A 225,553-nucleotide genomic window follows, 5' to 3' on the forward strand; every position below is an offset into this window, starting at 1 on the left:
TGGTGGCGCAGCGTTATGCGGCTGCCATTGACCAGATCTACTCCATCAAGAATTAGCTCCGGTTCCTACCGCTTGTCGGTCCCGCAAAATCAAGTCTGTGAATTTGTTCGGAGTGTCGCGCAGATCCTTCACAGGATCTGGAATAAAGTCAGCACTCGTTACAGAAAGTCTCAACCTCAACTAGAGGTTAGTTTGCGGAAAGGACCGGCATGCACAAAATCGCCGCCGAGCTACGTCACCGCGAGCTGACCCAAGAGATTTACAACATCGGCGACGAAGTAGTTGAGTACATCGAGCACCTCATCGAAGCGATTGAGGACTGGGACGATGAACTTGCACTCGACTGCTTGGCAGAGCTCGGCGACATCGTCGAGGACGCCCGCGTCGATTCCGGCCGCTGCGTAGGTGAGCTCATCGGGCTGCGCCACGCGCTGGTCTCCGGAGTCCGCTCCGGCACCATTTCCGCTGCCGCTTCCGGCAACAACGACATCGCCGAGCCAGAGCAGCTCACCGCGCGCAGCCTCGACGAGCAGTTCGCCATCGATTCTCCGACCATCGTGGTCTCCGAGCTCGCTGCCACGCTGCGCGGCCGCACCGAAGCCGTGGCGGCTTACCTGCGCGAGCTGGTGGACTACGTCCTCGATCAAACCGACGCCGTGGCCCGCAACCTGGACATGATTTCGCTGCCGCACCTCTACAAGCGTGCAGGCGAGTCCACGCTCATCGCGGTTCAGGCTTGGCGCCACACGGTTGTGGAGGCCCACCCGGCTTATGTCCGTACGATGCGCGGCCGCAACTCGCCGCCTTTCCTCGAGGAGCGTGCTCGCATCAACGCGGTAGTCGCCCGCGTGCGTGCCAAACGTGAGGCCGCCCGCCAGGCTGCGACCACCGCGTAGGCCGCGTAGACAGTGCCAGAAATAGACTTCCTTGTTGCCAACACACAAGGAGACAGCAACACCGCCGAATCCCTCTTTCGGCGGTGTTTGTCTTTTCTCCTTCCTTTAGGCGACCTGAGCTTTCGCACGCAGCACCATACGCAGCGCTTTGAGCAAAGACTCCGGCTCGGCCAGCAGTTGCTCCGGCGTAAACTGCAGCACCCGGAAACCCAGCGCGCGTAGGTACTCCGTGCGCTGGGCGCGTCGCTGGAAGACGCCGTGGTGTGCGACCTCGATGATGATCTTGCCCCCGACGAGCAGCTCCGCCTCGATTCCTGGGGCCACGTGCGTGCGTGGAACTGCGGCAATGCCTGCGTCAAGGATAAGAGCGCGGGCTGATGATTCATAGGGGGAGCGGGGCAGGCTGCTGGCGGCGTCGATGACGCGGCGTACGACTGCTGCGCCATGCACGCGGCCGAGGCTCGCTAGGGCGTCGCGCAGCGCTTGCTTCGTGGTGCCCATGCGCAGGGCTGAATCTGCTGCGATCAGGCCGGGGTGGAAGCCGTGGTAGCGAGCGACGTCAACGACCGCGCGTTCCATCGTGACCACCCGCGCGCCGTCAATGCTAAGTGGCGTTCCCACTGTGGTCTTGCGGTAGTGGCGGCCAGGAGCATTGCGGTTGTGGCGGGGCAAACTGCGCCCGGGCAGCGCGAGTTCGACGGGCTCCTTGGCGGAGTCGGTGGGCAAGAGCCAGAGGTCGTGGAGGCGGGCGGCGGACTTACTAATGAGGACTGCGGAATAGGAGCTGCGCGCGACGGCGATGCACTCGAGGCGCTTGCGTTCGCAGGCGCTGAGTGCGAGGTAGGCGTCTCGGTCGACGGCCATGCGGGGTGCTAGTTGTAGGAGTGAGCCGGTCTTGACTTCTTCGTGGACGTGGGGCTTGGTGCGGTGAAGTGTTTCTAAAAGCGTCATGGGCTTAGCTTCGCGCGCGTTGTGACGCTGGCGCTAGCCCCAGTTTCTAAAGCTGTGGATAACTTGTTGTGTACGTCAACAAAAGGCGGCTTGGGGGAGGGCGTTGAGGCGCTTTTCCACAAACCCAGCCCTGGAAATGCAGACCTTGAGGTCGCGATCCGCTGCGCTTGACGACGCCGCGATCACGACCTCAGGGTTTCGGCTTTCAGATCTGGGTATTTCGGGGCTAAACGCTAGACCTGTGGGCCCGGAGTCACCTGGTCGAGCTGCTCGGTAATCTGAGGCCACAGCTGACCCATGATGTCGTCCCAGGTCAGGATCCACATCGCCTTGTCCTTGTCGGCCTTGCCCACGGCCACGAGTTGCTCGTTGCGAGCGCGCATGTGGTCCAGCGTCTTCTGGACGGTCAGCGTCGAGGACACGGTGAGCGCCGGGCGGGAGAATTCGAGGACTGGGGTTTCGGGTTCGGCTAGCAAGGTATCGCGAACGTGCACGATGCGCGGGACGCGGGAATCCTTAGGGAAGACCAGCACGCGCATGATGGACTTGCGGCGCACCAAGTCATGTAGGTCGGCCACGGTGGAGTCGGATGGCAGCGGGACAACCTGCGAGCCGAGCTCACGGGCCAGCGCACCCACGGTGGAGGCCTCGAGCTCGATGACGCCGGTGATTTGGTTCGCGGAGTCGTCGTCAAGCGTGCCGGTCTCGCGGGAGTGCTCCACCAAGTGGCGCAGGGTCTCGGCGTCGTAGCCGGCGGCGCCAGCGCGGTCGACGGGCTCTTCGCCAGCCCAGATGACCATCTTGTTTGCCATGGAGTTGATCCACTTCAGCAGCGGGCGGAAGAGCCAAATGAAGCCGCGGGCTGGCACAGCAATGAGCTGCAGGGCCGTCTCTGGGTGGGTAATAGCCCAGGACTTCGGGGCCATCTCGCCGATGACCAAGTGGAGGAAGGTGACCACGAACAGGGCCAAGATGAAGGAGACCACGTCGGCCACGCCCAGCGGTAGGCCGGCAGCCTCCAACGGGTGCATCAGAAGGTGGTGAACCCACGGCTTGGTCACGGCACCCAACACGAAGGTCGCGGCCGTAATACCCAGCTGGGCGCCGGCCAACATGATGGTCAGCTCGTTGAGCGAGCGCAGGCCCGCACGCGAGGCGCGGGAAGACTCAGCGGTTTCCTCCAAGCGGTTGCGGCGCGCACCCAACAGGGAGAATTCGATAATGACGAAGAAGGCTGAGGCCGCGATGATGAGCAGCGTGACGATGACGTTAAACCACCAAGTTTCAGTCATTATGCTTCCTCCTCTTCTGGCTCGTGTCCGTCGGGGTATTCCTCAATCAGCTCCAGCGCTAAGGTAGACGGCACGTGGCGGTCAATCTCCTCGACGCGCATGTGCAGCTTTCGCACTGGGGCATCGTCGCGCTCTACCCAGTCATCCGGTTCCGCCTCGAGTTCAATCGTGTACTCCTCGCCCTCCTCAGGCAGCGCGCCGGAGTGGGAAATCAGCAGGCCGGCCACGGTCTCGAAGTCGCCTTCCGGCAAGTCGTGGCCAATGGCGCGCTCGATCTCGTCGATTGGTGTATCGCCGTCGACCAACCAGTGGGAGTCATCCTGCTCGGTAATTTCCTCGGTCTCTTCCAAGTCGTGCTCGTCGGTGACGTCGCCCAGGATTTCCTCCGCGAGGTCCTCCATCGTCACGATGCCCACAAAGCCGCCATATTCGTCGATGACGCAGGCGAGCTTTTCGCTGGCGTCGCGCAGTTCGTTCACGACGTCGGGAAGCGGCATGAGCTCCGGAACCACAACGGGTTCCTGCATGACCGCGGTGGCTGTGGTGGCGTCGGGAAGCTGCGTGCCCAATACGTCGAAGAGGTGGACCACGCCGATGGGGTTGTGCTCGTCGTCGATGATGGGGTAGCGGGTGTGGTTCACGGACATCATCTCGCGGACTTCGCCAATGGTGGTCTCCGGATCGATGACGTCAACGCGGGAACGCGGAATCATCGCGTGTCCCACGTCGTGTTCTGGGAAGTCCAGCAGGCGGTCGAGGACCAAGTAGGTGGCCTCGTCCAGCTCGCCGGCCTCGTGGGAAGCATCCACGATGGATTCGAGGTCATCGGTGGTGGCAGATGAGTCAACGTCCTCTACCGGCTCGATGCCGAAAAGCTTCAGGATGGCATTCGAGGAGTACTCGAAAAAGTGGATGAGCCAGCCGAAAATGCGCAGGTACCACATGGTGGAGGTGGACAGCCACAGGGCGGTCTTCATCGGTGCTGCGATGGTGTAGTTCTTGGGGAAGAGCTCCGCAAAGAGCATTGTGGCAATGGTGGAGATAAACAGTGCGGCCACCGTACCGATGGTGACGGAGACGGCGACGGGAACGCCGGCGTCGCCAAGCAGCTCGCCCAAACCACGGCCCACAAGGGGTTCTGCCACGTAACCGATCAACAGGCCGGTGATGGTGATACCCAGCTGCGCGCCGGAGAGCATGAAGGACGTGCGTTGGGTGATGTGCAGCGCTCTAGCTGCGGTTTTATCCCCCTCGGCGGCCTTCGATCGCAACTGCGTGCGGTCCACGGACATGAATGAAAATTCCTGCGCAACGAAGTACGCATTCGCGACGATAATCAGGCCAATTACCACAAATCCCGCAAGGATTAAAAGGATTGCTTGCAACATGGCCTACCCCGCCTGCCAATCTTTGAGGCGGGGACATCGACTCGGAGGTTCCACTGAAGGTGCCTTTCTATTTGTGAGAAACTGCTGAATAGACTACATGCTTAAACGGCGCGGTGGTCTAATTAGTTCCCCGTCGCGCTAGGGTTTAAGACATGACCGCTCCCTTTGGCCTTTATATCCATGTCCCATTCTGCTCCTCGCGCTGCGGTTATTGCGATTTCAACACCTATACGCCAGGCGAATTGGGCGGCGACCTGACCGCAGAGTACCTCGACGCCTTGGAACGCGAGCTGGGGATGGCCGCGCAGCAGGTAGGCAGGCCGGCCGAGACCGTGTTCATCGGCGGCGGCACCCCAAGCATGCTGGGAGCGCAGGGGCTCGGCCGCATCCTGGGCCGTGTCAAGGAGACCTTTGGCTTGGCGCCTGGCGCCGAGGTGACCACGGAGTCCAACCCGGAGTCCACGAGCCCCGAGTACTTCGAGGGCCTGCTGGAAGCGGGCTTTACGAGGGTGTCGTTGGGGATGCAGTCGGCGTCGTCAAGCGTGCTCCAAGTGCTGGAGCGCGCGCACACCCCGGGCCGCGCGTTCGACGCCGCCCGCGAGGCCAAGGAGGCGGGCTTTACGCACGTCAACCTCGACATGATTTATGGCACGCCCACCGAAACCGACGACGACGTGCGCCTTACCCTGAATCGCGTGCTGGAGACCGGCGTGGATCACGTCAGCGCCTACTCGCTCATCGTGGAAGATGGCACCCGCATGGCGCGCAAGGTCAACAAGGGGCTGTTGCCCGCGCCCGACGAGGACGTGCTGGCAAGGCGCTATGAGACGATCTCCGCAGCGCTCGAAGCGGAAGGCTTCGAGTGGTACGAGGTCTCCAACTGGGCCAAGCCCGGCGGGGAGTGTCAGCACAACCGCATCTACTGGGTGGACGGCAACTGGTGGGGTGCGGGGCCTGGCGCACACTCGCACCTGGGCAACGAGCGCTTTTACAACGTAAAGCTGCCGCGCCGCTACAACGAGATGCTGGGCCGCGGCGAGCTGCCGGTGAAGGAACGCGAGACGCTTACCGACGCCGAGCGGCACATGGAGAAGATCATGCTCGGCCTGCGCCTGCGCGAGGGCATTCCGGCTGACTGGCTGGGCAGCGGCGCGGAGCCGGTCATCGCGGACTACATCTCCTGCGGGCTGCTGCAGCGAGCCGGCGATCGGCTGTGCTTGACCAAGCCAGGGCGCCTGTTGGCAGACGGCATCATCACCGACATGTTGGTTGCCGAGGAAGCTTAAAGGCCACCTTAAAGGCCACAGTGAAGGTAGGTAACATAGGGCGCATGTCCAATTCCACTGATGCTCGCCGCCGCGAGGTATTGCGCGCCATTGTGGCGGACTATATTGCCTCCCAGGAACCCGTGGGGTCCAAATCCCTGCTGGAGCGTTATCAGCTGGGCGTTTCCTCTGCCACCATCCGCAACGATATGGCGGTGTTGGAATCGGAGGGGCTGATTGCTCACGAGCACACCAGCTCCGGGCGCGTGCCCACGCAGAAAGGTTACCGCCAGTTCGTCGATTCGTTGCACGACGTAAAACCTCTGTCTGCTTCCGAGCGTCGCGCCATGCTGACCTTCTTGGAAGGCGGCGTCGACTTGGAGGACGTCCTGCGCCGCAGCGTGCAGCTGCTGGCGCAGGTGACCAAGCAGGCAGCGGTGGTGCAGATGCCCAAGCTCAAGGTCTCGTGCGTCAAGCACTGCGAGGTCGTGGCGCTGTCGCCAGTGCGCCTGTTGTTGGTGCTCATCACGGATAACGGGCGCGTCGATCAGCGCAACGTCGAGCTGGACAGCATCATTGACCCAATACAGACCACGCGCCTGCGCGACGTTCTCAACAACGCACTGGAGGGCAAGACGCTAACCGACGCCTCGGTGGAACTTGCCAGCCTCGTCGAGACCTCCCCGCCGGATATCCGCCCGCACGTGCTCAATGCGGCCACGACTCTCATCGAAACACTGGTGGAGCGTCCCTCCGACCGCCTGATTCTGGCGGGTACCTCTAATCTCACGCGGATAGCGCGAGATTTCCCGGAGGGGCTGCCCTCGCTCATCGAGGCCCTTGAAGAGCAAGTCGTGGTGTTGAAGCTTTTGGCCCGCGTGCCGGATTTGGGCAACGTCTCTGTGGTGATTGGCGAGGAAAACGAAGAGGATCAGCTGCGGCAGGCCTCCGTGGTCGCGACTGCGTACGGCGCTGGACGTGAAACACTCGGCGGCCTTGGCGTGGTGGGGCCCACGTATATGGACTACTCGGGAACAATCTCCAAGGTCTCTGCTGTTGCACGCTATGTAAGCGAAATTCTGGCCGGCGAGTAAGCTGGCACGGAAACTTTTCCCAGTGACTCTAATTTTAGATAAGGACTTTCATTAAGTGGCTCGTGACTATTACGGCATCCTTGGTGTAGAAAAATCCGCTTCCGACGCCGAAATCAAGAAGGCCTACCGCAAACTTGCGCGCAAGTACCACCCAGACGTCAATCCGGGTGATGACGAAGCTGCCGAGAAGTTCCGCGAGGCCTCCCTCGCACAGGAGGTTCTCCTCGACCCACAAAAGCGCCAAATCGTGGACATGGGCGGCGACCCCATGGAGGAACGCGGCGGCGGGGCAGGCTTCGGCGGTGGCTTTGGGGGCGGCGGCCTTGGTGATATCTTCGCCGAGTTCTTCGGTGGCGCGGCCGGCGGCTCGCGTGGCCCGCGTTCCCGCGTGCAGCCGGGCAACGATGCCCTGCTGCGCACCACCATCACCCTGGAAGAGGCTTATTCCGGCCTGAAGAAGCAGGTCACCGTAGATACCGCTGTGCTCTGTGACCGCTGCGAGGGCACCGGCTCTGCTTCCAAGGCCAAGCCAGTTACCTGCCAGGGGTGCGGCGGCATGGGTGAAATCCAGGAGATGCAGCGCAGCTTCCTGGGCAACGTCATGACCACCCGTCCGTGCCCGCAGTGCCAGGGCTTCGGTGAGGTCATCACCGACCCCTGCAATCACTGTGGCGGCGACGGCCGCGTGAAGAAGCGCCGCGATCTCACCGTGAACATCCCGGCTGGCATCGGCGACGGCATGCGCATCCGCATGGCCTCTCAAGGCGAGGTCGGCCACGGCGGCGGCCCTGCTGGTGATCTGTACGTGGAGGTCTCCACCAAACCCCACGCCGTCTTCGAGCGCAACGCCGACGACCTGCACCTGACCGTGCGCGTGCCCATGGTGGACGCAGCGCTGGGCACCAACTTCACCATCGATCAGCTAGATGGCGAGGAGCTCAACATCGACATCGAGCCGGGCACCCAGCCGGGCGAGTCCATCAAGGTCGAGGGCAAGGGCATGCCGCGCCTGCGCACCGATGGCTTTGGCAACCTGTTTGCCCACGTTGATGTCGTGGTTCCGAAGGAGCTCGACAAGAAGACCCGCGAGCTGCTCGAGAAGGTCCGCGATTCCCGCGACGAGGGCGCCCGCGTGCGCGAGTCCGGTGACGGCCAAGAGGAGTCCTTCTTCTCCCGCATCCGCGATAGGTTCCGCCGCTAATGTCGCTGCCGGTCTTCATCCACCCTGATCTTTCGCAGGCCCGCGTGGGCGAGCCGGTGGGTCTCGAAGGTCCCGAGGGCCGCCACGCGGTGACGGTCAAGCGCCTTAGCGTAGGGGAGCGGCTCAAGCTCATCGACGGCACGGGCACCGCCGCCTTGGCCACCATCCAGTCCGTTTCGGGCAAGGATCATTTGGCCGCGCTTGTCGACGCCGTGACTTTTGCGCCCGAGCCCAACCCCCGCGTCGTGGTGGTTCAGGCCATCCCGAAGTCCGAGCGCTCCGAACTCGCCGTGGACTTGGCCACCCAGGCCGGCGCCGACGAAATCATCGCGTGGCAAGCCGATCGCTGCGTGTCCAAGTGGGATGCCAAGAAGGCGCCCAAGGCCTTGGCCAAGTGGGAGGCGGCAGCGATTGCTGCCGCGAAACAGTCCCGCCGTGACCGCATCCCGGCGGTCTCGGGGCCGCTAACCACGCCGCAGGTCGCGCAGCTCATCGCCGGCCAAACCGCCTACGTGCTGCACGAGGAAGCCACCGCCTCCATCAAGGACGTCCCGCTGGAGGGCACGGTCTACCTGCTCGTCGGCCCAGAAGGTGGAATCGGTGCGGAGGAGCTGGAGCGCCTCGGCGCGCAGTCCATCAAGCTTGGTCCGGAGGTCTTGCGCACGGCGTCGGCAGCCATGGTGGCCCTTGCTGCAATCGGCACCCGCACTGACCGCTGGTAGCCTGTGAGAGTGCCTATTATCACCAAGAAGTTTGAGCTCGACTCCGCCTACGTAGCCACCGTGTTGGGCAGCGCGGACGATAATCTGCGCGTGCTCAATAACCTGCTGGACGCGGACCTATTCGCCCGGGGAACCACCGTTACGGTTACCGGCCCTGACTACGAGGTGGCCCGCGCCGCGAAGGTCCTTGAGGAGCTCGAGGCTATCGCGCGCCGCGGCCACTCCGTGAGCACCGATACCGTTAAGCACACCGTGGACATGGTGGCTGTTGACGCCCCACAGTCAGTTTCCGCTGCGCTGGCGGCGGACATCGTCAAACGCCGCGGCAAGTCCGTGCGCCCGAAGACGGTAGGCCAGTCCGAGTACGTCCAGGCCATCGATGACAACACCGTGGTCTTCGGCATCGGCCCGGCCGGCTCCGGCAAGACCTACCTGGCCGTGGCCAAGGCGGTTCAGGCCCTGCAGACCAAGCAGGTCTCGCGCATCATCTTGACCCGCCCGGCCGTCGAGGCGGGAGAGAAACTGGGCTTCCTCCCGGGAACCTTAAATGACAAGATTGACCCGTACCTGCGCCCGCTTTACGACGCCCTGCGCGACATGCTTGACCCCGAGATGATTCCGAAGCTCATGGAGGCCGGCATCATTGAGGTCGCCCCGCTGGCGTACATGCGTGGCCGCACGCTGAACGACGCCTTCGTCATCCTCGACGAGGCCCAAAACACCACCCCGGCGCAGATGAAGATGTTCCTGACCCGTCTGGGCTTTGGCTCCAAGATCGTGGTCACGGGTGACATCTCGCAGGTGGACCTCCCACGCGGTCAGGTCTCCGGCCTGCGCTTAGTGCGCCGCATTTTGGAAGGCGTGCCGGATATTCACTTTGCGGACCTGGGCTCGGGCGACGTGGTCAGGCACCAGCTCGTGAGCCGTATCGTCAACGCTTATGATGCCGCTGAGGCGAAAAGCGCCGCTAAGAACGCAGCGTCCAAGTACGTAGAGGAAGGCGAATAAATGTCCATCGAGTTCATCAACGAGTCCGGCTTTGAGGGCGTCAACGAGGAGATGCTCATCGACGTTGCATCCTTTGCCTTTGGAGCCATGGACATCAACCCGGACGCCGAGTGCACCATCACCGCGGTCGACTTGGAGACTATTGCGGACCTGCACGTGCGCTGGATGGACCTCGAGGGCCCAACCGACGTCATGAGTTTCCCCATGGATGAGATCACGCCGGGCGCGTTGGGCACGCGTCCCGACGCCCCCGAAATGGGCCCGGCCATGCTCGGCGACATCGTGCTCTGCCCCGAGTTTGCGCTGCGCCAAGCCAACGCGGCGGGCCACTCGCTGGGCCACGAGCTCGCGTTGCTGACGGTGCATGGTTGCCTCCACCTGCTGGGCTATGACCACGCCACCCCGGCGGAGGAAAAAGAGATGTTTAGCCTGCAGAACGAGCTGCTGGCTGATTGGTACGACGACCTCGCGGCCCGCGGCGTGAGCTATCAGCCCAAGCCCTCGGGCCCCAAGGCCTTCCCCGACGCGGCCGAGCGCGCCAACCTCGACAAAGAGGTCCCCGGCGGCGGCATCCCCCCAGTTGCCGAGCCGCGCCGCGAGGATTAGTCGAGCGGCTTAAAGCGGCGGACATGGGCTTGAACCACGGCGGTAGTTAGAGTGACCCGCTAAGCAGATCGTGAAATAGCCGTGATTGCTTCTGACGGAGCATCAAACCAGACCTGCACGTGGTTGACATGCGACAGCTGTTCCTTCTGCCACGGCCACTTCGGCGCTGGCACGAGCAGTGGCGACGCAAGCTCGATGTGAACGTTGCTCCCGTCGCCGTTTCCTAAAATCAACGTGTCTTCATCAATTGCATATCTCTCATGGGAGTAACCCCGCGACAGTACGATGTTCGCGATTTCTCCCGCGGCAATGCTCACTACTTGCCTACCCGCATGCCGCAGCACCAACGTCCCATCAACGAAATGTGGATAGGTGTAGGCGGCGCCAAAGACTCCCCACAGCAAGATGAGCGAATAGAGGGAAACAACGAGGATTAGCGCGCGCAGCCATGCCCACGGCACCAGAAGCTCGATCGCAATGCATTCGATCCCAGTCGCTCCTGTAACCGCAGCCGGAATCACCCACCAACCGCGATGGGAGTCGAGAGCCACGCCTGAATACCGCCGCTGCCGTAGTAGTACGAGTACGCATGTCTTCAACATACGGAGCTCGGCCCTCACTGCTTGTACCGGCGCAATATCCTCGTCGCGGTTGATGAAAAGAAAAGCGGCAGCCAGAAGAAGTTCTAGAGCGATGACTCCCGTAACGATCACGGTTCCTCTTCCGCCGCCAGCAATGACGACATAGAGTTCTGTCGCCAGGACGGCACCAATGAGGACCGCGAAAACCAGCGATCTAGCCTTCATCGCCGTACCAATTCCAAGGCCACCAATTGGCCTTTACGGGCTGAGATGTCGCGCGGCTGGAGCTCCAAATATCCGGGCCTCAACGTTGCAAAAATTCCGTTCATGACGCCTTCGTTATAGGACTTGAACCACTGTTCGGCGAGTTTATCACACTCCGGACCAGGTTCGGTCTCACCGAGCTGTTTCCACCGTTGATGCTGCGCCCTAATCCTTGAGACACATTGAGGTGAACTCAGATTTGTCTCAAGCACGCGCCACGTTTGAGCCGTAGCAACTCCCGAATAGGCCATGAGTTCCCATGCATCAACTTCTTGCGCAATCTCGACTTCCGACAGCCCACTCTCGGCGAGAACTTCTTTCATAAGAACCATCAATCCGTGGGGAGCTGGCCCTGGCGGATTATTCCTGAGCCGAATGAGTCGCGCACGTTGTTCTTCCAGATTTGCGACTCGTCGCTCTATTTCTGCAAGCGCCGCATCGTACAACGTATCTTCGGGCTCCCCGGTCAGGGATTTGAGCGGAATCCCTGCCACGGCCAGCTGCCGAACCTTCACTAACGCAGCAAGGTCTGCGAGCGAATAGTCGCGATATCCGTTTGCCTTACGCTCCGGCTCCGGGACCACGCCCCGTTGGTGATAGTGGCGAATTGTGCGCACGCTGCAGCCCAACGCTCGAGCGACTTCGGAGATCCTCATAAGGCTTTTATAAACTATGACGCCGCGTCAAGGTCAAGAGATTTCAAGAATGAGCGATGCAAACATTCCCAAACTTCCGTGGCTTAGTCGAATTCGTAGACGAGGTCGTCCTCCCTCTCCTGCGGGCACCCGAGAAAAATTAAATCCGCGATTTCTTTTGTGCGGTCCGTGAAATAGAGCAAGATGGGTGCCATGAATATTCTTTCGATCCAGTCCCATGTCACCTACGGCCACGTCGGCAACTCTGCTGCAGTCTTCCCGCTCCAGCGCGCGGGCCACGAGGTATGGCCGGTTCACACGGTGAACTTCTCCAACCACACCGGCTACGGCGATTGGGGCGGACCACTCATCCCAGCTGCTGATGTCACTAGCATTATCGACGGCATCGAGAAGCGCGGCGCCTTTGAGAAGATCGACGCAATCCTCTCTGGCTACCAGGGTGGTCCGGATATTGCAGGCGCTATTGTCGACGCCGTGACCCGCATCAAGGCCGTCAACCCCAAGGCCCTCTACGCGTGCGACCCAGTCATGGGCAACGCGAAGTCGGGCTGCTTCGTCTCGGACGAGATTCCGCCGCTGCTGCGCGATAAGGTCGTGCCGGTGGCTGACATCATCACCCCGAACCAGTTCGAGCTGAGCTACCTGACTGACCACGAGGTCGGCACCTTGGAGCAGACCCTCGAGGCCGTGAAGGCTGCGCAGGAAATCGGCCCGAAGACCGTGCTGGTCACCTCGGTAAAGCGCCCGGAGACCCCGGAGGAGACCATCGAGATGCTCGCCGTGGACGGCGACCGCGCCTTCATCGTGGCCACCCCGTTCCTGCCGTTCAAGCGCAATGGCTCCGGCGACGTCACTGCGGCGCTGTTCACCGGCCACTACGTGGAGACTCACGACGCGAAGCTCGCGCTCAAGCGCACCGCGTCTTCGGTGTACGACTTGCTGCACAACACTTATGAGGCAGACTCGCAGGAGCTGCAGCTCATCGAGTCGCAGGACGTGTTCGCTAAACCGCAGATGCAGTTCCACGTCGAGGAGCTTTAGCGCCCCCGCCCCACGCCTTTTGGCAAATACCCAGACCTGGAAATGCAGCTTTCTGGTGGATTGCGGGGCGTCGGCAAGCGCGGCGAAAAACGAACAGGAGGTCTGGGTGCCCAGCCCTGGGGATTTGACCATCCTGGCCGCACTTGCCGCGCGCCAGCACCCACCGCCGGTTAAAAGTAAGGCATGGACAACGCGTTACTTTTTGACACAATCGACGCCCACCTTATTGACCTTCGCCAACTATCCAACGAAGACCCGTGCTGGCTGCAGATGCACCACGGCAAAATCGTGCGCGCGGCCTGGTGCTTCGCGCTGTCGAAGCAATTCTGGAATCGGCTCAAACCCTGGGAACGCGACATAGCGCGGGTGTATATCCACGCACGGACCGTGCATAAAGCTGTGCTGATCGGAAAGCCTGCGGCTCTGATACACGGCATTCCCACCATTAGCCGCCCCACCGAATACCCAGCAGTGCTGCCCTCGGGCTCGGTACCGCAGAAATCCAAGGGGCATTTCTTCGCTTATAAAGCTGCCCGCCTGCACGGGCAGACCACCACTGTGCACGGCATTAAGCTCACCTCGCTGGAGCGTACCGCGATTGACATGGCCCGCCTGCACGGCTTCGAAGAAGGGCTGGTCGCCGCGGATTATGTGCGTGCACAGGTGGGCCGCCGTCGCATGCAGGATACGTTGGGCGCGCTGGGCCGCGTCAAGGGCGTGGCGACGGCACGCGCCGTGGTGGCCGCGACCGTGGTTGATTCTGAGTCGCCGTGGGAGTCCTACGCCCGCGCGTTGTTGCTGCGTGCGGGCATAAACGTGCGCACGCAGTACGTTGTGGGCAAGTACCGCGCTGATTTGGCAATTGACGGCTGGTTGCTCATTGAAATCGACGGCGATGTCAAATACCAAGACAAGCCTGTGGAGGCGATTCGCGCGGAGCACCGCCGCCAGAAGGAGCTGCTCAACATGGGTTATGTGGTCCTGCGCTTTAGCCCGGAGGAGTTGCGCGCCCGGCCGGAGGAGTTTGTCGCGACGGTGCGCCGAATGTTGGCGATGGGCCCTAGGCGCGCCGCATAGTTACCCAGCCCTGGAAACCCAGAGGTCCTGTTCGCGTTTCGCCGCGCTTGCCGACGCCTTCCATTCCACCAGAAAGCTGCATTTCCAGCCCTGGGTATTTGCGAGAGGAGAACGCCGGTGAAGAGGCCCACGGGCAGCCGCAAACGCGTATGTACTACTGTGACGCGGCTGGGCTATGATGACTAGCAATGAGTACCGATTTTGATGCCGCCTTTGAGAACCTCCCCGCCGACGGGGAGACCCTCGACTACACCGACTACACCGACACCCCGGAGGGATTCCGCTCCGGCTTCGTGTCCTTCGTGGGCCGTCCGAACACGGGCAAGTCGACTCTGACCAACGCGCTGGTAGGCCAGAAGATTGCCATCACCGCCAACCAGCCGGAGACCACCCGCCACCCCATCCGCGGCCTGGTCCACCGTGAAGACGCCCAAGTTATCGTCGTGGATACACCGGGCCTGCACCGCCCCCGCACCCTGCTGGGCGAGCGCCTCAACGAGATGGTCAAGGACACGTACGCGGACGTGGACGTCATCGGCCTGACCATCCCCGCCGACGAGAAGATCGGACCAGGTGACCGCTGGATTCTGGAGAACGTCCGCAAGGTAGCGCCGAAGACCCCGATCATCGGCATCGTGACTAAGCTGGATAAGGCCAGCAAGGACCAGGTCGGCGCGCAGCTTTTGGCGCTGCATGAGCTGCTCAGCGAGGACAACCCCGACGCCGTGGTCATCCCGGTTTCGGCCACCCAGCGCGTACAACTGGATGAGCTGACCCAAGTCATCGTCGATCACCTGCCGGAGGGGCCTAAGTTCTACCCGGATGATCACATCACTGACGAAGAGCAGGAAAAGCGCATTTCCGAGCTCATCCGCGAGGCTGCGCTGGCTGGGCTCAAAGACGAGCTGCCGCACAGCGTGGCCGTCTCCGTCGACGAGATGCTGCCGGATGAGGCTCGCCCCGACGTCCTCAACATCCACGCCGTCCTCTACCTAGAGCGCCCCGGCCAAAAGCGCATCATCGAGGGCAAGGACGGCCGCCGTTTTATGCGCATAGTCGGCACCGCCCGCAAGGAAATCATCCAGCTGCTCGGCCAGAACGTGTACCTGGACCTGCGCATCAAGGTGCTCAAGAACTGGCAGTCGGACCCGAAGATGCTCGGCCGCCTCGGCTTCTAAGCCCGTGGCGAGGGAAAACTTCCGCGACCGCGCCTTGGTCATCCGCAGCTATGACTTCGGCGAGGCCGACCGCGTGATCGTCCTGCTGACCCGCAACCATGGCCTGGTCAGGGGAGTGGCCAAGGGAGTGCGCCGCGCCAAGTCACGCTTCGGCTCCCGTCTGCAGCTGTTCGTGAACCTCGACGTGCAGCTGTATCCCGGCCGCAATCTCTACACCATTTCCCAGGCCGACACCGTGGACTACTTCGGCGCCAACATCATCGAGGACTACGAGCGTTATACCGCGGCGTGCGCAGCCCTCGAATCGGCCGAGCGCCTGGCTTTCACCGACGCCGACTCCGACCCTTACCTCTACACCGCGCTGGTCCACACCCTGCAGGTCATGCAGCACGACGACCCGCTCCAGGCCCTCGACGCCTTCCTCTTGCAGGCGATGGCGCACGCCGGCTGGGCGCCCAGTCTCTTCGATTGCGCGCAGTGCCAAAAGCCAGGGCCCCACCACGCCTTCCACCCGGCTGTGGGCGGTGCGGCCTGCCACGAGTGCCGCCCGTCGGGCGCGGCGGAGGTGGACCCGGAGACACTGCATCACATTTGGTTGCTGGCGCACGGGTGCCCCAGCAATCCGACCCATGAGCAGCGTCAAGAGGCACACCAGCTGACCCGCGCGCACCTGCAATGGCACCTGGAGCGCAAGGTTACCGCGTTAGGGGTTATGGACCAGTAAGATAAGGCGCGTGATTACGCCAGACCCGAACCGAGTCCTTAACCCACCCGCCATCCCGGAGGAGTTCCTGCCCAAGCACATCGCGCTGGTCATGGACGGCAATGGCCGCTGGGCCGAGGAGCGCGGCATGAAGCGCACCGAGGGGCATCGTCGCGGGGAGGCTGTGCTTCTCGACGTCGTCGATGCCTGCCTGTCCATGAATATCCCGTACCTGTCTGCCTACGCCTTCTCCACCGAGAACTGGCGCCGCAGTCCCGAAGAGGTGCGCTTCCTCATGGCGTTTAACCGCGACGTGCTGCGCCGGCAGCGCGAGTGGCTCAACGAGAAGGGCGTGCGCGTGGTCTGGGTCGGACGCCGCCCGCGCCTGTGGCGCTCGGTTATCAAGGAGCTCGAGACCGCGCAGGAGCTGACCAAGAACAACACGCGCATGACGCTGGCGATGTGCGTGAACTACGGTGGGCGCGCCGAGCTTGTCGACGGCGTTCGCAAGCTCGCCGATCAGGTGGCCAAGGGTGAGTTGAAGCCGAGCGCGATTAATGAGGCGTCGCTAAGCGCGGCTCTCTATGACCCCACCATGCCGGACGTGGATTTGTTCCTGCGCCCGTCGGGGGAGAAGCGCACGTCGAACTTCCTGCTATGGCAGTCCGCGTACGCGGAGATGATCTACCAAGACAAGCTCTTCCCCGACTTCACGCCGGAGGACTTGTACGCCGCGGTTGAAGAATATGCACGGCGTGACCGTCGCTTCGGGGGCACAAAATAGCAGAAGCTATTTTGTGGATATACGGCTATTTTGTGGATATACGGCTCTTTCGTGGTTGTTAGGCGCGGCAGTCTGCACAGATGCCGAAGATTTCGGCATCGTGGCCGGTGAGCTCGAAGTCATGCTCTGCGGCGACGGAGCTTGCCCATTGCTCGATGGGGCCGCCGTCGATTTCCTCGGTGCGGCCGCACTTGGTGCATACCAAGTGATGGTGGTGGTTAGCGGATTCGCAATGACGGTAGAGCGTCTCACCGGAGGGCATGTGCAGTGCGTCCACAGCGTCGATGTCCGATAGCGACTGCAGCGTGCGGTAGACGGTGGTCAGACCGACCTTGTGGTTGCGTTCCTGCAAGGCAAGGTGAATATCCTTGGCAGATGCGAATCTATCGAGTTCACGCAGAACCTCAACAACTGCAGTGCGTTGTTTGGTGTTACGAGCCCCAAGCTTAGGGATGCTTTCGTGGAGAGCCATGACCGCTAGTTTATCAACTAGTTTCCAATAAAGTTAACGGCTGATGAGTGCCGAGGCGTCAGCGAGCAGCGTAAGCACGCCAGGGGCTACCAGTTTATAGAGGACTTCGCGGCCGGAGCGCTCCGAATCGACGATGCCTGCTTTCTTAAGTACTCGCAGGTGCTGGCTAATCAGAGGCTGAGACTTTCCGGTGGTGGCGACCAACTCGTGTACGTAGTGATCGCGCTCGTGCAGCTCCTGTACCAAGCGAATTCGCAACGGGGAATCCAAAGCGCTGATAACCGTTGCGGCTGCACTGGCATCAAAGGGGGAAACTGCAGCGGTAGTCTTCGCCACGCAGATCACCTTCTATCTAATTTCTGTTAATCGTTTGATATTTATACGATACTCTATGGTCTGCTTAAAGTCGCATAGACCACAGATATATTTTCCCCCCAGCGCCCACGGGCGTTATGGGGCACGATAGACTGAGAATATTGTCCACGACTATCCCTTAACAGAGGAGTCTTTTTTATAATGGCAAGCGTCATCGATACCGTTGTAAGCCTGTGCAAGCGCCGCGGATTGGTCTACCAGGCAGGTGAAATCTATGGCGGTTCTCGCTCCGCGTGGGACTACGGTCCCCTCGGCGTTGAGCTCAAGGAAAACATCAAGCGCCAGTGGTGGCGCCACATGGTGCAGTCCCGTGAGGACGTTGTTGGCGTCGATACTTCTGTCATCCAGCCGCGCCAGGTATGGGTCTCCTCCGGCCACGTCGAGGTCTTCACTGACCCACTAGTGGAGTCCCGCCACACCGGTAAGCGTTACCGCGCGGATCACCTCCTTGAGGCTTATGAGGAAAAGCACGGCCACGAGCCGGCAAACGGCCTCGCTGACATCAACGATCCAGAGACCGGCCAGCCTGGTGATTGGACCGAGCCGAAGGCCTTTTCTGGCCTGCTCAAGACCTACCTGGGCCCAGTCGATGACGAGCAGGGCCTGCACTACCTGCGTCCGGAGACCGCACAGGGCATCTTCGTGAACTTCAAGAACGTCATGACCTCTGCTCGCATGAAGCCGCCGTTCGGCATCGCGAACATCGGTAAGTCCTTCCGTAACGAGATCACCCCGGGCAATTTCATCTTCCGTACCCGCGAGTTCGAGCAGATGGAGATGGAGTTCTTTGTCAAGCCGGGCGAGGACGAGCAGTGGCACCAGTACTGGATTGATGACCGCTACCAGTGGTACATCGACCTGGGCATCAAGGAAGAGAACCTGCGTCTCTACGAGCACCCGAAGGAGAAGCTGTCCCACTACTCCAAGCGCACCGTTGACGTGGAGTACGCATTCGGCTTCACTGGCTCCAAGTGGGGCGAGCTCGAGGGCGTGGCAAACCGTACCGACTACGACCTGTCCGTGCACGCGAAGGGCTCCGGCGAGGATCTGTCCTACTACGACCAGACCACCGAGGAGCGCTGGGTTCCATACGTCATTGAGCCGGCAGCCGGCCTGGGCCGTTCCATGATGGCCTTCCTGGTTGACGCTTATGACGAGGAAGAGGTTCCGAACTCCAAGGGCGGCACCGACAAGCGCGTGGTTCTGCGCCTGGACCGCCGTCTGGCTCCGGTTAAGGTTGCGGTTCTGCCGCTGTCCAAGAAGGAAGAGCTGGCCAACCCGGCCCGTGAGCTGGCTGCCAAGCTTCGCATGAACTGGAACGTCGACTACGACACCTCCGGTGCTATCGGCCGCCGCTACCGCCGTCAGGATGAGATCGGTACGCCGTTCTGCGTCACCTACGACTTCGATTCCCTCGAGGACGGTGCCGTCACCGTTCGCGAGCGCGACACGATGGAACAGGAGCGCGTGAAGATCGACGACCTCGAGGCTTACCTGGCCGCCCGCCTGATTGGCTGCTAATGGAATACACCAGCTGGGACCGCACTGACCGCGAGCACCCTGTCCTCCTCATGGAATCAGGCCCTGCGGCGTATGGCGTCTTCTCCGCGGATTCCGCGGACATTGATGGCCAGCGCTGGGAGCTTGCCAGTGATTTCTCCACGGGCGCGACCGCCCGAGTGGAGGACCGCGTCTACGCCTTGACAGGCAACTTGGGGCGGGACAAGCGCATCGAGGCTGACTTGAACGGCCGACCTTTTGCCTTTATCAACGAAAACAGCGGTGACTGGATTGTTGAGAACCCAGCCGGGTTGAAGGTAGCGCAGTTCTCCACGAAGAATTCGGGTGTGCGCAAGGCCATCCTCGAGTTCGATGCGGAGGCTGCCGCGGATGCGCTTTCCGACGCCGAGACAGTCGCGCTCAGCTGGTTTACTCGCCTCATCTTGGAGGCCAAGACCCAGGGCAAGGCCATGCCGATCATCGCCACTTTGGTGCTGGCATCGGTGGTGGCTGTGTTGTCCCTGTTCGTCTTCTAGTTTGCGCTAGGTACTGCTTAAAGACGATGGACAGGAAGCAATTAACCTGGGAAAATGAAACCCTTAGCGATGCCGAGGGCACTGTGTGGGCAACGGTACGCGCTGATGTGCTCAACGTGAAGGAATCACAATTGGCCGCGGCGCAGGAGCGCATTTTGCTGGAGCACTCAGTGGATAGTGGTAGCCAGCGCTTTTGGGTGCGCGGTACGGCCACGACGGGCAAGACCCTGCACGTGGCTCAGCAGGGCGTAACTGTCAGCCACATGCAGGCCAAGTGCCTGGACCGTGAGTACACACTGGACCGGCCGAACCCCTTCCGTCGCGAGCGCCGTATTCGCGATGCCGACGGAAATGAGGTCCTACGCACCCGCCCCACGTTCAAGGGGGCGCTGGAGATTTTTGATATCGCAGCGGAAAACGTGCCGGACATCGACGCGGCATTTCTTACTTATTGTTGCCTGCTTGTCGATGCCCCGAGGCGCCTGCGCGGCTAAAGGCGCGCAGGCAGAGCTAGAAGGAGCCGCCGCGGAAGCTGCTGCCTCCGCCGCCGCCACCGAAGCCACCACCGAAGCCACCGCCGTAGCTGCGGCCACCGCCGAGCATCTGGCCGATGACCATGCCGGTGATGATGTCACCTGCGGTGGATCCGGCAGCCTGGCGCTGCTGGCGGCGACGGTAGGAATCAATGTCGTCCTGGGCGCGGCGGGCTGCGGTCTGGGCGGCCGCGACAGCCTGGCGGGAGGCGTCGATGGCACCGCGCAGGTTGCTGTTTTTAAGCTGCATCGCCTGCGCATAGAGACGCTTGGCGTCCGCGAGCGCGGTACGGGCCTGCGCGCCGACCACGCGGCCGCGGGTAGAGATGACGTCCTCGGCGGCCTGGATGTTGGACTCAGCCGCCTGCATCTGCTGGGTGTAGAGGTCCAGCTGGCGGGCCTGCGTGGCGGTCGCCTCGCGCACGGCGTCGAGTCGCTCGTCGAGCTCAGAGTCGATGGCAATCAGCGTGGTGTAGTGGCCGAGCGGGTCAGTGGCCTGGCCGGCTTCGGCGGCGCTGACGGCCTGCTGGGCGCGGGAAGTGACGTCGCCTAGGGCTTCCCAGTCAGCGTCGGTGCCCAGCTTCTTGCCTTGAGCCTCGAGCTGCTGTGCTTCCTCGATCTCGCCGCGTACCTCCGCGATGAGCGCGCTCAAGTTGGAGTGCGCTGCGGCCAGGTTAGCCTCGGCGTTTTCCACGCCGGAGAGCAGTCGGTCTGCCACCTCGATGGCGTGCTCGGAGTCGCGGATGATGCCTACCAATCCGCCCTGCTGGCCGGCCGGCTGCGCGGCGAGCGTGCGGCCTTGCTCTAGTAGCTTTTCTGCCTCGCCCACGGACACGGTGGCCATGTGTGGGTTGTCCTCGATGGAGACCAGCGCCTCGGCTGGGTGCTTGGACACCAAGCCCGCCAAGGTCTGCTCGGCCTGTGTAATACGGGTGCGGATGTCCACGGTGCGCTGGGTCAGCTCGTCGAGCTTCGAGTCGGAGTTGATGAGCAGGTCGCGCATCTTGGCAAAGTCGGCGGCTTGGGCATCGAGGGCGTCGTCAGCCTGCCCACAGGAGGAGACGATTTCGATGAGCATCTGGCGGCGCTCCGCCTCGGACTCCGGGATGGAGTCATCCAGGCGCTGCTGCAAGGCAAAGGCCTTCTGCAGCGTGGTGGCGGAGTGGTTCATCGCGCGGGTAAACGGGCGGGTGCGCTCCGGGCCGAACTCGGCCGTGGCGATGTCGAGCTCCTCCTTGCCGCGGCGGATGGATTCGTCGGTGGAGACCAGCTCTTCGCGGGCCAGCTCCTGCAGGGTCTCGGTGGGAAGGGATGACAGCGAGTTGGTATCGCCCGGCTCGATGGCGCGTGCTGATTCGAGGTTCTGCGCGTTGTCCTTCTTGGTCTTGCGGCGCGAGGCTGCCCAGATGCCACCACCGGCTACTGCCAGAGCACCTGCACCACCCGCCAGCCAGCCGGCCCCCGAGCCGGAGTCGGAACCTGCGCCACCTGCGGAACCGGAAGATCCGGTGGAACCGCTCACGGCGGCGTCGGCAAGCGCGAGTGCAGAGCCCCCGAAGTCGTCCTCGGCGAGGTGGGCGGATGCGGCGTCGTACATAGCGTCCGAGCGCCCGGAAGACCAAGCGTTGCCGGTCTGCACGCCCACCTTGCGGTCTTCAACTGACACCACGTAGACCGCGGAGTTGGGGCCCTTGGCGTCAATAAACTCGTCTGCATAGTCCTGCGCGGTACCCGGCAACGTGTTTTCAAATACCACGTAAAGAATCAGTCCCTCATCCTTCTGCAGGGAGGTGATCTTCTCCTGTAGCTGGGACTTCTCACTCGAGGACAACACTCCGGCGTTATCCGTGACCTTCGGCGTCACAGTCGAGGGATCTGCCTGTGCCAGCACCATCTGCTGCGGGGAGGGGGCAGCTCCGGCTTGGGTAATCCCAGGAGCCAGGGTTCCCAGACCCACGAACAACGCCGCTACTGCGGCACGGCCAATACGCGCACAAGAATTCATGCCCACCAGAATACAGTTAGCCTGGTGAGAGTGAGACGCATTATTCGCCGCGTGCCCCTGCTGCGCTGCGCAGAGCAACGGGGAGCCGAGCCTGCGCTGAGCTCAGAAGCTAACATTGAAGCCATCATCGTGTTGGGGGCCGCGCAATACGACGGTCGCCCCTCCCGCATTCTTTCTGCGCGCCTCGAGGAGGCCGTCGACGCGCATGCGCTATACCCGCAGATCCCTATTGTCACCGTGGGCGGCAAGCTGCCGGGGGATCGTTTTACCGAGGCTGAGGTGGGGCAGAGCTACCTCAGCGAACGCGTACCGGACGCATGTGTGTTGGCGGTGCCCGTGGGCAACGACACCGTGGAGTCCCTGCGGGAGGTGCGTCAGCGCTACGGGTATGCGAACGCCATCGTCATTACGGATCCGCTACACCGGTTGCGGGTGTGGCTCATCGCGCGCGACGAGGGGATGAGCACCCAGGTGCGCGGCGCCTCGAGATATCCCACCCCGACCTTCGCCCGGGCCTGGTGGCGCTACCTTGCCCACGAGATGGGCGGGCTCGCCGTATTCGCCGCGCGCAAAATATTCGGTGAGAAGGCCGCGGAGCGCCTGCGGAGTGCGCTGCACCGCGTGGAGGCGATGATGAGGCCCTCCCGCAGGGCTCGGCATGAGGAAATTCGCAGGAAATCTAGACCATGAACTTCCAGCGTGTGGGTGCAAAGTCAGGAAACTGACAGGAATCGAAGGAAATTCCCAGTTGGTTTTGCTTCCAATATGACTTTGGATACTTTAACGTTGATTGTGCAAGTGTAAGCAACGGAAAGGAACGCTTATGTTGGATGTAATCAACAATGTCATCGATGTCGTGCTGAACACCCTCCAGGGTCTGGTAAACCTGCCTTTCTCCTTCGTGGATGGCCTGTCGAGCGCACTGTCTAGCAAGTAATCTCGAGCACTGAATTCTCGCCCCTGCTGCCTTTCTTCGGAGAGGCGGCGGGGGCGATTTCTTATGCCTTAGGTGGTATGCCGCGGATGAACCATGGCAGTTTTAGCGCCTAAACTGCTAGATGTGAGTTATTCCTACAGCGCGCACGACGCAGCACGTCTTTTTGATGAGAGCCCCAAAGGATCGGCCTTCAGCGAGCCAGGCACCCCAGCCGCTGAAGATCACCGCGGGGCTTTTGCTCGCGATCGGGCTCGCGTATTGCACTCCGCTGCTTTGCGACGCCTCGCGGACAAAACGCAGGTAGTCGGCCCCCACGACGGCGATACCCCGCGCACGCGGCTGACCCACTCACTGGAGGTGGGGCAGATTGCCCGCGGTATCGGCTCCGGGCTTGGTTTGGACCCCGACCTGTGCGACATGGCGGGCCTGACCCATGACATTGGCCATCCGCCCTATGGGCACAACGGAGAAAACGCTCTCAATGAGGTGGCCCAAGAGTGCGGCGGATTCGAGGGAAACGCGCAGACCTTGCGCATCTTGGCCCGGCTAGAGCCGAAGGTGGTGGACGCGAAGGACAACTCCTACGGGCTCAACCTCACGCGCGCGGCGCTCGATGCCGCCTGCAAGTACCCACGTACCAAGACCAATGCGGATGGAACGGTCAACCGCAAGTACGGCTGCTACGACGAGGACGCACACATCCTGGCTTGGTTGCGCGAGGGACATACTGACGCGCGTCCCTCGATGGAGGCGCAGGCCATGGACTGGTCCGATGACATCGCCTACTCCGTTCACGACGTGGAGGACGGCATCGTTTCCGGCCGCATTTCACTCGCGGTGCTGTGGGACCTGGTGGAACTCGCTGCGCTTGCGGAGAAGGGCGCCAAGGCTTTCGGCGGCACCGCAGACGAGCTTCTCGACGCCGCCGATTCCCTCCGCGCCTTGCCCATCATTCGGGCAGTCAGCGACTTCGATTTCTCCCTGCGCTCTTACACCACGCTGAAGAAGATGACCTCGGAGCTCGTGGGCCGCTATGTGGGGGCCACGGTGCAGGCCACCCGCGCGGCCAAAGAGCCACAGCTGGAGCTGGGCCGCCAGCACGGCAATCTGGCAGTGCCGGTGCGTGCACAGGGCGAGGTCAAGCTGCTCAAGACCATCGCGGTGCTCTACGTCATGGACGAACCGGTACACTTGGCTCGCCAGGACCGCCAGCGTGAGCGCATCTACCGCGTCTTTGACTACTTATCCGCGGGGGCGCCGGGCGCGCTCGATCCGATGTTTAGGCTCTGGTTTAACCGCGCCGAAACTGACGCGGAGCGCCAGCGCGTCATCGTGGACCAGATCGCCTCAATGACCGAGTCCCGCCTGGAGCGCCTGGCGCGCTCCACGGCTGAGTTTTCTGGGTTTATGGGTTAAAAGTGCGTGGCCGATATCTCAATCCATAATCCAATCTCTATGCAACTTCTTAGTCGGATTCAGCGCTAGGAGAGGGGCTCCCCAAACCTCGTGTGGGCCTGACCCCCGACGTGTCCACTTTCCGGGGTCAGGCCCCTTGGAGGTCCCAGTGCAAGAAGATCAGCGGAAGAGACGAACGTCGTTGTCCTTAAGCACCTCGAGAACCGCCGCGGTGTCAGCGGGGGACAGCTTCCATGCTGAGGACACGATGGTTTCCACCTTGTGCTCGCGCAGGAAGTCCGCCAGAGCGTCGAGGTTGCGCGGCGCCATGCAGGCGTCACAACCGCGGATGGTGCCTAGGGCAGCGTATAGATCCTCGCGGCTTTCCAGTGGCTGCGTGATAAGTACTTTGGAGAGATTATTCAGCATCAGGGATCTCGCAGAAGGATTCGTAGTGATCGTCGGTGTAGTACCACACGTCAGGGTCGGTTTCGGTGCCGCCACCAGTGACGATGCGCTTGGCGCCGCGGTGGTTCACACCAGGCGAGTTCACCGTGTACTCGCGGTAGTAGTTCTTGGACTCCTTAGGTAGCACGCCCTCGTAGTTGCCAAAGCGCTTGTTGTCATTGTCTGGGTACTCATAAGGCCCGCCGGCCAGGATGCCCTCCGCGGTATCCTCGGCTTCCTTGGGCAAGGAGTCCATCGCGCACTGCGCATAGGCGGAATTAGCCGACCCGTCCCGAGAACCAGCAGTCGTCGGCGCAGCAGTAACCGGCGCAGTGGCGCTCGAACCGGCCGAAGAAGCACTGCTATCACCATCAGAGTTCCCTGCCAGGTCGATTCCGAAGTAGCCGGCTGCAAGCACCACGAGCACGCCGCCGATTGCTGCGAGCGGCTTCTTCTGAGAGGAGGGGGGATTGGCCATACCCCCATCTTTACAGGCGTATCGCCTGATTGAGAAATCCAGTCAATCCGTTAACACCAACGTGAAGTGATTCGGAACTGCATACACAAAGCAGTGTGGCTTTCAGGCCTTTTTGCTGACCCCTTCGGCGGGTAAACCGCTCTTCGTCGCCGTTATCTGTGTAGCGGACTACTAAACGACACCATCTGGGAGACCCACCCCAAGCCCCGCGAGTCCGCGCGGGGTAATCTTTAGCGCATGGCACAAGGCAGAATTCCGGAGAGCGACATCCAAGCGATCCGTGAGCGCGCGCCAATCGAGGAAATCGTGGGGGAGTACGTCCAGCTCAAGCCGGCTGGCTATGACTCCTTGAAGGGGCTGTCACCCTTCAAGGAAGAAAAGACTCCGTCCTTCCACGTACGCCCGCAGCGTGGCTACTACCACTGCTTCTCTACAGGCAAGGGCGGAGACGTATTCAGCTTTCTCATGGAGATGGAGCAGGTCTCCTTCCCCGAAGCTGTCGAGGCAGTGGCCCAGAAGATTGGGTATCACATCAATTATCAGGGCGGCAGCACGGGCAACCGTAACGAAAAGCCCGGCACGCGCCAGCGCCTCATCGCGGCAAACAAGGCTGTGCACGAGTTCTACCGCCAACAGTTGGAGACCCCACAGGCGGCTACCGCGCGCGAGTTCCTGCTGAACCGTGGTTTTAGCAAGGAGATCATCTATGAGTTTGAGTGTGGCTATGCCCCGGAAGGCTGGGATACGGCCACCAAGCACCTGCTACGCATGGGCTTTTCCTTCGAGGAACTAGAGGCCGCAGGCATCTCCAAGATGGGCAAGCGCGGACCGATCGATCGCTTCCACCGCCGCCTCCTGTGGCCCATCAAGGACCTATCCGGCAACGTCATTGGTTTCGGCGCGCGCAAGCTTTTTGATGATGACAACTTGGGCAAGTACATGAACACGCCTGAGACCATGCTCTATCACAAGTCCAAGGTGCTCTTTGGCTTGGATTTGGCCAAGCGCAACATTGCTGAGGCCCATCAGGCAGTGGTGGTGGAGGGCTACACCGATGTCATGGCGATGTACGCGGCGGGCGTAAAGACTGCAGTGGCCAGCTGTGGCACTGCATTCGGCGGCGACCACCTGCAGGTCCTGCGCCGGCTAATGCTGGATGATTCCTACTTCAACGGCGAGCTCATCTACACCTTCGACGGCGACGAAGCCGGACAAAAGGCCGCCATGCGCGCCTTCCAAGGCGAGCAGGCGTTCACGGGCCAGTCCTTCGTTTCCGTGGCGCCGGATGGCATGGACCCTTGCGATTTGCGCCTGGCCAAGGGCGACGCCGCGGTGCGTGAGCTCATCGCGGACCGCATCCCGATGTTCGAGTTCGTCATCCAATCGGTGCTTAGCGAATACCGCATTGATACCGCAGAGGGGCGTCTGCAAGCATTGCGTCGTGCGGTGCCCGTGGTAGCGCAGATTCGCGACGCCCCGCTGCAGCGTGAGTACGCCCGCCGCCTAGCCGGCTGGGTGGGTTGGCCCAACCCGGAGGAAGTCCTGCAGCAGGTTCAGCAGGAGGCTCGCCGCCCCAAGAAGCAAGACCGAAGAACGCGGCTTGCCGACGCCCCCATCAACGCCGGGACACCTGCTCCCGCACAGCAAAACACTCCGGTATTCCACGTGCCAAGCCCCCGTGAGACCCACCTGTGGCCGCAGCGGGAGGCCCTAAAGCTGGCCTTGCAGTACCCGGGCCTTGCCGGTTCTTACTTCGACGGGATTACCGCCGATGCGTACTCGAATGAGTCTTATCGTATCGTTCGGGAGGCTATCTCTACCGTCGGTGGCGTTGCTGCCGGAGCCAATCTGCCCAGCGTGGAATGGATCGCCGCTGTGGCAGGGGAGATGCTCGATCTCACCGCGCGCAACTTTGTCAGTGAGCTTTCTGTTGAGCCGATCAAGGTGGGTGATGAGTCCGATCCCAAGGCTTGGGAGGTCTATGCTGACAGCGTGCTTTCCCGCCTCCAGGAAGCCCGTGTGGGCGACCAAGTGGCCCAAATTAAGGCCCAACTAGGCCGCATGCGCCCCTCCGATGACGAGCAAGCCTATAACTCGCTTTTCGCCGATCTCGTCGCCCTTGAGCAGGCCCGCCGTGAGCTCAATGACAGGGCGTTTCGTGGGCCGCAGCCTAATTAACCGCAGCCTAATTAATCTTCGTCGGGCTCGTAGATACGGTCTCGGCCGTCTAGCTGGTTTCCTTTGATGCGGCGGCCGCGGCTTAGATCCTTTACCTCTTTCATGCGGGGTTCCGGATCAAGCTTGTTTGCCACTGCCTTCCGGGTTGCGTTGACTGCGTTTTTTGTGACGGGGGAGTTGATCGCTTTTTCGTACGCACCCTTGATTTGGTGATAGCGCTTGCGGCCGGCCTTTGTGCCGAAAATATAACCTGCAGCTGCGCCTACTACGAATTGGATCATGGTTGGAAAGCCTCACCCTTCGATTCGGAATTTTTCCTTGAATTAACTCCTCACAGCCTACCTGTAACCCTTGCTGTGCGTCGGGTGCCCCTCATTGAATGAATTTATTTTGCTCTCTTCCCAAGCAACTTTCGAAACGATACCTTTAAGACGTGAACGCCGATTCGTGCCTATCTCAAGCGACTTCTGCCGCCGTGGCGATGGCAGCCTTGACCACCGCCACTTGGACGGCTATTTCACCGCGTGCTGATGGCGGCGAACCAAGTGTCATTTCTGCGGAATTGCATTACGAGAATAACTAAGCCAGTGCCGTCACGGCTGCTCTAACCTGCGGGGAACTTCTCAGGAAGCTTTGCGAACTTCTGTCTGTGAATTAGGCGGTAGACTACATTAGGTTGGGCGTCAACAAATGTGGTTGTCCGCAAGCTTTGGCAATTTTCTATTCTCTAACTTGTCTCTGTGAAGCGAACGCGTATGAATCCGCCAACCCATGTTGTGCCGCTTATCTTATGCAGTAACTTACTCCCGCTTTACTCTCTGAGGAGAACAATGGCTAAGCCAAAAATTATGACCGTTTACGGTACACGTCCTGAGGCCATCAAGGTGGCTCCAGTCATCAAGGCGCTTGAGGCTGATGAACGATTCGAGTCGATTGCGGTGTCGACTGGTCAGCACAAAGAAATGCTGGAACAGGTCAACATGATGTTTGGCATTTCCCCGAAGCATGATCTGGGGCTGATGAAGCCTGGACAGACATTGAATGAGATTGTTTCTCGCGCCATTGCTGGCCTGGATGAGATCATCGTTGCTGAGGAGCCGGACGTCATTATTTCCCAGGGTGACACCTCGACCGCCATGACAGCGGCTCTTGCTGGCTTCCACCGCGGTGTGCAGATCGTTCACCTGGAGGCAGGACTGCGTACCGGCAACATCTTGTCCCCGTTCCCGGAGGAAGCAAACCGTAAGATCATCGGTCAGGTTGCTGCCCTGCACCTTGCGCCGACTGAAGGTGCAATGGAGAACCTGCGCCGCGAGGACGTTCGTTCTAAGGACATCGTTGTCACCGGCAATACGGTTATTGATGCTCTCCTTGAAGCAGCAACTTGGGACATCGAATTTTCGGATCCAACTCTTGCTGAGGCCGCTAACTCGGACAAGCGTTTCGTTGTTGTCACCACACACCGCCGCGAGAACCTTGACGCTATGAAGGAGATCGGTGGTGCTGTACAGGATCTAGCAAAGGCATATCCGGATACTATTTTTGTGCTGCCGCTGCACCTGAACCCGAAGGTTCGCGAAGCAGTCCTTCCGGAGGTTGAGGCGCTGGAGAACGTCATCATTACTGATCCTCTTCCGTACGATCAGTTCACCAAGCTCCAGAACCGTGCGGCCATTATCCTGACCGACTCTGGCGGAGTCCAGGAGGAAGCACCTTCCTTGGGCAAGCCGGTTTTGGTCATGCGCCAAAACACTGAGCGCCCAGAAGCAGTGGTGGCTGGCACCGTTAAGCTCGTCGGTACCGACCGCAATCTGATCGTGGCGCAAGCGAAGCTGTTGCTTGACGACGACGCAGCTTATTCTGCAATGGCTAATGCCGTTAACCCATATGGCGATGGCAAGGGCGCGCAGCGCTCGATTGCGGCTATCTCAGAACTTCTCGGAGTAGGAGAGCGATTGCCAGACTTCAGCGCTGAGGCTGAACCTGACGAGGTACCGCGCTTTGAAGAGGTTGTTGCTCCTGAAGAGGAGCTAGAAAAGTAGCAGCCTAAAAGCTCGGTTTAGCTCGAACTAACCGCCGCCTAGGAACATTCACTGTGTTTGTAGGTGGCGGTTTCTCTTTGTCTAATAGACAGCTAATTTTATGTGTATCGGAACGAATCGTGCCTTTTTGCAGTCCAATAGGACATGGATAAAGGAATCGAGCCCAAGGTCGGTGGCGTTGTCATTGACAGCGCCCGGCACACCGACTCTGGATGGGTGGTGTCCGGGCGAACGAAAGACTTCAGCGGCGACATCATCGAAATCAGTGAGATGAGCGTCAGCCGGGAAGAAGCGCAGCGCCTATTAGAAGAACGTGGCTGGGCGTTGGTCTTTAATGAGCAGCGCTTTGCCGTCACTGAACGTATGACAGTGCTGGAGCTGGTCGATATAGCACTGAAAGCGTTGCGTAGCGGCGAAATTGGACAGGGCAACCGCATCCAAACCGTGAACATGTATCAGCGTGCACGGCAGTTTCTCGTAGGCGAGCGTGGCATTCCAGCGCTGGGCAATCTTCGCCTCGAAGACTGTGAGACGAGGGTCATTCACTCGTGGCTATCACAGGTGGCAGAGAACTCTCTTGCCTCAGCGCGGCATCTGCGAATTCTGCTCTTACATGCCTTCTCGATAGCTGAGCGTCAAGGGCTTGAGCTATGGACACAGAACCCCGCGCGGACTGCTCAGCTGCCGCATTTGCCGCGCGCTGAGCCGGTCGAAGTAACACCGGAAGAGTTCAACGAACTCCTTGAACAGATCCTCGCCTGGGAGAAACAAGGAAAGCGAACTGATCTGTCAGGGATTGTTTGCTGTTACATGGCCACAGGAATGCGCCCTGGCGAGCTTCCTGCACTGTTGTGGGAGGAAGTGGACTTAGCGAGCAAACCCGCGACGATGATCATCAGTGGTTGCGCTGTTTACCAGGACGGAAAGCTAGTTCGGCAGCCGGAACCGAAGACTGCCGCCGGCTTTCGAGAGATTGTGATTCCTGAATGGTTCGCGGACATGCTGCGTGAGCGCTATGCACGCCGCGACCCGGACGTGCCGTACGTGTTTCCGAGTAGAGCCGGCACGATGCACAGCATGCACAACCTTGGCAATCGTTTTAGGCAGGCCCGGGGAGAGCGGTTTAGGCACATCAAGCTGAAGTCTTTCCGTTCCACCGTTGCCACCGTCATCGCTCGCGAAAAGGGCGCTGAAGAAGCAGCCAGACATCTTGGTCATACAAGTCCTTCGATTACCGGCCGGCACTACATCAAGCGGGCGAATAAGACCGGTGACCACAACGACATTCTCGAGGCTCTAAAGCCACGAGTGTTCGATGAGCAGTAGGGAAGTGCCGAGCGAAGTACCCATAGAAAGCCCGGCAAGCGCTAAACAAGAAAACGGAAAAGAACCGCCTGAAATCAGGCGGTTCCTGTCTGCTCCTCCAACTGGGCTCGAACCAGTGACCCTTCGATTAACAGTCGAATGCTCTGCCAACTGAGCTATGGAGGAATAATGTGTGCGGAAAGCTGTTGGAAGTGCTCTCTGCGACGTGAAGTAACTATATCTACCTTTGTAGGTTGTTACAAATCGCCAGCTCGTGCCGGGTTTTCGTCTCGGAGGTGTCGGTACAATTTCAAGGCTTGAAAAGGGGCGAATTTCAGTTGCTTTAACGCTAAAACCGGTAAAGTGTTGCCGTGGTCGAGTTGGGTTCCTAACCTACCTACGTGCAGTTTTGAAACCGAGTCCCTTGTGGAAGAAACGGCTAACAGGAAGAACTTAGCACTTTTTATGCGTCTTGTTTTGCTTTAGGGAGAAGATGAGGTGACGAGCGCGCGGAACTGTTAGGTGCTTTGTGTCACTGGGTTATTTCGTTATTTCGGTTGATACAATGCCTTAAGATGAGGGGATTCAATTCTGAGTTTTTATAACGGGCAGGCAGTTTAAGGGGCGTTTGTGGGTGTCTTAAGCCGTGCATGTATTCTAAAAGCGCACCGTCGGGTGTAAATAGGGGCTATAGCTCAGTCGGTTAGAGCCGCGGACTCATAATCCGCTGGTCCCGGGTTCGAGCCCCGGTGGCCCCACTCTTTGGGATTCTCATCATAAAGTGCCAGCGCACAGGGGGAGCCTTCGTAATCTGAAGGAGCTTTAGTTCTTCTCTTTCGGAGGTTCTCCCGATGCCTCGCTCTCTTGGTTTGCTGGTTACTAGCCTGGGCGCTGACGCGCTGCTTGTAGAGTACGGTGGGGGAGTCTCCGATTCACAACCTACGTCGGAGCCAACAACGGCGACGACATCGCAAACCACCGCTTCCTCCTCTAGCTCGACTACTTCCACGACTTCTTCCGTCCAGTCTTCTGAAGAAGTCCCATTGCCGACAGAACGGGCGGTATAGCCAGAGGGAAGTCCCGTGCAGGTAACTGGGGAAACCGTCCAACAACATGAAGCTCTTGGCGCCACCATCGGACGTTGATGCAAACTGTGCAGCGGTTCGTACTGCTGGTGCAGCCCCGATCGATGCGGGAGACCCTGGCTACAGCTCCGATTTCGATCGCGACGGTGACGGCGTAGCTTGTGAAAGCTAGCTAAACGGTAACTGTTAAGGAGAGAGCATTCGCGCGGCGTCGCCAAGCATGTGCCCTTTCTTGTTGTGGCTGCCTAGTTGATAAACAGCGGTAGCAGAAATGCCATGCCTGTGTTTCAGACGAGGTGGAGCGTGGTGGCGGAGATGAGGTTGCCGGCGCGGCCGGCTTCGAGTGTGGCGATGCCGCCGATGAGTACGGATGCCACGAGCAGTAGGGAAATGCCCATGGCGGCGGTCACAGTGATGTAGAGTCCTGCCTGCACAATCAGTGATGCAAAGGGCTAGCTCGTGGCGGTGGCATCGACGTGCGGAATGAAGGCTTTTCATAGTGGGGAAATCAATGAGGGGCTCGACGCGTGGAGGTCATGATTTAGTGTAATCGCGTACTGTCGAAAGTATTGACAACGTCGCACTCGTCGACGCGTGCCGGGGGTTAGGAGAAAACTTGAATAACGATACCGCTGTTCAGGCACGGCCGGCGCTTGTCACGGGGGAAGGTGAGATTTGAGGGGCATTTCTGCGTAGGGGAGTTCGGGAGGAACTAGTGGACGATTTCGAGTTTCCGGAGATGCCTCACGTGTATCTGTCGGCAGTCAATGCGGACGATGGGTTGACGCGTTGGGAGTTTCTGCCGGGGGCGTTGGATGAGTTCCAAAAGCTTGAGGGTATTGATGAGGATGCTTTTCTCGAGATGCAACAACTTTTGCTGCGTTGGGGTGAGCGTGGCGCCCGAGAATATGACGTTGCATTGGTGGAGCCATCGGGCAGGAGGGTTCTCAATGAAATTCTGAACCCGCCATGGTTAGGCGAGTTGAAAGGGTGGGGAACTGGTGGGAATGGCGAGGACCGTCATTTTCGGCTGTACTTCCTCGATATCTCTTCGAGGCTGGGTGAACCGGCCCACCAGATGCTTGTGAGCTTGTGTAAAGAAAAGCGGATCTTTGATAACACGCGTCAGGGGGCTCGTAAGACTAACAAGGCGCAGGATCGAGACATTTTGCTGGCTATGCGTCTAGGTAAGCAATGGTGCCAGAAAAATCGGGTCACTTTTCGGCCATGGCCGCCGAAATAGAGATGTGCATTAAAATGCACATAGTTTATGATGGGATGGAACATAGAGAAGCAGGGGCGAATTGATAATGGCGAAGTTAACTATCAAGCCAAAGGATGCGTTGCCCGGGGACCTCATCGGGTCGCAAATGGACCTCATTGAGCAACTCGTGGAGTTTCGAAAACTGCGAGGTATGACGCAAAGCGAGGTGGCATCGCGCATGGGTGTCGACCGCTCTGTTGTCACCAAGTTTGAATCATTGGTTGGACTTGGGAAGAAGAACCACACAATGAAGATGATTCGTGCGTACGCAAACTCCGTTGAAGCGTATGTGGCGCACGTTGTGGTAGATGGTCGTATCCAGCACGGAAGTGCTCCCTATGCCGAGCTTAAAGAAAAAATTGCTCGGCGGATTACTGCTTTGGCAAACACGAATGAGGCTCACGAACAATTCCCTGAGGCTGGCCGTGGTCAGCTGGGAACGGACTTTGTATTTGCAGCCCCGGTAGAGTCCGCTGAAACAGGAGTACTGCAGCAGATGGACTACACGATGGAGGGAACTCTTGTCTAAGGAACAACGGGCTGGCTATGCGACGTGGCAGTTGCTTCGTGCTGAGGGGCAGCGCATCGGTGAACAACGGTCGAAGGATGTAGCGCAAAAGAAAGGTCAAGTATCTTTCCAAGTTTCGCAAGGTCAGACTAGTGAGACTCTGGTGCTTGAAGTTCGCATTGATGTTGACGTGCCGGAGCGCGCGAAGTTGGCGCTGGCCCTGCGTGGTAACTGGCCAAAGCCAGAACATAAAGAGTTAACGCCGGAAGAATTGGCTCAGCTTCTCTTGGGCTACAAGCTTGATGAGCTCGTTGCCGTGGTCAATTACGAATTGCAAAACCTAGCGCCTAAGTTTGGCGTGTCAGCACCCTCGATCCCGCAAGAGCAATTGGAAGCCCTACGCCAAGACGCTGCGGACAAGGAAGCGGAGTAGACCGTGCCGTTCCTTGGGATAAGGCGGATGGCTTTTCCAAGCACGCAAGCATGCCGCGGCTCTTGGTGTAAACCTCGCATTGAACGCCGGCTGGAGCGGCGTCTTTTTCCGCTCGTAGCGTAAGAGACTGGCCGCCGCTTGGGCCGGCGCCCTGGCCGCAAGCTCCGCGGACCTCGTGCGCCGCGCCTGGAAGTCCGCACCCGAGCGCGGTGCGTTGCTAGCACCCTATGCGGCATGGGCGGGTTTTGCCACGGTGCTCAGTGCGGAGATTGCGCGGCTTAATCGGTAGCGCTAGTTAATTGAGACGCTCTGCTGCCAGTACATTGCGCTGTCTGCACTGAAGTAGACACGCGCTGATTGAGAGGAGCTTCCCTCTGTTTGGCAGGTCAAGCCGCGTTGATCGGTACCAAAGTAGCACTCAACGGCGTAGTTCTGGCCAGTGGTTGGGCTTGCCACGGTGATGTGTGCTTTCGGCACCGAGGTCACGTTGCCGTTGCTCGGGCCGGTTACGTAAGGCACGGAGATCGCGGCTTTGTAAATCTCGGCTGCGAAGGCACAGGAGATCGCGTCTCCGATAGTGACATCTAGGTTAGCTGGAAAGTCGTAACAGCTACTCGTGCCGAGTGCGTCACCGTTGGGGTAGTAGTTTCCGCCGATGCTTGTGCCTTGGGCGCCACCGCCAGGATTTACGGCTTGGGGTTGGTTACCGCTTTGGCCTTGGCCACCGCCTTGGTCCTGGTTAGCAAGTGTTGGCTTCGGCCCGGATTGCCCGTCCGACTGTGGTGCAGAGTTATCCGCACCACCATTCGAGTCGGAAGAGCCGTTGCTGGAATCAGTTGATTGAGTGATAGGGGTTTCGGGGGAGGCTTGAGACGAGCCGTTGTCATTGCTTCCGCAGCCAGTCAGAAAGAGAGCCGCGGAAAGCGGCAGGGCAAGGGTGAGAGAAGATAGTTTGTGCATACCTGTAATTTAAGGCGAACTCAGGGCACCTAGCAGGGGATTGGGGAATCTTCCTCCGCAAGGGTGATGGAATGTTTTGGAGGTGTCTTCCTTGCCAACATGACAGGAGGTACGGGCCTGACCCCGGAAAGTGGAGACGTCGGGGGTTAGCCATGCTGCTTTGGCCAGTGTAGGTGCACTGTTCAGCAAATAGGTAACCACCCCGCGGCGCAGTAAATAACTGCCGCCGCGGGGTGGTTATCTGAAGAAGAGGAAGTACTTTCGTGCTTTGTCTGACTTTCTGCCGCTTTAGCGGTCGGCGGTCAGGGTGATGCCGTTGGTCTCGGCAGTCTCCTGCAGTGCAGTGAGAGCCTTGGCGTCCTTTTGCAGGTCGTAGGTTTCGGCGAAGCCAACGTGGACGCGAGTGGAATCGATGACGTTCAGCTCGAACAGCTTGTGGCCGGCTTCCTGCTCCAGCTGTGCGGCCTCGTGCTTCAAGGCGTTGATACCGGTCGGCAGGTTCTCCTTGTTGGAGTCGGTGCTTTCACCGGCGTTGTCGCCAGCGTCGGCCTGTCCGTCGGTAGTGGCTGCCTGTGCCTGGGCGTCGGTGTTACCACCGAGGAGCTCAGAGAAGTCCGGGCGGTTGCCGCCGAGCAGGGAGCTGCCGAGCTGCAGGAGGACAGCAGGGTCGGCAGAGGACAGCTGGTTTAGCGGGGTGTCCGCGTCGATGCCTGCGGTGTTAGCAGTGCCAGTGGCATCGGTGTCTGCAGCCGGGTTTGTTGCGGCGGCGTCGGCAGCCGGGGTTCCGGCTGTGGTCTCAGCGGCGGTGGCGTTGGCGGCACCGGCGATTACGACTGCTGGAAGTGCGGCGGCAATGGTTGCGCGGCGCAGGGCGTTCATGGAACGCATAGGATAAATCCTTTCTATCGTTGCGGTCTTTCGGACCACGGGTGATGTTAGGAAGCGTTTCTGTGGTCGAGCTGGCTTGAAGCTGCCGGCTTATTGCAAAGCGGACTCAATTGCTTTCAGGGATTCCTTGATGTGCGGGATGGTGCCTGCTACATGCGAGCCGGCGTCGTTCGGGATGAAAGTGACATCGTCGCCGCGGCCGTGGGTGATGACCACCGGGATGGATGGGGCATCGTAGCCGATGTGCTGGTCGGCCAGGATCTTGCCCTCCTCATTGAGGCGGGAGTAGAGGTCCTCGTCGTAGGAGTTGCTTAGGCCCAGCAGAGCGAAGGACTCGAAGAGGAAGTACAGCGTGCCGTCAAGAGCCGGCGGCAGCAGCAGCCGCGCTGCCACCCTGCGAGTAACCGTTGATTATGACCGGGTTATCGGCGTTGGTATCCCAGCCTTCTAGCTGGCGGGCAGCGCCGGCGCTATCGGGCACGGCGTGTGACTGCGAGACACGGTCCATGTAGGTGTGCATGCCCGGGGTGCCCAGGTCCTTAAAAGGGTGTACGCCGTTAGCATTACGTTTCTGGGCGGGCGTGCTTGAATGGAATCATGATTGACGCGCGCGATAGTCAGGCCCTCGATGTGGCGAAACTGTACTACAACTCGCACCTATCCCAGGCGGAGGTAGCGAAGTGTTTGGGTATTTCGCGCCCCACGGTCTCCAAGCTTTTGCAGCATGCGCACGACCAGGGCTTCGTGGTCATCAGCATCAACGATCCGCGCGAGCACTCCGATGAGCTAGTGCGTGAACTAAAGGAGCGCTTCGCGCTTGCCGACGCCCGCGTGGTCACCACCCCACGCGGCGGCAACCTCATGCAGGACTTAGGCGCGGCCGGTGCCGCACTGCTAGAAGAGCTCGTCCACGATGGCTCCAGCGTCGGCGTGTCCTGGGGCCAGACCATGTCCGCCGTGGCGGAGCACCTGCGCCAGCTGCCACTCGAAGGGGCAAAGGTGGTGCAGCTAAAGGGCGGGCACTCGCACACGCAACGCTCCACCAAAGACTTCGCCACCCTCCAGGGCTTTGCTCGCGCGTTTAATGCGGAGACCTTTATGCTGCCGCTGCCTGTCATTTTCGATTCGGCCGAGACGAAGCAATGGGTGGAAAAAGATCGCCACATCGCCCACATCGTGGAGATGGGCTCCCACGTCGACGTCGCGGTGTTCACGGTGGGCGCGGCCGCGCGCGAGTCTTTGGCGCTGAACCTGGGCTATCTCAGCGAGGAGGAAACGCAGCTCATCTTGGAGCGGGCGGTGGGGGATGTCTGCTCCCGCTTCTTTGATGCTGAAGGCCGCGTGGCCGTGCCCGAGGTGGACGCGCGAACGGTGGGCATTACTTTCGACGCCCTGGCGGCGCGGCCGACACGCGTCCTCGTTGCCGGCGGGTCGGAAAAGACCGACGCCATCCGGGTGGTACTCGAGAAAGGATTGGCCACGCATTTGGTCATCGATCACAACACGGCGCAGCGCGTTCTGGCAGGAGTGTGAGCCGTAACATAATTGTGAACAAATGTAAATAGCGCCATTGACATTTGTGCTCGCTGCGGTAGGCTAATGCTTGAAAGTCATTATCATTCCGATAGGAGTTCACCGTGTCTGAAGCCGTACACGCAACCGAATTTTCCACCGAAATCGCCACCCCGCACATCAACCCCAAGGGTGCAGAAATCGCAGAGACCATCCTGCTGCCAGGTGACCCACTGCGTGCAAAGTTCATCGCCGATACCTTCTTGGAAGATGTCGTCCAGTTCAACGAGGTCCGCAACATTCTCGGATTCACTGGCACCTACCAGGGCCACCGCGTTTCCGTCATGGGCACTGGCATGGGCATGCCTTCCATCGGTATCTACTCCTGGGAGCTCATCCATAACTACGGCGTGAAGAACCTGATCCGCGTCGGCTCCATCGGTGCATTGCAGGAAAACATCGACCTGCACGATGTCATCGTCGCCTCCGCCGCTTCCACCGACTCCAACTTCCTGAGCCAGTACAACCTGCCGGGCCAGTACTCTCCGACGGCTTCGTGGAAGCTGCTCAAGGCACTCGTCGATGAAGCAGAAAAGCAGGATGCCCACATCCACGTCGGCAATATCTTGAGCTCCGATGTCTTCTACAACTTCGACCAGACCGTCAATGACCGCTGGGCACACATGGGCGTGCTCGGCGTCGAGATGGAATCCGCTGCGCTTTATGCCATCGCTGCTGAGGCCGGAGTGAACGCCCTCGGTCTGTTCACCGTCTCTGACAACATCGCTGCCGATACCCACCTTTCGGCCGAGGAACGCCAGACAGCATTCCACACCATGATGAAGCTCGCACTGCCACTGGCAGGCCTGGACTAGGAAGGATGGCTTAAAAAGCCATGTCAAAAGCTACAAACGCTAAGCCGTCGGGCGTCGTAAAGCGCGGCGTCGATGCAGCCCTCAACCCCAAGGCAGCCGTGCCGGTGTTGCTATTCTGCTTCGTCTTCTCCCTCGTGGTGGATAATGGTTTTAAGACCATGACCATGCCGATTGCACAAGGCTTGGGCATTGATGACAACACTGCTTCGCTGCAGGCATCCCTTGCAGGCGTCATCATCGGCATCGGCGCCGTGGTCTACGCGGCGCTGGCGGACTCCGTGTCCATCCGCAAGCTCATGATCACCGGTGTGCTGTTCGTGGCCGTCGGCTCGGTTATTGGTTTCGTGGGCTCGGGCTCCTGGCCCATCGTGCTGGCCGCCCGCCTAATCCAGACCACCGGCCTGGCCGCTGCGGAAACCCTGTACGTCATCTACGTGACCAAGCACCTATCTGAAGCAGACCAAAAGACCTACCTCGGCTTTTCCACCGCCGCCTTCCAAGCCGGCCTGCTTATTGGCGCGCTGACCTCCGGCTTTATCTCCACCTACATCTCGTGGACCGCGATGTTCCTCGTGCCGCTCATCCTCGTGCTGTGCATCCCCGCCATCCACAAGATGGTGCCCGAGGACGAAGCCGTTGAGGCAAACCTGGACGTGCTCGGCCTCTTCCTGGTGGGACTCTTTGCCACCGCGCTGACCATGTTCATGCAGGCGTTCAACTGGATGTGGTTCATCCTGGCCGTCGTGGCAGTGATTGGATTTACGCTGCACATCCGCTCCGCTAAGGCGCCCGTGGTGCGCCCGGAGTTTTTCACCGACGGCCGCTACGTGTGGGCAATCACTCTGGTGTTCTTCGTCTACTCCACGCAGCTGGGCTACATCTTCCTGCTGCCATTTGCGGCCAACGAGCTGCACGGCATGAGCATTGACCGCGCCAGCCTGCTGATGATTCCGGGCTACGTCTGCGCCATCTTGGTCGGTGTCTTCTCCGGCAAGATCGGCAAAGTCCTGAACTCCCGCCAGACCATCTACACCGCGCTGGTCATGATCGTCGGCTCCTTGGCCGTAGCTGCTCTCTTCGTGCAGGTGCACGTCGCTGTGCTGGCCGTGACCATCGTGACCTTCGCCTCTGGCTTCGCGCTGATGTATGCACCGCTGGTGAACACTGCGCTGCAAAACATCCCGGCCGCGAAGTCCGGTATTGCCATCGGCTTCTACAACCTGACCATCAACATCGCCATCCCGCTCGGCATCGCATACACCGCAAAACTCATTGACGTAAGCGATGGCTTCAACCTCGCCCTCGGCGTGCTGACCGCCGTTGGCGCATGTGGCGCCGTCCTCTACGTCGTGGCCGACCGCGTTATGGCCCGCAAGGCGCGAGATGTTTCTCGCGCGAAATCTGTAGACGCTTCCGAAACACTCGCTTAAAGGAGAAGAAATGTCATCCAACGTCGCATCTATGATCGACCACACCCTGCTCAAGCCGGAAGCCACCGCGCAGGACGTCGCCGCACTCATCGAGGAAGCCCATCGCCTGGGCACTTACTCCGTGTGCATTTCCCCGTCCCAGCTGCCGGTCGAGGTTCCCGAGGGCCTACACGTGGCAACCGTCGTGGGCTTTCCCTCCGGCGCCGTCAAGCCGGAGATCAAGGCCGCCGAGGCAGGCCTTGCTGTGAACAACGGCGCCGAAGAAATCGACATGGTCATCAACATCGCGCTGGTCTTAGAGGGCCGTTTCGACGCACTTGAGGAAGAGATTCGCACCGTGCGCAGTGCCTGCCAGGGCAAGGTCCTGAAGGTCATCATCGAGTCCGCCGCGCTTTCCGACGACGCGATTGTTGCCGCCTGCCGCGCCGCCGAGGCTGCCGGTGCTGACTTCGTTAAGACCTCCACCGGCTTCCACCCAGCCGGCGGCGCCAGCGTGCATGCGGTAAAGCTCATGGCAGATACCGTGGGCGGCCGTCTCGGCGTGAAGGCCTCCGGCGGCATCCGTACTGGCGCGGACGCGCAGGCGATGATCGACGCCGGCGCCACCCGCCTCGGCCTGTCTTCCTCCGCCGTAGTACTGGCGGACCTAGAAAACTAGTGGCTTAGAAGCTGAATCGAGGAAACAATGTCACTTGTCGAATACGCTCGCACGTGGGCCGAACACGACCCAGACCCGTTAACCCGTGACGAGGTCCTGGGGTGGATCGAGGCTGGCAACGAAGCCGCGCTGTCCGGCGCCTTCGCCGGCCCGCTGGCCTTCGGTACCGCCGGCCTGCGCGCCGCCGTTGGGGCAGGCGAGTCCCGCATGAACCGTGCAGTGGTCATCCGTACCACCTATGGCTTGGTTTCGTGGCTAAAGCAGCAGGTTGAAAACCCAGTCGTGGTCATCGGCTGCGATGCCCGCTACGGCTCGGCCGATTTCTACCAGGATGCTGCGGAGGTCATCTCCGCTGCCGGCGGCCGCGCATTGGTGCTGCCGAAGCAGAACCCGACGCCGCTGACCGCTTATAGCGTGCGCGAGCTCGGCGCCGACGCCGGCATCATGGTCACAGCCTCCCACAATCCGCCGGCCGATAACGGCTACAAGGTTTACCTGGGCGGCCGCGTGGCCACCGGCGATGCCAACGGCGTGCAGCTTGTCTCCCCGGCGGACGCAGAAATCTCAGCGGCGATTGCTGCGGCGCCGCCTGCCGACGAAGTGCCGCGTTCCGCCGACAACATCGAGGAAGTCGATACCCGCGCGCAGTACCTCGAGCGCGCCGCGAAGCTGGTGGGGCAGTCCACCAGCGCCAAGATCGCTTTGACCGCCATGCACGGCGTGGGTGCAAAGCTAGGCACCGCGCTGCTCGAGAAGGTCGGCTTCGAGGTTTCCCTCGTACCGGAACAGGCCGAGCCGGACCCGGATTTCCCAACCGTTTCCTTTCCCAACCCGGAAGAGCCCGGCGCTCTGGACCTGGGCAAGGCACACGCGGAAAAGATCGGCGCAGACATCCTCATCGCATACGATCCGGATGCTGACCGTTGTGCGGCCGCTATCCCGACGCACGGTGCGGAAGGCGGCGTCGTCTGGCGTCAGCTCACCGGTGACGAGACCGGCGCCCTGCTGGGTGACTACCTGGCGCGCCGGGGCGTGGGCGGAACGTTTGCAAACTCGCTCGTGTCCTCGCGCCTGCTGGGCCGCATTGCCGCGCACTACGGCCTGCCGCATGAGGAAACGCTCACTGGTTTTAAGTGGATCGCCCGCACCCATGACTTGAGCTTTGGCTATGAGGAAGCCATCGGCTTTTGTCCCGACCCGCAGGCCGTGCGCGACAAAGACGGCGTGGCCACCTCGGTGGTTCTGGCCAGCCTGGCCTCGGAGTGCAAGGATGCAGGCATCACCCTGCAGGACCGTCTCGCGGAGATTTACTCCACCGTGGGCCGCCTGGCCACCGCTCCGCTGACCTTCCGTGTGGAAGACCTTTCGCTGATTACCCGCGGCATGGAAAAGATCACCTCGACCCCACCGACTCAACTGGCGGGCTCGGAGATCACAAAGGCAGAGAAGTTTGCCCAAGGCATGAAGCTCTACACTGTTGATGATGACCGCGTCATCGTGCGCCCGTCTGGTACCGAGCCGAAGCTCAAGTGCTACTTGGAGTCCCCGGATCCGGCCCGCCTGGATGCCATTGCAGAGGATCTGCGGGTCTTCTTCGATATGTAGCTGCAAGTTCTTTACCCTAGGCCGCTGGCAGTATTGCCGGCGGTCTATTTGTCTTTATGGCGTTGCTCGGTGGGCTCATCGCCCGCGAGCGCGATGAGCCGGTGGAAAAGACTAGGGGCTTCCCCGCCGTAGGCCGCCTCTGCTCATAGACTGGAATCATGAATGTTGAAGTGGATCCGCTGATTGAGGCGCTGTACTACTGGTCTGATGTCAGCGGCGTGTTATTGATGGGGATCATCGGTGGCACGCTTGCGCGCCAGCGCGGCTATGACATTGTGGGCTTTTTCTTCATTGCGATGTTCTCCTCTTTGGGCGGCGGCATGATTCGCGACGTCCTCATCAATCGGGGGACGGTCGCTGCGATGTCGCAGCCGGAGTACCTTTACCTTGCGTTCGCAGGCGCGCTGATTGCACGATTCTTCTACTTTAAAGGTAGAACTTGGGACTATTTCCAATCTCACGGGGATGCCATAGTCTCCGCACTGTGGGCGGCAACCGGAACTGTGAAAGCGCTGACCTACGGCCTGCCCCTTATTCCCTGCGTCATGATGGGTGTATTCACCGCCACCGGCGGTTCCATGATTCGTGACATCTGTATGGGGCGCGAGCCTGCTGTCTTCGGGGACAATCAGCCCACCGTCATTCCCGCCGTGGCTTGTTCGGCCGTGGTGCTGGTTGCCAATTCGCTCGATAGCCTGGCGTGGGGCATGCTCGTTGGCCCAGTCGTATCCTTTGTTCTTACCATGCTGGGAATCTGGGCGGGATGGCGGGTCCCCGCGCGTCAAGAGTGGGCACCGCTTAATGACACCGCCGCGCAGGTCATGGTGCTCGCCCGTAAGGCTGAAGACAAAGGCCGGGCAGTAGGGCGTCGTCTAGAGCCCACAAAGCTGCGCGCGTGGCGGCACCAGCAGATGGAAAAAGCGCTGCAGCGCAGAATTGAGAAACAGGTGCGGGCCGGCATACACCGTACGGAGGCGGCCTCGGATGTCTCGGACTTTATGGAGGCATTTGCTGACGACGTCGCCGAGATGCACCAGGATCCCACTCCGGATGCGGCCGAAGGTCAGGGCTTCCTGAATGGAATTGGTGTGGACATCAGCGGCGATTCCTACGAAAACTATGAAGAGGAAAGCCAGCAGTTAAGTCTTGAAGGCAGTAAAGTGCAGCGAGATATGCTCGACACGATTCTCGCCGACGAGAAACTGACAGATGAGCTGGTTGAAAGACTCGCTAAGCGCTATGAGGAACGGAATCAAGGCTGATTTCCCAGGACATTCCCAGCGTCGAGGCCGAGCTTTTTACGCGGTGGGCTGGCTACTGTGGAATACATGAACCTGATTAGCTACTTCTTCATTCGGTTGTGGCAGGTTGGCATCGACCACGTGTTGCCCCTTTTAGCATTGTTGCTGCTGGGCATGTTGGTCCCGCGTTTGGGCCGGCTTGCCATTCGCGTCCTCGAATCGAGGCTCGATGAAAGCGAAGAATCGACCAAAGCCAGATTGGCCTTGGGCGGCGCTCTCGTCTACGTGCTGCAAGCAGTGGCCTATTTTTTGTTGGTTTTGGCCGCTCTTTCCAACCTGGGTGTGCCTGCGCTGGGCGCTGCGATCCCTGCGACTGTGGTTTCCGCTGCCTTGGGCTTCGGTGCCCAGAAGATTATCGGTGATTTCCTAGCGGGCTTTTTCATCCTATCCGAGAAACAATTCGGCGTGGGAGATTACGTCAGTTTCGACGGTGCTACCGGAGTCGAGGGCACAGTCGTTGCATTGACCTTGCGCACAACCAAGGTGCGTACCCCTACCGGCGAAGTGGTCATGGTGCCCAACGGTTCCGCTGGAGTAGTGACCAACTACTCGCAGGACTGGTCACGTGCCGTCGTGGATTTGGCTGTGCCGCTCCACGAGGGTGAGACCCTGGACGAAATAACCACCCAGGTCCGTTCCATCTCGGAACAAGCTATCCAAGACCCCACAATTGCGGACGACGTCGCCGGCGAGCTGGAAATCCTCTCCGCCACGGGCATCGTGGAACCCACCGTGGCAGGCCAACCATGGCAGGTCAAGTACCGCGTGCTGGTGCAGGTGAACCCCTCGCGGCAGTGGGCCGTTGAACGCGCTATTCGCTCGGCACTGCTGTCAGCTTTTTGGGATCACTACAATTTGCCAGCCGATGCCGCTGGGGCTGTCCCATTTCCTATGGATAGGATCACTGCCGCAGCCTCCCCAGACACTGATGCGCCTGGGGGTGCGGAGCTGTCTGCGGAGCAACCGGTGCGCGCAGAAGACCCGGAGGAGTCTGCTGCCGCGGCAATGGCGGCGTCGGAAAGCGCTAGCAACAACGCCACGAAGCCTTTTAGCAATGCGGGCGATAGCGCGCATCTGGAAAGCGATGTGGTGGAATCCAAGGACCACGGACCCGGCCGCCCCGCTACCGCCGATGCTGATCCAGATTTAGAAGACGCTGACGCACACACCAGCATCTGGCGGCAGGACGCTCCCTCGGGAAAGTTCCGCAGGCTATGGACCCTGGGTGGACGCGTACGTTCTTCAACCACCAGCCTCTTGGTGGGGCTCTTGGTTACCGGATTGCTTCTCTTTGCGTCGTGGAACCCCGAAGATGCCGGTACAGGCTGGCTCAACCCCGCCTACTGGACGGAGCGCAAAGCACCGGCCACCACCAGCGCCCCCGTCCCGACCGCGGAACCAGAAGTCTCAGCCACTGAAAACCCAGGCGCAGACAACGTAACGGAGGAATCTGCCGATGCCTACGCTCCATCCAGTGAGCCGAATGACGCGAATTCGGATGGAGCCGCGGCAGGCGAAAATTCTGATGACTCGAAAAAGAATCGCGACGAGCGCCGCGTGCGGGAGGACACCCTAGGCGGCCAAGAGAGCACGGCGCCGGCCGCCCCGACCCCGCAAGACACGGCTGGGGCTACGCCTGGCGACGACGCGGGAGCCACGAATGCCCCGGCTGGCGAGGAAACGGAGCAGCCGAGCGTGGCTAACTAATTCTGGTCCGATTCTGGAAAGAATGGGAGGCTCTTTCGTTTTCGAGGGGTAAAGTTGCAAAGTATGAGTTCGTTATCGCACCTCGAGGCCTGGCCGGTAGAAACAGTTTCAGCAGCGCTGATTAAAGGCGATTGCGTTGTGGAATCCTTAGGCGATACCTCGCGGCAGTTTCCCGTGGCTTCAGTGACGAAACTGGTCTCGGCTTATGCTGTGTTGCTAGCGGTCGAAGAGGGAGCAGTCGAGCTGGATCAGGCAGCGGGTCCTGAGGGGTCGACGCTTCGGCACTTGCTCTCCCATGCTTCGGGGGTGGCCTTTGATTCTCGGCAGCCGCAGCGCCCAGTAGGGCAGCGGCGCATCTACTCATCGGCTGGTTATGAGTGGGCTGCGCAAGTGGTAGAGGAAGCCACAGGGATGGCGTTTCCGGACTATCTCAGCGAGGGGGTGTGCAAGCCGCTGGGAATGAACGCTACTTTTCTAAATGGCTCTGCGGGCCATGGCTTGATCTCCACGGTCGATGATCTCACGGTCTTTGCGCAAGAGATCCGCAAACCGCGTTTGCTGCATCCGAGCACTGTGGCTGAGATGCGCACAGTCCAGTTCCCAGGGCTGCGGGGCATTGTTCCCGGATACGGCAGCTTCAAGGATTGTGCCTGGGGCCTAGGTTTTGAAATCCACGCGAAGAAGGAACAGTGGATGGGCGCCCTGCCTGCCGACGCCGTCGGCCACTTCGGCATGTCTGGCACTTACCTCTGGGTGGCCGGGGACTGGGCCATGGTCGCATTGACTGACCGCGATTTTGGCAGCTGGGCTAAGCCCTTGTGGGCAGAGTCCAATTCAGCGATTTGGAAAGAAATAAGCTCCTAGCGTGGAGGCAGGGGTGCCCTTTCTTAGTGGGAGTTAAGGAAGTCCCAAACCTCACGAGTGGCGGTCGGGTTGCTCGGGAACCACGTGTGCTCGCCGCCTGGAACCGTGTAGAGCACTGTGTCGGCAGCGCATCCTTGCATCTGCTCAGCGTTGTAGCTTCCGCGTGACTCGATGGACTTGCTGTTGATATCGCAGCCGTTGCGTTCGCCCACGGCGCGGAAGGCCTGGAGAACGGAGAGGTAGGTGCCGCCGTGCGGGTTGGAGCCGGAAACATAGTATGGAGCGGTCTTGTCCTCAGTTCCGTGCAGGAACAGCGTCGGAACCGAGCCAGAGCAGCCCGTGTAGATAGGGCCATAGTTTGCGGTTGCGACTCCAGCTACCGCATCAACGAGGTCTGGTGCTTGGCATGCCAAGTTCATGGCCATTCCGCCGCCGTTGGACAGGCCCGTGGCGTAGGTGCTGTTGATGTTGTAGCGAGCGTGGAGGGAATCGGAAATCGCGCGCACGAAGGCTACGTCCTTGCCGCGGGCGCCGCCGTATTGGGGGCCCTCCCAGCCAAAGTGGCCGTTCTGGAAGGTGGGCTGCGGGTAGACCACGATGGCTTCGCCGTTAGCCGACTCCGAGAGGTGGATGATCTCCTGTGCGTGCGGAGCTTCGTTATCCATGCCGCCGAATCCGAAGACCAAGTCATAGGAGTTGGCGGGGTCAAAGCCCGCCGGCAGCTGCAGGATGTAAGAGCGGTTTCCTTGGCCGGCAACGTTAACGAACTCAGTGGTGCTGGTCCCGCCGACGCCGGTGGTGACAGTCGAGGTGGTGAGCTGGCCGAGAGCGTCAGCCAGCTGAGAGGACAAGCCAAAAGCTCCGTCCAGCGAAGAACCTGAGGCGGACTGTGCCGTGGCGATCGGGCTGAGGACGGCGACGGAAAGAGTGGCCGCACCCGCGGCGGTAACGAGCTTGTTGAGGCGCATGAGGTTAAACGATAGCGGCGAAACTTTCGGGCGACAAAGGATTGTGATTTATAGCAAATTCTGTAACGCGTGAGGTGGAAGTTAACCGGTGTGTCGCATGTGAATTTTCAACCTTTGGTTGAGATTGAGTAAATGGGGGTTGAAGTGGTTGTTTAGGGTTGATGGGACTTATGTGACGGGGGAGAATCGGCCCAAACGCGAAGACAGTTCGTTGGGGAAGACGAAGCTCGTCTGGCGCGCTCCAGCTGCCCCCTCGCGGGGGTAGCTTCAGTGCGCTTTAAACATGTCGAAGGAGAATCGGCGTGAATACTCGCGTTCACGAAGTCGTCGCTTGCGCGACGTCGCCAAGCGCCTGGCCGCACCGCAATGTCGGACAGGTGCGCACCGCCGTGCTCACAATTGCGGGAATGCCCCGCACGCTGCGCCCGGCAATCGAGCGTGCCATGGCGCGCTGCATCACCACAGAATCGGAATTCATCGTCCCCGGCGACGATCCGCTCACCGCCCAATGGTGCACGCGGTGGTACCGCGACATGCCCGGCGACGCCGAGCTCGCCCGCGCTGCCACCGGAACCCTCCCGGTAGGCATCGGCTGCCGCCAGGTGCTCACCGGAACGCACGAAGAGCTCGCCGCCCTCGGAAGGGCAGTCGAGCTCTTAGCAGGGGAATACGGGTTCAACGCTCGCGTTGACGTGGCTTAATCGGCCTTGGGGAAGGGCTGCGTCACGCGGTCGGCCAACTCGGCCACCGAATCGATGACCTGGTTCGGTCGGTAGGGGTAGCGCTGAATCTCGGCATCGTCGCTGATGCCCGTGCGCACGAGGATGGTCTGCAGGCCCGCCTCAAGACCCGACTTCACATCGGTGTCCATGCGGTCACCAATCATGACCGTGTTCTCCGAGTGCGCACCGATGTGGTTGAGTGCCGAACGCATCATGACCGGGTTGGGCTTACCCACGTAATAAGGCTCGCGGTTCGTGGCCGCGGTGATGAGTGCGGCAACGGCACCCGTGGCAGGCAGCACGCCCTGTGGGGCCGGGCCGGTGACGTCTGGGTTGGTCGCGATAAAACGCGCGCCCCCGCGAATCAGGTTGATGGCCGTGGTGATCGCCTCAAAAGAGTAGGTGCGGGTTTCGCCCAAGACCACGAAGTCTGGGTCGTTGTCGGTCAGAACCCACCCTGCCTCGTGAAGGGACGTCGTCAAGCCGGATTCGCCCACAACATAAGCCTTGCCCTCGCCCGTCTGGGTGGTGAGGAAAGTGGCAGTGGCTGTGGCGGAGGTCCAGATGCGCTCCGCGGGGATATCGAGGCCCGTGTTCTTGAGGCGAGCGGACAGGTCGCGCGGGGTGGACATGGAGTTGTTGGTGAGGACCATGAACTCGATGTCGTTGTCATACAGGGACTGGATGAACTTGTCCGCGCCGGGAATCATCTCGCCCTCTTTGATGAGGACGCCGTCCATATCGGAAAGGTAAGAAATCACTTCTGCTCCTCCAAGTGCTTGTCCACGTATTCGGCAAGTTGGCCGATGGTTTCAATGCCTAGCATTGCCTCCTCATTGACGCGCACCTTGAAGCGCTCCTCGGCTCGCACCGCCAGCTCGATGCGCTCGAGCGATTCCACGCCTAAGTCGGCGAGCTTGGCGTTGCGCTCCAAGCCTTCCGCGCTGCCGGTGACCTTGGTAATCAGCGCGGTGATTTCGCTGTAGGTGTCTTCTGCGGGCTCCTCCTTTTGCGGGGTCTGGTTGAAGCGGGCTTGCAATTGCGCGGAGAGGTCGTTTGCCATGCGGTCCAGTCTAATAGGGTCATATCAGTAGGTGCGGCTATTATCAGAAGGTCATGATTTATAGGGCTCGAGCAAAGACGATTGTGCACAGTTGGGCGCGCCGTTTGCGGCCGACGCGTCGCAACGAACAGCACCTCATCTACGAGTCCCTGCACAATCACACGGACGAGCCCGGGCTGACTGGAATCGATTCCTTGGGCACCGTGCGCAACGATGGCCTGGACATCGCGTGGTACGAGGTCGGCCCGCAGGACTCGGACATCACTGTGGTGTTCATCCACGGCTACTGCCTGTCCGCGGAGGCCTACTACAGTCAGGTGGACTACATGCGCCGGCATTTCCCGGAGGTACGCTGCCTGCTTGTCGACATCCGCGGCCACGGCCTTTCCACCGAAGTCGCCCCTGCGCAGTGCACGGTGGACGCCGCGGCTGACGACGTCCTCGCTGTCCTTTCTGAGCGCGCTTCCCGTGGCAAGCTCGTGGTCGTGGGGCACTCTTTGGGCGGAATGGTGGCGCTCAATGTGATTCGCCGCGCGCCGGACGAGGTGTACCAGCGCATTGACTCGGCGCTGTTGATTGCGACGTCGATGCGCCGCTTTGCGGCGAAGGGCGTGGCGCAGATTCTCGAGTCGAAGGCGCTGGGTAGTTTGTATCACGCGTGCATGCGGCTGCCGAGGCGGATGGACCGCATCCGCTTTGAGGTCGCGCAGTGGGTCGCGCCGCTGTTTGCTGCTTTGCTGGCGGGCTTTCCGCAGATGGAGAAGCTGCAGTTCCATGTAGCCATGCTGATGGACACGCCGCTGTCCAGTTACACGGGCTTCTTTGACGATCTTCTCGACCACTCCGAGTACGCCGCCGCCGACCGCCTGGCCCGCCTGCGCGGTGAGGTTATCGTGGGATCTGCCGACATCGTGACCCCGCGCAGCCAGTCGGACGTCATCTTGGAGCACTGGCCGGCCGCCCGGCTGACTGAGGTGGACGGCACAGGCCACATGGTCATCCTCGAGGAGCCCGAGGCCATCTCGGAGGCGCTTGGCCGCCTCTTGGTTCCGTTGGTGGACTAGCGTTGCCGCGGCCGCCGGCCCTTTGCCGGACCTTTGCCGACCACCGCGCGCCTCCGCTTGTTTCCCCAGAGCCCCCCGTTGGTTTGGTCCCATTCGTTTGGTCCCTTTGTGGGGTAAAGGGACCACTTGCGGCTTCTGCCCGGAACCGGTTACTCGTAAAACTACCCTTAGTAGGGGACCCAACCAATGGGACCGGTTGGCCGGTCGGCCAGCGAGCTCGTTGTACGACAAGCCTGCGCCCTTCTGCGCCCCTCTGTGCCCCGGCTGCACCGCAAAACGAGAAGACCGCCCCTCGGCGCCCTGCTAGGCGGGCAACCGAGGAGCGGCCTAAACCGTCCTAGAGCGAGTTATTACTCCTCGTCACTGGAGGTGGACTCGGTGGCGGTAGGGTCATCGAGCTTCAGCTTGGCAGCTGCCTCCTCGACGACGGAGCGCTCAACCTTGCCCTCGCGTGCCAGACCCTCAAGGGTTGCCACGACGATGGACTCAGCGTCGATGTTGAAGTAGCGACGAGCACCCTCACGGGTATCGGAGAAGCCAAAGCCGTCCGCGCCCAGCACGATGTAGGTACCCGGAACGTAAGGACGAATCTGCTCCTGCAGGTCGGTGGTGAAGTCGGAGACACCAACGAACGGGCCCTCGAAGCCCTTGAGCTGCTTGGTAGCAAACGCCTCGGTTGGCTCAACGCCCTTCTGCAGCGCCTCCTTGTTGCGGCGCGCGCCGTCGCGAGCCAGCTCAACCCAGGAGGTCACAGAGAACAGGGAAGCCTTGACGTCGTAGTCGTTCGCCAAGATCTCCTGTGCACGCAGCGCCTCGTGCACACCCACACCGGAAGCCAGGATGTTGGCAGGGATGGAGCCGCCCTCAGCGGTGTTGTAGTGGTAGATACCCTTGTGCAGACCGTCGACGTCGAGGTTCTCCGGCTCAGCAGGCTGGCTAACTGGCTCGTTGTACACGGTCAGGTAGTACATGACTGCCTCGGAGTTCTCGCCGTACATGCGGTTGATACCGCGGTGAATCAGGTGAGCCACCTCGTAGCCGAAGGCTGGGTCGTAGCTGATGACGGCAGGGTTCGTGGAAGCCAGAACCGGGGAGTGACCGTCCATGTGCTGCAGGCCCTCACCGGTCAGGGTGGTGCGGCCAGCAGTTGCACCGATGATGAAGCCGCGGCCCAGCTGGTCGCCGGCAGCCCAGAAGGAGTCGCCGGTGCGCTGGAAGCCGAACATCGAATAGAAGATGTACAGCGGAATCATCGCTTCGCCGTGAGTTGCATAAGAAGTTGCGGCCGCGGTGAAGGACGCAGTCGCGCCTGCCTCGGAGATGCCCTCGTGCATGATCTGGCCGTCGGTAGCCTCGCGGTAAGACAGCATCAGGTCGTTGTCCACCGGCACGTAGTTCTGGCCACGCGGGTTCCAAATCTTCAGAGTCGGGAACCAAGAGTCCATACCGAAGGTACGAGCCTCATCCGGGATAATCGGCACGATGCGCTTACCCAGCTCCTTGTCACGCATGAGCTCCTTGAAGGTACGCACAAGCGCCATGGTGGTAGCCACGTTCTGCTTGCCCGAGCCCTTACGCACGGAGCGCAGCTTATCGATGTCCGGGGTGACCAGCGGAGTGAATTTCTCACGGCGCTCCGGCAGGAAGCCGCCGAGTTCTTTACGACGCTCCAGCATGTACTTGATCTCCGGTGCATCGTTACCCGGGTGGTAGTAAGGCGGCTGGTACGGATCCTTCTCCAGGACCTCGTCCTCGAGCGGGATACCCTGCTTGTCGCGGAAGAGCTTGAGGTCTTCCAGCGTCAGCTTCTTCATCTGGTGGGTAGCGTTGCGGCCCTCGAAGTTGTGGCCCAAGCCGTAGCCCTTGATGGTGTGAGCCAGGATGACGGTCGGCTTGCCAGTACCCTTGTTATCCAAGGCCTTCGCATACGCAGCGTAGATCTTGCGGTAGTCGTGGCCACCGCGGCGCAGTGCCCAAATCTCATCGTCGGAGAGGTCCTCAACCAGCTTGAGGGTGCGTTCGTCGCGGCCGAAGAAGTGCTCGCGGACATACGCGCCGTCGTTAGCCTTGAAGGTCTGGTAGTCACCATCAGAAGTGGTGTTCATGATGTTGACTAGGGCGCCGTCCTTGTCGGCATTGAGCAGCCTGTCCCAGCCGCGGCCCCAGATGACCTTGATGACGTTCCAGCCAGCACCGCGGAAGAAGGACTCCAGCTCCTGAATGATCTGAGTGTTACCGCGAACCGGGCCGTCGAGACGCTGCAAGTTGCAGTTAATGACGAAGGTCAGGTTGTCCAGCTCGTAGAGGGCAGCGGTCTGCAGGAGGCCGCGGGACTCTGGCTCGTCCATCTCGCCGTCACCCAGGAAGGCCCAGACGTGCTGCTCGGAGGTGTCCTTGATGCCGCGGGTCTCCAGGTACTTGTTAAAGCGTGCCTGGTAGATAGCGTTCATCGGGCCGATGCCCATGGAAACGGTTGGGAATTCCCAGAAATCAGGCATCAGACGCGGGTGCGGGTAGGAAGGTAGGCCCTTGCCCTCGCCGCGGGAAACCTCCTGGCGGAAGCCGTCTAGGTCTTCCTCACTCAGGCGGCCTTCCATGAAGGCACGGGCGTACATGCCCGGGGAGGCGTGGCCCTGGAAGAAGATCTGGTCACCGCCAGACGGATCGTCCTTGCCCTTGAAGAAGTGGTTCAGGCCGACCTCGTAGAGCGGGGCCGCACCAGCGTAGGTGGAGATATGGCCGCCGACGCCGATGCCTGGGCGCTGCGCGCGGTGCACCATGATTGCTGCGTTCCAACGGATCCAGCGGCGGTAGCGCTTTTCGAGTTCCTCGTCGCCAGGGAATTCTGGCTCCAAATTGGTTGGAATGGTGTTGACAAAGTCAGTGGAGGTCAAGGAAGGCAGAGGGACGCGTTTCGCGGTCGCACGCTCCAGCAGGCGGAGCATCAGGTAGCGGGCGCGCTCTGGTTCGGAGTTATCCAGCAGGCCATCGAGTGAGTCCATCCACTCGCGGGTTTCCTCGGGATCGCTGTCATGCAGGTATGAAGCAACTCCGTCACGGACGATCGGGAAGTTGGAGTCACCCTTTACGGCGTCCTGGTCAGCCATTTAAACCTCCTAGATTGGATTTACACAGTTTGCATACCAGAATACGCCTCCCCCGATCATCTGTGTGTGTGAAGGGGGCATAGGCAGCTTCACTGCCGGTGAAGTCGATTATTTGCGAACTTTGCAAAAGGTGATTGTGCGGTAAATCTGCAGTGCAATCGCGAAAAGTGGGGCAGAAGGCGTTATGATCTTTTCCATGCCAGAAAAAGGAAGGAATCAAGTAGTGGCTGATGCAGTCAGCAAACTCGGCATCCGTGAAGGGCAGATCGCCCTTGAATTGGGATGGGATGAGGACTGCGATGCCAGCATCTCCGAATCTATTGAGGACGTTCTCGGCGAGGACTTTCTCGAGGAGGAGAGCGACGAGCTTTGCGACATCGTGCTTCTCTGGTGGCGAGCCGAGGATGGTGACCTTGTCGACGGGCTCGTTGACGCCTCCCGCCCGCTTGGCGACGCCGGCCGAGTGTGGCTGCTGACCCCAGGTGCAGGCAAGCCGGGCAACCTCGCTCCAGGTGAAATCTCCGAATCAGCCCAATTGGCTGGCTTGGTGCAGACCAAAGCAGAGCGTTTGGGCGAATGGCAAGGTTCCTGTCTTGTTGCCCGCGGAAACACCAAGAAGTAGCAATAACCTGCGGATTTGTAGCTTGGCGCTTGAATGGGCTAACCTTGTTCAAGCGTCAAAGCGCACTGCGGCTTTAGCTCAGCTGGAAGAGCAACTGGTTTACACCCAGTAGGTCGGGGGTTCGATCCCCTCAGGCCGCACAATTGTGAAGTCTCGCGACATCGTTCCTATCGGTGTCGCGGGACTTTTCGTTTTGCTACTTAGCCCCCGTTTGATCTGCGTAACTGACGAGGAAGCCGCGTCCAGAGCAGAACCGGTGGGCTTCGTTGTCAGTTGTGCACGTTTCAGCTTCTGCCGTCGGTCCTCGGCGCGATACGCAAGGCCTTGCGTCGTGTTTGTGGTCGGTGCCGGTTCCGCGGCGTCCTGCTTTGCCTGCTGGATCTACCTAACTGACGAGGAAGCCGCGCCCAGAGCAGAACCGGTGGGCTTCGTTGGCAGTTGTGCACGTTTGGCCGCCGACCCCACCGTTCCGCGGCCCAAAACTGCAGCGGCGCTAGAACGCAGCGAGCAGCGCGTCGATGTCCTCGACGGAGCTGACGAAGAATTCGGCGTCGTCGAACTCGGCCTGGCTGCCGTGGCCCCAAGCTACGAGAGCAGTGCGGATGCCCAGTGGACGCGCGCCCTCGACGTCGTGGTGGCGGTCGCCCACCATTAGGATTCGTTCCTCGTGGCCACGCAGGTTCATCGAGTCGAGCACCCACTCGATGACGTGGCGCTTGGTGGGGCGGGAGCCGGTGGCGTCGTCGGCACCGCCAATGAAGTCGAAGTTGTCTGCGACCCCAAGGTGTGTGAGCATCTGCCGCGCCATGTCCTCGTCTTTGCTCGTGGCCGTGCAAATGGTGTGCCCAGCTGCCTTCCACCGAGGCAGTGCCTCGGCCCAGCCAGGGAAGAGCTCCGCTTCCTGCCAACCAAAGTCGTGGTAGTAGCCTCGGAAAGTCGCCACCGCGCGTGGGATGTCCTCAGCCTTCATACCGAACAGCCCAAGTGTTATCTCCAGCGGCGGGCCGGGAAAAGAATGCAGCTGCTCGAGCGTGGGAACGGGGTAGCCCAAGTCGGCAAAAGTTAGCTGCGCACAGCGGGAAATCCCCGGAAAAGAGTTGACCAAAGTGCCGTCGACATCGAGAAAGATATTCACGCGATCAACTCTAGGACAGTGTACGGCTTAAAAGCGCTCTTGGCCGCGTTCGCGAATCTTCTCATAGAAGTCTGGCTTCGAGTCGCCGTAGCGGGAGCGCGTGCGGCGTGATTGAGGGGCTGCCTGGGCCGCAGCAGAAGGGACCTCGGCAGAAGGCGCCGGAGCAGGGGCCGACCCGGCGGGGGATTGGAGAGGCTCGAAAGGGGAGGCGTCGTCAAGCGGGGCGTGCAAAGCCGCCTCCTCCTCGCGGGCGCGGCGGCGCTCGCGGAGCTCAGACCATACGAAGTAACCCAAGCCCAGCGGCGCCATGATGCCGAAGGCAATCCACTGGTAGCCGTAGGAAAGGTGGTTACCGCGGTCGAGCTGCGGGACCTCCAGCGCGGTCAACTCGCCCGGCTGCTCTGGGGAGAGCTGGATGTAGTCCTTGCCCAGCTTCGTATTCGTGAGCGAAGCGACTTCCTCCGTATGAATGGAGTAGACCTGCTGGTAGCACTCCTGGTTAATCGGTGCGGAAGAGTGCTGCGGCTCGTCGGCGCGGATCATGCCCGTGATGGTGACGTCCTCAGCGGGAGCCGGGGGAATCTCCGGAACGGTGTTGCCGTCGCCTGCGGCAATCCATCCGCGATTGACTAACATCGTTAGACCGGAATCTGTCTGGAACGGGACCAAGGACTGGTACACCGCGCCCGAGGAGACGGGGCGCAAACGCAGCAGCACCTCGTCGTCGGCGAGGTAGTGGCCGGTGAGCGTGGCGCGGGACCACTCGTCGTCCTTGATGGCGCCGTCCTTAGTCACCACCTCATTAAGCGGGCGCGGATCCGCCTCGTAGGCCTCCGCAATGAGGTGATTGCGCTCCACAATCTGGTCATCCTTGCCTAGCTGCCACGGCGCTAGAACCGTGAACGCAAAGTAGGAGAAGGCAACAACAAAGATGAGCAGCAGTACCCACCCAGGCTTGAGGAACGTCTTCAGCATGCCTTTTATCCTAGACCCGCTCTTGGCGAATCCAATCCAGCAGGCCAGGGACGGCGGCTTCAATTTCCTTGCGGGTGCGCGCGAAGTCCTCGGCGGTGCCGTAATAAGGATCCTCGATGTTCTGGTCCTCGGCGTTCGGGTCGAAGCTGCGCATCAAGCGCACACGCTCTGGGTCGATGCCGCGCTTGATGAGGGCGTCGCGGTGGCCGGAGTCCATTGCGATGAAAAGGTCCGCGTCCATGTGCTCGGGGCCCAGCTGCGCCGCGCGGTGCGTTGCGCCGTCGTGGCCGCCGCTGCGCAGCTCGGCGATGGCGCGCTCGTCAGCGCCTTGGCCCACGTGCCAGCCGCCAAGGCCGCAGGAGGACGTGCGCGCGATGAGGTCGAGCATGTCGTTCTCCATGGCATCGCGAACGATGATTTCCGCCATGGGGGAGCGGCAAATATTGCCCGTGCATACAAACACGAGGTGCAATGCGGAGGGATTGTCCTCAGAAGTCATCAGGCTACGACCTTAGAGCAAATAGAACGATTTCTGAACGAAAGCTAGGATAGTGCAGCAGCGCGCAGAGAGCGAAAAACACAGTGATACAAGCACGAAGGAGGCCCATTATGGCCCACACTTCCACTACCGTTGGCGAGGTCCGCCGCGTCCTTGAAGAGGCATATCCACCGCACTTGGCTGAGAGCTGGGATGCGGTCGGTCTCATTTGCGGCGACCCAGACGATTCCGTTACCAAAGTCGCCTTCGCCTTGGACTGCACCCAGTCCGTCGCGGAGCAGGCCGTCGCCAGCGGGGTGCAGATGCTCGTCGTTCACCACCCGCTTCTTTTGCGCGGAGTGACCTCCGTGGCGGCTGATACCCCCAAGGGAAAGGTCATCCACACCCTGATCAAGGGCGGCGTTGCGCTGTTTGCCGCGCACACCAATGCGGATAAGGCGCGCCCCGGCGTCAATGACAAGCTCGCGCAGCTGGTGGGAATCGAGCCGGGCCGCCCCGTCGTGCCGCACGAGCGCTTTGACGGCGAGGTCCCCGCGGATGCGCTGGGGCTTGGCCGCATCGGCGAGCTGCCCGAGCCGTTGACCCTGCGCGAGTTCACACAGCAGGTGGCGAACGCGCTGCCGGAAACCGCCTGGGGGATTCGCGCGGCGGGTGACCCGGAGGACGTCGTCAAGCGAGTTGCCGTATCCAGCGGCTCCGGGGATTCGTTCCTGGACACCGCGCGCGAGCTGGGCGTGGACGTCTATGTCACCTCGGATCTGCGCCACCACCCCGTGGACGAGCATCTGCGCGCCGGGGGACCTGCCGTCATCGATACGGCCCACTGGGCCAGCGAGTTTCCGTGGACCTCGCAGGCGCGCGATATCGTGGTGGAAGCATTAAAGGTGGATACTGAAATCATCAAGCTGCGCACCGACCCATGGACTATCTCTGCGCATGGGGAAAATCATGAGCAGCCAAAGGAGAACTAAATGAAACTGACACAGCAACTGCAGCCTGTCCTACTGGAACTTGCTAACCTGGAGCGCTCCCAAGGCGTGGGCGGCGAGAAGGTCGTCCCAGAACAGCAGGAGTACGAGCAGGCTCAAGCAAAGCACAAGCGGCTTGTCGACGCCGCCGGTTCCGCCCAGCTCGCAGTCGACGACATGGAGCTGGAAATCCTGCGCATCCAGGCCGATGAGCGCAAGCTGCGTCAGCGCGAGCGCGACGACAAGGCCCAGCTGGGCGCCGAGGTCGATCCGGAGCGCCGCAAGGACCTGGAGCATGACCTATACGCTGCGAAGTCCCGCATTGCGGATCTGATGAGTGAGCTGCAGGAAGCCCACAACGAGATTCACGCCCTGCGTTCCAACCGTGACGTACACGGTGCGCGCGTGGACGAGTCGCAGTGTCAGCTGGAGGTTCTCGCACGTGCCGCGGAGGCAGCTAACGACGCCGCCGCGAAGCAGGCGGACCCGGCTATCCGCATCGGTGAGCTGCGCGCGCAGCTGCCTGCCGACGTCCTCGCAGACTACGACACCGTGCGCCACGAGAACGGGGTGGGCGCTGCCGCGTTCAAGGGCCGCGCCTGCGGCGGCTGCTTCATCGTGTTGCCGCCGGCTGAGCAAAACGCCGTGCGCAATGCGCCTGCCGACGTCCTCCCGCAGTGCAGCGACTGCGGCTCCTTCTTGGTGCGTCCTGCCTAATGAAGCTGGTTATTTTTGCTGACGGTGGCTCCCGCGGCAACCCGGGTATCGCGGGTTCTGGCACGGCTGTCTACTCCGCTGACCGCAAGCAGCTGCTGCGGGAAATCGCGTATGTGGTGGGCACAAAGTCCACCAACAACGTGGCTGAGTATCACGGCTTGCTGCGCGGTTTGGAGGCCGCCGTGGAGATGGGCGCGGACGACGTCGACTTCTACATGGACTCCAAGCTCGTGGTCGAGCAGATGAATGGGCGCTGGAAAATCAAGCACCCCGACATGCAGGCCTTGGCGTTGGAGGCACGCAAACTCATCGACCAGATTGGCAGCTTCACGCTGACCTGGGTGCCGCGTGCCAAGAACAAGGCTGCCGACGCCCTGTCCAACGTGGCGATGGATGCTGCCGCTGCGGGTGCCCCGGTGGGAATCGTGGGCGCGGGCGAAGAGGTAACTGCAGATACCGCAGCTCCGCAGCCCAGCGACTGGATGACCGAGCAAGGCCCAGTCACGCGCTTTATCCTCGTGCGCCACGGCCAGACCGAGATGTCCGCTGCCAAGCAGTACTCCGGCCATGCTGACCCAGAGCTGACCGAGCTGGGAAAGAAGCAGGCGCTCGCAGCCGCGCAGGCACTCGCCGAGACACAGGTCGACGCCATCGTCTGCTCGCCGCTCAAGCGCTGCCAGCAGACCGCCCAAGCCATCGCGGCCAGCGTGCGCTCCGCTCATCCCGACGGTACCGAGGGCGAAAAGTTGAGCATTGAGACAGTCGAGGGTCTTATCGAAGTCGACTTTGGTCTCTGGGAGGGCAAGACTTTCGCGCAAGCGCATGCCACGGACGAGGAGCTGCACAGCCAGTGGCTCGAGGATCCTTCCGTGGCCTGCCCCGGCGGCGAGTCCTTGCAGCAGGTTCACCGCCGCGTGCGCAAGACTCGCCAGGAGTTGCAGGAAAAGTACGCGGGCAAGACCGTGGTCGTGGTCTCCCACGTCAACCCCATCAAGTCGTTTATCCGCCAAAGCTTGGACGCAGGACCGGTGACGTTTAATCGCTTGTTCTTGGACTTGGCGTCGATAAGCATTGCGGAATTCTGGGACGGCGGCTCTATGCTGCGCGGCTTCAACGATGTGGGGCATTTGCGGGCTCTGGGCTAGACTGTAACGCGCGAATGAGCCGACCGGGTGAACGCGTCCTTTCCGAACCAACCTCCACGAGGGGCAAGGCGGGGGACGAGGAAAGTCCGGACTCCACAGAGCACAGTGGTTGCTAACGGCAACCCGGGGCGACCCGCGGGCAAGTGCAACAGAAAGTAGACCGCCGAACGACTTCGCTACGCCGCGTCGTACGAAGATCCGTGAGGTAAGGGTGAAACGGTGAGTTAAGAGCTCACCAGCACCGTCAGTGATGGCGGTGGCTGGGTAAACCCCACTGGGAGCAAGGCATCATGGCCGGCACACTGCGGGCTTGATCAGGCGTTTGAAGGCTGCTCGCTTTAGCCTGAAGGTAGCTGCTTGAACCAACTGGCAACGGTTGGTCTAGATGGATGTTCACCGCCGCACGCTATGTGCGTGCGGGAAGACAGAATCCGGCTTATAGGCCGGCTCATTCGCCCATTTTTCTGGAACAATGGGGCAGCATGAAGCTTTATGCAGCTCCTTTAAACTTCCGCACGATTGCCGAGGAGTTCTCTGTTCCCACCGACTTCAGCCAGGAGGTCCTCGATGAGGCCCAGGCTGCGCAGGATCGCTATGTCACGCAGCGCCGCGACGCTCGCGATATCCCGCTGGTGACCATCGACCCAAAGGGGTCCATGGACTTGGACCAGGCGGTGTGCATAGAGGCTCGTAACGGGGGCTACCGGGTCTTTTACGCCATTGCCGACGTCGCCGCGTTCGTCGAGCCCGGCAGCGCCCTGGAGAATGAGACCTTCCGTCGCGGGCAGACCATCTACCTGCCGGACGAGCCGGCGCGCCTGCACCCGCCGCAGCTTTCGGAGGACAAGGCATCGCTGCTTGCCGACGTCGACCGTCCCGCCGTTCTCTGGACTATCGACCTTGACTCGGCGGGTGAGGTCGAGGACTTCACCGTGGAGCGCGCGCTGGTGCGCTCGCGAGCGCGATTGGACTACGAGGGGGTGCACGAGGATCTTGCGGCAGGCCGCCTGCATTCCTCGATTGCGCTTTTGCCGCAGGTGGGCAAGCTGCGTCAGGCGTCTTCGCTGCACCGAGAGGCGATTAACCTGCGTGTTCCTTCCCAAAGTGTGGAGGAATTCGAGGAGGACGGTCAGCACCGCTATGAGCTGGTCATCGAGCCGCGCTACGAGGTGATGGACTATAACTCCGAGATTTCACTGCTCACCGGCATGTGCGCGGGCCAGCTGATGGAGTCGAAGGGGATTGGGCTGCTGCGCACGTTGCCTGCCGCAACCCGGGAGGCGGAGGAGGAGTTCCGCAGCGAGGTTGAGGAATTGGGCTTTGCGCTTGGCGAAGGCTCGATTACCGAGTTCCTGCAGGGCCTCGACGCCGATTCGCCGCGTGGCATGGCCGCGATGCGCGAGGCGCAGCGCTTGTTGCGCGGTGCGGGCTACGTGTGGCTGCAGGATGGTGAAGCAGAGGTCCACGCTGGAATCGGTGGATACTATGCCCACGTGACGGCGCCGCTGCGCCGTCTGGCTGATCGCTTTGCCACTGAGGTGTGCTTGGCGCTTGCCAATGAACAAGAGGTTCCGGAGTGGGTCAGTGCGCGAGCAGGTGACTTAGTGGAGACGATGAGCAGCACGTCCCGCTTGGCTTCCCAGGTGGACAAGGCATGTCTCAACTTGACCGAAGCGACGGTGCTGGCGCCGTGGGTGGGTAGCAACTTCGAGGCCATCGTGGTGCAAGGCGGGGCCAAGCGTGAGAAGGCCCGACTCTTTGTGACCCAGCCGCCGGTGTTTGCGGAGGCGGTGGGCAACCCAGAGACGGGCGGTCAGGTCACTGTTTCCCTGGTTAAGGCGGATGTCCAGACGCGGGAAGTGCTCTTTGCTTGGCCAGCAGACTAGACAGTAAGGACTCGTTAGCGCGGTTCTAGCGTGGCCTAGTGCGTGGTGGCTGGCTCGCCGCCATGCAGCGGCACCACGAGGAGGCCATCCTCGGCTAGGTCGGCGGCGAAGTTCTCCGCCTTGGTGGCAGGGACGAAGGCGATGACTGCCTGCGAGGTTCCGGCGTGCGCAGAGCGCGCGGAGCGGGCGCCGCGGACGTTGACAAGCTCGGCGATCTTCTCGGCGGTGTGTAGGCCGTAGACGGTGGCCAGGGCAGTCTGTGACTGGTTGAGCAGCGGGAAGAGGTCAGCTCCGCGACGGGAGCGCAGGGCGCGGGCTAGTTCTTGGGCGCGCTCGTTTTCTTCGGTGTAGAAGGTCAGCCACTCTGCGGCCTCAGCGAGGGAAGGCTGGTTCTGCGAGCCATGGACCTTGTGCACGGCTTTGAGCCAGTCGAGGACGCGCTGGGAGGCGTCGGGAAGCAGGCGTAGCGATTCAGCGCCGAAGGCGTGGCAGGCGTCGTCGATGAAGCGCTCGCGCTGGCGGATGGCGGCGACGCCGGGGGTGGCGTCAAAGTCACCGGGGACGGTGACAGCGAAGGCGGCGATTTCGCGGGTGACTGGGTGCGGGGCCTGGGTGACGGAGCCGTCGGCGTAATCGACGATGGTCACGGTCTCGCCGACGCCGCGCAGGGCCGCGGTGTGGCGGGCACGCAGCGCGGGGTATTCGGCGAAGGTGCCCACGGACTGGGAGCACACGTCAGCGATGCGGGCGCGCAGGGGAGCGTCGTGGAGATCCTCAGCGTCGCCGAGCAATGCGAGGGCAACGGCGACGTCACCAGCGGCCAGCGCGCCGAGGCCGGACTCGAATGGAATGTCGTTGACCACGGTGATGTCGACGCCGGCGGTCTCGCGGGAGAGCAGCTGACGGTTGATCATGGTGTGTGCGATGCCGCCCCAGCGGGCAGCGATGCCGCCGACGGGTGCCGGGGGAATGACGGGCTGACCTTCGGAGTCGATGGAAGGAAGCTGCTCAGCGGCGCGTTTGGTCAGCTCGCTGAAGCTGATGGAGTCATGGATGGTCTCGCCGTGGGCGGGCACGATGTGGACGGCGATGGTGCCGTCGTCGCGGGGGCTGACTGCAGCAGCCGCGTTGAGATCCGCAACGCCCATTACAGTTACACCGCCGAAGTGATCGATGTGCTCGCCGATGAGCGACCAAGTTGCTGGTGCGCTGGCAATATGCGCAGGTTCCGTGCCTACTAATTCGAGGTGGGCAGCGCGGATTCGCTCCGCGGCTGGGGTAGAAGGCGTGGACCACATGGGCATGGTGGGCGGATCTCCTTGTAATGCTGCTGGGACTCGGGACCTTCATAGTCTAGCGTGATGCCCGCCGGACGCTGCCGGGGATCTGTCTGTAAGGTGGTGACAACCCTCATCGCCCTAGGGTGGCCGCCGGCCACCGCCACCTGCGATGTCGGCTGACCGGGTGGAAACATGGGGCTCAAGCGATAAGGAGTCTGACAATGACTGATTCAGATAAGCAGTGGTACTACGACACTTCCACCGGCCAGGTAACCCAGGGCACCGAAAGCGGTTGGGATAACCGCATGGGCCCGTACGCCACCCGCGAAGAGGCCGAGCGCGCCATCGAGATTGCCAAGGCCCGCAATGAGGCAGCAGATGCTTACGACGAGGCTGAGGACTAAACACCAAAACGGCGCCGCTTCCCACATCACCATGTAGGAAGCGGCGCCGTTCTCGTTTGCCTTGTCAGCAAACACCCATGCTTAGGCCTATTTCTTCAGCTTCTTTCTCAAAGGCTTGAATGCGGACTTGATAGCCTTGAAAGACTCCGCGTAGTCATCGAGTGCTTCCAAGCCAATCGCGCGCTCACGCTGGTAGAGCAGACCGTAGCCAAAGGTGTCTTCGCCACGGCGACGAGCGGTATTGGCCAGCTCAAGCAGCTTGTCACGCGAAGTCACTGAATCCTGGAAGTCGCCCAAGACAGACTGCATGTCCTTGCAAGCCTTGTACAGGTTCTTGGTCTTCAAGTTAGTTGCAGAACCAGCGGCCTCAGCGGCATAACGAAGCTTCTTGGCTGCCTTGCGCATGTCGTGGAAGTAGTTCTCGCGCTCGTGCAGAGTCAGCTCTAGGTTATCCCAGTTCTTAACTGCCTTTTCGTGGCGCTTGACCAGCTTCTTGTAGGCCTCATTCAGGTGCAGCGCCATGACAGTGTCCATGTCATGCGGCTCTTCATCCTTCTTCGAAGGCTTTTGGGAATCCTCGGCTGCGGATTCAGCAGTTGGCTCGGCTGGGGTGACGCTCGAGATTACAGCTGCGTCGTCAGCTTCAGAAAGCTCGAGTTCGGAGTCTTCAGCCACTGGTGGGTTAGCCAAGAATTGGTCGAGAGAATCGAGCAGCTCGAGGTAACGGTCAGAATCCAGTGCAGCAACTACGTGGCGGTGTGCCCTGCGGAAGGCCGTCCCCATGTCACGAGAGATGTGCTCGCGCGTTGCATCGTCCAACGTGTTGGAGTCCTCGGAAGCGAGGAGGTTGAGCCAACGTTCCTCAACAACTTCGGCGTCACGCGCCGCGCCGAGGATGCTGGCGAGCTGCTTCAACTCCGCTTCGATGCGCTCAATCTCAGGACCAACAACGATGCCGTGGAAGGTCTGAATGTGGCTGCGCAACTCGCGGGTCGCAACGCGCATCTGGTGAACGGAATCCCACTCATTGCGGCGAACGCGTGGGTCGTAGTCAACAAGCTTGTCGCGGTTTGTCTTCAAAGCAGTGACCACTGCCGCAGCCGCAGAGTCTGGTTCCACGTTGGAATTCGCTAGCGCTGGGGGAAGGGGAGCGCTGTCGATGGAATCGCCCAGGGCAGTCTTCAGCTTGGACGGGGATGCCGATACGCGAGCACCAGCTCCGATGAGAAGGGAGGTTGCCTCACGGATGAAGCAGGAACCATCCTTGGTGCCTGGCAGATCACCTGCGAGTTCAACTTCCCACTCGCGCCAAGACTGCTGGCCACCGCCGGGAAGGAAAGAGAATGCCGTGACATGGTCGTCGCAGAACTCCGCGACAGCCTTGCCCTGTGCATCCGCGAGGACAAGCTCGGTGCGGTTGTTGTCGACCTGGGCGATGGGCTCGAGAGCGTGGTTGCGAACAACGGAACGAACTTCGCGGAGGAGCTCAGCCGGGACCTCGTAGCGGCCATCAACTGGCTCACCTAGCTCCGCATGGATTTCGGTGCGGCCCTTGGCCTCCGGAATCTTGAGGTGCCAGCCATCATCGTTTCCACCAGTGCGGCGACGGAGAGTGATCTTGGCGTGGGTCAGGCGCAGATCCTCAGTGTCGTAGTAGATGGCGGAAAGTGCGTGTTTGCGGGTTTCAGCGATGTGATCGACGCCGCTGAGTCGAGTCAGCTCTGGCAACTGGATGGACTCAGCAACGGCGAACTTTGCTTCGACTTCGAGGAAAGTCTTGGTGGACATGCACACACCTTTGTCAGTACGTATCAATAATCTGGATTACTTATCAGTAGCCTACCTGGCCCGCGGAGCAAATGTGTTTGCATTTGCAGCCATTAACTAGCAACCTCACGGGGGCCATCTAATCCCCGCGAATCGCCTGAAAAACAGGACTTTTCGGCAGCGTTCACGCCGTCATTAACGCCTGCCCAACTAGAAGCTGATAAGGACATTGAGGAAAGGTGCGGAAAGAGTCGATTGCGTGTTTCCTCAGACTTGACTTGTCGGTCATATAGAGCCGGAATAGCGCGGCGCGCAAGTTCACGGCCGGCTGCATCGTTTCCATTCTCTGCGCTGTGTTCATTAGCGGCGTCTGCGAGACCTTCGAAGTTGGCTTCATCAAGTAGCTCACCAATGCGAGCGGCATAGGCCAGTAAGAAGCTACGCCGATATGCGGCGGTGTTGCCGCGACGTCGCGCTTCCGCGGCTCCGTTGCCCGAGCGCATGTGCCAGTCACACTGGCGGTTAAGTGAATCAAAGAGCTGGGCTACGTGTGCCGTATCTGTTGCGGATCCAATGACGCTCGCTAGGCCTTTGCCATGCACGAGTACCGTGGCGCACCCGTTGTGGTGGGCAATGACGCCGAGCAGAGTGGCTTGATGCTTCACATACGGCGTATGGATATACACGCGCCGGGCAAGGTAATCCACCTGGTCTGCATCCAAAACCTCGTCAATGCGGTAGCGCTGTTGCAAGGATTGGGCTTTGGCTATCAACGCATCCGCCTCATCTTCGAAAGGTGTGGACTCGGCTTTACGCAGCAAATTGGTCACCTTTTCCCGAATCTTTTCTTGCTTGGAGCCGCCACCTGCAGACTTCGTGCCCGGCGCACCAGCGAGTAGCTCAGTATCGCGTAGCAGGGGAAGCTTTGCCAGTTGATCGACTATCGCGCGCAGCTTTGTCTTCGGAACGGAAATTGATGCACGCTTGGGAGGGGCTAACATCAGCCAATCTTTTCTCAACGCAGGTGAAGTAATGCGTGCCGGGATGCGTGGGGCCGCCCGGAAGAGGATGGGGTGGCTTGCGGTTCCTAATACGTGCAGTAGGTCGTAGGGTGACCATCCTTTCCCCGCGGCGGCGACTACAAGGTCTATTGCTTGGTTAGTTAGTGCCTGCTGGGTGCGGTCCTGGGTCTGGTTGTGTGAGCGGTACATACTTTCCTCCCTTTAGTACGTGTGTTCGTATGTGCCAATAGGAAAGCACGGCGAACGGACACCACTGCATGCTTTCGCCCCCGTTCTTCGCCCCCGCGATGCTTTGCTGAACTGGGCAAAGAAGTGCCCCAAAAGTGTCCGATAGAGTGCACAACGCTCGTTCGATTCGAAGGTAAGGTTTAGAACATGAACAGCCAACATGAATTCGTCCTGCGCACGGTCGAAGAACGCGATATTCGTTTCATTCGCCTGTGGTTCACTGACATTTTGGGTGCACTCAAGTCCGTGGTCATGAGCCCTTCTGAGCTGGAGTCTGCTTTTGAAGAGGGCGTGGGCTTCGATGGTTCATCAATTGAAGGCTTTTCTCGTATTTCTGAGTCGGACACTTTGGCGCTGCCGGATCCGTCGACCTTCCAGATCATGCCTTTCGACCAGGATGATCCGGACATTATCTCAGCGCGAATGTTCTGCGATATCGCGCAGCCGGATGGCCAACCTTCCATGGTGGATCCGCGCCATATCCTGCGCCGCCAGGTAACTGAGAGCGCCAATGAGGGCTTTACCTGCATGGCCGCACCGGAAATTGAGTTCTACCTGTTGGAACAGTCGCTAGACAATACCAATCTCATCGCGACGGATAACGGCGGCTACTTTGACCAAGCCACCCACGATCGTGCGCCAAGCTTCCGCCGCCGCGCCATGTCAGCGCTTGAGGCAATGAGCATCGCCACCGAGTTCAGCCACCACGAAACCGCGCCGGGCCAGCAGGAGATCGATCTGCGCCATGCCGACGTGATGACCATGGCCGATAACATCATGACCTTCCGCCACGTCATTAAACAGGTGGCTGCTGACCAAAAAGTCCAGGCCACGTTCATGCCGAAGCCTTTTGAACACTTGCCAGGCTCCGGCATGCACACGCACTTGAGCCTTTTCGAGGGCGAGCACAATGCATTCCATGATCCAGACGATGAATTCTCCTTGTCCACCACGGCCAAGCAGTTCATCGCGGGCATCCTAGAGCACTCCGTGGAGATTACGGCAGTTACCAACCAGTGGACCAATTCCTATAAGCGCCTGATGTTCGGCAACGAGGCGCCCGGCTCGGCAACCTGGGGCGTATCCAATCGATCCGCGCTGGTGCGCGTGCCTACCTACCGTTTGGGGAAGGCGGAGTCACGCCGCGTAGAGATCCGCTCCCTGGATTCGGCAATGAACCCATATTTGGGCTACGCGGTGCTGTTGGCGGCCGGCCTGCGCGGCATTAAAGAAGGCTACGAGCTAGGTGATCCCGCTGAGGACGATGTCCATCAGCTCACTCGCCGCGAGCGCCGCGCAATGGGCTACCGCGACCTGCCGGTCAGCCTGGACCAGGCGCTGCGTGAGTTCGAGAAGTCGGAGTTCATGGCAGAGGTCTTGGGCGAGCATGTCTTCGAGTACTTCCTGCGCGCCAAGTGGGACGAATGGCACGCCTACCAGCAGCAGATCACTAACTTCGAGTTGAACCTTAACTACTAAAACGGGAAACCTTCAAGGAAGTTCATGCGCCCCATTGCCGTTCCATCACCAGCCACCCTTGGCCTGACGCGTTCCACCGCGTTGGCAGATCTTGAGCAATTGGGATGGAACAATCCAGAGTCCCTTGATCTGCTGTGGACCTTGGCTGCCTCCGGAGACCCCGACCTTGCGCTCAATACGCTGATCCGGATCTACGAGGCAGCGCCTGAGCTTGATACCGAGCTGCGCGCAGACGAAGCATTGCGCGTGCGCACTCTGGCGTTGCTGGGCGCCTCCACCGCATTTGGCGACCACTTGGCGGCCAATCCTCACCTGTGGTCTGAGCTCGCAAAGCCCTTGCCCACACCACCTGAGATGCTGCAGGAAATGCTGGGCTGCGTCAGCGCTACTCCGGCTGAGTTCGCGCAGTCAGAAGACTCCGCAGAGTCCACTGGCTCGGAATCGGAATCCACACCGGATACTGCTTCTTCCGACCTCAGCACGGTGGGCACCTACCGGGCCGCGGAAGGGGACCACAAAGCCGCCCTCAAATCCACGTATCGCACGCTCATGATGCGCATCGCCGCACACGATGTGGCCGGTACGTTCTACTCGCGCAAAGGCCAGGCGCATCCGCAGCCACGTGTGAAGTTTCAGGAAGTTACGCAATTGCTGACTGCGCTTGCCGACGCCGCCCTGACCGCAGCGCTCGCCGTCGCCGTCCGCACCGTGTTTGGCGAAGACCCCCTCGACGCCAAGCTGGCCGTCATGGCGATGGGCAAGTGCGGAGCGGGCGAACTGAACTATATCTCGGACGTCGATGTCATCTTTGTCAGCGACGTCGTCACCCCGAAAATCACCAGGGTCGCCTCCGAATTCAATCGCGTAGGCTCCGCATGCTTCTTCGAAGTCGATGCGAACCTGCGCCCCGAAGGCAAGTCTGGTGCGCTCGTTCGTACCCTCGAATCCCACGTTGCCTACTACAAGCGGTGGGCCGAGACCTGGGAGTTCCAGGCCCTTCTCAAGGCTCGCCCGCAGACCGGCTACCTGCCTTTGGCGCAGGAGTACCTTGCCCAGATTGGCCCGATGGTCTGGACCGCATCGCAGCGCGACTCCTTCGTCGAAGACGTCCAAGCCATGCGTCGCCGAGTACTGGAGAACGTGCCCAAGGAGCTGCGCCAGCGCGAGCTTAAGCTGGGCGAGGGCGGCCTGCGCGACGTCGAGTTCGCTGTCCAGCTGCTCCAGCTGGTACACGGCCGCTCTGACGAAACGCTGCGCGTTTTGTCCACCGTTGATGCCCTTACCGCATTGGTCGCTGCCGGATACGTGGGACGCGAAGACGGCAACCAGCTGATTGACGCCTACGAGTTCCTGCGCTTGCTTGAGCACCGCCTCCAACTCGAGCGTTTCCGCCGCACCCACGTGCTGCCAGAGCCGGATGACACGGCCGCCCTCAAGTGGCTGGCCATCATTGCCGGCTTCAACCCGCAGGGCAATAAGTCCGCTGCCGAGCGCATGAACAAGTACCTGAAGGAAACGCGTTTGCGCATCCAAGACCTACACTCGCGCTTGTTCTACCGCCCACTGCTCAACTCCGTGGTGGCCATGTCTGCAGACGAGCTCAAGCTTTCCCCAGAGGCAGCAAAGCTGCAGCTGGGCGCCCTTGGCTACGCCTACCCAGACCGCGCTTTTGAGCACCTGACCTCCCTGGCTGCGGGCACCTCCCGCAAGGCCAAGATCCAGGCCATCTTGCTGCCTACGCTCATGGGCTGGTTGTCCTCGACTGCTGACCCGGATATGGGACTGCTCAACTACCGCAAGCTTTCTGAAGCTGCGTATGACCGCCAGTGGTTCCTGCGCATGCTGCGTGACGAGGGAATCGTGGGCCAAAGGCTCATGATTATCCTGGGCACCTCCCCGTTTGCTTCGGATCTCATCATCAGCGCTCCCGACGTCGTCAAGCAGCTCTCCGACGGCGCCTCCGGCCCGAAGCTCCTGGAGACCAAGCCGGAGCAAGTCTCGAAGTCCCTGGTCAATTCCACCAAGCGCCACGCCGACCCCGACAAGGCCGTGCGCGTTGCGCGTTCCCTGCGCCGCGTGGAACTAGCCCGCATCGCTGCAGCTGACCTTCTGGGCTTTATGCCCGTGCAGCAGGTTTGTCATGAGTTGTCCACGATTTGGAATGCCGTTCTGGAAGCCGCCCTGCGCGCTGAGGTTCGCGTATGGCTCAACGAGGTAGGAGAGAAGAAGCCGCCCGCGCGCATCGCCGTCATCGGCATGGGCCGCCTAGGCGGCATGGAACTCGGATTCGGATCTGACGCGGACGTGATAGTCGTTGCGGAGCCGGCCACCGGAAACGATGAAACTGAGGCTGTGAAGTGGGCGATCGGGATCATCGACAAGCTGCGCAGGCGCCTGTCGAAGCCCTCCGGCGATCCGCCACTCGATGTCGACCTGGGGCTGCGCCCAGAGGGGCGCTCCGGCGCCGTCGTGCGCACCATCGCCTCTTATGAGCGTTACTACCGCGAATGGGGCGAGGCCTGGGAGATGCAGGCGCTGCTGCGCGCTGCGTTCGTGGCCGGTGACCGCAGTGTCGGCGACGAATTCCTCGCCATGGTGGACAAGTTCCGCTACCCAACCGACGGCGTGAGCGAGAAAACCATCCGCGAGATTCGCCGCATGAAAGCACGCGTGGACAACGAACGCCTGCCACGTGGCGCGGACCGCAATACCCACACCAAGCTGGGGCGCGGTGGACTTACAGATATCGAGTGGACCGTGCAGTTGCTCACGATGATGCATGCCCACGAATTCGAGGACCTGCATGATCCCTCGACGCTGCGGGTTCTGGACGCCGTCGAAAAGCATGAGCTTGTCCCTGCGCACCAGGCACAGATACTGCGCGAAGCATGGCTCATGGCCACCGATGCCCGCAACGCCCTTGTGCTGGTGCGTGGCAAACGCGTGGATCAGCTACCCACTCCAGGCCCGCAGCTGGCCCAGGTGGCGGGCGCTGCCGGATGGGCGCCGGAGGAAAACCAGGAGTTCTTGGACGTCTATCTCAAGACAACGCGCCACGCCCGCAAGGTAGTCGACGAGGTCTTCTGGGGCGAAGCGGAAACCTTCGAGCACGACGAGCGCTAAGGGTTCACCCTGATTTATCCCCGAATTGTGCGCTGGGCCCTGTCGGTAGCGCCGTGTAGTGCCTAGGCTTGGAAAGCGAAAACACTGTCCAGCGCACCAGAAGGAGCTCACCATGTCCTTGAACCTGTCCCTTGACATCACCACCGCCACCCTCGCTGACCTTGAGGCATTCCTCGCCGCCGCGCGTGCTGCGAGCGCTACTGACGACGCCGACCTGGTCCTTGACGGCACCCACCTGCGGGTAGATGTGTCCTCCCCGCGCGCCGAAAAGCCGCAAGTGGAAACCCCACAGGCCACCGCGCATCCGCGGCATAGTGTTGAGCGGCCATTGGGCGATAACGCTATCCGTTCCATCATCGATATTCTCTCTGAGCGTCTCGACCCGCCACGCGGAGGCAGCTCTTTTGGTACCTTTGGTCCGAGTATTTAAGAGGGAAGTAGGCTCATCACCGTGCAGAAAAACAAGATTGTCACAGTCTGGGCGCTCGTCATCACTATGTCAGTCATTGCCTTAGCGGTTGGGTGGTTCGCCACTACGCGCCATCACCCGCCAGCGAATGCCCAGACGGTAGAAGAGGCAATCGCCGGTGGTGTGCTGCAGATCGAGAATCCTTATTCTCCCACCAACGTAGATGATGAGGACCGGATGTATTCCCTTGCGGAAGCGCTGGGAATTCCTATCGAGTCGATGCCCCGGGAAATATTCGAGTCTGCTTCGAATCGTACTGAAGCGCGTTTGACGATGGTGCAGATTCTCAAAAAGGCCCAAGAGCAGGGCACCCTCAATCGCACTGAGGCTGAGGCAGTGCTTGCCGCTTTTGACGCAGGCCTCATCAACCCCGCCGTGGACACCATCGTTGCGGAAAGCTCACCGGCTCAATGGTTCCGCTGATCGTTGGGCTCTAGACCTCCACCTGGCAACCTCTACCTGTAAGACTTCCCATCAATACACAGTCGCCGTGCAGGGCGGCTCGAAGTTTTCTCCAGCCCAGGACCTTAACCTCAATGTCATAAAGGTCATAAAGGTAACGAATGCATAACGCACTTCGTGTGGAGGAGGAACATGACTTGGCGCGAAAAACTCGGCACAATCGGTGGCATTGGCCTAGCGATTGCCATCCCCATTAGCGGCGGATTCGGTATTTCTTATGCTGTCAATGCGATGCCGCTTGAATCCAGCGTGGAAATCCCCACGAGCAAAGACCCAAGTGCGCACCATCCGGGCGAAAACCTGGGCGCGGCGTTGCGAGGCGTAGAAGATAAGTCGCATTAGCTGCTCGGTATCAACGCGCCGCGCATAACGTCGACAAATATAGTAGGGCTATGCTGCTGCAATCGATTAGCATTTCCGAGCCTCCCTTCGAAGACTATCTGCTGGACCTGCCCAGCGTGCAATACCTCATCGACCTGCCCTACTTCGAGTTCACAGCGCCGGTGACCTGCTTGGTGGGGGAGAATGGCGCGGGTAAGTCCACGCTTTTAGAAGCGATCGCTGTGGCACTGCGTTTCTCGCCCTTGGGCGGACGGTACGACGACCCAGACCGCGAGCGCGCGCCACTGCGCGGTCTGGCACGTGTGTTGAAGTGCTCCCTTAACGGCAACCTCCACCGCGGTTATTTCTTGCGCGCCGAGACCCACGAATCTGTGCTCAAGGCCGCGAATCAACCAAAGGAGCGTGGCGGCCGCAGCCACCTGCCCATCGACGTCGATCTTCTCAGCCGCTCTCATGGCGAGTCCGTCTTCGACGTTCTCGGCGAATACGTCGATGGACGTGGACTTTATATCCTCGATGAACCCGAAGCCGGACTGTCAGTAATTCGACAGATGGCACTCATCGCCGAGATTCACCAAGCAGCGCAGCGTGGTGCGCAGTTCATCATCGCAACGCACTCACCGATTCTGCTGGCCGCGCCAGGCGCCGACATCGTCGAGCTAGGGGAGTCCGGCTTCGAAAAAATTCCCTTCGACCAAGCCGAGCCCGTGGTTGCCACGCGGGAGCTTCTCGACGCCCCCGAGGAGACCATTAACTTCCTCATCAACTAGGAAACGCTGACCACGGTCACCTTTGGGCGGTAGCCGCCGCCGCGCTTGCGCAGGAAGTGCGTGACAACTACGCCGAGCATGCCCGCAAGCCAAATGATGAGGGAAGTTACAGCGGCCGCGTGGAAGTCGCCCAGTTCGTAGTGTGGCGCGTGGCCACGGCTATCGAGCACCATGCCAAAAACTTGCGCTGCCACCATCGAAGAGATGAATCCACCCATGTTGGCCAAGCCTGTTGCCGTGGCCACCACGCTGCGTTCCATGTTCTCGCGCACAATGTCGAAGCCATAGTTCGAGCACGGAGAGCACAAGGAAATAGCCACCATGAGGATGAAAAGGCTTAAGAAGCTGTTGCCCCAGAGGAAGAAAGCCGTCCACGACATTATGTTGAGTGTCGTGAAAAACAGTGCCATCCAGTCGCGGAAACCCTGTGCGCGCGAGGAAATCTTGCCGTGAATTGGCCCTAACGTAATCATGCAGATCGTATAAAAGGTCAGCACCGTTCCGGCCTGCACCTTGGAGATTCCTAGTCCCTCCGTCATGAACGGCATTCCCCACAACATGACAAATACAGTCGCACCCAAAAGGCCACAGAAGTGGATGAAAAATCCTTGCCATGCAACGGGGGAACGCAGCACCATGGCCAGGCTGGCGGCCAAGGAATGCGCCTGCGAATTGGGCTGCTCGGCGGGAGTTTCGATGATGCCTAGAGATTCAGGCGTGTCTGCTACGGCAACCGCCGCAGCTAATGCGATGAGGATGCCCGCCGCACCCAAAGCTACAAAGGCCGTGGTCCATCCAGTCCACCCCAAAAGCGCAGCGAAAGGAATAGCGGAGACGAACTGGCCGAGCTGACCCAACGACGAGGTCACCTGGGTAAACATTGGCGTGCGGTGCAAAGGGAACCAATATGGCAGGATGCGCATCACGGATAAGAAAGCTGTGGCGTCGCCCGCACCAATCAAAAGCCGAGCGGCAATAGCCATCCAATAATTTGTGGTTAAGCCCAGTGCTACCTGTCCCACGCCCATGATGACAGCGCCAATAACGAGCAGTTTGCGAGGGCCATACTTATCAATGAGCACACCCGTAGGAATCTGTGCAAACGCATAGATGCCCAACTGCACCGAGGTGAAGACCGCAATGCGAGAGGCATCGACGTCGAAACGCTCCATCGCTTCCAGCCCCGCCACACCAAAAGAGGTACGTCCGGTAATCGCCACGATGTAGACAAGCATCGCGGCAACCCAAATGGATAAGGCCTTGGTGGTCACAACTTCGCGTGGATTTGGCGCAGACATGGCTGATACTTTACGCCCGCCCTACTAAGATGCAGGGGGTGAAGTTCATTTCTACGCGTGATGCAGCCCGCCAGCCCGCCTCTTTTACGGATATCCTCCTCGGAGGCCTTGCCCCTGATGGGGGTCTTTACCTGCCGGAATCCTATCCGCAGCTTTCCGGTGCCGTGCTTAACGAGTGGCGCCAGCTGCTTGCCGAACAGGGGTATGCGGCCTTGGCTGCGGAGGTGCTCAAGCTCTTCGTGGATGATATCCCCACTGATGATCTCGAGGGCATCGCCAAGCGCGCGTACACCTATCCGAAGTTCAGCAGCGAGGAAATTGTCCCCGTGACTGAGCTGGGTGACGGCCTCTTCGTGGGCCACCTCTCCGAAGGCCCCACCGCGGCCTTCAAGGACATGGCCATGCAGCTGCTCGGCGAGCTCTTCGAGTACGAACTCGCGCGCCGTGATGAGACCCTGAACATCCTGGGTGCCACCTCCGGCGATACCGGCTCCTCCGCCGAGTACGCCATGCGCGGCCGCAAGGGCATTCGCGTCTTCATGCTCACCCCAGCCGGGCGCATGACCCCGTTCCAGCAGGCCCAGATGTTCGGCTTGGATGACCCGAACATCTTCAACATCGCCCTCGACGGCGTCTTCGACGACTGCCAGGACGTGGTCAAGGCCACCTCAAACGACGCCGCCTTCAAGAAGGAGTACCGCATCGGTGCGGTCAACTCCATCAACTGGGCACGTCTTATGGCGCAGGTTGTCTACTACATCAACTGCTACCTAAAGATCACCACAGACAACGAGCAGAAGGTCTCCTTCAGCGTTCCTACCGGCAACTTCGGCGACATCTGCGCGGGCCACATCGCACGTTCGATGGGGCTTCCCATCGACAAACTCATCGTGGCCACCAACGAGAACGACGTTCTCGACGAATTTTTCCGCACCGGCAACTACCGCCCGCGCCCCTCGGCTGAGACCTACAAGACCTCCTCGCCATCGATGGATATCTCCCGCGCATCGAACTTCGAGCGTTTCATCTTCGACCTCGTGGGCCGCGACGCGGAGCGCACTGCGGAGCTCTTTGGTCCCAAGCTCAAAGAGGGCGGCTTCGTGCTGAGTAAAGAGGAACTGGAAAAGGCCCGTGAGCAGTACGGCTTCGTCTCCGGCAGCTCCACCCACGCCGACCGCCTGGCCGCCATTAAGGACGTCAACGACACGTACAACTATCTGGTGGATCCGCACACCGCGGACGGCATCAAGGTCGCGCGTGACGCTCAGCAAGAGGCCAACATCACCACCCCGATCATCTGCTTGGAGACGGCCCTTCCGGTCAAGTTCTCCGAGACCATTGTCGAGGCGATCGGCACCGAGCCTTCCACTCCGGAGCGTTTCGCTGGCATCATGGACGCAGACCGCCACGTCACGGATCTGCCCAACGACCCGGCAGCGGTGCAGGACTTCATTCGCACCTCCATCGCGAACACCGACGTCAAGTAGGAAGAAGACATGGCACAAGAGCAATTCTCCGGCCCGGAATACTTCACCGAGTTTGACCCAGAGAAGTTCATCCGCGACATGAAGCAGATGGCCGAGATGGAAAAGGAAAACAAGACGGGCGAGACCCCGGGAAAGAACACCGATGGTGATGCAGCGGTTTAGACCGCGCTTTTTCACACCACTAGCCGCCGTGGCGCTCGCAATTGGCCTCGGCGGCTGTTCGCTCATTCCTGTGGAGACTCTGCAGCACGCGCTTGGCGACGCCGCGAATGCCCTCACCACTTCATCTCCGACGGAAGATGCAGCAACGGATAACCCTCTCGCAAGTACTACCCCGGATCAACTCAGTGCTTCTAACCCTGGAACGATCAAACCGGCGGTATCGCCGATGCCGCCTGGTACGGCTCTTGATATCTCCTCCCAAGAGCCACAACCAGGTGAGTACTTTGATTTCCAGATGTGTACCGCCGCGTGGTCTTTCACTCTGGAAGATGGCCGTACCTTCGCGGTGACGGCGTCACACTGTGGCAAGGTCGGGGCCCGAGTATGGGCTGGCAACGCTCATCGCACGTTTACTTATCCAGCCGAACCTGTCGGCGAGGTGGTCTACTCCGATCTTTTTGCTGAGGATGGGCACGGCCTAGACGTGGCGTTCATCGAGCTGCATGGCGACGTAGGCTACTACACGCCGAAGTATATGGAGGCGAATCTTGCCATTACTGAGGAATTGCCGCAGCAGTTGTGCAAGCTAGGGCGCATCACTGGTGAGACTTGCGGGGAGCTGACCCATGGGCCGGAAAAGAGTGGGCTTAACGCAGGGGATACTCGCCTGGAGACCACCGCCGCGCGTGCCCGAATCTGCGGTACGCAAGGGGATTCGGGAGGGCCCATCTACGCATCGCTGCCAGGGGGCAATGCTGTTATCGGAGTGGTCTCTGGCACGACCAAGCAAATCCAGGAAAACCATGGTTGTTCCGACCAGCCAGACATGGAACTGTCCTTTACCCCGGCCGCGGACATCTTTGAACTCATCCCGCAGGTACTTGGCAGCGAAGTGGCCCAGGCTCAGTAGACCTTGTGGATAAACCACAAAGAATGAGGCGGGATAGAGTAGATGCTATGGCGACTCCTGACTACATCCTCACATTGCGTGAAAAAATTGGCCACGACCAACTCTTCCTGCCGGCTTGCACGGCGGTCATCATTCGTGACGTGCCCATGAACGCTGCGCTGTGGGAAGTGCCGTCGGTGCTTCTCGTGCAGCGTGCGGACAATGAGAAGTGGGCGCCGGTGGAAGGCATCTGCGAGCCGGGAGAGGAAATCACCACCACAGCGATTCGCGAGGTCAAAGAGGAAATTGGCCTCGATGCGAAGGCTGAGGCGCTGCTCGGAGTAGGTCAGGTTGGGCCGGTTGTTTACGGCAATGGCGACGAGTGCATGTTCATGTCCACCGCCCTGCGTTTGAGTGTTCCGGATGGGGCGGAGCCGGTTGTCTCTGACGAGGAAAACTTGGCAGCGCAGTGGTTCTCGGTGGCGCAGATGCCGGCGTCGCTAAGCGCGCGCAATCGCATGATCATCGGTGATGCAGTTGCCCAAATGAAGCACCCGCAGGGCTTCCGCCCGCGTATGGGATTTGTGAAGCGAAATTAGCGTTTCTTGCCGCAGTGAAAAATGCCCTCCTAGCTGCATATCTGTCATCTGATTGTTTTCTGGGCTGATTCGGTGATAGTCTGAAGATCCGTAGGTCGCCGCGTGAGGCGCCCGCGGATTTTTTTGATCGTGGGGTCATAACGCTGCGCATTGCCTGCCGCATTCGCAGTCAAAACTCCCGAAAGGCGCATATCATGCCATCGCGCTCCAGTCAGCAGACCAAGTTCATTTTTGTCACCGGAGGCGTCGTGTCCTCCCTGGGTAAGGGCCTGACGGCGGCGTCACTGGGCCAACTGCTCATCGCCCGCGGGCTCTCCGTGACCATGCAGAAGCTCGACCCATACCTCAACGTAGACCCAGGCACGATGAATCCGTTTGAGCATGGCGAGGTCTTCGTTACGGAGGACGGCGCTGAGACCGACCTTGACCTCGGCCACTACGAGCGTTTCCTCGACCGCAACCTGACCAAGAACGCCAACGTGACCACGGGCAAGGTGTACTCCTCGGTGATTGCCAAGGAGCGCCGCGGTGAATACTTGGGCAAGACCGTGCAGGTCATCCCGCATATCACGGATGAAATCAAGGACCGCGTGTTAGCCATGGCCGAGCCGGATGCTGAGGGCAACGTGCCGGACGTGGTTATCTCTGAAATCGGTGGCACGGTCGGCGACATCGAATCTCAGCCCTTCCTCGAAGCCGCCCGCCAGGTGCGCCACGCGGTAGGACGCGAGAACATCTTCTTCATTCACTGCTCGCTTGTGCCGTACCTGGGCACGTCGGGGGAGCTGAAGACTAAGCCGACCCAGCACTCGGTGGCTGAGCTGCGCTCCATCGGCATTGTGCCGGATGCGGTGGTGCTGCGTTGCGACCGCGTGGTGCCAGATGGCCTGAAGAACAAGATCGCGCTGATGACCGACGTAGACGAGGAAGGCGTAGTGTCCTGCCCGGACTCGCCGTCTATCTATGACATCCCAGAGGTGCTCTACAAGGAGCACCTGGACACCTTCGTCATCCGCAAGCTAGGCCTGCCTTTCCGCGATGTGGATTGGACCCAGTGGGGCGATCTGCTCGATCGCGTGCACAACCCGCAGCGCGAGGTCACCGTGGGCATCGTAGGCAAGTACATTGACCTGCAGGATGCGTATCTGTCGGTGGCGGAGGCTATCCGCCACGCCGCATTTGCCCACCATGCGAAGGCAAACATCAAGTGGATTACCTCAGATGACTGCGAGACCGACGCAGCCGGCCAGCTGGGCGAGCTCGATGCGATTGTGGTGCCGGGCGGATTTGGCGTGCGCGGGATTGAGGGCAAGATTGCGGCGGTGTCTTATGCCCGTGAGAAGAAGGTTCCGTTCCTGGGCTTGTGTTTGGGGCTGCAGTGCACGGTGCTTGAGGCGGCGCGACGGGCGGGTATTTCGGATGCGTCCTCGACGGAGTTCGACCCGAATACGCCATCGCCGGTCATTGCGACGATGGAGGAGCAGCAGGCGGCAGTAGCCGGCGAAGCCGATTTGGGTGGCACCATGCGCTTGGGCGCATACTCGGCGACTTTGCAGGAAGGCTCCGTTGTGGGTGCGGCCTATGGAGCCACTGAGGTCTCTGAGCGTCACCGCCACCGCTACGAGGTCAACAACGCCTACCGCGAGCAGATTGCTGAGGGCTCGGGCCTCGTATTCTCCGGCACTTCGCCCGATGGAAAGCTGGTGGAGTTTGTTGAGTACCCTGAGCACCCATTCATGGTGGCTACCCAGGCGCACCCGGAGTACAAGTCGCGCCCAACGAAACCGCACCCGCTGTTTAACGGGTTGGTTGCTGCTGCGCTGAGCTAAAAACAGTCGAAAGTGCGCTCAGCGTCAGCGGTTGATGTGCACTTTGACCATCTTGTGCTGCCTCGATGGGGTGTTTGGGGCGGAAAGATGCTTCGAATGCAGGGGTGCGTTGGGGATGCCGTGGTGTGGACGCAGGTTGGTAGCCGATGCGGAGCTTAGTGGTGCTTGACGACGTCGCGAAGCGCGTCTGCGTCCTCGGCCACGAAGATGCGGCCGGAGGCGATGGAGTCGAAGACCTCCTCGTAGGAGGTCCACGGATGCGAAGAGTCAACGCAGACTAGGACGGCGTCGTCGACGGTGATGAGCAGTTCACCGCGGGAAGCGAGCGCAAAGAAGAGTTCGCAGTCGGAATAGGCGTAGCGCCAAGCTGTGGCATAGAAGTCACGCGCGCCGGGGAAGGAGGTCTCCAGTAGCAGCGTTGAGGTTAGAAGAAAGATGCCATCGCGCGGCAAAGGCACGAGAATCTCCCTGATCGCAGGCATGTTTGCTTGGGCCAAGGAAACAAAGGTTAAAGGCATAACCTTCACCTTAACGCGCTGAATTCATTTTCTACTGAGATGAGGGGACCGGCGCCGCTGATTGTAAGCTCGCAAAGAATCGGAGTCGAAAGCCTGCTAAAATGCCAGAACCCGCGCCCAAAAAGCGCGGGTGGTAGCTCTAAACAGAGGGCGTTTAGCAGTCGTAGTACACCCACAACCCGCTAAACGCCCCCACTACCAGCACGAACACCGTCCCCAGCGCCCTCTTCATCACCCGAAATCCCGCACAAATCCCGCACCTGTGGCACCATCCCACGCAACCCCTCACCAGCACCGGGAAACAAGTGAGAGTACACATTCAGAGTCATCGACGCCGACGCGTGCCCCAAGGCCCGCTGCACCATCACCACCGACGCCCCCGAAGCAATCAACGACGACGCATAAAAATGCCGCAAAGCATGAAACGTCGTATCCACACCAGCCCGCCGCGCCACCGTCCGAAACCGAGCCGACAAACTCGAAGAAGAAAGCGGCCTACCCTCCCTAGTACAAAACACCGTTTCCTCCGGCGCCCGCGGCACCCTGCGCAACTGCTCCTCAATAACCTGCACTGTCCCCAGCCCAATCGGCACCACACGCCGCGAGGACTCAGTCTTCAACGGAGCAAAATCACCACTGCGCTGACTAATTTGCTCCACCACATGAATCTCTCCACGCAGAAAATTCACATTCCGCACCCGAAGCCCACATAGCTCCCCGGCACGCAGCCCAGTTTCAGCCGCAACTTGAATCATCGCCGCCAACGTCGGATTACTCCCCTTACCCACGGCAGTTCCCCGCGCCGACTCAATAAGGGCCCTAACATCCTCCACGGTAGGAATATCGGCACGCTCAGCCCCGACCTCCGTCCGCGGAATCTTCACCCCGCGCATTGGGTGACGCCCCACCACATCATCCAGAACCGCCTGCGAAAACACGCCGTGAAGAATCGCCGCCAGCATGTTGATAGTCGACGTGGCCAGTGGCCTATCATCAGCCCACGGCCTCCCCACCTCCAACAGCCGCATCCACTCCCGAACGTGTGATGGCTTCACCGACAGTACTGGCATGTCCCCTAAATCGCCTAGGTTGGCCAGCAGCATCCGCCGCCCATTCCTTGTGGACTTATTCGTGGCCTGCTCCACGCGCTCACGCACGAGCTCCTCGACGGTCACACCAGTATCCTCGATGTACTCACCGCGCCTGACTGCACGCTCCACATCCTGCAAATACGCTTTCGCAGCCCGCTCACGTGAAAAACTCTTAGAGCGTTCTTTACCCGCAGGGTCGCGCCACCGGGCGATGTAGATCTTCTTGCCCGCCTTATTGAGACGCTTCTGAACAGCCATAGCTGATACACTTCTTTCGTGGTCATGTCCCTAGTAAGGGCGTGGTCAATTGCTGCCACCCTTCACCCCATCGATTTCCACGTCACCGGGGTGAATGGGTTGGCCATTTTTTGTGTTTTACGTTTGCTTGCCGAACGGACCCTTCAAGCCCCGACGTGTCACAAAATGGTGGAGAATGACTGCTAACCAAATAAACGCAATCACCGGCCCGATAAGTGGAATATTTGAAAGTAATGCCACCAGGAAGAAAACAACCACCATGAGCGTCCACCACAGAGCCTTAGAGCCGCGGCCCTGCTGCGTCAATGGGGCCGGGGATTTGTCGAAGTACCGCAAGATATTTGCGCACTGGTCAACAGTCGCATAGTCGATTCGTGGCGCCTTGTTACCTGGGAAGTGTTGGCCGATTTTCCCGCGTACGTATCCGCGTTGGAAGGGCGTGGCACGTTCAGAATCGTCAGGGTTTAGTAGCATCTCCCAAGGGTGACTCGCCGTAGGTGTAGAGAATGCTACCGGCTCTACATAAGCAGCCGTTTGTTGTTCGAACCTCTTCTCTTCGGGGGATGGCTTGATTGCTGCATCGTCCCGCTGCGAGATGTATGCATCCGGAACGTTGTAGTCGTCTGGGTCAGGTTCGAATGGTACGAGTTGAGGAAGTGGAGCTACTTCTGGGTTCAGGCTTTCGTCGTCCATTTCATTTGCCCGCAGAAGGTGCAAGGTAACCTCTGCCGCAATAGCAGATCCTTGAATGGTTGCGTAGCAAACGGCATCGAGTCCCTGTGCATCGAGATGCTCGATGGCGGGGAGCATTTTCTCACCGGAGACTTTCGTGAGCTCACCGATTCGTTCCCCGTCGAGCCGAACCTCCACGCCTACACGGACATTCTTTGCACCCAGATTAGCCTTGTGCAATGTGACAAAAAGTGGACCTTTGCCTGATTCCGGTACGTAGTCTTGCAAGACATCGAAGTGGTCCGATTCTTTTGTGACTTGAATCGGCTTTCCGTAGGGGATTAGGCCCCATCCGTCTAGCGGCGGGTTGTTTAGCGGAACGTTTAGCCCCGGGGCGAGGAGGGCGATCGATAGATCCATTCGCGGGTCAGGGCTAAAGAGGTCACCTGAAATCCAGAGCCGGGCATTTGTTTCCGCAATGGTTCCGCTTGCGCAGATGCGGGCAATTTCTGGGTAGTAAGTTTTGGCTACGTCGGATGGAATGTAGCCCAAAATGTCGTTGCCGTTGCGGACTGAAATGGCCTTCCCCGACTTCGAGTATGGGTTGTCAGGTTCGCAGACGAGGGCGACTTTAAAGAAGTATTCGTTCGCGCTTTCACTGTTCGAGGCGTACGCGGCTTTGCGTATTTCGTCGCGGTGGTAGTACTCGCCGTTGATTGGGACGTTGCACCAGGTGCTGTTGATAGTGGGTAGTTGGTACGTGGTGCTCATGCCGCTTTCCTTTCGTATTGGGTTTTCCAGTGTTGGAGTAGCCCAAGGGTGATACCTAATTCGTGGGCGATTGCTCGTTCGTTGCCTTCGTATATGGCTTCGGCTTCGATGTAAGCGTGGGGGTCGATGAGCAGGTTGGCGGCGAAGTCATCTGCTTGACGTTCATGCCGTGGATCGTGGCCTGCTGGGTGTCCGTGGATGGCGTGGCCGAGTTCGTGTGCCATGGTGTGGATTCGGTTGCGGTATCCGAGCCCGGGCGCAAAGAGGATTCGGCGAGCGTGGGGGAACCAGCCACCGAGGTCGCCAGGCAGAAGAAGCCCTTGAGTGTCTGGGGCTATGTCAACTCCGAGCGACTCTGCCTGGCGGGCGATTTTAAGCTCCTGATCCGTAATCATCGTCTCCTTCTTCCGGCTCGGGTTTGCGTCGGTTGGCAGCATAGCGTTCGGTGTCGACATGAGTTTCTGACCTGTTCGAGGGCATCTCGTAGATCTGTGCATCGCCAGTGTCGTCGATATCTACGACCTCGGGGTCGCCGTCTGCTCCGAAGAGGTAGCGGGCTTCGGAGTCGGAGCGGCGCAGGATTTCGTTGAGGAGCTGTTCGTTCGTGGCGTCGTGGAGCGCGATGGCGAGGTCTACGCCCTGGACTTCGTACTCGTTGATGTAGCCAGTCTCGACAAGGCCCTGCACGGGGGAGCGGTCATAGGCGCGGCAGAGGGCAATGACCATCTCGGGGGACAAGTGACCCTTTTGTAGCTGACGGGTGATTGTCGGTCCCGTCGTATCGGCCTTGACTGCGGCAGCGCGGTAAGAGTCCTCGCCGATTAGGCCCTTAATCCATTCGTTAATGTCCATGATGATAACGGTAATACAAGTTTGTATCACTGGCAATAATTGCAAGTAAACACGGGTGCCAGGGGTAATTTCAGGGGTGGGCAGTATTGGGGGTAGTTGCATAAACGTATCGATGGATACATACTTGAATCACCGGCGCAGGGAACACCCTAAACCGGAACAGACTTACAGCCCCGTAACTACAAGCAAGAGGTGAAACGACATGGCAACCAATAAGGAAACCCCCGGCGCGGCAACGCCAGGGGAACCTGCACTGAATCGAAATAGTGCTCTGTCATCCGCCGTCGTTGCTAATGCTCACTGTTCGGCGGCACGTCATTCCCGGGAGCAGGCTCTTGGACTTCCTCTTCCAAGTCCTCAAGCTCATGCACCATCCAGGCAGACCAATCACACTTCCGGAACCCCATCGGGACGGGGAATACCAGGTCAGGCAGTACGACGTTTAGCACGATTTGTTCTTCCCAATCGGCTGTCTCGATTTTTTCGATGACTTCGTCAGCTTCTAGCTGTGGGTCTACGTGGAACACCTTGTAGTCCACGTACCCGTCCGGGACGTGAGTGTACGGCTTTGGAAAAAGTCGCAGATAAGTAGCCATTTTATTCACCTCCTTTCCGGCGCTGGTTGCGCCCATTAAAGGAGATTACTGCCCCTAGAAAGGAGGCACTCATGGAACCGCCCCGTTACCGCTTCCGAGCTGGCGCGCTCGACCACATCATGCGCACCCGACACCTCGACACGGACGAACAGCTCGCGGCCGCTATCGGCGTGAAGTCCGAGGACCTGCCGCGACTCCGCGCCGGAGCAATGGTCACAGCGCGCCTGGCACTCAAGGTCGCAGCCCTACAAGGGGATAGCAACTACCTCTCCGGCTACTTCGACCCCGTCTTCGACTACGCCGCCGCATAGAAAAAGCCCCGCCGAAGCGGGGCAATCCAAGAAATTTACAACAAGGAGATTACCACAATGAATGAGCTAATCCCCCTCATCGATAACGACGGCGCACAAGCCGTCCTCGGCCGAGACCTACACAACTTCCTTGAAGTATCGACCGAATACCGCCATTGGTTCCCTCGCATGGTCGGTTATGGCTTTGAAGAAGGGAAGGACTACGCGGTCAAAAATGACCGGATACAAGATTCTCTCGGCCGTGAGCGTGAAGCCACCAATCACATCGTGACGCTCGATATGGCGAAGGAAATCTCCATGATCCAGCGCACCGCCAAGGGTAAGCAAGCCCGCCAGTACTTCATTGAGTGTGAGCGTCGCGCAAAGCAACCCGTCGAGCTGTCGGGCCCGGAGCTCATGGCTAAGGCACTGGTTGAAGCCCAAGCAACGCTCGAAGCTGCGAACAACAAAGTGCGCGAGCTGGAAGCGCCGGCGAAGTCGTGGAACACGATGGCAGCGCAGGGCGGAGACTACTCGGTAAGTGCCGCAGCGAAGACATTGTCGCGTGACCCGAACATTCGTATTGGGCGTGACCAGCTGTTCAAGTTCATGCGTGAATTGGGGTGGATCTTTCGCACTACCGGTCGCCGTGCTCATTGGGAGGCGTACCAGGACAAGGCCATCAACACGGGCCGCTTGGCGCATAAACTCTCGCGCCCGTTCCTGAATGAGAAAACCGGCGAGATGGAGCAGCCCGCACCCACAGTGCGCGTCACTCCGAAGGGATTACATGAGCTGCATGTTGCCTTGGACGGTTCCAACAATACAGCGCTGGAGGTGGTTTAGATGCGTGCCAGGTTTATTGGCTCGGAAGCTCTCGAAGGTTTCGCCAGCGTGCATTCCTATGAGGTTGTGGCGAATGGCAAGACTTGGCTGGCGGATTTGCACCTTTATGACGATGGCGAGTGCGTCATGGCAAACGTGCGGATCGTGTGCAAGTACACGGGAGCGGTGCTGGGGATGGAAACGCCTTTGTACGAGCAGATTTCCAAAGCTGTCTACTCGGAATTTTCCAGCAAAGTTGCTGCCTAAATGACTGAAAGGTTTAATCCCATGATTTCACTACTGCGGGGCGTCCGTGGGGCCATCCGGGGAAAGACTGCTCGGAAGTTGGAGGGCGCTTCACTTTCTTCCACCAGCCAAAAGGAAGCTTCAGCCTCCGACGCGTCGATTCAAACCAGTGCCATCGCCACTCTTCAAGTTCATGATCCAGGCTCACGCGAAGTGCTTGATAGCGAAGCCCCTTTCTATGAGTTGACGGATGTGGAGTCGGCCATGAGACATGAAGGCGTAATCCCTCCAGGTCGCTACGCGGTATTTCGAGATATTTCGGGCCGAATTCTTCTCCAGACTCGAGGGTTAAGTCCTTGTCTAAGAGCCAGTAATAGCCCTCGTTGAAAAGTAGGCAGAGTCTAACGTCTCGCAGCGGTTCAAAGCCCCGGTAGTGCACGGCGATACTCACCGTTTCTTTGAGCTCGTCCTCGGATGGGTAGTGGGAGACCACGCCAACTGTTTGAAAGGTGATTGTCGTCTGATATGCGCCTTCATATTGCTGCTGGTGTCTGAACGATTGCCGACCCACCAAATACGCGCATAGTCCGAAAACTGCAGATAGAACGCCCGAAGCGTCAGAGATATCCCAATTCATTTCTGAATTGTAGCCCGACTGGCAGACCCACAGGTTCAAGTCCTGTGACGGGCACCAGGCCTCGGATCTTCCTCACTTGGGGATAGATGAGGAAACCGTGGGCCGTGTTGACTGAAAACTGAATAGTGGAGCGATTTTCCTACTAGCTCACCAACCGCTCGTTGATGTTGGTGTTATAGATGCCTCGCCGCTGGTGCGGTTTATGTCGGGTTCGATTCCTGGCCGGGGTACTTGGGGTCATGTTAACGGGGTTTCTGCTTTCTCCCCTAAAGCGCGTTCATGACTTTGCGCTCCTGTCAGCAAAGAGGCGTTGCTGCATGCCCCCCTTATTTTCTCCGTTAGCTCAATTGGTAGAGCAGTGGACTTTTAATCCACGGGTTCCGGGTTCGATCCCCGGGCGGAGAACGTGGAAAGTGGTTAACCGCGTGTGCCTAGACACGTTAAGCAAGCCCCTATGGCGCGGTATTGCATTGCCCCGCGCTGGTGCGCTGCCACTTTCCCTTGTAATCGACGAGACCCCGGGTGATACCAGAACCCGGGGTCTTAGTCATGTCCACCCAAATATTCACTGAAAGAGGACGCTATGAATCCTAGCAAAACGCAGGCCTATTCAGCCCAAGAAGTCGCCGCCCTGCTGGGGATCGCCCGGTCGACACTGTATGACCACGTGAGTGCCGACAAGGTAGACCATCTGCATCCCGTCAGGGTCGGTAATCGCACTGTATTCCCTAAGAAGGTTATCGACGCTCTTCTAGACCCGGCGGTGTCCGCATGACCCACTTCAAGGACTACGCGCTCGGAGCGGTATTTGGTACCGCCGTATTTCTTGGAATCTTGATTGAGGGAGGCGTGCTATGACTTCCCAGCTTTCGACGACTACGCGTGAGGACTTGCTGGCTATCGCGCGGGGTAAGCGGATCCGCAATAAGTCCCGCCTGCATGAACTCGAGTGTCTGGGGCTCGTGACTCTGACGACTGTGAACCATGAGCTTCGCGTTCGCGAAATCACCACCGACGGTATGGATGTTCTCGCTGCGATGGGGAAGGAGGGGCGATGGATGCCGCGCAAATTCTAGACACGCTGGTGTGGGCGGCGCTTACCCTTGTCTGCCTGCTGAACTTTCTGCTCATCCGCCGCGTATCACGCGACCTTGATGCCCTGTGGGACTACCTCGGGCGACAACACCGCCTCATGGCGAACTTGATAGCCCCAAGCGAAGAACCGAGAGCTGAAAAGACGCCGAAGCCTACCGTGCAGGCGGGCCACTTTGACGAGCTTTTAGAAAAGCTCAACCAGCCGAAAGGCCGCCGCGCATGACATGCATGACGCCGATTCGTCTTGAAAGCAAATCCATTTTGGTTGAGGAATTCAACTTTTTGCGCAGCTGTGGCGACCCGGTCGCTGCCTCCATCTTCCACCTCGCCAAGGTCTACGGCCTGACTTATTCGACCGTCGAGACCTACCTCAACCGCAATCGAAAGAAACTCCACTATGACATCACGTATTCTCGCTAACCCACCCGCGCCTGGAACCGCGGAGTGGGCGAAAATTGTTACGGCGTCGAAAGCTCCGGCGTTGCTCGGCGTCTCGCGTTTCACCTCGCAGTATGCCGCGTGGCACCAGCTCGCCGGTCTGATTGACGTTGACATGATGGACCCAGATCGCGCCGCTTGGGGACACATTGCCGAGGCATCCCTGGCTGACTGGTGGCTGCATAAGCACCCCGGCTGGCAGTTAAACGTTGCGCGCCGCGGAACCAAGGAAATCGCCTACACCAACGACGATCTTCCATTCCCGAACCTCGCTACCATCGACCGGCGCGCGCTAAACCGCAAGAAGGGAATGAGCAGCCCCGCCCGGTTCCACATCGTGGAGTGTAAGACCGCGATGACGCTGGATGATTGGGGCCGCCCGGGCGAGGAAAACGCGGTGCCGGCCGACTATTTCACCCAGGTGCTCTATCAGATGGGCGTGAGCGGTATTCATCAGGCGTCGATTGTGGTGCTTGGCCCATTCTCGGAGCCGGAGATTCACGAGATTGAATGGCGCGAAGATCTTTTTGCCGCGCTAGTTGACCAGCTGGCAGAAATCTATGTGTCCACCAAGACTGGTGAAGCCCCCGATCTTGATGACTCGCTGTCTACCTATGAGACGGTGCGCGGCCTGCACCCGGATATTGACCCGGAGGCGGAGGTTCAGCTCGACCACGCGCAGGCGGTGGCTTGGCTCGATGCCATCGTGGGCGCCGATGAAGCTGTCCGCGCCGCGCAGCTGGCAAAGACCGAACTAGCGGATCTCATGGGCAATGCGAAGTATGCCCGCGTGGGCACAACAAAGGTTGCTGACCGGCGCTCGCGCAGCGGAAAGACGCCCTATGTCCAGTTCAACAAGAAAGCCGACCTAGCGGTCTAAGGAGCAACAATGCCGAATTGGATTACTAACCGGATCCGTGTCAACCCATCACATTTCGCCGAAGTCAAGGAAATACTGCTCGATGATGAGGGGGAGGTTGATTTCAATCGCCTCATCCCAATGCCCCCATGGATGGATACCCTCAGTATCTCGATGATGGAGCGGGAGAACCCTCGTAAATGGTTTGAATGGTCGCGCGCGCACTGGGGAACTAAATGGAACGCGACGCACACCGTCGTTAAAGACGAGCTGTGCGAGATCGCGTTTGATACCGCCTGGCAGCACCCGGAGCCTGTCATTGATGAGCTTTCACGCCTGCTTCCACACGTGACCTTCGCGGTTATCTACGCCGAAGAAGATCTCGGATACGGGCAGCGCGGAGCTTACTACATCCGGAACCTAGAAAAGGTCCCATCCCCGGCCGCACTCATGGCTGACGATGGCGCCTGGGTCGCGAACTGGGACTGTCTCGTCATGCGGAGCGAGCCGCTGGAATATAGCGAGGATTTCCCAGCCTCGGAGAACGATTCCCGTGATTATGACCCCTTCGATATTCTCCCCGGCTTTGCTCACCTGATTGGTGGCGAGCCTACTTTTGAACCTTTTTGGCTTGACGCCAACTAACCACAGAAAGGACTAAGCATGTCTGAAATTGCTACCTACGAGCCGACTAAGGCCGAAATTCAAACCGCAAAGACCGACTTCGCCAACGCGTCGCTTGATGCGATTGACCGCGAGCTAGAAGTCATCGAAAAGGCTGCCCGCGTGGTACCCACCTTGATTAAGGGAGGTATGGTGCCAGATATTTACCTGCCTACGCACCAGCCGAAAAAGAATGGCCCTGCCCAGGGCGAGGACGTCGCAATCGCTAAGGCGATGGCCGCCGCCGTATTCGGCGCGTCGCTAGGATTCGGCATCGCGAAATCCTTGCAGAACGTGTTCACGGTTCATGGCCAGCCCTCCATCTATGCTCGCACCGCTGTCGCCCTGGTCCAGTCCCGCGGGCATGAGGTATGGGTAGGCGAGGAGACCACGAATTCGGTAACGGTCTACGGGTGTCGCCGAGGCTCGGATAAGGTCTTTGACTCCACCTGGGATATTGAGCGCGCGAAGACCGCCGGGTTCACGTCCAACCCGAAGTACAAGTCGCAGCCGCAGGAAATGCTTTACGCTAAGGCTGCGATGGCGGTATGTCGCCGCATGGCTGCCGACGTACTCGAGGGTGTCCCGATGTCGGTTGAGGAGCTGCAGCTTGAAGATCGGCCGGCAACTGTGAAGGCGAGAGCCACCCGCACGGATCGTCCAGGCCGTGGAGCCGATGGGCTCCAAGCCGCACTCGGCCGCTCTACGGCTCGTGAAGAGGCTACGGAGGATCGGCCCGCTGAAATTGAATCCCAGCCTGCTACTTCGCCGGAGGATGATCAACTACTCGCAGATTTGAAGTCCACGCTGGCAGGCTTTACCACGACCGAACAGGTCAACGCTTTCGTAGCGGAGTTGAAGCAAGACCCGTCCGTTCCGGATGAGGCTCTACAGATGGCCCGCGACCGCTGGAACGAAATCGCCGGCGGTGAACAATGATTGATTACGAGTACCGCTCTGGGCATCTCGCAGCGGATCCGGAGCTGCGCTATACGCCGTCTGGCACACCGGTTGTGAATTTCACGCTGATTCAATCCTCGAAGTACTACGACCAGCAGCAGGCAACGTGGGTGACCTCCGCGCGTTCTGTCGTGGACGTGGTGCTGTGGGATAAGAAGTTCGACAACGGCGACGTTATCCCGTGGACCGTCTGGGCAACCGAGGTGCTGCGTAAGGGCTCGCACGTTGTTGTGCATGGCCGCCTGCTGCAGCGTTCGTGGCAGAACCAGCAGGGCGAGAATCGGTACAAGACGGAGTTCCGTGCGGAGAGTGTCTTTGTCTCGCTCGCGGAGGTTGCAACCTCGGACACGCCACCGAATGCCGGTATGGGCGGTGGGGCTGCCAGTGCCCCTGGCGCCCCGCCATTCTAGGAGTGATCCTATGGCAAATCCTGACGCCCTGGCGGCTTTAACTCGCCTTTCTCGTGAGGCTACCGCCGGTGTATCCGCCGAGGAGATACTGGCTTTTGCCGACGATAACGGCGTTGAGCTGACTGACGTGCAACGTGCGCGGCTTCGCCGAATGTTCCCAACCGAATCGCCCGATTCGGCCTGACCTCTATGCGCCCCGCTTAGGACCTCAATAGTCCACGGCGGGGCTTTCCTATTAGCCCCTATGAAAGGACTCTTTATGACCGACGGTGACCTCAACCCAAAGGTGGTTAAGAACCCAAACTCCGTTAATGAATGCCGCCGGACTATCCCGCGCGGACTTCGCACCATGATCGCTACCAAACGCCCGCTGGATGATATGCCCGATGCCGCGATTCGCTGGCTACAACGCCACGACCTCATCCGCCCCAACAAGCGGGCGGGAGAACCCGGGCAGAGCACCTGGACGTACACCACGACTGGAAGACGCCTCGAAGGCGAACTCGTTAAAGAAGCTAATCGCGCGGCATGAGTATCCAAGACCACGCCTACATGGCTATTGCCTGCGCGGCCCGCCACGGTGTGGTGATTAACCCTGCCGTGGTCCTGGCAATCGCAAAGATTACTTACCGACTGGAAGGAGGGGAGGAAAATTACTTGGTTCAAAGTTGATGATGGTTTCTATGATCATCCGAAGGTGGAGAACCTTTCGAATGCGGCCATTGGACTGTGGGTGAAGTCTGGTTCCTGGTGTTCGAAGCATGAGACGGATGGGGTGATTCCGGCGTCTCGTGTGAAGGCGTTGAAGGGCACTCCTAGTCAGATTCGTGCGCTAATTGAGTGTGGTTTATGGGTCGAAACACGATCCGATTTGGGTGCGAAATGCTACTCATTTCGATCATGGTTTGACTACCAACCGAGTCGCGAAGAGCGTGAGGAAGAGCGCGCAGTTTGGCGCGAAAAGAAACGCAAATCGCGCCGCCAAAAACTCGACAACCAGCGCAATCGCCAAAATGTCCCCGGGGGAGTCCCCGAAATGTCTACCGAGGGGACATTTGAGGGAGTCACCGAAATGTCCGGTACCATACCCGTCCCGTCCCGACCCGACCCGACCAATATAGGGGGTACAGGTAGCCAGCCAACTTACGGTGATCAAGGGGATAGGCAAGCGGCTGGCAGCCTAACTCTCGACGAGCTAGCGGACGCTACGCGCCGCGCCCGCGACGCCGGCATCCCCGACACTGCCATCGCCGCCGGGACACGAGAATTCAACCGACGCCCCGAGCCCAAAGGCCCCGGACTGCTGCGCACCCTAATCAACGACGCCTGGGAAGCCGAACAAACCAGCCAGGCCAATGCCGACGCCAAGGCGCAACGCCGCGCCGCGATCGACGCCTGCAACCTCTGCGACGACAACGGCATCCGCTACGCCAACGGCACCGCCCAACGCTGCAACCACAAACCCGAACCGCCCTTCTGAAAGGACTCGAATGCCTACCACCTTTCCGAGCCTCATCGCACGGCTAGTCACACGCGCTGAACACGGCCAACTCACCGAAGCCCAATACATCATCGGCCGCGCCTGCGCCCGCCAATTGGGCGCCATACCCGTCAAGCGGCATTCAAGCCGCCACCCCTCCAACCCACGCCCCGTATTCCGCTACCGCTAAAGGAACCCACATGCACTTACCAAAAATCACCATCAGCCCCAACGCCTTCCGCGTCAACGGCCAGGAACTCATCGTGATGCACGATCCAGAGCCGACAATCAACCACATCGGCAGCAACATCTACGGCGTAACCGTCACCATCCCCTCGGACGACATCGACCTCGACGCTGACGCCCGCTACACCGACGAAACCGACAGCGACGTTGTCGACTGCGAAATCATCACCAACCCACTTCACACCCCAGCCGGAACCCCATTCCTCGCCACCGTCTGCGGCGGCCTCCCACAACTCGTCGTCCGCAGCCACAGCGACATCGATCTAGAAGCCTGGTGGCTCCTCAACGGCACCCGCTGGCTACGAACCGACGATTGCGACGTCGAAATCATCACCCCACTCAAATCGGACTAAATCTCCGAAATCTCCAACCGAAAGGAACACCAATGCCTAACATGACCCCAGAAGAAGCGCGTCGTGTTGAAGCTCTAAATGCCGGAGGGGTAGGCGTTGACCGAGCGGCAAGCACCATCTGCGACCTGTCAGGACAAATCGCAGGCATGACCTATGAATATGGTGTGCAAATCGGGACACGCCTGTATGTCCGCCCCGGAATCTGCACGAAATACCCGGATCGTGCATGGTGGACGTCCAAACCCAGCGAGGCCCACGCCGTGGCAGTCAAGGCCCGCGAGAAAAACACTCACCCCGTCCGCCTCGTCCTTCGTCTCGTCTCCCAACCAGAAGAAGTGAAGCCATGAGCAAGTGGAAAATACGCCTTGAAAACACGATGTTCATGCATCCAGATGAGGATGATTCCTGCTACGGCCCGCGGTGGTGTATCACCTCGCCAACAGGCGTGAATTGGGGAAACAAAGCCACGTTTGCGGAGGCAATCGCCTACGCAGACGAAAAAGCAAGGACACGGACGTATGTACTGCCACACGGCACATCAGTACCGGGGGAGTGGGAATACGCGGTGCAATATCTGACACCGGGCGGATGGGAATACAGCCGCGAGTCATGGGATTGCCGCTGGCAAGACAACGAAGCCGTCCAAGAAGTCCGCGCCTATCGCGACCACCCCGGGCAAGAAACGCGCCTTGTTCGCCGACTCGTCAGCGCCCCGGAGGTGATGGAGGAATGAGACTGCACTTCGAAATCCCAGGCCGCCCCGCCGCCCAAGGCTCCAAACGCCACGTAGGTGGAGGGCGCATGATAGAACAATCCAAATACCTCAAACCCTGGCGCACAGCCCTCATAACCTACATGTGCCACCAGTACACAGGACAACCGCTAGATGAACCCATAGAGGTCACAGCGGTATTTTTTATGCCCAAACCCAAACGCCCACGATTCCCCGAACCAGCCGTACCCCCCGATGCCGACAAACTATGCCGCGCACTAGGCGACGCCCTCACAATGGCCGGCGTAATCAAAGACGACGCCCGCATCACCACCTGGCACGCCACCAAAAAATACCACCCACAAGGCTGGACAGGCGCACACATCACCATCGAAAGAAGCCACCAATGACCAACAAGGAAACCACATGAACGAACTCGAAGAGCGCCTCTACAAAATCGAATACGCACTCTGGGAACACGGAATCATGAACCGACAAATGCCACCAATCCCACCACCACCGCCAATGGAGGAGGTCCCCCGATAGCGATGACCATCGATGACCATCGACTCCAAACCCACGCCCGCACACTCGCGCGCGCCTTCGCTGAACTCGAACAAGCCAAACACGCCACCGGTCAAATACGCGACCAACGAACCATGCGACCAGGCGGACGACTCGGCCCACAAACCCCCGGCCACGACAAACCCGTTGAGCTCTGCATAGAACTAGAAACCCGGCTCTATGATTTCGTCTGCGACGCCAAGCGCTACATCCAACCCGAGCGCATGCTCCCGAAGTCCTGGCGCCCAATGCTCGACTGGATCATCTTCAACGCCTGGCCACTCGCAACCCTCGACGTCGCCGACGAACTCGACACCGAACTGACCTACCAAACCCACCGCATCAACCGCCTGCTGTATCCCGCCGCCCCTCGAATCGATAGGCCCGAGCCCTGGCAAACAGCCCGGCAGGTAGTCACCCTATGCGCCGCCCACGGCCACCGAGTAACCACCGCACAACTCCGCCAACTCGCACACCGCGGCATCATCGAAGCCCAATCATCAGGCGGCCGCAACCTCTACCGCCCCAGCCAAGTACTCACCCACATGAAAGGAACCACCAACGCCTGACCAGTAACGACTCGACATTGTCACGCAACCGTGTATAATGACCCCTGCGACCCTCGTGTGCGCGCCCAAGCGGCAGCGCCACGAGGGATTTTTCATACCCGGAGAAAACCATGGCACAAGACAAATGGACCGGCCGCGCAGCCCTCAAACTCCGCCGCCAATACCTCACCCAATGCCAAGCCCAAAACCTCCCATGCTGGCTATGCGGACAACCCATCGACTACCAAGCACCAGCAGGAACCACCAACGCCTTCGAACCCGACCACTACCACCCACGAGCCGACCACCCCGAACTCGCCCTCGACCCTGACAACCTCCGCCCCGCCCACGCCTCCTGCAACCGCAGCCGAGGCAAAAAAGACATACCCCTCCCACTCGGCAACCACAGCGCCACCTGGTAACCACACACGGCCCGCTAGGGGGTAGGGGGCAAAAATCACTAATGAAAAACACTGCGGAAAACGAGGGGGGCGGGCCTTTCCTCTCTCCCCGCGCGCCGAGGCACCCCATCGCGCGCACGCGCGCGTTAAAGATCCATCACCCCTTTCAAGGAGTCCTCATGCCAGCTTTTCCTGCCGTTGTTATTGGCCCGCGTCTTTATGCCGCGGCCCAGTACTGTGCGGAGCGTGGTTGGCCGCAACGCCTGGCGGCTTCTCCGTTGTCGATAAAACGTGGCGCGGTTCGCGGTATTCCTTCCGGTTCCCGGGTGGTGATCCTTCCTAGCGTTGAGCTGGACCCCGAGGTTGAGAAGCTTTTGACGAAGTACGACGTGAAACATGCGGAAGTTTGACCGTAGTTTGATTTGGAAATGAGGGATAGCAATGGAGGCCTATAGCTATGGCCAGCTTGAACAGGCGACCGCGCGATCGATTCAGCGCCGCGGTGACCAGATAAAACCAGAAGATGAAGCTCTTGTCGTCACTGCCATGATGGCTGCTCAACAGATTGAAGTCGATATTGCTGCAGGTGGTCAGCAGGCGACAAAAGCTATTTACATGATTCCGCATTTCAAAGGTGTTCTTGCTGATTTGGGGTGCACGGCTCCGGGCCGTATGGCTCTTGGCGGGGATTCGAATAAGGGGCGAGAGGGCAAGCCGGGAGCTGTTGCGAACAATGAGATAGCGGCGCGTCGGGCGAAGCTACGTGGCCGGGGCGCTTAAAGGTCATACCGAGCCCCGTATTTTCACCCCACCGCTGGTTGAGCTAACCCCGGAGACGTCTCTTGGCTTTGCGCTTATTGAGTTTGCCGAGGATGTGCTTGGGTTGACGCTTCGCCCGTGGCAGCGGTGGTTGTTTATTCATGCTCTGGAGTTGGATATGACTACCGTCCCGGGCTCGGAGGTATTTGACCCGGATACTCCAGAATCCCGCTATTACGATTATCGCTTCCGGCAGGTGTGTGTCCTGGTCGCCCGCCAGAACGGTAAGACGCTAGTCATGTGCGTATTGGGGCTATGGCGTCTGTTCTATGACGGTGCCTCGGAGATGATTTCCACGGCGCAGAACCTCGCTGTCGCCGAAGGTACTTTGGATGATGCTTTCAACATGGCAAAAGCGCATGAGGAAATGACGGCATTTCTGCCTTACAGGATGGACCGAGGCAAATGGGTGCCGTATATGCGCACCGCCAATGGCTCGCACCGTATTGAGCTTGCCTCTGTGCCGCCGGATCTTGAGCACGTGCTCGACGCCGCGGGAACAATGCCCGCCTGGTACGTGGTTGCCAACAATGGCGGCGGTCGCTCTTACTCGGTAGATCTGGCGCTGCTTGACGAGTTACGCGAGCACAAAACCGAGGACATGTGGGAGGCAATCGAGCCCACCACCTCCGAGCGCCCGCGGAACCAAATTTGGACTTTCTCTAACGCCGGCACCGCCCAGTCTGTAGTGCTTCGACGGTTGCGCAACGTCGCTCTTCGCGCTATCCGAAACGAATCAACCGCCGAGGAGCGGTTATTCCTCGCGGAATGGTCTGCAGAACCCGACCGCTCCATCTTCGATCGAGAAGGCTGGGCGGAGGCTAACCCCTCGCTAGGCTACGGTGTGCGCACCGAGTCTGACATGCTGGCAAAAGCCAAGTCTGCAGTCGACCCGGAGAACGAGGACGCCACGCCTGATGGTTTCCGTACCGAGTACCTCTGCCAATGGGTCGAGTCTCTCGAGCCAGGCAAAATCAGTGAGGAGCTCTGGGAAGAGCTCGCCTCGCCTGTATCGGTTGATCCGGAATCCACGCCGGTATTCGTGGGCATTGACGTATCCACCGAAGCGCGCGCCGCTCATATCGCTGTTGCGTGGGAGCGCGACGATGGGCACTGGCATGTTGAGCTTGTCGCCTCACGTGCTGGTTTCGCCTGGGTTCCCGACTGGCTCAATGCTCGCCGTGGAACCTGGTTCGATGGCCGGGTCGGTATGCAAGTCCGCGGTGCCCCGTCCGCGGCACTCGTCCCGCTACTGGAAGAAGCAGAAATCGACATCGCCGAGTGGCAGGGCGCTTCTATGTCAGGCTCCGTCCTGGGATTCCTCACCGCGATACGAGCTAGGGAAGTCCACCATTCTGGGCGCGCGCCGGGCGAGGTCGATACTCCGACGCGGCTTGAGGCCGCCGCCTTGGGAGTCCGCGACCGCAAGGCAGGAGACGTGTTCATCTGGGACCGTGACAAATCAGTTGGTGACGCCACGCCATTTATCGCGACAAACGTCGCCTGGTGGCTGGGGCACCTCAATGAGGAGGCGGCGGTCTCTGCATATTCCGGCGACGGCTGGGACGACGAGCTGGAAGACTTCGACGATTCCGACGACCAGGACGCTGGTTTGCTGATTCTTTAAGGAGGCCCCATGGGTATTCTCGACCGGATCCTAGACCGGCGTCGCCCCCGCCTTGACCCGCCGAGCGATTATGTTCGCGAACAGGGCGGCTTTGATGTGCTCGATATTTGGAACTTTCACGTCGACAACATGACAGTGGAAGACCTGTATCGAACCCAGCCGCATCTTCGTACGGTGACGAGCTTTATTGCCCGTATGGTCTCGACGGTGTCGCTACATGCCTACGAGCGGCAGGACGACGGCGGCCGGGTGCGCGTGCGTGATGGGGAATTAGCTAGTGTGCTTCGACGTTCCTCGCGCTCGCTGCTCATGTCGGATCTGCTCACTCAGACGGTCATGGATCTGTGCCTTTATGACGAGTGGATTTGGGCAGTAGGCCAGGACGAGGGCCGGGGTGGTGAATGGTTTATTCTGCCTATCCCGCCGCGGTGGATTTCGAAGCGTCACTTCTCTGACCCGTGGACGTTTGAAGGGATTTCGATTTGGCATGGCGGGAAAGGCGAGGACGTCTTTATCCCGGCCGAGAACCTTATTCGTCATACCGGCTACAACCCCAATAGTTTGCGCTTGGGAGTCTCGCCAATCCTCGCGCTCAAGGACGTGCTGAAGCAAAACCGAGCGCGTGGAGAATACCAATCCCAGCTCTGGGACCGAGGGCCGCGCATGGCTGGATTCATTGAGCGCCCGGTGGACGCAAAGTGGGAACACAAAGACCGCCAGCGGTTTAAAGCTGACCTCCGCGCCCAGTTCGCCGCCGGAGGATCCGGGGCGGGCGGCATTGCACTGCTCGAGGACGGCATGAAGTTCACTCCCCATCATTTGAAGGCGTCGGACGAGCAAGTCGTCGAGCAAACCAAGCTCTCGCTGGAAACCGTCGCCCAGGTCTATCACGTCAATCCGACAATGGTCGGCATCCTCGATAACGCCAATTACTCCAACGTTAAGGAATTTAGGCAGTCCCTCTATGGCGACTCCCTGCTGCCAATCATGAAGGGGATCGAGGAATCGATTAACGCTTTCCTTTTGCCGATGATGGGGATTGATTCCTCGCGCTTTTACGTCGAGTTCAACATGCAAGAGCGACTACGAGCTCGCTTCGAAGAGCAAGCCGCCGTTACCTCGAAGGCTATCGGCGCTCCATGGATGACGGTCAACGAGGGGCGCGAGATGAACAATCTTCCAAAGATCGACGGAGGCGATGAGCTCGCACGCCCTTTGAATACCGAATTCGGCCAAGGTGAAAACCAAGATCCGCCGGAAGAGGAAGAAAGCGACGCCGAGCCAGGCGCAGATGACGAGGAGGACATGCCATGACGGTTCATCTTGTCTCTTGTGGGGTATCTGTAGCCCCTCCGCCTGTTGAGGCTGACATGGTGTTTGATTGCCTCAACATTCCTGATCCTTCGCCGGTAGTTCACGACCTCCCCGGCACCGAACCAGTCACGGCGTCGGTGATTGAAACAGCTAACCCGCTGGTTACTGACTACCTGTCTGCAGCGGCGATGAGCGTGCAATTTCTCCACGAGCTTCGCAGTTCGGACATTCTTGTTGTCTTTGCCTGTTCCGCCGGGTGGCACCGAAGCGTTTACGCGGCTGAGAAAGTCGCTGGCATGTTGCGCGACGCCGGCATCCAGGTAAGGCTCGCACACCGCGACCTAGGAACGGAGGAATTATGACGATTCATGTAGTTGTTGGCCCGCCGTGCTCTGGCAAATCCAGCTATGTCCAAAAGCACGCTGTTCCTGGGACTCCTCGCTTCGACTATGACGCGATTGCCTCCGTGGTTGCCGGGCAAGACCTAGACCATGAGAAGCCACCAATGGTCACCGAGGCTGTGTCCATCATGCGTCGCGCTCTCATCGGGTGGCTCATGGACGAAGAAGAGGACCCCACGGGGGACTTCTGGTTCATCTGGTCCTACCCCGGGCAAAAGGCAATTGAGCGGCTGGCGACCGCTGGGGCGAAATTTCATCTCATCGACCCCGGCCTTGACACCTGCATTGAACGAGCCGAGAAAGACAAGCGACCGCCCGGCACCATCGATCGAATTAAGCGGTGGTACGAAAACCCGCCCGTCTTGCCAGGCATGGAGAACGACGAAGAAAAGGAGGGCCAGCCCCCAATGCACAAAGACTTCCGCGTGGACGTGAAAGCGGCCACCGTAACCGACGATCAATCCGGCGGGACTATCGAGGCCTATGCCGCCGTTTTCGACAACGTAGATAGCTATGGCGACATTATCCGCAAGGGTGCATTTGCTGAAACGTTGCAGGAATGGGCAGACTCGGGAAATCAGATCCCGCTGCTCTACGGCCACGACTTTGCCGATCCTTTCGCGAACATCGGCGTGGTTACTTCTGCAGTCGAGGACGACCACGGTCTAAAAATCGAGGCACAACTAGACCTCGACAACGAAAAGGCCGCGCAGGTCTACCGCCTGCTAAAGGAACGACGCCTGTCTCAGATGTCTTTTGCTTTCCGAGTCCTCGACGCCGCGGAGGCAGAGATAGACGGCGAGTTCGTCTATGAATTGACCCGCCTCAAACTTTATGAGGTGTCTGTAGTCCCGATCGGGGCGAATGAACAAACCGAAATCCTGGCTGTGAAATCGGCCGCGGAGCTAATTTCGACCGCTGTGAAGCAGGCCGAGGGGCTCGCGCCGATGGAGCGTGCCGCGCTGTCTCGTGCATGTCAATCCGCAGCCGAAGAGCTGAAAAGCTCGAGCGCTGACGATGACGCCGGTACGGCGGATCTTGAAAATGAAAACCGAGCCCGGGCCCGAGCGGCACGGGCTTTTCTTATGCTCACCGAAAGGAGCAACAATGCCTAAATCCATTCAGGAGCTCAAGGCCGCCCGCGACGAGGCGCTGGCCGAGGCTAAGTCCCTAGTTGCACAGCACGGCGATTCCATGACGGAGGAAATCTTCGAGCGCGTCACCGAACTGAAGTCCGTAGTCGATGACACCGACTCCGAGATCCAGGGCCGCGTAAAGCGCTCTGACCTCTTCGCTGAAATTTCCTCCGCCAAGGCCGCCGCCGACGAGCTCGTGGAATCCTCCACCGGCAACCCGACTGACCGAACTCTCGGCGGCCACTTCGTAAAGAATGCAGAATCCGAACTCAAGTCTTTCTCCCCAGGTAAGGTCCTGTCCTATCAGGCCCCGGAGTTCAAGGCCGCCTCTGATCCATCCTTGACCTCTGGCGCAGGCCAGGGCGTCGTCGATGGCTACGCCACCGAGTGGTCCCGTGACATCGTTAACCAGCGCCGCGAACGCCTGGTTGCCGCCGACATCATGGGCTCTGCTCGACTGACCCAGCCAGTCATCAAGTACCTGGTCGAAAAGGCCGAGCGCATCGCCGAAGGCAAGCCGGGCACCGTCGCCGAAGGTGCCAAGAAGCCCTACGTCCGATACAACCCGTTCGACCTGGTTACCGAGTCCCCAGCAAAGGTCGCGGCCCTGACCAAGATCTCCGACGAGATGATCGAGGATCTGCCATTCATCGCGGACTACATCAACAACCAGCTCATTTATGACCTGTCTGTTGAAGAGGAGAATCAGCTCCTCAAGGGCGACGGCCAGGGCTCCAACCTGCGCGGCCTGTTCAACCGCGAGGGCATCCAGAAGCACGATATTGCTGGCGGCGACCCGTTCGACGGCCTGCTCGAGGCGATCGACATGGTCGCTCTCGCAACCCCGCTGACCGCTGACGGCATTCTGCTCAACCCAGCGGATTACCAGACTCTTCGCAAGAAGAAGGATGGCAACGGCCAGTACTTCGCCGGCGGCCCATTCCAGGGCCAGTACGGCCAGGGTGGCATCATGCTCAACCCGCCAGTGTGGGGCCTGAACGTGGTTTCCACCCCGGCGGTCGAGAAGGGCAAGTACATGGTGGGCGCGTTCCGCCAGGGCTCGACCATCCTGCGCCGTGGCGGCCTGCGCGTCGATTCCACCAACACCAACGTGGACGACTTCGAGAACAACCTCGTGACATTGCGCGCCGAGGAGCGTTTGGGCCTTATGGTTCCGCGCCCGGCTGCATTCGTCACCGGCACCATCGGCGAAGCAGCAGCGGAGGCATAGTCATGGCGGAGTCTGATCTAAGGCCATACCGAGTCGTTCTTCGCTCCGGCTTCGAGACAACCCTCATGCTGTCCCGCGAGACCGCGGAGCGTGATTACCCAACCGCTCGCGAAGTAGCGACCGGCGGCATCGAGACCAAAGACGGTGCTCCGAAGAAGTCTGGCGGTCGAAGCAAAAAGGCCACCGCCGCAAAGTCTGAATAGGCACCCAACGCAAGGAGGGAATCATGGCTGACGAGGATGTTTCTTTGGCACCCGAGCACGGCGTAGTAACGACCGATCCGCAGGTGCCGCAGTCCGCTGTCGACCGCGCTGTTGAAACTCTCCGCGAGCTGGCGGGCTGGCACATTTGGCCGGTTCGCGAGGAGCGTCTCGAGTTGCTCGTCCCTGGCGATGGTCAGGTAATCCTCCCTACTAAGCGATTGCTGGAAGTTATCGAGCTTTCGATTGACGGATCCCCAGTTGATATAGACAGATTAGTCTATTCAGATGATGGGGTCGTCTACGTTCCCGGCTTAAAGCCAAGAAGGGATGATGTTCCTCGAAAAGTCATCGCCCGAATACGCCATGGGTACGAGAAACTCGCTGATCTGACCGGCGTTGTACTCGCCATGGCCGCCCGCTCCGTCCAACCGCAAGCGTCCTACACGGTAGGCCGCATATCAGTTGGGGCGCCAGGGTCTGCCACTCCGCAATCTACAGAGTGGCGTCTGCTAGACCTCTATAAATTGGGGGCCCGGCCATGACCGAACCAACGATAATTTTCAACATGGCCTTGGAAATCAAACAGCCTCGACTAGTCGAATCTGTCTACTCCTCGAAACCAGTTGAAGATTGGGACCACCCCGAGTGGCGCCCCGTCGCCTTCCCCGTCAGCGTGCAACAAGTATCCACCACCGAGGGAGGAATTGAGCGCCCCCAAGTTGCCACCTCGTATTTTCTGGTCACTCCACCAGGCACGGATATCCCCGAGCTGAAATCCTCGAGCGTGATCCGTGTAGGAGGAACACTCGAACTTGAAGTTCGAGGAGCCCCAGCCCGGTGGCCAGACCCATGGAAACCCGGCGTTGTTCACCATCTCGAGGCTGAATTGGAGGGAATCGATGGCTGATTACCTTGACCAAATGTGGCGAAAAATCAACCGCGATCCGAAACTGCAGGCGGCGCTTCGCCGCCGAGCGGAAGCAACAGCCGCGCGAGCAACCGCAATTTCTAGAGCGGAAGGCGGTACCGCTAATTACTCCATCCGCACGGGAATCCGCCCGGGAGGACGCGCTTATGCCGATGTGGTCTCGGATAACAGCGAGGAAGAACAAGGCACCGAAACCGTTAGACGAATCAATGCCTTGAGAAGGGCGGCGCGCGGTGGCTGATCATTTCGCAATTCTCACTAAGGCGCTTAAGACAAATTTCCCACACCCGGTATTCGTGGATCTTCCTCATGGCTTTGAACTAGAGGAACTCCCGACTATCGGGCTTTTTACTGTAGGCCCGGCCGAGCGCCGCCCGGGTCTCAATGTTCTAGGCGTCGACGTCGAAGACATCGACGTTGACTTTTTTGTTTCCCCACTCATGTGGGAGACCGGCGAAGCGGTCAAGCTGGCAAATATCGTCCGGCTGTTTTTATCCCGGCTCAGGGACGGCCCGGTCCGGGTGCTCGATGTGTCGCGCCCCGAGCGGCGCATCGATCGCAATCCCAAGGTTCGCCGTCTTGGAATGACGGTGACCCTAGCTTCGCCCATCAATGAATCCGAATTCCTATAGGAGGAAAACCCATGCCTGTAGCAACCCCAAAGGTCGATCTGTCGGCCCCTAACTACTCCACCCAGCTGCTCAACCTCGGTGTGACAGGTAAGTTCACCTACGCGCCGCCGGGCACTGAAATGCCAAAGAACATGGCGGACTACGAGAAGCCTTTCGTCGATCTGGGCTGGATCTCCGACGCCGGTATCACCGAAGCTCTGAACGAGGAGCGCAACTCTTGGACCCCGTGGCAGGCGCAGGGCTCCCAGCGCTCTCAGGTCGCTACGCAGGAGTTCACTTTCCAGGCGACCGTCTGGTCCATCGGCGGCCTGGCGAACGCTCTTTACTACGGCGTCGCCGTCGAGGACATGGAACTCGATACGGAGACCGGTGTTGTCTCTTTCGAGCAAGGCCAGTCCCTGCCAGAGGAGTTCCAATTCCGCCTGTGCATTGACGTTATCGATGGCAAGAAGGCACGCCGCTTCCTGCTGCCTGCAGCGTCCGTCTCCGAGCGTGGCGAGATCGTCTATACCAAGACTGACCTTGTCGGTTACCAGTTCACGTTCAAGACCAACCTGGACAACGAGCTTGGTTACTCCATCCGCCGTGAGTTCCTGGAGGGCTGGAAGCCCGGCCAGGCTGGATCCACTCTCGAAGCGGATAACTCCGGCCGTAACCCGGGTGACTGGTCCACTACGCCAGGTGCACCAGCCGGTAACCCAGGTTCCAGCGAGGATCCGGCCAACGGTGAAGAGTCCGAACCATCTGCAACTGCAGCGGAGAAGGTTGCAACCCTGCCTAGCGGCGTTACCGAGGGCACCTTCACCCTGTCTATCGACGGCGCTCCAACGTCTGCCTTGGAATACAACGCCGAAGCGGCGGCAGTCCAGGACGCTCTTCGCGCCGTTGCAGGTGGCGAAGCCGCAACCGTCAGCGGTTCCGCCGGCGGCCCGTACACCATCGACGGTGTGACCGGGACCCTGACCATCGACGGCGACCTGCTCGTCGGTGGCACTGGCTCTGCAACCATCCAGTAACCCTTACGGGGTCGCGGCTCGTGGGTCGCCGCGGCCCCTACCTCTCTTAGACCCACGAACTTTTTCGACCCACCATTTTTAAGGAGGTAGCCTGATGGCTGCTATCAATCTTGACCACCTGCTCGAAAAGCGCCGCGAGGTAGTCGGCGACGCCCACAAATTCCCGGTGGAATTCGCCGGCCGTGTATTCCACTTCGTCGCCCCGGAGATCGCCGGGGCAGACTGGAATGACCGACATGCCGAGCTTCGCGAAGATTCCCACGCTGGCATCATCTCTACGGAAGCGCTGCGCGTAGAAATGGCCGAGCTGATGCTCGAAGATGAGGCTGACGATTTCATCAATCTTGCCAATGAGCAAGGGGTAGACCCGCTGTCTCTAATCATGTGGGCAGTGGAGGACCACAATGACCGAGTGGGAAAAACCCGATCCCAGCGGAACTTGAATCGTTCCCAGCGGCGTGCGAAGCAGCGCTAAGCGCAACCTACGGCGGCGACCCGGTCGCTGATTGGATGCGCGGGGATATCACCTCGCGACGCCTGAAAGTCCTTATCGATGGGCTCCCCGAAGGTTCCGCGCTGCACCGGGCCCGCCTCGACGGCCACGAGTGGACCTCGGTACACGACCTGCTGTGGACGCTGGTGCAAGCGGTGCCGCGCCGGGAGAAGCTTCTTGCCCGGCAGCTAAATAAGCAGCAGGCACAAGGGCTGAAAATGCCGAAATTGAAAACGTATCCATGGGATCCCGACCAGGATCAATCCCGCTACGGAAAAATCAACGCCGGCGATGAAGAGGCGGCGCTGTCTTATCTCGAGGGCTTGTCCCCCAGCTAGTAAAGGAGGCCGGTTATGGCTCGTGACGCTCAGTATGTTCCGATTCTGCCTTCCTTCGATGGATTTTTTAAGTCTGTGGAAAAGGGCGCACAGAAAGGTGGCGAGCAGGCCGGTAAATCCTTTGCTGATTCTATGCAGCGCCAGGTCAAAAAGGCCGAGGGTGCTGTGGAAAAAGCCACTATCCAAGTGGAACGCTCTCGCAAGCGTCAAGCGGACTCGGCGGATAAAACCCGCGTCATGGAGGCCAAGCTTGCGGAGGTCATGGATAAAGGCAACGCGACTGCCTCTCAAAAAGAAAAGGCGATCGCGGATCTCAACAAGGCTCGCCGCGACCAGGCTGCCAACGACAAGGCTGTGGAGCGAGCTAATCGTAAACTGGAAACTGCGCAACAAGACCTTACTGCGAAAACTCAAGAAGCTGATGATGCACTGTCTGAGCTTGACTCAACTCAAGATAAGGTTGCGGGATCGTCGGTAGGACTTTCCGATGGGCTGAAGGTCGCAGCGGGAGCGTTTGCCGCTTTGAGCGGATCAGCAATTGTTGTAGGTAAAACGCTTACAGATATCGGCGGCCGCATTGATGAAGCATGGGATACTATCCGCGTGGGCACTGGTGCCTCCGGTGAAGCCCTGGAAGGACTTAAGGATTCTGCGCGTGCAGTAGCGGAATCGGTGCCGTCGTCTTTTGAAGATGTTGGCACTGCCGTTGCTGATGTCAATACTCGATTGGGCCTTACCGGTAAGCCTCTAGAACGGTTTTCCTCCCAGCTTCTGGAACTGGAAAATATGGGCGTGGATGCAGATATCAACTCTGTGTCCCAGGCCCTGTCTGGATTTGGGGTGGAAGCTGAGAACGCTCCCGATGCCCTCGATAAACTTTTCCAAGTTTCCCAGGCCACTGGTTTGTCTGTAACTGAACTGTCGAATTCTGCGGTCAAGGCTGGCCCGGCTCTCCGCGGGTTTGGCTTTAGCCTTGAAGATTCGGCGGCGATGGTCGGCCAAATGGACAAAGCAGGCCTGGATGCGGATAAAACCCTGCAATCTATGCAGCGTGCTTTGTCTGAATTTGCGAAAGAAGGCCGTAATGCGCCAGAGGCGCTTCAAGAAACTATTGGATCAGTAGAAGACTTCATAGCCGCTGGTGATGATGCTGCGGCTATCGACTTGGCGTCCGGTATCTTTGGCACTCGCGGCGCTGCCCAGTTTGTTGATGCAGTCAAATCCGGAACCCTGTCTGTTGAGGACTTCATGGGTGCCACGGGCGCTACCTCTGACACGATCCTTGGCGTCGCAGAAGAAACGCGATCGATGGGCGAGGAATGGCAGATCTTCAAAAATAAGGCGATGACCGCAATCGAACCGATCGCGCTTGCTCTGTTCGATCGGCTCGGTCCTGCGCTTGAAGCCGGTTCCGAGAAGTTCCAGGAATTGATCGGCTGGATCGAAGACGACGCTATTCCCGGGATCGAGTCCTTTGTGTCCTGGCTGGGTCGAACCTCGGGTGCTATTACCGCGATCGCCACCCCGGTGGGGATACTCGTTGGCGCTTATGCTCTCTTGGCCGCCCAGCAGAAGATCATGGTCGCCGGTGGTTTCCTGAAATGGCTTTCTAGCCTGAGCGCAATCACCAAGATCCAAACCGCCTATACCACGGCGGCGACCGCCGCCCAGGCCGCATTCAACCTGGTCATGAATGCCAACCCGATCTTTCTGATCGTGACCGCCCTAACCGCATTAGTCGCCGGGCTTGCGGTGTTTTTCACCAAGACCGAAACCGGTAAGCAGGTGTGGCAATCGCTTGTTGACGCGATGACCACCGGGTGGAACTGGATCCGAGATAACGTCATTACCCCCTTTACGGAAGGGGTGGACAATCTTGGCGCTAGGTTCTCGGAGGCGATGGCTGCCATCTCGGAGTGGTGGAATGACCTCACTGCAAATTTGCAAGCTGGCTGGCAAACTGTGCGAGACCTAGTGTTCGCTGCCTTTACTTCCTATATCGCCCGGGTACAGGCTAACTGGGAAACTGTCACTAGCGCTATTTCCACCGCCTGGGATTGGGTCACCCAAGGCTTATATGCCGGGTGGGTCTGGCTGCGCGACGGGCTCTTTGCCGCGTTCCTCGGCATCATCGAAAGCCTGCGCGCAACATGGGATTTCTTCACTAACGCCATAACTGGCGGGTGGAATTGGCTAACCGGCGCGCTTTATCAGGGCTGGGTCTGGGTCCGCGACGCGGTCCTGTGGGCCTGGAACCGCGAAGTCGAGGGCCTGCGGATCCTGTTCGACATCGTCACCGGGGCGATTTCGAATGCATGGAATTGGGTAACCGGAAAACTCGCGGGCGGCTGGAACTTCATCAACGATGTGGTCTTTGGCGGGTTGCGTGGCGGCCTGCACGCTGTCCGTGACGCCTTTAACTGGACCGTCGACAAAATTGGCGAATCCTGGGCCCGAATCAAGGGGCTTACCCGTAAGCCAGTGGAATTCGTGGTGAACACGGTCTATAACAACGGTATTCGCAAAGCCTGGAATGCCGTGGGCAAACTGGTTGGCCTGGACCAGTTGCCGGAGCATAAATTCGCCACCGGCGGTGTCCTGCCTGGCTACACCCCGGGGCGCGACCCATACACATTTATTGAGCCGCGAACCGGAATGTCTGTGGGGCTCTCCGGCGGCGAAGCTATCCTCCGTCCGGAAGCTACCCGTGCTCTCGGCTCCCAGTGGGTCGACAACGTCAACGCGGCCGCACGCCGCGGCGGCAAGGGCGAAGTAGAAAAGACCCTCAAGCGGTCCCACTTCGCAACCGGCGGTATCTTCCACCTCGGAAACTTCGCCGGTGGCGGATACACTAACCTCGCCGGCGCGCTCTCGGCGGTGCAAGCATCGCAGGGAGAATTCGTCGGACGATTCTTCCCGGGCATCTTCAATCTCACGTCGGCATCGCGTAGCGAGCCAGGGTCCTACCACGACTTTTCCGTCGCGAAAGCCACGGACTGGCAGAACCCTGCAACCTACGCAACGCAGATGCCGTCGGCGGAATCGAAGGCACTCGCACGGGCCATCAATAAGAACTTCCCGAACTCGGCGGAGCTTATTCACTGGCCCCTCGATGGGTGGCAAAACCTGGATAACGGTCACCCGCACGACTTCGGGCCGGGCACGAACGCCCAGCACGCGAATCACGTTCACTGGGCCACCAACTCCGTTATCCGCTTCGACGGTGACGATATCGTCCTCGACGATGTGCCCGGTAAGGGCGGCGGATGGAACCCCATCAACATGGTTAAGGGCCTATGGGACGCGGCGATGGAGAAGATTGGCGAATTCCCTGGCGCTGATAAGTTTGGCGAGTGGGGTAAACTCCCTGGCGCTATTTTGAAGAAACTGTCTACCGCTGCCTGGGAGTTTGTCTCCGGTAGGGCATCGGAAATGGGGTCTGTCCAAGGTGGCGTTGCTGCTGGTGTTGAGCAGTGGCGTGGAATGGTGGAAGCTGTCCTTAAGGATAAGGGGTTCCCTGTTTCTTTGGCAGATACTGTGCTGCGTCGTATGAATCAGGAGTCCGGTGGTAATCCCGCTGCGATTAATGATTGGGATTCGAATGCGGCTGCAGGTACGCCCTCTAAGGGCTTGATGCAGGTCATTGACCCAACATTCCAGGCGAACAAGGACCCCGGCTATGACGATATTTTCGACCCGGAGGCTAACCTGCGTGCGTCCATGAACTATGCCGTCGCACGCTATGGTTCTCTTCCAGCTGCCTACAATCAGGCTGGCGGCTACGCTTCAGGCGGTATTATCCCGGAGTTCACCGGCTTGTACGATTCGGGCGGCTGGTTGCCTCATATGGGCGCAGCACTCAACCTCTCTGGAAAGCCCGAGCCTGTGCTCACCGACGGCCATTGGGAGATCGTGGCTGGCCTTATCCGTAAGGTTGGCGAGTTGATTCCGCCTCTGCATGATGTGGCTACCAACATTGCGGATAATCTTGCCCCGGCGATGCGCGAAATGGCAGCCGCGTGGAGTGGTGTAACCGATGGGGATCGCACCCACCTTTCCCGCCTGATTGGTGAGGACAATGCCCGATCTGTGGCATGGTCCGCCGCGTGGGCTGGCACTGCTTCGCAGAAAGAACTTTTCGATACTTTCTCGAAGCTGCCAAAGATCGGGGAGTACACGTCCGCATTCTCTGGAATTATCGACGGGCAGGACGCGATTGCGAAGAAGTACGCCGAGCACGGGGAGGCGCTGAAGGTTATCTCGGAGAAGGAAGAAGCTCTCGCGGAGGCGCGTAAAGCGCTTTCGGAGGCCGAGGGCGAATCCGTCGAGATGGACAAGGACCAAAAGCGCAAACTCGAAGATGCTGAGGCCGATCTCGCGAAAGCAAGGGAAGACGGCGACGCTGAAAAGATTGCCGAAAAGGAAAAGAAACTCGCCGAGGTCCGCGAGGACATTGACGATAAATCCAAGCAATCTGAAGAGAAGAAGGCAGAGGCTGTCAAGGCAGCGCAGGAGAAGGTCCTGTCTGCCGAGATGGATCTGTCCGACGCTCGATCCGCAGCCGCTGACGTCGCGAAGGCGGCCGGCCATGCACAGATTGCTCTGGCAATCGAAATCGCGAATACTATCTTCGATATTCTCGAAAAGCTGGTGTCTACCTTCATGAAGGCGAAGGTAGATATTGCCGCCGGGGTAACGTCGATGATGGGGTCGATTAAGGACCTCACGGACTTGATCGAAAAGCAGCGCGAGACTGTCATCGGCCTGGCGCTCGACTTTGTTGGTGCGCAGATTGACGTCATGGACGCGGCTCGCAAGTCGCGGTTTACCCAGATTTCTGGTGCGCAGGCAACGTTGGAGGCGTCGCGCTCGCTCGCCGAGGCGCAGGCTGCTTTCGACAATCAGCGCATGGCTGATATGAATGCGGCGCTGTCGCTGCACCAGGATTTGACGCTGGCAACTGATCGTTGGCGGTGGAATCTTCGCAAGCAGGTCGACGGTGCAGTTATGGACATGTCACAATGGTCGGACGAGACTCGCGCGCTTTATGCCGAGCTGCAGGCGGCACAGGCTAATCTGCAGCTCGAGCAGCTGGAAGCGCAAAAGGCGAATCTCAAGGCTGCTTACGACCAAACGCTTGCCGTGTTGGACCTGTCGGATGTGACCCGCAATCTGCAGGTTGCTTCTAAGCAGCTAGCGCTCATGTCTGGTGAAGCTTTCGGGTTTAACCAGATTGGGGCCACCGTAGGAGAGCGTTATGCCTCGCTTGCAGAGGAGCTCGCTTCGATTGAGGCTAAAAAGGCTGATTTCGGAACGTGGGCGAACCCGGCGAACTGGTTTAACGGCTACTATAAGAACGCGAACCGCCGGCAGGACGAGATCCGTAAGGAGATGGCCGAGCTCGCCGCTCGCCCGGACTTCCAGGGAATCGGCATTTCCGAAAAGGACATTTCCAAGATGGTCGCTGGTGCTGGATTCATGGGCCTATTTGGTGGATCCGGTGACGTCAAGGACTACATTGCGAATTCCAAACTTGGTGATCCGGCGCGTGCGCTGGATCGTGTGAAGTGGGAATCCGATCTAGTCGAGTTGGAGGCCTCGCAGAAGGAGCTTCGCTCGAAGGTGGAGCGTGGCCGCGCCGAGCTGGATTACAAGTCTGAACTCGGGCCTCTGGAAGAGCGCATCAAGGCCACCGAACTTGAGCGTGAATCGCAGAAGAATTGGGCCGAGTATTGGCGTGCCACCAATGACGAGGTGAAGTCTGCGATTGCCAATATCGCGACGTACCAGGAGGACACGGCGGCGCAGCTTCGCGCGATTGCTGAACGTCCTGTTTCCCTAACTCTGCAGATTCCTTCTGGCAAAGAGGCACTGTCTGTCAGGGAGTTGGAGGCCATTGAGGAGCAGCTGCGGAAGCAGAATGCCGGCATTGAGCTTCGCCTGGATCGGATTGAAAACCCGCGCCCTGGTGGCGCTGATATTTCTAGAAAGGTGAGGGGCTAATGCTCTATGAGCTCGATTTGGTCTCCCCGGAGGGCACGACCTTTAACTTGATCGCCGATGGGGCACCAGGCCCTATCGCGGTTGAGGCCGGGACTATCGAATCGCTGGTTGGAACGTTCGAGGACAATCCCAAGCAAGCGGTAGGTATCCCGGGGCAGATCATTAATTTTGAGGATCGCGTTGTGTCTCCGTTGACGGGCTCGATTGGTTTCGTGATTGAGGATCCGGAGTCATGGCATAAGTTTCGGCGCGCGTGGTCAACGTGGGAGTACTCATGGCTAGTGCTGTCGATTGGTGGTGCGAAGTTCCGTCTGGCTGCTCGACTGCAGGCGGCGTTTGCGTTCCCGTCGTCAATCCCGAAGCGGGGCGATCGGGTTGTGGTTGATATGATTTCGGATTCGCCGGGTGCGTGGACTGTGCCGGTCGCCTCCGAGGGTAGCGTCACAGTGACGAATTACGGCGATGTTCCAGTATGGCCAGAAATCGTGTGGGATGGGCCCGGCGGGGAAGTAATCTTGCCATCGGGCGCAACTTTCACGCTTCCCGCCGTCGACGAGCTCCACCGACTCCCATTGGCGCGCTCCAACTCCGGACGAATCTTCAACGCCGCCGATGAATACGACCGAGACATGTCTCGAAAAGTCGGCGCGGTAGGAGAAATGGTTCCGCGGGGCAAGGAACGCGTCTACACCATCCCCGACGGCGCGCGCCTCGAGTGGGAGATTGGCGTATTTGATCCATTTGCGAAGGAGTTCTAATGGACTTCAAATCGTGGCGAAAGCACATCGATCAAGTCGTTGAAGACGAGGGCTATTGGGTAGGGCTCGCCGACGAGAACGGCTACCCGCTCTTAGACATTCCTCCCTTCGAGTCCTTGACCCTGCCCCGCACGCGACTCGCAACCTCGGAGTTCGAGTTCCTCGTGCATGCCCCGGCAGGCTCGCCGATTAACGACGACCTCGTCGCCGACGGCATAGGCGTCCAAGACCAAGAAGGTCGATTGATTCCAGCCAAAGGCCCGACCCGAATGCTTATTGTGGTGACGCCGGGGAATCCGCGACTGTCATATTTCGTGAATATCTCGAGTCTGTCAGGCATTTCAGCCCCAGACCAACTGACAGTGAAGGGCGTCGACGGGCTGGACTGCCTTGCCTTTTGGCCCGGTGTTTCAATCCCGGTTGAAGTCGAAAAGGCTACGTTTTCGGACTGGTCGACTGACGCCTCCGGTATCCAGTACGAAAAGACGCGGCGTCTGGCTCGGGTTCCCCTGGCTACCGTTGCCGATGGCTATACCCTTTACGGCAAGGCCCGGACTGTTATTCGGCGATTCATTCAGGATTCATTCGACGCCGTGAATGCCCTTATGGGCTGGACCGGTGACGAGCATGCCGTCGTCGATTTCGGCGGCGGTCCTGATACAACGTCGGAGATTTATCTCCGCACCTCCGACGACTATGTCTGGGACACTATCGCGGGACCTGCCAAGAATTCCGGTCTTTATGTTCACGTTGATTTGTGGTGGCCCGGCGACCCTGCAGTAACCGTACGTAAAGACCGCGCATCGGGGGAGACCGTTTCTAAAACCTGGGAGCGGCCCATGCTGATAGTCCGCGTGGACACTATGAAGGAGGTCTAGAAATGCCTATGCACCCACTTACCGCGGACGGCGGCGAAGTAACGGTCTTGCGGTCACTCGCGGCATATTCCTATGGCGCTTGGGATGTCTCATGGCCCGATAGTGTCCCCGAGGAGCAACAGCCTGACCCTGGTGAGGGTCGCCAATTTGGTTACTTCGCCGACTTCAACCGCACCCCGGGGCGGATGGGTCGGCGTTTTGTACGCAACGATGTTTCTATCACCGCGGCGGAATACATCAATGGTGAACTGGTTCCTCATTCAGGCGTGAGCGACGTCGAGGATGTACTGGATTCAGCGGAAAATCGCACCTCTGGTGAGGCGTATCTTGAGCGTGAAATCCCAGACGGTGGCCTTGGAGGCATGGTCCCTTACCTCGACTTTGGCGTCGATGACATTGTTCCAGTCTCTTTTTGGGGCAAGCTTATGTTCTTGCCTGTGACCGAGATTCGTTTGGTGTCTTCTGTTGGCGATTCGAAGAATTATGTTGTTCACGTGGGCGGCTCATTGCTGGCTGATATTGAGGCGCGAAACAAGGACTACAACGAGATGGCGCGCCTGATTGCGCAAGAGCGCCGGGAGCGTACAAAGTCGGTCAATTCCGTTGAGCGGTCTGCGTCTCGTGCTCAATCAACCGCCGACCGGGTGCGCACGGATTTCGATGAGCTGGCGAAGCGCGTAGAACGTGATGCGCAAGCGCTGGCTATTGAAATCGATGGGCTGGTCACCAGCGCCGACTTTAAAGAATATGACGGTGAACTCCAAGAGCGCCTGTGGGGTGAGCAGGGCGAGTTTAATAGGATTACTGCTGATTCGTTGAGTAAGCAGGAGCAGATTAATAAGCAGCGGTCGCAGTTTGAGGCGCAGCAGAAGCTGATTAATGACCAACAGAAAGAGATTAACCGGCAGCAGGGTGTCGTGTCCGCGCAGAATCAGCAAATTCTTGGGGTGATTCAGGAGAATTTGCGGTTGCAGTCGATTGTCACTTCTGGCATGCCGCGCATCGTACATATTGACACTGGTAAGTCGAATTTGTGGACATCATCTTCGGGGGCGGTATCGACGGGCGACGCGTTCGGGTCGGTTGTATTCAATAGTGGTGGTCTCAATCCGCGAGGTTCGACCACTTTTACCGCTAAACCGGGGTGGGTGGGGACGGTGCTGATGCTCGCTGTCTCGGACAATGGAAGCAGTGATGTGACCTCGGCTGCGATTACCGAAAGCAATCGTACTCACACATCGGTTGCAGGTGGTCTGTATGGAAATTACAAGTCAGCGACTGTGTTTATTTTCCCAGCATCTAAGGAATCGTAGGAGAACAAAACGATGTACCCGAGGCACTGCAGATGAGTTATAGCGCGCTTGATGTAACTATTTACCCTGATTAAGGAGTCCTAATGCCTACTGTTACCGGCGATCTTAAATATGTGACGACGCGGCCGGAGGATATTCGCCGTGCATCTATTCGCGCGCCTCGCGCCCGCTCGTATGGTGGGGCGGTGATTACGACCTCGACGGATTATGTCGACATTGTCAATGGCAAACTGTCTTTTACTGCAGCGCCCGGTCCTGTTGTGGTGACGCTATTGCGTGCCCGTGGCCCGGTGGAGGTGCTCGAGCTAGTTGTCTCCGAGGCCGGCGGTTCACTGGCTGACGCGGTTGCCGCGGCCGAGATTGCTGGATCGGCTACGAGGTCGCAGTTGGAGACGTTGGCAGCGCAGGCCACGGACGCGGTTCGCGCGGCGCAGGCGTCAGCATCTGCTGCTTCGAATTCTGAAAGTTCAGCGGCAGCGTCTGCAGCGGCGGCGAAGAAGTCTGAAACTACAGCTGGCGAATCCGCTAGCGCAGCTGCTGGGTCCTCTAGTGCGGCGGCGAATTCCGCGTCCGGGGCTAAGGCCTCCGCGTCTGCAGCGGCTGGTTCAGCGTCTGCTGCGAAAAACTCCGAGACCGCCGCGGGAGTCTCTGCGACAGCGGCGAAGAAATCTGAAACAGCAGCGGCGGCGTCAGCCGCGACCGCTTCGAACGTTGCCTCCTCAACCAGTTGGAATGGCGACGTGTTGACGGTAAACGGTAAGACTTCGCCTCACTTGACCGGCCCGCCGGGGCCTAAGGGTGATACTGGCAGCGTTGAGAACGTGGTGTGGGATGATATTTCAGATAAGCCTGCGGTATTCCCGCCGAACACACACACTCATACCATGGTGCAGGTGACCGGTTTGGACAATGCGCTAGCGGGCAAGACGGACAAGGCCTATGTTGACGCGCAGGATGCGAAGCAGCTTACCGCGTCGGAGGTTGAGGCTAAGGGCGCTTCACCCGCGGCGGGTAAGGTTGTGCGGCGCGATAGTGCAGGCCAGGTGCTAGTGCCGACCGCGGCGGGCGGCAACAACACTGCGGTTTCGCGTTCGGAGTTGACCTCGGGGATGGCAGGCAAGGCGGATAAATCCTATGTGGATGCGGTAAAGACGGAAGTAAAAGTCTTTGCGGAGAGCAGACCTGCCTTCTTTTCCGGCAGTGGAGGCCCTCCGTCAACCATTCCCGGCGCGGTAGTTGGGGATTATTACCTCAATGAAACGACCATGGAGCTTCACAAGATTACAGGGGTGTAGGCGATGGCTATTAAGACTGTTTCCCTCGGAAAAATGGGCGGCGGTGGCGAGGGTTGGGTTTTTCAGCCCAGCGAGCGCACAAGATACTATCTCCCCAAAGGGGATTACACATTCCTAGTGACGCGGGCAGTTTCTTCTAGTGGGCAGATTGGCGTTAGACCTAGCGTCGGGGAGACGTCATTTACCACGGGTGATCTTTTGTCTGTAAAAGCGGGCATTGAGTGGGTTGAGTTCATCGGCACCATTTGGAGAGTGGCGATCGTCCCAGGCGTTGTGCAGGATAGGGCCCCGAAGTCAACAGCTTCACCAGGCGGCCCCTCTATTGTCGCCTCTAGGGGGAAGTTTGAGCTTGGCGTCCTATACAAGGTAGGTGACACCGTGGAGGTCAGCGACCAGGCGCAAGATGTCAACGGAATTTACGAGTGTCTTGAAGCGCACACATCATCGTTCTATGACTACCCCTGGAACAGCACCCGCCGCTGGAAGAGGATTGCCTGAAGCCAGTAGCGACCATGTTTAGCAATAGCACGAATCGAGAACTTTGCAGATTAATCAAGGCTAAAAATTCCATGAATAAATGGTTTATCGGATGTAGTAGTCTTAGAAACTGAACGCATTAGGCGTTCGCCCTCTTGACGGTGCTCATAGTCTCCACCGCCATATATGGGGGTGGGAACTGGTTTGGCGCCAGTCAGCGGGTCCCACCTACCTGACGGAGGGAGGTGAGACGATGCCTCGTTCTTGTCATAAGAAAAAGGCCCGAAAAGCAAATGGTGAGTTTGCTCAACGGACCTTTTCGGCGTTGGTAGCCAGGCTGCTCGCGGATGCGGTTCGCGAGTTGATTGACTGGCTACTCAACTAGTCTCACGAAAGCCCTTACTGTCTTTGCGGGTGGTAGGGGCTTTCGCCTATTTGGCGGTGACATGGAGGCGGGTTACTTTCATGTCGCCACTAATGTTACACCCGAACACGACAACCATCAATCACGTCCCCCTCTTGCGCATGCAAGGGTAGGGGTCTTTTTTATGGTTTAAGGAGGCCATATATGGCACCTAAAATTCTCGATTGGACACAGCGCTTTAGCTTTGGTGGGCCGCGCCCCACCTCAGCGTTGAAGTGGATTGTCGTCCACGTCACCGTTAACCAAATTGGTACCCCGGCGGAGAACGTCGCTAACTACCAAATTAGCTCCGAGTCCGGCAGCTATCACACTCTGGTCGATACGGAGAAGCTACTTCGCGAGAACACGGCAGATTGGATCACCTGGTCCACTGGCAATGAGGGAAATAATCTCGGATTGCACTTGTCTTTCGTAGCGGGTGGCGATGAGACTCGTGAGCAGTGGCTAGCCCAGCGTGAGATGCTGCGCCGTGGCGCATGGGAAGCGGCTCAATGGGCAAAGGCGTATGGCATTCCGGTTGTGAAGCTGACGCCGCAGCAGGTTGCCGGTAAGCAGGCCAAGGGTTTCATTGGTCACGTTGATACCCGCATTCTTGGAGGGACTGACCACGTCGACCCCGGGGCTGGATTCCCCTGGGATGTATTCCTCGACATGGTGGAGGAAGAAATGCGCGGTGCCGCCCCGAAGCATGCGGCCCCGCAGGAAGGAAGTAGTGGAATGCTAACGACCAAATTCTTTACTGATTTTGTCAGCGGTTTCTTTGGCCCGCAGTTTGAAGCGCTGCAGCGCGTACTGCGCGAGGTAACCGGAAAATTCCCATCTGCCTACGTTGACCCGCAGGGCAAACCATCTGGCTGGTCCGGCTCGCTCATGGACTTCATCGTCCAGCTGGATCGGAAGCAAGAAGATATGCACGCGAATATGCTGCCGGCTATTTGGGCGAAGCTCAATGAGATCGATAAGAAGTTGGAGGGTAAGTAAATGACTCATCGTATTTCGCCGGCATCTAAGCCGCGCGCGGTGGTGGCCACCCCGTGGTGGATCCGCCTTGCGGTTTACACATTGGTTGCCATCGTCGGCCTGGTGCTCACCGTTCTAGGGATTGCGGAGCCCGCGCAGGTGGATTCGTGGCTTGGCCAAACCGGCAGTATCGCTGCCCTTATCGGTGGCATGCTCGCCATGGTCCATACCGGACGCGCCTCGGACGAGTCTAAGGAGCGTGACGCCTCCCCGCAGCCGAGCCTCGCATTGCCCGCGGATAACCTGCAGCCTTTTAGCTCCTACCACTAGGGGAGTGGGTATGAATTGGGGAAGATTTAAATACCGCGCCGCTAGGTGGCTCGTATCCGACGCCGCCGGGCTAATGATTCTGGGTAGTATTTCCATCGCCCGAGGCATGTCGTACACGCCCCTACTGGTGGACCCCGAGCGCAAGCCGACTCACTTTATGGAGAGTGTGCTGAACCCACCCTTGTGGGCGGTAGTGTGGCTCCTGATGGGGGCGCTGTGTTTGTGCGCGGTCAAGTGGCACAGGCTGGTGCCCGCCGCCGTGGGGGCCGTTGTGGGGCTGCATTCCATGTGGGCGCTCAGCTTCATCTTCGCCACGATTCTCGGCGACCTGTCACGCGCTTGGGTGTCCTCTCTCGGCTATATCGGTATTGCTGCCATGACCCTCTACGCCTACGGGCGCGGCCAGACTAGCGAGCTGAAAATAGTAGACGGGAGGTGACGATGATGCCCGTAGACGGGCCACTAGCCACAATCATCGTCGCCATCATAGGCGTCGCTGGCACCGTGATTGGTAGCGTGCTGACCGAAAAGAATCAGAAAAAGAAAGCCGAGCTGGAAACCCGCGGCCCCGAGTGGGAATCATTTACTAAATCCATCCGCGAGTGGACGAATGAGCAGTTGGAAGCCCGCGATAAGTCCATTAACGAGATGCGTGAGGAGATTGCGGAACTGCGCGACAAACTTGAGGTGTGGAAAAGCCGGTACTTTATCGCGGTGAATCACATCCGCCAGTGGCGACTCCGGCACCCTGAAAGTGTCGCCGACATGCCCATACCTGACGAGCTAGAGAACGATTTCTAAACTGACCCTCACCCTTCGCGGGTGGGGGTCTTTTCGTCGTTTTAAGCGGACGTCTAGGCTCCCGCGATCCCGCAAAAATCCCGCATTTCGCTTTGTAGCCCCCGTGATTATCGGAATTGCTGGAAGTATCGGAATCCTGTGACCTGCGTTGATAAGTAAACCGCAGGTCAGTCTTAGGGCCCAATAACTAGCAGTCGTAGTACATTTCAAACTCGAGCGGCGTCGGGCGCAGGCGCGACGGTGCGATCTCGTGCTCGTTCTTGTACTGCAGGTAGGTCTCGATGAGGTCTTCAGTGAATACGTCGCCCTCGGTCAGGAACTCGTTGTCCTCCTCCAGAGCGCGCAGGGAAGCCTCAAGGCTGGTTGGTGCCTGCGGGATGGAAGCCTGCTCTGCCGGCGGCAGCTCGTAAAGGTCTTTGTCGACCGGTGCGTGCGGCTCGATGCGGTTCTTGATGCCGTCCAAGCCAGCCATCATCATGGCTGCGAAACCGAAGTATGGGTTGCCCGATGGATCCGGGGCGCGGAACTCGATGCGTTTTGCCTTTGGATTGGAGCCGGTGATCGGAATGCGGATCGCCGCAGAGCGGTTGCGCTGGGAGTAAACGAGGTTGATTGGAGCCTCGAAGCCCGGCACAAGGCGGTGGTAGGAGTTCAGGGTTGGGTTGGTAAACGCCAGAACAGCCGGTGCGTGGTGGAGGATACCGCCGATGTAATAGCGAGCGATGTCGGAGAGGCCACCGTAGCCTGCCTCATCGTAGAACAGCGGCTTGCCGTCCTTCCACAGAGACATGTGGGCGTGCATGCCGGAGCCGTTGTCACCAGCCAGTGGCTTTGGCATGAAGGTTGCGGACTTGCCGTACAAAGCAGCGGTGTTTTTGATGATGTACTTGAAGGTCTGGATATCATCAGCCGCGTGCAGCAGGGAGTTGAAGCGGTAGTTGATCTCGTTCTGGCCACCGCCGACCTCGTGGTGGAAACGCTCGATGGTAAATCCTGCCTCCTGCAGGTTGCGTACCATTGCGTCGCGGATTTCGCCGTGCTTATCGACGGGCGCGGTGGGGAAGTAACCACCCTTAATGCGGGTCTTGTAGCCGGTGTTTGGATTGCCATCGAAGTCGGCCTCGTTGCCGCGGTTCCACCAACCCTCGTCGGTGTCTACCTCGTAGAAGCCGTGCTCCACGTCGGTGGAGTAGCGCACGGAGTCGAAAAGGTAGAACTCTGCCTCAGCGCCGAAGTTACAGACGTCAGCGATACCGGTGGAGGCGAGATACTCCTCGGCCTTCATTGCGACGTTGCGTGGGTCGCGGGAGAAGGGCTCCAAGGTGAAAGGATCGTTGACGAAGAACTTGATGTTCAGCGTCTTGGAGGAGCGGAATGGGTCCACGATGGCGGTTGCTGGGTCTGGCAGCAGGGTCATATCAGACTCATCGATGGAGGTAAAGCCGCGGATCGAAGAGCCGTCGAATGCTAGGCCCTCTTCAGCTGCTTCCACCGTGAATTCAGATGCCGGAATGGAAAAGTGGTGCTCGGTACCGGGGACGTCGGTGAAGCGAATATCGACGAACTCTACGTCCTCTGCCTCAATGAAGTTGACGATCTCCTGGACGGACTCGAAAGACACTGTTTTGTCTCCTCAGGGTTTAGAAAAATGTTCTTTTAGTGAGTTTACCTATTTTGATTGGTGCTCGGACGATAGCCCATCGATCAATAGGTATTTTGGGAGAACTTTTTTGGTTTTCGCTTGTGGCAGCTGGGGCGCTAGATTAGTCAGCATGGCGGATAAGCGAACATGGCTCGATGGGCCCGAGATTCCAGGTGAAAATGATGATTTTGAGGGCCCAGGAAAGTGGCCTGGTGAAAAGCTTGGGCTCCCCGAAAAGGGAGCTGGTGCGTTGGCGCCGGTGGCACGCCGCGCGGGCGCTGTGCTCATCGATTGGATCATGTGCATGTTGCTAGCCAACCTGATCATCATGTTCACCGACGCGCTCGGCGGTGCGGCGTTCTTGGGCTATGCTCTGTGGGTCCTCGTCGGCATTATCTGTGGCTGGCTCTTCGCACGCACCCCCGGCATGTTGGTGCTCGGCATGGGCGTGGCGCGTCTTGACGTCCCCGGTGAGCGTGTGGGATTCTGGCGCGCGGCGCTGCGCGCCATCCTGACGGGCTTCCTCTTCCCGGCCGCACTGGTCGATACCGACGGCCGTGGCATCCACGACCGCGCTACCGGCACTGCAGTCATCATGGTCTAGTTTCTCTATCTTGCGGCGTCGCCAAGTGCGTCCCATAAAAACCTAAAAGCGGCCCTCCCCACAACCCGGAATTTGCTCCGAGTAAAAGGGGAGGGCCGATTTTTACACAAGTCTTATTTGCCCTTACGCTGCTGCGCGCGGCGCATGCGGCGGTTCATGCCAGCCATGTTCTGCGCCTGGCGTGGCATCGGGCCCTTTGGCAGACCCGGGGTGGTGCCTGGCAGGTCGTCCATTGCCTCGATCTTGCGGATGTTGGCGTAGGTCTCGTCTTTCTTGAAGTTACGTGGGAACTTCATAACGTGGTTGCGCAGCTTGGATACTGGAACCTCGTCCTCGCCGTTGCCAACCCAGACCTCGTAGACCGGCACGCCACCGGCGAGCTTGTCCACGCGCTTCTTCAGCGTGTTGAGAACTGGGGTTAGACGCTTGCGGTCACCCTCGCAGACGAAGATGACGCCGGCGTTGCCGATAACACGGTGGATGAGGTCCTGGTGGCGAGTAACGCCAACCGCAGTCTTGACCTTCCAGACGATGCCCACGGTGTTGCGCAGCTGCTGCTCCAGAGCCCAGCCAGCCACACCTGGCTGATCCTCAACCTTCTTGTACATGTCGCGCTCAAGACGGCGGGTGAACAGCCACATCGCGAGCAGGGCGCCGATGCCCAGACCTAGGATGAGCATGAACCACTGGCCGTTGAAGAGCAGGCCGATAAGGAAGAAAAGCAGGCCCATTCCGAGGAAAGCGGCGAGCATGATCGGGATCAGCGCCTTGTCCTGCTTGCGTTGCATGTTGAACGCTTGCCACATCTGGGAGCGGGTTTGCTTGCGCTGCTCGCGTTTCGCGGCGCGCTCTTGCTTCTTTGCAGCCTTCAGGCTTGCCTTATCGTCTTGTGCCATGGTTCCTACTTTAAAGGTCGGCGCTGCTAATTACCGAATTGCAGCAGCGGCGGAGTTGGCGTTAGCCGGGGTCTTGGCCATGCGCGTGGTCACAGGGGTCTCCTCTGAAGGGCCGTACTTCTCAAGCAGCGTGGAAGCTTCCTGCGCAGTTGCGCCCTGGGAGGTCTCAGCGAGGTGCTTGAGATTATCCGGAAGCTCGAAGCCGCGTGCTTCCATAGCCTGCACGTACAGGCGGCCAGCGCGGTAGGAGGAACGGACCAGTGGGCCGGACATGACGCCGCCGAAGCCGAGTTCCTTAGCTAGCTTGGAGTGCTCCACGAACTCCTCTGGGCGTACCCAGCGCTCGATTGGGTGGAAGCGCGGGCCTGGGCGCAGGTACTGGGTAATGGTGATGATGTCGCAGCCAGCAGAGCGCAGATCACGCAGTGCTTCTTCGATCTCATCCTTGGTCTCGCCCATGCCCAGGATCAGGTTGGACTTGGTGATGAGACCAAAGTCGTGAGCCTGGCGAATGACGTCGAGGGAACGCTCGTAGCGGAAGGCTGGGCGGATGCGCTTGAAGATACGCGGCACGGTCTCCAGGTTGTGAGCGAAGACCTCAGGGCGAGCCTCGAAGACCTCCTGCAGAAGGTCCGGCTTGCCGGAGAAGTCGGGGGTCAGGTTTTCCACACCGGTGCGCGGGTTGAGCTCGTGAATCTTGCGCACGACCTCGGCGTAGAGCCACGCGCCTTCATCCGACAGATCGTCGCGGGTCACGCCCGTGATAGTGGTGTAGTTGAGATCCATCTCCTGGATGTTTTCTGCAACGCGGCGCGGCTCGTCGCGGTCCAACTCCGCCGGCTTACCGGTGGCGATGTCGCAGAAATCGCAGCGGCGGGTGCACTTGTCGCCACCGATGAGGAAGGTGGCCTCGCGCGATTCCCAGCACTCGTGGATATTCGGGCAACCAGCCTCCTGGCACACGGTGTGCAGGGAAGCGCCGGACACGCGGGACTTCATATCCTCGTAGCCCGGGCCGGTGCGGACCTGGTTGCGGATCCAGCGAGGCTTCTGTTCGATGGGGGATTCCGCATTCTTCTTCTCAATGCGGAGCATCTTGCGTCCTTCAGGCTTAACAGTCACGAAAACTCACTCTACGGGGTCGGAATTGTCTCTAACTAATACAAGTGGGGCGTGTGGCGGAATATTCCGCTTTTTATTCGGGTTTATTTGCACCGCTCTGTTGCGTCTGTGCGAGGCGCTTTTGCCGGGCCTTTTCATTCGCCACTTTGATGGGGTCAGGTGCCGAGGCGAATGAGTGGTCTGCGACGGTGAGCTCACCGGAAAGGGCGCGCTCGAGGGCGTCGAGAAGCGGTGCGGAAGCCTCCTCCATGGTGACCTCGCGGCCGAGCTCCAAGCTCAAGGTGGTGACGTCGGCGTCGTCGATGCCGCAGGCGACGATGTGGTCGTAGTACTCCAGCGTGTTGGTGCAGTTCAGCGCTAGGCCGTGCATGGTCACGCCGCGGGTGATGCGAATGCCCAGGGCAGCAATCTTGCGGTCGCGGGTCGGCGCCTGCGGATCGGCAGCACGAGTGGTCGATGGCACCCACACACCTGAGCGGCCGTCCACGCGCCCAGCGGTGACAACGCCGAGTTCGCGCACGGTCTGAATGATGGCCTCTTCGAGGCGGCGAACGTAATCCACGACGTCGACTGGCTCTGCTAGCTTGAGGATCGGATAGACCACCAGCTGGCCCTCGCCGTGCCAGGTGATGCGCCCGCCGCGGTCCACGGTGATGACGGGCAGACCATTGTCCGGCATATCCTCCGGCTGGGTGCGCTTGCCCGCGGTATAGATGTTCGGGTGCTCTACCACCAAGATGACATCGCCGTGCTCACCAGCAGCGCGCTTGGCAGCCAGGTCGGCTTGCAGGTCCCACGCCTCTTGATAGTCCATGCGGCCGAGATGGCGGATTTCCAGGGGCTCTTCAGACGCCCGGATGGAACGGTCAGCGGGGAAGAAAGGCTCGCGAGGAGCAGTCATTCGGGATGCTTCCTTTGGTTGTTTAGAACTGATTCGATACTGATACTGCCACTGTAAGTCGGGCATGCAAAAAGGCGGGAGGAAACCCCTCCCGCCTTATGCGTTGTGACTAGACGCCGTTTGCGGCAGCGTACTCGTCAGCGGTCATCAGCTCGCCGGTCTCGGAGACCTCGACCTCGAAGAGCCAGCCCTCGCCGAATGGATCGTTGTTGATGACTGCGTAGTCATCGTGCACGGCCTCGTTGACGGCGGTAACGGTGCCGGTTACTGGGGAGTAGAGGTCAGAGACAGACTTGGTGGACTCGACCTCGCCACAGGTGTCGCCAGCGGTGACGGTGTCACCAACTGCCGGCAGCTCGGCGAAGACGACCTCGCCCAAGCGGTCCGCAGCCACGGAGGTAATGCCAACGCGAACGGTGTTGCCGGTAGCGGCATCAGCAGAGGAGTTGATCCACTCGTGGTCCTCGGAGTAGGAGAAATCTGCAGGAAGGTTAGCCATGGTGATGGGGTCCTTTCAAAGGTATAAGCCTAGACGCGGCCGAACAGCGCCATGCGGCTGTTCGGTGCTTGCCTAGTCATCTTAACGGTTGAGACGGTAGCGCGGATTATTTTTCGCGCTTGTAGAACGGAAGTGCTGCGACGGTGAATGGGTAGCGCTTGCCACGGATGTCGACCTCGACGGCGTCGCCGACCTGCAAGTTCGCGCTGGTGTCCAGCAACGCAATGGCAACCGGGTGGCCTAGGGTCGGGGAAGGCTGACCGGAGGTGACAGAGCCCACCTTGGTCTCGCCCACGAAGACCTCGGAGCCGGCACGGGCAGCGCGGCGCTGCTCAGAGACCAAACCGGTGATAGCAACCTGTGGACCCTCTTCGGCACGCTGACGCACGACGTCCGCGCCCACGAAGTCGGCTTCCTTCTTGGCAAAAGCACGCGCCATGCCGGCCTCTACCGGGGTGATGTCGCGGGAGAGCTCGTTGCCATAGAGCGGCATGCCGGCCTCCAAGCGCAGGGAGTCACGAGCAGCCAGACCACACGGGCGGATGTCGTACTCAGCGCCAGCCTTGAGCAGCTCCTGCCACAGCTCTGGGGCGTCGGAGTTGTAGACGATGAGCTCGAAGCCGTCCTCACCGGTGTAACCGGTGCGGCAGATGAAGGCGTACTTGCGGGCGACCTTGCCCGTCATCGCTGCGTAGTACGGCAGCTCCATGACGGCTTCCTGCTTGGTGTCCTCGACCAGCGGGATGAGAATCTCCGCAGCTTTCGGGCCCTGTACTGCGATCATGGCGACGTCGCGGGACTCGTTGTTGAGGTCCACATCGAAGCCCTCAGCGCGCTCGTTGAGTGCCTCCCAGACCACGTCGGCGTTGCCGGCGTTCGGAACGACCAGGAACTTGGTCTCGCCCAGGCGGTAGGTGATGAGGTCATCGATGATTCCGCCGTCTTCGGCGCAGATCATCGAGTACTTTGCCTTGCCCACCTTGAGGTTGGTCAGGTCGGAGATGAAGCTGTAGGACAAGAACTTGGCAGCGTGTTCACCGTTGACCCAAATCTCGCCCATGTGGGAAAGATCGAATAGGCCAGCGGAGTTGCGCACCGCGCGGTGCTCTTCCAGTTCGTTGTCGTACTTCAGCGGCATGTTCCACGGGCCGAAAGCCGTAAAGGATGCGCCGAGCTTCTCGTGCTCTGCATGCAGCGGGGAGTTGAGCAATTCAGTCATTGTTTAGTCCTCTTCAGTCAGATCGAAAGCCTCTGGCGGCGGGCAGGTGCACACCAGGTTGCGGTCACCATAAGCCTCGTCGATGCGGCGCACCGGCGGGAAGTACTTGTTGGCACGTAGGGAAGCAACTGGGTAAGCAGCTTCCTGGCGGGTAAAGCCGTAGTTCCATTCGTCGGCTGCGACGGACGCGGCGGTGTACGGAGCGTTGTGGATGACGGATGCCTCGTACTCGACCTTGCCGTCGATGATGTCCTGGATTTCCGCGCGGATGGAGCGCATGGCTTCAATGAAGCGGTCCAGCTCACCCAGATCCTCGGACTCGGTGGGCTCCACCATGAGGGTGCCGGCCACCGGGAAGGACAGGGTCGGCGCGTGGAAGCCGTAGTCCACGAGGCGCTTGGCCACATCAGCGGCGGTGACACCGGAGGCGTCGGTCAGCTCGCGCAGGTCAAAGATGCATTCATGCGCCACCAGGCCGGCATTGCCCGTGTAGAGCACCGGGAAGGAATCCTTCAGGCTCTGCGCCAGGTAGTTCGCGCCGAGGATGGCGTGGCTCGTGGCCTCGGTGAGTCCTTGCGCACCCACCATGGCCAGATAAGACCAGGAAATTGGCAGCACGCCGGCGGAGCCGTAGCGCGATGCGGTGGACGGCACGCCGGTGCCTTCTGCGGCCGGCTGTGTGGGGTCCAGCTGGGGATCGTTGGCATCCGTCGGCAGGAAGGGCACCAAGTGCTTGGCGACGCCCACCGGGCCCACACCCGGACCACCTCCGCCGTGCGGGATGGTGAAGGTCTTGTGCAGGTTGAGGTGGGAGACATCGCCACCGAACTCGCCGGGGCGTGCCCAACCGGTCAGAGCGTTCATGTTTGCGCCGTCGATGTAGACCTGGCCGCCAGCAGCGTGGACCTTGTCGCACACGTCGCGGACCTCGGGGTCGAACACGCCGTGGGTGGATGGGTAAGTGATCATGATGCCGGCGATGTGCTCACCGTGCTGTTCGATCTTGGCATCCAGGTCTGCCAGGTCGATGGAGCCATCGTCTGCGGTAGCAACGACGACCACCCGCAGGTTAGCCAAGGTGGCAGAGGCCGCGTTGGTGCCGTGTGCGGAAGATGGGATGAGGATGACGTCGCGGCCAGAGTCTCCGTTGGCAACGTGGTAGCGGCGGATGGCCAGCAGGCCGGCCAGCTCACCCTGGGAACCAGCGTTGGGCTGGATGGAGACCTTTGCATACCCGGTCAGCTCAGCGAGCCAGCCCTCGAGTTCCTCGATGAGGGCGCGCCAGCCTGCGGTGGTCTCTTCCGGTGCGTATGGGTGGATGCCCGCGAACTCCGGCCAGGAGATGGGCTCCATGGCGGCAGTGGGGTTGAGCTTCATGGTGCACGAACCCAGCGGAATCATGGTGCGGTCCAGAGCCAGGTCCTTGTCCGCCAGGGTGCGCAGGTAGCGAAGCATCTGGGTTTCGGAGTGGAGGGAGTTGAAGATCTCGTGCTCCAGCGGAGCCTCGGCGCGGACGAGCGCGGAAGGCAGGGCATTAACGGCGGACTCGGCGTTGTCCTTGTCTGCGGACTCTGCGCCGAATGCGGCGGCGAGCTTGGCGACGTCGTCAAGCGTTGCGGACTCACCAAAGGAGACGGAGATCTTCTCGGAGCCGATAGCGCGCACGAGGTACCCCTGTTGTTGAAGGGATGCCTTGATGCCTGCGGCGTCGACGCCGGTGACAGTGACGGTGTCGAAGAACTCGTCAGCGACCAGGGTCTTGCCTGCGCCCTTTACGGCAGCGGCGAAGGAAGCGGCGAGCCCGTGAACGTGCTCAGCGATCTTCTTCAGGCCCTCTGGGCCGTGGTAGACAGCGTACATGGACGCTACGTTGGCCAACAGCGCCTGCGCGGTACAGATGTTGGAGGTAGCGCGTTCACGGCGGATGTGCTGCTCACGGGTCTGCAGGGCCAGGCGGTACGCCGGGCGGCCCTCGGCGTCCTTGGAAACGCCGACCAAGCGGCCAGGCATCTGGCGCTTGAGCTTGTCGGTGACAGCCATGTAAGCAGCGTGCGGGCCACCGAAGAACAGTGGAACGCCGAAGCGCTGCGTGGAGCCGATGACGATGTCAGCGCCCAGCTTGCCCGGTGCCTCCAGAAGGAGGAGGGAGAGCGGATCGGCCACGATGGTGGCTACTGCGCCGCGGGTGTGCAGCTCCTCGATGACACCGCGTGGGTCGTAAATGTCGCCCTCGGTGCCGGTGTACGCAATGACGGCGCCGATGAGGTCTTCGCCCACGAGGCCCTCGCGGATATCGAGGATTTCCACCTCGAGTTCGATGGCGCGAGCGCGCTCCGCCGCCACAGCGAGCACCTGCGGATGCAGGCGGGAGTCCAGGATGACGCGGCGGCCCTTCTTGACCGCGCGGGACATTAGGCCGACTGCTTCAGCGGTGGCGGATGCCTCGTCCAGCAGGGAAGCGTTGGCGATGGGCAGACCAGTCAGGGATTCGATCATGGTCTGGAAGTTAAGGAGTGCTTCCAGGCGGCCCTGGGAGATCTCCGGCTGGTACGGGGTATAAGCGGTGTACCAACCAGCATCCTCCAGCAGGCCGCGGCGGATGACGGCCGGGGTAAGCGTATCGGAGTATCCCTGGCCATAGAAGGACTTCAACACGATGTTCTGGCTGGCGTATTCGCGCAGCTTGTCCTGCGCTGCATTTTCGCTCAGCGCATCAGGCAGGGCTGGTGCCGATGCGGCGCGGATGGTGGTGGGCAGGGCAGCGTCGACAAGAGCGTCGACGCTGTTGTACCCCAGTGCGTTGAGCATCGTCGCTTGCTCGGAAGAATTTGGTCCGAGGTGGCGCGAGATGAAATCCATAAGTTCAATCTCCTTTGAAAGAAGCTCCGTGAAGGACGTCATGGTGAATGCCTAAAACATGGCCTAAACCGGAATTAAGTATAAGGCCTGTTGCTGTGGCCTAAACTCGTTTACCCCTACCGAGTTCCCTAAGCCACACTGTTGTTAATAGTGCAATGACAACACCACACATAAAAGTGGCCGAATAGCCCACTGCTGGACCCAGTCTTGACAAGATGAACGGCGCGAAAAAGCCAAGATAAGTCAGTGAATAGAACACCCCCGTTGCTGCCCCCAACTCTTTTGGATCGGCTAAAGATTGAGTTTGGGCGAGTCCGGTGAGCATCGTGATGCCATAGGCACTGCCCATCACGATGGTGATGAGCGGGAGTAGCCACAGCGTCCAGCTTTCAGTGCGCTGCGTGGCGAGCAGCAAGCACAACGCCATGCCGATGGCTGCAAGGAACATTCCGTGAGCCGCGGTGAAGTGAAAGCGCCCTGCGAGACGCTGAGTGGCGACGCCGGTGCCCATGGTCAGGAAAGCGATGGCGCCAGTGAGCAGGACTGGATGCGCGGAATGTTCGCTGAGCAATGTAGGCATGAACACCAAACCAGTGGTGGCGGTGCCGAATACCCACGGCGCATAAACGGCGACTGGAAGAAAACGCCGGTTAAATATGCTGCGTGGGACCCAGACCCGATGGGCAGCGCGGGTAGCGGCGGCTTGAGCGCTCGGGCAGTGATCGGCTGGAGTAGTCCACACCAATGGAATGATGAGGATAGCTAGGCTGACTGGTGCGAGGAAGGGGAGCAGCGTTGGGGCGGGCGCGAATTCGGCGAGCAGTCCGCAGACACCGGGTGCGAGGGAGAAGCCAAGGGAAAGAGAGATAGAGGAGCGGCGTGCCCCGGTGACAGCGGAGGTGCTGAGCTCCTTGAGCCATGCAGCGCCGGAGGACATCGCCAGGCCCACTGCGGCGCCAATGATGAGGCGGCCTGCCAGGAGCACAAGAAAGCTACCCGAGTTTCCGAGCATCAGCACCAGCGAGCCAACCAGCGTGCACGCCACGGCAGGGCGCATTATGGTTTTCCGGCCAAGAGAGTCTGACAGTGGGCCGCCTAGGAAGAGCGCCACCATGAGCCCAAGGGCATAGACACCGAAGAGGAACGATGACCGACTGAAACTCAGGCCCGCCTTCAGTTGATAGACCACTACCATGGGCGCGAAGAAATTGGCGCCAAAAGCCACAAGGAACATGCCTAAGGCAACGCGGAACCAATCTGAACGCAGCATGCGCCACAGTATATAGTGTCGTGCCTCACATTTAAGGTTGGGGGGACAAGTCTTAGCGGGCGGAATCTAGCGGGCAGAATCTGGCGGTCGTGGAAACACCTACGGCCCCTTCGCACCCAGCAGATGTGGGGGGAGCGAAGGGGCCGTGACCCATAAGCGGGAATCAGGACTTAGATGTCGAGGTCAGCTGCGAAATCAGCGGTCTCGAGGCGGTCCTTGATGGTGGTGATGAAGCGGCCTGCGTCAGCACCGTCGACGACCTGGTGGTCGTAGGTGAATGGCAGGTAGCACATCTGGCGGATGGCGATTGCATCCTGGCCGTTCTCATTCACGACAACCGCACGCTTGGTGATAGCAGCGGTGCCGAGGATGCCAGCCTGTGGCGGAACCAGAATTGGGGTATCCAGCAGTGCGCCCTCAGAGCCGATGTTGGTGACGGTGAAGGTTGCACCGGTCAGATCGTTTGGCTTCAGCTTGTTGTTGCGTGCCTTGTCAGCCAGCTCAGCGATTGCCTTGGCAATCTCCGGCAGGGTGAGGTCCTGTGCCTTGTGGATGACCGGGGTGAGCAGGCCACGTGGGGTATCAACTGCGATAGCCACGTTGACGTCTGCGTGGTAGGTCATTTCCTTGGTCTCAGGGTTGTAGGAAGCATTGACGTTCGGGTGGGAAACCAGAGCCTCAACGGTTGCCTTAACGATGAACGGCAGGAAGGACAGGTTTGCCTCGTACTTTTCGATGAAGGCCTGCTTGGACTGCTTGCGCAGATCCCAGATGGCGGTCATGTCGACTTCCTGGACGTGGGTGAGCTGGGCAGAAATCTGCAGTGCCTCGACCATCTTTGCAGCGGTGATTTCGCGGATGCGGTTGACCTTCTGCGTGGTGCCGATGAGCTCCTGCTTTTCTGGGTCGACAGACTTGGTGGACCAGCGAGCGCGAGGATCGGTGGAGCCTGCGTTTGCGGAAGCCGGAGCCTCGCCCTCGCCAGCAGCAGCCAGAACATCCTGCTTGCGGATGCGGCCGCCGACGCCGGTGCCGGAGACGGTGGAGAGATCTACGCCGTGCTTCTCAGCCAGCTTGCGGACCAGCGGGGTGACGTAAGGAACGTCGTCGCCGTTGTTGATCTTGGTGGAGCCCTCAGAAACTGCAGGCTTGGAGTCAGAAGCTGCTGGTGCGGACTTCTCTTCCTTCTCCTCAGCCTTTTCTTCGGCCTTAGGCTCAGACTTCTCTTCTGCCTTTGGCTCTTCCTTTTCAGCAGGAGCTGCCTGCTCCGGTGCGGCGTTGCCGTCGCCGATGCGGGCGATGACTGCTCCGACGTCGACGGTGTCGTCTTCGTCAGCGAGGATTTCGACCAGGGTGCCGGCGACTGGGGATGGGATTTCGGTGTCGACCTTGTCGGTGGAGACCTCGAGGAGTGGCTCGTCGACCTCGACGGTGTCGCCGACGGACTTCAGCCACTGGGTGATGGTGCCCTCGGTGACGGACTCGCCGAGCTCTGGCATGGCAACGTCGGTTGCGGAGCCGGAAGCTGCTGGTGCGGACTTCTCTTCCTTCTCCTCAGCCTTTTCTTCGGCCTTAGGCTCAGACTTCTCTTCTGCCTTTGGCTCTTCCTTTTTAGCAGGAGCTGCCTGCTCCGGTGCGGCGTTGCCGTCGCCGATGCGGGCGATGACTGCTCCGACGTCGACGGTGTCGTCTTCGTCAGCGAGGATTTCGACCAGGGTGCCGGCGACTGGGGATGGGATTTCGGTGTCGACCTTGTCGGTGGAGACCTCGAGGAGTGGCTCGTCGACCTCGACGGTGTCGCCGACGGACTTCAGCCACTGGGTGATGGTGCCCTCGGTGACGGACTCGCCGAGCTCTGGCATGGCAACGTCGGTTGCGGAGCCGGAAGCTGCTGGTGCGGACTTCTCTTCCTTCTCCTCAGCCTTTTCTTCGGCCTTAGGCTCAGACTTCTCTTCTGCCTGAGCGGAATCGTCGGAGGAATCGGAAGTAGACTCGCCCTCGTCACCGATGATGGCAATCACAGCACCGACGTCGACGGTTTCATCTTCCTCGGCCTTGATTTCGAGGATGGTACCCGCGACAGGGGATGGAATTTCGGTGTCGACCTTGTCGGTGGAGACCTCGAGCAAAGGCTCGTCGACCGCGACGGTATCGCCCACGGACTTCAGCCACTGGGTAATCGTGCCTTCGGTTACGGATTCGCCCAGTTCGGGCATCACAACGGAGTGTGCCATAAGTAATAAGACTCCTCGAAAGTCGGAATTGTTTAACGCTGGTCATTAATCCTACCGCGTGTCTAGTGTCAGCGCGCACATGTGGGTGTAGCAGTGCCTATAAGTGGGGGAGGGCGGGGGGCTCAGGCATACAGCAAGACAGTTGAGTAAACTCGTAGGCTATGTTTAATCCCTTTCGACGAAACCGGTCTCAATCACAGCTGCGGCCCCCGCGGGCACCAGGAGAGACCATTCGGAAGGAAGATGCTCTAGCCCTGCAAGAGTGGGCGGGCGGACGCGTCTATATCGAGGCATTCGTGGAGCCGGAAACCGTGGTCAATGAGATGTCCGTGGTGGTCGTCGACGAGCACGGTGACTTTATCCGCCGCCGGATTGGCGGCCCCAAAGGAATTGACGCCGTAGCCAAGCTCTTGCAGTGCGACGTCTATGACGTAGAGGAGACGGGGTACCCCCAACGCATGCGCGAGCGGATCGAGCGCGAACGTATTCTGCGCAAGCGAGAAGAACAGCGCCAACGCAGGGAGCGCTTTGAGCGTGAACATGGCAGAGCTAAGGACAACCCAAACGATCCTTCCGCTTAGCGCTTACAAATAAAACCGATTAGCGCTTAAAAAATAAAGCTGACAAATAAAACAGCAAACGGCGAGTAGCTCCCGCAACCAATACGGTTGCCGGGCGCTAGTCGCCGTTTCTGTGTGTTACTGAGCTAGCAGATTACTTGGAAGCAATCTCGCGCAGCGTTGCCACGACAGTACGCACTGGCACGCCGGTGGCGCGCTTCGGGGTGTAGCCGCGAGGGCCGCCGTTGTTCCAAGACGGGCCAGCGACGTCGATGTGTGCCCACTCGATGCCTTCGCCGACGAACTTCTGCAGGTAGGTTCCGGCGTACTCCATGCCGCCTTCGCGCTTGGCGTTGATGTTGCGGATATCCGCAGCCTGGGACTTGATTTCCTCGTCGTGCTCCTCCAGCAGCGGCATAGCCCAGGCGTTCTCGCCGACCTCACGGCCGATTTCCGCGATGCGGTCGCGGAAAATCTCAGAGCCCATGACACCAGCGGTACGGGTGCCCAGGGCGACGATCTGGGCGCCGGTCAGGGTAGCGGTTTCAATGAGGTAGTCCGGGTTGTCCTCAGACGTGCGAGCGATGGCGTCTGCCAGCACCAGACGGCCCTCGGCGTCGGTATTAAGAACCTCAGAGGTGATTCCGCCGTAGTGGGTAATGACGTCACCCGGACGAGTAGCGCCGGAGCCCGGCATGTTCTCCGCGAATGGCAGGGTAGCGGTGATTTTCACCGGAATCTCCAACTTCGCAGCCGCGATGATGGCAGCAGCCATCGCAGCGGAGCCACCCATGTCAGAGATCATGTCCCACATACCGTTGCCCGGCTTCAGGGAAATGCCGCCGGTATCGAAGGTGATGCCCTTGCCCACCAAGGCCACGGAGGTCTTGGCCTTCTTCGGAGCCCAGGTCAGGCGCACCAAGCGAGGTGGGCGCTGAGAGCCCTTGCCCACGGAGATGATGCCGCCGAAGCCTTTCTTCTCCAGCTGCTTCTCATCGAGGACCTCAACCTCCAGACCAGCTGCCTCAGCCTCAGCGGTGATGAACTCAGCGTAGGTCTCTGGGTACAGGACGTTTGCCGGAGTGTTCACCAAGTCGCGGGCGAGGTTTACCGCCTCCGCGGTGATGCGAGCTGCCTCGAACTCTTCAGCCGTAGACTTGCCACCGATAACGGTGAAGGAAGCCGGTGCCTCAGCCTCGGAGGCTTCGGTGGAGCGGATGCCGCGGTAGGAGTAGCCGCCAAGGATAAGGCCCTCGACGGCGGCGCTAATGCCAAAGTCCGACAGCGTTGTGGCTACCGCACCAGCGCCAGCAAGAGCGCGTGCCGCAGCGCCCGCATTACGGCGCAGAATCTCGGCGTCGAGAAGCTCTGCGTCACCCAAGCCCACAGCAACGATGGTGGAAGCCGCAGCGTCCTTCGGTGCAGGGATGCGGGTAATCTCGCCCGCGCGACCGGTGGCGCCAACTGCAGCCAGGGCGTCGTAAGTAGCGCGCAGCGCATCCGGGCTCAGCAGGGCGCTGCCTGGTACCTCAAGCCCATCCTCGCCGGTAAATGTTGCGATAAGCAGGGCATCGACCTTCTTAGGGGCTTTCTTGGCCAATTCAACGGTGGGGAAGGTGCCACGGGCTGGCAGGGTAAACGCGGACTTTGCCACGATCTCCTCCTTGCATTCGGGGGTGAATAGTTTTACCTCACTCACCATACCCTTAGTGTTGGCGTCGGTAATCTGCCCCTTTTCCTGCCTGGCTATAGATAAAGGGGTAGCCTGTGAGCATGTTGAACTACACCGTGACCCGCACTGAAAATCCCACCTCTCCTGAACGCCTAGCTGAGATTCTGGCGAACCCAGGCTTCGGCAAGCACTTCACCGATCACATGGTGACCATCGATTGGAACGAAGAACAGGGCTGGCACGACGCACAGGTGCGCCCGTACGAGCCGTTCAGCATGGACCCGGCCTCCAACGTTTTCCACTACGGCCAGGCGATCTTCGAGGGCATCAAGGCCTACCGTCAGCCGGATGGCTCTATTGCTACCTTCCGCCCGGAGGAGAACGCGCAGCGTCTCAACAACTCTGCTGAGCGCATGGCTATGCCGGCTCTGCCGGAGAGCGAGTTCGTCGAGTCCCTGCGTCAGCTGGTCGAGGTAGACAAGGACTGGACCCCTGAGGCTGGCGGCGAGGCTGCCCTCTACCTGCGTCCTTTCATGATCTCCACCGAGGTCTCCCTGGGCGTTCACCCGGCTAACTCTTACCGCTACATCGTTATCGCTTCCCCAGCAGGCGCCTACTTCGAGGGTGGAATCAAGCCGGTTTCGGTCTGGCTGTCCACTGACTACGTGCGCGCAGCACCGGGTGGTACCGGCGCGGCGAAGTTCGCCGGTAACTACGCAGCTTCCTTGCTTGCGCAGGCACAGGCTGCGGAGAAGGGCTGCGACCAGGTTGTCTGGCTCGACGCCATCGACCGCAAATACATCGAAGAGATGGGCGGCATGAACCTGGCCTTCATCTACGGCGAGGAAGGTGACCAGACTCTAGTCACCCCAGCCCTGTCGGGCTCCCTGCTGCCGGGCATTACCCGCAAGTCCCTGCTTGAGGTTGCGCAGGACATGAGTCTGAAGGTTGAGGAGCGTCGCATCACCGCGCAGGAGTGGCGTGATGACGTTGCTTCCGGCGCCATGACCGAGGCCTTTGCCTGCGGTACCGCCGCAGTTATCACCCCGGTGGGCCACGTCTTGGGTGATGACGTGGACTTCGTCGTCAACAACAACGAGGCTGGCAAGACCACCTTGGCACTGCGCGAGCGTCTGACCGGCATCCAGCGTGGTTCCGTAGAGGATACTCACGGCTGGCTGCACACGCTGACTAAGTAGCAAAATGAGATAAGGGAGGGCGCCGCGCTTGGCGACGCCCTCCCTTCCGCATGTTTTCCCACACGCTTCTCTGGGTTAGTCCTCGTATTCAGTCGCAGGGGCTTGTGATTCGTTGCTTTCTGCAGCGGCGAGGACCGCGAGCTCGTCGCCTGCCAGCTCAACCGCGGCGTCGATAAGCGGCAATGCACTTAACGCTGCAAGGCCTTGGCCGGCGCGCATCCTGAGCTCGAGCAACGGCTGCAACTTCAGCAGCTCAAGGGCCTTGATGTGGGAAGGCTCCGTGGTCGCGCTTGCCGCATAAAGCCAGTGCTTGACTCCGGGCGCCAGCTTTTCGGCATAGACGGCGGCGGTGGCGGTAAGGGGGCCGTCGATAAGCATCGGCGTTCGGCGCGCTGCCGCCTGGCACATAAAGCCCACCAGGGCAGCAAAGCTCGGGGAGGAGGCTGCCTTGAGGACTTCGATGCCATCGAGATTGCGGATGCGGAACATTGCATCGCGGATGACGGTGACTTTGGTCTTCCACATTGCGTCGGTGGTTCCAGAACCCGGACCCACGATGACAACTGGCTCGATGGCAGTGAAGTTGCCCATGAGAACGGCCGCCACGGAGGTGCCACCCACGCCGAGCTCGGCGGGGATGAGGAGATCGGCGCCGGCATCAATCTCTGCATCGGCCGTGGTCTGCCCAAGCGTGAAAGCGGCGTCGAACTTTTCAGTGCTCATTGCGGGCTCCACATCAATGGAGCCAGAAGGCGCGCACTCCACGACGTGGATGCTGGCGCCTGTGCGGCGTGCCATCGTGTGTGCAGGGCCTGCGCCCTCTGCGAGCTCGGTGAGCTGTTCGGCATCCGACTCTGGAGCGAATGCGGAGAGCCCAACGCCCTCAAAGGTGCGGGTAGCGATGCCGTGCGCGCCGGCAAACACGATGACGCGTGTGCGCTGTAGCGGCGCGGCAGGTGCTACGCCTTGGCAGGCGGCGAGCCAGCTTGCGACGTCATTGAGCGTGCCAAAAGAATCGCCGCGTACAGAGGTACTTAAGGCGTCTGCTACTGCGAGACGCGCCTGCTGATCCGGCCGTGGAACCGGAGTGATTTCAGGCATCACAACTCCTAAGCCTTGGGAAGAAGACGGTTAGACCGTAGCGCCGCGTTCAACGCGTGGCTTCGGGGTGCGCCACTTACGCGGCTGGGTTGCACGAGAATAAGCATAGAAGCCCAGTCCGAAACCTGCCTCGGTTGTGCCAGGGAACTTCAAACGCACCGAGTTGTTGCACTTGCGTGCTAGCCAAATGCCTTCGATAGCGAAGATTGCGATGAAGACCATAGAGATGATGGAGACCCAGTTGGCAAAGTTCGGGTTGTAGTTGCCCAGCAACATAACAACTAGCAGGACGATAGCTGCTGGCATTACCCACTCGTTGATGAACTTGCGGGAGTCAACCCAGTCACGTACGTAGCGGCGCACTTCACCCTTATCGCGGGGGAGGAGGTAGCGCTCGTCGCCACTTGCCATGCGCTCCTGTGCGACACGGTTCGCCTCACGGGACTCCTCGCGCTCCTTGCGCTTATAAGCCTTCCACTCCTCCTTGGACATGGAAGCTTTGAGCTCCTTGCGGCGCTGGTAACGCTGCGCATCGGACATGCCGTTTGGATCGCGCTTTACGCCGCGGGCGATCTCTTGCTGATCACGCTTTGGCGTCGGGCGGCCCTTCGGCGGGGTGTAGCCCTTGCGGTGGGTTTCGGAGTGCTCTTCGCCGGCCTCGTGCTGTGCGGCGGAAGTATCCGCCTGCGATGCAGGGACAGCGGCGTCCTGGGACGCGTTTTCATCTTTTTGCCACGGAAGTTTCACGGTGATCAGACTACAAGGTTGGTGGTCAATAATGGGAATAGGCCCGCCGCCCATGACGTTGCAAGGAATGTAACCGAGGTCAACCTTTTCCCGAGCACGCTGATCGGGGTAGGGTAGGGGCCAGAAAAACCCGTACTTATTTGAGGAGAAGACATGACCGCTCCAGCTTCCGCTACCGGTGTCATCCTGACTGAGGCAGCAGCCGCCAAGGCAAAGGCTCTGCTTGACCAGGAAGGCCGCGACGATCTAGCCCTGCGTATCGCTGTGCAGCCAGGCGGTTGCGCTGGCCTTCGCTACCAGCTTTACTTCGATGACCGCACACTCGACGGTGACAAGGTCGACACCGTCGGTGGCGTCAACCTCGTGGTGGACAAGATGTCCGTCCCTTACCTCACCGGTGCCAAGATCGACTTCGCTGACACCATCGAGTCCCAGGGCTTTACCATCGACAACCCGAACGCCGGCGGCTCCTGCGCTTGCGGTGACTCTTTCAACTAAATAGCGCTTTTATAGCGAAAGCGGGCTTGGAGGCAAGGTCCCTTCCAAGCCCGCTTTGTCGTTTTATTCTTACTTCTTATTCTGCTTGGTTTCCCGCCTTCTTGGTTGATGACGTTGCCCATGCAAAAGGCTCTCCCCCTTACCCGGAGGTAATAGGGGAGAGCCTTCGAATAAACGTCAAAGTGACGAAACGCTCTGGCTTAGAGCTTTACGGGGTAGTCGCGCTGCTCGATCTGTGGATCGATGCGGTTTTCGACGAAAATGCCGTGCCAGATCATGAAGGACAGGACGGTCCACAGGCGGCGGGAGTGATCGGAGACGCCATCGCGGTGCTCCTTGAGCATCTCCAGGACTTCCTTCTTGTTGAAGATGTCCTCGGTCTGCGACTCGTTGATCTGGTCTTGTGCCCACCCGTAGAGCTCGTCGCCGGCCAGCCAGTGGCGCATCGGTACCGGGAAGCCCAGCTTCTTGCGGTGCAATACGTGCGGTGGAACGATCTGCTCCATGGCCTTGCGCAGCGCGTACTTGGTGGTGCCGTGGGAGATCTTCAGATCGTGTGGAATGGTTTCTGCGACCTTGAAGACTTCCTTGTCTAGGAACGGAACACGCAGCTCCAGGGAGTTGGCCATGTTCATCTTGTCTGCCTTGACCAGAATGTCACCACGCATCCACGTGAACAGATCCAGGTGCTGCATGCGGGCTACTGGATCGAAGTCACGGGACTGCGCGTAGATAGGTGCGGTCACCTCGCGGTGATCCCATTCTTCCTTGGCCCATGGGATGACGCGCTGCATCTGCTCGAAGTTGAAGGAGCGGGCGTTGCCGTAGTAGCGCTCCTCCATGGTCATAGAACCACGGTTGAGCAGCGACTTCCCCTTCATGCCCTCGGGAAGTACCTTGGAAAGCCGGCCTAGACCGCGACGCAGTGGGGATGGGATCTTTTCGAAAGGTGCCAGGGAAAGCGGCTCCTTATAAATGGTGTAACCACCGAAGAGCTCGTCGGCGCCCTCGCCAGAAAGAACCACCTTGACGTGCTTGCGGGCTTCCTGCGCCACGAAGTACAGCGGGACCAAAGAAGGGTCCGCGACTGGATTGTCGAGGTACCACATGATCTTCGGGATCGCGGTGGCGTATTCCTCGGGGGAGACAATCTTGACAATGTGCTCCACGCCAATTGCCGCAGCGGACTCGGCGGCAACGTCCACCTCGGAGTAGCCCTCGCGCTCAAATCCGGTGGTGAAGGTGAGCAGGTCAGGGTTGTGGCGCTTGGCCAGTGTTGCGATGGCAGTGGAATCAATGCCGCCAGAAAGGAAGGAGCCTACGGTCACGTCTGCGCGCATGTGCTTCTCGACGGAGTCCTCGAGAGCTTTGGCAATCTTGTCGAAGAGCTGCTGCTCCTGCCCCTGGGCAACCTTCTGTACTGGGAAGCGTGGCTTGAAGTAACGGTCGTTGACCACCTTCTGGCCCGGCTTTAACGTGACGGTGGAACCGGACTCAACGCGACGAATGTTGGAGTGTAGGGACTCTGGCTCCGGCACGTATTGCAGATCGATGTAGTGCTCGATAGCTCGCTTGTCTAGGCTCAGGTCTAGACCGAGCGGCTCCGCCATTTCGAGGATGCACTTCATTTCGGAAGCGAAGATGGTGCCTGCATCCGTGGTTGCGTAATAGAGCGGCTTGATGCCGAACTGGTCGCGGGCTGCGAACATCGTCTTGGTTTCGGTATCCCAAATGACGAAGCCGAACATGCCACGCAGGTGGTTGACCACGTCTTCCCCCCAGTGGTGGTAGCCCACGACGATCGGCTCACCATCGCCCTCGGTGTTGAACTTCAGGCCGGCAGCGCTAAGTTCTTCACGCAGCTCGATGTAGTTGTAAATTTCGCCGTTAAAGGTGAGGGCGTAGCGCTCTGGGTTATCTTCTGGTCCCCAGCGAAGTGGCTGGTGGGAGTGCTCAAGGTCGATGATGGAAAGACGGTTGAAACCGAAGGCCGCATCTTCGTCATGCCAGGTGCCGGCGGCATCTGGGCCACGGTGGCGCATGCACTGAAGGGACTGCTCAAGGGCGTCTACGTACTCGGCCGCATTGTGGTTAGCGGTCAATAGTCCGCAAAGTCCGCACATAGTGTGGTTGCTCCTTATTAATGAAGGGTATTTTTCTTCCGACCACTTTACGGCGCGAAGGGGCAAAAGCAGGAACGCGCGCCGAGTTGGCAGCTTCATCTCAGGCTTCATAAAGCTGATAGGGCAGAGGTGGCGTGAGCTTACCCTTTAGGGTGCGAACTTTCGGATGATGCAGACGCCGGCGCTTTGTGAATTGAGTCATAGATGAAGGGGGTCTATAGGGGGCTTGGTTGGGCCCTTATGCAGGTGGGCCGGTAACATCCACAGCGTTCTTTGCTTACAGAGCTTAAAAGCAAGAGTTTGTGGACTCCGAAAAGGTAAGAAACGCAGGCTCCATCCACTATCCTGATTGGATAGGAATGCTCTGTGAGTATTCGAGAAGTTTGTGTGGACAGAAAGGCAGAACACACGTGGGACAGCGTAAACAGCGCAACTTTGCTCGCAAGGCGGGCCTAGCTGGCGCAATCGCTCTTGGTGGCTTTGCATTGGCCGGTTGTGACGTGAAAGCTCCAACCGCCGTTGAGAACCTCTTGGGCTTTGGTTGGCCAAAGGGTATTACCCCTGAGGCAGAGTCTATGTACAACTTCTGGATTTGGGTCTGGGTTGCAGCATGGATTATCGGTTTTATCATGTGGGGCTTGTTCCTCATTGCCATCTTCAACTGGAACGCGAAGAAGGCTGAAAAGGACGGAAAGGGTGAGTTCCCAAAGCAGCTGCAGTACAACGTGCCGCTGGAGATGGTGCTGACCATCGTTCCGATCCTCATCATCATGGGCCTGTTCTTCTTCACTGTTCAGGCGCAGCAGAAGGTTACTGCCCTGGATAAGAACCCAGAGGTTACCGTCGATGTCACCGCTTACCAGTGGAACTGGAAGTTCGGTTACGCCGAGAACAAGGTTGATGGCCAGAACTACAACGGCGAAGACGTCGAGCGTAAGAAGCTGGCGGAAGAGTCTGCTATCGACCCTGAGGGCGTAAAGAACCCGAACCCAATTCACGGCAAGTCCATGGGTGACATCTCCTACCTGAACTTCAACAAGATTGAAACCGTCGGTACCACCGAGGAAGTTCCGGTTCTGGTTCTTCCTTCTGGGACTCCGATTGAGTTCCGTCTCGCTTCCGGTGACGTCTCCCACTCTTTCTGGGTTCCGGAATTCCTCTTCAAGCGAGACGTCTACGCACACCCTGAGGCAAACGCTCAGGAGCGTCGTTTCCAGATTGAAGAAATCACCGAGGAAGGCGCATTTGTTGGCCGTTGTGCTGAGATGTGCGGTACCTACCACGCCATGATGAACTTCGAGATTCGCGTCGTTAGCCGCGAAGACTTCAATAAGTACCTCACCTTCCGTGAGCAGAACCCGGAGGCAACCAACGCTGAGGCTCTTGAGCACATCGGCCAGGAACCTTATGCAGTGACCACCTCTCCGTTCAACTCTCAGCGCGATACCCGCGACGGTGACAACTTCGTTGGCACCCCGAAGGCATAAGTAGAAAAGGACTGAATTCACAATGCGTGCAACATCTAAGGTCTTCTACTCGATTGCGACCTACCTCTTCGTTTCCCTGGTGGTCTACGTTCTGGGCGTTAACTTCGTTAAGGATGATGGCTACCTCTACGGCCCCGAGTGGGCAGGTATCGTCGGCCTTACCCTGGCGTTCCTGCTGTGCGTCATGCTCGGCGTGTACATCAACTTCACCGATTCCCGCGTCGACGTCGCACCTGAGGACTGGGAAGAGGCAGAGACTGAGGACGGCGCTGGCATCCTCGGCTTCTTCTCCCCGGGTTCCATCTGGCCGCTGGCTATGACCGGCTCCATCGCCCTGCTGGGCCTTGGCATCATCTTCCTGTACTTCTGGTTGATTGTGCTTGGCGCTGCCTGCCTGGTGGCTTCCGTTACTGGCCTGTCCCTGCAGTACGGTCTGCCGAAGGAAAAGCACTAGGCTTTTCGTGAGTGTCGGAACAAGCTTCACGACGCCCGCCTGAAACTTCTCGCGTCCCCCATCGCATAAGCGGTGGGGGACTTTGGCGATCTTGCGTCGGTTAGACGCCAAAAAAGTTCCCGAAGGTTCCAAGAAAATTTCGAAGATGCTCGCCATTGGGGGAGAGCGAGCCGTGAAACTAATGAGCATACGTAGCGCTTTTGAGGAAGTAATAGCACGTGAGGGCCACTTTTTACGGGGGTCAACCGAAAGTTGGAAACCTGCGATTTTAACCTGAAGTCCTTTGTGATTTATGTCATTGAACTTCCTCCTCAAACTGGTTGCAAAGGATGGATGAAGGTCTCAACTTTCGAAACGCAAATTTGGCCTAGTTAGGTGCGGGCTGTTTAAAAGCTTGTTTACCTGCAGGGATGAGGCGTCGTAAAGCGCGCTCAAAAGTTCCCGCTAAACCGTATTTTTTCCAAATTGGGAACATTCTGGCAGTGGGCTGCAAACGAAGTAGGAGGCGGTTAAGAAAATCGGGGGGAATAGAAGTGACTTCAGGGTTCTGACCGGCCATACTGTTAAGCGTGACGAGCGTAGTTTCAAACCAAGGTATGGCAGCACCACGTGTTGCCGCGCTGAACCGACCCAACATGGTCAGCGTGGGCACCATCGTGTTCCTGTCTCAGGAATTGATGTTCTTTGCCGGACTGTTCGCGATGTGGTTCACATCCCGCGCGAACGGCCAGGAAGGCGACTGGGCGGAGCATACCGCTCATATCAACGTGCCGATGGGCTTTCTCATTACGGCAGTGCTGATTACGTCTTCCGTGACCTCTCAGTTCGGCGTTTTCGCAGCAGAAAGGGGTGACGTATACAAGCTCCGACTCTGGTACTCAGTGACTTTGCTGTTGGGTGTTGTCTTCTTGGGCATCATGGCATTTGAGTGGACAGAGTTGATCATTCACGGTGTGACTATCCAGTCCAGCGTTTTTGGTTCGGTCTTCTACATTCTGACTGGCTTCCACGCTGCACACGTGACCGCAGGTCTTATTTCGTTCGCGATCATTTTGGCGCGTATCGCTAAGTCCAAGTTCACGCCTGCACAGGCAACCGCAGCGATGGCAGTGTCTTACTACTGGCACTTCGTCGACGTTGTCTGGATCGGCGTGTTCGTAGTCATCTACCTAGTCCAGTAGGCCGTAGGAGCCCGGGAGCAGGCTCTCGGCCTACAGCCATCCATTTCCGTGTACGAGTTATCTAAAGGAAAATGATGGATAACATCCAGCAGACCGCCGCAGTGGAAGAGACCACTGCCGCGGCTAAGAAGACCCGCCGTCGCCGCAAGGCGAAGCGCACTCTTGCCGGCGCCTTCGCACTGAGCATCGGCCTGACTGGCGCTGGTGTCCTGGCTTCTGCCTTGACCCCGGATGCGCAGATCGCCACGGCTCAAAAAGATGACCAGGCTCTCATCCAAGAGGGTAAGGACATCTACGATGTCGCTTGTATTACTTGCCACGGTGCAAACCTTCAGGGTATTGAGGGCCGCGGTCCTTCCCTCGTAGGTGTCGGCGCCGGATCCGTGTACTTCCAGGTTCATTCTGGTCGTATGCCGATGATGTCTAACGACGCACAAGCAGAGCGCAAGACCCCGCGCTATACCGAGCAGCAGACTCTGGCACTGGCTGCATACGTCGCTGCGAACGGCGGCGGCGCAGACATCGTCTACAACGAAGACGGCACCGTCGCGCAGGAATCTCTCCGTGGCGCTAACTACAACGGCCAGATTCAGGCCGAGGACGTAGCTAAGGGCTCCGAGCTGTTCCGCATGAACTGTGCATCCTGCCACAACTTCACCGGCCAGGGCGGCGCGCTGTCCTCCGGTAAGTACGCTCCGCCGCTGGCTCCGGCCAACGAGCAGGAGATCTACCAGGCAATGCTGACCGGTCCGCAGAACATGCCTAAGTTCTCCGACCGACAGCTGACTGCAGACGAGAAGAAGGACATCATCGCCTACCTCAAGTCTGCAAAGGAAACCCCGTCTCCGGCTGGTTGGGACCTCGGTGGTCTCGGACCAGTTGCTGAGGGTCTTGCAATGTGGATCATCGGCATCAGCGCTCTGTGCGTTGCCGCTATGTGGATTGGATCGCGCTCATGAGCAATGTAAAGAAGAACTACACCGACGCTGAGCTCGACAAGATGAGCAATGACGAGCTGGCTGCCCTCGGCACCGAGCTCGACGACGTAACCGTTGCATTCCGTAAGGAGCGCTTCCCGGTTGAAGGCGACCCAGCTGAAAAGCGTGCCGCCACCAACGTAACCATCTGGTTGCTGATTTCGGTCATCGCAGGCCTTGCCTTCTTGGGCGTATACCTGTTCTGGCCGTGGCAGTACAAGATGCTGGGTGAAGACGGCCTCTGGGGCCACACCCTGTACACCCCATTGCTGGGTGCTACCTCTGGCCTGGCCATCACGGCCTTGGGCTTCGCAATCGTGCAGTACGTCAAGAAGATTCTGCCGGAAGAGATTTCCGTGCAGCGTCGTCACGACGGTCCTTCCGAGGAAGTTGACCGCCGTACCCTTACTGCACTGCTCAACGACTCGTGGAAGACCTCCACTCTGGGTCGCCGCAGCACCATCAAGGGTCTGCTTGGCGGTGCCGGCGTTCTGTTCGGTTTGACTGTTATTGCTCCGCTTGGCGGCGCGGTTAACAACCCGTGGAAGAAGCGCCACGACCTGAACTACGCAGGTGACGGTACCCTGTGGACCTCCGGTTGGACGATGCACGAGAAGGGCGTCAAGCTCTACCTGGCACGTGATACCTCCACTATTGCTGAAAAGCACGAGGGCGAGTCCGGTACTCACTACACCACTCGTGGCCTTGCTCGCCTCGTTCGCGTACGTCCTGAGGACCTCGCTGCCGGCGGCATGGAGACTGTTTTCCCGCTCGCTGCGGAAGACGTCAACGATGGTGACCTGTGGTCTGAGGATAAGGACGTCTACGAGAACCACATGCACTCCATTCACGGCAACCGTAACGCCGTGATGCTCATCCGTCTGCGTCACTCCGATGCGCAGAAGGCTATTGAGCGTGCTGGTCAGGAAGACTTCCACTACGGCGATTACTACGCCTACTCCAAGATCTGTACCCACATTGGTTGCCCGACCTCTCTGTACGAGGCTCAGACCAACCGCATTCTCTGCCCGTGCCACCAGTCGCAGTTCGACGCTTTGCACTACGGTAAGCCGGTCTTCGGACCTGCTGCTCGTGCACTGCCACAGCTGCCGATCGGCGTGGACGAAGAGGGCTACCTCGTTGCCAAGGGTAACTTCATTGAGCCTGTCGGACCTGCATTCTGGGAGCGTAAGTCATAATGAGTAACAAACTTGCCAAGATGGGCAACAACATGGATTCGCGCTACTCCGCCGCCGGAGTTCTGCGAACCCAGCTGAACAAGGTCTTTCCGACCCACTGGTCCTTCATGCTCGGTGAGATGGCTCTATACAGCTTCATCATCCTGCTGTTGACCGGTATCTACCTGGCACTGTTCTTCGATCCTTCCATCACGAAGGTCATCTACGACGGTGCGTACACCCCGCTGAACGGCGTCGAGATGTCTCGCGCATATGCAACGGCGCTTGACCTCTCCTTCGAGGTTCGCGGTGGTCTGTTTGTCCGCCAGATGCACCACTGGGCAGCACTCATGTTCATGATGTCCATGGTTGCTCACATGCTCCGCATCTTCTTCACCGGTGCGTTCCGTCGCCCGCGTGAGGCCAACTGGATCATCGGTTGTGCACTGATTCTCTTGGGCATGGTCGAGGGCTTCCTCGGCTACTCTCTCCCGGACGATCTGCTCTCCGGCGTTGGTCTGCGAATCATGTCCGCTATTATCTTGGGCCTGCCTATCATCGGCACCTGGCTGCACTGGGCAATCTTCGGCGGCGACTTCCCGTCCGACCTCATGCTGGACCGTTTCTACATCCTGCACGTTCTGGTTATCCCGGGCATCATCCTGGGCCTGGTTGCCGCTCACCTGATCATGGTTTGGTTCCAGAAGCACACCCAGTTCCCTGGACCGGGCCGCGCTGAGAACAACGTCGTTGGTGTCCGCATTATGCCGGTCTTCGCTACGAAGGCAATCGGCATGGGCATGATGGTTGCTGGCGTTCTGGCTCTGATGTCTGGTCTGCTGACCATCAACGCCATCTGGCTGCTTGGCCCGTACAACCCGTCTCAGGTCTCCGCCGGTTCCCAGCCGGATATCTACATGCTGTGGACTGACGGTGTTGCTCGTGTCATGCCGGCATGGGAGCTGTACCTCGGCAACTACACCATTCCTTCCGCATTCTGGGTTGCACTGCTCTGTGGTGCGATGGTCGTCCTGCTGTTCGCTTACCCATTCCTTGAGAAGAAGTTCACTGGCGACGACGCTCACCACAACCTGCTGCAGCGTCCGCGCGACGTTCCGGTTCGCTCCGCTATCGGCGCAATGGCAATCACCTTCTTCCTACTGGTGACCCTGTCCGGTGGTAACGACCACGTCGCACACTTCTTCCAGATCTCGCTGAACGCAATGACCTGGGTCGGTCGTATCGGCCTCATCGTCCTGCCTCCAATCGCTTACTTCATGACCTACCGCATCTGTGTCGGTCTGCAGCGTTCCGACCGCGAGGTCCTGGAGCACGGCATCGAGACCGGTGTTATCAAGCAGCTGCCGAATGGTGCCTTCATCGAGGTCCACCAGCCGCTTGGCCCGGTCGACGAGCACGGCCACCCGGTTCCGCTGGAGTACGCTGGCGCACAGGTCCCGAAGCAGCTCAACCAGCTTGGCTTCGCTGACGCCGAGACCCAGGGCATCTTTGCTCCGGACGACGCCGCTCTCATGCACCGCGTCCACGAGATTCACGAAGAAAACCATGCCGAAGAGGCAGAGATGTACCGTCGTCTCAACGAGGCTAACCGCCGCGAAGACGAAGAGAACGGCCGCATCTAAGCACTCCTTTAAGGGTTAGCGCCCGAAACTCGCTCACAACCCCCGTCTCCTCCTTTATAGGGAGTAGAGATGGGGGTTTCGCGATTCTGTTGGAATACTTAGAGGTTTTCCTAGATTGGTCCCATGGGGGCCATCAAGGCGTGTAGGGGCGGGCGTCAAGGGGAGCTGGCAACGGTGCAAGATCTGTTTCCTCCGTTGGAGCATTCTGGCGCCACGATGGGTTAAGGCGTGCCCTAAGCACTGTCTGCTTGAGTGAGGAGCCTTCTAGACAAGCCGTGGGATCGATCAGGTGGTGAGGATCGTGAATTGCCGGGAAATTTCCTTCGAGGATAGATAAGAGAATCCTTTGAAAAGCGCCGGCAGTTCTTGCCTAATTATGCCTCTATGCATCGCTGGCACGGGTGCTGAATCCAGTGTGCAGATTTAGTCCTATATAGGAAGGGTTTTAAGTTCTTACGAGGTTGCCATCGTGTGGGCGTGCTTTGCTTTTGCTACTGTACGCTGTTTGCTTACATATAAGGAGCTAAAGGAAGACTCGGAGTAAGCAGGGGAGTGTGCCCGCCGCAGATTGCCCTTGTGGCGGATATTGACACGAGTCGACTTTTAGAATCGGCTCCAAGGGCTTGTCACGTGATTCCGGGACTGTGTCTTGGGGAGCGCGGGGTACAGCGTTCTAAAGCGGCTATGGGGCGGTACTCACTGTCAAACCGAGCGGTGTGGAGTTCTCTGGCACCGACCTGATGTTAATTACGGCTCGTGGATTCTCATTTAAGACTGCGATTTAGGAGGCTGTTCTTGGCCTTTTTGGGGTGCGTTTAGAGTAAAAATTGTTGTTCTAGCGCCTTTTGTGAGTCCATACAGCGACCATGTGTCGAAGCTCACAAAATACATTTTTCAACGATCTGAAGCTTCAATCTTTGATGATATGTGCGCAATCTTAGGGTGTGGCGAAGTGTGGCATTGTCGCAGGTGAGAGATTGTCTCAAAGTGATAACGGGGAGCGTTCCCCGAGCGTTTATTGCGAACATTTCGGAATTGTCAACAGAAGATAACGGGGCGGTAACAGCGTCCTTTTTGACGGAAAATTCGACACGGGACGTGATGATTTCGTAACCTACTTGAGACATTGAGTTACCGACACGAGGCACTCAATACGAACTGAAGATTTAAGCGCCGCATCTGGCCCCTCCTGAACCGGGGGCCGAGTGGAGATGTTTCTACAGGAACGAAACATCAACGAACGCTAGGCCCGTCCAGGGTCAGAGCTTTGATTATCCGATTCGCTCGGAGGCGGCACACTTTAGTCCCAGCAAAACATCCTTTGCTGAACTGAGCGTGTGCAATCGAAGTAGGCGCGCCGGAAGATTTGGAGTTTAATTCGTGGCTAAGCATCGTCGTCAGGGCGCAATCAACACCCGTCGTATCGCAACCACCGCAGTTGCAGCAGCATCCGCAGCCGTTGCTGTCCCGGCAGTCGCACAGGGTGCAGAGGTTGTTGTTCCTAACACCGACTTCCGCTTTGAGGTTGCAGGACTGGAAAACGTCCCGAACATCAACCAGGTGCCGAACATTCAGCAGTATGTTCCTTCCCTGCAGCAGGCAAACGTAAACTACGCCGCGTCCGTACAGGCTCCTGTTCCGGCTCCAGCCGCAGCACCGGTTCAGTCTGCAGGGCAGAAGGCACTTGCGGCAGCGCGCTCTGCAATGGGCTCCCCATACGTTTACGGTGCGGCAGGCCCTAGCGCATTCGACTGCTCAGGTCTGACCTCTTGGGCTTACCGTCAGGCAGGCGTTGAGATTCCTCGCACCTCCCAGGCTCAGGCAGCTGGCGGCCAGCAGGTCTCCCTTGATGCCCTGCAGCCAGGCGATATCATCGTCTACTACTCTGGTGCATCCCACGTTGGTATCTACACCGGCAACGGCACCATCATCGACGCTTTGAACTCCGGTACCCCGGTTCAGGAGCGTTCCCTGCACTACATGCCGATTCACTCCGCAGTTCGCTTCTAAGCGTCCGCCTGTTTCGGTCTAAAGGCTCTTCTCGTCCATCTCTCGATGGAACAGAAGGGTCTTTTTATGGTTTTATTGAGACTCGTGCCGGTATAGAAATCGGCAGCTCCATGCGCTATCATCAAGCAGTCTTTTAATATTTTCTAAGCCTTGGGAATTTCGACGTGCTTTCTTCGACTTTGCGGGCTCGCCGCACAGCAACCGCGGCTTGCGCTGCAGCTCTTGCTTTTTCTGCCGCCTGTGGCGCTGTCACTGCGCCTGTAGCTTTTGCTCAGGAAGTGGAGGACACTCAACCAGAACAGTTGCAGCAGCTCATTGACCGCGTTGTGGAAGTAGCGCAGCGCGTTTCCGCAAAAAGCGAAGAGGTGAAAACGCTCGAAGATCAACTCAGCGAAGCTGAAAAGGAAGTCGTAGCCCTCCAGCAGCATGCCGATGAAGCCAAGGCTGCAGCGGAAGATGCTTCAGTTGCCGTTGCGGCTCAGCAGGGCCGCATCAACGGCATTGCACAGTCTCGTTATCGCGGAGATTCCCGTAGCGCTGTGTCCGCAGCGCTCAATGCAGCTGACACAGCCTCGGCTGTAGAGCGCATGGGATACTTGGGCGCACTTTCCCGCACCGCACAACGTCATCTTCTGGAAAAGTCTGCAGCCGCGCGGGAAGCGCGCGCTCTGCAGGAGGAGGCCGCTGCCGCAGTCAAGGCCGCTCAAGATAAAGCTGCCGATCTCAAGGTCAAGCGCGACGGCCTAGTGAAAGAACAGCAAGAGCTCGAGAAACAGAAGAAGGACATCGAGGCACAGGTCGATAGCCTGAATGAGGAGCAACGTGCTGCCTTCGTTGGACGCTTCGGTGCTCAGAACGTTGACCTCGCAGCGTTAGCAGATGGCTCCGGCTCAGAGGCAGTGGCCGCGGCTCTCACCCGTATCGGTGCGCCCTATGGTTGGGGAGCAACGGGTCCAGATACATTCGACTGTTCCGGATTGATGGTGTGGAGTTATCAGCAGATGGGCAAGTCCATTCCGCGTACCTCCCAGGCGCAGTTCGCCGGCGGCACGAAGGTCCCGCTTGATCAGCTCCAACCAGGTGACATCATCGGTTACTACCCAGGTGTAACCCACGTCGGTATGTACGTCGGTGATGGCCAGGTTGTCCACGCTTCGACCTACGGCGTTCCAGTCCAGGTGGTTCCGTTGGACTCTATGCCTGTTCAAGGCGCAGTGCGCTACTAGAGTAGGGCGCATGGCGCGCACTCTACTGGTTACTAATGATTTCCCGCCCACAATCGGCGGGATTCAGTCTTATCTACGGGACTTCGTTGACACGATCGACCCTTCCGAAATCGTGGTGTTTGCCTCCACCCAGGACGCGGAAGCCGCCGCGCTTTTCGACTCTGCCCAGCCCTATACTGTGGTGCGGTGGCCACACAAAGTCATGCTTCCGACTCCCGCAACTGCGCGGGAGATGCAGCGCCTCATCAGGGAGCACGGCGTCGTCAATGTGTGGTTTGGCGCAGCAGCCCCCTTGGCGCTGATGGGCAAAGCGGCCAAAGAGGCCGGCGCGCACAAGGTTGTCGCGACGACGCACGGTCATGAGGTGGGGTGGTCAATGCTGCCTCTCGCGCGCCAAGCCTTGCGCGAAATCGGTCGGCACGCTGATGTCATCACGTATATTTCTGACTACACATTACGTCGCTTGACTGCGCCCTTCGGGCCTGGTCCGCGGTGGGTTCATCTTCCTTCCGCTGTGAGCCTCGAGGATTTCTCTCCCGCGGATGCGGCGTCAAAACAAGCTGCGCGAGCTCATTTTGGCCTTTCTGAAGGACCAGTTATTACCTGCATTTCCCGCCTGGTTCCCCGCAAAGGGCAGGACCAGTTGCTGCGTGCGCTTCCGCAGGTACGGCAGCGTTTCCCCGATGCCCAATTGCTCATCATAGGCCGTGGGCGATACCGCGCTGCCCTCAGCGAACTGGCTGACATCTATGCCCCCGACGTAATTATCCGGGAAGCGAAGGACTCCGAAGAGCTCCAGCAGGCATTACATGCGGCGGACGTTTTCGCGATGCCTGCACGCACCCGCGGCAGAGGACTTGATGTTGAAGGCTTGGGAATTGTCTATCTGGAGGCCCAAGCCTCCGGAATCCCGGTGGTAGCAGGTGATTCCGGCGGCGCCCCAGAGACTGTGACGCCAGAGAGCGGAATCGTGGTACATGGTTCAAGCGTTCCTGAACTAGTCGAGGCATTGTGCACTTTGCTTGGCGACGCCTCCCTTGCTCATCGCATGGGCCGCGCCGGACGCACGCATGTCGAACAGGAATGGACGTGGGAGATCATGGGGGAGCGTCTTCGCCGAATTCTCGATGAAGAGTAGCAAAAGCGATACAACGGCTGCGGGGTATTCGCTTGATCGATTCTTCACTGGCGCGCAGAATGTGAACATTAGCCCACATGGGGTATATCCTTTTGTGCATGCTTGAACACGCCCATCCTGCCGTCGACTCCGGTCTCACCATCGGTTTCGACATTGGCGGCACCAACCTTCGTGCGGCGGCTATCGACGCCGATGGCGAGATCGTGGACTCCGTGAGCGTGCCGACGGCCAAAGTCGCCACGCAGCTTGAAGATGACATTGCCCGTGCAGTCGAGGAACTCAGTGCGACCCACGAGATCTCCGCCGTGGGGCTGGCTCTCGCGGGATTCCTTGACCCAGAGTGCGAAACCGTGCGTTTTGCCCCGCACTTGCCATGGCGCGATGCGCCCGTTCGTGAGATCTTGAGCAAAAGGATTGGCCTGCCGGTGCGTCTCGAACACGACGCAAACTCGGCAGCCTGGGGCGAGTGGCGCTTTGGCGCGGGCCGCGGCGCAAAGGACTGGGTTTTCTTCGCAGTCGGCACCGGAATCGGTGCCACGCTCATGACAGAGGACAAGATCTACCGCGGAGCCTTCGGCACCGCCCCAGAGTTCGGCCACCTCACCGTGGTTCCTGGCGGACGTGAATGTTCGTGCGGCAAGCGCGGCTGCTTGGAGCGTTATGCATCGGGCACCGCACTGCCAGACACCTGCGAGGAACTGCGCCCACAGTACGAAACAGAGCTTCCGGCCAATGCCACAGGCGTACAGATTACGCAAGCGGCCCGCGAGGGTGACCCGCTGGGGTTGGCCGTTATGGAGAACTTTGGCACGTGGCTGGGACAAGGCTTGTCCATCGTGGCAGATGTCTTGGACCCTGAACTCATCGTTGTGGGCGGCGGCGTCGCCAATGACGCGGATCTCTACCTAGAGCGCGCACACGAGAACATGGCACGACAGATCGTGGGCGCTGGACATCGCCCACTGGCCCGCGTGGCCACTGCGGAATTGGGTTCAGCCGCGGGTATGATTGGCGTTGCTGACCTTGCCCGTCATGGGCTCACCGTAGGTTAATTAGACGACAGGGACTTCACGATGCGAAACAAGTGGTACTGGGCCTTTAAGAACATTTTTTTCGGCCCTGCTCTGCGAGTATGGAACCGCCCATGGACCGAAGGAATGGATAATATTCCAGCCGAAGGCCCAGCCATCCTTGTTTCGAACCATCAAGCAGTGATGGATTCTTTCTTCTTCCCTCTCATGTGCCCGCGCCAAATCACGTTCTTGGCCAAGAGCGAATACTTCACCACACCAGGCGTGGTTGGCCGTGCACAGGCTTGGTTCTTTAGTTCCGTTGGACAAGTTCCGGTAGAACGCGACAGTGACGCTGCAGGCGATGCCATGCTTAAAGCTGCCAAGAAGATCCTCGACAGGGGAGACCTCTTTGGTATCTATCCAGAAGGTACCCGCTCTCCAGATGAGCGCATCTATAAAGGCCGCACTGGCATGGCGCGAATCGCCATGGCCACCGGCAAGCCCGTCATCCCAATCGCCATGATCGATACCCGCAAAGCGAACCCCATTGGTAGTTGGGTCCCGCGACCCATCAAGGTAGGGATGCGAGTAGCCAAGCCCATCGATCCGCATGCGTGGGCGGCCGAACGCGGCCTTAACCCAGAAGAGCACGAGACCATTCGTGCTTTCACCGACTTCGTGATGCATGAGCTCGCTGAGTTGGCTGAGAGCTCCTACGTGGACCTATATGCATCGGACGTAAAGGCATCGCTGCAGGCAGGCCACGGATACCCCGCTGGGGCCGAACCAACTGGGGAGGCACGCTAGCCATTGAGCCCCTCGCAGCCTCGATTAGCGTGGCCGGACATCGCCAAGGGCATTTCAATCCTAGGCGTTGTCCTTTTGCATGTCACCCTCACCGTTCCCGAATCCAGTGAGACTCGGCTGGCCGCTTTCAATGTGTGGCTTGATCCCCTACGCCTGCCGTTGTTCTTCCTCGTCAGCGGCTATTTTTCTAGCAAGGTCTTTAGCTTTACTTTCCCACAGCTCTTTGCCCGACGCCTGTGGTATTTCCTCGTGCCCTACGTCGTGTGGATGGCGGTGGAGCTGCAAGTAAAGCGTGTGGAATTGCATTGGGTTTTCGAAAGCCCGTTGTTTGACCGCAACGAGATGCTCTTCAACATGGTGGTGGGCCACACCATGGCGTGGTTTATCCACGCGTTGATATTCTTCAATATTTTCTTGTGGTGCGTGCGCAAGCTGCCCGGGTGGCTGGCGCTGCTGCTGAGTTTTGCACCCCTGCTCTTTATGGCGTGGCAGGCGCACTACACGGTCATTGCTAAAGCGATGATGTTCCTCCCAGTGTTCGTGGGCGCTGCCTTCTTCCGCGACTGGATTACCCGTTTCGCAGCAGAGGCAGAGGCCCCTTTCCAAAGCCGTTTTACTCGCACGACATTCTTCGTCTACGCGGGAGTCATTGCGTCTTATGCTGGTGGTTTCCTGTTCCGCCGCGCCTGGGACGAGTACCCACAGGAGGTCTTTATCCCGTGGCCGCTTCCCGGTGCGGAATACCTGACCTCGAACGAGGTCCACATCATGGTCCGCTTTGTTGAGCAGACACTCGAGGTTCCTTTTGGCATTGTCATGGCCATTTGGGTTTCTCATTTGCCCAAAGTCTCTACCGCGTTGCGCTTCGTGGGCTCGCATACGCTGCCCATCTATCTGGGGCACCCTATCGGCTTGACAATCGGCTACGGTTTCTTCATGGCTTGGTTCCCGCACACCGTCTCCCTTGACGGCCAAACCCTCCTGGACAACACGCGGTTCTGGCTCATCGCCTGCTTTGTCTTCGCAGCTTTGGCTGCCTTGGCACTGTGGGCGCTGGGCAAAGTACCAATTGTTGGATGGCTTCTTAAGCCTCCGTCGATTACGCATCTGGTGGAAACAGCCCCGCGGCGCGACCACCCAGAAAATGAGGCGTCGTCAAGCATGGGCGCAGGGCCCACGAGACCCCATCGCATTCAGATCTAGGCAAGGCAACTAAGATAAGACCCCGTGCGCTACTTCTATGACACCGAATTTATCGAAGATGGAGAGACCATTGAGCTGGTCTCCATCGGCATCGTTGGGGAGAATGGTAGCGAGTATTATGCGGTGTCCACGGACTTCAACCCTGCCCATGCCAACGCTTGGGTGCGCGAAAACGTCCTAGACAAGTTGCCTTCCCCGAGTAACCCCGTATGGAAGTCGCGCGAGCGCATCCGCGAGGAGCTGCTCGAGTTCTTTGCCGCCCACGCCACGCCGGTGGAACTGTGGGCCTGGGTTGGTGCCTATGACCACGTAGTCTTGGCCCAGCTCTGGGGTGATATGACCGGTCTTCCTAAGCGGCTGCCGCGTTTTACGCGCGAACTCAAGCAGTACTGGGAATTTGCCGGCTGCCCCAAGCTGCCGCCAGTTCCGCAGGGCAATCACGATGCGCTTGTCGACGCCCGCCACAATCTCGCAAAATTCCGTGCCTGCATGGATGTACTACCCCTAGGAAGGGCCAACCAAGTCACTATCTAGCATCTAACTAACGCGCGACAGGTTAATAATGGTTAAATAGCCATGTGAGTTGGACAGTAGATATCCCTAAAGAAGCACTTCCGGACCTCCCACCACTGCCAGCAGGCATCGAGGAGCGATTCCAGGACGTCATCGCGCGTGATGCGAAGCAGCAGCCCAGCTGGGATCAGTCCCAGGCAGACAACGTTCGCAAGATCCTGGAATCCGTTCCACCGATCGTTGTGGCCCCAGAGATTGAAGAACTCAAGCGCAAGCTTGCCGACGTCGCCCTGGGTAAAGCATTCCTCTTGCAGGGCGGCGACTGCGCTGAGACCTTCGAGTCCAACACTGAGCCGCACATCCGCGGCAACGTGAAGACCCTCCTGCAGATGGCCGTGGTGCTCACCTACGGTGCCTCCACCCCTGTGGTCAAGCTCGGCCGTATTGCCGGCCAGTACGCTAAGCCGCGTTCTTCCGACGTCGATGGCAACGGTCTGCTCAACTACCGTGGCGACATCGTCAACGGTGTGGAACCCACCGAGGAAGCTCGTCGTCACGACCCAGCCCGCATGGTGCGTGCATACGCGAATGCATCCGCAGCGATGAACCTCGTGCGTGCGCTGACCTCTTCCGGCACCGCTGACCTGTACCGCCTCCACGAGTGGAACCGCGAGTTCGTGGCCAACTCCTCGGCGGGTGCGCGCTACCAGGCGCTTGCCAATGAGATCGAGAATGGCCTTGCTTTCATGAATGCTTGTGGGGTTTCCGATGAGACGCTGCGCTCGGCGGAGATTTACTGCTCCCACGAGGCATTGCTCAAGGACTACGAGCGTTCCATGCTGCGTCTTGGCGTCGATTCCAACGGCGAAACCAAGCTTTATGACTTGTCCGCACACCAGCTGTGGATCGGTGAGCGCACCCGTGGCTTGGAAGACTTCCACGTCAACTTCGCCTCGATCATCGGCAACCCAGTGGGCATCAAGCTCGGCCCGGGCGTTACCCCGGAGCAGGCCGTTGAGTACGCAGAGAAGCTCGACCCGAACCGTGAGCCGGGCCGCCTGACCATGATCACCCGCATGGGGCACGACAAGGTGCGCACCGTGCTTCCGGCAGTAGTCAAGGCAGTGGAGGACTCCGGCCACAAGGTTGTTTGGCAGTGCGACCCAATGCACGGCAACACCTTCACCGCATCGAATGGCTACAAGACCCGCCACTTCGACAAGATCGTGGACGAGGTGCAGGGCTTCTTCGAGGTACACCGCGAGCTGGGCACCCACCCAGGTGGCGTGCACCTCGAATTCACGGGTGAGGACGTCACCGAGTGCCTGGGCGGCGCAGAGGACATCACTGACGTGGACCTGCCGGGCCGCTACGAGTCCGCAGTGGACCCGCGCTTGAACACCCAGCAGTCGCTGGAGCTGTCCTTCCTCATCGCAGAGATGCTGCGTAACTAGGCGAAGAACGTCGGCATAGAACCGTATTGGCCGGAGCCGAACCACCACCCGCCCAAGGCGACGGCAACGGTTGCTAGCCCAACGAACGCCAAGAACAGCAGCAGCGTGAACACGTTGCGGTTGCTTAATGGGCGCTCGGCTGGCTCGTCTTCAGCGATGTGCGACAGCGCGCCCTGAGGCTGGGGCTCCAGCGGTGCTTGTGCGTGATAGTTAGGTGCTGGATACTCCGCGCCGCGCGGGGCCACAGGTGGACCTGGTGGCGCGGCGAAGGGCGGAGCCGGCAAATCCGCGCGAGTCTCAAAACTCAGCGGTGCGCGGTGGGGGATATCCGCAGGAGGGGCCTGCGGAATGTATTCGGTCGCTGCCTCTGGGGCAGGGGCGGTGTGCTGCTCTGCGGGGGTTGCAGAGGGAGTATCGATAGCGGTGGTCGCGTCAAAGACGTGCGTGGCGCCGGTTCCCGAGAAGTCGGTGGGCTGTTCAGCTGTGCGGGCGGCCGCTGCGTTGCGCGGAACTGGAACGGTGAACTCCGGCAGATCTAGGTCCCGTGTGACGTCGTCAAGAGCGTCGAGGAACTCCCCGGCGTCGGCGAAGCGCTCGCTGGCTTGGCGAGCGGTTGCGGTGGCCACGAGGGCGTCGAAAAGCTTCGGCACCCCGGCAATGCGTGACGACGGCGCCGGAACATCGGCGTGCAGGCGCGCTGTCGCGTGTTCCATCGGGGTCGCGCCACTAAATGGCACGGTGCCGGTGAGCAGCTCGAAGAGAACCACGCCCGCAGAATAGACGTCGGATTCAGGCGTGATCGGCTCGCCCGTGACTTGCTCAGGGGAGAGGTAGGACACCGTACCGACGATCTGGTTCGACGCCTGCTCGGCCGCCGCGGAGCGCACCAGACCAAAGTCACCGAGCTTCACCCGGTTATGCGAGGTAATGAGCACGTTGTCCGGTTTAATGTCGCGGTGTACCAGGCCAGTGCGGTGCACCTCGTCCAGGCCCATGAGCATCGGGTGCATCACGGCGGCAGCCGCATGCGCAGGCATGGGTCCGCGCTCGGCGAGCAGCTCGCGCAACGTGCCGCCCGTGATGAGTTCCATGATGAGGTAGATGGGCACGCCCTCGGAAGAGAAGTCATGCACGGCAACGAGATTTGGGTGCTGTAGCTGTGCCATGGCGCGGGCCTCCCGCTCGAAGCGCTTCACAAAGGCAGGGTCGTCCTGGTAGCGCTCGTCCATGACCTTGGCGGCCACAGCTCTGCCTAGGCGCAAGTCAACGCAGCGATACACGGTGGACATACCGCCTTGCGCGATTGGCCGATCAACTCGATAGCGGTCTTCGAGTACGTCGCCTATTTCCAGCCTTGTCATGCATTCCAGTATGGCTGATAGGGAAGCAGATGTGGTATCCAGCTAAGGTTGTGTCTGTGAGTAATGCAGATACAAACAGTGCACGGACAAACAACGTACAGACAAACAACGCGCAGAACAATTCTCCTGCTGACAAGACGCAACAAATCGCAGCCCTGCTGGCTGATGAGAAGTTGCTGACATTGCAGGAAGTGGCGGACAAGCTTGATCTTCAGATCACCCGCGTCTTCGACCTGCTCAACGCACGCAAGTTCATCGCGTGGCGCGACGGCGAAGGCACCCGCTACGTTCCTGCTTCCTTCTTCAACGAGAAGGGCGTTATTTCCAAGTACGTTTCTGGCGTCATCACGGTCTTGACCGACGGCGGCTTCAACGACGACGAAATCTTCGTGCACCTGTTCACCGAGGACGATTCCCTTCCGGGCCGACCCATCGACGCACTGCACGGTCACCTTGCGCGCGAGGTCATCCGCCGCGCGCAGGCTTCGGCCTTTTAGGAAGCTTCGGGGGACGATGCGGGGGCGTCGTCAAGCACAGGGCGTGGCTTGGCGGCGCGATCCCGCTCCCGTAAACCGCTGCCGAGGTTTTCCGGCAGCCCAGCAAAGATCCACTGCGTAAGCGCCCATGCGGCGACGACCATGCCGATATCCCACCACCAGTTGTAGAGCTGGTGGTTTCCGTCGCCGGAGAAAGCTACGCCGATAAATAGCGAGACGCCCGTGGTGATCTTGATGAGCAGCAGCGGCGGGCGGAATGTGCCCATGAGGGTCAACACCGAGGCGTAGTACCACGGCAGGGTTACAGAGTTGAACACGAACGCGACCTGGTAGGCGCCAGCGGTACCTGCGATGGCGCGGTTGATGGAATCGCGGCCCAGCCACCACATCAAGACCAAACCGATGAGCATGAAGACCATCGAGATGGTGCGCAACGCACCCAGTACGCCGTTGTAGGTGGTCTCTGGACTAAAGACCTGGATAAGCGGGATGAGGACGTCGGTTGCGAAGGTAGGGCCGGCGAGGGGATTGACCACCTTGGAGTTGCCGCTGATTTGGGAGAGCCATCCCCAAGAGCTGCCCGAGGCCCATGTAATGACAGCGACGGATAGAGCTACCTCAATCAACGCCACGACTCCAGAGATGACGAATGCGAGCACCTGTTTGGCGACGCCGCGATCCCGCGGTGCGTGGTGAAGCACCATCATCCACACTACGAAGGGTGCTGCAAAGATGGCCGTTGCCTTGAGCGCCACGGCCACGCCGATGAGGATGAGGCCGATGTGGAAGCGCTTGTGTACCGCGGCAAGCAGGCCCAGGGACACGAGGGCCACCATGACGGACTCGTTGTGCATGCCACCGATGAGGTGAAGGACAACTACCGGATTGGCCACACCCAACCACAGTGCCAAAGCGGGGTCGCCGCCTAAGGCGCGGGCCAGGCGGGTAATTGCGAAGACGATGACGGCAAAGCCGAGGACGGAGATTGCCTTGTAGACGATGATTCCTGCGGCGACGTTATCGCCCACTAGGCGCGTGACGCCTTCGGCGGTCCACAAGTGCAACGGGCCATAGGGGGTGGTGGTGTTGCGCCAGTCATGGGAAACCTCAAGCAGAAATGGTCCCGGGTTGACGGCTGCGCCCTCGGTATAGGGATCGAAACCATCGCGCACCATGGCGCCTTGCATGAGATAGGAGTAGACGTCGCGGGAGGCAAGAGGTGCAGCAAAGAGCAGTGGAGCGATCCATGCGGCGAGCATGCGACGGATCTCGCGCAGGCCTCCGTCAGGAGTAGGATTCTTCAGCTGCGGCGCGACCACCTGGCGGCCGGCCAGGATCCATGCAGCGACGAGGCCAAAGAGGCCGAACCAGTAGAGAACCATGCCCACGTTGCGGCCGTGCCCGTAGGCCAAGAACCCGATGTTGAGGGCCTCCAGAAAACCGCCTCGGTTGCGCGTAGCGCCGCCGGAGAAGGAGACAATCATCAAGATGATGGAGGCAACGATGCCCACCGGTAGTGCATTGGGCAGCTGCAGGCTATACACCTTGTGCTTTGGGCCTGCGGTCTGAGGAGCAGGGGAGGCAGGAGATGTAACTGACATGCTGCCTACATTCGACGAGCCGTGGCCTTGATGGCCAGTGCCTCGAGGGTCTGAGTGACGTCGGCATCAACCTGCGCCTCGCGGAGGTGGCGCAGCCCTGACTCGGTGAGAGCGGTGATTTGCTCTTCAAGCAGCGCTGGGGCGCCGGAGTCCTCGATGATTTGCGCCATACGGGCAATGTCAGCGGGATCCTCGGTGTTGCCGATGAGACTACGCAGCGTCTTGGCAGCGGCTGGGTCCTTCGCGTCGGCGTGCTGGAGCGCCAAGGAAAGGAGGACGGTGCGCTTGCCTTCGCGCAGATCGTCGCCAGCAGGCTTTCCAGTGATCGCGGGGTCGCCGAAGACGCCGAGCTGGTCATCGCGCAGCTGGAAGGCGATTCCGATGTCGCGGCCGTAGCCACGGAAAGCGTCGATAAGCGCAGGCTCGGCGCCTGCGACTGCGGCACCAAGGTGAAGCGGTCGCTCGATGGTGTACGCGGCCGTCTTGTAACGGTTGACCGAGTTGGCTAGCGCTAGGTCCTCGGAACCCGCGGCCTCCAGCGAAATGTCTAGAATCTGGCCGCCGATGACCTCGGTGCGCATACCTGACCATGGGCCGCGAGCGCGATGCAGCGCGGCGCCGCTGAGGCCGGAGCCCTGCAGCATGTCTTCGGCCCATGCGAGTGCAAGATCGCCAACCAGGATGGCTACTGATTGACCGAAGAAGTCGGCATCGCCGTGGTAGCCCTTGGCCCTGTGTTGTGCTGCGACGGCGCGATGCACAGTGGGATTTCCGCGCCGGGTATCAGAGGAATCGATGATGTCATCATGGATAAGCGCGCACGCCTGGATGAACTCCAGCGATGAGGCGGCGGTGGCCATAGCCTGGGCATCCTCGCCGCTCTCTAGGCCGTGCGCGCCGAGGAAGCCAGCCCACGCGTAGGTGGGGCGAATGCGCTTGCCGCCATCGAGAACGAAGGACTCTAGGAAGTTCGTTGCGTTGACAACGGGTTCACCAATTTCTGCAACCTCGGGGCGACGCTGTGCGAGGAACTCGCTGAGCTTTTCGCGGGCGAGGTCGGGGAACTGCTCGATGGTGGGAATGCTGTTGTCTTTCACCCCTCACACGTTACCTGTTAGGGCAGACGTTTCTAATTAGGTGGCAGACAGGGGCAACCGTGCCGCGAGAATCGCAAAGGCGCGTTCGTCTGCGGGGTATTCGAGGTTGCGTAGGACATCGAAGAATCCCACTTTGCGGTAAAGGCTAAAAGCGGCGTTTGCCTCGTTGGGGACCTCGGGCGTGGATAACAAGAGATAGGAGGCTGGCGCGTTCCACGCGAGTTCCTCGATGAGGCAGAGGCCTAAGCCATGGCCCTGCAAGTTAGGGGTGACATGAATCTCGGCGAGCTCGAAATAGTTGTGCAAGATGTCCAGTTGCTCGGGCGTGGGGCCGCCGGCCTCGGTGAAACCGCGGCGCAGCTGGCGGTCCCACCAGGTGTCCGGCGTACCGACAAAACCGTAGGCCAAGCCCGCGATGCCGAATTCATTTTCGGCGATAACCGCAGTGAATCCGGGACGCATGACATCAGCCTTCCACGCGTTAATCCGGTTAGCCCGAATGGTGGGGTTATATCCCATGGCTTCGATGTAGATGTCCACCAACTGTGGGGCCAGCATGGCGAATTCTTGGGGGCTCAGGCGCCGAATTTGAAAACTCACACTTCTAATAACAGCAGACTTAGGGGTTGTTCGACAACGTAATTGCGCAGCTTTTCTGTTTTTAAAAATGAACATCGTGTGTAGATTTTCGAAAGTTAAAAACGCTCTGAAGTGGAAAAACTATTGCACGATTCGAACAAGTGATCTAAAATGAAGGTAGATGTCCGGAAGGCTCTTTAGATTGTTAGTCAATGCCAGCGAAGGAGGAGCATCATGGCACAGGTAATTTCAGCTACGGCCCAGTTCAGGGGGTCGCGCGCGGCAGTGGGCGCATTCAAGCGTGACCGTTTTATGGAGCAAGCAAGCGACTTGCTAGCGCAAGCTCGTGCCATGGCTGCTGCGGGCCGTTGGGATCAGGCGCTGGAGTTTGCTTATCAGGCGGGCCTCCGTACGGCCGGTGCTCGTATTGCGGACTCTGCGGTGGCAAAGCGGCGTCGCCTTCCGTCGAGTGCTTGGGCGCAGCTCGCACTCGTTGGGGGAGAGGAAAAGGAATGGGCTGAGCGCTTTGGTGCTTACTCTCGTCTTCGCTCCCGGGTGGCCTCTGGCTTGGAGGACGCTCCTTCGGACGAGGTTGTCCTTGAAGTGATGGCCTTGGCGGCGGAATTCCTTTCCTATGTGGAAGAGGAAATGGGCTTCGGCTCCCTTGCTGCGTAAAGCGGGAACTGGGACATGTTCGGCGTGTTGTACCCCAGTTATGTGGGGGTAGACTGTATTTGCGGGAACTAACTGATTACTCTGGGCGTTAGATAATTAGTAGTTCACAAAATATGGTGTATCCCAAAGCGTGTGCGGCCAGCATTTGTGCACTGCGTTGTGGAACTTAGCCCTAGACCCATTGAAATCAGTTGGAGGAACAGTGTCGCTTTCCGAGCACGAGCAGCAAGCTCTCCGTGAAATTGAACGGTCCTTATTGCAGGATGATCCTAAGTTTGGTTCCTCTGTTGCTGAGGATTCCGGCTTCGGTGGCAACGGTGGTGCGATTACCCTTCGAGGCATTGCGCTCATCGTCGTGGGTCTCTTGCTCTTGGTGGGCGGCGTAGCCCTCGCGCAGCAGAACCTCTGGTTCGTCAGCATTTCTATCGTCGGATTCCTTGTTATGTTTGCCTCTGGCGTGTGGATGCTGCGTGGGCGCAAGGAGAAGGTGCCGTCTTACTCGGGTGCTCGCGCTAAGCAGAAGTCGGCTGGTGGTCAGGGCGGAGTAGGCGGCCGTCTGGAGGAGAACTTCCGCCGTCGTTTCGAAGAGCGATAAGCGCCAGCGCTGAAACAAGCCGAATTTGTGGGTTGAGCCCGCATTCCTAACTTCCCAAGTGGAAGAGGGGATGCGGGCTTTTTGCGTTCAGCCCTTTGTGAGATTCCCACTTCAAGGTTCCCACTTTCTAATCCCCACTTTGCCCCATATTCCCCACTTTCTCCCACATTCCCCACTTTGCCCCACCGGGGGGACGTTTGGGTTGAAGTTGTGGCGGCGCTTTCTAGAAGTGCAACCCTGGAATCCCAGACCTTGTGGTCGCTGTTGTCGGAGTTTGGAGTGTGAGCAAAACTGACCTTGACGTCTGGTTTTCTAGGTCTGTTATTTTGCGAAATGGGTAAATGGCGTCGGATGGTGCGCGGTGTGCGGGTGGAGAATTCACAATATAAGGGGCTATTGCGACCTATGGTGCGCAATATGTAGGTGTTACATGCGGGGCCAAAGGGGTGGTTGTGGGGTGGTGTCAAGGGGGTAGCGGGGATTTCTTCCCACCGTTAAAACAGGTGTCTACCTCGATCGATCGACTTGAAATTCTTTGAACACGCGGCTTGAGGTGACAGAAGTGGGGGAAAGTGGGGTAGAGTGGGGCGCAGTGTGAAAGTGAGCGTCGGAATTTCGAGTAAATCCCGAGGGTTTGGCGCAAGGTTTCATGCCAGAGGAATCCGGAGTTTCGAGTGACAGGAAGGTGGGCCCGGGATGTTTCTGGGTACCTACACTCCCAAACTCGATGACAAAGGGCGGCTTACGCTTCCCGCTAAGTTTCGCGAAGATTTGGCTGGCGGCCTTATGGTCACCAAAGGTCAGGATCACTCTCTAGCGGTTTATCCGCGTGAGGAATTCGCGGCGCGTGCACGGAAAGCGGCAGCAGTGTCTCGCACCAACCCAGACGCGCGTGCGTTTATTCGTAACTTGGCAGCAAGTGCGGATGAGCAAAGGCCGGATGGACACGGACGAATCACTCTTTCAGCCGCACACCGCGAATACGCAAACCTCTCAAAGGAATGCGTGGTGGTCGGTTCAGTGGACTTCCTCGAAATCTGGGACGCAGCCGCATGGGCTGAGTACCAGGCGCAAACTGAAGATGCTTATTCGGCAGCAGACGCCGATGACGTACTCGCTGGGTTGCTCTAAAGAGCAAGGGCAGCGATGAGTGCGTGTACGGACTCTGCCCGAGGTGGATGCTCTGGTGTACTTCCCCGATATCAGAAACCTGCCTCGGACAGGGCCCTATACGCACTTTTTTGCTCTGTGGGACCAATTGAGAAAAAAGGGGGTGACGAGCAGTAATGACGGCTCAAGACAAGAACACTGACAACGTAGCCAACAACATTAACTACGACATAGCCGAAAACCACGGCCATGTTCCAGTCATGCGCGAGCGCATGGCTCAACTGCTCGCGCCCGCAATTGAAGCGGCCGGGAGCAACGCGGTTGTCGTTGACGGCACCTTAGGCGCCGGTGGCCACGCCGATTTTTTCCTGCGGACTTTCCCTAACCTGCACGTGGTAGGCGTTGACCGTGATGGCGCATCGCTGGCCGCAGCCACCGAGCGCTTGAAGCCATTCGAGGATCGCTTTGTGGGCGTCAACGCACGCTTCGACGAGGTCGGCGGCGAAATTGCCAGGGGAGAGGGTGCAATCTTTGACATTGCTTGCGAGCACGGCATTGCTGGCGCCCTGTTCGACTTGGGTGTTTCTTCCATGCAGCTCGACCAAGTTGAGCGCGGCTTTGCGTATAAGACGGATGCACCGTTGGACATGCGCATGGACCCCTCGCATGGCATTACCGCTGCAGACGTGTTGAACACGTACAGCCATGGCGACCTTGCACGAATTCTCAAGACCTACGGGGATGAGCGTTTCGCAGGCAAAATTGCCTCGGCGGTCCTCAAGGAGCGTGAGAAAGAGCCGTTCAGCAACTCCGAACGTCTTGTCGAACTGCTCTACGCCACCATCCCCGCGGCAACTCGCCGCACCGGTGGGCATCCGGCAAAGCGCACCTTCCAGGCATTGCGCGTCGAGGTTAACCGCGAGCTTGAGGCAATCGAGCGGGTGATCCCCGTTATTACAGATGCACTACACGTCGGCGGACGCGCGGTGTTCATGAGCTACCAGTCTCTCGAGGACCGCATCGTTAAGCAGGCTTTCGCCGAGCTGGCTGCGTCTAAGACGCCAGCCGGGCTTCCGATGGATCTTCCAGGCACGGCTCCAAAGTTTAAAACGGTCACCCGTGGCGCTGAAAAGGCGAGCGCCGAGGAAATTGAAGAAAACTCCCGCGCCGCATCCGTGAGGGTGCGGGCCATAGAGAGACTCGAGGGCGAGCCTCACCTGCACCCACCGGGAGGTAGTGCATGAGCCTCTACGAACGCACTACCGCACCACACACTTCCCGCAACACCACACAAGAGAGGACCCGCACCATGGGGGCGAGCCGCGACTTTACAACCGGTACCGATACCGGAGCTGCCACGACTCTTCTAGAGCCAGGCCGCCGCGCCGTTCCCCAGCGCACTCCGCGCCAAATGCCGCACCGTACGCAGGTGCCGGCGCGCCGCGGAAACCGCTTGGGTTCGAAGCAGGTTGTTTCTTTCCGTGGCCGTCGTCTTCCACAGCAGTCGCTAAATAAAAAGAGCTCGCTTTTTACTCGTATGTCCTTCATGGCCATCGGATTGCTGATTTTCGGCGTCGTGGTGTCGATGTGGCTTTCTGGTATCTCGACTGCCCAGACCTTTGTGGTCAAGGACTTGACAGTTCGCGAGTCTGAGCTGAATAACCAGCTCGAGACGCTGAATCGTGACCTCGAAAATGTGCGCTCGGCTTCTGACGTTGCGCGGCGTGCCAATGATGCCAAGATGGGTGTACCTACCCAGCCAGGAATCGTAGAGGTCGGCCCAGACGGGGCTGTCAACGAGAAGCGTCCGGCTGAGTTGAACACTGAGTCCATTGTTGACGTCAACGGCGAGCCAGTCCGTCCGGGCCAGGCATCGAGTGATCCGAACGCAACGAAGGACATCTCAGATAGTCTCAACGAGGTGCCGCAGGGTCGTCAACGTGAGGCGCGCAATAACAATGGCCAGGCTCCGGCCGGGCAGGAATCTGCTCCGGCAGCACCGCAGGATCTGCCGAACATCCCAGCCCAAGCGCCATACGCTAACTAGCTAAAAATCCTGCTTCTTCAGAAGTGCTCGCGCGTGCCTGTGCGAGCACTTGGCTTTTATAAGGCAGAATCTTCAAGCAAGACTGCCTGCTTTGCGGGCGAGCTTCAAGACCATCGGTCACGCCGAGCCCGCAACCGCATTTAAGTGGCTTTTGTATTCGACGCGGCATAAGGAAAAGGTGACTTTGTGACTCCACCAAATTCAGGTGACCGTCGACGCGGTTCCCGAGGGGAGCATGGGCGCGATGGCAGGGATAATGCTGCCGACCGCGGTCGTTATGGCCGCCAAAGTGGGCGTTCCGGTGGTCGTAGCCATCGGGGGGCCGCCACTGGATCCGCTATGCCGCGTGCAGGTTCGGCGTCGCGCCCGAGTGAGCGAGTAAAGCCTGCAACACGTGATCCGCAGGCCCAGGGCGGTGGCCGTACCGCGCGTGCCAAGGCTGCCATGGCTTTGCCGCAGAAGGCTATCTTGCGGCAGCGAGTCAAAACCGTTGTTGCTGTCCTTATGGTGGTGTTCGTGGCCTTGGTCGGGCGCTTGGCTTGGGTACAGATCGTCTGGGGTCCCGACTTTGCCGCTAAAGCTGTGGCTCAGCGATCCCGCGTGTATATCGACTCGGCTCGCCGTGGTGAGATTGTCGATCGCAATGGGCAGCGACTTGCCTACACAATGAAGTCGCGTTCACTCACCGTTTCGCCAACGCGCCTGCGCGACGAACTTCGTGAGCAGGAGGAATTGGAAGCTACCGGAGAAGCTTCCTTTGACGGGCTTGACGACGCTGCGCGTAATAAGTTTCTCGACGATAAGCTCGAAGAGCGACTAAAGGACATGGCGAAGGGCATCCCTTCCAAAATCAACGATGCTGGATTGGACACCGGCGACGTGGACGAGAAACAGATTCTGGATAAGCTGCACGCGGATACCCAGTACGAGGTTCTAGTTCGTAACGTGGACCCGGATGTAGCAGTGAAAATCGCTTCTGAGTACCACGGACTCGCAGCTGATGAGCAGCAGATTCGCCAGTACCCGAATGGCTCCATCGCGGAGAACGTCATCGGCAAGGTCTCCATGGACGGACAAGGTCAGTTCGGCTTCGAAGCTTCCGGTGACTCCACTCTGACTGGTATCGATGGCAGCTCCACCGAGGATGTTTCCACCAATGGTCAGGCAATTCCCGGCACGTTGCGCGATGAGGTCTCAGCAACCGACGGCAAGAACGTCACCTTGACCCTGGACCTTGATTTGCAGACCTACGTACAGCAGAAGCTGGAGAAGGCACGCGCCAACTCCAAGGCCAAGAATGCACAAGCGGTGGTCCTCGACGTTGCTACGGGCGAAGTCTTGGCCATGGCCAACACGGGCACCATCGATCCGAACAAAGACATCGAAAAGCAGCTCAAGGAAGACAAAACCTTCGACAACCGCAGCGTTTCGCACCCGTATGAGCCTGGCTCAGTGGCCAAAATCATCACCGCGGCCGCAGCGCTGCAGGAGGGCGTTACCACCCCAGACCAGGTTCACCAGGTTCCAGGATCCATCGATATGGCTGGCGTAACTGTTAATGATGCCTGGGATCACGGCGTCGAGCCTTACACCACCACCGGTATCTTCGGTAAGTCCTCAAACGTGGGCACTCTAATGATCGCCCAGCAGTTGGGGCAGGATCGGTACGCCAAGTATCTCAAGGCCTTCGGCCTTGGTCAGACCACTGGTATTGAGCTGCCAAACGAGTCTGCAGGTTTGGTCCCCGACGTAGAGCAGTGGTCCGGCGGTACCTTCGCCAACCTACCGATCGGCCAGGGCCAGTCGTGGACCACGCTGCAGATGGCCAGCGTCTACCAGGCTTTGGCGAACGGTGGTGAGCGCATCGAGCCACGCATCATTTCCTCCATCACCAATTCCAACGGCGAGAAGGAGGAGCTCGACGCTCCCAAGAAGACGCAGGTAGTAAGCAAGGAAACCGCGAAGACCACTGTGGATATGTTCCGCGCTGTATTCCAATCCGACCCGAATGGCGTCCAGAACGGCACCGCCGGCGGCAACAAGATCGAGGGATACCAACTTTCCGGCAAGACCGGTACCGCACAGAAGGTTGACGAGAAGACGGGAGCCTACTCGAACTCCGCCTACTGGATCACCTTCGCGGGTATCGCGCCTGCCGACGACCCACGCTTTGTTGTGGCAATCATGCTCGACGAGCCGCAGTCCGGAGTTAACGACAATGGTTCCGGTGGTCAGTCCGCGGCGCCTGTCTTCACAGACATCGCAAGCTGGCTGCTCAATCGCGATAACATCCCTACCTCCCCGCCTGGCCCAGAATTAACCTTGCGAGCTCAGTAAGCCCCTCAACTATTAAAACCTCAAGAAAAGTTCACTAGAAAGCTTTAGGGAGAAATGCAATGAGCGTAGACCTCCAGACCCTCGCCACCATTGGCGGCGGCCGCGTCATCGGCGATGAATCCGTCACTGTTTCGACGTGCAGTCTCGACTCGAAGGCGATTGCCGCCGGCGGGCTCTTCGCGGCCCTTCCAGGTACGCGAGTACACGGTGCCCAATTTGCCGGTGACACTGAGGCAGCGGCCATCCTCACCGATGAGGCGGGTCTACAACACCTGCAAGAAGCTGGTGAGCGTCGCCCCATCATTGTCGTGGAAGACATTCGTGCAGTGTTGGGTCTCATCGCCGCTGAAATTTACGAGCACCCCACTGAGCACTTGACCGTACTGGGCGTGACAGGAACATCTGGCAAGACCACCACGAGCTACCTCCTCGAGGCGGGTCTTCTCCACGCAGATCACAAGGTGGGTCTTATCGGCACAACCGGAACCCGCATCAACCGTGAACCCGTGCCGACTAAGCTCACCACTCCCGAGGCTCCGACCCTGCAGGAGCTCTTTGCGCGCATGCGTCACGAAGGAGTCACGCACGTGGTCATGGAGGTCTCCTCCCACGCGCTTGAGCTTGGGCGCGTGCGAGGTACCCAGTTCGATGTTGGTGGTTTCACCAACTTGAGCCAGGACCACCTCGACTTCCACCCAACGATGGAGGATTACTTCGCAGCCAAGGCAGCGCTTTTCGACGGCCCGCAAGCAGCGTCCGCTGCCGTAATCTGCGTTGATGATGACTGGGGCAAGCGCATGGCGCAACAAGTCGCCGGCAAGCCACTGACGCTCGTTTCAACCACAGGCGAGGAAACAGCCGAGAACACCAACCAGGTGATTAGCGCCCGTCAGTTAGGCACCGAGCCCACTGGCGCACAGCACGTTGAATTGAGCTTCAGTGGGGAGACCTATTCCTTTGAGCTGCCGATGCCAGGCAAGTTCAACATCGCCAACGCTGCGCTGGCAGCAGGCATGGCAGCTGCGGTAGGCGTGGACACCGAAACCTTCCTAAACGGTGTCGAGCGCGTAGCCGTACCGGGGCGGATGGAGAGCATCAGCCGTGGCCAAGATTTCGTGGCAGTTGTCGACTACGCCCACAAGCCAGCAGCCATTGCAGCGGTCCTTGATACTCTGCGCGGCCAGCTGTCTGAGACCGGCGGACGCCTCGGCGTCGTCGTCGGCGCCGGCGGCGACCGCGACTCCTCAAAGCGTCCGCTCATGGGCGCAGCTGCAGCAGAACGCGCAGACCTCGTCGTGGTTACGGACGACAATCCGCGTAGCGAGGACCCTGCAACCATCCGTGCCGCTGTCATCGCGGGCGCGCAGAAGGCTTCCCAGACCGCAGACATTCGCGAGATCGGCTCCCGTGCCGCGGCCATCGACGCAGTAGTGGAGTGGGCACAGCCCGGCGACGCTATCATCGTTGTTGGCAAAGGCCATGAGGTTGGGCAAATCGTGGGTGATGAAACCTTGCACTTTGATGACAGGGAAGAAGTTGCCCGCGCTCTTGACGCCAAGCTTGGCAGTGGCGCGCCAGTTAGCCACGCGGAGTACGGGGACACTGTGAATAAGGAACAAGCATGATTGCATTGACCCTCCAAGAAATCGCCGACATTACCGGCGGCCGCCTTGACTGCGTCCCAGATCCTGCAGCTGCAGTTACTGGATTCGTAGAGTTTGACTCCCGCAAGGTCACCCCAGGAGGCCTCTTCCTCGCGCTGCCAGGTGCCCGCGTTGACGGCCACGACTTTGCCGAGAAGGCCGTTGAATCCGGTGCGGTGGCCGTTCTCGCCGCGCGCCCAGTGGGCGTTCCGGCCATCGTTGTTGAACCCACCGGCAAGGTGGAAGGCGACGGCGCAAACGCCGACATCTATGCCAATGACGAGGATGGCTCCGCCGCCGCAGTCATCCAGGCGCTGTCCGCACTGGCCCGCGCCGTCACCCAGCGCCTAGCCGCTGAAGACGGCCTCAACATCGTGGGCGTGACCGGTTCCGCTGGTAAGACCTCCACCAAGGACCTCATCGCCACGATCTTCCGCGCCGCTGGGGAGACGGTGGCACCACCAGGCTCCTTCAACAATGAGGTCGGTCTGCCTTATACCGCACTGCGCTGTGACGAACACACCGAGTACCTCGTGGCCGAGATGTCTGCTCGTGGCATCGGCCACATCCGGCATTTGACCGGCATCACCGCACCCAAGGTGGGCGTAGTCCTCAACGTTGGTACCGCACACCTAGGCGAGTTCGGTTCGCGGGAGAATATCGCGCTCGCGAAGGGCGAGCTCGTCGAGGCGCTCCCATCTGCAGCTGAGGGCGGCGTCGCCGTGCTCAATGCAAACGATTCTTTCGTCGCTGGCATGGCGCCCCGCACGAATGCAAAGGTGGTCTATTACTCGGCCGTCGCCAAGCAAGGCTACACTCCGCCAGCGCAGTACTATGCCACGGACGTGCAGCTTGACGACGTCGCCCGTGCTTCCTTCCTCATGCATACCCCAGGCCATGCGCCACTTCCGGTGAAACTACAGGTCTTCGGTGCGCATCAGGTGTCGAATGCGCTGGCCGCAGCGGCCGCCGCCATCGAGCTGGGGCTAAGCGCTGAACTCGTGGCAAACGCGTTGTCTGGACACCGCATTGCGTCGGAGCACCGCATGGACGTGCGCAACCGCCGCGACGGAGTCACCCTGATTGATGATTCCTATAACGCAAACCCGGATTCCATGCGTGCGGCCATCGCAGCGCTGGCATACACGGCCACTGCGCGTCCCGACGCACGTTCTATTGCCGTGCTCGGCGAGATGGGTGAGCTGGGCGACGACGCCCTCGACGCACACCGTCAGCTGGGCGCAGAGCTCGCGAAGTACCACGTAGACCATCTGGTTGCTGTAGGCAGCAGCCCCAATACGCGGGCGATGGCTGAAGCTGCACAGGCAAAGGGTATAAATACTAGTGTCAGTGCCGATGTTGATGAGGCCGCAAAGATTGTTGATAGTCTCCTCCGTACCCCGCCTGTGGGCGTGGACGATTGGCCGCAAAGGGACGTTAAAGATGTCATCCTTGTCAAAGCTTCGAATGCCCAACGCCTGTGGCTCGTTGCAGAAAAGCTCAGCCAGAGCTAGTTTACGAAATAGAAGGAACCCAAGCACGTGACTCAGATCATCATCGCTGGTGTGGTCAGCTTCCTCGTAGCGATTTTTATCACCCCACTCCTGATCCGTTATTTCTCGGAGGCAGGAAAGGGCCAAGAAATCCGCGAGGACGGCCCCAAGTCGCACCTTCGTAAGCGCGGCACGCCAACCATGGGCGGCCTTGCGATCCTCGCTGGTATCACCGTGGCTTACCTGACGGTCGGCATCTACGGGCAAATCACCGGCCATGGTGGCTTCACCTACTCGGGCATCTTGGTCCTCGGCTTGACCCTGGGGCTTGGTGGCTTGGGTTTTGCTGATGACTTCATCAAGCTCTTCAAAGAGCGCAACCTGGGCCTGAACAAGACGGCCAAGCTGGTGGGCCAGCTGGCGCTCGCTCTGGCCTTCGGCCTGCTGGTTCTACAGAACCCCGATGAGAAGGGCCTGACGCCTGGCTCCACGAAGCTTTCCTTCATTCGTGACATCGAGACTTTCGACATTGCCGTTGGCCCGACCATTGTCGGCACCATCGTGTTCCTCATCTTCATGTACATCCTCATCGCGGCATGGTCTAACGCGGTCAACCTGACCGACGGACTGGATGGTCTGGCAGCGGGTACCACCGCAATCGTGATGGGGGCGTACACCATCATGACCTTCTGGCAGTTCCGCAACTCTTGCGCGGCTGACTTCACCGCTGGCTGCTACCAGGTCCGTGATCCGCTGGACTTGGCGGTTCTGACTGCCGCCGGCCTGGGTGGTTGCCTGGGCTTCCTGTGGTGGAACGCTGCACCGGCCAAGATCTTCATGGGCGATACCGGTTCCCTGGCCCTGGGTGGCCTGGTTGCGGGCATCTCCGTGACCAGCCGTACCGAGCTGCTCATGATCATCATCGGCGCGCTCTTCGTCATCGAGACCGTTTCCGTGGTCATCCAGATCGTGGTCTTCCGTTCCACCGGCAAGCGTTTCTTCCGCATGGCTCCAATCCACCACCACTTCGAAAACGGCGGCTGGGCCGAGACCGCGGTTGTCATTCGCTTCTGGCTCATTGCGGCGATGGCCGCCATGACTGGTGTGGCAATCTTCTACGGCGAGTGGCTCGTTGATTCCGGCATCGGGCTGGTGGGCTAGCCATGACTAAAGCGCCCGAGAACCTAGCGGGAGGACTTCCCGAGTCCTTGCGAGGCCGTATCTTGGTGGCCGGCGCCGGAGTGTCCGGCCGCGGCTGCGCCACCGTCTTGCGGGGGCTGGGAGCAGACCTGGTTGTGGCCGATGGCAACGCCGACTCACGTGCCACACTCGCTGCCGACCTAGGCGTCGCGACCGTTGATACCGCCGCTGTTGATCCCGCGGAGTTCTCCCTCGTGGTTACCTCACCAGGCTGGGCGCCGAGCTCACCACTGTTGGTGGCCGCCGCTGCAGCGGGCGTTGAGGTGATCGGCGATGTCGAGCTGGCTTATCGCTTGGATAAGGCAGAGGTCTTTGGCCCCACGCGTACCTGGCTCGCTGTGACCGGCACCAACGGCAAGACCACTACCACGGGCATGCTGGCTGCCGTCATGGCGGCCGATGAAAAGCGCTCGGGCAAGCGCTCCCAGGCCGTGGGCAATATCGGAACCTCGCCCTTCGATGCGCTGGCGGCAAGCTCACGCGTTGACGTACTGGTTGCTGAACTTTCTTCCTTCCAACTGCACTGGTCCTCCCAGCTGACCCCAGAGGTCGGCGTACTGCTCAACCTGGCAGATGATCACCTCGACTGGCACGGCTCCTTCGCCGCCTATGCCGAGGCGAAGGCCAAGGTCCTCAAGGGTACACACGCAGTCATCGGCCGCGACGATGCGCACGTGCGCGAATACGCGGACAAGGCGCGCAATGCCGGATTGATTTCCGCCGATGTGCACGCCTTCACCCACACCGAACCTGCCGATGGGGAAGCGGGCGTTGTCGAAGGAAAGCTCGTTCTTAACAACGTTGCCGGCCACTCGGTTACCCTCATCGAGGACGTCACCACCATTGAGCCTGCCGGAATGGCTGGAGTGCTGGACGCCGGTGCCGCCGCAGCTGCCGCCGCACTGGCAGGCGCAGTACCCCACTCGATTACCGAGGGGCTCGAGAGCTACACCGTGGCCGGCCACCGCGGCGAGGTCGTGCACTCTCACGCAGGCGTCGACTATATCGATAATTCCAAGGCCACCAATCCGCACGCTGCCGAGGCCGCGATGCGTGGGCTTGATTCCGTGGTGTGGATCGCCGGCGGTCAGCTCAAAGGTGCTGACACCTCAGAGCTGCTCGAAACACACGCCGCGCATATCAAGGTGGCGGTGATAATGGGCGTCGACAAGCAGCTGCTCGCCGACGCCATCGTCGCGCATGCCCCAGGCGTGCTTACCATCCTTATCGAATCCACCGACCCCGTTGCCGCCATGGATGAGGCTGTGGCTGCGGCAGTGCAACACGCCGAGAGCGGCGATACTGTGCTTTTGGCACCTGCTGGGGCATCGTTGGATATGTACACGGGAATGAGCCAACGCGGTGACTACTTTGCCGCGGCTGCCCGACGCATCGCACGTTAATCACGCACGCACCCCAGGAGAACCCATGACTGCCACCCGGCCGCAAACACCGGCGTCGAAGACGCTCGGCCAGCGCGTGCAAGAAATCCGCCAGCACTACCGTGCTCAGCCGGGCTTGGACTATCAGCTGTTGCGCATCATCATCTTCTCGTTGATCGGCATCGGCGTGCTGATGGCTTTTTCTGCATCCATGGCGACATCCTTTACGGAGACTTCCAATGTTTGGTCAGAGGCCATCCGCCAGTGCCTGCTTGTCTTCGGTGGCTTGGTGCTGTTCTGGCTGGCGTTGCGTATCTCGCCTTATACGCTGCGTAAACTAGTCCCGTGGCTGCTGCTGCTGTCAATACTCCTGCTCATTGCGGTGCTTATTCCGGGAATCGGTACCGGACGCGAAACCGTGGGTTCCCAGTCGTGGATTTCCATCGGTAGTGTTGGCTTCCAGCCTTCGGAGTTTGCCCGAGTGACGGTGGCTATGTACGGCGCAACTGCGTTGGCCGGTAAGTCCCACCGCTCGCTACATCCGACCGATCCCTTCATGATGTATTCCATCATCTCGGGGCTGATGTTCTTCCTCATCGTGGCCCAGGGTGACCTTGGCATGGCGGTATCTTTCGCCATGGTCGTGGTCTTTACTTTGATTTTCGCTGGCGTTGACTGGCGGGTCCCCGCGGTGGTCTTGGTCCTCGGTACGTTGGGCTTGCTCGCTGTGTTCCTATCGGGTGGCTTCCGTTCGCACCGATTCCATACCTACTTTGATGCAATTCGCGGAAACATTGAGGATACGCAGGGCACAGGTTTCCAGGCATACCAGGGCTTTCTATCACTTGCCGACGGAGGCTTTTGGGGCGTAGGTCTCGGGCAGTCGCGCGCCAAGTGGTTCTACCTTCCCGAAGCTAAGAATGACTTTGTCTTCGCTATCATCGGGGAGGAACTCGGCCTGTGGGGCGGCGTCCTCGTTGTTTTCCTGTTTGCGGCATTGGGATACATCGGATTGCGCACTGCGAAAAACGCTCAGGACCAGTTCCAATCCTTGTTGGCTGCCACTTTGACGGTGGGTGTGGTTATCCAGGCGTTTATCAACATCAGCTACGTCATTGGTTTGTTGCCTGTGACGGGTATTCAGCTGCCGATGATTTCTGCAGGTGGTACCGCTGCTCTTATCACTATTGGCTCGATGGGAGTGTTGTGCAATGTGGCGCGGCACGAGCCATTACAGATTTCGGCGATGCAGAACTTTGGGCGCCCGCTATTCGACCGCCTATTCTTCATCCCCGAGCCCCAGCTTGCTGGTGACGCGCCAAAGCGTAAGACGGGACGACACGCTTCACCAACTCCAGCAAAACGCGGGAAAGGGCAATCCGGCGTAGTCGGACAATTGGCTCGTCGCAACGCGGAACGAGAAGAACGCTTTGGCCGCCCAGTGACGAGCCGACAGCCGCGGGCTGGGGAGAATAACACCGGTTCTACGGCGCCGCGGGGTGAGTACCGCCAGCGTGGCGCCGATCGGCGAGACGGGCGCGGCGAGCGCCGTTAAGCAGCAGGCGCACTGGTAGCGTGTAGGGCATGAATTCCACCCCCATTTCCGTCGTCATTGCAGGTGGCGGCACCGCAGGCCATATTGAACCAGCACTCGCAGTGGGTGAGGCGCTCAGGCAGCGCCACGGCGCCCGATTAACGGCGCTCGGTACCCAGAAAGGGTTGGAACGCGACATCGTTCCGGGGCGTGGGGTCGATCTGCGCCTCATTACGCCAGTGCCCGTGCCGCGCAAGGTTAACGCTGAGCTGTTCAAGCTTCCCTTCAATCTGATTAAGTCCGTGCTGCAGACGCGCAAGGTGCTTAAAGAGGTCGAAGCGGACGTGGTGTTTGGAACCGGTGGTTATGTGGCAGCGCCGGCATATCTAGCTGCCAAGTCCATGGGTATGCCGTTCTACGTGTTGGAGACGAACGCGCTTTCCGGCATCGCCAATAAGCTCGGCGTGCGTATTGGCGGAATTGGACTTAATGCACACCGTAACTCCGGCATGCCCGGCGAGGTCGTGGGCATTCCGGTACGTCCTGGGCTGGGCGAGGACCCCGACGGCAGCGCCGCAGCCGCAGCACGCGAACGCTGGAATTTGGACCCAGAACGTCCAACCATCGTGGTTACTGGCGGCTCGCAGGGCGCTGTCAGCATCAACACCGCGGTTGCAGGCGCGTTGTCGCAGTTGACGGAGAAATACCAGGTTCTTCACGCCTATGGCAAGAAGAATACGGCCCCAGCGGAAGCTGAGCACTACACTGCGCTGCCTTATATCGATGACATGGCCGGTGCGCTAGCCGTGGCAGATCTTATGGTGTGCCGTTCTGGTGCCATGACGGTTGCCGAGGTTACTGCGGCCGGCGTGCCTGCAATTTACATTCCGCTGCCTATCGGAAACGGTGAACAGGCGCTGAACTCTCGCGAATTGGTTGCGGCTGGTGCTGCAGTGCAGATTCTTGATGCGGAGCTAACCCCGCAGCGCCTGGTGGATGAAGTACAGGCAACCCTTGGGGATGAGCAGCGGTATGCGGCCATGCGTAAGGCGGCTGCCACTAACTCTGCGGGCGACGTTGCCAATACGATTGCCGATCACATCAGGGATATGATCGACGAAGCCTCGCGCGCAGCGCACACCGACTAAAAGTCGGCCTTATTAGCGAATGTGAAGGAAAAGTAAATGACAAACTCCTACGATCTTTCCCGCGTCCACATGGTGGGTATTGGTGGCTCCGGCATGTCCGGTTTGGCCCGCATCTTGGCTAACCGCGGGGGCGTCGTGACTGGCTCTGATGTGAAGGCCTCCACTCCAGTGGAAGTACTGCGCACGATGGGCGTGAAGATCGCTATCGGCCACGCAGCTGAAAACCTGGAGTTGGCAGGTGACAAGCCTACTGTTGTGGTGACTTCCTTCGCCGCTATTCCACAGGACAATCCAGAACTTGCAGGTGCTCGCGCGGCCGGTATTCCGGTCATCCGCCGCTCCGACCTTCTGGCTGAGCTCATGGAGGGACACCAGCAGATTCTGTTGGCGGGCACCCACGGAAAAACCTCCACCACATCCATGACCGTGACCGCGATGCAGCAGGCCGGATTGGATCCTTCCTTCGCTATCGGCGGCCAGCTCAACCGTGCAGGCACCAACGCCCATGCGGGAACCGGCGCGGCATTCGTGGCCGAAGCCGATGAGTCCGATGCCTCCTTGCTGCGTTACAGCCCAACCGTCGCAGTAATCACCAACGTCGAGCCTGACCACCTAGATTTCTTCCACAACGCCGAGGCTTATTACAAGGTCTTCGATGATTTTGCTGATCGCATCGAAGAAAGCGGGTACCTCGTTGTGTGCCTGGAAGATGATCACGCTGCCCAGACTGGCCTGCGCGCGCTCGGGCGCGGCATTCAGGTCCTAGGTTATGGCAGTGCGGAAGCGGGGGAGAAGTACTCGTCCATCCCGCTGGCGGCTGAGGTTCTGGAGGAGAAGGTTTCCGTCATCGGAATGCAGGTCCGCGTGCGCGTGGCATTGCCGGGTGCACAGCCCCAAGAGCTGTCCTACGAGCTGCAGATTCCGGGCCATCACATGGTGCTCAATTCCTTGGCCGCGCTTGTCTCCGGCGGGCTTGCGGGCGGCGAGCTCTCCGAGCTGGCTGAGGGCCTGACGGACTTTACCGGCGTGCGCCGCCGTTTTGAGTTCCGAGGCACCGAGTCTCAAGTGCGCGTCTTCGACGATTATGCGCATCATCCCACCGAGGTCACTGCGGTGCTCACGGCAGCGCGTCAGAAGGTCGAGGCTGAGGGCAAGGGGGCGCGCGTTATCGCTTGCTTCCAGCCGCACCTGTACTCGCGCACGATGGAGTTCGATAAGGAGTTCGCGCAGGCGCTGGCGCTTGCCGACGCCGCCGTGGTCCTCGACATCTACGGCGCCCGCGAGCAGCCGGTGGAGGGGATCACCTCTCGCATCATCACTGACAAGATGCCGGAAGACATGAAGGTAATCTTCGAACCGAACTTCTCTGAGGCGGCGCAGGACGTTGTCTCGCTGGTGCAGCCTGGCGACGTCGTGCTCACCATCGGCGCCGGTTCAGTGACGATGCTTGCCGCAGAAATCTTGGACGAGCTAAAGGCGCTGAATGTCTAAGAAATCAATTACCGCAATAGTCGCCGGAATTCTTGCCGTGCTGGTCTTGGTGGCTGCTGCCGTGTGGCTTTTTCCAGTGTTTAAGGTTTCCTCCTTTGAGATCCAAGGCAATTCCCACGTGGATGCTGCACAGGTGGAAGAGTCCAGCGGGGTAGCGGTGGGGGAGAATCTGGTTCGCGTTGATGCTCGTGCGGCGGCGTCGGGAGTGGCACACCTGCCGTGGGTAAAGTCTGCGACGGTATCGCGTGCCTTCCCATCGACCCTCGATATCGAGGTCATCGAACATGAGGCGGTGGCTTTCCGCGAGGGCAATTTGCTTATCGACGCCGAGGGTAAGGAGTTCACCACGGATACCCCGCCGGAGGGCGCAGTGGAAATTACCGGCAGCGCGGAGCCGGGCTCGCAGGAGATGCGCGATGCCGTTGATGTGCTTGCTGCGCTGCCGCAGAACCTGCGTGCGCAGGTCAAGTCGCTGGAGGTGAAGAACGCGTACTCGATGACTATCCACCTCAAGGACGAGCGGACCGTTTTCTGGGGCGCCTCGGAGGATAATGCGAACAAGGCCTTGGCGTTTGAAACCATTCTAAAGATGGAGGGCCAAAACTGGAATATTTCTAACCCGGAATTGGTCACAAGTAAATAAAATTAGCGTTCAAAACTTAAGCCCTGCGCAGCCCCAAAAAGTGTCAACGGATGGGGTGCGTGGGGCTTTTGTGATCCGAAAACCTGCATGTCAGCAACCCTAAACCACTACTTGAGGGTACCGACACGCGGCAAAATGAACGCGAAAATTACAAGCGCGTCGTTAAAGATGGAACTAACCGCTCGCAACAAATGCTGCGCGCACAAAATCCTCGTTTACGCACCAACAGTGAAAGGTGAGAGCCCCTCACATGATCTCTACTAGCAATAACCTCGCGGACATCAAGGTCGTCGGTGTCGGCGGCGGTGGTGTCAACGCCGTTAACCGTATGATTGAAGAAGGCCTGAAGGGCGTTCAGTTCGTCGCAATCAACACGGACTCGCAGGCACTGATCTTCTCTGATGCCGACACCAAGCTCGACATCGGACGCGAGGCCACTCGCGGTTTGGGCGCGGGTGCTAACCCGGAGGTCGGCAAGACCTCTGCAGAAGACCACAAGACCGAGATTGAGGATGCCCTGGAAGGCTCCGACATGGTCTTCGTGACCGCAGGCGAGGGCGGCGGCACCGGTACCGGCGCCGCCCCGGTCGTTGCTTCCATCGCCAAGAAGATGGGCGCGCTGACCGTCGGCGTTGTGACCCGTCCATTCAAGTTCGAGGGCGCTCGCCGTACCCGTCAGGCTATGTCCGGTATCGAGGAGCTGCGCGAGGTCTGCGACACTCTCATCGTCATTCCGAATGATCGCCTCATGCAGCTCGGTGGCGAAGAGCTCTCCATCGTCGAGGCATTCCGCGCCGCCGATGAAGTTCTCCACAACGGTGTGCAGGGTATTACCAACCTCATCACCATCCCGGGCATGATCAACGTCGACTTTGCTGACGTCCGCTCCGTCATGGCTGATGCCGGCTCCGCACTCATGGGCATCGGCTCCGCACGGGGCGATAACCGCGCGCTCAACGCTGCTGAACAGGCCATCAACTCGCCGCTGCTCGAGTCCACGATGGAAGGCGCCAAGGGTGTCCTGCTCTCCATCGCTGGTGGCTCCGACCTTGGCCTGCACGAGGTCAACGCCGCTGCTTCCATGGTGGAGGAGCGCGCTGACGAGGATGCCAACATCATCTTCGGTACCATCATCGACGACAACCTGGGCGACGAAGTCCGCGTCACCATCATCGCCACTGGCTTCGATGCGCAGGCAAACATGACAACTAACGTTGCACCTCAGCAGCAGCAACAACAGCGTCCGGGCTCCCTCTTCGACAACCGCGAAGAGGCTGCCCCAGTCCAGCAGTCTGCACCGCAGCAGCGCTACGAGGAGCAGCGCTACGAAGAGCCGCGCTATGAGGAGCCGCGTCAAGAAGAGCGTCCTCGCTTCGAGGAACAACCGGCAGAGACCTACCGGCCGCGTCATTCCTCCAACGGTGGTCTGTTTACCACCTCTGAGCGTTTTTCTCGCGAGGAGCGCCGCGACGACTACCGCCTGTCGCGTCCGGCTGAGCGCCGCGACGACCGCCGCCAGGATGACGGTGACGACGATCTTGACGTGCCGTCCTTCATGCGCTAAACGCTGAAGGTACTGCGCTAATCTGGAGTGCATGCCAGTAAACGAGGAAGCACCACAACGCCCCGTGCGCATGGTTTTTACAAGCCGTGCGGGCGGGGTTTCGTCGTCCCCATACGAGTCATTCAACCTGGGCGATCACGTCGGCGATGACCCGGCGGACGTCGCCAGTAACCGGACCCGCCTGCAGCGCGTGCTGGGGCTTGACGACATTGTGTGGATGGAACAGCTCCACACCAACACCGTCACGCGCGTGGACCGTGGCAACGCCGGCACGCCGGTCGAGGCCACCGACGCCATCATCACCACGGAAAAACGCCTCGGGCTCGGTGTGCTCGTCGCGGACTGCACGCCGGTGCTGCTTTCCGACGTCTCCGCCGGCGTCGTCGCAGCAGCCCATGCAGGTCGCCTCGGGGCTCGCAACGGAATCATCCGCAACACGGTCGAAGCCATGCTGGAACTTGGCGCCACTCCTTCGACTATCCAGGTCCTGATGGGGCCGGCCGCCTCGGGCCTGAACTATGAGGTACCGGAGGCGATGGCGGACGACGTCGAAAAGCATTTGCCCGGGGCCAAAACCCGCACAAAAACGGGTACCTGGGGTGTGGACGTACGTAAAGGGCTTATCCGGCAACTGATGGGGATGGGGATTACCAACATCGAATCGGATCCCCGCTGCACCATCGAAGACACTGATTTCTTTTCCTACCGCCGCGAAGGCACCACTGGGCGCCAAGCAGGCGTTATCTGGTTGGAGGTATAAATGAACCGCAAGGAAGAACTGCAAGCAGGACTCGAGCGCACTCGCGCCCAAATTGAGGACTTCGCTCGCGCGGCCGGGCGAGAGGCGCCGCAGCTGTTGCCGGTGACCAAGTTCCACCCGGCGGGCGACGTCGCGCTGCTCGCCGAGCTTGGGGTCACTGACGTGGCGGAGAACCGCGAGCAAGAAGCGCGCGCTAAAGCCGCGGAGCTGCCGGCGGTGCGCTTTCACATGATTGGGCAGATTCAGACCAAGAAGGCTAATCACGTGGCGCGTTGGGCGCACAGCGTGCATTCTCTGGACTCGGCGAAGCTGGCGACGGCGCTCGATCGCGGCGTCGCCAATGCACAAGAATCTGGAGATCGTGACGCCCCGCTGCCGGTTTTTATTCAGGTTTCCGCCGATGGCGATACCGCCCGCGGGGGAGTGGCTCTGCCGGATGTTCCGAGTCTCGTCGAGCTCGTGGAGGAATTGGTAAACCTTGAACTGCAGGGCTTCATGGTGGTTCCGCCGCTGGACTCTGATGCTGCTGAGGTCTTCGGGCGCGTGCGGACGCTGACTGACGACGTTGCCTGGCGCCTCGGGCGTCCGCTGAAAATGTCGGCCGGAATGAGCGCGGATTTGGGTGAGGCGATTGCTGCGGGAACAGATATCGTGCGTGTCGGAACCGGCATCATGGGACCCCGGCCAGTAGGTTAAGTGGCAACGCAAACGCGCATTTCACAGGTACAATTTACTGCTTTCACATTAGTAACATTCGTACCAAGTTAAGGGCAAAACAGATTAGGTCAGAGGGAGACTAGATATGTCTTTGATTGATAGGACGAAAGAGTTCTTCGGGTTGGGCCCGATGGACATCGAAGCCGACGACGCTTACTACGCCGACGAGCGCAGCTACGAGTCCAACGGCTCCGCCGCTTATGCACCGCGCTCCTTTGAGCCGGCTCTGGAAGAGGAATTTGTCCCGACCATCGTGGCGCTTTCCCTCGTTTCCTTCGACGATGCAGCCAAGGTTGGCGCGCCGTTCCGTGATGGCGATGCGGTTGTCTTCGAACTGACTGATGCTGACAAGGCTTCCGCGAAGCGTTTCATCGACTTCGCTGCTGGCCTGTGCTTCGGCCTTGAAGGTCGCATGCTCAACCTGACCAAGGGTATGGACACCGACCGTCGTGTGTTTGCCATTGTTCCTAAGGGTGCAGACATCTCCACTCTCGAGCTGGAGCGTGCTGCACACCTGCGCTAAGTTTCAGCGTCAAAGATGCGAAGCGCCGTCCCGGTTCCCCAAGTGTTGGTGGGGAGCGGGGCGGCGTTCGCCTTTAGCGAAATTAATTGTGTGGATGCCGCATCAGTGGGGGTAGTTCAGATAGGCTCGTCCGAGTGAGCACTATTGGAATAATCCTGATCCTCATCCTGCGAATCTATTCGTGGATTCTGATTGCCCGAATCATCATTGAGATGATCCAGTCCTTCTCGCGCCAATTTAACCCGCCTCGCTGGTTTATGGTGCTAGCTGAGCCGCTGTTTATGGTCACCGACCCACCAGTTAGGGCGCTTCGCCGTCTTATCCCACCGTTGCGAATGGGTGGGGTTGCGCTCGATGTTTCAATCATCGTTTTGTTCTTGCTTTTGTCCGTCTTGATGATGGTGGTCTCGAGCATTTTCCTATAAGGCGGGTGTATTGAAACCTCCTGTTAACATTGAGACTCGGCGATTCGTTAGCTAATGTGAGCGTTTGGATACAATCAATACTGATATTCCGTATTATTAAACGCACATGTTCTTTGTAGACGTATCTAGTGGCGCAACTTTTGGTTAGCCTTTAGATGTGTTTGCATCTCCCAAGACCTCGGAGCCTCCGGGGTTGCACCGACTTGAAGGGGAAGAGAAGTCAATGCCACTGTCACCAGCTGATGTACACAACGTCGCTTTCAGCAAGCCGCCAATTGGCAAGCGTGGCTACAACGAGGATGAAGTCGACCAGTTCCTCGACCTCGTAGAAGACACCCTTGCCCAGCTGCAGGATGAGAACGATGACCTGCAGGCTCAGGTTGAAGAGCTGCAAACCAAGGGCGGCGCTACTACAGGCGTAGCCGCAGCTTCCGCTAACAAGGGTGCCGACGAGGCCACCCTCCGCAAGGAGATTGAGTCCAAGCTCCGCGCAGAGTACGAGACCAAGCTGGTGGACTCCAAGAATGAGGTCGCAAAGGCCAAGGAAGAGGCTAAGCGCGCTCAGGAGCAGGCAAAGACCGCTCAGGCTGAGATTTCCAAGGCACCAACTGGCTCTAACAACGATGCAGAGCTCAAGGCCGCTCGTGAGGATGCTGCGAAGGCTAAGCGTGAGCTCGAGGCAGCTCGTGCAGAGGCAACCCAAGCTAAGGAGGAACTCGAGGCTTCCAAGAAGGAGAACGAGGACCTCAGGAAGAACGCTGGCTCCGCCAAGACCGCTGCCGTTTCCGGCATCGCGGGTGCTGGTGCAGGCGCTGCCGCCACCAAGGCTGCGGAGGGTCTGGCTACCCCGGATACCCACATGCAGGCTGCTCGCGTCCTGGGTCTGGCTCAGGAGATGGCAGACCGCCTCACCTCCGAGGCAAAGGCAGAGTCCGAGTCCATGCTGTCCGAGGCACGCACCGCGGCCGAGAAGCAGCTTAACGACGCCGATTCCCGCTCCAAGGCACAGCTTGCCGACGCCCAGAAGAAGTTCGACGCTCAGCTGCTCGACGCAGACACCCGCTCCAAGAAGCTGGTTTCTGACGCTGAGGCTAAGGCAAAGCAGACCGAGTCCGAGGCTAACTCCCGCGCTGAGGCTCAGATCCGCCAGGCTGAGGAGAAGGCTGCAGCCCTGCAGGCTGACGCTGAGAAGAAGCACACCGAGGTTATGAACACCGTCAAGCAGCAGCAGACGGCCCTCGAGGCTCGTATCGCCGAGCTGCGTACCTTCGAGCGTGAGTACCGCACCCGCCTCAAGACCCTGCTGGAGTCCCAGCTGGAGGAGCTTGAGACCCGCGGCACCGCTGCACCGAACGGTGAAGCTGGCAAGTAAGCTTTTAACGGCTTAGGCTTTAAGGCGTCCTTCCATGGCATTGGGAGGGCGCCTTTTTGGAGGTAAAACATGCTTGTTGCAGCACTCGTATTGGCATTCGTAGCGTTCTTGGCGCTGGTGAACTTCGTACTTACTTCTGCCGATTGGTCTTTGTATCTTCTCTTCGCAGCCGCGGGGCTGGGGATGGTGCTCTTCATCATCGACGGCTTTCGGAAGCGCAAACCTGATCTTGCGCAGGACGAGGAGGCAGGGGAGTACCCTGCCTCCTAGATTGTGGCGCATGGCCCTGACACTTTATTGCTCTTAGTCGTGGTTGTTGCCTTTTCTGCTAGCCGCGCTGCCAGCGCACCTTTCCATCGACCCTAGCTAACCTGCCGCGTAGCGGCGGGGCGTTGGGGTCGTCTTCATTTACACCGTTGTGGTAGTGGCATAAAGTCGCGAGGTTTGACATGTTCGTCGGTCCGCCGCGCGACCAAGAAATTAGGTGATGCACTTGGGCTTTATCTGCCGGGTGATTGCATCCCGGCCAAGCACAGGTGGGATTTTCCGCTCCCGCCATCAACCTTTGCTTGCGGTTGGCAAAGCGCTTAGTGCGATAGAGATTCACCGGCCCCTCATGCGGATGCACAAGCGTGGCGTAATCGAGGCATGTATCCAGCGCTCTTTTCACGTATTCCGCACCCGACATGATAGCTCCGTTGGTCATCTGCAGGCTTATCTCCTCGCCGTCGCCTTGCAGAATCTTCGCCAACGCTGGCAGTTGTACGATGACGTTGGTATGTATCCGCGGCCTTTCTCCGGTTGGGCTAGGCACGCTTGTTGAGTCCTTAGCAGCGGGGAAGAAAAGGTTCTCCAAAGACTCCAGGGGAGAAGCAGGGTCGATAGCCGCATGCATATCCGCGATTAAAGTCGACGGGCCGGTAATCGCCAAAGTCCACGGCTTATCCTTGCGGCGATAAAGCTTTACTCCTTGCTCTGGCTTGCGCTCGCTATTGAGCGCCTTCAGCTTTTTCTTCGCCACTTGCTCCATCGCGAGGGTATCGGCCTTGGTATTGCACAGTTCCTCGCGCATCTGCCACGCCGCACGTTGGGTCTTCGCGCGAATTGCGTAGCGTTCGATAACTTCGATTGTGGGCAGGGAATGGCCAAGCCTTTGCGCTGAGGCCACGGAATCGCGTTGCCGGCGGGTGAAAGCGGTGCGGCCAAAGTAGACGTCGTAAAGCGCGAGCAATTGCTGTGCCGTTTTATCCGGCGCGCCAGCCGAAATCAAAGCCTTTTCAGACAGCCCTGCGCACCCAGCCACGATGTCCATGCCTGGGCGTATTGCCGCTAAGAATGCCTGAAGTGAAGTCATAAACCCCACCCTAAAAAGCCCTATCGACAAGGCTCAAGAGGCAATTTTCAACCTGTGGATAACTTTGTCTCAACCGACTCATTGATACCCATTTGCACCACTCAGGAACCTCGGCCTGTGAAAATTTGACGGCATGGGTATACTTCGAAGACGTATGCACTGAGCCGGCAATCACCGGGGAGCATCTCGGAAGAACGCACAAAGTGCCAGTAGAACCGAGCGGGTGGGACCGAAATCTCCTTCACTGAAACGAAGTGGGCGTCGTCAAGCGCCAAGCAGGGTGGTACCGCGAGCCGCAAGGCGCGTCCCTGCACCAGCCCACGAGTGAAGGAAGATTAATGAGCGAAAATGTTGGCGGCGTTTACCCCAAGGTCGATATGACCGGCGGCTCGAGCCGTTTCCCAGACATGGAAGAAGTCGTCCAGAAATTCTGGAAGGAAGACGGAACTTTCCAGGCCAGCTTGGACCAGACCAAGGATTGCCCTGAGTACATCTTCTACGACGGCCCTCCCTTTGCTAATGGTTTGCCGCACTACGGCCACCTGTTGACGGGCTACGTCAAGGACATCGTTCCGCGTTACCGCACCATGGCTGGCAATTACGTCCCGCGCGTCTTCGGCTGGGACACGCACGGCTTACCTGCAGAGCTGGAGGCTGAAAAGCAGCTCGGCATCACAGACAAAGGCCAGATCGAGGAGATGGGCCTCGAGAAGTTCAACGAGTACTGCGAGAAATCCGTCATGCAGTACGCCGGCGAGTGGGAAGACTACGTCAACCGCCAGGCGCGCTGGGTGGACTTTGAAAACGGCTACAAGACCCTGGACATCGGCTACATGGAATCGGTCATGTGGGCATTCAAGGAGCTCTATGACAAGGGGCTTATCTACCAGGGCTTCCGCGTCCTGCCTTACTCCTGGGCCGAGCACACCTCGCTGTCCAACCAGGAGACGCGCCTGGATGACTCCTACAAGATGCGGCAGGACCCGACCCTGACGGTTACCTTCCCGGTCACCGGCGCGAAGCCTGGCTCCGCGGCTGAAAAGACCTTGTCCGAAAACGCTGAGCTTGGCGACGCCGCCTTCCTCGCTTGGACCACGACTCCCTGGACTCTGCCGTCTAACTCGGCGCTGGCCGTCCACCCAGAGGTCAACTACGTGCTGTTCAAGGCCACCGACGGCGATTTTGAGGGCAAGACCTTCGTCATGGCTGAGGCGCTGACTGGCACATTGGCTAAGGAACTCGGCGAGGTGGAAGTCCTGAAGAGCTTCTTAGGTAAGGACCTGGAGGGCTTTACCTATCAGCCAATCTTTGACTTCTTCCCAGACCTGGAGAATGCTTTCCAGGTAATCCTGGCGGATTACGTTACAACGGAAGACGGTACTGGTGTTGTCCACCAGGCTCCGGCGTTTGGTGAGGACGATATGAACACCTGCCAGAAGTACGGCATCGAGCTGGTCATCCCGGTTGATGAGGACGGCGAGTTCACCTCCCAGGTCCCGCCTTATGAGGGCCAGCTTGTCTTTGATGCGAACAAGGACATCATCAAGGACCTGAAGGCTGCGGGCCGCGTGGTACGCCACGTGACCATCGAGCACTCCTACCCGCACTCCTGGCGCTCTGGTGAGCCGCTTATCTACAAGGCACTGCCGGCATGGTTTGTGAAGGTCACCGAGTTCCGCGACCGCATGGTCGAGCTCAACCACAACGAGATCGAGTGGCTGCCAGAGCACATTCGCGACGGCCAGTTCGGCAAGTGGCTCGAGGGCGCGCGCGACTGGAACATCTCCCGTACCCGTTACTGGGGTGCGCCGATCCCGGCGTGGGTTTCGGATAACCCGGAGTACCCGCGCGTGGACGTCTACGGCTCGCTCGACGAGCTCGAGGCTGACTTTGGCGTGCGCCCGACGTCGCTGCACCGTCCGTACATCGACGAGCTGACTCGCCCGAACCCGGACGATCCAACTGGCAAGTCGATGATGGTTCGCGTTCCTGACGTTCTGGACTGCTGGTTCGAGTCCGGTTCCATGCCGTTTGCACAGAAGCACTACCCGTTTGAGAACAAGGAATGGTTCGAGACTCACTCGCCGTCCGACTTCATCGTGGAGTACTCCGGCCAGACTCGCGGTTGGTTCTACGTCATGCACGTTCTGTCTACCGCGCTGTTTGACCGCCCGGCCTACAAGAAGGTCGTAGCGCACGGCATCGTGCTGGGCAACGACGGCCTGAAGATGTCGAAGTCCAAGGGTAACTACCCGAACGTCAACGAGGTCTTCGACCGCGATGGTTCTGACGCTATGCGTTGGTTCCTGATGTCCAGCCCGATCTTGCGTGGTGGCAACCTCATCGTCACTGAGCAGGGTATCCGCGAGGGCGTACGCCAGGCCATCCTTCCTATCTGGAACGCGTACACCTTCCTGCAGCTCTACGCGAGCCGCGAGGCCCGCTTCGACGTCTCCTCGAAGAACGTGCTTGACCGTTACATCTTGGCCAAGACTCACGACCTCGTGGAGCGCACGAACGACGCCCTCGCGAACACCGACATCGCTGCGGCCACCGAGGAGGTACGTCACTTCGCGGACGTGCTCACCAACTGGTACGTGCGCCGTTCCCGCGACCGTTTTTGGGCGGGCGAGGAGCAGCACGAGGAGGCCTTCAACACGCTGTACACCGTGCTGGAGACCGTCACCCGCGTGGTGGCTCCGCTGCTGCCGCACGTGGCTGAGGTCATCTACCGCGGCCTGACCGGGGAGCGCTCTGTGCACCTGGCTTCCTACCCGAAGGCAGAGGACTACCCGGCAGACCCGAGCCTCGTGGCATCGATGGATGCCACGCGCGCTGTGGCTTCGGCGGCGTCGTCTGTGCGCAAGTCCAACAAGCTGCGCAACCGCCTCCCGCTGCCGAAGCTGACCGTGGCCATGGCTGATTCCGCGCAGCTCGCTGACTTTGCGGACATCATCCGCGATGAGGTCAATGTGAAGGATGTTGTTCTCACCGATGACGTCGATTCCGTGGGCACCTTCGAGGTTGTCTGCAACGCTAAGGTCGCTGGCCCGCGCTTGGGCAAGGACGTCCAGCGCGCCATCAAGAACCTGAAGGCGGGCAACTACGAGCGCCGCGGCGACGAGGTTGTTGTTGACGGCGATATCGTTCTGGGCGCTGATGAGTACACCGAGCGTCTGCAGGCGGCGAACCCGGCATCGACGGCGCGTATCGACGGCGTCGACGGCCTGGTTGTCTTGGACACCGAGGTCACCGAGGAGCTCGAGGCAGAAGGCTGGGCCGCCGACGTCATCCGCGGTCTCCAGGATGCCCGTAAGGCCGAGGACTTCGAGGTCTATGACCGCATTTCGGTGGTCTTGTCAGTTCCAGCTGACAAGGAAGAGTGGGCTAACCGCCACGCAGACCACATCGCGGCTGAGGTCCTGGCAACCGAATTCACCGTGGTCACCGAGCCTCTCGAGGGCCACCAGGTGGTCAAGGGCGCTACCGCAACCGTAAAACGCGTTAATGCTTAGAAACGTTAACGCTTAGAAAAATGCCCGGAAAGGAAGACTTCCTTTCCGGGCATTTTTCTGCATGCCGAGGGCATATGAAGCTATCGTCTAGTGCCTGGCAGGTGCGAGCGCCAGGCAAAGATGACGTTTACGAGGCAGACGAGCGCAAGGCAGCTGCCGATGATGAACAGATTGGTAAAGCCCACGTAAGGCGCAAGCGCGCTAAACGCCATGGGGATAAAGAAGCCGGTGTAGGAAATCGAGTAGTACACCGCAGTCAGGCCCGCAAGCTCGCGCTCGCCGGCGATGCGCTGGACCTCCGAAAGGCCAGCCACCAAAGCCAGGCCGTAGCCCGCGCCCATCGTTGCCGCAGCGGCAATGCCCAGCGGAAGCGAGAGCGTGTGCGCCGCAATCGCCGCGAGGAAAGCGCCGACCGTAATAACAGCCATCGCAATTGCAGAAGCGCGCGCCGACTTGTGCGTGTCGATAAGGCGGCCGAGCATCTGTACGCCCACGCCGCAGCCCAGGGTGATAACCGTCATGAGACCTGAGAAAGCAATGGGAGTCTGGCCCGCGGACTTTGCAAGCAGCTGCGGAAGCAACGCATAAGCAGCACCCGCGCAGCCAAAGACCCACGGTGCCACCGGGACCACGACGCGCAGGAAGCGCTTGTGCGCGGCCGTCGGGATGTGGAGCATCTCCAGCATCTCGCGGACGGTGAGGTCAAGGATGGTGGTCTTGACTGTCCCGTGGTGCGGCTGGCGGGTCTCCGGCGTATGGCTGAGCCAAACCGCGGTCACGAGAGTAATCAGGATATGCAGGACGTAGGCCAGGTGCGTCGGCCACGGGCCCCACTGCGCCAGTACCGAGGCAATGCCCGCACCCACCAGGAATCCAGCAGTCAAGCACAGCGACGCCTTGCGCGCACCGGCAGCAGGATCGCCACCCGCGCGGGATACCAGCTCTGTCACCCAAGTGGAACCTACCGCCATGACCAAGCCCAGCGCCATGCCACAGAGCACGCGACCCAAAGCGATGATGAGCGGCTCATGCGGCGCGATGGAAAGCAAGAAAGACCCCATCAAAGACAGGGGAGCGGCCGGCAAAAGGGTGGGTTTGCGTCCGATGAGGTCAGACAGCGGGCCGCCCACGAGCAGCGCTGGGATAATTCCCAGCACGTATGCGGCAAGTAGACCGTTGACGGTGACCTGCGAGAAGTTCGACGTCTCGCGGTACATCACCAGCAGCGGCGTGAACTCGTTGCCGCCCCAGGCCACAGCCACCATCGTCCCGGCCACGGGAAACCAGGAATGCTTGTTCACAAGGGGCTGAGATATTTCCTTATGAGCGGGCGCCTCGACTTGCGGGGTGGAGTGTGCAAAAACTGTCACAGTTGTTTCCTTGAAGTTGTCAGATGGTCGTCGAGTTCGGTGAGATACGTGTCGATGTCGCCGGCACGGAGGGCGTCGGCAAGCAGGCGATGCTGCGCGACGAACGCGCGGGCACGCTCCACATTGCGCCCGATGGCGGTCGCAGTGAAACGCTGTTGACGCTCGCGCAGGGAGTGGCCAAGGCTAGCCAGCAGGCTATTTCCACCGTTGTCCATGATGGTTTGGTGGAAACGCGCGTCGAGGCGGGTGTAGGTGCGCAGGTCCTCGGCGTCGAGAGCCGCGGACTGTTCCTCGATGGTGGCGTCCAAGCAGTCCGCAATCACAGTTCGCTCGGTGTCGTCGAGGCCGCAGATGTGGCGGGCAGAGTGCTCGTCGACAAGCATGCGTGCCTCGTAGACCTCGCGAATCTCGCGTGGGCTAATCGGCACCACCAGTGCGCCGCGCTTGGGATAGAGCTTGAGGAATCCTTCTACCTCGAGGCGAAGGAATGCCTCACGCATGGGGGTACGGCTCATGCCCAGTTTGGCGGCGATGGCTGCCTCAGAGAGCATCTCTGAATCATCAATGTCGCCGTCGATGATGGCGCGCTTGACGTATTCATAGGCGCGCTCCGCGGCTGGCGTGCTTACATTCTGCATGTATTCATCTTGCATACAAGCGAGCTCTGCTGTCTAGAAAATGGCTGATTTCGTGAGACATCGATCACCAAAACCTCAAGTGAGACCCACACGACTCCCGGTATAGAATGACCGCTTGCGAAAGAACGCCTCCTCGCTCCTGGTGGTGTCGTGGCATTGCGAAGGCCCTAAGATTAGGACGCATGTTCTAAACTGGTGTGCATGCAACGCTGGGTCTTACACATCGACATGGATGCCTTTTTCGCATCCGTCGAACAGCTGACCCGGCCGACCCTGCGTGGGCGCCCCGTCCTCGTGGCCGGCGTTGGCGGACGCGGCGTCGTCGCCGGCGCGTCCTATGAGGCCCGCGCTTTCGGGGCGCACTCGGCCATGCCGACATTCCGCGCGCAGCAGTTGGTTGGCCTGCGCGGCGTGGTGGTGCAGCCGCGGCACGTGGTGTATTCGGCGGCGTCGAAAAAAGTATTCAAGATTCTCGCCGAGCACGTAGGCCTCATCGAGCAGCTCTCCATCGACGAGGCTTTCATGGAGCCCGAGGCACTCGTTGGTGCCACGGCCGAAGAGGTCAAGGAGTGGGCGGATAATCTGCGCGAGTTGATTCGTGAGGAGACCGGCCTGCCTAGCTCCATCGGGGCGGGCGCGGGCAAGCAGTTTGCCAAAATTGGCTCTGGCGAGGCGAAGCCTGACGGCACCTTTGTTATCCCGGTGGAGAAGCAATTGGAGATCCTCCATCCACTTCCCGTGGGCAAGCTGTGGGGAGTAGGGCCGGTGACGCGGACAAAGCTTTCGGCAATTGGGGTGGAGACCATCGGGCAGTTGGCGGCGATGTCCCAGAAGGAAGTGGAGATTTCCCTCGGCGCCACGGTTGGCATGGGCTTGTGGAAACTGGCGCAAGGCATTGATGACAGGGTCGTGGCCCCGCGTGCGGTGGCCAAGCAGATCTCCACGGAGCACACTTATTCCAAGGATCTGCTCACGGTGGGTGCGGTGGATGCGGCCATCACCAGGGCTGCCGAAGGCGCACATCGACGCCTGCTTCGCGACGGCCGTGGTGCCCGCACCGTCTCGGTCAAGTTGCGCATGGCGGACTTTCACATCGAATCGCGTTCGGCGACCTTGCCTTATGCCACCGATGATCTGGAAACCCTCAAGGCCACGGCTTTTAAGCTGGCTCGGTATCCCGACGAACTCGGGCCCATCCGCTTGGTCGGAGTGAGCTACTCGGGGCTGGAGACTGCCCGCCAGGACGTACTGTTTCCCGAGCTAGACCGAGTAGTGGTGCGCCCGCCGAGCAAAGCCGATGACGATTACGAGGCTGGCGTGTCCGACAACTCGCTGGATACCTCCCGCGTGGAAATCAGTATCGAGGACGAGCCCGATACGTCTTGGCGGGCTACCCAGGACGTCTATCACCCGGACTATGGCCACGGCTGGATTCAAGGTGCAGGCCACGGTGTGGTGAGCGTGCGATTCGAAACGCGCGCCACAGGGCCAGGTCGCACCAAGTCCTTCGCAGCCGATGATCCCGATCTGGTGCCGGCCGACCCCCTAGAGTCGCTGGCCTGGCCGGAGTTGTTTGCGGAGTTAGAGGACTAGCGCGCGTACTGCTTAGGTGCGGCGGCGGTCTCAAAAACCTTCACCACGGGCGTGCCCGTGGCCAAGGCTGCGGCCAACAGGATGCGTGCCTGTCCCGGGCGAAACTCGCCAGCATTGACCGCGCCTTTGTCCGCCAAGGTGGCGCCGCCGCCGGTCCCGCCATAGGCCAGTGAGGACTTGCCATAAGGCACACGCGTGCTGACGACGACCGAGATGCCCGCATCGAGCGCGCGGGCCACGCCTTCGCCCATCCCTGCCCCTATGTTGCCTGAACCCAAGCCTTCGATGACGAGGCCGGCAAAGTGGGAGGAGGCGGCGTCGACAAGCACGGCTTCAGCGCCCGGATACGCGGCAAGGATGGCTACTGGGTGCTGCGCCAGCGCAGCCAGGGGGAGGGGGAAGATGCTGCCTTCGCCCACCGGCATTGACTCGAAACCGTTGAGATGGAAGGTGTGGTTCTTGCGGGCACCGCGCGCCGGGATGCTCATGCCGCCGAACTGGATGAAGACGCCGGGCTGGGCCTGTTTGATGAGCGCGACGGCGTCCTGGAGATTGCGCGGGCCATCGCCGTTTGGGTGATCGAATGAGCGCTGTGCGCCGGTCAACACCACCGGCTTCGTGCCGGGATCGAAGATGGACAGCGCCATGGCTGTCTCTTCCATGGAGTCGGTGCCATGGGTGATGAGGATTCCCTCGACCTCGGCACGGTGGAGCAACTCGTGGACCGTGGCAAGCAGCTCATCGAGGTCCTCCAACGTGATGGAACTGGAGTCGAGCTGGCGGAACTCGATGACCTCGATGTCGGCGTCAAGGGAATCCGCGAGTTGTTGGCCGCTTACGGTAGGGACCAGAGAGCCGTCTTCTTGGGTGGTGCACGCGATGGTGCCGCCGGTGGCGATGAGTGCGATAGTCATGGCTTACACACTAGCGTTGAGCCTAAAAGGCCGTCTCGCTGGGCGCGGGTCGCCCTGAAATGGATGGGGCGTGGGTAGTGTGGTGTAAAGAACTGCGACGTCGGGTGTGGCGTCGCGAAACCCAACGTGAGGAGAAAAAGTGAAGTTCACCAAGCTCAGCGTCGCGATTATGGCAGTGAGCGCTGCTACCGCATTGGCAGCCTGCTCTTCTTCCGATGAAGTTGAAAAAGCTGGCCCAGCAACTATTGAGAAGAGGCCGAGCTCCGAAGAAACCTCGATTGCCTCCGCAGAAATCCCAGACGCAGCGGCACTGAATGCCATCCTGGCTAAGGCAACTGACCCCAACGTGCCGGTGGAGGAGAAGACCAAGACCGTACAGGGCTCGGAGCAGGCTCCGGAGCTTTTCGACGTCATGGCTGCATCGCAGGCCGAGTCCGGCGCTGTCTTTGAGGTCGTGGCCCCAGTTCTGCCTGGTTACACCCCGGAGTCGGCGCTAGCCACCGTGAACTTCTCCACCCCTGACGGCCAGGGACAGACTGCGGACCAGGTTGAGTTCGTCTTTGAGGACGGCGATTGGAAGCTGTCGAAGAACTGGGCTTGTATCTTGGTCTCCAACATCGTCCCTCCGGAGCAGGTTCCGCCGATGTGCGCTGATACTGCTGGCGGTGCGGGCGCTCCTGCTGAGGGCGCACCAGCTGAAGGTGCTCCTGCTGAGGGCGCTCCTGTTGAAGGCGCTCCTGCTGAGGGCGAGGTCCCACCAGCAGAGGCACCAGCGCAGTAAGAAATATCCGGGCTGTGGCCCGGATTTTTTATTGGGTCGGTGGCCCGGTGTGCATTCGAAGCATCGTTGAGGCCCCGCGGCGGCGCGGGAGCGAGCACAAAGATGGCCCGAATACGTGCGGCTACTCGGCTGGGTTGAACTGCAGATCCGTTGTGGTCGAGTGCACCACGCGCAGATCGGAGTCCTCGGTGCCGTAGATGATTTTGGTGGCGATGGAAACATCGCCGTCGGTAGGCAGCGGCTGCTTCAGATCCACGGTGAGCTCGCCCTTGGAATCCGTCGTGGAGCTCAAGACCTTAAGCTCCTTGTTCGCGAGGTCCGTTCCCTCCGCCTGGCCTTCGAAAGACAAGGCGCCAAGCGAAGGGCGCTGCTGCACCGAAACATCCAGCTTGACCACATCGCCGGCCAGCTCTTTCACCGTGTAGGTAGTGGTCTGCAGCAACGTCGACTCACCCGCAACGCGGGACTCCACGGTCCACTTCGCGCCCCTGCCAATCGCATCTTCAGGGAACACCACCGGCAGAGAAGTCAGCTTCATAATCGCCTGCTCAGTAATGCCGCGGGCCTCGTCGGTGCCACTCTGCGGTGCCGCCAAACGCAGCGAAGACATCTGGCCTGAGTCCACCGCACGCCAGCCAAACTGGAAGCCCTCACCGCTCGCTGCATCAGCATCACCGGAGTACTCCGGCACGCCGGTTGAGCCAAAGACATTGCGGGTAGCTGGCAGCTGGCCTTCGACGTTCTCCGTAGCCTTGTCCACGCTGACCTCTAGCGAGAGAGTGGTGGTCGCGGATTTGACCTTAGCCGGATTGAAATCCTGCGCCGCGGAGGACTTAAGCAGGTCTTGGCTAAAACCTTCCGAGACGGTGTACTTAATCTTTTGCTCTGCATCGAGGTCATTGAAAGTCAGCACGCGCTTTTCCCCGGTGCCGGTGGATTCAACGGTGATGCGCGGGGCGTCGACAGGCAGGCCCACGGGCTCGTCGACGCTGGGTGCCGGCTTTTCATAGGAGCACGCGGCGAGCGGAGCGGTGGTAAGGACGAGGGCGGAAACTGCGGCTAAAGCTTTAACACGGAACACAGTATTCCAAATTACCGGAAGGGGGTGTTTAGAATGATTCGGGTGAGTCAAAAAAGAAGGAGTTTCGTCGGCATGATGGCCGCGGTGGTTATCGCGGTGGCTGTCATCGACCAAGTGTTTAAGCAAATCATGTTGTCCATCCTCACTGAGGGGGAGCCGATGAATGTCATCGGCGGATGGTTCCGCTTCTACCTTCTATTCAACCCCGGCGCTGCCTTTTCCATGGGTGGCGAGGGCAACACCTGGCTGTTTACCACTATTCAGCTGGCGTTTGTTTTAGGCGTAGCCATCGCTGCGCCACGGATGCGGGATAAGTGGCAGGCCGTCGGACTGGCGATGATCGCAGGCGGCGCTCTCGGCAACCTCATCGATCGCCTCTTCCGCGAGCCCGGCTTTTGGTTTGGACACGTGGTGGATTACATTTCCGTGGGCCGCTTTGCGGTGTTCAACCTGGCGGATGCATCTATTACCTGCGGAGTCGTGATGTTCGTCATCGCGATGTTCCTCGAAGAACGCGAAAAGGGGGAAGCGGATGCGCGAGAGTCGTAGATTGCCGGTCCCCGAGGGCCTCGAAGGCATGCGTGCCGACGCCGCGTTGGCTAAGCTCATCGGCATCTCACGGGTCAAGGCCGCAGATTTGTGCGCGGCTGGCGACGTCGAGGTCGACGGCACCATCGTCGGCAAGTCGGATCGCTTGGAGGCAGGCGGCTGGATCGACGTCATGATGCCCGCCCCCGAAGAGCCGCTGGTTCCCAAGGAAGAGCTCGTTGAGGGCATGGACGTGCTCTACGCCGACGACGACGTCATCTGCGTGCATAAGCCCGTGGGTGTCGCCGCGCATCCGACGTTGGGCTGGGAGGGCCCCACGGTCATTGGCGGTTTGCGGGCGGCGGGTTATCAGCTTGCCGACGCCGGCCCTACCGAGCGCAAGGGAATCGTTCACCGTCTCGACGTGGGAACCTCCGGCGTGATGGTCGTAGCTGCCAGCGAGCGCGCTTACTCGCAGCTCAAGGCGGCGTTTAAAGAGCGCACCGTCACCAAGACCTACCATGCCGTGGTGCAAGGCCTGCCGGATCCCATCGTGGGAACCATCGACGCGCCCATCGGGCGGCATCCTTCCTCGGGCTGGAAGTTCGCGGTGGTCGATGGCGGAAAGCACGCCGTCACGCACTACAAATTACTTGAGGCCTTCCGCGAGGCGAGCCTGTTCGAGGTGCACCTGGAAACTGGCCGCACGCACCAGATTCGCGTCCACATGTCCGCCACGGGGCACCCCTGCGTGGGCGATCCGATGTATGGCTGCGACCCGAACCTGGCCAAGCGGGTGGGCCTCATCCGGCAGTGGCTGCACGCAGTGTCATTAGGGTTCATTCACCCCGGCACCGGCAAATACTTTGAAGTCACAGCACCTTACCCGGAGGACCTGCGGCATGCACTCGAGGTTTTGCGCGGATGAAGCACCCCCCGGAGATCTATCGGCGGCGTCGTATAGCGGCGGCCGTATTGACGCTGCTACTTGTCGTGTTCGTGCTGCTGTGTTTTGGCCTGTTCGGCACCAAGTCCACCGTGGCCCTGCAAGGCGACCAACTAGGGCCCGATAACGAGTCCCGTGCGGACTACGTCGAACGCGTCGCAGGCAGTGTGGCAACCGCTGACGAACCGACCTACGCCCTGGTGAGCTTCCGGGAATCCTTGAACGCGCAGCAAGTCAACGCGGTGGTGGAGCCCGCCACGCGAATGAACGCGATCATTATCGGCATGGCCGCGCCCATCGCGGTACCGGAGCCTGTCAATGGCGCCAGCCGGGCTGACGTCATCGACACGGAAATCACGCGTCTTCGCGATTCCTATCAGGGAGTCGGTCAGGTGGAAGTTCCCTCGAAGATTGATGCGGTTATCGTGTGGTCGGATGGCGATAGCTTGCGCACGATTGCGCAAAACAACATGGTGGAAGCAGTAGAAGCCGCGCCTAGCGACGCCGCCTGGGGTACCTTTGGCGTGCGCCCGTTGTCGTCCCTGAAGGAGTAAGCATGAAGATTTTTGCCGATACCAGCACTTGGATGCCCAACTATCGCTTCGGCTACATCTTGGTGTGGGCGGGCCTTGTCATTGGCCTCGTGGCACTTTTCCTCCAGATCGCCAGGGGCGGGGAGGCGCTGTCCATTGGGGTTGCCGGGTTCGTGGTGCTCTATAGCGCCGCGATGGTGGTGCTAATGCCAGGCTGGGCGTTGAATGCCGAGGAGGAACAGGAGCGGCGTCGGAAAGCGAAGGAAGCCCGCCGCGAGCTGCGTTAATCCTCGCTGATGGTGTGCAAGCGCTTGGCGCGGCGGGAGGCGCGGTGCATGCGGGCGAGGTCTGCTAGGTAGATAACGACCGCGACCCAAATGATGCCGAAGCCAATCCAACGCTGCGTGGACATGTGCTCGTGAGTGACGAATAGTGCCCACAGCATCTGCATGATGGGGGTCATGTATTGCAGCATGCCCACCGTGGCCAGAGGCAGCTGCTTGGTGCCCTTGGCGAAGCACAAAAGCGGGAGCGCGGTGACTAGGCCAGAAGCGACGAGCAACACGATGTGCATGGGGCCTTCGGTTGTAAACGTGGATTCGCCGCGGATGCTCAGCCACGTGAGGTAGCCGATGGCCACTGGCAGCATCACGATGGTTTCTGCGGCCACGGAACCGGTGGAGGAGACGCTGAGCTGCTTCTTCATCAGGCCGTAGATGCCGAAGCTGCCCGCGAGCGCCAAGGAAATGTACGGGGCTTGGCCGGTCATGAAGGTCAGCCAAAGTACGGCGATGAATGCCACGCCAACCGACGCCGCCTGTGCCTTGTTGAGCGATTCCTTCAGGAAGATGATGCCCAAAGCCACCGAGACCAGCGGGTTGATGAAGTAGCCGAGTGCCGCGTCGGCCACGTGCCCGGTGTTGATGGCGATAACGTACGTGCCCCAGTTGATGGTGATGGCCACGCCGCAGGCCAGCATCCAGGCCCACGTGCGCGCGCTGAAAGCTCGCAGCTCCCGCCAGCCGCCCGAGATGAGGAGGAAGCCGGTGACGAGGACAGCCGTCCATACGATGCGGTGGGCGAGGATCTCAAAAGGTCCGGCGGGCAGCAGAAGCGGGAAGAAGGCGGGGAAGAAGCCCCACATGAGATAGGCGGCAACGGTGTAAATCATCGAGAAACAATGTACTCCTTCGCCATATCGTGGGAAACAATTCCTATCAGCTGGGTGCGTGCGCAGGGCTGATGGCGGGGCTTGACGCGCCCGCTAGACTGTCCGCATGGCGAAAAACTCATCCTTTGTTCACCTTCATAATCACACCGAGTTTTCCATGCTGGACGGCATGGCCAAGGTGGACATGTTGGCAGATGAGGTGGTGCGCCAGGAGATGCCGGCGGTGGGCATGACGGACCACGGCAACATGTACGGTTCTAACGCGTTCTACAAGAAGATGACCAGCGCCGGCGTGAAGCCGATTATCGGCATCGAGGCCTACATGGCGCCGGAATCACGCTTTAACAAAAAGCGCGTGCTGTGGGGTACTCCTGATCAAAAGCGAGACGACGTTTCCGCATCGGGTGCTTACCTGCACCAAACCATGCTGGCGGAAAACGCGACGGGTCTCAAGAACCTCTTCAAGCTCTCCTCGCTGGCCTCCTACGAGGGCCAGCTGGGCAAGTGGCCACGTATGGATGCCGAGCTCATCGCAGAGCATGCAGAAGGCATCATCGCCACCACCGGTTGCCCCTCGGGCGACGTCCAGACTCGTCTGCGCCTAGGTCAGTTCGACGAGGCCCTCGAGGCCGCAGCGATGTGGCAGGACATCTACGGCAAAGACAACTTCTTCTTGGAGCTCATGGACCACGGGCTCGACATCGAAAAGCGCACGCGCGATGGGCTGCTAGAAATCGGTCGTAAGCTGGACCTGCCGCCGCTGGTGACCAATGACTGCCACTACGTGCTGGAAAGCCAGGCGCCCTCGCATGAGGCAATGTTGTGCGTGCAGACCGGCAAGACCTTCATGGACCCGGATCGCTTCAAGTTCGACGGCACCGGCTACTACATCAAGTCCGCTGCGCAGATGCGCGAAATCTGGGATGACATGATTCCAGACGGTTGCGATAACACCCTATGGATTGCCGAGCGCGTGCAGGACTACGGCGAGATTTGGGAGGAGCATACCCACGACCGCATGCCGATTGCGGATGTGCCGGAAGGCCACACGCCAACTTCTTGGCTGACCCACGAGGTGATGGAGGGCCTGCAGGATCGCTTCCCAGGCAAGGAAGTGCCGGAGGAGTACGTGAAGCGCGCTGAGTATGAAATCAGCGTCATCGACATGAAGGGCTATCCTTCCTACTTCCTCATCGTGGCCGAGCTCATCAAGCATGCGCGATCCGTGGGCATTCGCGTGGGGCCGGGGCGTGGTTCCGCGGCAGGCGCGCTGGTGGCTTACGCGCTTACCATCACCAATATCGATCCAATCGAGCACGACCTTCTCTTCGAGCGATTCCTTAACCCGGAACGTCCATCCGCACCGGATATTGATATCGACTTCGACGACCGCCGCCGTGGCGAGATGATTCAGTACGCCGCTGATCGCTGGGGCGAGGATAAGGTGGCGCAGGTGATTACCTTCGGCACTGTGAAGACCAAGCAGGCCATTAAGGACTCCGCGAAGGTGCACTTTGGCCAGCCGGGTTTCCAAATGGCTGACCGCATCAACGGCGCGCTGCCGCCCGCCATCATGGCGAAGGATATCCCGCTGGCGGGCATCATGGACCCGGATCACGAGCGCTACTCGGAGGCCACCGAGGTCCGGCAGATGATTGAGACGGACCCGGACGTCAAGAAGATTTATGAGACGGCGCGTGGTCTCGAGGGCGTCGTCAGGCAGGCAGGCGTGCACGCGTGTGCGGTGATTATGGCGTCCGTGCGCCTCATGGACCACATTCCGATGTGGCAGCGCCCAGCCGACGGCGCGTACATCACCGGCTGGGATTACCCGGCATGTGAGGCCATCGGCCTGCTGAAGATGGACTTCCTGGGTCTGCGAAACCTCACCGTCATCGGCGATTGCCTGGAAAACATTAAGAAGAACCGCGGCGAGGAAATCCACCTGGAGGAAATCCACGCCGACGACCCCAACGTGTCGAAGGTATACGAGCTGCTTTCCCGCGGCGAGACCCTGGGCGTGTTCCAGCTCGACTCCGGCGGTATGCAGGAGCTGCTCAAGCGCATGAAGCCGACGGGCTTTAAGGACATTGTTGCGTCGCTGGCACTGTATCGTCCGGGCCCGATGGGCGTGAATGCCCACTGGGATTACGCAGACCGCAAGAACGGGCGCAAGGAGATCACGCCTATTCACCCAGAGCTGGAGGAGCCACTGCGTGAGATCCTCGATGAGACCTACGGTCTTATCGTGTACCAGGAGCAGATCATGCGTATCTCCCAGAAGGTGGCCAATTACACCGCTGGTGAGGCGGATGGCTTCCGCAAGGCCATGGGTAAGAAGAAGCCGGAAGTCCTGGCCCAGCAGTACGACAAGTTCTGGGGCGGCATGCAGGAAAACGGCTACTCCAAGGACGCCATGGATGCGCTGTGGGGCACGATTGAGCCCTTCGCATCCTACGCGTTTAACAAGTCGCACGCCGCAGGCTACGGCCTGGTCTCCTTCTGGACGGCCTACCTCAAGGCCTACTACGCGCCGGAGTACATGGCAGCGCTGCTGACCTCGGTGGGTGACAAGAAGGATAAGTCGGCTATCTACCTGTCCGACTGCCGCCACCTGGGCATCCACGTTTTGTCGCCGGACGTCAACGAGTCGGTGGAGAACTTCCAGGCAGTTGGCGAGGACATCCGTTTCGGCATGGGTGCTATCCGCAACGTGGGCTCGGAAGTGGTGGAATCCATTGTTAAGACGCGCAAGGAAAAGGGCGCGTACACGTCGTTCTCGGACTACCTCGACAAGATTGAGCTCACCGCCTGCACCAAGCGCGTCACGGAGTCGCTCATCAAGGCCGGTGCCTTCGATTCCATGGAGCACCCACGCAAGGGCTTGATGCTCATCCATGAGGATGCAGTCGATGCCGTGCAGACGACGAAGAAGGCGGCGGACAAGGGGCAGTTCGATCTCTTCGCCGGCTTTGGCGGTGAGGAGCAGGCGGAGGTTGCTTCGGCGTTTGCCATCGATATCCCTGACGAGAATTGGGACCGCAAGCATGAGCTGGCTCTCGAGCGTGAGATGCTTGGCCTTTACGTTTCCGGTCACCCGCTGGATGGTTTCGAGGAGGCCCTTGAGGCGCAGACCGATACGCCGCTGCCGAAGATTCTCTCGGGCGAGGTTTACAACGGCCAAGAGCTGGTCATCGGTGGCATCATCTCGGGCGTGGACCGCCGCTTCTCCAAGCGCGATGGCTCCCCGTGGGCCATTGTGAACATGGAAGACCATAACGGCGCCCAGGTGGATATCTTGGTGTTCAACCAGGTTTATTCCCTGGTGGCGCCGCAGATTGCCGAGGACAACATCATCCTGGCCAAGGTGCAGGTGAAGATTCGCGATGAGCGCATGTCCCTGTTCTGTTCCGACATTCGTGTTCCGGATTTGGGCCCGGGCGGGGGAGCGGGTCTGCCGCTGCGGCTTACCATGCGCACGGACCAGTGCACGATGGAAAACATTGCGAAGCTCAAGCAAGTGCTGGTCAACAACAAGGGTGAGTCAGATGTTTATCTCACGCTTGTCGACGGCGCGGAGTCCACGATGATGGTCTTGGGCGAGCATTTGCGCGTGGAACGCTCTGGCAATCTCATGGGTGACTTGAAGGCGACAATGGGAGCCGGAATCCTCGGATAGGACCTTGTGGATAGACCGCTCTGACTATCGAAAGATCGTACCTATTGGGTAAAAATAGCCTAATGGGTACGATTTTCTTTTATTTTTAAACCTTGAGCTGCGGGTTTGAATTTTTGAATTTAATTCCCGGAATGTCATTTGAGGGCAGGCCGTGTCGGCTAATCTAGACCGCATAGTCTAGAAAATATCGACAAAGCAACATCGACACTGGAGGCCCAAACGCTCATGGTCAATAAGATTCGCACTACCCACGTTGGCTCCCTGCCACGCACCAAGGAACTGCTAGAAGCGAACCTGGAGCGCTCCGCAGGAACCATCTCCGATGAGAAGTTCCACGAGATTCTGGATCGCTCCGTCGACGACGTGGTCAAGCGTCAGGTCGACATGGGCATCGACATCCTCAACGAAGGCGAGTACGGCCACATCACCTCCGGCGCGGTGGACTACGGCGCATGGTGGAACTACTCCTTCACCCGTCTGGGTGGCCTGACCATGACCGATAAGGACCGCTGGGAGATCGGTGACAAGATTCGCTCTGAGCCGGGCAAGATTCGCTTGTCCTCCATGAAGGACCGCCGCGACCGCGCCCTCTTTGCCGACGCCTACAATGATCCAGATTCCGGCATCTTCACCGGCCGTAAGAAGGTTGCGAACCCAGAGTTCACCGGCCCGGTTACCTACATCGGCCAGGACCAGGTCGATGCGGACGTGAAGCTGCTCAAGAACGCAATGGACAAGGCTGGAGCGAAGGATGGCTTCGTTGCGGCCCTTTCCCCGGGATCTGCCGCGCGCCTGCCTAACAAGTACTACGAGGAGGACTCTGACCTCGTTCGAGCTTGTGGCGAGGCGCTGAAGTCGGAGTACAAGACCATCACCGATGCGGTCTGACCGTGCAGTTCGACGCCCCGGACTTGGCCGAGGCATGGGACAGTGTGGTCCCAGAGCCGACCGTGAAGGACTTCCAGGCCTTCTTGCATGAGCGCATTGAGATCCTTAACGAGTCCATCAAAGACATCTCGCGCGAGCAGACCCGCCTCCACATCTGCTGGGGCTCCTGGCACGGCCCGCATGTGACCGACATTCCTTTCGGTGACATCATCGAGGAGATTCTGCAGGCGAAGGTCGGCGGCTTCTCCTTCGAGGGGGCCTCGCCGCGTCACGCTCATGAGTGGCGCGTGTGGCAGGACCACAAGCTGCCAGAGGGCACCGTCATCTACCCAGGCGTGGTCTCGCACTCTACCAACGCAGTGGAGCACCCGCAGCTTGTGGCCGATCGCATCATCAAGTTCGCTGAGCTCGTAGGCCCGGAGAACGTCGTGGCCTCCACGGACTGCGGCCTGGGCGGGCGTCTGCACTACCAGATTGCGTGGGCGAAGTTGCAGTCGCTTGTCGACGGCGCCGAAATCGCTACCAAGGAGCTGTTCTAGTACGCGCCCTGGCTGTTGCCGGGAATGCAGAAGCAGCACGTACCCTTCTCCTTACGGGAGGGACACGTGCTGCTTTTGTGTTTTAAGGGGTATTAGACATTGACGCCTGCGTTGCGCAGCATCTCCTTGACCGGCTCGAGGAGGGCCGGGTTAGACTTAGCGACCATTGCGAGAGCCTGGACAACCGCAGCGACGCCGGTCAGGGCGACGGAGATCCAAGAGAAGACTTCCTTGGTCCCCTCAGATGGGCGAGCGGACTGTGCCCACTCCGGCATCTTCGACCATTTTTCCTCTTCCTTGGCCTTATCGGCAGCGTTTTGCTCTGCAGCAACGCAGTCCGGGGTCTTCGGCATGCCGGAGGAACCGTAGCCGTTGAAGATTCCCTTGAGCAGCTCCTGTGGGCCCATGAAGGAAGAACCTGCGGTGCCGTTCTCAAAAGCATCCTTGTGGGCCTGCTTAGCTTTATCAACCTGAGCTTGGCATTCAGCGGACAGTTCCGGTGCGGGAGCGGCTGGAGCGGCGTTAGCGGCGACAGGGGTGATGAGAGCAAGACCGGTGGCGCAAGCGGCGACCAAAGTCGTGGAAAGTCGCATAAGAGTTAGTTCTCCTTGAGAGTTGGCATCAAAGCCGATGGGATTTAAATCTCCTATACCATAGCAAGGTCTTTATAACTTGGAGAAATCTAATTGTCTAAAAGTATTTTTCCAGTTCGGAACGCAGATTTTCAGGCAAGACTCGCAGAATGAGGTCGCGCACACCGGGTGCAAAAAGCATGCCAACAATCGCCGCAATGAGAGCGAAGATACCTACCACGGTCCCAGCAGAAGAGCCCTGCGCTGAGCCACTGGAGAAACCGCCATCGGAGTCATCCTTGTCATCTGCGGGAGGTTCGGGGAGCAAATTCTTGATGTCATACGTGGTGGTTGTTCCCGAAACCTCGTTGCCCACGATCAGCATGTAGTTGCCGGTCGGGGAGTCCTTCTTGTCTACGAAGGCAAAGCCCTCTGGTCCGAGGTCACCGGCCTGGGGGAATTCGTCGGTGCTGAAGTCACGGTTGTTGACGTAGGTGGTGAACTTAGCATTTGTGGGCTCGGTGACGTCGTAGACAAAGATGCCGCCAAGGCGCTCAGCGCCAACGAACGCGTAGGTCTTGTCGCCCACCTTGCCGATGGCTAGTGCTTTTGGTTCAGGGCCCTTGTTATCGGAACGGTCGTCGAACTCCGCGGACTCGTTGTCGGCGTTGTGGTTGAGAACGGCCTCAGCATGCAGCTTGGCGCTGATTTCCTCGAACTGGGAGCTAGAGTCGAAGACGACATTGCCAGCTTCATCGTAGATGCTAAACGAGCGCGTTCCATAGGAGTAGACCTCGTCGAAGCAACCCTTTTCCTCATTCCAGCCAGAAGCGTTAGTGACCTTCAAGTTGCCAGCGACCTTCTTGTTGGCAACTTCGTCAAGGACGACGTCGCCAAGCGCGCCCTCGCACACCTTGCCTTCTTTGATGAGGTCCTTGAGTTCGGTCTCTTCGGTGTAGACATCGGTGCCGCCCTCGTCCTCGGCAACGCCCCATTCACGCGCGTCGCCCTCGTTCGCGGTGGCGAAGTAGGTCTTAGCGCCGGCCTTGAATGCGCCGATGGAATCCGGCATGGACAGGCCCTTGACGCCTAGGGTGCGCAGCTGCGCCGCGCCATCCTTGTTGGAAGTATCGAGTGGAACCTGCGAGTGATCAGTGATGTGCGCAGGAAGAATCTTGGTGACCGTCGCCGAGGCGATGTCGAGGACCGCGATGGCGTTGGCCTCCTGAATCGTCACATAAGCCACCCCGTCCGCAGAGGTGATGTACTCCGGCTCGAAGTCGATGGAAGGCTTAGCGTCGTGCGCCTCCGGGCCGAATACACGTACGCCTTCTGGCAAAGTGGTGCCGTCGAAAGCACGGAAGTCTGCGATACGGGCGTCTGCCTCGGTGGGCGCGCTGACGGTCTTGGGCAGGGCAATTACGGAGACCGAGCCCTCTGGGTCCACGGCGTAGTCATCGCCAGTGGCGTTGAGCTCGTTGGAGGGCTCGCCCTCGTTCGCCAGCAGCGCGTAGGAACCATCTGCAGTGATGTGCACGTTGTCAGGCAAGGAGCCAACGCCGACGCGGCCCAACTCCTTGCCGGTGCTGACATCGAAGAAGAGGGCTTCGCCCTGCTGCGTCTTGTCGGCTTGCTGTACGGCAGCAACTGCCAAGCCATCGCGGCGTACGGCGACGGAATTGATCTCTTTGTCTCCGCCTGCGGAGACAGTGGAAACCTTCTGCGGATTCGCGGCGTCGGAGGCGTCAAGGATGTCCACCTCGCCGGAGACCGCGTTTACGGTGAGTATGCGCTTGGAAGCGGGGTGGAAAGCCACGATTTCTGCGGCGGACTCCGCGTAGATTCCAGACTCATAGGTGCCCAGCGGCGTCAGTTTGAGGCCGGCATTTTTGGCAGAGTGCTCGACTGGCTTGGCCACGATTGCAGCGTTAGCTGGAACTACCAGGGAGAACCCAGTAGCTGCAGCTGCGCACAGCGCAAGGACGCGGCGGCGAAGGGGGAAACGGTCAGCGTGAATCACGGTTGTGCGCTCCTTTGAAGAAAAAGTTGGAGAGAAGGCATGAGAAAAGTAGGCCGCGCAATGGTTTATAGCGGGCTCAAAGCGCCTCGAGATACCTTTGCTACTCAAGATGAGCGGGGCAGAAAATTAACGCAACGGCGAGGGAAGTTTTAAGTTAAATTCCGGTTAATCGGTCGATTGCTAGGTAATGTGCTCCGCGCCAGCGCTGCGCGCTAAACTTGGCACCTATGACTGATACCTCCGTTGCTTTTGAGCCCATCCATGCCTCTGATATTCAAATGGCGCAGGCGCGAATTAGCTCGGAAATTGCGCCCACCCCGCTGCAGTACTGCCCGCGTCTTTCCCTCGAGACCGGCTACGAGGTCTATCTCAAGCGCGAGGACCTGCAAGACGTGCGCTCCTACAAGATCCGCGGTGCGCTCTTTGGTATCTCCAACTTGTCGGAGGAACAGCGCTCCCACGGCATAGTGACCGCCTCTGCCGGCAACCACGCGCAGGGCGTGGCCTTTGCCTGCCGCTCCATGGGAATCCAGGGCAAGATTTTCGTCCCAGAGCCAACGCCGAAGCAGAAGCGCGACCGCATCATGGTCCACGGTGGGGACATGGTGGAGCTGGTGGTCACCGGCGCCAACTTTGACGAGGCGGCAGCTGCCGCGCATGCCGACGCCGCCGCCCGCGGCGCCATCTTCATCGAGCCCTTTGACGCCCGCGACACCATCACCGGCCAAGGCACCGTGGCCGCAGAGGTCCTCTCGCAGCTGTCCGCCCAAGGCAAGTCCCTCGATACCATCGTCGTTCCTGTTGGTGGCGGCGGGCTCATCTCCGGCATCACCTCTTACCTCGCGGACATGGCACCGCGGACGGCGATCGTGGGGATTGAGCCGGCGGGCGCGGCGTCGCTAAGCGCGGCGTTTGATGCAGGTGAACCCGTGACCTTGACAACCGTCGATCCCTTCGTCGATGGTGCCGCAGTCAAGCGCATCGGAGCGCTGCCTTTCCAAATACTGGAGGCAAACCAGGGGCGCCTGCACTGGGATATCGCTTCCGAGGGCCTGGTGTGCACGGAACAGCTGGGGCTCTACCAGAACGAAGGAATCATCGCCGAGCCTGCGGGCGCCTTGTCCGTGGCGGGTTTGCGCGAGCTGAAGCTGGCTCCGGGCAGTGTGGTCGTGTGCGTTATCTCGGGCGGCAACAACGACGTCCTGCGCTACGCGGAAATCATGGAGCGCTCCCTGGTCCACCGTGGTCTGAAGCACTACTTCCTGGTCAACTTCCCGCAGGAACCGGGCCAGCTGCGTCACTTCCTGCAGGACATCCTGGGGCCAGATGATGACATCACGCTCTTCGAATACTTAAAGCGCAACAACCGCGAGACGGGCGCGGCGCTGGTGGGCTTGGAGCTCGGACGCGCCTCGGACATCGAGGGCTTGCTGCAGCGCATGGCCGATTCCAAGATTAACGTGCAGCAGCTCAAGCCGGGCACCCCGGAGTATGACTTCCTCGTGGCTTAGGTACGCTAATTAGCTGTGCTGACTAGCTATGAGCGCCCCGCGCTGGGGCAGGTGGAAAACGAGATTGAGATTAAGCGTTCGCGCTTCATCACGCTCGTGGACCGCGTGACGAATGAGGAGGAAGCACGCGCGTTTATCGACGCCGCGCGGGAGCGCTTTCCGGACGCCCGTCACCATTGCTCGGCGTATATCTACCACGTGGATGGGGCGAACCCCGTGGAGCGCTCCTCCGATGATGGCGAGCCCTCCGGAACCGCCGGAAAGCCCATGCTCGATGTGCTCAAAGGCTCCGGGATGCTGGACCTGTGCGCGGTCGTGGTGCGCTACTTCGGCGGCGTCAAGCTGGGCGCGGGCGGCTTGGTCCATGCTTATGGCGGCTCCGTGAGCGAGGCGATCGAGCTTGTCTCACGGAGTACGCGTGCTCTGCGCGAGCTCTACACGGTGGAGTTTTCTCATGCCGATGCCGGGCGCTTGGAGGCGGAGCTGCGCAACCGCGGATACGACATCACTGATACCGCCTATGGGGCAGCGGTGGTCTACACGCTCGCCATTGAGCCGGGCGGCAAAGAAGACCTGGATGCCACGATTGCGGCGCTGACACAAGGCGTGGGTCAGGCAAAGGAAGCCGGTACCGCGTGGGTGGAGCTGGCTAGCTGACGCTGCGCTAGAATAGCCGCTATGACTATGCAGCGACGCCCTAACAATCCGATCGAGCTTAAGAAGCAACAGGTACGCAAGTACTCCCGCAATGCGGTGGTTTCCGTGGTGGGCGGTGTTGCTGGTGGCGTGCTGCTCGGCTTGGCACTGACGGGCTTTTGGACCTGGATGACCTTGGGCCTCATCGTCGCTGTGGTCGGCGGTGTCTACAACTGGACCAAGGTCCAAAAGATCGTCAACGAGAACAACAACCGTTAAGCGCGGTTTTCCTTTAGCCATGCCCCTCCAACCTGACTCCAAACCTGTCCGCATTGATGCGTGGGTGTGGTCTGTCCGCATGGCCAAAACTCGTTCGGAGGCCGCAGACGCAGTCAAGGCCGGGCACGTCAAACTCAACGGGAACGCCACCAAGCCCTCGCAGCAGGTGGTTCCGGGGGATCGCGTGCGAATCTGGCGCAACCACCACGAGCACGACCTCGAGGTTCTTGCAACCGTGTCGAAGCGCGTGGGTGCTCCCATCGCGCGCACCTGCTACATCGACCACGCGCCGCCGCCACCGCCTAAAGAGTTCATGCCTTCGGTTCCGGTGCGCGAGCGCGGCTCCGGACGACCCACCAAGAAGGAACGCCGCGAGATGGATAAGTTCCGCGGCGGCTTCCGCTAGTCCTGCTTTGCCGTATGCGCGCGGTAGTTTTGTAGCGCCTTGAAGCGGCCAGCTAGGCGGCGCTTGCGATCGTTGCGGTCGCCGACGTCGGCAGTGGCGTCGATGTGTTGCCTGCCGAACTTGTTGAGCAGTAGATCGTCGATAAGGCGCACTTGGCCCGGGCGGAACCTGTAGCGAATGGCGTCGTGGACGAACGCAATGTCGCCTGCGTTGAGCAGCGCCTTGAGCTGGCTCATCGTGGTAATGCCGTTGAGCTCGAGAATCTCCAACAGGAAGCGGTAATGCTCGGAGCGTGAACGCGGAAAGCGGCCGCCTACCAACACTGCCAGAACGCCGGGGAGGGTCTCGGGGCTAAGCTCTACGTCCTCACTGGTATCCGTGGAAGGATCCTTGAGAGCAGCGATCTCGTCGAACTGCTGGTCTGCGAGCTCGATGAGACCCGCCGCCAGAGTAAACAAACGGTCCACCTGCGCTGAAGGCACGGACGTGCCCTGCTTGTAACGGATATCGTGCTCAAACTCAGCCCATGCGTGCTGCAGTACGGTGCGGATCTGGACTTCGAAAGTCCAGCCCTCGTAGGCCACGAGCTCCTCGATAGCGTTAGTCACGCGCAGCACCAAGTGGTGGGAACCGTAGCCAAAGCCGCCGGAGATACGGGTCTCTGCCGCTTTGTCCACTGAGCGGACCACGGTGAAAGAATCACCGAGCACCTCCAGCGCCTGCGGAATCGCGGTGGAGTGAAAGACCGTCACACGCACGCCGAGGATATCGTGAATATCGTCCCAGGGATTGGGATAGTAGGCCCCGCCGTTGGCGTGGCGCTTCTTGGCTTTGGCTTTCAGCGAAGGCCAGCGCTTCACGCGGGTAGAGACGCGGTCGAAGATGACGCCGGCGTCGTTAAGCAGGTCCTCGATGGCGTCGTTGAACTCATCCGCGGCCTGGGGATGCTGCCGGACCCAATCGTGGTACTGGTTGCTCAACTTAGAGATGGTGGATTCGCTCACCCTCGCCGGCCTCCTGACGCCTCTTGATACGGGCCCGCGGCCAGACGGTGGCGCGGGCATAATGTTCCTCTACACTTCGAGAGGAAATCCGTTAGCCCATACTAGTGGCTGCGGCGACAATACCGCGCCGCGCAACCGCCTTTGCTCAGACAGCTTCTGAGACCAGTAACGCGCTCGCTCGATTGGTGCATCCTTGAGCGCGATGACGGTGCGGCGATCCGGGATGAGGTAGGTTATCTTCTGCGCGCGGATGAGACGCTGCAGATGCTGGTCCAGGATGGCGAAGGTCTGTGGGTGCGCCAACCACGAGCTCGTTGGTGCGCCCAGGGCCTCGACCTGGACTCCTCCGGTGCAACCAGGCAGCAGCTCGGTGGCGCGGCGGGTGCGAAACTCGAGGCCTTGGTCCGTTAGCGCCCGGCGTTGTAGGTTCGCCGCTGCAAGGTCCCATGCCTGCCGTGTGGACAGACTGAGCTCACCAAGGGTGCGATGCGATACCCAGGCCAATGGGCCGCTTGACGATGCCGCGCCCGTAGGGTCCGTCGAATACTCATCGCAGTGCAGGAATAACATCGATAGCTCCCGCGAAAGCTGCACCCCTGCGGGCGTATCGCCGAATCCTTGGTCCGTGAGAGTAACGCCGTTGAAGTCGCTGCGCCGTGCAAGAGCAGGCAACAGCCCGGCAAGAGTGATCGCCTCAAAATCGGGACCAGAATCCAAGTTCGGGAACTTGGGGTGAAAGTGGCGGTGTTGGTGGGAGAGTGGTGCGGTGATTGTAGTGGTCATGGCGAGGACATTCCTTGAGAGCAAATCTTGGTGAGAGTCTGCCTTTGTTGGACTGGTCTCGCCCGCAAATGGTTCCCTAAACCTGCGGAATTATTTAAATCCCCGCGCAAGAAGTCTAGAAGGGCGGCTGGGCGTCGAGCTGCAGCTCTTCAAGAAGCTTGGAAGCAGGCCACAGCTGGATTTCCTGGCCTTTCTCGATGAGCTCCTCCGCACGCTTTTCTTTGGAGGTCTTCGTGGCCCATTCGCCCAACACCAAGATGGTGGTCTTCTTCGTGACGTTCTTGCCCACCTGACCGCCACGTTCGGCGATGCCGCGCCATAGCAAGCCCTTGTCGAAGGGCTCAAACTCACCAGTCAAGGTAACGTTCTGGCCAAACAGCGCGCCTTCGGGATCGGCATCAAGATTCGGATCTGGGATGGTATCCGGAGTAGCCACGGACTGCCACGGGGCGGGACCGCGGTTGGTCTTCTTTGCAGAAGAGCTCTTTTTGCTGGACGTGCCTGCGCGCCGGGTGTTGTCGCGGAAGTCTGTTCCGGCTCCGAGGTCAGCCGCAGAAGTTGGCGCGGTGTGTGCACGCAGCACCGGGATAATCGCCGCGGAATCGAGCTTGCCCAGCGTGAATTCGCGGTGTCGGAACAGCTCGTGGATGGAGCCGGTGTGCCCGAAACGGCGAGCCAAGTCCACGACGATGACGCCAGCAGCGCGCGCATCCGCGGTGGCCTCGTGGTGCTGGAAATCCTCCGCGCCGCAGAATGATGCCACCGTGGGCAGCTTGTGGTTAGCCACGTCGATCACGCCGGCCTTCGAGGCGTCACGAGCCAAAGCCAACGAACAAGCCAGAGTGATTTCCGGAATGGAGGCGCTGGCCTTGAGCAGGCCGCTGCGCAGTGCAGTCGAATCAAACTGCGCGTTGTGGGCCACGAGAACATCCTCGCCCAGGAACTCAAAAAGCTCCGCCGCGGCCGCAGCAAAAGGTTGGGCATCCGCGACATCCTCGGGCGTGATGCCATGAATGGAGATATTGATGTCGGCGAATTCCTCAAGGCCCGGCGGGGGAGTGCACAGCCAGGTGCGTGACTCCACTTCCTGGCCATCGCGGAAACGCACCGCACCGATCTGGCACACCGAGCCCCAGTTGTCGTTGGCCGTTTCCACGTCAACTGCCGTGAAGTTCAGCCCGGTGACTCCAGCACCGCCCGCGGGCGCCTCGCCCTTGAGCGCCGCCTCCACCGCCCGTGCAAAAGCGGCGGCATCCTGATTCGGTGCGAAGAGCACGCGCTTGTCGACGCCGTCTAACTCCACGTACCCAAAGCTCGTCGCCGATGGCTCGGCGACGGTCACACCGGTGACTTGGTCAAGCTCGATGCGCTCTTGCTTGGCATGCCCCAAGGAAGCCGCGAGCAGTGAAGCAGAAAACACGAGCTCCTTAGTGGTGACATCGACATGGGTGCCGTGGGCGTGAAAAGACACGAACTACCTTTCCGAGGAAGCGGACAAATTCTTAAGCGTCGAAGACTGGTGGCTCTTCTTGGCGAAGGATCAGCGTCGAGCGCGGTTGAACTGTGATCGTACCCTCCGCATCAATGTAGGTTTCCTCCGCGGGGTATCCGCCGGAATCGGCAGTATCGACGATGAGACGCCAGCGTGCACCCAAGTCTTTGGTGGGCAGGGTGAACTCAATGTCACCGTGGTGGGCATTGAAGATCATGATGAAGGAATCATCGGTGATGCGCTCGCCGCGGGCAGTGGTCTCAGTAATCGCGTTGCCATTGAGGTAAACCATCAGCGCGCGGCCAAAGTCATGGTCCCAGTCATTCTGCGTCATGAGCTTACCGGAAGGAACGAGCCAGGCGATGTCGCGATCCTGCACGTCCGAGCCCAGCGGGCCACCGGCCAAGAAGCGTTCACGGCGGAATACCGGATGCTCGCGGCGAATGCTGAGTACGCGCTTGGTAAACCCAAGCATTGTGGCGCTCTTTTCCTCATCCAACAAGGACCAGTCCATCCAGGAGGTTTCATTGTCCTGGCAGTAGACGTTGTTGTTTCCGTCCTGGGTGCGGCCAAATTCGTCGCCGTGGCACAGCATCGGTGTGCCCTGGGACAGGAGCAACGTGGTCAGGAAGTTGCGTACCTGGCGTCGACGCAGTGCCTTGACTTCTTGGTCATCCGTGGGGCCTTCAACGCCGTGGTTCCACGAACGGTTGTGAGACTCGCCGTCGCGGTTGTCCTCACCGTTAGCGGAGTTGTGCTTCTCGTTGTACGAGACTAAGTCACGCAGCGTAAAGCCATCGTGTGCGGTGATGAAGTTGATCGACGCGGTTGGGCGACGGCCGTTGTTGGCGTACAGGTCGGAAGAGCCGGTGATGCGGGACGCAAACTCACCCAGCGTGGCGGGCTCGCCACGCCAGAAGTCGCGGACCGTGTCGCGGTACTTGCCGTTCCATTCGCTCCAGATCGGTGGGAAGTTGCCCACTTGGTAGCCATTATGGCCCACATCCCACGGCTCAGCGATGAGTTTGACCTGGCTGACCACGGGATCTTGCTGTACCAAGTCGAAGAAGGTGGCGAGCTTGTCGACGTCGTCAAGCTCACGCGCCAGCGTCGACGCCAAGTCGAAGCGGAAACCGTCGACGTGCATCTCCGTGACCCAGTAGCGCAGGGAGTCCATGATGAGCTGCAGGGAGTGAGGGTGGCGCACGTTCAAGGAGTTACCCGTGCCGGTGTAGTCCATGTAGTGGCGCTTGTTGTCATCCACCAAGCGGTAATAAGCGTGGTTATCGATGCCGCGGAAAGCAATTGTTGGGCCCAAGTGGTTTCCTTCGGCGGTGTGGTTATACACCACGTCGAGGATGACCTCGATGCCTTCCTCGTGGAATGCGCGGACCATGGCCTTGAACTCGGCGACCGCCTCGCCTGGCTTCTTGGCATGGGCGTAGTCCAGGTGCGGTGCGAAGAAACCGAAGGTGTTGTAGCCCCAGTAGTTGCGCAGGCCGAGATTGCGCAGGCGGTCATCCTGCAGGAACTGGTGCACCGGCATCAACTCCACTGCGGTAACGCCGAGTTCTTTGAAGTAGTTGATGATGGCTGGGTGCGCCATACCTGCGTAGGTACCGCGGAGCTCTTCTGGTACGTTCGGGTGGGTCATCGTCATGCCCTTGACATGGGTTTCGTAGATGACCGTTTCATTGTCTGGAGTGCGCGGACGACGGTCACCCGCCCAATCGAAGAATGGATTGATGACCACGGAAAGCATGGTGTGGCCGAGGGAGTCTTCCTCGTTGCGGCCAGTGCCTGGTTCTTCGGCATGGATGTCGTAGGAGTAGAGGGAAGCATCACCGTCGAAGTCGCCATCGAAAGCGCGCGCATAAGGATCCACAAGGAGTTTGTTGGGGTCACAGCGCAGGCCATTGTCTGGATCATATGGACCGTAGACACGGTAGCCATAACGCTGGCCGGGTCCGACGTTTGGCAAATATGCGTGCCAGACGTGAGCATTGACTTCGGTTAGCTCAACGCGTTCTTCGGAGCCATCGCGATCAATGAGGCACAATTCAATCCGCTCTGCGATTTCAGAGAAGATGGCGAAGTTGGTGCCAGAGCCGTCAAAGGTTGAACCCAGTGGGGCAGCTTTACCGGGCCATGCTTGAGTCGGGGAAATTGCATCAGCCGTGGTGTCAGCGTTGGACGAGGCTTCAACCGGGGAAACAGAGGTTTCAGTCATGCATTAGAGCCTAATGAATCAAGCGGACACGGTCGTGGCGTGAACGGATTTAGCGGCAAACCCGCACGAAAAGCGGGTAAGGGGGAGCAAAGTGGAGGATTAAAATGGGGCGCGGAGGCCTTTGACGATAATTTCCACGCCCCGCCGAATGTCAGGGACATGGTCGATTGTTTGACCTTCGCCTGCGGTGGCCAACAACTGTTGTTGGGATTGTTCCATCTGCGTAGCTCCTAGCACCAAATGCGCGATTGCTAAGGCTGCGGCATGAATGCTGTCATCTGAAACCGTTTGGTCGCTGATCGAATCAAACGATGCTGACAGCTTGTCGATGAGGGTGTCCCATGCGTGAGAATCGGGGAAAGCCAAACCCGCACTTGCTACTTCAGCGCCGTCCCTCCAGCTAATCAGGGTGGCATGCAGGTTCATGGCAAAATCAACTGGGTTGGAACCCTCGACTGGGGAGAGGATCTCCTCTGCCATGCCTGCGATGAGGGCTTGTTTGTTGGCAACGTGCCAATACAGCGCACCGGGGGCAACGCCCAACGTGGTGGAAACTCGGCGCATCGTTACGTCTGCAAGCCCGTAGGAATTGAGGAGCTCAAGGGCTGTGAACAAAATGCGGTCTCGGTGTAGTTGCACGGTGACATCTTACCTATTTAAATCTTGGGTTTTGGTTATTCCAGATAGAAAGCGCTTGTGCCGACGTCGAATCTAGGGGTTGGCCCGCAAGGTTGATAGGACGTGAAATGCGGGGTGATTACTGGAGGTAACTCGACGAACTCGATGATGGGACTAACGTTTGACAGTGATCTCCAAGAAGCGACAAAGTTTCACAGACTTCTTTAAGGTTGCCGCCATGTAATATTCACCGTCGACTTGTTAGTATTGACCAGAACCAAAACTTGCTTGGACACTTGAACACAAGGTCTATCATCACGTCGTGTTGAGGCACGTTGTGATGAATCGAGCAAAGCCGTATATCTCAGGAGCCCAACCCTTGTCTTTTCTAACCCCTGCGAAGAAGTCCCTCGTTGCCGTAGCAATGGTGCTGCCGATGGCACTGGTAGCGTGTGGAAGCGACGATGAAGCGAACAACGCTCAGTCTGACGATAAGAAAACATCCGCAGCCCCATCCACAAAGTCCAAAGCTTCTGAGAGCGCAGACAAGTCGGCTGCGCCAAGCAAGGACGCTAAGGCTAGCGATGAGAAGGATGCAAACAAGGAAAAGAAGGACGCGGACGCCGCTGCTGCTCCAGAGACTTTGGTGAACCCTTTTGAAGGCGGCGCTAACCCGCTCGAGAACGCTGCTCCGGTACCACCGGTTCAGGGCGAGCCAGCAAGCCAGGCTGATGTCGATGGCATTAACCAGCTGGTCCGTGGTTTGTACGAAACCACCACGATGCGTCAGTTCTTTAAGTACATGCCGGATCACACCTGCTCTGCAGTGCTGAATGCTCAGGGAGCTGAGATGGCCAACATGGACTACAACCAGATTCCGGACGTTCCAATGAACGACTTGAAGAACATGCTCGCTGCTTCTGGCCAGGATACAAGCCAGCTCAATGGCTTCGATTGGAATGCTGTTGGTGTGGAATCCATTAACGATGTTGTGGTCAATGGCGATGACGCCTCTGCAACGGTGAACGTCAAGACTAACCAGGGCGTGGACAGCTCTACCATGCGCTTCCGTCGCGAGGGTGGTAACTGGACTTTCTGCGGCGAGGTTTAAGTTTTAAAGCTAAGTATCGAAGTCCTTTAGAAAAAGGGGGAGTGCTCCGGCACTTCCTCTTTTGGTTTTCATGTCTCGCGTCTACAGTCAGGCCTCGTCACGTATGGTGTCCCATCCTCAGATTTCAATCCCGCGCCCTTTCGGCTTTGGTGCGGGGCTGCTAGCTCTAATTCTCGTCGTCTACTCCGCGGTTGGGGCTCTGTGGGGTCTGTGGCGCCCCACATTGTCTGGGCGTCGAGTTGAAGGCGGCGGTTATGCAATCGAGAACGTCGCGGACGTGCAGTTCTCATCATTTATCGTATACGTGCTGCTCGTAGGGTTTCTGGGGCTTGTCTTTGGCATGATTTCTTATATGCGGGGCGAAGCATACCGTGGGGTTGGGCAGCTACTATGGGTGGGCATCTCCTGTTTGGCGGGTGCCGCTGCACTCTATGTGGTGGGTGGTGTCACGGCACAGGCTGCGCCGGAAAATCCTGGGGAGTTAGTCGAGTTTGTTCCCAAGTTCACGCCGGGGGTGGCCTGGATAGTTTCGCCGTTTATGGCTGTCTTTGCCTATTGGTCGGCGGTGTTCGTGGACGTTCCAACGTCAGCCGGGTCCGGGAAGGCCGCTTCGGTGGAAAGCTGATTTCGGGGTCAATTATTTAAGAGCGTAGGGTCGGAAGTTCCTGCTGCTATCCTGCGCTTTTGGGTTTTGACAGCCTTTTGCAGAATGAGACACTTGCCAAGACAGGTAAGTACGCAAGCGTGGAATAAAACCTAGTTCGAATCCCCGTATTCGTGCATGCCGGGGCCCTCGTGGGGCCCTAGCTTACGTTTTAAGGCCATTCGACAGGAGAATTGCCCACCGACTCCCGCGAAATGTCATCGATTCCGTGCAAGATGTGCTTGATGCCTCGTCCTAAGGTGGTGAGCATCTGCGCGTCGCTCATTCCGCCACCGGTCATGACCGCGTAGTCCAAGCGGACCTGCAAGCCATCGGAGTTTGAGTGGCAAAATGCCGCCGCCGAGTGGTTGGCGCGATTCCAATCATTGCAGGTCAGGAATATGCGGGTGAAGTCTTCCCCGCGGAAATTCGGATCCCAGTGGCCTTTGATAATGAAACTCGGCCCCACGTCGACTACGAATGCGAACAAAACGTCGTTAATCCACGCGTAGATGGACTGCGAAGAATCGGTTTGAAAGCGGTTTATCCCGAGCTTGCGCAGAATCTCCTCAATTCGTTCCACGTCGACCGGACGAACCGTATCTGATTCCTCGTCCGTATGGTCCATCTCTAACGACGTAATCGACAGTGAGGGTGGTGCCTGCCGGAGGGAAGGGAAGGCGTCGCCAAGCGCTTCTAAAAACAGCTCCGAATTACGCAATGCCGGGGTCAAGGTAGCCTCTAGCTGTTCGGTGGTGGGGGAGTCTTGGACCACCAAGAACGTGTGGCCCCACACTGTCACTGCGGTGGGGTCGTCATAGTCGAGCACTATGCGTGGGGAAATGCAGTCATGGTTCCAGTCGTTGGCGAATTCGCCTGCTGCGGAGACCTCCGCGAAGCTCAGGTGGCCGCTCGGTGTCGTATAAAACCGCAACACCGGTTCGCCCTCCGGATCCATGCATACACGGGTCTCTCCCAGCGTGGAATGGGGGAAAATGAGTAACTCATCGCTGACGTGAATGCAATGGATGCCGTTGGTTGCCGCAATGCGTGCAACGCTCATGAGCAACAGCTCGCCCGGAGAAGGGCTCAGTTCGGATTCCGGATCGAATTCGTCCATGCGCGAGCCCTGCCTTCCTTAATCTACGTACCGATGATGCGTGGATATGGTGCTGCTTAATTCTATTACCTAAACATGGCCCCGCGCTGCGAATTTGGCGTTAGTATATTGGTTTGGCTATAGAAAAAGTCCAAGAAGTTGTGGCCTACAATGAGGCCACAGTGGTCCCCTAATTGGCCAGCGGAATCTAGAAAACCAACCGAAAAGGAAGATTCAAGCATGTTGCACACCATCGACCTCCGCGGAAAGCAGCTCACGGCATCCCAGTTGCGTCGTGTCCTTCCGCGCGGAGGTGCAGACGTTGCCGCCTATGTGGATAAGGTTGCTCCGATGGTCCATGCGGTCCGTGACGGTGGCGCTGGTGCCGCACTTGGCTTCGGCGAGCAATTCGACGGCGTGCGCCCCGCAACGGTGCGTGTGCCTGCTGAGGAATTGGCCAAGGCAGCAACGGAACTCGACGACAAGGTACGCGCAGCAATCGAAGAATCCATCAAGCGCGTTCGTAAGGTGCACGCCGAACAAAAGCCTAGCTCGCACACCACGACGCTTGCCCCAGGCGCCACGGTCACCGAGGTGTTCCAGCCCATCGAACGCGTGGGTCTATACGTGCCGGGCGGCAAGGCGGTGTACCCATCCTCTGTCATCATGAACACGGTTCCAGCCCAGGAGGCCGGTGCTTCCGCGCTGGTAGTGGCGTCGCCGCCGCAGGAGGAGTTCGGCGGTCTGCCGCACCCCACCGTTCTTGCAACCTGCCACATGCTCGGCGTTGACGAGGTGTGGGCCGTCGGCGGTAGCCAGGCAGTGGCACTTTTGGCCTACGGCGACGACGAACCCGAAACGGGCGAGGCCGCGTTGGAGCCGGTGGACATCATCACTGGTCCGGGCAACATCTTCGTCACGGCCGCCAAGCGCCTAGTGCGCGGCGTGGTGGGAACGGACTCCGAGGCGGGCCCCACGGAGATTGCCATCTTGGCGGATTCCACGGCGAACCCTATCTACGTGGCCTATGACCTTATCTCCCAGGCAGAACACGATCCGCTGGCGGCGAGCGTGCTCATTACGGATGACGCGAATTTCGCTGCGCTTGTCGACGCCGAGGTTGCCGCACGTTTCGAGGTCACCCGCAACGCCGATCGTGTGCGGGAGGCTCTCGAAGGTGAGCAGTCCGGAATTATCTTGGTAGATGACCTCGAGGCAGGCATTGCCGTAGCGGATGCCTACGCCGCAGAGCACCTAGAAATCCACACCACGAATGCCCGTGAGGTAGCCGAGCGCATCAAACACGCCGGCGCCATCTTTGTGGGTGATTACTCGCCGGTGCCGCTGGGCGACTACTCGGCGGGCTCTAACCACGTGTTGCCGACTTCCGGCACCGCGCGCTTTAGCGCGGGCCTGTCCACCCACACTTTCTTGCGCCCGGTCAACCTCATCGAGTATGACCGCGCTGCGCTGGAAGATATTTCCGCTAACGTCATTGCTTTTGCTGACGCCGAGGCGCTTCCCGCTCACGGCGAATCCATCGCAGCCCGTTTTAAGGAGAACTAGAACCATGGCTGAACTCAACGATCTTCCGCTGCGCGAAGAACTGCGCGGAAAGTCCGCCTACGGTGCTCCGCAGCTGCGGGTCGACAACCAGCTCAATACCAACGAGAACCCTTATCCACCGAGCGAGGCGCTGGTCAACGACTTGGTGCGCACCATTGAGAAGCAGGCGACGAGCCTCAACCGCTACCCAGAGCGTGACGCGGTAGAGCTGCGCACGGCGCTTGCTGAATACATCACCAAGCAGACCGGCGTGCGCGTGGGCGTGGAAAACCTGTGGGCCGCCAATGGCTCCAACGAGGTTTTGCAACAACTGCTGCAGGCATTCGGCGGCCCAGGCCGCAAGGCATTGGGCTTTACCCCGAGCTACTCCATGCACCCCATTCTGTGTGCGGGCACCCAGACGGAGTTCATCGCGTGCCCACGCGGTGAGGACTTCTGCATCGATGAGTCCGCTGCGCTCGCAGCCATTGCGGAGCACCAGCCTGACGTCGTCTTCGTGACCACGCCCAACAATCCTACTGGCGACGTCACCCCAATCGAGCTCGTGGAGAAGATCATCCAGGCCGCTCCCGGAATCGTGATCCTGGACGAGGCTTACATGGAATTCTCCGACTCGCCCTCGGCCACCACACTGCTGCAGAAGTACCCCACCAAGCTCGTGGTCTCCCGCACCATGTCCAAGGCCTTCGACTTCGCAGGTGGCCGCTTGGGCTATTTCGTGGCTGACCCAGCCTTCGTCGAGGCAGTCATGCTCGTGCGTCTTCCGTACCACCTGTCGGTTCTGTCGCAGGCGGCCGCCACCGTCGCTCTGCGCCACAGCGAGGACACGCTTGCCACAGTGGCCAAGCTGGCGACTGAGCGTGACAGGGTCGTCGCCAAGCTGCAGGAGCTCGGCTACTTTGTCGTGCCCAGCGAGTCCAACTTCGTATTCTTCGGGCGCTTTGTAGACCAGCACACGGTGTGGGAGCAGTTCTTGGAGCGTCAGGTGCTCATTCGCGACGTCGGCCAAGCGGGCTTCCTGCGCACCACCATTGGCCTGCCGGAGGAAAACGACGCCTTCCTTGCCGCCGCCGAAGAGCTTGCCGGTAAAGTATTGAACGCTTCTACACCGGCTGAATGCGAAGGAGACAAGTAATGGCAGATCGCATCGGCACCGCCGAACGCGTGACCTCGGAAGCCCAGATCCAAATCGAGATCAATCTCGATGGCTCCGGCAAATCAGATATCAGCACTGGACTGCCGTTCTTTGACCACATGCTGGGCGCGTTTTGCACGCACGGCAGCTTCGACCTGAAAATTCACGCCCAAGGCGATATCGAGATCGACGCTCACCACACGGTCGAGGACACCGCGATTGTGCTGGGACGCGCTATTGCCGACGCCCTCGGCGACAAGGCCGGCATCCGCCGTTTCGGTTCCCAGTTGCTGCCGATGGACGAGACCCTCGTCGAGGCTGTCATCGACATCTCTGGCCGCCCGTACTTTGTCATGAACGGCGAGCCGGAGAACATGAAGTGGCAGGTCATCGGTGGCCACTACGCCACCGTGATTAACCGCCACTTCTTCGAGACCTTGGCTACCCATTCCGCGACCACGCTGCACCTCAACGTGCGCTACGGACGCGACCCCCACCACATCACCGAAGCGGAGTACAAGGCCGTGGCCCGCGCGCTGCGCCAGGCCGTGGAGTCTGACCCGCGCGTGAAGGGAATTCCTTCCACGAAGGGAGCGCTCTGATTTCTGGCAACATCATGATCCTGATCCTGTTCCTCGTGGCGGGTCTGCTCTTTGGCGGCGCATGGTCGGCGTACCAGCAGGGTTCTAAGTTCTTTACGCTTGTCGCAGCTGTTCTCGGGGCGGTCTCCGCAGCGGCGGCTTTAGCGTGGATGTTTGGGGTGATGGGGCAGTGAGCCGTAAGGCACAGGCGTCCGTGTGGTCGGTACCTGGATACGCAGCCACGATGGTGGCTGTGGCGGCGGCCTTTGGCGCGTGGTCGATCCTCTTGCCAGTAGTTCCCCTCGCGGTTCTTGACTCCGGCGGCTCGGCCACCCTCGCTGGCTCGTCCACGGGTGCCTTCATGGCTACGACGGTCATGACACAGATCGCGACCCCGCGAATGCTGCGCAGCTTTGGTTATCGTCCGGTGATGGCTGCGGCCGCACTCCTGCTTGGCGTGCCCGCCTTCGGCCACCTCCTCGGTAACGAGGCCTGGGTGGTGCTGCTTTTCTCCGCGCTGCGCGGAATTGGCTTCGGCGCGCTGACTGTGGCCGAAAACGCGCTCATTGCGGAGATCACCCCGCCCCGCCTGCTCGGCAAGGCCACCGGCATGATCGGCGTATTCATCGGCTTCTCGCAGATGCTGTTCCTGCCCGCTGGTATCGCCATGGGGCAGGCGTGGGGATTCGGTACCGTCTACATCACTGCTGGAATTATCGGCATCGTGGGCTTTCTCATGTGCTTGCGGGTGCCGCGGCTGAAGGCGGCGCGGCCAAGCGCGGCGCCGCAGCAATACGCGGTGGCGCCGATGTGGAAACTCGTCGCCGTGCCAGCGCTCGCGTTGACCACCTTCTCCATGAGCTACGGCGTGGTGTCCACGTTCATCGCTCCGGCCGCCCGTGAACTGGACCCGGTGAAAGGCGCGGCCGTCGGCGGGCTCCTGCTGTCTGTCGTGGGTGCTGCAGCGATGGTGCTGCGCTACTTGGCGGGTGTGGTCGCTGATCGACTCGGCAGGCCCGGAACCCTCTATATTCCGGCGCAGGTCGCTGCGGCGCTGGGCGTGGGGCTTATCGCGCTGACGCTGGCACAGGGCTGGTCCCTGTGGCTGCTTGTGCTTGGCGCGGTGATTTATGGTGGTTCCTTCGGCATCGCGCAAAACGAGGCACTGCTGTCCATGTTTAACCGCGTGCCGCGCGAAAAGATTTCCGAGGCCTCCGCCGTGTGGAACATCTTCTACGACGCCGGCACCGGCCTAGGTTCCACCGTCTTGGGCGCCATCGTCGCAGGCTCCGGCTATAGCGGCGCCTTCGGGGTGGGCGCGGCGATTATCGCGGGCGGACTGCTGCTCACTGTCACAGATATGGTGCTGGGCAAGACCCGCGTGAGCGAAACTCACGATATCCAAACACGGTTGAGAAGGTTGCGTAAGGTATAGCCCATGACACGGAAGAATGTTGTTCTGCTGGACTACGGTGCAGGTAACCTGCGTTCCGCGCAGCGCGCGCTGGAGCACGCGGGGGCCGAGGTCACCGTGACTGCAGACCCAAAAGTTGCCGTGGAGGCAGACGGCCTCGTGGTGCCCGGAGTCGGCGCTTTCGCCGCCTGCATGGAAGGGCTGAAGAAGGCACAGGGTCCGCGCATCATCGGCCAGCGCCTGGCGGGCGGCCGGCCGGTACTAGGTATCTGCGTGGGAATGCAGGTGCTTTTCGACGCCGGTAACGAGCATGGTATTGAAACCGCCGGCTGTGGCGAGTGGCCAGGCCGAATGGAGAAGCTGCAGGCAGACGTGCTGCCGCACATGGGCTGGAACGTCGTGGAGATTCCGGAGGGCTCCCAGATGTTCGCCGGTATTGACCCGCACGAACGCTTCTACTTCGTGCATTCTTATGGCGCGCGTTCGTGGGAGCTGAGCACCGAAATTACCGAGCCGCCCAAGGTTGCCTGGGCCGAGCACGGGGGCGACCGCTTCGTGGCCGCAGCAGAAAACGGCGCGTTGTGGGCTACCCAGTTTCATCCGGAGAAGTCCGGGGAAGTAGGGGCCCGTTTGTTACGCAACTGGATGAACACGCTTTAAATAGGATTTGAAACTATGAGCTTTACTTTGTTGCCCGCTGTCGACGTCGTCGATGGCCAAGCCGTCCGCCTAGATAAGGGCGAAGCCGGAACCGAGAAGTCCTATGGCGCACCCTGCGAAGCTGCGGAGAAGTGGCAGGCGCAGGGCGCGGAGTGGCTGCACTTCGTGGACCTGGACGCAGCGTTTAACCGCGGCTCTAACTACGAGCTGATGGCTGAGATTACCTCCTCGCTTGATATTCAGGTCGAGCTCACCGGCGGCATCCGTGACGACGAGTCGCTGGCCCGCGTGCTGGCTACCGGCGCACGCCGCGTCAACATCGGTACTGCGGCGCTGGAGAATCCGGAGTGGATCGAAAAGGTGTTGGCAGAGCACGGCGACAAGATAGCCGTTGACCTCGCCGTGCGTTTGGAGGATGGCGAATGGCGTACCCGCGGCAACGGCTGGGTGTCCGACGGTGGCGACCTCTGGGAGGTGCTCGAGCGCCTCGACGCTGCGGGCTGCACGCGCTTTGTGGTCACTGACGTGTCCAAGGACGGCACACTGGAAGGCCCTAACGTTCAGCTGCTGCGCGAGGTCGCCGCGGCTACCGACGCCAAGGTAACGGCGTCGGGCGGCATTTCTACCCTCGATGACCTTCGCGAGCTCGCACTTTATGAGAACCAGGGCATCGACTCCGCGATTATCGGCAAGGCGCTCTACGAGGGTCGGTTTAGCCTCGAGGAAGCCTTGGCCGCCGTGGCCGAGGTGGAACCGCTGCCGGAAGAAGACTACATTGACCCCATCGAGGAGCGCTAAGCCATGACCCAACCCCGTGAGCTGGTGGCCTTTGCCGAGGCGGCCGTTGACCAAGTAGAGGAGCTTTTCCGCTCCGGCTTAGGCGCGCCGCCTGCCCATTTTAAGGGCGAAGGCGACTTTGCCACCGAGGTAGACCTGCAGATTGAGCAACAACTGCGCTTGCACCTCACGCAGCTCACGGGCATTGAGGTCTATGGCGAGGAATCCACGAGCTTCGGCGGTGATGATGCGGCAGAGTTTGGTTCCACCATGTGGGTCGTCGACCCCATCGACGGTACGGCCAACTACTCCGCGGGCAATCCGCTGTGCGGCATCTTGGTCAGCCTCATCCACGAGGGCGCGCCCGTCGTGGCGGTCGCGGACTTCCCGCTGCTGGGGCGCCGACTCGTGGCGGCCGACGGCATGCAGCTGCGCTCCATCGGTGGCCCCGCTACCGGCTTCGACGAGGCCCGCGGCCACGTCGGCTGCTCCTCGCACTTGCCCACGGACATCTTCCACGAGATCCGCGAGACCGGCCTGCGCCCGCGCATGACCGGATCTGTGGGCGTGGACTCCGCGTTTGTGGCCCAAGGAGTGTTTGACGGCGTGGTCAACTTCTCGCCGCACCCGTGGGACAACGCTGCGGGTGCCCTGCTCATCAAGGCAGCTGGTGGTATCGCCACCGATCCCGAAGGCAACGAGTGGACTCCGTCCTCCCGCGGCCTTGTGGCTGGCACCCCGCAGGTGCATGCCGCGCTCCTCGACATCGTGGCTCGCCACCGCTAGCTTAACTTTCCAATTTTTATCTTTTAGGAGGACGCAATGGCGCTGGCCGTGCGTGTTATTCCTTGTCTTGACGTAGACAATGGCCGCGTCGTCAAAGGCGTGAACTTCGAGAACCTGCGCGATGCAGGCGACCCAGTCGAGCTTGCTGCTCGCTACGACGAGCTCGGAGCAGACGAGCTGACCTTCCTCGATGTCTCCGCGTCGAAGGATGGGCGCGGAACGATGATCGACGTCGTCAAGCGCACTGCGGATCAGGTCTTCATCCCGCTGACCGTGGGCGGCGGCGTGCGCTCCGTGAGCGACGTACGCGAGCTCCTGCGCGCCGGGGCGGATAAGGTTTCCGTGAATTCTTCCGCGATTGCGCGCCCGGAGTTGCTCCGCGAGCTTGCCGACGTCTTCGGTTCCCAATGCATCGTCCTTTCCGTCGACGCCCGCCGGTGTGCTGAGCAGCCTTCCGGCTTCGAGGTCACTACGCACGGCGGCACGAAGTCGGCGGGCCTTGACGCTATCGAATGGGCTGTGCGCGGTGCGGAGCTGGGAGTGGGGGAGATCCTCCTCAACTCCATGGACGGCGACGGCACCAAAGCCGGCTTCGATATCGAGCTCATTGAAAAGGTGCGCGCGGCGGTGAACATCCCTGTGATTGCCTCCGGCGGGGCGGGCAAGGCGGAGCACTTCCCGCCGGCCGTAGCCGCGGGTGCCGACGCAGTACTGGCCGCCTCCATCTTCCACTTCGGTGAGGTCTCGATCGCGGAGGTCAAGGACGCGCTTGCCGAGGCCTCTTACGAGGTGCGCCAGTGAGCAGCCCCGCAGACTACGAACTCGCCCCTTCCATCGCGGCGCTCCTTAAGCGCAACGAGGCCGGTCTGGTGCCCGCCATCGCGCAATCCGAGCAGGGCGAGGTCCTCATGATGGCGTGGATGGATGACCACGCGCTGGCCCACACCCTGGCCACGCGCAAGGGCACGTATTATTCGCGCTCGCGCCGGTCCTACTGGATTAAGGGCGAGACTTCGGGGCATACCCAAGAGGTCCTCGGCGCCCGTCTGGATTGCGATGGCGACACCATCCTGATTACAGTTCGCCAAGAAGGCGCGGCCTGCCACACGGGGGACCGCACCTGCTTTGATTCTCATGACCTTTTGGGAGGCGCTTTTTAGATGGCACGCCGTATTGGCCCGCTCCTTATCGCAGTTGGAGCAATCCTGTTGTGGCTTTCATCTCGCATGACCTGGGCCATCGCGTCAGTGGAGGACGATAAATCCGGCTTCAGCATCGTGGACATGATCGGCTCCTTCTGGTCGCTGGAGCTTATCGCGTTGACCTTGGTGCTCCTCGTGGGCGCTGTCGCGGGTGCTGCGCTGCGTCGTACAGCGCGCCGCGTGGTGGCTGCTGTATGCGCCGTCGCGGCCGCTGCCGTGGCATGGAACCCAGTGTCGTTGCTGACCTACGGCGCGGACGCCGCCCGCGCCCAGGAACTCCTGCGTGCCGGCTCCTCCGACGAAAATGCCGTCAACGGCGCACACATCTCGGACTGGGCTATCGTGATTGGCACCGAGGTCTCCAAGGGCGGGCCGGTCATCGCGATTATCGGCGCGGCAGTGGCCCTGTTTGGAGCGGTCCTCCTGGTGCGTAAGCCGGGCGTCGATAAGCCGCGCTCCACCAAGTACGAAACCCCCGCCGCCCGCCAGGAGATGATCGCCGAGGAACTGGAAACCACCACCGACTCCGGCCGCGTGATGTGGGACGCCCTCGACAATGACATTGATCCCACGGATGTAAAACGGGACTAGATTTTAGATTCGAGGTGTTGACGCGATAGCCTAAGTGTGATCTAAAACGCCCTTATGGAGGGAGGTGCTGATGTCCACACCTATCGCGGTAGACCACCTGATAGCAGGTGTGCTTGACGACGTCGCCGTGCGCGAGGCCCGCGTCTCCTTTCAGGATATCAAGGCTCGCTCCCGCTCCATGGAAGAGCCCCGTGACGTACGCGCTGCGCTGTTGCGTAACGGCTGCTCGATCATCACTGAAATCAAACGCGCCATTCCCTATGCGGGCGAAATCGCTCACCTGGACTCGCCGGAATCGGTGGCGGCGATGGCGCGCCAGCTGGCGGATACCGGCGTGCAT

Annotated in this window: 230 protein-coding genes, 4 tRNA genes, 1 other RNA gene and 1 pseudogene (2 of these 236 only partly in view); 169 read left to right on the forward strand and 67 right to left on the reverse strand. The window is 59.7% G+C overall.

Annotated features, from left to right (window positions below):
- Positions 1–56, forward strand: partial view of a long-chain fatty acid--CoA ligase gene (locus CHU71_RS03815; protein WP_147760217.1) — the final stretch only. It extends 1,786 nt beyond the left edge of the window; 56 of the gene's 1,842 nt are visible here — the last part of the coding sequence; its start codon lies beyond the left edge, outside the window; its stop codon occupies positions 54–56.
- Between the two features lie 153 nt (positions 57–209).
- Positions 210–896, forward strand: coding sequence for a hypothetical protein (locus CHU71_RS03820; protein ID WP_147760218.1), 687 nt, complete (start codon positions 210–212; stop codon positions 894–896).
- Between the two features lie 105 nt (positions 897–1,001).
- Here CHU71_RS03820 and CHU71_RS03825 read toward each other — a convergent pair whose 3' ends face one another.
- The 3 genes from CHU71_RS03825 to CHU71_RS03835 all read right to left on the reverse strand — a co-directional run bounded on the left by CHU71_RS03825 (position 1,002) and on the right by CHU71_RS03835 (position 4,527).
- Positions 1,002–1,847 (reverse strand): DUF559 domain-containing protein, encoded by an 846-nt coding sequence (locus CHU71_RS03825; RefSeq protein WP_147760219.1) that lies wholly within the window; start codon positions 1,845–1,847, stop codon positions 1,002–1,004.
- Between the two features lie 233 nt (positions 1,848–2,080).
- On the reverse strand, positions 2,081–3,139 hold the full coding sequence (locus CHU71_RS03830; protein ID WP_147760220.1) for a CNNM domain-containing protein: 1,059 nt from the start codon (positions 3,137–3,139) through the stop codon (positions 2,081–2,083).
- On the reverse strand, positions 3,139–4,527 hold the full coding sequence (locus CHU71_RS03835) for a hemolysin family protein (RefSeq protein ID WP_147760221.1): 1,389 nt from the start codon (positions 4,525–4,527) through the stop codon (positions 3,139–3,141). Before CHU71_RS03835 ends, CHU71_RS03830 begins: the two co-directional genes overlap by 1 nt.
- Positions 4,528–4,679: 152 nt before the next feature.
- Between CHU71_RS03835 and hemW the strand changes: the two genes are divergently transcribed.
- Genes hemW through ybeY form a run of 6 tightly spaced genes read left to right on the forward strand, consistent with a single transcriptional unit; the run spans position 4,680 to position 10,423 of the window.
- A complete protein-coding gene (gene hemW / locus CHU71_RS03840) occupies positions 4,680–5,813 on the forward strand; it encodes a radical SAM family heme chaperone HemW (protein WP_147760222.1) in 1,134 nt (377 codons plus the stop codon).
- A 44-nt stretch (positions 5,814–5,857) separates the two neighbouring features.
- Complete coding sequence (gene hrcA / locus CHU71_RS03845; RefSeq protein ID WP_147760223.1) at positions 5,858–6,886, forward strand: heat-inducible transcriptional repressor HrcA; 1,029 nt, start codon at positions 5,858–5,860, stop codon at positions 6,884–6,886.
- A gap of 55 nt (positions 6,887–6,941) precedes the next feature.
- On the forward strand, positions 6,942–8,087 hold the full coding sequence (gene dnaJ, locus CHU71_RS03850; RefSeq protein ID WP_147760224.1) for a molecular chaperone DnaJ: 1,146 nt from the start codon (positions 6,942–6,944) through the stop codon (positions 8,085–8,087).
- Complete coding sequence (locus CHU71_RS03855) at positions 8,087–8,809, forward strand: 16S rRNA (uracil(1498)-N(3))-methyltransferase (protein WP_147760225.1); 723 nt, start codon at positions 8,087–8,089, stop codon at positions 8,807–8,809. Before dnaJ ends, CHU71_RS03855 begins: the two co-directional genes overlap by 1 nt.
- Positions 8,810–8,818: 9 nt before the next feature.
- Positions 8,819–9,817, forward strand: coding sequence for a PhoH family protein (locus CHU71_RS03860; RefSeq protein WP_147760226.1), 999 nt, complete (start codon positions 8,819–8,821; stop codon positions 9,815–9,817).
- Positions 9,818–10,423 carry an rRNA maturation RNase YbeY gene (ybeY, locus tag CHU71_RS03865; protein ID WP_070420787.1) on the forward strand — a complete coding sequence of 202 codons (606 nt, stop codon included), beginning with the start codon at positions 9,818–9,820 and terminating at the stop codon, positions 10,421–10,423.
- Between the two features lie 59 nt (positions 10,424–10,482).
- Here the strand turns inward: ybeY and CHU71_RS03870 are convergent, their stop codons facing one another.
- Complete coding sequence (locus tag CHU71_RS03870; RefSeq protein ID WP_147760227.1) at positions 10,483–11,136, reverse strand: hypothetical protein; 654 nt, start codon at positions 11,134–11,136, stop codon at positions 10,483–10,485.
- Between the two features lie 89 nt (positions 11,137–11,225).
- On the reverse strand, positions 11,226–11,924 hold the full coding sequence (locus CHU71_RS03875; RefSeq protein ID WP_147760228.1) for a MerR family transcriptional regulator: 699 nt from the start codon (positions 11,922–11,924) through the stop codon (positions 11,226–11,228).
- A 192-nt stretch (positions 11,925–12,116) separates the two neighbouring features.
- Between CHU71_RS03875 and pdxY the strand changes: the two genes are divergently transcribed.
- From pdxY to CHU71_RS03900, 5 genes are all read left to right on the forward strand, one after another.
- Complete coding sequence (pdxY, locus tag CHU71_RS03880; RefSeq protein WP_147760229.1) at positions 12,117–12,965, forward strand: pyridoxal kinase PdxY; 849 nt, start codon at positions 12,117–12,119, stop codon at positions 12,963–12,965.
- A gap of 183 nt (positions 12,966–13,148) precedes the next feature.
- A complete protein-coding gene (locus CHU71_RS03885) occupies positions 13,149–14,042 on the forward strand; it encodes an endonuclease domain-containing protein (protein WP_147760230.1) in 894 nt (297 codons plus the stop codon).
- 188 nt (positions 14,043–14,230) lie between these two features.
- Positions 14,231–15,220: a GTPase Era gene (gene era / locus CHU71_RS03890; RefSeq protein ID WP_147760231.1), complete on the forward strand. Its 990-nt coding sequence runs from the start codon at positions 14,231–14,233 to the stop codon at positions 15,218–15,220.
- 4 nt (positions 15,221–15,224) lie between these two features.
- Entirely contained in the window at positions 15,225–15,944 is a 720-nt protein-coding gene (recO, locus tag CHU71_RS03895; protein ID WP_147760232.1) for a DNA repair protein RecO, read from the forward strand.
- A gap of 10 nt (positions 15,945–15,954) precedes the next feature.
- Complete coding sequence (locus tag CHU71_RS03900; protein WP_005528451.1) at positions 15,955–16,707, forward strand: isoprenyl transferase; 753 nt, start codon at positions 15,955–15,957, stop codon at positions 16,705–16,707.
- Positions 16,708–16,765: 58 nt separating this feature from the next.
- Here CHU71_RS03900 and CHU71_RS03905 read toward each other — a convergent pair whose 3' ends face one another.
- A complete protein-coding gene (locus CHU71_RS03905) occupies positions 16,766–17,179 on the reverse strand; it encodes a Fur family transcriptional regulator (RefSeq protein WP_147760233.1) in 414 nt (137 codons plus the stop codon).
- Positions 17,180–17,212: 33 nt separating this feature from the next.
- Positions 17,213–17,515 carry a helix-turn-helix transcriptional regulator gene (locus tag CHU71_RS03910; RefSeq protein WP_147760234.1) on the reverse strand — a complete coding sequence of 101 codons (303 nt, stop codon included), beginning with the start codon at positions 17,513–17,515 and terminating at the stop codon, positions 17,213–17,215.
- Between the two features lie 180 nt (positions 17,516–17,695).
- Between CHU71_RS03910 and CHU71_RS03915 the strand changes: the two genes are divergently transcribed.
- From CHU71_RS03915 to CHU71_RS03925, 3 genes are read left to right on the forward strand one after another with little or no spacing between them, the layout of a single operon-like run.
- Positions 17,696–19,075 carry a glycine--tRNA ligase gene (locus CHU71_RS03915; RefSeq protein WP_147760235.1) on the forward strand — a complete coding sequence of 460 codons (1,380 nt, stop codon included), beginning with the start codon at positions 17,696–17,698 and terminating at the stop codon, positions 19,073–19,075.
- Positions 19,075–19,590 (forward strand): hypothetical protein, encoded by a 516-nt coding sequence (locus CHU71_RS03920; protein WP_110332993.1) that lies wholly within the window; start codon positions 19,075–19,077, stop codon positions 19,588–19,590. The genes CHU71_RS03915 and CHU71_RS03920 overlap by 1 nt, the downstream gene beginning before the upstream one ends.
- A gap of 26 nt (positions 19,591–19,616) precedes the next feature.
- Entirely contained in the window at positions 19,617–20,084 is a 468-nt protein-coding gene (locus tag CHU71_RS03925) for a hypothetical protein (protein ID WP_070420796.1), read from the forward strand.
- Between the two features lie 16 nt (positions 20,085–20,100).
- On the opposite strand, the gene CHU71_RS03930 is transcribed toward CHU71_RS03925, so the two are convergent.
- A complete protein-coding gene (locus tag CHU71_RS03930; RefSeq protein ID WP_255456388.1) occupies positions 20,101–22,128 on the reverse strand; it encodes a TPM domain-containing protein in 2,028 nt (675 codons plus the stop codon).
- 30 nt (positions 22,129–22,158) lie between these two features.
- Here CHU71_RS03930 and CHU71_RS03935 point away from each other — a divergent pair, with 30 nt between their 5' ends.
- The gene (locus tag CHU71_RS03935) at positions 22,159–22,818 is read left to right on the forward strand and encodes a YdcF family protein (RefSeq protein WP_244080704.1); all 660 of its coding nucleotides are present in this window, start codon (positions 22,159–22,161) and stop codon (positions 22,816–22,818) included.
- 370 nt (positions 22,819–23,188) lie between these two features.
- The gene (locus CHU71_RS03940; protein ID WP_147760237.1) at positions 23,189–24,481 is read left to right on the forward strand and encodes a deoxyguanosinetriphosphate triphosphohydrolase; all 1,293 of its coding nucleotides are present in this window, start codon (positions 23,189–23,191) and stop codon (positions 24,479–24,481) included.
- A 159-nt stretch (positions 24,482–24,640) separates the two neighbouring features.
- On the opposite strand, the gene CHU71_RS03945 is transcribed toward CHU71_RS03940, so the two are convergent.
- Complete coding sequence (locus CHU71_RS03945; RefSeq protein ID WP_147760238.1) at positions 24,641–24,889, reverse strand: hypothetical protein; 249 nt, start codon at positions 24,887–24,889, stop codon at positions 24,641–24,643.
- A complete protein-coding gene (locus CHU71_RS03950) occupies positions 24,879–25,385 on the reverse strand; it encodes a ribonuclease domain-containing protein (RefSeq protein WP_147760239.1) in 507 nt (168 codons plus the stop codon). Before CHU71_RS03950 ends, CHU71_RS03945 begins: the two co-directional genes overlap by 11 nt.
- A gap of 237 nt (positions 25,386–25,622) precedes the next feature.
- Here CHU71_RS03950 and dnaG point away from each other — a divergent pair, with 237 nt between their 5' ends.
- Positions 25,623–27,563, forward strand: coding sequence for a DNA primase (gene dnaG / locus CHU71_RS03955; RefSeq protein WP_147760240.1), 1,941 nt, complete (start codon positions 25,623–25,625; stop codon positions 27,561–27,563).
- 11 nt (positions 27,564–27,574) lie between these two features.
- On the opposite strand, the gene CHU71_RS03960 is transcribed toward dnaG, so the two are convergent.
- Entirely contained in the window at positions 27,575–27,844 is a 270-nt protein-coding gene (locus CHU71_RS03960) for a hypothetical protein (protein WP_086890953.1), read from the reverse strand.
- Between the two features lie 549 nt (positions 27,845–28,393).
- On the opposite strand from CHU71_RS03960, the gene wecB reads away from it, so the two are divergent.
- Together wecB and CHU71_RS03970 are read left to right on the forward strand one after the other, a co-directional pair.
- The gene (gene wecB, locus CHU71_RS03965) at positions 28,394–29,605 is read left to right on the forward strand and encodes a non-hydrolyzing UDP-N-acetylglucosamine 2-epimerase (RefSeq protein WP_086890954.1); all 1,212 of its coding nucleotides are present in this window, start codon (positions 28,394–28,396) and stop codon (positions 29,603–29,605) included.
- A 144-nt stretch (positions 29,606–29,749) separates the two neighbouring features.
- Positions 29,750–30,931 carry a tyrosine-type recombinase/integrase gene (locus tag CHU71_RS03970; RefSeq protein ID WP_086890955.1) on the forward strand — a complete coding sequence of 394 codons (1,182 nt, stop codon included), beginning with the start codon at positions 29,750–29,752 and terminating at the stop codon, positions 30,929–30,931.
- 92 nt (positions 30,932–31,023) lie between these two features.
- On the opposite strand, the gene CHU71_RS03975 is transcribed toward CHU71_RS03970, so the two are convergent.
- Positions 31,024–31,096 (reverse strand) — tRNA-Asn (locus tag CHU71_RS03975).
- Between the two features lie 498 nt (positions 31,097–31,594).
- On the opposite strand from CHU71_RS03975, the gene CHU71_RS03980 reads away from it, so the two are divergent.
- Both CHU71_RS03980 and CHU71_RS03985 read left to right on the forward strand, forming a co-directional pair.
- Positions 31,595–31,668, forward strand: a tRNA-Ile gene (locus CHU71_RS03980).
- 355 nt (positions 31,669–32,023) lie between these two features.
- Positions 32,024–32,167 carry an excalibur calcium-binding domain-containing protein gene (locus tag CHU71_RS03985; protein WP_236593701.1) on the forward strand — a complete coding sequence of 48 codons (144 nt, stop codon included), beginning with the start codon at positions 32,024–32,026 and terminating at the stop codon, positions 32,165–32,167.
- Between the two features lie 115 nt (positions 32,168–32,282).
- Here CHU71_RS03985 and CHU71_RS12770 read toward each other — a convergent pair whose 3' ends face one another.
- Positions 32,283–32,429 (reverse strand): hypothetical protein, encoded by a 147-nt coding sequence (locus CHU71_RS12770; RefSeq protein WP_166683835.1) that lies wholly within the window; start codon positions 32,427–32,429, stop codon positions 32,283–32,285.
- 281 nt (positions 32,430–32,710) lie between these two features.
- Between CHU71_RS12770 and CHU71_RS03990 the strand changes: the two genes are divergently transcribed.
- From CHU71_RS03990 to CHU71_RS04005, 4 genes are all read left to right on the forward strand, one after another.
- Positions 32,711–33,238, forward strand: a complete 528-nt coding sequence (locus tag CHU71_RS03990; protein WP_147760241.1) for a hypothetical protein — start codon at positions 32,711–32,713, stop codon at positions 33,236–33,238.
- Between the two features lie 67 nt (positions 33,239–33,305).
- Positions 33,306–33,788 (forward strand): helix-turn-helix domain-containing protein, encoded by a 483-nt coding sequence (locus tag CHU71_RS03995; RefSeq protein ID WP_147760242.1) that lies wholly within the window; start codon positions 33,306–33,308, stop codon positions 33,786–33,788.
- A complete protein-coding gene (locus tag CHU71_RS04000; RefSeq protein WP_147760243.1) occupies positions 33,781–34,200 on the forward strand; it encodes a hypothetical protein in 420 nt (139 codons plus the stop codon). Before CHU71_RS03995 ends, CHU71_RS04000 begins: the two co-directional genes overlap by 8 nt.
- Positions 34,201–34,327: 127 nt before the next feature.
- Positions 34,328–34,489, forward strand: a complete 162-nt coding sequence (locus tag CHU71_RS04005; protein ID WP_255456401.1) for a tryptophan-rich sensory protein — start codon at positions 34,328–34,330, stop codon at positions 34,487–34,489.
- A gap of 2 nt (positions 34,490–34,491) precedes the next feature.
- Here the strand turns inward: CHU71_RS04005 and CHU71_RS04010 are convergent, their stop codons facing one another.
- From CHU71_RS04010 to CHU71_RS13010, 4 genes are all read right to left on the reverse strand, one after another.
- Positions 34,492–35,160, reverse strand: a complete 669-nt coding sequence (locus CHU71_RS04010) for a hypothetical protein (RefSeq protein WP_147760244.1) — start codon at positions 35,158–35,160, stop codon at positions 34,492–34,494.
- Positions 35,161–35,448: 288 nt separating this feature from the next.
- On the reverse strand, positions 35,449–36,048 hold the full coding sequence (locus CHU71_RS04015; RefSeq protein WP_147760245.1) for a hypothetical protein: 600 nt from the start codon (positions 36,046–36,048) through the stop codon (positions 35,449–35,451).
- A 90-nt stretch (positions 36,049–36,138) separates the two neighbouring features.
- A complete protein-coding gene (locus CHU71_RS04020; RefSeq protein ID WP_046646270.1) occupies positions 36,139–36,441 on the reverse strand; it encodes a hypothetical protein in 303 nt (100 codons plus the stop codon).
- Entirely contained in the window at positions 36,407–36,568 is a 162-nt protein-coding gene (locus tag CHU71_RS13010; protein WP_236593703.1) for a lipase family protein, read from the reverse strand. Before CHU71_RS13010 ends, CHU71_RS04020 begins: the two co-directional genes overlap by 35 nt.
- A 77-nt stretch (positions 36,569–36,645) precedes the next feature.
- Here CHU71_RS13010 and CHU71_RS04025 point away from each other — a divergent pair, with 77 nt between their 5' ends.
- The 8 genes from CHU71_RS04025 to CHU71_RS04060 all read left to right on the forward strand — a co-directional run bounded on the left by CHU71_RS04025 (position 36,646) and on the right by CHU71_RS04060 (position 46,000).
- Entirely contained in the window at positions 36,646–37,581 is a 936-nt protein-coding gene (locus CHU71_RS04025; protein ID WP_070420163.1) for a sugar-binding transcriptional regulator, read from the forward strand.
- A 104-nt stretch (positions 37,582–37,685) separates the two neighbouring features.
- The gene (gene deoD, locus CHU71_RS04030; protein WP_046646271.1) at positions 37,686–38,435 is read left to right on the forward strand and encodes a purine-nucleoside phosphorylase; all 750 of its coding nucleotides are present in this window, start codon (positions 37,686–37,688) and stop codon (positions 38,433–38,435) included.
- Positions 38,436–38,455: 20 nt separating this feature from the next.
- Complete coding sequence (locus CHU71_RS04035) at positions 38,456–39,865, forward strand: MFS transporter (protein ID WP_110332999.1); 1,410 nt, start codon at positions 38,456–38,458, stop codon at positions 39,863–39,865.
- A 10-nt stretch (positions 39,866–39,875) separates the two neighbouring features.
- Positions 39,876–40,523: a deoxyribose-phosphate aldolase gene (deoC, locus tag CHU71_RS04040; RefSeq protein WP_070420165.1), complete on the forward strand. Its 648-nt coding sequence runs from the start codon at positions 39,876–39,878 to the stop codon at positions 40,521–40,523.
- A 27-nt stretch (positions 40,524–40,550) separates the two neighbouring features.
- Entirely contained in the window at positions 40,551–42,128 is a 1,578-nt protein-coding gene (locus CHU71_RS04045; RefSeq protein WP_110333001.1) for a phospho-sugar mutase, read from the forward strand.
- A 158-nt stretch (positions 42,129–42,286) separates the two neighbouring features.
- A complete protein-coding gene (locus CHU71_RS04050; protein ID WP_147760246.1) occupies positions 42,287–43,390 on the forward strand; it encodes a trimeric intracellular cation channel family protein in 1,104 nt (367 codons plus the stop codon).
- 66 nt (positions 43,391–43,456) lie between these two features.
- The gene (locus tag CHU71_RS04055; protein WP_147760247.1) at positions 43,457–45,136 is read left to right on the forward strand and encodes a mechanosensitive ion channel domain-containing protein; all 1,680 of its coding nucleotides are present in this window, start codon (positions 43,457–43,459) and stop codon (positions 45,134–45,136) included.
- Positions 45,137–45,199: 63 nt separating this feature from the next.
- Positions 45,200–46,000 (forward strand): serine hydrolase, encoded by an 801-nt coding sequence (locus tag CHU71_RS04060; protein ID WP_147760248.1) that lies wholly within the window; start codon positions 45,200–45,202, stop codon positions 45,998–46,000.
- 23 nt (positions 46,001–46,023) lie between these two features.
- On the opposite strand, the gene CHU71_RS04065 is transcribed toward CHU71_RS04060, so the two are convergent.
- The gene (locus tag CHU71_RS04065; RefSeq protein ID WP_147760249.1) at positions 46,024–46,968 is read right to left on the reverse strand and encodes a PHB depolymerase family esterase; all 945 of its coding nucleotides are present in this window, start codon (positions 46,966–46,968) and stop codon (positions 46,024–46,026) included.
- Between the two features lie 302 nt (positions 46,969–47,270).
- Here CHU71_RS04065 and CHU71_RS04070 point away from each other — a divergent pair, with 302 nt between their 5' ends.
- Positions 47,271–47,669: a hypothetical protein gene (locus tag CHU71_RS04070; RefSeq protein WP_046646280.1), complete on the forward strand. Its 399-nt coding sequence runs from the start codon at positions 47,271–47,273 to the stop codon at positions 47,667–47,669.
- Here the strand turns inward: CHU71_RS04070 and CHU71_RS04075 are convergent.
- Entirely contained in the window at positions 47,666–48,451 is a 786-nt protein-coding gene (locus CHU71_RS04075; RefSeq protein WP_255456389.1) for an HAD-IIA family hydrolase, read from the reverse strand. The two genes, CHU71_RS04070 and CHU71_RS04075, sit on opposite strands and share 4 nt — an antisense overlap.
- Positions 48,448–48,753 carry an acyl carrier protein gene (locus CHU71_RS04080; RefSeq protein WP_147760250.1) on the reverse strand — a complete coding sequence of 102 codons (306 nt, stop codon included), beginning with the start codon at positions 48,751–48,753 and terminating at the stop codon, positions 48,448–48,450. Before CHU71_RS04080 ends, CHU71_RS04075 begins: the two co-directional genes overlap by 4 nt.
- A gap of 53 nt (positions 48,754–48,806) precedes the next feature.
- On the opposite strand from CHU71_RS04080, the gene CHU71_RS04085 reads away from it, so the two are divergent.
- Complete coding sequence (locus CHU71_RS04085) at positions 48,807–49,817, forward strand: alpha/beta fold hydrolase (protein ID WP_147760251.1); 1,011 nt, start codon at positions 48,807–48,809, stop codon at positions 49,815–49,817.
- A 350-nt stretch (positions 49,818–50,167) separates the two neighbouring features.
- On the opposite strand, the gene aceE is transcribed toward CHU71_RS04085, so the two are convergent.
- Entirely contained in the window at positions 50,168–52,924 is a 2,757-nt protein-coding gene (aceE, locus tag CHU71_RS04090; protein ID WP_147760252.1) for a pyruvate dehydrogenase (acetyl-transferring), homodimeric type, read from the reverse strand.
- 223 nt (positions 52,925–53,147) lie between these two features.
- On the opposite strand from aceE, the gene CHU71_RS04095 reads away from it, so the two are divergent.
- Together CHU71_RS04095 and CHU71_RS04100 are read left to right on the forward strand one after the other, a co-directional pair.
- Complete coding sequence (locus CHU71_RS04095) at positions 53,148–53,546, forward strand: DUF3052 domain-containing protein (protein WP_147760253.1); 399 nt, start codon at positions 53,148–53,150, stop codon at positions 53,544–53,546.
- A 67-nt stretch (positions 53,547–53,613) separates the two neighbouring features.
- A tRNA-Val gene (locus CHU71_RS04100) sits at positions 53,614–53,686 on the forward strand.
- 353 nt (positions 53,687–54,039) lie between these two features.
- Here CHU71_RS04100 and CHU71_RS04105 read toward each other — a convergent pair.
- Genes CHU71_RS04105 through CHU71_RS04115 form a run of 3 tightly spaced genes read right to left on the reverse strand, consistent with a single transcriptional unit; the run spans position 54,040 to position 56,155 of the window.
- Positions 54,040–54,681, reverse strand: a complete 642-nt coding sequence (locus CHU71_RS04105) for an HAD hydrolase-like protein (protein ID WP_147760254.1) — start codon at positions 54,679–54,681, stop codon at positions 54,040–54,042.
- A gap of 27 nt (positions 54,682–54,708) precedes the next feature.
- Positions 54,709–55,656 (reverse strand): SURF1 family protein, encoded by a 948-nt coding sequence (locus CHU71_RS04110; RefSeq protein ID WP_147760255.1) that lies wholly within the window; start codon positions 55,654–55,656, stop codon positions 54,709–54,711.
- Positions 55,657–55,666: 10 nt separating this feature from the next.
- Positions 55,667–56,155, reverse strand: a complete 489-nt coding sequence (locus CHU71_RS04115; RefSeq protein WP_049159236.1) for a low molecular weight protein-tyrosine-phosphatase — start codon at positions 56,153–56,155, stop codon at positions 55,667–55,669.
- 110 nt (positions 56,156–56,265) lie between these two features.
- On the opposite strand from CHU71_RS04115, the gene CHU71_RS04120 reads away from it, so the two are divergent.
- The 5 genes from CHU71_RS04120 (at position 56,266) to CHU71_RS04140 (ending at position 60,871) form a co-directional block, all read left to right on the forward strand.
- On the forward strand, positions 56,266–57,126 hold the full coding sequence (locus tag CHU71_RS04120; RefSeq protein WP_147760256.1) for a Nif3-like dinuclear metal center hexameric protein: 861 nt from the start codon (positions 56,266–56,268) through the stop codon (positions 57,124–57,126).
- Positions 57,127–57,840, forward strand: a complete 714-nt coding sequence (locus CHU71_RS04125; protein ID WP_147760257.1) for a zinc ribbon domain-containing protein — start codon at positions 57,127–57,129, stop codon at positions 57,838–57,840. It begins immediately after the preceding gene.
- On the forward strand, positions 57,840–58,985 hold the full coding sequence (locus CHU71_RS04130) for a bifunctional RNase H/acid phosphatase (RefSeq protein WP_147760258.1): 1,146 nt from the start codon (positions 57,840–57,842) through the stop codon (positions 58,983–58,985). The genes CHU71_RS04125 and CHU71_RS04130 overlap by 1 nt, the downstream gene beginning before the upstream one ends.
- 15 nt (positions 58,986–59,000) lie before the next feature.
- Positions 59,001–59,440, forward strand: an RNA gene (gene rnpB / locus CHU71_RS04135) — RNase P RNA component class A.
- A gap of 27 nt (positions 59,441–59,467) precedes the next feature.
- Positions 59,468–60,871, forward strand: coding sequence for an RNB domain-containing ribonuclease (locus CHU71_RS04140; protein ID WP_147760259.1), 1,404 nt, complete (start codon positions 59,468–59,470; stop codon positions 60,869–60,871).
- Positions 60,872–60,906: 35 nt separating this feature from the next.
- Here the strand turns inward: CHU71_RS04140 and CHU71_RS04145 are convergent, their stop codons facing one another.
- A complete protein-coding gene (locus CHU71_RS04145; protein ID WP_147760260.1) occupies positions 60,907–62,175 on the reverse strand; it encodes a galactokinase family protein in 1,269 nt (422 codons plus the stop codon).
- A gap of 197 nt (positions 62,176–62,372) precedes the next feature.
- On the opposite strand from CHU71_RS04145, the gene CHU71_RS04150 reads away from it, so the two are divergent.
- On the forward strand, positions 62,373–62,555 hold the full coding sequence (locus CHU71_RS04150) for a hypothetical protein (protein ID WP_049062562.1): 183 nt from the start codon (positions 62,373–62,375) through the stop codon (positions 62,553–62,555).
- An 87-nt stretch (positions 62,556–62,642) separates the two neighbouring features.
- On the opposite strand, the gene CHU71_RS04155 is transcribed toward CHU71_RS04150, so the two are convergent.
- The gene (locus CHU71_RS04155) at positions 62,643–64,343 is read right to left on the reverse strand and encodes a CYTH and CHAD domain-containing protein (RefSeq protein WP_147760261.1); all 1,701 of its coding nucleotides are present in this window, start codon (positions 64,341–64,343) and stop codon (positions 62,643–62,645) included.
- Positions 64,344–64,435: 92 nt separating this feature from the next.
- Complete coding sequence (locus CHU71_RS04160) at positions 64,436–65,533, reverse strand: DUF2786 domain-containing protein (RefSeq protein ID WP_147760262.1); 1,098 nt, start codon at positions 65,531–65,533, stop codon at positions 64,436–64,438.
- A 186-nt stretch (positions 65,534–65,719) separates the two neighbouring features.
- On the opposite strand from CHU71_RS04160, the gene CHU71_RS04165 reads away from it, so the two are divergent.
- The 6 genes from CHU71_RS04165 (at position 65,720) to CHU71_RS04190 (ending at position 72,217) form a co-directional block, all read left to right on the forward strand.
- Positions 65,720–67,051 carry a glutamine synthetase family protein gene (locus CHU71_RS04165; protein ID WP_147760263.1) on the forward strand — a complete coding sequence of 444 codons (1,332 nt, stop codon included), beginning with the start codon at positions 65,720–65,722 and terminating at the stop codon, positions 67,049–67,051.
- A gap of 24 nt (positions 67,052–67,075) precedes the next feature.
- Entirely contained in the window at positions 67,076–70,174 is a 3,099-nt protein-coding gene (locus CHU71_RS04170; protein ID WP_147760264.1) for a bifunctional [glutamine synthetase] adenylyltransferase/[glutamine synthetase]-adenylyl-L-tyrosine phosphorylase, read from the forward strand.
- A gap of 112 nt (positions 70,175–70,286) precedes the next feature.
- Positions 70,287–70,604 (forward strand): hypothetical protein, encoded by a 318-nt coding sequence (locus CHU71_RS04175; RefSeq protein WP_147760265.1) that lies wholly within the window; start codon positions 70,287–70,289, stop codon positions 70,602–70,604.
- 21 nt (positions 70,605–70,625) lie between these two features.
- On the forward strand, positions 70,626–71,066 hold the full coding sequence (locus tag CHU71_RS04180; RefSeq protein ID WP_147760266.1) for a hypothetical protein: 441 nt from the start codon (positions 70,626–70,628) through the stop codon (positions 71,064–71,066).
- 171 nt (positions 71,067–71,237) lie between these two features.
- Entirely contained in the window at positions 71,238–71,447 is a 210-nt protein-coding gene (locus tag CHU71_RS04185) for a hypothetical protein (protein WP_005528592.1), read from the forward strand.
- A 50-nt stretch (positions 71,448–71,497) separates the two neighbouring features.
- Entirely contained in the window at positions 71,498–72,217 is a 720-nt protein-coding gene (locus tag CHU71_RS04190) for an AAA family ATPase (RefSeq protein ID WP_005528594.1), read from the forward strand.
- On the opposite strand, the gene CHU71_RS04195 is transcribed toward CHU71_RS04190, so the two are convergent.
- Complete coding sequence (locus CHU71_RS04195; protein ID WP_147760267.1) at positions 72,214–73,515, reverse strand: nitrate/nitrite transporter; 1,302 nt, start codon at positions 73,513–73,515, stop codon at positions 72,214–72,216. The genes CHU71_RS04190 and CHU71_RS04195 overlap by 4 nt on opposite strands.
- A 38-nt stretch (positions 73,516–73,553) precedes the next feature.
- Here CHU71_RS04195 and thrC point away from each other — a divergent pair, with 38 nt between their 5' ends.
- From thrC to CHU71_RS04215, 5 genes are all read left to right on the forward strand, one after another.
- A complete protein-coding gene (gene thrC / locus CHU71_RS04200; protein ID WP_147760268.1) occupies positions 73,554–75,002 on the forward strand; it encodes a threonine synthase in 1,449 nt (482 codons plus the stop codon).
- A 9-nt stretch (positions 75,003–75,011) separates the two neighbouring features.
- Positions 75,012–75,164, forward strand: coding sequence for a hypothetical protein (locus tag CHU71_RS12775; RefSeq protein ID WP_162836237.1), 153 nt, complete (start codon positions 75,012–75,014; stop codon positions 75,162–75,164).
- A 28-nt stretch (positions 75,165–75,192) separates the two neighbouring features.
- Entirely contained in the window at positions 75,193–76,074 is an 882-nt protein-coding gene (locus CHU71_RS04205) for a trypsin-like serine protease (protein ID WP_236593706.1), read from the forward strand.
- A gap of 47 nt (positions 76,075–76,121) precedes the next feature.
- On the forward strand, positions 76,122–76,652 hold the full coding sequence (locus CHU71_RS04210) for an NUDIX domain-containing protein (RefSeq protein WP_147760270.1): 531 nt from the start codon (positions 76,122–76,124) through the stop codon (positions 76,650–76,652).
- Positions 76,653–76,846: 194 nt separating this feature from the next.
- On the forward strand, positions 76,847–78,481 hold the full coding sequence (locus tag CHU71_RS04215; RefSeq protein ID WP_147760271.1) for a CTP synthase: 1,635 nt from the start codon (positions 76,847–76,849) through the stop codon (positions 78,479–78,481).
- A 155-nt stretch (positions 78,482–78,636) separates the two neighbouring features.
- On the opposite strand, the gene CHU71_RS04220 is transcribed toward CHU71_RS04215, so the two are convergent.
- From CHU71_RS04220 to CHU71_RS04240, 6 genes are all read right to left on the reverse strand, one after another.
- Positions 78,637–78,999, reverse strand: coding sequence for a hypothetical protein (locus CHU71_RS04220; RefSeq protein WP_147760272.1), 363 nt, complete (start codon positions 78,997–78,999; stop codon positions 78,637–78,639).
- Positions 79,000–79,181: 182 nt separating this feature from the next.
- Positions 79,182–80,348: a site-specific integrase gene (locus tag CHU71_RS04225; protein ID WP_147760273.1), complete on the reverse strand. Its 1,167-nt coding sequence runs from the start codon at positions 80,346–80,348 to the stop codon at positions 79,182–79,184.
- 117 nt (positions 80,349–80,465) lie between these two features.
- Positions 80,466–81,791, reverse strand: coding sequence for a hypothetical protein (locus CHU71_RS04230; RefSeq protein ID WP_147760274.1), 1,326 nt, complete (start codon positions 81,789–81,791; stop codon positions 80,466–80,468).
- On the reverse strand, positions 81,788–82,186 hold the full coding sequence (locus CHU71_RS04235) for an ImmA/IrrE family metallo-endopeptidase (protein ID WP_179294292.1): 399 nt from the start codon (positions 82,184–82,186) through the stop codon (positions 81,788–81,790). Before CHU71_RS04235 ends, CHU71_RS04230 begins: the two co-directional genes overlap by 4 nt.
- A complete protein-coding gene (locus CHU71_RS12780) occupies positions 82,164–82,643 on the reverse strand; it encodes a hypothetical protein (RefSeq protein WP_187272017.1) in 480 nt (159 codons plus the stop codon). The genes CHU71_RS04235 and CHU71_RS12780 overlap by 23 nt, the downstream gene beginning before the upstream one ends.
- Positions 82,644–82,933: 290 nt before the next feature.
- A complete protein-coding gene (locus CHU71_RS04240) occupies positions 82,934–83,239 on the reverse strand; it encodes a hypothetical protein (protein ID WP_147760275.1) in 306 nt (101 codons plus the stop codon).
- A 71-nt stretch (positions 83,240–83,310) separates the two neighbouring features.
- On the opposite strand from CHU71_RS04240, the gene CHU71_RS04245 reads away from it, so the two are divergent.
- Genes CHU71_RS04245 through CHU71_RS04255 form a run of 3 tightly spaced genes read left to right on the forward strand, consistent with a single transcriptional unit; the run spans position 83,311 to position 84,621 of the window.
- On the forward strand, positions 83,311–83,550 hold the full coding sequence (locus CHU71_RS04245) for a hypothetical protein (protein WP_049159693.1): 240 nt from the start codon (positions 83,311–83,313) through the stop codon (positions 83,548–83,550).
- A 57-nt stretch (positions 83,551–83,607) separates the two neighbouring features.
- The gene (locus CHU71_RS04250) at positions 83,608–84,375 is read left to right on the forward strand and encodes an antA/AntB antirepressor family protein (protein WP_255456390.1); all 768 of its coding nucleotides are present in this window, start codon (positions 83,608–83,610) and stop codon (positions 84,373–84,375) included.
- Positions 84,376–84,621: a hypothetical protein gene (locus tag CHU71_RS04255; protein ID WP_147760276.1), complete on the forward strand. Its 246-nt coding sequence runs from the start codon at positions 84,376–84,378 to the stop codon at positions 84,619–84,621.
- A 13-nt stretch (positions 84,622–84,634) separates the two neighbouring features.
- On the opposite strand, the gene CHU71_RS04260 is transcribed toward CHU71_RS04255, so the two are convergent.
- Positions 84,635–85,237, reverse strand: coding sequence for a hypothetical protein (locus CHU71_RS04260; protein ID WP_147760277.1), 603 nt, complete (start codon positions 85,235–85,237; stop codon positions 84,635–84,637).
- 332 nt (positions 85,238–85,569) lie between these two features.
- On the opposite strand from CHU71_RS04260, the gene CHU71_RS04265 reads away from it, so the two are divergent.
- The 12 genes from CHU71_RS04265 (at position 85,570) to CHU71_RS12790 (ending at position 90,334) form a co-directional block, all read left to right on the forward strand.
- Positions 85,570–85,642: transfer RNA gene (locus tag CHU71_RS04265), tRNA-Lys, on the forward strand.
- Positions 85,643–85,820: 178 nt separating this feature from the next.
- A complete protein-coding gene (locus tag CHU71_RS04270; RefSeq protein ID WP_147760278.1) occupies positions 85,821–86,012 on the forward strand; it encodes an AlpA family transcriptional regulator in 192 nt (63 codons plus the stop codon).
- Positions 86,013–86,091: 79 nt separating this feature from the next.
- A complete protein-coding gene (locus CHU71_RS04275; RefSeq protein WP_049152409.1) occupies positions 86,092–86,313 on the forward strand; it encodes a hypothetical protein in 222 nt (73 codons plus the stop codon).
- Complete coding sequence (locus CHU71_RS04280; protein WP_147760279.1) at positions 86,292–86,555, forward strand: hypothetical protein; 264 nt, start codon at positions 86,292–86,294, stop codon at positions 86,553–86,555. The genes CHU71_RS04275 and CHU71_RS04280 overlap by 22 nt, the downstream gene beginning before the upstream one ends.
- Positions 86,552–86,752, forward strand: coding sequence for a hypothetical protein (locus tag CHU71_RS04285; RefSeq protein WP_070823164.1), 201 nt, complete (start codon positions 86,552–86,554; stop codon positions 86,750–86,752). The genes CHU71_RS04280 and CHU71_RS04285 overlap by 4 nt, the downstream gene beginning before the upstream one ends.
- Positions 86,730–87,650, forward strand: coding sequence for a YqaJ viral recombinase family protein (locus CHU71_RS04290; protein WP_147760280.1), 921 nt, complete (start codon positions 86,730–86,732; stop codon positions 87,648–87,650). The genes CHU71_RS04285 and CHU71_RS04290 overlap by 23 nt, the downstream gene beginning before the upstream one ends.
- Before the next feature lie 9 nt (positions 87,651–87,659).
- Complete coding sequence (locus tag CHU71_RS04295; RefSeq protein ID WP_147760281.1) at positions 87,660–88,274, forward strand: hypothetical protein; 615 nt, start codon at positions 87,660–87,662, stop codon at positions 88,272–88,274.
- An 18-nt stretch (positions 88,275–88,292) separates the two neighbouring features.
- A complete protein-coding gene (locus CHU71_RS04300; RefSeq protein WP_147760282.1) occupies positions 88,293–89,231 on the forward strand; it encodes a hypothetical protein in 939 nt (312 codons plus the stop codon).
- Positions 89,228–89,662 carry a single-stranded DNA-binding protein gene (locus CHU71_RS04305; protein ID WP_147760283.1) on the forward strand — a complete coding sequence of 145 codons (435 nt, stop codon included), beginning with the start codon at positions 89,228–89,230 and terminating at the stop codon, positions 89,660–89,662. Before CHU71_RS04300 ends, CHU71_RS04305 begins: the two co-directional genes overlap by 4 nt.
- 10 nt (positions 89,663–89,672) lie before the next feature.
- Positions 89,673–89,846, forward strand: a complete 174-nt coding sequence (locus CHU71_RS12785; protein WP_161798071.1) for a hypothetical protein — start codon at positions 89,673–89,675, stop codon at positions 89,844–89,846.
- A gap of 75 nt (positions 89,847–89,921) precedes the next feature.
- Positions 89,922–90,194 carry a hypothetical protein gene (locus CHU71_RS04310; RefSeq protein ID WP_147760284.1) on the forward strand — a complete coding sequence of 91 codons (273 nt, stop codon included), beginning with the start codon at positions 89,922–89,924 and terminating at the stop codon, positions 90,192–90,194.
- Positions 90,191–90,334 (forward strand): hypothetical protein, encoded by a 144-nt coding sequence (locus CHU71_RS12790; RefSeq protein WP_187272018.1) that lies wholly within the window; start codon positions 90,191–90,193, stop codon positions 90,332–90,334. The genes CHU71_RS04310 and CHU71_RS12790 overlap by 4 nt, the downstream gene beginning before the upstream one ends.
- A gap of 640 nt (positions 90,335–90,974) precedes the next feature.
- On the opposite strand, the gene CHU71_RS12795 is transcribed toward CHU71_RS12790, so the two are convergent.
- A complete protein-coding gene (locus tag CHU71_RS12795) occupies positions 90,975–91,121 on the reverse strand; it encodes a hypothetical protein (protein ID WP_187272019.1) in 147 nt (48 codons plus the stop codon).
- Between the two features lie 31 nt (positions 91,122–91,152).
- Between CHU71_RS12795 and CHU71_RS04315 the strand changes: the two genes are divergently transcribed.
- From CHU71_RS04315 to CHU71_RS04460, 31 genes are all read left to right on the forward strand, one after another.
- A complete protein-coding gene (locus tag CHU71_RS04315) occupies positions 91,153–91,332 on the forward strand; it encodes a hypothetical protein (RefSeq protein WP_147760285.1) in 180 nt (59 codons plus the stop codon).
- Positions 91,333–91,342: 10 nt separating this feature from the next.
- A complete protein-coding gene (locus CHU71_RS04320; RefSeq protein ID WP_147760286.1) occupies positions 91,343–91,741 on the forward strand; it encodes a hypothetical protein in 399 nt (132 codons plus the stop codon).
- 32 nt (positions 91,742–91,773) lie between these two features.
- Positions 91,774–92,088: a hypothetical protein gene (locus CHU71_RS04325; RefSeq protein ID WP_147760287.1), complete on the forward strand. Its 315-nt coding sequence runs from the start codon at positions 91,774–91,776 to the stop codon at positions 92,086–92,088.
- Positions 92,085–92,474 carry a hypothetical protein gene (locus tag CHU71_RS12800; RefSeq protein ID WP_187272020.1) on the forward strand — a complete coding sequence of 130 codons (390 nt, stop codon included), beginning with the start codon at positions 92,085–92,087 and terminating at the stop codon, positions 92,472–92,474. The genes CHU71_RS04325 and CHU71_RS12800 overlap by 4 nt, the downstream gene beginning before the upstream one ends.
- Positions 92,471–92,863 carry a RusA family crossover junction endodeoxyribonuclease gene (locus tag CHU71_RS13175; RefSeq protein WP_187272021.1) on the forward strand — a complete coding sequence of 131 codons (393 nt, stop codon included), beginning with the start codon at positions 92,471–92,473 and terminating at the stop codon, positions 92,861–92,863. The genes CHU71_RS12800 and CHU71_RS13175 overlap by 4 nt, the downstream gene beginning before the upstream one ends.
- A gap of 138 nt (positions 92,864–93,001) precedes the next feature.
- On the forward strand, positions 93,002–93,586 hold the full coding sequence (locus CHU71_RS04335) for a hypothetical protein (RefSeq protein ID WP_147760289.1): 585 nt from the start codon (positions 93,002–93,004) through the stop codon (positions 93,584–93,586).
- Between the two features lie 110 nt (positions 93,587–93,696).
- Positions 93,697–93,987, forward strand: coding sequence for an HNH endonuclease (locus CHU71_RS04340; protein ID WP_147760290.1), 291 nt, complete (start codon positions 93,697–93,699; stop codon positions 93,985–93,987).
- Positions 93,988–94,145: 158 nt separating this feature from the next.
- On the forward strand, positions 94,146–94,376 hold the full coding sequence (locus tag CHU71_RS04345; RefSeq protein ID WP_147760291.1) for a hypothetical protein: 231 nt from the start codon (positions 94,146–94,148) through the stop codon (positions 94,374–94,376).
- A 31-nt stretch (positions 94,377–94,407) separates the two neighbouring features.
- Positions 94,408–94,746 carry a hypothetical protein gene (locus CHU71_RS04350; RefSeq protein WP_147760292.1) on the forward strand — a complete coding sequence of 113 codons (339 nt, stop codon included), beginning with the start codon at positions 94,408–94,410 and terminating at the stop codon, positions 94,744–94,746.
- Between the two features lie 157 nt (positions 94,747–94,903).
- Entirely contained in the window at positions 94,904–96,412 is a 1,509-nt protein-coding gene (locus CHU71_RS04355) for a terminase large subunit (protein ID WP_255456391.1), read from the forward strand.
- Positions 96,413–96,421: 9 nt separating this feature from the next.
- A complete protein-coding gene (locus CHU71_RS04360; RefSeq protein ID WP_147760294.1) occupies positions 96,422–97,726 on the forward strand; it encodes a phage portal protein in 1,305 nt (434 codons plus the stop codon).
- Positions 97,723–98,088: an RNase adapter RapZ gene (locus CHU71_RS04365; protein WP_147760295.1), complete on the forward strand. Its 366-nt coding sequence runs from the start codon at positions 97,723–97,725 to the stop codon at positions 98,086–98,088. The genes CHU71_RS04360 and CHU71_RS04365 overlap by 4 nt, the downstream gene beginning before the upstream one ends.
- Positions 98,085–99,242 (forward strand): HK97 family phage prohead protease, encoded by a 1,158-nt coding sequence (locus CHU71_RS04370; protein ID WP_147760296.1) that lies wholly within the window; start codon positions 98,085–98,087, stop codon positions 99,240–99,242. The genes CHU71_RS04365 and CHU71_RS04370 overlap by 4 nt, the downstream gene beginning before the upstream one ends.
- On the forward strand, positions 99,235–100,494 hold the full coding sequence (locus CHU71_RS04375; protein ID WP_147760297.1) for a phage major capsid protein: 1,260 nt from the start codon (positions 99,235–99,237) through the stop codon (positions 100,492–100,494). Before CHU71_RS04370 ends, CHU71_RS04375 begins: the two co-directional genes overlap by 8 nt.
- A 2-nt stretch (positions 100,495–100,496) precedes the next feature.
- Positions 100,497–100,697 carry a hypothetical protein gene (locus CHU71_RS04380; RefSeq protein ID WP_147760298.1) on the forward strand — a complete coding sequence of 67 codons (201 nt, stop codon included), beginning with the start codon at positions 100,497–100,499 and terminating at the stop codon, positions 100,695–100,697.
- A 23-nt stretch (positions 100,698–100,720) separates the two neighbouring features.
- The gene (locus CHU71_RS04385) at positions 100,721–101,239 is read left to right on the forward strand and encodes a hypothetical protein (protein ID WP_147760299.1); all 519 of its coding nucleotides are present in this window, start codon (positions 100,721–100,723) and stop codon (positions 101,237–101,239) included.
- Positions 101,236–101,604 carry a hypothetical protein gene (locus tag CHU71_RS04390; protein WP_147760300.1) on the forward strand — a complete coding sequence of 123 codons (369 nt, stop codon included), beginning with the start codon at positions 101,236–101,238 and terminating at the stop codon, positions 101,602–101,604. Before CHU71_RS04385 ends, CHU71_RS04390 begins: the two co-directional genes overlap by 4 nt.
- Complete coding sequence (locus tag CHU71_RS04395) at positions 101,597–101,866, forward strand: hypothetical protein (RefSeq protein WP_147760301.1); 270 nt, start codon at positions 101,597–101,599, stop codon at positions 101,864–101,866. The genes CHU71_RS04390 and CHU71_RS04395 overlap by 8 nt, the downstream gene beginning before the upstream one ends.
- Complete coding sequence (locus CHU71_RS04400) at positions 101,859–102,257, forward strand: hypothetical protein (RefSeq protein WP_147760302.1); 399 nt, start codon at positions 101,859–101,861, stop codon at positions 102,255–102,257. Before CHU71_RS04395 ends, CHU71_RS04400 begins: the two co-directional genes overlap by 8 nt.
- 11 nt (positions 102,258–102,268) lie before the next feature.
- Positions 102,269–103,273 (forward strand): phage tail protein, encoded by a 1,005-nt coding sequence (locus tag CHU71_RS04405; RefSeq protein ID WP_147760303.1) that lies wholly within the window; start codon positions 102,269–102,271, stop codon positions 103,271–103,273.
- A 94-nt stretch (positions 103,274–103,367) separates the two neighbouring features.
- Positions 103,368–103,748 carry a hypothetical protein gene (locus tag CHU71_RS04410; protein WP_147760304.1) on the forward strand — a complete coding sequence of 127 codons (381 nt, stop codon included), beginning with the start codon at positions 103,368–103,370 and terminating at the stop codon, positions 103,746–103,748.
- A gap of 35 nt (positions 103,749–103,783) precedes the next feature.
- Positions 103,784–104,104 (forward strand): hypothetical protein, encoded by a 321-nt coding sequence (locus CHU71_RS04415; protein ID WP_147760305.1) that lies wholly within the window; start codon positions 103,784–103,786, stop codon positions 104,102–104,104.
- 15 nt (positions 104,105–104,119) lie between these two features.
- Positions 104,120–110,107, forward strand: a complete 5,988-nt coding sequence (locus CHU71_RS04420) for a phage tail tape measure protein (RefSeq protein WP_147760306.1) — start codon at positions 104,120–104,122, stop codon at positions 110,105–110,107.
- The gene (locus tag CHU71_RS04425) at positions 110,107–110,865 is read left to right on the forward strand and encodes a hypothetical protein (protein ID WP_147760307.1); all 759 of its coding nucleotides are present in this window, start codon (positions 110,107–110,109) and stop codon (positions 110,863–110,865) included. Before CHU71_RS04420 ends, CHU71_RS04425 begins: the two co-directional genes overlap by 1 nt.
- The gene (locus tag CHU71_RS04430; protein ID WP_147760308.1) at positions 110,865–111,743 is read left to right on the forward strand and encodes a hypothetical protein; all 879 of its coding nucleotides are present in this window, start codon (positions 110,865–110,867) and stop codon (positions 111,741–111,743) included. The genes CHU71_RS04425 and CHU71_RS04430 overlap by 1 nt, the downstream gene beginning before the upstream one ends.
- A gap of 8 nt (positions 111,744–111,751) precedes the next feature.
- Positions 111,752–113,056: a hypothetical protein gene (locus CHU71_RS04435; RefSeq protein WP_147760309.1), complete on the forward strand. Its 1,305-nt coding sequence runs from the start codon at positions 111,752–111,754 to the stop codon at positions 113,054–113,056.
- Positions 113,057–113,139: 83 nt separating this feature from the next.
- Positions 113,140–114,351, forward strand: coding sequence for a hypothetical protein (locus CHU71_RS04440; protein WP_147760310.1), 1,212 nt, complete (start codon positions 113,140–113,142; stop codon positions 114,349–114,351).
- A gap of 3 nt (positions 114,352–114,354) precedes the next feature.
- The gene (locus tag CHU71_RS04445; protein WP_147760311.1) at positions 114,355–114,849 is read left to right on the forward strand and encodes a hypothetical protein; all 495 of its coding nucleotides are present in this window, start codon (positions 114,355–114,357) and stop codon (positions 114,847–114,849) included.
- 547 nt (positions 114,850–115,396) lie between these two features.
- Positions 115,397–116,233 carry an N-acetylmuramoyl-L-alanine amidase gene (locus tag CHU71_RS04450; RefSeq protein WP_147760312.1) on the forward strand — a complete coding sequence of 279 codons (837 nt, stop codon included), beginning with the start codon at positions 115,397–115,399 and terminating at the stop codon, positions 116,231–116,233.
- Positions 116,234–116,542 (forward strand): hypothetical protein, encoded by a 309-nt coding sequence (locus CHU71_RS04455; protein WP_147760313.1) that lies wholly within the window; start codon positions 116,234–116,236, stop codon positions 116,540–116,542.
- 441 nt (positions 116,543–116,983) lie between these two features.
- A complete protein-coding gene (locus CHU71_RS04460) occupies positions 116,984–117,343 on the forward strand; it encodes a hypothetical protein (protein ID WP_255456392.1) in 360 nt (119 codons plus the stop codon).
- A 187-nt stretch (positions 117,344–117,530) separates the two neighbouring features.
- On the opposite strand, the gene glnA is transcribed toward CHU71_RS04460, so the two are convergent.
- Positions 117,531–118,964, reverse strand: coding sequence for a type I glutamate--ammonia ligase (gene glnA, locus CHU71_RS04465; protein WP_147760314.1), 1,434 nt, complete (start codon positions 118,962–118,964; stop codon positions 117,531–117,533).
- A 151-nt stretch (positions 118,965–119,115) separates the two neighbouring features.
- Here glnA and CHU71_RS04470 point away from each other — a divergent pair, with 151 nt between their 5' ends.
- On the forward strand, positions 119,116–119,589 hold the full coding sequence (locus CHU71_RS04470) for an RDD family protein (protein WP_147760315.1): 474 nt from the start codon (positions 119,116–119,118) through the stop codon (positions 119,587–119,589).
- 113 nt (positions 119,590–119,702) lie between these two features.
- On the opposite strand, the gene CHU71_RS04475 is transcribed toward CHU71_RS04470, so the two are convergent.
- From CHU71_RS04475 to sucB, 8 genes are all read right to left on the reverse strand, one after another.
- A complete protein-coding gene (locus CHU71_RS04475) occupies positions 119,703–120,485 on the reverse strand; it encodes a DUF4191 domain-containing protein (protein WP_147760316.1) in 783 nt (260 codons plus the stop codon).
- A 30-nt stretch (positions 120,486–120,515) separates the two neighbouring features.
- Entirely contained in the window at positions 120,516–121,580 is a 1,065-nt protein-coding gene (gene lipA / locus CHU71_RS04480) for a lipoyl synthase (protein WP_070420445.1), read from the reverse strand.
- 100 nt (positions 121,581–121,680) lie between these two features.
- Positions 121,681–122,508 (reverse strand): lipoyl(octanoyl) transferase LipB, encoded by an 828-nt coding sequence (gene lipB / locus CHU71_RS04485; RefSeq protein WP_147760317.1) that lies wholly within the window; start codon positions 122,506–122,508, stop codon positions 121,681–121,683.
- Positions 122,509–122,617: 109 nt separating this feature from the next.
- Positions 122,618–123,007 carry a glycine cleavage system protein GcvH gene (gcvH, locus tag CHU71_RS04490; protein ID WP_049064020.1) on the reverse strand — a complete coding sequence of 130 codons (390 nt, stop codon included), beginning with the start codon at positions 123,005–123,007 and terminating at the stop codon, positions 122,618–122,620.
- A 106-nt stretch (positions 123,008–123,113) separates the two neighbouring features.
- Positions 123,114–124,226, reverse strand: coding sequence for a glycine cleavage system aminomethyltransferase GcvT (gene gcvT / locus CHU71_RS04495; protein WP_147760318.1), 1,113 nt, complete (start codon positions 124,224–124,226; stop codon positions 123,114–123,116).
- 3 nt (positions 124,227–124,229) lie between these two features.
- A complete protein-coding gene (gene gcvP / locus CHU71_RS04500) occupies positions 124,230–127,085 on the reverse strand; it encodes an aminomethyl-transferring glycine dehydrogenase (RefSeq protein WP_147760319.1) in 2,856 nt (951 codons plus the stop codon).
- Between the two features lie 100 nt (positions 127,086–127,185).
- Positions 127,186–128,355 carry an MFS transporter gene (locus CHU71_RS04505; protein WP_147760320.1) on the reverse strand — a complete coding sequence of 390 codons (1,170 nt, stop codon included), beginning with the start codon at positions 128,353–128,355 and terminating at the stop codon, positions 127,186–127,188.
- 170 nt (positions 128,356–128,525) lie between these two features.
- A complete protein-coding gene (gene sucB, locus CHU71_RS04510) occupies positions 128,526–130,589 on the reverse strand; it encodes a 2-oxoglutarate dehydrogenase, E2 component, dihydrolipoamide succinyltransferase (protein WP_147760321.1) in 2,064 nt (687 codons plus the stop codon).
- 161 nt (positions 130,590–130,750) lie between these two features.
- Between sucB and CHU71_RS04515 the strand changes: the two genes are divergently transcribed.
- Positions 130,751–131,170 carry an oxidoreductase gene (locus CHU71_RS04515; RefSeq protein ID WP_080974108.1) on the forward strand — a complete coding sequence of 140 codons (420 nt, stop codon included), beginning with the start codon at positions 130,751–130,753 and terminating at the stop codon, positions 131,168–131,170.
- A 133-nt stretch (positions 131,171–131,303) separates the two neighbouring features.
- Here the strand turns inward: CHU71_RS04515 and CHU71_RS04520 are convergent, their stop codons facing one another.
- On the reverse strand, positions 131,304–132,851 hold the full coding sequence (locus CHU71_RS04520) for a leucyl aminopeptidase (protein ID WP_147760322.1): 1,548 nt from the start codon (positions 132,849–132,851) through the stop codon (positions 131,304–131,306).
- Positions 132,852–132,922: 71 nt separating this feature from the next.
- Here CHU71_RS04520 and CHU71_RS04525 point away from each other — a divergent pair, with 71 nt between their 5' ends.
- Entirely contained in the window at positions 132,923–134,020 is a 1,098-nt protein-coding gene (locus CHU71_RS04525) for a branched-chain amino acid aminotransferase (RefSeq protein WP_147760323.1), read from the forward strand.
- Positions 134,021–134,095: 75 nt separating this feature from the next.
- Here the strand turns inward: CHU71_RS04525 and CHU71_RS04530 are convergent, their stop codons facing one another.
- Positions 134,096–135,121 (reverse strand): nicotinate-nucleotide--dimethylbenzimidazole phosphoribosyltransferase, encoded by a 1,026-nt coding sequence (locus CHU71_RS04530; RefSeq protein WP_147760324.1) that lies wholly within the window; start codon positions 135,119–135,121, stop codon positions 134,096–134,098.
- 30 nt (positions 135,122–135,151) lie between these two features.
- Positions 135,152–135,868: a DUF3043 domain-containing protein gene (locus tag CHU71_RS04535; RefSeq protein WP_046645391.1), complete on the reverse strand. Its 717-nt coding sequence runs from the start codon at positions 135,866–135,868 to the stop codon at positions 135,152–135,154.
- Between the two features lie 153 nt (positions 135,869–136,021).
- On the opposite strand from CHU71_RS04535, the gene CHU71_RS04540 reads away from it, so the two are divergent.
- On the forward strand, positions 136,022–136,366 hold the full coding sequence (locus CHU71_RS04540; protein ID WP_005528647.1) for an iron-sulfur cluster assembly accessory protein: 345 nt from the start codon (positions 136,022–136,024) through the stop codon (positions 136,364–136,366).
- Positions 136,367–136,566: 200 nt separating this feature from the next.
- On the opposite strand, the gene asnB is transcribed toward CHU71_RS04540, so the two are convergent.
- The gene (asnB, locus tag CHU71_RS04545; RefSeq protein ID WP_049063082.1) at positions 136,567–138,489 is read right to left on the reverse strand and encodes an asparagine synthase (glutamine-hydrolyzing); all 1,923 of its coding nucleotides are present in this window, start codon (positions 138,487–138,489) and stop codon (positions 136,567–136,569) included.
- Between the two features lie 410 nt (positions 138,490–138,899).
- Between asnB and CHU71_RS04550 the strand changes: the two genes are divergently transcribed.
- The 14 genes from CHU71_RS04550 (at position 138,900) to CHU71_RS04615 (ending at position 154,773) form a co-directional block, all read left to right on the forward strand.
- Positions 138,900–139,976, forward strand: coding sequence for a cytochrome c oxidase subunit II (locus CHU71_RS04550; protein WP_147760326.1), 1,077 nt, complete (start codon positions 138,900–138,902; stop codon positions 139,974–139,976).
- Between the two features lie 22 nt (positions 139,977–139,998).
- On the forward strand, positions 139,999–140,430 hold the full coding sequence (locus CHU71_RS04555; RefSeq protein ID WP_046645207.1) for a cytochrome c oxidase subunit 4: 432 nt from the start codon (positions 139,999–140,001) through the stop codon (positions 140,428–140,430).
- 596 nt (positions 140,431–141,026) lie between these two features.
- Complete coding sequence (locus CHU71_RS04560; RefSeq protein WP_180298325.1) at positions 141,027–141,611, forward strand: heme-copper oxidase subunit III; 585 nt, start codon at positions 141,027–141,029, stop codon at positions 141,609–141,611.
- A 71-nt stretch (positions 141,612–141,682) separates the two neighbouring features.
- Positions 141,683–142,570 (forward strand): c-type cytochrome, encoded by an 888-nt coding sequence (locus CHU71_RS04565; RefSeq protein WP_005528657.1) that lies wholly within the window; start codon positions 141,683–141,685, stop codon positions 142,568–142,570.
- Positions 142,567–143,787, forward strand: a complete 1,221-nt coding sequence (locus tag CHU71_RS04570; protein WP_147760327.1) for a ubiquinol-cytochrome c reductase iron-sulfur subunit — start codon at positions 142,567–142,569, stop codon at positions 143,785–143,787. The genes CHU71_RS04565 and CHU71_RS04570 overlap by 4 nt, the downstream gene beginning before the upstream one ends.
- Complete coding sequence (locus CHU71_RS04575) at positions 143,787–145,409, forward strand: cytochrome bc complex cytochrome b subunit (RefSeq protein ID WP_046645208.1); 1,623 nt, start codon at positions 143,787–143,789, stop codon at positions 145,407–145,409. Before CHU71_RS04570 ends, CHU71_RS04575 begins: the two co-directional genes overlap by 1 nt.
- 1,380 nt (positions 145,410–146,789) lie before the next feature.
- The gene (locus tag CHU71_RS04580; protein ID WP_147760328.1) at positions 146,790–147,419 is read left to right on the forward strand and encodes a C40 family peptidase; all 630 of its coding nucleotides are present in this window, start codon (positions 146,790–146,792) and stop codon (positions 147,417–147,419) included.
- Between the two features lie 164 nt (positions 147,420–147,583).
- The gene (locus tag CHU71_RS04585) at positions 147,584–148,645 is read left to right on the forward strand and encodes an NlpC/P60 family protein (protein ID WP_370450488.1); all 1,062 of its coding nucleotides are present in this window, start codon (positions 147,584–147,586) and stop codon (positions 148,643–148,645) included.
- A gap of 10 nt (positions 148,646–148,655) precedes the next feature.
- Positions 148,656–149,783 (forward strand): glycosyltransferase family 4 protein, encoded by a 1,128-nt coding sequence (locus CHU71_RS04590; RefSeq protein ID WP_101504761.1) that lies wholly within the window; start codon positions 148,656–148,658, stop codon positions 149,781–149,783.
- 98 nt (positions 149,784–149,881) lie between these two features.
- Positions 149,882–150,835, forward strand: a complete 954-nt coding sequence (locus CHU71_RS04595) for an ROK family protein (RefSeq protein ID WP_070420479.1) — start codon at positions 149,882–149,884, stop codon at positions 150,833–150,835.
- Between the two features lie 21 nt (positions 150,836–150,856).
- Positions 150,857–151,603, forward strand: coding sequence for a 1-acyl-sn-glycerol-3-phosphate acyltransferase (locus tag CHU71_RS04600; RefSeq protein ID WP_005528673.1), 747 nt, complete (start codon positions 150,857–150,859; stop codon positions 151,601–151,603).
- A gap of 3 nt (positions 151,604–151,606) precedes the next feature.
- On the forward strand, positions 151,607–152,806 hold the full coding sequence (locus CHU71_RS04605; RefSeq protein ID WP_147760329.1) for an acyltransferase family protein: 1,200 nt from the start codon (positions 151,607–151,609) through the stop codon (positions 152,804–152,806).
- A 24-nt stretch (positions 152,807–152,830) separates the two neighbouring features.
- On the forward strand, positions 152,831–153,340 hold the full coding sequence (locus tag CHU71_RS04610) for a polyadenylate-specific 3'-exoribonuclease AS (protein WP_147760330.1): 510 nt from the start codon (positions 152,831–152,833) through the stop codon (positions 153,338–153,340).
- A gap of 44 nt (positions 153,341–153,384) precedes the next feature.
- Positions 153,385–154,773 (forward strand): class II 3-deoxy-7-phosphoheptulonate synthase, encoded by a 1,389-nt coding sequence (locus CHU71_RS04615; protein WP_034656806.1) that lies wholly within the window; start codon positions 153,385–153,387, stop codon positions 154,771–154,773.
- Here CHU71_RS04615 and CHU71_RS04620 read toward each other — a convergent pair.
- Positions 154,770–156,134 (reverse strand): protein kinase, encoded by a 1,365-nt coding sequence (locus CHU71_RS04620; RefSeq protein WP_147760331.1) that lies wholly within the window; start codon positions 156,132–156,134, stop codon positions 154,770–154,772. The two genes, CHU71_RS04615 and CHU71_RS04620, sit on opposite strands and share 4 nt — an antisense overlap.
- 29 nt (positions 156,135–156,163) lie before the next feature.
- Between CHU71_RS04620 and CHU71_RS04625 the strand changes: the two genes are divergently transcribed.
- Complete coding sequence (locus CHU71_RS04625) at positions 156,164–156,631, forward strand: Rv2175c family DNA-binding protein (RefSeq protein WP_005528683.1); 468 nt, start codon at positions 156,164–156,166, stop codon at positions 156,629–156,631.
- Here CHU71_RS04625 and CHU71_RS04630 read toward each other — a convergent pair.
- Genes CHU71_RS04630 through CHU71_RS04640 form a run of 3 tightly spaced genes read right to left on the reverse strand, consistent with a single transcriptional unit; the run spans position 156,628 to position 159,929 of the window.
- Positions 156,628–158,232, reverse strand: a complete 1,605-nt coding sequence (locus CHU71_RS04630; protein WP_255456393.1) for an alpha-(1->6)-mannopyranosyltransferase A — start codon at positions 158,230–158,232, stop codon at positions 156,628–156,630. The genes CHU71_RS04625 and CHU71_RS04630 overlap by 4 nt on opposite strands.
- 5 nt (positions 158,233–158,237) lie before the next feature.
- Complete coding sequence (locus tag CHU71_RS04635) at positions 158,238–159,329, reverse strand: polyprenyl synthetase family protein (protein ID WP_049063088.1); 1,092 nt, start codon at positions 159,327–159,329, stop codon at positions 158,238–158,240.
- Between the two features lie 36 nt (positions 159,330–159,365).
- Positions 159,366–159,929, reverse strand: coding sequence for a GNAT family N-acetyltransferase (locus CHU71_RS04640; RefSeq protein ID WP_147760332.1), 564 nt, complete (start codon positions 159,927–159,929; stop codon positions 159,366–159,368).
- Positions 159,930–160,142: 213 nt separating this feature from the next.
- Between CHU71_RS04640 and CHU71_RS04645 the strand changes: the two genes are divergently transcribed.
- The 21 genes from CHU71_RS04645 (at position 160,143) to CHU71_RS04745 (ending at position 182,837) form a co-directional block, all read left to right on the forward strand.
- Positions 160,143–160,583, forward strand: coding sequence for an SAV_6107 family HEPN domain-containing protein (locus CHU71_RS04645; protein ID WP_049063089.1), 441 nt, complete (start codon positions 160,143–160,145; stop codon positions 160,581–160,583).
- A 202-nt stretch (positions 160,584–160,785) separates the two neighbouring features.
- Entirely contained in the window at positions 160,786–161,178 is a 393-nt protein-coding gene (locus CHU71_RS04650; protein WP_147760333.1) for a DUF3040 domain-containing protein, read from the forward strand.
- Between the two features lie 696 nt (positions 161,179–161,874).
- Positions 161,875–162,309, forward strand: coding sequence for a division/cell wall cluster transcriptional repressor MraZ (gene mraZ / locus CHU71_RS04655; protein ID WP_005528693.1), 435 nt, complete (start codon positions 161,875–161,877; stop codon positions 162,307–162,309).
- 155 nt (positions 162,310–162,464) lie between these two features.
- Entirely contained in the window at positions 162,465–163,532 is a 1,068-nt protein-coding gene (gene rsmH / locus CHU71_RS04660; RefSeq protein WP_147760334.1) for a 16S rRNA (cytosine(1402)-N(4))-methyltransferase RsmH, read from the forward strand.
- On the forward strand, positions 163,529–164,335 hold the full coding sequence (locus CHU71_RS04665) for a hypothetical protein (protein WP_147760335.1): 807 nt from the start codon (positions 163,529–163,531) through the stop codon (positions 164,333–164,335). Before rsmH ends, CHU71_RS04665 begins: the two co-directional genes overlap by 4 nt.
- Before the next feature lie 444 nt (positions 164,336–164,779).
- Positions 164,780–166,672, forward strand: coding sequence for a penicillin-binding protein 2 (locus CHU71_RS04670; protein WP_147760527.1), 1,893 nt, complete (start codon positions 164,780–164,782; stop codon positions 166,670–166,672).
- Between the two features lie 59 nt (positions 166,673–166,731).
- Complete coding sequence (locus CHU71_RS04675) at positions 166,732–168,297, forward strand: UDP-N-acetylmuramoyl-L-alanyl-D-glutamate--2,6-diaminopimelate ligase (protein ID WP_147760336.1); 1,566 nt, start codon at positions 166,732–166,734, stop codon at positions 168,295–168,297.
- A complete protein-coding gene (gene murF, locus CHU71_RS04680; RefSeq protein ID WP_147760337.1) occupies positions 168,294–169,829 on the forward strand; it encodes a UDP-N-acetylmuramoyl-tripeptide--D-alanyl-D-alanine ligase in 1,536 nt (511 codons plus the stop codon). The genes CHU71_RS04675 and murF overlap by 4 nt, the downstream gene beginning before the upstream one ends.
- Before the next feature lie 27 nt (positions 169,830–169,856).
- Positions 169,857–170,969, forward strand: coding sequence for a phospho-N-acetylmuramoyl-pentapeptide-transferase (gene mraY, locus CHU71_RS04685; RefSeq protein WP_147760338.1), 1,113 nt, complete (start codon positions 169,857–169,859; stop codon positions 170,967–170,969).
- Positions 170,970–170,971: 2 nt separating this feature from the next.
- A complete protein-coding gene (gene murD / locus CHU71_RS04690; RefSeq protein ID WP_147760339.1) occupies positions 170,972–172,411 on the forward strand; it encodes a UDP-N-acetylmuramoyl-L-alanine--D-glutamate ligase in 1,440 nt (479 codons plus the stop codon).
- Between the two features lie 25 nt (positions 172,412–172,436).
- A complete protein-coding gene (locus tag CHU71_RS04695) occupies positions 172,437–173,945 on the forward strand; it encodes an FtsW/RodA/SpoVE family cell cycle protein (RefSeq protein ID WP_147760340.1) in 1,509 nt (502 codons plus the stop codon).
- A gap of 29 nt (positions 173,946–173,974) precedes the next feature.
- Positions 173,975–175,072, forward strand: a complete 1,098-nt coding sequence (murG, locus tag CHU71_RS04700) for an undecaprenyldiphospho-muramoylpentapeptide beta-N-acetylglucosaminyltransferase (RefSeq protein ID WP_147760341.1) — start codon at positions 173,975–173,977, stop codon at positions 175,070–175,072.
- A 36-nt stretch (positions 175,073–175,108) separates the two neighbouring features.
- Entirely contained in the window at positions 175,109–176,563 is a 1,455-nt protein-coding gene (gene murC / locus CHU71_RS04705) for a UDP-N-acetylmuramate--L-alanine ligase (RefSeq protein WP_046645224.1), read from the forward strand.
- Positions 176,556–177,206 carry a cell division protein FtsQ/DivIB gene (locus tag CHU71_RS04710; protein ID WP_147760342.1) on the forward strand — a complete coding sequence of 217 codons (651 nt, stop codon included), beginning with the start codon at positions 176,556–176,558 and terminating at the stop codon, positions 177,204–177,206. Before murC ends, CHU71_RS04710 begins: the two co-directional genes overlap by 8 nt.
- A 250-nt stretch (positions 177,207–177,456) precedes the next feature.
- On the forward strand, positions 177,457–178,770 hold the full coding sequence (ftsZ, locus tag CHU71_RS04715) for a cell division protein FtsZ (protein WP_070420489.1): 1,314 nt from the start codon (positions 177,457–177,459) through the stop codon (positions 178,768–178,770).
- 31 nt (positions 178,771–178,801) lie between these two features.
- On the forward strand, positions 178,802–179,530 hold the full coding sequence (pgeF, locus tag CHU71_RS04720) for a peptidoglycan editing factor PgeF (protein ID WP_147760343.1): 729 nt from the start codon (positions 178,802–178,804) through the stop codon (positions 179,528–179,530).
- On the forward strand, positions 179,531–180,226 hold the full coding sequence (locus CHU71_RS04725; protein ID WP_147760344.1) for a YggS family pyridoxal phosphate-dependent enzyme: 696 nt from the start codon (positions 179,531–179,533) through the stop codon (positions 180,224–180,226). It begins immediately after the preceding gene.
- A gap of 106 nt (positions 180,227–180,332) precedes the next feature.
- Complete coding sequence (locus CHU71_RS04730; RefSeq protein ID WP_070509010.1) at positions 180,333–180,770, forward strand: cell division protein SepF; 438 nt, start codon at positions 180,333–180,335, stop codon at positions 180,768–180,770.
- A gap of 134 nt (positions 180,771–180,904) precedes the next feature.
- Entirely contained in the window at positions 180,905–181,195 is a 291-nt protein-coding gene (locus CHU71_RS04735; RefSeq protein WP_005528727.1) for a YggT family protein, read from the forward strand.
- Between the two features lie 223 nt (positions 181,196–181,418).
- A complete protein-coding gene (locus tag CHU71_RS04740; RefSeq protein ID WP_147760345.1) occupies positions 181,419–182,567 on the forward strand; it encodes a DivIVA domain-containing protein in 1,149 nt (382 codons plus the stop codon).
- A 69-nt stretch (positions 182,568–182,636) separates the two neighbouring features.
- Positions 182,637–182,837 (forward strand): zinc-binding dehydrogenase, encoded by a 201-nt coding sequence (locus CHU71_RS04745; RefSeq protein ID WP_147760346.1) that lies wholly within the window; start codon positions 182,637–182,639, stop codon positions 182,835–182,837.
- A gap of 58 nt (positions 182,838–182,895) precedes the next feature.
- Here CHU71_RS04745 and CHU71_RS04750 read toward each other — a convergent pair whose 3' ends face one another.
- Positions 182,896–183,921, reverse strand: a complete 1,026-nt coding sequence (locus tag CHU71_RS04750; protein WP_147760347.1) for an HNH endonuclease signature motif containing protein — start codon at positions 183,919–183,921, stop codon at positions 182,896–182,898.
- 338 nt (positions 183,922–184,259) lie between these two features.
- Here CHU71_RS04750 and ileS point away from each other — a divergent pair, with 338 nt between their 5' ends.
- Positions 184,260–187,436 (forward strand): isoleucine--tRNA ligase, encoded by a 3,177-nt coding sequence (gene ileS, locus CHU71_RS04755; protein ID WP_049152177.1) that lies wholly within the window; start codon positions 184,260–184,262, stop codon positions 187,434–187,436.
- An 80-nt stretch (positions 187,437–187,516) separates the two neighbouring features.
- Here the strand turns inward: ileS and CHU71_RS04760 are convergent, their stop codons facing one another.
- The gene (locus CHU71_RS04760; RefSeq protein WP_046645395.1) at positions 187,517–188,701 is read right to left on the reverse strand and encodes an MFS transporter; all 1,185 of its coding nucleotides are present in this window, start codon (positions 188,699–188,701) and stop codon (positions 187,517–187,519) included.
- Positions 188,702–188,802: 101 nt separating this feature from the next.
- Positions 188,803–189,459, reverse strand: a complete 657-nt coding sequence (locus tag CHU71_RS04765) for a GntR family transcriptional regulator (protein WP_049152178.1) — start codon at positions 189,457–189,459, stop codon at positions 188,803–188,805.
- A gap of 186 nt (positions 189,460–189,645) precedes the next feature.
- Here CHU71_RS04765 and CHU71_RS04770 point away from each other — a divergent pair, with 186 nt between their 5' ends.
- Complete coding sequence (locus CHU71_RS04770) at positions 189,646–191,037, forward strand: DNA polymerase IV (protein ID WP_049192520.1); 1,392 nt, start codon at positions 189,646–189,648, stop codon at positions 191,035–191,037.
- Here the strand turns inward: CHU71_RS04770 and CHU71_RS04775 are convergent.
- Positions 191,034–191,951 carry an asparaginase gene (locus CHU71_RS04775; protein ID WP_147760348.1) on the reverse strand — a complete coding sequence of 306 codons (918 nt, stop codon included), beginning with the start codon at positions 191,949–191,951 and terminating at the stop codon, positions 191,034–191,036. The genes CHU71_RS04770 and CHU71_RS04775 overlap by 4 nt on opposite strands.
- A 139-nt stretch (positions 191,952–192,090) precedes the next feature.
- Between CHU71_RS04775 and CHU71_RS04780 the strand changes: the two genes are divergently transcribed.
- Positions 192,091–192,732, forward strand: a complete 642-nt coding sequence (locus CHU71_RS04780) for a hypothetical protein (protein WP_147760349.1) — start codon at positions 192,091–192,093, stop codon at positions 192,730–192,732.
- A gap of 121 nt (positions 192,733–192,853) precedes the next feature.
- Here the strand turns inward: CHU71_RS04780 and CHU71_RS04785 are convergent, their stop codons facing one another.
- The gene (locus CHU71_RS04785) at positions 192,854–193,813 is read right to left on the reverse strand and encodes a hypothetical protein (protein ID WP_147760350.1); all 960 of its coding nucleotides are present in this window, start codon (positions 193,811–193,813) and stop codon (positions 192,854–192,856) included.
- 33 nt (positions 193,814–193,846) lie between these two features.
- Here CHU71_RS04785 and lspA point away from each other — a divergent pair, with 33 nt between their 5' ends.
- The 4 genes from lspA to CHU71_RS04805 are packed head-to-tail and all read left to right on the forward strand — an operon-like array spanning position 193,847 to position 196,107.
- A complete protein-coding gene (gene lspA / locus CHU71_RS04790; protein WP_147760351.1) occupies positions 193,847–194,362 on the forward strand; it encodes a signal peptidase II in 516 nt (171 codons plus the stop codon).
- Positions 194,346–195,269, forward strand: a complete 924-nt coding sequence (locus tag CHU71_RS04795) for an RluA family pseudouridine synthase (protein WP_147760352.1) — start codon at positions 194,346–194,348, stop codon at positions 195,267–195,269. Before lspA ends, CHU71_RS04795 begins: the two co-directional genes overlap by 17 nt.
- Positions 195,266–195,841, forward strand: coding sequence for a hypothetical protein (locus CHU71_RS04800; protein ID WP_049063113.1), 576 nt, complete (start codon positions 195,266–195,268; stop codon positions 195,839–195,841). The genes CHU71_RS04795 and CHU71_RS04800 overlap by 4 nt, the downstream gene beginning before the upstream one ends.
- Before the next feature lie 2 nt (positions 195,842–195,843).
- A complete protein-coding gene (locus CHU71_RS04805; RefSeq protein ID WP_147760353.1) occupies positions 195,844–196,107 on the forward strand; it encodes a permease in 264 nt (87 codons plus the stop codon).
- Here the strand turns inward: CHU71_RS04805 and rarD are convergent.
- Positions 196,104–196,991 carry an EamA family transporter RarD gene (gene rarD, locus CHU71_RS04810; protein WP_147760354.1) on the reverse strand — a complete coding sequence of 296 codons (888 nt, stop codon included), beginning with the start codon at positions 196,989–196,991 and terminating at the stop codon, positions 196,104–196,106. The genes CHU71_RS04805 and rarD overlap by 4 nt on opposite strands.
- A gap of 106 nt (positions 196,992–197,097) precedes the next feature.
- Between rarD and dnaE the strand changes: the two genes are divergently transcribed.
- Together dnaE and CHU71_RS04820 are read left to right on the forward strand one after the other, a co-directional pair.
- The gene (dnaE, locus tag CHU71_RS04815) at positions 197,098–200,670 is read left to right on the forward strand and encodes a DNA polymerase III subunit alpha (RefSeq protein ID WP_147760355.1); all 3,573 of its coding nucleotides are present in this window, start codon (positions 197,098–197,100) and stop codon (positions 200,668–200,670) included.
- A gap of 225 nt (positions 200,671–200,895) precedes the next feature.
- Positions 200,896–202,097, forward strand: a pseudogene (locus CHU71_RS04820) (cobalamin-independent methionine synthase II family protein).
- Between the two features lie 92 nt (positions 202,098–202,189).
- On the opposite strand, the gene CHU71_RS04825 reads toward CHU71_RS04820, so the two are convergent.
- Both CHU71_RS04825 and CHU71_RS04830 read right to left on the reverse strand, forming a co-directional pair.
- Positions 202,190–202,690, reverse strand: coding sequence for a hypothetical protein (locus CHU71_RS04825; protein WP_147760356.1), 501 nt, complete (start codon positions 202,688–202,690; stop codon positions 202,190–202,192).
- A gap of 97 nt (positions 202,691–202,787) precedes the next feature.
- Positions 202,788–204,689 carry a choice-of-anchor I family protein gene (locus CHU71_RS04830; protein ID WP_370450491.1) on the reverse strand — a complete coding sequence of 634 codons (1,902 nt, stop codon included), beginning with the start codon at positions 204,687–204,689 and terminating at the stop codon, positions 202,788–202,790.
- 227 nt (positions 204,690–204,916) lie between these two features.
- Between CHU71_RS04830 and ilvA the strand changes: the two genes are divergently transcribed.
- The 4 genes from ilvA to CHU71_RS04850 are packed head-to-tail and all read left to right on the forward strand — an operon-like array spanning position 204,917 to position 207,521.
- Positions 204,917–206,200, forward strand: a complete 1,284-nt coding sequence (gene ilvA / locus CHU71_RS04835) for a threonine ammonia-lyase IlvA (RefSeq protein ID WP_005528764.1) — start codon at positions 204,917–204,919, stop codon at positions 206,198–206,200.
- 15 nt (positions 206,201–206,215) lie between these two features.
- Positions 206,216–206,857 carry a YigZ family protein gene (locus CHU71_RS04840; RefSeq protein WP_046645239.1) on the forward strand — a complete coding sequence of 214 codons (642 nt, stop codon included), beginning with the start codon at positions 206,216–206,218 and terminating at the stop codon, positions 206,855–206,857.
- Positions 206,858–206,878: 21 nt separating this feature from the next.
- A complete protein-coding gene (locus tag CHU71_RS04845) occupies positions 206,879–207,115 on the forward strand; it encodes a hypothetical protein (RefSeq protein WP_147760357.1) in 237 nt (78 codons plus the stop codon).
- A gap of 19 nt (positions 207,116–207,134) precedes the next feature.
- A complete protein-coding gene (locus CHU71_RS04850; RefSeq protein ID WP_046645240.1) occupies positions 207,135–207,521 on the forward strand; it encodes an RNA-binding S4 domain-containing protein in 387 nt (128 codons plus the stop codon).
- Here CHU71_RS04850 and CHU71_RS04855 read toward each other — a convergent pair.
- From CHU71_RS04855 to CHU71_RS04875, 5 genes are all read right to left on the reverse strand, one after another.
- Complete coding sequence (locus CHU71_RS04855) at positions 207,518–208,525, reverse strand: GTP pyrophosphokinase family protein (protein ID WP_147760358.1); 1,008 nt, start codon at positions 208,523–208,525, stop codon at positions 207,518–207,520. The genes CHU71_RS04850 and CHU71_RS04855 overlap by 4 nt on opposite strands.
- Positions 208,526–208,594: 69 nt before the next feature.
- Positions 208,595–209,308 (reverse strand): hypothetical protein, encoded by a 714-nt coding sequence (locus tag CHU71_RS04860; protein WP_255456394.1) that lies wholly within the window; start codon positions 209,306–209,308, stop codon positions 208,595–208,597.
- Positions 209,309–209,423: 115 nt separating this feature from the next.
- Complete coding sequence (locus tag CHU71_RS04865) at positions 209,424–210,779, reverse strand: exonuclease domain-containing protein (protein ID WP_147760359.1); 1,356 nt, start codon at positions 210,777–210,779, stop codon at positions 209,424–209,426.
- 31 nt (positions 210,780–210,810) lie between these two features.
- Positions 210,811–213,030 carry a glycogen debranching protein GlgX gene (glgX, locus tag CHU71_RS04870; protein WP_239298198.1) on the reverse strand — a complete coding sequence of 740 codons (2,220 nt, stop codon included), beginning with the start codon at positions 213,028–213,030 and terminating at the stop codon, positions 210,811–210,813.
- A 99-nt stretch (positions 213,031–213,129) separates the two neighbouring features.
- Positions 213,130–213,669 (reverse strand): TetR family transcriptional regulator, encoded by a 540-nt coding sequence (locus CHU71_RS04875; RefSeq protein WP_046645243.1) that lies wholly within the window; start codon positions 213,667–213,669, stop codon positions 213,130–213,132.
- Positions 213,670–214,027: 358 nt separating this feature from the next.
- On the opposite strand from CHU71_RS04875, the gene CHU71_RS04880 reads away from it, so the two are divergent.
- Positions 214,028–214,759: a hypothetical protein gene (locus CHU71_RS04880; RefSeq protein WP_255456395.1), complete on the forward strand. Its 732-nt coding sequence runs from the start codon at positions 214,028–214,030 to the stop codon at positions 214,757–214,759.
- A gap of 70 nt (positions 214,760–214,829) precedes the next feature.
- Positions 214,830–215,384 carry a hypothetical protein gene (locus tag CHU71_RS04885; RefSeq protein WP_236251960.1) on the forward strand — a complete coding sequence of 185 codons (555 nt, stop codon included), beginning with the start codon at positions 214,830–214,832 and terminating at the stop codon, positions 215,382–215,384.
- A gap of 190 nt (positions 215,385–215,574) precedes the next feature.
- Here CHU71_RS04885 and CHU71_RS04890 read toward each other — a convergent pair whose 3' ends face one another.
- The gene (locus CHU71_RS04890; protein ID WP_255456396.1) at positions 215,575–216,522 is read right to left on the reverse strand and encodes a YbjN domain-containing protein; all 948 of its coding nucleotides are present in this window, start codon (positions 216,520–216,522) and stop codon (positions 215,575–215,577) included.
- Between the two features lie 219 nt (positions 216,523–216,741).
- Here CHU71_RS04890 and hisD point away from each other — a divergent pair, with 219 nt between their 5' ends.
- From hisD to CHU71_RS04945, 12 genes are all read left to right on the forward strand, one after another.
- On the forward strand, positions 216,742–218,067 hold the full coding sequence (gene hisD / locus CHU71_RS04895) for a histidinol dehydrogenase (RefSeq protein WP_147760361.1): 1,326 nt from the start codon (positions 216,742–216,744) through the stop codon (positions 218,065–218,067).
- A gap of 4 nt (positions 218,068–218,071) precedes the next feature.
- On the forward strand, positions 218,072–219,202 hold the full coding sequence (locus CHU71_RS04900) for a histidinol-phosphate transaminase (protein WP_147760362.1): 1,131 nt from the start codon (positions 218,072–218,074) through the stop codon (positions 219,200–219,202).
- Positions 219,202–219,804, forward strand: coding sequence for an imidazoleglycerol-phosphate dehydratase HisB (hisB, locus tag CHU71_RS04905; RefSeq protein WP_147760363.1), 603 nt, complete (start codon positions 219,202–219,204; stop codon positions 219,802–219,804). Before CHU71_RS04900 ends, hisB begins: the two co-directional genes overlap by 1 nt.
- Before the next feature lie 14 nt (positions 219,805–219,818).
- On the forward strand, positions 219,819–219,977 hold the full coding sequence (locus tag CHU71_RS12810; protein WP_046645250.1) for a hypothetical protein: 159 nt from the start codon (positions 219,819–219,821) through the stop codon (positions 219,975–219,977).
- Between the two features lie 50 nt (positions 219,978–220,027).
- Complete coding sequence (locus CHU71_RS04910) at positions 220,028–221,218, forward strand: MFS transporter (protein WP_147760532.1); 1,191 nt, start codon at positions 220,028–220,030, stop codon at positions 221,216–221,218.
- A gap of 3 nt (positions 221,219–221,221) precedes the next feature.
- Entirely contained in the window at positions 221,222–221,857 is a 636-nt protein-coding gene (hisH, locus tag CHU71_RS04915) for an imidazole glycerol phosphate synthase subunit HisH (RefSeq protein ID WP_147760364.1), read from the forward strand.
- Between the two features lie 15 nt (positions 221,858–221,872).
- Positions 221,873–222,655, forward strand: a complete 783-nt coding sequence (gene priA / locus CHU71_RS04920; protein ID WP_147760365.1) for a bifunctional 1-(5-phosphoribosyl)-5-((5-phosphoribosylamino)methylideneamino)imidazole-4-carboxamide isomerase/phosphoribosylanthranilate isomerase PriA — start codon at positions 221,873–221,875, stop codon at positions 222,653–222,655.
- A 3-nt stretch (positions 222,656–222,658) separates the two neighbouring features.
- Entirely contained in the window at positions 222,659–223,420 is a 762-nt protein-coding gene (locus tag CHU71_RS04925; RefSeq protein ID WP_005528804.1) for an inositol monophosphatase family protein, read from the forward strand.
- 36 nt (positions 223,421–223,456) lie between these two features.
- Positions 223,457–224,221: an imidazole glycerol phosphate synthase subunit HisF gene (gene hisF / locus CHU71_RS04930; protein ID WP_049062408.1), complete on the forward strand. Its 765-nt coding sequence runs from the start codon at positions 223,457–223,459 to the stop codon at positions 224,219–224,221.
- Positions 224,218–224,580: a phosphoribosyl-AMP cyclohydrolase gene (hisI, locus tag CHU71_RS04935; protein ID WP_147760366.1), complete on the forward strand. Its 363-nt coding sequence runs from the start codon at positions 224,218–224,220 to the stop codon at positions 224,578–224,580. The genes hisF and hisI overlap by 4 nt, the downstream gene beginning before the upstream one ends.
- Complete coding sequence (locus tag CHU71_RS04940; protein ID WP_147760367.1) at positions 224,581–225,213, forward strand: TIGR02234 family membrane protein; 633 nt, start codon at positions 224,581–224,583, stop codon at positions 225,211–225,213.
- Between the two features lie 70 nt (positions 225,214–225,283).
- On the forward strand, positions 225,284–225,553 hold the beginning of the coding sequence (locus tag CHU71_RS04945; RefSeq protein WP_147760368.1) for an indole-3-glycerol-phosphate synthase. 561 nt of this gene lie beyond the right edge of the window; 270 of the gene's 831 nt are visible here — the first part of the coding sequence; it begins with the start codon at positions 225,284–225,286; its stop codon lies off the right edge, out of view.

This window comes from Corynebacterium sp. LK14, from assembly GCF_008042215.1.
Lineage (GTDB): Bacteria > Actinomycetota > Actinomycetes > Mycobacteriales > Mycobacteriaceae > Corynebacterium > Corynebacterium striatum.

What these genes read in the sequence shown, in the direction of transcription:
- CHU71_RS03820 (WP_147760218.1), top strand. Translation starts at nt 210, where the DNA reads ATGCACAAAATCGCCGCCGAGCTACGTCACCGCGAGCTGACCCAAGAG.
- CHU71_RS03825 (WP_147760219.1), bottom strand. Translation starts at nt 1,847, where the DNA reads ATGACGCTTTTAGAAACACTTCACCGCACCAAGCCCCACGTCCACGAA.
- CHU71_RS03830 (WP_147760220.1), bottom strand. Translation starts at nt 3,139, where the DNA reads ATGACTGAAACTTGGTGGTTTAACGTCATCGTCACGCTGCTCATCATC.
- CHU71_RS03835 (WP_147760221.1), bottom strand. Translation starts at nt 4,527, where the DNA reads ATGTTGCAAGCAATCCTTTTAATCCTTGCGGGATTTGTGGTAATTGGC.
- hemW (WP_147760222.1), top strand. Translation starts at nt 4,680, where the DNA reads ATGACCGCTCCCTTTGGCCTTTATATCCATGTCCCATTCTGCTCCTCG.
- hrcA (WP_147760223.1), top strand. Translation starts at nt 5,858, where the DNA reads ATGTCCAATTCCACTGATGCTCGCCGCCGCGAGGTATTGCGCGCCATT.
- CHU71_RS03855 (WP_147760225.1), top strand. Translation starts at nt 8,087, where the DNA reads ATGTCGCTGCCGGTCTTCATCCACCCTGATCTTTCGCAGGCCCGCGTG.
- ybeY (WP_070420787.1), top strand. Translation starts at nt 9,818, where the DNA reads ATGTCCATCGAGTTCATCAACGAGTCCGGCTTTGAGGGCGTCAACGAG.
- CHU71_RS03875 (WP_147760228.1), bottom strand. Translation starts at nt 11,924, where the DNA reads ATGAGGATCTCCGAAGTCGCTCGAGCGTTGGGCTGCAGCGTGCGCACA.
- pdxY (WP_147760229.1), top strand. Translation starts at nt 12,117, where the DNA reads ATGAATATTCTTTCGATCCAGTCCCATGTCACCTACGGCCACGTCGGC.
- CHU71_RS03885 (WP_147760230.1), top strand. Translation starts at nt 13,149, where the DNA reads ATGGACAACGCGTTACTTTTTGACACAATCGACGCCCACCTTATTGAC.
- era (WP_147760231.1), top strand. Translation starts at nt 14,231, where the DNA reads ATGAGTACCGATTTTGATGCCGCCTTTGAGAACCTCCCCGCCGACGGG.
- CHU71_RS03905 (WP_147760233.1), bottom strand. Translation starts at nt 17,179, where the DNA reads ATGGCTCTCCACGAAAGCATCCCTAAGCTTGGGGCTCGTAACACCAAA.
- CHU71_RS03915 (WP_147760235.1), top strand. Translation starts at nt 17,696, where the DNA reads ATGGCAAGCGTCATCGATACCGTTGTAAGCCTGTGCAAGCGCCGCGGA.
- CHU71_RS03920 (WP_110332993.1), top strand. Translation starts at nt 19,075, where the DNA reads ATGGAATACACCAGCTGGGACCGCACTGACCGCGAGCACCCTGTCCTC.
- CHU71_RS03925 (WP_070420796.1), top strand. Translation starts at nt 19,617, where the DNA reads ATGGACAGGAAGCAATTAACCTGGGAAAATGAAACCCTTAGCGATGCC.
- CHU71_RS03930 (WP_255456388.1), bottom strand. Translation starts at nt 22,128, where the DNA reads ATGAATTCTTGTGCGCGTATTGGCCGTGCCGCAGTAGCGGCGTTGTTC.
- CHU71_RS03945 (WP_147760238.1), bottom strand. Translation starts at nt 24,889, where the DNA reads ATGCTGAATAATCTCTCCAAAGTACTTATCACGCAGCCACTGGAAAGC.
- CHU71_RS03950 (WP_147760239.1), bottom strand. Translation starts at nt 25,385, where the DNA reads ATGGCCAATCCCCCCTCCTCTCAGAAGAAGCCGCTCGCAGCAATCGGC.
- dnaG (WP_147760240.1), top strand. Translation starts at nt 25,623, where the DNA reads ATGGCACAAGGCAGAATTCCGGAGAGCGACATCCAAGCGATCCGTGAG.
- CHU71_RS03960 (WP_086890953.1), bottom strand. Translation starts at nt 27,844, where the DNA reads ATGATCCAATTCGTAGTAGGCGCAGCTGCAGGTTATATTTTCGGCACA.
- wecB (WP_086890954.1), top strand. Translation starts at nt 28,394, where the DNA reads ATGGCTAAGCCAAAAATTATGACCGTTTACGGTACACGTCCTGAGGCC.
- CHU71_RS03970 (WP_086890955.1), top strand. Translation starts at nt 29,750, where the DNA reads ATGGATAAAGGAATCGAGCCCAAGGTCGGTGGCGTTGTCATTGACAGC.
- CHU71_RS03985 (WP_236593701.1), top strand. Translation starts at nt 32,024, where the DNA reads ATGAAGCTCTTGGCGCCACCATCGGACGTTGATGCAAACTGTGCAGCG.
- CHU71_RS03995 (WP_147760242.1), top strand. Translation starts at nt 33,306, where the DNA reads ATGGCGAAGTTAACTATCAAGCCAAAGGATGCGTTGCCCGGGGACCTC.
- CHU71_RS04010 (WP_147760244.1), bottom strand. Translation starts at nt 35,160, where the DNA reads ATGCACAAACTATCTTCTCTCACCCTTGCCCTGCCGCTTTCCGCGGCT.
- CHU71_RS04015 (WP_147760245.1), bottom strand. Translation starts at nt 36,048, where the DNA reads ATGCGTTCCATGAACGCCCTGCGCCGCGCAACCATTGCCGCCGCACTT.
- CHU71_RS13010 (WP_236593703.1), bottom strand. Translation starts at nt 36,568, where the DNA reads ATGCACACCTACATGGACCGTGTCTCGCAGTCACACGCCGTGCCCGAT.
- CHU71_RS04025 (WP_070420163.1), top strand. Translation starts at nt 36,646, where the DNA reads ATGATTGACGCGCGCGATAGTCAGGCCCTCGATGTGGCGAAACTGTAC.
- CHU71_RS04035 (WP_110332999.1), top strand. Translation starts at nt 38,456, where the DNA reads ATGTCAAAAGCTACAAACGCTAAGCCGTCGGGCGTCGTAAAGCGCGGC.
- deoC (WP_070420165.1), top strand. Translation starts at nt 39,876, where the DNA reads ATGTCATCCAACGTCGCATCTATGATCGACCACACCCTGCTCAAGCCG.
- CHU71_RS04045 (WP_110333001.1), top strand. Translation starts at nt 40,551, where the DNA reads ATGTCACTTGTCGAATACGCTCGCACGTGGGCCGAACACGACCCAGAC.
- CHU71_RS04050 (WP_147760246.1), top strand. Translation starts at nt 42,287, where the DNA reads ATGAATGTTGAAGTGGATCCGCTGATTGAGGCGCTGTACTACTGGTCT.
- CHU71_RS04055 (WP_147760247.1), top strand. Translation starts at nt 43,457, where the DNA reads ATGAACCTGATTAGCTACTTCTTCATTCGGTTGTGGCAGGTTGGCATC.
- CHU71_RS04060 (WP_147760248.1), top strand. Translation starts at nt 45,200, where the DNA reads ATGAGTTCGTTATCGCACCTCGAGGCCTGGCCGGTAGAAACAGTTTCA.
- CHU71_RS04065 (WP_147760249.1), bottom strand. Translation starts at nt 46,968, where the DNA reads ATGCGCCTCAACAAGCTCGTTACCGCCGCGGGTGCGGCCACTCTTTCC.
- CHU71_RS04080 (WP_147760250.1), bottom strand. Translation starts at nt 48,753, where the DNA reads ATGGCAAACGACCTCTCCGCGCAATTGCAAGCCCGCTTCAACCAGACC.
- CHU71_RS04085 (WP_147760251.1), top strand. Translation starts at nt 48,807, where the DNA reads ATGATTTATAGGGCTCGAGCAAAGACGATTGTGCACAGTTGGGCGCGC.
- aceE (WP_147760252.1), bottom strand. Translation starts at nt 52,924, where the DNA reads ATGGCTGACCAGGACGCCGTAAAGGGTGACTCCAACTTCCCGATCGTC.
- CHU71_RS04110 (WP_147760255.1), bottom strand. Translation starts at nt 55,656, where the DNA reads ATGCTGAAGACGTTCCTCAAGCCTGGGTGGGTACTGCTGCTCATCTTT.
- CHU71_RS04115 (WP_049159236.1), bottom strand. Translation starts at nt 56,155, where the DNA reads ATGACTTCTGAGGACAATCCCTCCGCATTGCACCTCGTGTTTGTATGC.
- CHU71_RS04120 (WP_147760256.1), top strand. Translation starts at nt 56,266, where the DNA reads ATGGCCCACACTTCCACTACCGTTGGCGAGGTCCGCCGCGTCCTTGAA.
- CHU71_RS04125 (WP_147760257.1), top strand. Translation starts at nt 57,127, where the DNA reads ATGAAACTGACACAGCAACTGCAGCCTGTCCTACTGGAACTTGCTAAC.
- CHU71_RS04130 (WP_147760258.1), top strand. Translation starts at nt 57,840, where the DNA reads ATGAAGCTGGTTATTTTTGCTGACGGTGGCTCCCGCGGCAACCCGGGT.
- CHU71_RS04140 (WP_147760259.1), top strand. Translation starts at nt 59,468, where the DNA reads ATGAAGCTTTATGCAGCTCCTTTAAACTTCCGCACGATTGCCGAGGAG.
- CHU71_RS04145 (WP_147760260.1), bottom strand. Translation starts at nt 62,175, where the DNA reads ATGCCCATGTGGTCCACGCCTTCTACCCCAGCCGCGGAGCGAATCCGC.
- CHU71_RS04150 (WP_049062562.1), top strand. Translation starts at nt 62,373, where the DNA reads ATGACTGATTCAGATAAGCAGTGGTACTACGACACTTCCACCGGCCAG.
- CHU71_RS04155 (WP_147760261.1), bottom strand. Translation starts at nt 64,343, where the DNA reads ATGTCCACCAAGACTTTCCTCGAAGTCGAAGCAAAGTTCGCCGTTGCT.
- CHU71_RS04160 (WP_147760262.1), bottom strand. Translation starts at nt 65,533, where the DNA reads ATGTACCGCTCACACAACCAGACCCAGGACCGCACCCAGCAGGCACTA.
- CHU71_RS04165 (WP_147760263.1), top strand. Translation starts at nt 65,720, where the DNA reads ATGAACAGCCAACATGAATTCGTCCTGCGCACGGTCGAAGAACGCGAT.
- CHU71_RS04170 (WP_147760264.1), top strand. Translation starts at nt 67,076, where the DNA reads ATGCGCCCCATTGCCGTTCCATCACCAGCCACCCTTGGCCTGACGCGT.
- CHU71_RS04175 (WP_147760265.1), top strand. Translation starts at nt 70,287, where the DNA reads ATGTCCTTGAACCTGTCCCTTGACATCACCACCGCCACCCTCGCTGAC.
- CHU71_RS04185 (WP_005528592.1), top strand. Translation starts at nt 71,238, where the DNA reads ATGACTTGGCGCGAAAAACTCGGCACAATCGGTGGCATTGGCCTAGCG.
- CHU71_RS04190 (WP_005528594.1), top strand. Translation starts at nt 71,498, where the DNA reads ATGCTGCTGCAATCGATTAGCATTTCCGAGCCTCCCTTCGAAGACTAT.
- CHU71_RS04195 (WP_147760267.1), bottom strand. Translation starts at nt 73,515, where the DNA reads ATGTCTGCGCCAAATCCACGCGAAGTTGTGACCACCAAGGCCTTATCC.
- CHU71_RS12775 (WP_162836237.1), top strand. Translation starts at nt 75,012, where the DNA reads ATGGCACAAGAGCAATTCTCCGGCCCGGAATACTTCACCGAGTTTGAC.
- CHU71_RS04210 (WP_147760270.1), top strand. Translation starts at nt 76,122, where the DNA reads ATGGCGACTCCTGACTACATCCTCACATTGCGTGAAAAAATTGGCCAC.
- CHU71_RS04215 (WP_147760271.1), top strand. Translation starts at nt 76,847, where the DNA reads ATGCCATCGCGCTCCAGTCAGCAGACCAAGTTCATTTTTGTCACCGGA.
- CHU71_RS04220 (WP_147760272.1), bottom strand. Translation starts at nt 78,999, where the DNA reads ATGCCTTTAACCTTTGTTTCCTTGGCCCAAGCAAACATGCCTGCGATC.
- CHU71_RS04225 (WP_147760273.1), bottom strand. Translation starts at nt 80,348, where the DNA reads ATGGCTGTTCAGAAGCGTCTCAATAAGGCGGGCAAGAAGATCTACATC.
- CHU71_RS04230 (WP_147760274.1), bottom strand. Translation starts at nt 81,791, where the DNA reads ATGAGCACCACGTACCAACTACCCACTATCAACAGCACCTGGTGCAAC.
- CHU71_RS04235 (WP_179294292.1), bottom strand. Translation starts at nt 82,186, where the DNA reads ATGATTACGGATCAGGAGCTTAAAATCGCCCGCCAGGCAGAGTCGCTC.
- CHU71_RS12780 (WP_187272017.1), bottom strand. Translation starts at nt 82,643, where the DNA reads ATGGACATTAACGAATGGATTAAGGGCCTAATCGGCGAGGACTCTTAC.
- CHU71_RS04240 (WP_147760275.1), bottom strand. Translation starts at nt 83,239, where the DNA reads ATGGCTACTTATCTGCGACTTTTTCCAAAGCCGTACACTCACGTCCCG.
- CHU71_RS04245 (WP_049159693.1), top strand. Translation starts at nt 83,311, where the DNA reads ATGGAACCGCCCCGTTACCGCTTCCGAGCTGGCGCGCTCGACCACATC.
- CHU71_RS04250 (WP_255456390.1), top strand. Translation starts at nt 83,608, where the DNA reads ATGAATGAGCTAATCCCCCTCATCGATAACGACGGCGCACAAGCCGTC.
- CHU71_RS04255 (WP_147760276.1), top strand. Translation starts at nt 84,376, where the DNA reads ATGCGTGCCAGGTTTATTGGCTCGGAAGCTCTCGAAGGTTTCGCCAGC.
- CHU71_RS04260 (WP_147760277.1), bottom strand. Translation starts at nt 85,237, where the DNA reads ATGAATTGGGATATCTCTGACGCTTCGGGCGTTCTATCTGCAGTTTTC.
- CHU71_RS04270 (WP_147760278.1), top strand. Translation starts at nt 85,821, where the DNA reads ATGAATCCTAGCAAAACGCAGGCCTATTCAGCCCAAGAAGTCGCCGCC.
- CHU71_RS04275 (WP_049152409.1), top strand. Translation starts at nt 86,092, where the DNA reads ATGACTTCCCAGCTTTCGACGACTACGCGTGAGGACTTGCTGGCTATC.
- CHU71_RS04280 (WP_147760279.1), top strand. Translation starts at nt 86,292, where the DNA reads ATGGATGCCGCGCAAATTCTAGACACGCTGGTGTGGGCGGCGCTTACC.
- CHU71_RS04285 (WP_070823164.1), top strand. Translation starts at nt 86,552, where the DNA reads ATGACATGCATGACGCCGATTCGTCTTGAAAGCAAATCCATTTTGGTT.
- CHU71_RS04290 (WP_147760280.1), top strand. Translation starts at nt 86,730, where the DNA reads ATGACATCACGTATTCTCGCTAACCCACCCGCGCCTGGAACCGCGGAG.
- CHU71_RS04295 (WP_147760281.1), top strand. Translation starts at nt 87,660, where the DNA reads ATGCCGAATTGGATTACTAACCGGATCCGTGTCAACCCATCACATTTC.
- CHU71_RS04300 (WP_147760282.1), top strand. Translation starts at nt 88,293, where the DNA reads ATGTCTGAAATTGCTACCTACGAGCCGACTAAGGCCGAAATTCAAACC.
- CHU71_RS04305 (WP_147760283.1), top strand. Translation starts at nt 89,228, where the DNA reads ATGATTGATTACGAGTACCGCTCTGGGCATCTCGCAGCGGATCCGGAG.
- CHU71_RS12785 (WP_161798071.1), top strand. Translation starts at nt 89,673, where the DNA reads ATGGCAAATCCTGACGCCCTGGCGGCTTTAACTCGCCTTTCTCGTGAG.
- CHU71_RS04310 (WP_147760284.1), top strand. Translation starts at nt 89,922, where the DNA reads ATGACCGACGGTGACCTCAACCCAAAGGTGGTTAAGAACCCAAACTCC.
- CHU71_RS12790 (WP_187272018.1), top strand. Translation starts at nt 90,191, where the DNA reads ATGAGTATCCAAGACCACGCCTACATGGCTATTGCCTGCGCGGCCCGC.
- CHU71_RS04315 (WP_147760285.1), top strand. Translation starts at nt 91,153, where the DNA reads ATGCCTACCACCTTTCCGAGCCTCATCGCACGGCTAGTCACACGCGCT.
- CHU71_RS04320 (WP_147760286.1), top strand. Translation starts at nt 91,343, where the DNA reads ATGCACTTACCAAAAATCACCATCAGCCCCAACGCCTTCCGCGTCAAC.
- CHU71_RS04325 (WP_147760287.1), top strand. Translation starts at nt 91,774, where the DNA reads ATGCCTAACATGACCCCAGAAGAAGCGCGTCGTGTTGAAGCTCTAAAT.
- CHU71_RS12800 (WP_187272020.1), top strand. Translation starts at nt 92,085, where the DNA reads ATGAGCAAGTGGAAAATACGCCTTGAAAACACGATGTTCATGCATCCA.
- CHU71_RS13175 (WP_187272021.1), top strand. Translation starts at nt 92,471, where the DNA reads ATGAGACTGCACTTCGAAATCCCAGGCCGCCCCGCCGCCCAAGGCTCC.
- CHU71_RS04335 (WP_147760289.1), top strand. Translation starts at nt 93,002, where the DNA reads ATGACCATCGATGACCATCGACTCCAAACCCACGCCCGCACACTCGCG.
- CHU71_RS04340 (WP_147760290.1), top strand. Translation starts at nt 93,697, where the DNA reads ATGGCACAAGACAAATGGACCGGCCGCGCAGCCCTCAAACTCCGCCGC.
- CHU71_RS04345 (WP_147760291.1), top strand. Translation starts at nt 94,146, where the DNA reads ATGCCAGCTTTTCCTGCCGTTGTTATTGGCCCGCGTCTTTATGCCGCG.
- CHU71_RS04350 (WP_147760292.1), top strand. Translation starts at nt 94,408, where the DNA reads ATGGAGGCCTATAGCTATGGCCAGCTTGAACAGGCGACCGCGCGATCG.
- CHU71_RS04355 (WP_255456391.1), top strand. Translation starts at nt 94,904, where the DNA reads ATGACTACCGTCCCGGGCTCGGAGGTATTTGACCCGGATACTCCAGAA.
- CHU71_RS04360 (WP_147760294.1), top strand. Translation starts at nt 96,422, where the DNA reads ATGGGTATTCTCGACCGGATCCTAGACCGGCGTCGCCCCCGCCTTGAC.
- CHU71_RS04365 (WP_147760295.1), top strand. Translation starts at nt 97,723, where the DNA reads ATGACGGTTCATCTTGTCTCTTGTGGGGTATCTGTAGCCCCTCCGCCT.
- CHU71_RS04370 (WP_147760296.1), top strand. Translation starts at nt 98,085, where the DNA reads ATGACGATTCATGTAGTTGTTGGCCCGCCGTGCTCTGGCAAATCCAGC.
- CHU71_RS04375 (WP_147760297.1), top strand. Translation starts at nt 99,235, where the DNA reads ATGCCTAAATCCATTCAGGAGCTCAAGGCCGCCCGCGACGAGGCGCTG.
- CHU71_RS04380 (WP_147760298.1), top strand. Translation starts at nt 100,497, where the DNA reads ATGGCGGAGTCTGATCTAAGGCCATACCGAGTCGTTCTTCGCTCCGGC.
- CHU71_RS04385 (WP_147760299.1), top strand. Translation starts at nt 100,721, where the DNA reads ATGGCTGACGAGGATGTTTCTTTGGCACCCGAGCACGGCGTAGTAACG.
- CHU71_RS04390 (WP_147760300.1), top strand. Translation starts at nt 101,236, where the DNA reads ATGACCGAACCAACGATAATTTTCAACATGGCCTTGGAAATCAAACAG.
- CHU71_RS04395 (WP_147760301.1), top strand. Translation starts at nt 101,597, where the DNA reads ATGGCTGATTACCTTGACCAAATGTGGCGAAAAATCAACCGCGATCCG.
- CHU71_RS04405 (WP_147760303.1), top strand. Translation starts at nt 102,269, where the DNA reads ATGCCTGTAGCAACCCCAAAGGTCGATCTGTCGGCCCCTAACTACTCC.
- CHU71_RS04410 (WP_147760304.1), top strand. Translation starts at nt 103,368, where the DNA reads ATGGCTGCTATCAATCTTGACCACCTGCTCGAAAAGCGCCGCGAGGTA.
- CHU71_RS04415 (WP_147760305.1), top strand. Translation starts at nt 103,784, where the DNA reads ATGCGCGGGGATATCACCTCGCGACGCCTGAAAGTCCTTATCGATGGG.
- CHU71_RS04420 (WP_147760306.1), top strand. Translation starts at nt 104,120, where the DNA reads ATGGCTCGTGACGCTCAGTATGTTCCGATTCTGCCTTCCTTCGATGGA.
- CHU71_RS04425 (WP_147760307.1), top strand. Translation starts at nt 110,107, where the DNA reads ATGCTCTATGAGCTCGATTTGGTCTCCCCGGAGGGCACGACCTTTAAC.
- CHU71_RS04430 (WP_147760308.1), top strand. Translation starts at nt 110,865, where the DNA reads ATGGACTTCAAATCGTGGCGAAAGCACATCGATCAAGTCGTTGAAGAC.
- CHU71_RS04435 (WP_147760309.1), top strand. Translation starts at nt 111,752, where the DNA reads ATGCACCCACTTACCGCGGACGGCGGCGAAGTAACGGTCTTGCGGTCA.
- CHU71_RS04440 (WP_147760310.1), top strand. Translation starts at nt 113,140, where the DNA reads ATGCCTACTGTTACCGGCGATCTTAAATATGTGACGACGCGGCCGGAG.
- CHU71_RS04445 (WP_147760311.1), top strand. Translation starts at nt 114,355, where the DNA reads ATGGCTATTAAGACTGTTTCCCTCGGAAAAATGGGCGGCGGTGGCGAG.
- CHU71_RS04450 (WP_147760312.1), top strand. Translation starts at nt 115,397, where the DNA reads ATGGCACCTAAAATTCTCGATTGGACACAGCGCTTTAGCTTTGGTGGG.
- CHU71_RS04455 (WP_147760313.1), top strand. Translation starts at nt 116,234, where the DNA reads ATGACTCATCGTATTTCGCCGGCATCTAAGCCGCGCGCGGTGGTGGCC.
- CHU71_RS04460 (WP_255456392.1), top strand. Translation starts at nt 116,984, where the DNA reads ATGATGCCCGTAGACGGGCCACTAGCCACAATCATCGTCGCCATCATA.
- CHU71_RS04470 (WP_147760315.1), top strand. Translation starts at nt 119,116, where the DNA reads ATGGCGGATAAGCGAACATGGCTCGATGGGCCCGAGATTCCAGGTGAA.
- CHU71_RS04475 (WP_147760316.1), bottom strand. Translation starts at nt 120,485, where the DNA reads ATGGCACAAGACGATAAGGCAAGCCTGAAGGCTGCAAAGAAGCAAGAG.
- lipA (WP_070420445.1), bottom strand. Translation starts at nt 121,580, where the DNA reads ATGCTCCGCATTGAGAAGAAGAATGCGGAATCCCCCATCGAACAGAAG.
- lipB (WP_147760317.1), bottom strand. Translation starts at nt 122,508, where the DNA reads ATGACTGCTCCTCGCGAGCCTTTCTTCCCCGCTGACCGTTCCATCCGG.
- gcvH (WP_049064020.1), bottom strand. Translation starts at nt 123,007, where the DNA reads ATGGCTAACCTTCCTGCAGATTTCTCCTACTCCGAGGACCACGAGTGG.
- gcvT (WP_147760318.1), bottom strand. Translation starts at nt 124,226, where the DNA reads ATGACTGAATTGCTCAACTCCCCGCTGCATGCAGAGCACGAGAAGCTC.
- gcvP (WP_147760319.1), bottom strand. Translation starts at nt 127,085, where the DNA reads ATGGATTTCATCTCGCGCCACCTCGGACCAAATTCTTCCGAGCAAGCG.
- CHU71_RS04505 (WP_147760320.1), bottom strand. Translation starts at nt 128,355, where the DNA reads ATGCTGCGTTCAGATTGGTTCCGCGTTGCCTTAGGCATGTTCCTTGTG.
- sucB (WP_147760321.1), bottom strand. Translation starts at nt 130,589, where the DNA reads ATGGCACACTCCGTTGTGATGCCCGAACTGGGCGAATCCGTAACCGAA.
- CHU71_RS04515 (WP_080974108.1), top strand. Translation starts at nt 130,751, where the DNA reads ATGTTTAATCCCTTTCGACGAAACCGGTCTCAATCACAGCTGCGGCCC.
- CHU71_RS04520 (WP_147760322.1), bottom strand. Translation starts at nt 132,851, where the DNA reads ATGGTGAGTGAGGTAAAACTATTCACCCCCGAATGCAAGGAGGAGATC.
- CHU71_RS04525 (WP_147760323.1), top strand. Translation starts at nt 132,923, where the DNA reads ATGTTGAACTACACCGTGACCCGCACTGAAAATCCCACCTCTCCTGAA.
- CHU71_RS04530 (WP_147760324.1), bottom strand. Translation starts at nt 135,121, where the DNA reads ATGCCTGAAATCACTCCGGTTCCACGGCCGGATCAGCAGGCGCGTCTC.
- CHU71_RS04540 (WP_005528647.1), top strand. Translation starts at nt 136,022, where the DNA reads ATGACCGCTCCAGCTTCCGCTACCGGTGTCATCCTGACTGAGGCAGCA.
- asnB (WP_049063082.1), bottom strand. Translation starts at nt 138,489, where the DNA reads ATGTGCGGACTTTGCGGACTATTGACCGCTAACCACAATGCGGCCGAG.
- CHU71_RS04555 (WP_046645207.1), top strand. Translation starts at nt 139,999, where the DNA reads ATGCGTGCAACATCTAAGGTCTTCTACTCGATTGCGACCTACCTCTTC.
- CHU71_RS04560 (WP_180298325.1), top strand. Translation starts at nt 141,027, where the DNA reads ATGGCAGCACCACGTGTTGCCGCGCTGAACCGACCCAACATGGTCAGC.
- CHU71_RS04565 (WP_005528657.1), top strand. Translation starts at nt 141,683, where the DNA reads ATGATGGATAACATCCAGCAGACCGCCGCAGTGGAAGAGACCACTGCC.
- CHU71_RS04570 (WP_147760327.1), top strand. Translation starts at nt 142,567, where the DNA reads ATGAGCAATGTAAAGAAGAACTACACCGACGCTGAGCTCGACAAGATG.
- CHU71_RS04575 (WP_046645208.1), top strand. Translation starts at nt 143,787, where the DNA reads ATGAGTAACAAACTTGCCAAGATGGGCAACAACATGGATTCGCGCTAC.
- CHU71_RS04590 (WP_101504761.1), top strand. Translation starts at nt 148,656, where the DNA reads ATGGCGCGCACTCTACTGGTTACTAATGATTTCCCGCCCACAATCGGC.
- CHU71_RS04595 (WP_070420479.1), top strand. Translation starts at nt 149,882, where the DNA reads ATGCTTGAACACGCCCATCCTGCCGTCGACTCCGGTCTCACCATCGGT.
- CHU71_RS04600 (WP_005528673.1), top strand. Translation starts at nt 150,857, where the DNA reads ATGCGAAACAAGTGGTACTGGGCCTTTAAGAACATTTTTTTCGGCCCT.
- CHU71_RS04620 (WP_147760331.1), bottom strand. Translation starts at nt 156,134, where the DNA reads ATGACAAGGCTGGAAATAGGCGACGTACTCGAAGACCGCTATCGAGTT.
- CHU71_RS04625 (WP_005528683.1), top strand. Translation starts at nt 156,164, where the DNA reads ATGTGGTATCCAGCTAAGGTTGTGTCTGTGAGTAATGCAGATACAAAC.
- CHU71_RS04630 (WP_255456393.1), bottom strand. Translation starts at nt 158,232, where the DNA reads ATGTCAGTTACATCTCCTGCCTCCCCTGCTCCTCAGACCGCAGGCCCA.
- CHU71_RS04645 (WP_049063089.1), top strand. Translation starts at nt 160,143, where the DNA reads ATGGCACAGGTAATTTCAGCTACGGCCCAGTTCAGGGGGTCGCGCGCG.
- mraZ (WP_005528693.1), top strand. Translation starts at nt 161,875, where the DNA reads ATGTTTCTGGGTACCTACACTCCCAAACTCGATGACAAAGGGCGGCTT.
- rsmH (WP_147760334.1), top strand. Translation starts at nt 162,465, where the DNA reads ATGACGGCTCAAGACAAGAACACTGACAACGTAGCCAACAACATTAAC.
- CHU71_RS04665 (WP_147760335.1), top strand. Translation starts at nt 163,529, where the DNA reads ATGAGCCTCTACGAACGCACTACCGCACCACACACTTCCCGCAACACC.
- CHU71_RS04670 (WP_147760527.1), top strand. Translation starts at nt 164,780, where the DNA reads ATGGCTTTGCCGCAGAAGGCTATCTTGCGGCAGCGAGTCAAAACCGTT.
- CHU71_RS04675 (WP_147760336.1), top strand. Translation starts at nt 166,732, where the DNA reads ATGAGCGTAGACCTCCAGACCCTCGCCACCATTGGCGGCGGCCGCGTC.
- murF (WP_147760337.1), top strand. Translation starts at nt 168,294, where the DNA reads ATGATTGCATTGACCCTCCAAGAAATCGCCGACATTACCGGCGGCCGC.
- murD (WP_147760339.1), top strand. Translation starts at nt 170,972, where the DNA reads ATGACTAAAGCGCCCGAGAACCTAGCGGGAGGACTTCCCGAGTCCTTG.
- CHU71_RS04695 (WP_147760340.1), top strand. Translation starts at nt 172,437, where the DNA reads ATGACTGCCACCCGGCCGCAAACACCGGCGTCGAAGACGCTCGGCCAG.
- murG (WP_147760341.1), top strand. Translation starts at nt 173,975, where the DNA reads ATGAATTCCACCCCCATTTCCGTCGTCATTGCAGGTGGCGGCACCGCA.
- murC (WP_046645224.1), top strand. Translation starts at nt 175,109, where the DNA reads ATGACAAACTCCTACGATCTTTCCCGCGTCCACATGGTGGGTATTGGT.
- CHU71_RS04710 (WP_147760342.1), top strand. Translation starts at nt 176,556, where the DNA reads ATGTCTAAGAAATCAATTACCGCAATAGTCGCCGGAATTCTTGCCGTG.
- ftsZ (WP_070420489.1), top strand. Translation starts at nt 177,457, where the DNA reads ATGATCTCTACTAGCAATAACCTCGCGGACATCAAGGTCGTCGGTGTC.
- pgeF (WP_147760343.1), top strand. Translation starts at nt 178,802, where the DNA reads ATGCCAGTAAACGAGGAAGCACCACAACGCCCCGTGCGCATGGTTTTT.
- CHU71_RS04725 (WP_147760344.1), top strand. Translation starts at nt 179,531, where the DNA reads ATGAACCGCAAGGAAGAACTGCAAGCAGGACTCGAGCGCACTCGCGCC.
- CHU71_RS04730 (WP_070509010.1), top strand. Translation starts at nt 180,333, where the DNA reads ATGTCTTTGATTGATAGGACGAAAGAGTTCTTCGGGTTGGGCCCGATG.
- CHU71_RS04740 (WP_147760345.1), top strand. Translation starts at nt 181,419, where the DNA reads ATGCCACTGTCACCAGCTGATGTACACAACGTCGCTTTCAGCAAGCCG.
- CHU71_RS04745 (WP_147760346.1), top strand. Translation starts at nt 182,637, where the DNA reads ATGCTTGTTGCAGCACTCGTATTGGCATTCGTAGCGTTCTTGGCGCTG.
- CHU71_RS04750 (WP_147760347.1), bottom strand. Translation starts at nt 183,921, where the DNA reads ATGACTTCACTTCAGGCATTCTTAGCGGCAATACGCCCAGGCATGGAC.
- ileS (WP_049152177.1), top strand. Translation starts at nt 184,260, where the DNA reads ATGAGCGAAAATGTTGGCGGCGTTTACCCCAAGGTCGATATGACCGGC.
- CHU71_RS04760 (WP_046645395.1), bottom strand. Translation starts at nt 188,701, where the DNA reads ATGGTGGCTGTGGCCTGGGGCGGCAACGAGTTCACGCCGCTGCTGGTG.
- CHU71_RS04765 (WP_049152178.1), bottom strand. Translation starts at nt 189,459, where the DNA reads ATGCAAGATGAATACATGCAGAATGTAAGCACGCCAGCCGCGGAGCGC.
- CHU71_RS04770 (WP_049192520.1), top strand. Translation starts at nt 189,646, where the DNA reads ATGCAACGCTGGGTCTTACACATCGACATGGATGCCTTTTTCGCATCC.
- CHU71_RS04775 (WP_147760348.1), bottom strand. Translation starts at nt 191,951, where the DNA reads ATGACTATCGCACTCATCGCCACCGGCGGCACCATCGCGTGCACCACC.
- lspA (WP_147760351.1), top strand. Translation starts at nt 193,847, where the DNA reads ATGATTCGGGTGAGTCAAAAAAGAAGGAGTTTCGTCGGCATGATGGCC.
- CHU71_RS04795 (WP_147760352.1), top strand. Translation starts at nt 194,346, where the DNA reads ATGCGCGAGAGTCGTAGATTGCCGGTCCCCGAGGGCCTCGAAGGCATG.
- CHU71_RS04800 (WP_049063113.1), top strand. Translation starts at nt 195,266, where the DNA reads ATGAAGCACCCCCCGGAGATCTATCGGCGGCGTCGTATAGCGGCGGCC.
- CHU71_RS04805 (WP_147760353.1), top strand. Translation starts at nt 195,844, where the DNA reads ATGAAGATTTTTGCCGATACCAGCACTTGGATGCCCAACTATCGCTTC.
- rarD (WP_147760354.1), bottom strand. Translation starts at nt 196,991, where the DNA reads ATGATTTACACCGTTGCCGCCTATCTCATGTGGGGCTTCTTCCCCGCC.
- dnaE (WP_147760355.1), top strand. Translation starts at nt 197,098, where the DNA reads ATGGCGAAAAACTCATCCTTTGTTCACCTTCATAATCACACCGAGTTT.
- CHU71_RS04825 (WP_147760356.1), bottom strand. Translation starts at nt 202,690, where the DNA reads ATGCGACTTTCCACGACTTTGGTCGCCGCTTGCGCCACCGGTCTTGCT.
- ilvA (WP_005528764.1), top strand. Translation starts at nt 204,917, where the DNA reads ATGACTGATACCTCCGTTGCTTTTGAGCCCATCCATGCCTCTGATATT.
- CHU71_RS04845 (WP_147760357.1), top strand. Translation starts at nt 206,879, where the DNA reads ATGACTATGCAGCGACGCCCTAACAATCCGATCGAGCTTAAGAAGCAA.
- CHU71_RS04850 (WP_046645240.1), top strand. Translation starts at nt 207,135, where the DNA reads ATGCCCCTCCAACCTGACTCCAAACCTGTCCGCATTGATGCGTGGGTG.
- CHU71_RS04860 (WP_255456394.1), bottom strand. Translation starts at nt 209,308, where the DNA reads ATGACCACTACAATCACCGCACCACTCTCCCACCAACACCGCCACTTT.
- glgX (WP_239298198.1), bottom strand. Translation starts at nt 213,030, where the DNA reads ATGACTGAAACCTCTGTTTCCCCGGTTGAAGCCTCGTCCAACGCTGAC.
- CHU71_RS04885 (WP_236251960.1), top strand. Translation starts at nt 214,830, where the DNA reads ATGTCTCGCGTCTACAGTCAGGCCTCGTCACGTATGGTGTCCCATCCT.
- CHU71_RS04890 (WP_255456396.1), bottom strand. Translation starts at nt 216,522, where the DNA reads ATGGACGAATTCGATCCGGAATCCGAACTGAGCCCTTCTCCGGGCGAG.
- hisD (WP_147760361.1), top strand. Translation starts at nt 216,742, where the DNA reads ATGTTGCACACCATCGACCTCCGCGGAAAGCAGCTCACGGCATCCCAG.
- CHU71_RS04900 (WP_147760362.1), top strand. Translation starts at nt 218,072, where the DNA reads ATGGCTGAACTCAACGATCTTCCGCTGCGCGAAGAACTGCGCGGAAAG.
- hisB (WP_147760363.1), top strand. Translation starts at nt 219,202, where the DNA reads ATGGCAGATCGCATCGGCACCGCCGAACGCGTGACCTCGGAAGCCCAG.
- CHU71_RS12810 (WP_046645250.1), top strand. Translation starts at nt 219,819, where the DNA reads ATGATCCTGATCCTGTTCCTCGTGGCGGGTCTGCTCTTTGGCGGCGCA.
- CHU71_RS04910 (WP_147760532.1), top strand. Translation starts at nt 220,028, where the DNA reads ATGGTGGCTGTGGCGGCGGCCTTTGGCGCGTGGTCGATCCTCTTGCCA.
- hisH (WP_147760364.1), top strand. Translation starts at nt 221,222, where the DNA reads ATGACACGGAAGAATGTTGTTCTGCTGGACTACGGTGCAGGTAACCTG.
- priA (WP_147760365.1), top strand. Translation starts at nt 221,873, where the DNA reads ATGAGCTTTACTTTGTTGCCCGCTGTCGACGTCGTCGATGGCCAAGCC.
- CHU71_RS04925 (WP_005528804.1), top strand. Translation starts at nt 222,659, where the DNA reads ATGACCCAACCCCGTGAGCTGGTGGCCTTTGCCGAGGCGGCCGTTGAC.
- hisF (WP_049062408.1), top strand. Translation starts at nt 223,457, where the DNA reads ATGGCGCTGGCCGTGCGTGTTATTCCTTGTCTTGACGTAGACAATGGC.
- CHU71_RS04940 (WP_147760367.1), top strand. Translation starts at nt 224,581, where the DNA reads ATGGCACGCCGTATTGGCCCGCTCCTTATCGCAGTTGGAGCAATCCTG.